Origin of the sequence: Marinomonas sp. CT5 (genome assembly GCF_018336975.1) — a bacterium.
GTDB lineage: Bacteria > Pseudomonadota > Gammaproteobacteria > Pseudomonadales > Marinomonadaceae > Marinomonas.
Genome location: NZ_CP025572.1, coordinates 3,214,916 through 3,416,945, shown reverse-complemented (window position 1 = coordinate 3,416,945; position 202,030 = coordinate 3,214,916). Strand labels below are relative to the sequence as shown.

The 202,030-nt window shown below is 42.0% G+C and carries 197 protein-coding genes and 1 riboswitch (1 of these 198 only partly in view); of the genes, 141 read left to right on the top strand and 56 right to left on the bottom strand.

Annotated features, from left to right (window positions below; genetic code table 11):
• Both C0J08_RS16415 and upp read right to left on the bottom strand, forming a co-directional pair.
• Window positions 1-360, bottom strand: a 360-nt coding sequence (locus C0J08_RS16415; RefSeq protein WP_502711619.1) for a transposase, incomplete at its 3' end; no start/stop codon positions are given.
• 102 nt (window positions 361-462) lie between these two features.
• A complete protein-coding gene (gene upp, locus C0J08_RS16410) occupies window positions 463-1,119 on the bottom strand; it encodes a uracil phosphoribosyltransferase (RefSeq protein ID WP_212652993.1) in 657 nt (218 codons plus the stop codon).
• A 271-nt stretch (window positions 1,120-1,390) separates the two neighbouring features.
• Here upp and lon point away from each other — a divergent pair, with 271 nt between their 5' ends.
• Together lon and C0J08_RS16400 are read left to right on the top strand one after the other, a co-directional pair.
• Window positions 1,391-3,829: an endopeptidase La gene (lon, locus tag C0J08_RS16405; RefSeq protein WP_212652992.1), complete on the top strand. Its 2,439-nt coding sequence runs from the start codon at window positions 1,391-1,393 to the stop codon at window positions 3,827-3,829.
• 140 nt (window positions 3,830-3,969) lie between these two features.
• Window positions 3,970-5,349, top strand: coding sequence for an MATE family efflux transporter (locus C0J08_RS16400; RefSeq protein WP_212652991.1), 1,380 nt, complete (start codon window positions 3,970-3,972; stop codon window positions 5,347-5,349).
• A 12-nt stretch (window positions 5,350-5,361) separates the two neighbouring features.
• Here C0J08_RS16400 and C0J08_RS16395 read toward each other — a convergent pair whose 3' ends face one another.
• Window positions 5,362-6,126, bottom strand: coding sequence for a TlyA family RNA methyltransferase (locus C0J08_RS16395; protein WP_212652990.1), 765 nt, complete (start codon window positions 6,124-6,126; stop codon window positions 5,362-5,364).
• A gap of 119 nt (window positions 6,127-6,245) precedes the next feature.
• Here C0J08_RS16395 and C0J08_RS16390 point away from each other — a divergent pair, with 119 nt between their 5' ends.
• Window positions 6,246-7,085, top strand: coding sequence for a sulfurtransferase (locus C0J08_RS16390; protein WP_212652989.1), 840 nt, complete (start codon window positions 6,246-6,248; stop codon window positions 7,083-7,085).
• 67 nt (window positions 7,086-7,152) lie between these two features.
• On the opposite strand, the gene C0J08_RS16385 is transcribed toward C0J08_RS16390, so the two are convergent.
• Entirely contained in the window at window positions 7,153-7,470 is a 318-nt protein-coding gene (locus C0J08_RS16385; protein WP_212652988.1) for a hypothetical protein, read from the bottom strand.
• Window positions 7,471-7,709: 239 nt separating this feature from the next.
• Here C0J08_RS16385 and C0J08_RS16380 point away from each other — a divergent pair, with 239 nt between their 5' ends.
• Together C0J08_RS16380 and C0J08_RS16375 are read left to right on the top strand one after the other, a co-directional pair.
• On the top strand, window positions 7,710-8,726 hold the full coding sequence (locus C0J08_RS16380) for a glycosyltransferase family 9 protein (RefSeq protein WP_212652987.1): 1,017 nt from the start codon (window positions 7,710-7,712) through the stop codon (window positions 8,724-8,726).
• A 20-nt stretch (window positions 8,727-8,746) separates the two neighbouring features.
• A complete protein-coding gene (locus tag C0J08_RS16375) occupies window positions 8,747-9,844 on the top strand; it encodes a glycosyltransferase family 4 protein (RefSeq protein WP_212652986.1) in 1,098 nt (365 codons plus the stop codon).
• A gap of 2 nt (window positions 9,845-9,846) precedes the next feature.
• Here C0J08_RS16375 and C0J08_RS16370 read toward each other — a convergent pair whose 3' ends face one another.
• The 4 genes from C0J08_RS16370 to C0J08_RS16355 all read right to left on the bottom strand — a co-directional run bounded on the left by C0J08_RS16370 (window position 9,847) and on the right by C0J08_RS16355 (window position 13,810).
• Window positions 9,847-10,635, bottom strand: a complete 789-nt coding sequence (locus C0J08_RS16370; protein ID WP_249344350.1) for a glycosyltransferase family 2 protein — start codon at window positions 10,633-10,635, stop codon at window positions 9,847-9,849.
• Window positions 10,632-11,654 (bottom strand): lipopolysaccharide heptosyltransferase II, encoded by a 1,023-nt coding sequence (waaF, locus tag C0J08_RS16365; protein WP_212652985.1) that lies wholly within the window; start codon window positions 11,652-11,654, stop codon window positions 10,632-10,634. Before waaF ends, C0J08_RS16370 begins: the two co-directional genes overlap by 4 nt.
• Window positions 11,647-12,594: an ADP-glyceromanno-heptose 6-epimerase gene (gene rfaD / locus C0J08_RS16360; protein WP_212652984.1), complete on the bottom strand. Its 948-nt coding sequence runs from the start codon at window positions 12,592-12,594 to the stop codon at window positions 11,647-11,649. Before rfaD ends, waaF begins: the two co-directional genes overlap by 8 nt.
• A gap of 67 nt (window positions 12,595-12,661) precedes the next feature.
• A complete protein-coding gene (locus C0J08_RS16355; RefSeq protein ID WP_212652983.1) occupies window positions 12,662-13,810 on the bottom strand; it encodes an AGE family epimerase/isomerase in 1,149 nt (382 codons plus the stop codon).
• Between the two features lie 96 nt (window positions 13,811-13,906).
• Between C0J08_RS16355 and hldE the strand changes: the two genes are divergently transcribed.
• The 7 genes from hldE (at window position 13,907) to C0J08_RS16320 (ending at window position 22,825) form a co-directional block, all read left to right on the top strand.
• The gene (gene hldE, locus C0J08_RS16350) at window positions 13,907-15,334 is read left to right on the top strand and encodes a bifunctional D-glycero-beta-D-manno-heptose-7-phosphate kinase/D-glycero-beta-D-manno-heptose 1-phosphate adenylyltransferase HldE (RefSeq protein WP_212652982.1); all 1,428 of its coding nucleotides are present in this window, start codon (window positions 13,907-13,909) and stop codon (window positions 15,332-15,334) included.
• Window positions 15,335-17,128 (top strand): lipid A export permease/ATP-binding protein MsbA, encoded by a 1,794-nt coding sequence (gene msbA, locus C0J08_RS16345; protein ID WP_212652981.1) that lies wholly within the window; start codon window positions 15,335-15,337, stop codon window positions 17,126-17,128.
• A 2-nt stretch (window positions 17,129-17,130) separates the two neighbouring features.
• Window positions 17,131-18,357 (top strand): 3-deoxy-D-manno-octulosonic acid transferase, encoded by a 1,227-nt coding sequence (locus C0J08_RS16340; protein ID WP_212652980.1) that lies wholly within the window; start codon window positions 17,131-17,133, stop codon window positions 18,355-18,357.
• Between the two features lie 22 nt (window positions 18,358-18,379).
• Window positions 18,380-18,498: riboswitch (TPP riboswitch) on the top strand.
• Window positions 18,499-18,573: 75 nt separating this feature from the next.
• Window positions 18,574-19,587 (top strand): thiamine ABC transporter substrate binding subunit, encoded by a 1,014-nt coding sequence (gene thiB / locus C0J08_RS16335; RefSeq protein WP_212652979.1) that lies wholly within the window; start codon window positions 18,574-18,576, stop codon window positions 19,585-19,587.
• Window positions 19,588-19,628: 41 nt separating this feature from the next.
• Window positions 19,629-21,194: a thiamine/thiamine pyrophosphate ABC transporter permease gene (thiP, locus tag C0J08_RS16330; protein ID WP_212652978.1), complete on the top strand. Its 1,566-nt coding sequence runs from the start codon at window positions 19,629-19,631 to the stop codon at window positions 21,192-21,194.
• A complete protein-coding gene (locus C0J08_RS16325) occupies window positions 21,181-21,873 on the top strand; it encodes a thiamine ABC transporter ATP-binding protein (protein WP_212652977.1) in 693 nt (230 codons plus the stop codon). The genes thiP and C0J08_RS16325 overlap by 14 nt, the downstream gene beginning before the upstream one ends.
• 85 nt (window positions 21,874-21,958) lie before the next feature.
• Window positions 21,959-22,825, top strand: coding sequence for a DMT family transporter (locus C0J08_RS16320; protein ID WP_249344348.1), 867 nt, complete (start codon window positions 21,959-21,961; stop codon window positions 22,823-22,825).
• Window positions 22,826-22,845: 20 nt separating this feature from the next.
• Here C0J08_RS16320 and C0J08_RS16315 read toward each other — a convergent pair whose 3' ends face one another.
• Together C0J08_RS16315 and C0J08_RS16310 are read right to left on the bottom strand one after the other, a co-directional pair.
• Window positions 22,846-23,754: a DMT family transporter gene (locus tag C0J08_RS16315; protein WP_212652976.1), complete on the bottom strand. Its 909-nt coding sequence runs from the start codon at window positions 23,752-23,754 to the stop codon at window positions 22,846-22,848.
• A 340-nt stretch (window positions 23,755-24,094) separates the two neighbouring features.
• Window positions 24,095-24,820, bottom strand: coding sequence for a MipA/OmpV family protein (locus C0J08_RS16310; RefSeq protein ID WP_212652975.1), 726 nt, complete (start codon window positions 24,818-24,820; stop codon window positions 24,095-24,097).
• A gap of 219 nt (window positions 24,821-25,039) precedes the next feature.
• Between C0J08_RS16310 and rpsF the strand changes: the two genes are divergently transcribed.
• The 6 genes from rpsF (at window position 25,040) to C0J08_RS16280 (ending at window position 30,229) form a co-directional block, all read left to right on the top strand.
• On the top strand, window positions 25,040-25,444 hold the full coding sequence (rpsF, locus tag C0J08_RS16305) for a 30S ribosomal protein S6 (protein ID WP_212652974.1): 405 nt from the start codon (window positions 25,040-25,042) through the stop codon (window positions 25,442-25,444).
• 23 nt (window positions 25,445-25,467) lie between these two features.
• Window positions 25,468-25,698, top strand: coding sequence for a 30S ribosomal protein S18 (gene rpsR, locus C0J08_RS16300; RefSeq protein ID WP_013662377.1), 231 nt, complete (start codon window positions 25,468-25,470; stop codon window positions 25,696-25,698).
• Window positions 25,699-25,719: 21 nt separating this feature from the next.
• Window positions 25,720-26,580: a hypothetical protein gene (locus C0J08_RS16295; RefSeq protein ID WP_212652973.1), complete on the top strand. Its 861-nt coding sequence runs from the start codon at window positions 25,720-25,722 to the stop codon at window positions 26,578-26,580.
• A 22-nt stretch (window positions 26,581-26,602) separates the two neighbouring features.
• A complete protein-coding gene (gene rplI / locus C0J08_RS16290; RefSeq protein WP_212652972.1) occupies window positions 26,603-27,046 on the top strand; it encodes a 50S ribosomal protein L9 in 444 nt (147 codons plus the stop codon).
• A 153-nt stretch (window positions 27,047-27,199) separates the two neighbouring features.
• On the top strand, window positions 27,200-28,576 hold the full coding sequence (gene dnaB / locus C0J08_RS16285; RefSeq protein WP_212652971.1) for a replicative DNA helicase: 1,377 nt from the start codon (window positions 27,200-27,202) through the stop codon (window positions 28,574-28,576).
• A gap of 90 nt (window positions 28,577-28,666) precedes the next feature.
• Window positions 28,667-30,229 carry a methyl-accepting chemotaxis protein gene (locus C0J08_RS16280; protein ID WP_212652970.1) on the top strand — a complete coding sequence of 521 codons (1,563 nt, stop codon included), beginning with the start codon at window positions 28,667-28,669 and terminating at the stop codon, window positions 30,227-30,229.
• A gap of 61 nt (window positions 30,230-30,290) precedes the next feature.
• Here the strand turns inward: C0J08_RS16280 and bioA are convergent, their stop codons facing one another.
• Window positions 30,291-31,577: an adenosylmethionine--8-amino-7-oxononanoate transaminase gene (gene bioA, locus C0J08_RS16275; protein WP_212652969.1), complete on the bottom strand. Its 1,287-nt coding sequence runs from the start codon at window positions 31,575-31,577 to the stop codon at window positions 30,291-30,293.
• 53 nt (window positions 31,578-31,630) lie between these two features.
• Entirely contained in the window at window positions 31,631-32,401 is a 771-nt protein-coding gene (locus C0J08_RS16270) for a ComF family protein (protein ID WP_212652968.1), read from the bottom strand.
• A gap of 51 nt (window positions 32,402-32,452) precedes the next feature.
• On the opposite strand from C0J08_RS16270, the gene bioB reads away from it, so the two are divergent.
• The 40 genes from bioB (at window position 32,453) to C0J08_RS16070 (ending at window position 72,170) form a co-directional block, all read left to right on the top strand.
• Window positions 32,453-33,508, top strand: coding sequence for a biotin synthase BioB (gene bioB, locus C0J08_RS16265; protein ID WP_212652967.1), 1,056 nt, complete (start codon window positions 32,453-32,455; stop codon window positions 33,506-33,508).
• On the top strand, window positions 33,492-34,688 hold the full coding sequence (gene bioF, locus C0J08_RS16260) for an 8-amino-7-oxononanoate synthase (RefSeq protein ID WP_212652966.1): 1,197 nt from the start codon (window positions 33,492-33,494) through the stop codon (window positions 34,686-34,688). Before bioB ends, bioF begins: the two co-directional genes overlap by 17 nt.
• 12 nt (window positions 34,689-34,700) lie before the next feature.
• Window positions 34,701-35,504 (top strand): alpha/beta fold hydrolase, encoded by an 804-nt coding sequence (locus tag C0J08_RS16255; protein WP_212652965.1) that lies wholly within the window; start codon window positions 34,701-34,703, stop codon window positions 35,502-35,504.
• Entirely contained in the window at window positions 35,488-36,300 is an 813-nt protein-coding gene (gene bioC, locus C0J08_RS16250) for a malonyl-ACP O-methyltransferase BioC (RefSeq protein ID WP_212652964.1), read from the top strand. The genes C0J08_RS16255 and bioC overlap by 17 nt, the downstream gene beginning before the upstream one ends.
• Before the next feature lie 9 nt (window positions 36,301-36,309).
• Window positions 36,310-36,987 (top strand): dethiobiotin synthase, encoded by a 678-nt coding sequence (gene bioD / locus C0J08_RS16245; RefSeq protein ID WP_212652963.1) that lies wholly within the window; start codon window positions 36,310-36,312, stop codon window positions 36,985-36,987.
• Between the two features lie 91 nt (window positions 36,988-37,078).
• Window positions 37,079-37,549, top strand: coding sequence for a helix-turn-helix domain-containing protein (locus tag C0J08_RS16240; protein WP_212652962.1), 471 nt, complete (start codon window positions 37,079-37,081; stop codon window positions 37,547-37,549).
• Entirely contained in the window at window positions 37,549-38,703 is a 1,155-nt protein-coding gene (locus tag C0J08_RS16235) for a sensor histidine kinase (protein WP_212652961.1), read from the top strand. Before C0J08_RS16240 ends, C0J08_RS16235 begins: the two co-directional genes overlap by 1 nt.
• A gap of 1 nt (window position 38,704) precedes the next feature.
• On the top strand, window positions 38,705-40,051 hold the full coding sequence (locus tag C0J08_RS16230; RefSeq protein WP_212652960.1) for a sigma-54-dependent transcriptional regulator: 1,347 nt from the start codon (window positions 38,705-38,707) through the stop codon (window positions 40,049-40,051).
• A 68-nt stretch (window positions 40,052-40,119) separates the two neighbouring features.
• Window positions 40,120-40,482, top strand: coding sequence for a flagellar hook-basal body complex protein FliE (gene fliE / locus C0J08_RS16225; RefSeq protein ID WP_212652959.1), 363 nt, complete (start codon window positions 40,120-40,122; stop codon window positions 40,480-40,482).
• A gap of 27 nt (window positions 40,483-40,509) precedes the next feature.
• Window positions 40,510-42,186 carry a flagellar basal-body MS-ring/collar protein FliF gene (gene fliF / locus C0J08_RS16220; RefSeq protein WP_212652958.1) on the top strand — a complete coding sequence of 559 codons (1,677 nt, stop codon included), beginning with the start codon at window positions 40,510-40,512 and terminating at the stop codon, window positions 42,184-42,186.
• Window positions 42,183-43,196, top strand: a complete 1,014-nt coding sequence (gene fliG / locus C0J08_RS16215; protein ID WP_212652957.1) for a flagellar motor switch protein FliG — start codon at window positions 42,183-42,185, stop codon at window positions 43,194-43,196. The genes fliF and fliG overlap by 4 nt, the downstream gene beginning before the upstream one ends.
• Window positions 43,197-43,203: 7 nt before the next feature.
• The gene (locus tag C0J08_RS16210; RefSeq protein WP_212652956.1) at window positions 43,204-44,010 is read left to right on the top strand and encodes a FliH/SctL family protein; all 807 of its coding nucleotides are present in this window, start codon (window positions 43,204-43,206) and stop codon (window positions 44,008-44,010) included.
• 5 nt (window positions 44,011-44,015) lie between these two features.
• Complete coding sequence (gene fliI / locus C0J08_RS16205; protein ID WP_212652955.1) at window positions 44,016-45,347, top strand: flagellar protein export ATPase FliI; 1,332 nt, start codon at window positions 44,016-44,018, stop codon at window positions 45,345-45,347.
• A 53-nt stretch (window positions 45,348-45,400) separates the two neighbouring features.
• Window positions 45,401-45,835 (top strand): flagellar export protein FliJ, encoded by a 435-nt coding sequence (fliJ, locus tag C0J08_RS16200; protein WP_212652954.1) that lies wholly within the window; start codon window positions 45,401-45,403, stop codon window positions 45,833-45,835.
• Between the two features lie 51 nt (window positions 45,836-45,886).
• Window positions 45,887-47,785, top strand: a complete 1,899-nt coding sequence (locus C0J08_RS16195; protein WP_212652953.1) for a hypothetical protein — start codon at window positions 45,887-45,889, stop codon at window positions 47,783-47,785.
• Window positions 47,786-47,800: 15 nt separating this feature from the next.
• Entirely contained in the window at window positions 47,801-49,696 is a 1,896-nt protein-coding gene (locus C0J08_RS16190) for a hypothetical protein (RefSeq protein WP_212652952.1), read from the top strand.
• Window positions 49,697-49,726: 30 nt separating this feature from the next.
• Window positions 49,727-50,029, top strand: coding sequence for an STAS domain-containing protein (locus C0J08_RS16185; RefSeq protein ID WP_212652951.1), 303 nt, complete (start codon window positions 49,727-49,729; stop codon window positions 50,027-50,029).
• Between the two features lie 6 nt (window positions 50,030-50,035).
• On the top strand, window positions 50,036-51,745 hold the full coding sequence (locus C0J08_RS16180) for a fused response regulator/phosphatase (protein WP_212652950.1): 1,710 nt from the start codon (window positions 50,036-50,038) through the stop codon (window positions 51,743-51,745).
• A 45-nt stretch (window positions 51,746-51,790) separates the two neighbouring features.
• A complete protein-coding gene (locus tag C0J08_RS16175) occupies window positions 51,791-53,521 on the top strand; it encodes a flagellar hook-length control protein FliK (protein WP_212652949.1) in 1,731 nt (576 codons plus the stop codon).
• A 114-nt stretch (window positions 53,522-53,635) separates the two neighbouring features.
• Complete coding sequence (locus C0J08_RS16170) at window positions 53,636-54,145, top strand: flagellar basal body-associated FliL family protein (RefSeq protein WP_212652948.1); 510 nt, start codon at window positions 53,636-53,638, stop codon at window positions 54,143-54,145.
• A 4-nt stretch (window positions 54,146-54,149) separates the two neighbouring features.
• Entirely contained in the window at window positions 54,150-55,124 is a 975-nt protein-coding gene (gene fliM, locus C0J08_RS16165) for a flagellar motor switch protein FliM (RefSeq protein WP_212652947.1), read from the top strand.
• A gap of 1 nt (window position 55,125) precedes the next feature.
• On the top strand, window positions 55,126-55,587 hold the full coding sequence (gene fliN / locus C0J08_RS16160) for a flagellar motor switch protein FliN (RefSeq protein ID WP_249344346.1): 462 nt from the start codon (window positions 55,126-55,128) through the stop codon (window positions 55,585-55,587).
• Window positions 55,588-55,676: 89 nt separating this feature from the next.
• Window positions 55,677-56,027: a flagellar biosynthetic protein FliO gene (gene fliO, locus C0J08_RS16155; RefSeq protein ID WP_249344344.1), complete on the top strand. Its 351-nt coding sequence runs from the start codon at window positions 55,677-55,679 to the stop codon at window positions 56,025-56,027.
• Window positions 56,024-56,761: a flagellar type III secretion system pore protein FliP gene (gene fliP, locus C0J08_RS16150; RefSeq protein WP_212652946.1), complete on the top strand. Its 738-nt coding sequence runs from the start codon at window positions 56,024-56,026 to the stop codon at window positions 56,759-56,761. The genes fliO and fliP overlap by 4 nt, the downstream gene beginning before the upstream one ends.
• A gap of 2 nt (window positions 56,762-56,763) precedes the next feature.
• Entirely contained in the window at window positions 56,764-57,033 is a 270-nt protein-coding gene (fliQ, locus tag C0J08_RS16145) for a flagellar biosynthesis protein FliQ (protein WP_212652945.1), read from the top strand.
• Window positions 57,033-57,815: a flagellar biosynthetic protein FliR gene (fliR, locus tag C0J08_RS16140; RefSeq protein ID WP_212652944.1), complete on the top strand. Its 783-nt coding sequence runs from the start codon at window positions 57,033-57,035 to the stop codon at window positions 57,813-57,815. The genes fliQ and fliR overlap by 1 nt, the downstream gene beginning before the upstream one ends.
• On the top strand, window positions 57,808-58,944 hold the full coding sequence (gene flhB, locus C0J08_RS16135) for a flagellar biosynthesis protein FlhB (RefSeq protein WP_212652943.1): 1,137 nt from the start codon (window positions 57,808-57,810) through the stop codon (window positions 58,942-58,944). The genes fliR and flhB overlap by 8 nt, the downstream gene beginning before the upstream one ends.
• Before the next feature lie 33 nt (window positions 58,945-58,977).
• On the top strand, window positions 58,978-61,095 hold the full coding sequence (flhA, locus tag C0J08_RS16130; RefSeq protein WP_283247097.1) for a flagellar biosynthesis protein FlhA: 2,118 nt from the start codon (window positions 58,978-58,980) through the stop codon (window positions 61,093-61,095).
• 101 nt (window positions 61,096-61,196) lie between these two features.
• The gene (flhF, locus tag C0J08_RS16125) at window positions 61,197-62,474 is read left to right on the top strand and encodes a flagellar biosynthesis GTPase FlhF (RefSeq protein ID WP_212652942.1); all 1,278 of its coding nucleotides are present in this window, start codon (window positions 61,197-61,199) and stop codon (window positions 62,472-62,474) included.
• A 96-nt stretch (window positions 62,475-62,570) separates the two neighbouring features.
• Window positions 62,571-63,308: an RNA polymerase sigma factor FliA gene (locus tag C0J08_RS16120; RefSeq protein WP_212652941.1), complete on the top strand. Its 738-nt coding sequence runs from the start codon at window positions 62,571-62,573 to the stop codon at window positions 63,306-63,308.
• 54 nt (window positions 63,309-63,362) lie between these two features.
• Window positions 63,363-63,743, top strand: a complete 381-nt coding sequence (locus tag C0J08_RS16115) for a chemotaxis response regulator CheY (protein ID WP_206610596.1) — start codon at window positions 63,363-63,365, stop codon at window positions 63,741-63,743.
• 9 nt (window positions 63,744-63,752) lie between these two features.
• Window positions 63,753-64,544, top strand: coding sequence for a protein phosphatase CheZ (locus C0J08_RS16110; RefSeq protein ID WP_212652940.1), 792 nt, complete (start codon window positions 63,753-63,755; stop codon window positions 64,542-64,544).
• A gap of 12 nt (window positions 64,545-64,556) precedes the next feature.
• The gene (locus tag C0J08_RS16105; protein WP_212652939.1) at window positions 64,557-66,821 is read left to right on the top strand and encodes a chemotaxis protein CheA; all 2,265 of its coding nucleotides are present in this window, start codon (window positions 64,557-64,559) and stop codon (window positions 66,819-66,821) included.
• A gap of 26 nt (window positions 66,822-66,847) precedes the next feature.
• A complete protein-coding gene (locus tag C0J08_RS16100) occupies window positions 66,848-67,912 on the top strand; it encodes a protein-glutamate methylesterase/protein-glutamine glutaminase (protein ID WP_212652938.1) in 1,065 nt (354 codons plus the stop codon).
• The gene (locus C0J08_RS16095; protein ID WP_212652937.1) at window positions 67,912-68,649 is read left to right on the top strand and encodes a flagellar motor protein; all 738 of its coding nucleotides are present in this window, start codon (window positions 67,912-67,914) and stop codon (window positions 68,647-68,649) included. The genes C0J08_RS16100 and C0J08_RS16095 overlap by 1 nt, the downstream gene beginning before the upstream one ends.
• Complete coding sequence (locus tag C0J08_RS16090; protein WP_212652936.1) at window positions 68,642-69,460, top strand: OmpA family protein; 819 nt, start codon at window positions 68,642-68,644, stop codon at window positions 69,458-69,460. The genes C0J08_RS16095 and C0J08_RS16090 overlap by 8 nt, the downstream gene beginning before the upstream one ends.
• A 69-nt stretch (window positions 69,461-69,529) precedes the next feature.
• On the top strand, window positions 69,530-70,303 hold the full coding sequence (locus C0J08_RS16085) for a ParA family protein (protein ID WP_212652935.1): 774 nt from the start codon (window positions 69,530-69,532) through the stop codon (window positions 70,301-70,303).
• 9 nt (window positions 70,304-70,312) lie between these two features.
• The gene (locus C0J08_RS16080; RefSeq protein ID WP_212652934.1) at window positions 70,313-71,215 is read left to right on the top strand and encodes a chemotaxis protein CheW; all 903 of its coding nucleotides are present in this window, start codon (window positions 70,313-70,315) and stop codon (window positions 71,213-71,215) included.
• Between the two features lie 36 nt (window positions 71,216-71,251).
• Window positions 71,252-71,743 carry a chemotaxis protein CheW gene (locus C0J08_RS16075; protein ID WP_212652933.1) on the top strand — a complete coding sequence of 164 codons (492 nt, stop codon included), beginning with the start codon at window positions 71,252-71,254 and terminating at the stop codon, window positions 71,741-71,743.
• A 22-nt stretch (window positions 71,744-71,765) separates the two neighbouring features.
• Window positions 71,766-72,170 carry a DUF2802 domain-containing protein gene (locus C0J08_RS16070; protein WP_212652932.1) on the top strand — a complete coding sequence of 135 codons (405 nt, stop codon included), beginning with the start codon at window positions 71,766-71,768 and terminating at the stop codon, window positions 72,168-72,170.
• On the opposite strand, the gene C0J08_RS16065 is transcribed toward C0J08_RS16070, so the two are convergent.
• Together C0J08_RS16065 and fliK are read right to left on the bottom strand one after the other, a co-directional pair.
• Entirely contained in the window at window positions 72,161-72,409 is a 249-nt protein-coding gene (locus tag C0J08_RS16065) for an EscU/YscU/HrcU family type III secretion system export apparatus switch protein (protein ID WP_212652931.1), read from the bottom strand. The two genes, C0J08_RS16070 and C0J08_RS16065, sit on opposite strands and share 10 nt — an antisense overlap.
• Complete coding sequence (fliK, locus tag C0J08_RS16060) at window positions 72,409-74,067, bottom strand: flagellar hook-length control protein FliK (protein WP_212652930.1); 1,659 nt, start codon at window positions 74,065-74,067, stop codon at window positions 72,409-72,411. The genes C0J08_RS16065 and fliK overlap by 1 nt, the downstream gene beginning before the upstream one ends.
• A gap of 148 nt (window positions 74,068-74,215) precedes the next feature.
• On the opposite strand from fliK, the gene ccmA reads away from it, so the two are divergent.
• The 12 genes from ccmA to C0J08_RS16000 all read left to right on the top strand — a co-directional run bounded on the left by ccmA (window position 74,216) and on the right by C0J08_RS16000 (window position 84,371).
• Window positions 74,216-74,830, top strand: a complete 615-nt coding sequence (gene ccmA, locus C0J08_RS16055; protein WP_212652929.1) for a cytochrome c biogenesis heme-transporting ATPase CcmA — start codon at window positions 74,216-74,218, stop codon at window positions 74,828-74,830.
• Window positions 74,827-75,489 (top strand): heme exporter protein CcmB, encoded by a 663-nt coding sequence (gene ccmB / locus C0J08_RS16050; protein WP_249344340.1) that lies wholly within the window; start codon window positions 74,827-74,829, stop codon window positions 75,487-75,489. Before ccmA ends, ccmB begins: the two co-directional genes overlap by 4 nt.
• On the top strand, window positions 75,490-76,236 hold the full coding sequence (locus C0J08_RS16045) for a heme ABC transporter permease (RefSeq protein ID WP_212652928.1): 747 nt from the start codon (window positions 75,490-75,492) through the stop codon (window positions 76,234-76,236). It begins immediately after the preceding gene.
• Window positions 76,226-76,402: a heme exporter protein CcmD gene (gene ccmD / locus C0J08_RS16040; RefSeq protein WP_212652927.1), complete on the top strand. Its 177-nt coding sequence runs from the start codon at window positions 76,226-76,228 to the stop codon at window positions 76,400-76,402. The genes C0J08_RS16045 and ccmD overlap by 11 nt, the downstream gene beginning before the upstream one ends.
• Window positions 76,402-76,869: a cytochrome c maturation protein CcmE gene (ccmE, locus tag C0J08_RS16035; protein WP_212652926.1), complete on the top strand. Its 468-nt coding sequence runs from the start codon at window positions 76,402-76,404 to the stop codon at window positions 76,867-76,869. The genes ccmD and ccmE overlap by 1 nt, the downstream gene beginning before the upstream one ends.
• A 12-nt stretch (window positions 76,870-76,881) precedes the next feature.
• Entirely contained in the window at window positions 76,882-78,819 is a 1,938-nt protein-coding gene (locus tag C0J08_RS16030; RefSeq protein ID WP_212652925.1) for a heme lyase CcmF/NrfE family subunit, read from the top strand.
• 2 nt (window positions 78,820-78,821) lie between these two features.
• The gene (locus C0J08_RS16025) at window positions 78,822-79,331 is read left to right on the top strand and encodes a DsbE family thiol:disulfide interchange protein (protein ID WP_212652924.1); all 510 of its coding nucleotides are present in this window, start codon (window positions 78,822-78,824) and stop codon (window positions 79,329-79,331) included.
• A complete protein-coding gene (locus C0J08_RS16020; RefSeq protein WP_212652923.1) occupies window positions 79,328-79,738 on the top strand; it encodes a cytochrome c-type biogenesis protein in 411 nt (136 codons plus the stop codon). Before C0J08_RS16025 ends, C0J08_RS16020 begins: the two co-directional genes overlap by 4 nt.
• The gene (locus C0J08_RS16015) at window positions 79,735-80,928 is read left to right on the top strand and encodes a tetratricopeptide repeat protein (RefSeq protein WP_249344338.1); all 1,194 of its coding nucleotides are present in this window, start codon (window positions 79,735-79,737) and stop codon (window positions 80,926-80,928) included. Before C0J08_RS16020 ends, C0J08_RS16015 begins: the two co-directional genes overlap by 4 nt.
• A gap of 65 nt (window positions 80,929-80,993) precedes the next feature.
• On the top strand, window positions 80,994-82,025 hold the full coding sequence (zipA, locus tag C0J08_RS16010; RefSeq protein WP_212652922.1) for a cell division protein ZipA: 1,032 nt from the start codon (window positions 80,994-80,996) through the stop codon (window positions 82,023-82,025).
• 90 nt (window positions 82,026-82,115) lie between these two features.
• On the top strand, window positions 82,116-84,134 hold the full coding sequence (ligA, locus tag C0J08_RS16005) for an NAD-dependent DNA ligase LigA (protein ID WP_212652921.1): 2,019 nt from the start codon (window positions 82,116-82,118) through the stop codon (window positions 84,132-84,134).
• Window positions 84,135-84,371, top strand: a complete 237-nt coding sequence (locus C0J08_RS16000) for a YheU family protein (RefSeq protein ID WP_212652920.1) — start codon at window positions 84,135-84,137, stop codon at window positions 84,369-84,371.
• Between the two features lie 23 nt (window positions 84,372-84,394).
• Here the strand turns inward: C0J08_RS16000 and cysE are convergent, their stop codons facing one another.
• Window positions 84,395-85,213, bottom strand: coding sequence for a serine O-acetyltransferase (gene cysE / locus C0J08_RS15995; RefSeq protein WP_212656335.1), 819 nt, complete (start codon window positions 85,211-85,213; stop codon window positions 84,395-84,397).
• Window positions 85,214-85,299: 86 nt separating this feature from the next.
• On the opposite strand from cysE, the gene C0J08_RS15990 reads away from it, so the two are divergent.
• Window positions 85,300-85,659 (top strand): hypothetical protein, encoded by a 360-nt coding sequence (locus C0J08_RS15990; RefSeq protein WP_249344337.1) that lies wholly within the window; start codon window positions 85,300-85,302, stop codon window positions 85,657-85,659.
• Between the two features lie 73 nt (window positions 85,660-85,732).
• Here C0J08_RS15990 and mnmC read toward each other — a convergent pair whose 3' ends face one another.
• Window positions 85,733-87,730 (bottom strand): bifunctional tRNA (5-methylaminomethyl-2-thiouridine)(34)-methyltransferase MnmC2/FAD-dependent 5-carboxymethylaminomethyl-2-thiouridine(34) oxidoreductase MnmC1, encoded by a 1,998-nt coding sequence (gene mnmC, locus C0J08_RS15985; RefSeq protein WP_212652919.1) that lies wholly within the window; start codon window positions 87,728-87,730, stop codon window positions 85,733-85,735.
• Window positions 87,720-88,271: a peptidylprolyl isomerase gene (locus C0J08_RS15980; protein ID WP_212652918.1), complete on the bottom strand. Its 552-nt coding sequence runs from the start codon at window positions 88,269-88,271 to the stop codon at window positions 87,720-87,722. The genes mnmC and C0J08_RS15980 overlap by 11 nt, the downstream gene beginning before the upstream one ends.
• A gap of 91 nt (window positions 88,272-88,362) precedes the next feature.
• Here C0J08_RS15980 and C0J08_RS15975 point away from each other — a divergent pair, with 91 nt between their 5' ends.
• The gene (locus C0J08_RS15975) at window positions 88,363-88,644 is read left to right on the top strand and encodes an Rdx family protein (protein ID WP_212652917.1); all 282 of its coding nucleotides are present in this window, start codon (window positions 88,363-88,365) and stop codon (window positions 88,642-88,644) included.
• A gap of 64 nt (window positions 88,645-88,708) precedes the next feature.
• On the opposite strand, the gene C0J08_RS15970 is transcribed toward C0J08_RS15975, so the two are convergent.
• A complete protein-coding gene (locus C0J08_RS15970) occupies window positions 88,709-89,011 on the bottom strand; it encodes a YciI family protein (protein ID WP_212652916.1) in 303 nt (100 codons plus the stop codon).
• A gap of 2 nt (window positions 89,012-89,013) precedes the next feature.
• Entirely contained in the window at window positions 89,014-89,550 is a 537-nt protein-coding gene (locus C0J08_RS15965; protein WP_212652915.1) for a septation protein A, read from the bottom strand.
• An 83-nt stretch (window positions 89,551-89,633) separates the two neighbouring features.
• Between C0J08_RS15965 and C0J08_RS15960 the strand changes: the two genes are divergently transcribed.
• The 6 genes from C0J08_RS15960 (at window position 89,634) to C0J08_RS15935 (ending at window position 94,966) form a co-directional block, all read left to right on the top strand.
• Window positions 89,634-90,485, top strand: a complete 852-nt coding sequence (locus C0J08_RS15960; protein ID WP_212652914.1) for a PHP domain-containing protein — start codon at window positions 89,634-89,636, stop codon at window positions 90,483-90,485.
• 52 nt (window positions 90,486-90,537) lie between these two features.
• Window positions 90,538-91,158: an L-threonylcarbamoyladenylate synthase gene (locus C0J08_RS15955; RefSeq protein WP_212652913.1), complete on the top strand. Its 621-nt coding sequence runs from the start codon at window positions 90,538-90,540 to the stop codon at window positions 91,156-91,158.
• A 116-nt stretch (window positions 91,159-91,274) separates the two neighbouring features.
• Window positions 91,275-92,177, top strand: a complete 903-nt coding sequence (rluB, locus tag C0J08_RS15950; RefSeq protein WP_212652912.1) for a 23S rRNA pseudouridine(2605) synthase RluB — start codon at window positions 91,275-91,277, stop codon at window positions 92,175-92,177.
• 29 nt (window positions 92,178-92,206) lie between these two features.
• Window positions 92,207-92,662, top strand: coding sequence for a DUF1499 domain-containing protein (locus tag C0J08_RS15945; RefSeq protein WP_212652911.1), 456 nt, complete (start codon window positions 92,207-92,209; stop codon window positions 92,660-92,662).
• A 63-nt stretch (window positions 92,663-92,725) separates the two neighbouring features.
• Window positions 92,726-93,445 (top strand): response regulator, encoded by a 720-nt coding sequence (locus C0J08_RS15940; RefSeq protein WP_212652910.1) that lies wholly within the window; start codon window positions 92,726-92,728, stop codon window positions 93,443-93,445.
• Between the two features lie 6 nt (window positions 93,446-93,451).
• Window positions 93,452-94,966 carry an ATP-binding protein gene (locus tag C0J08_RS15935; RefSeq protein ID WP_212652909.1) on the top strand — a complete coding sequence of 505 codons (1,515 nt, stop codon included), beginning with the start codon at window positions 93,452-93,454 and terminating at the stop codon, window positions 94,964-94,966.
• Between the two features lie 75 nt (window positions 94,967-95,041).
• Here the strand turns inward: C0J08_RS15935 and C0J08_RS15930 are convergent, their stop codons facing one another.
• Both C0J08_RS15930 and argF read right to left on the bottom strand, forming a co-directional pair.
• Window positions 95,042-95,968 (bottom strand): LysR family transcriptional regulator, encoded by a 927-nt coding sequence (locus tag C0J08_RS15930; protein ID WP_283247094.1) that lies wholly within the window; start codon window positions 95,966-95,968, stop codon window positions 95,042-95,044.
• Between the two features lie 90 nt (window positions 95,969-96,058).
• Window positions 96,059-96,964: an ornithine carbamoyltransferase gene (gene argF / locus C0J08_RS15925; RefSeq protein WP_212652908.1), complete on the bottom strand. Its 906-nt coding sequence runs from the start codon at window positions 96,962-96,964 to the stop codon at window positions 96,059-96,061.
• 242 nt (window positions 96,965-97,206) lie between these two features.
• On the opposite strand from argF, the gene grxD reads away from it, so the two are divergent.
• Entirely contained in the window at window positions 97,207-97,536 is a 330-nt protein-coding gene (gene grxD / locus C0J08_RS15920) for a Grx4 family monothiol glutaredoxin (protein ID WP_212652907.1), read from the top strand.
• 73 nt (window positions 97,537-97,609) lie between these two features.
• Window positions 97,610-98,233 (top strand): peroxiredoxin, encoded by a 624-nt coding sequence (locus tag C0J08_RS15915; protein ID WP_212652906.1) that lies wholly within the window; start codon window positions 97,610-97,612, stop codon window positions 98,231-98,233.
• Between the two features lie 82 nt (window positions 98,234-98,315).
• Here C0J08_RS15915 and gloA2 read toward each other — a convergent pair whose 3' ends face one another.
• From gloA2 to C0J08_RS15900, 3 genes are all read right to left on the bottom strand, one after another.
• On the bottom strand, window positions 98,316-98,705 hold the full coding sequence (gloA2, locus tag C0J08_RS15910; protein WP_212652905.1) for an SMU1112c/YaeR family gloxylase I-like metalloprotein: 390 nt from the start codon (window positions 98,703-98,705) through the stop codon (window positions 98,316-98,318).
• Window positions 98,706-98,731: 26 nt separating this feature from the next.
• Complete coding sequence (locus C0J08_RS15905) at window positions 98,732-99,682, bottom strand: LysR family transcriptional regulator (protein WP_212652904.1); 951 nt, start codon at window positions 99,680-99,682, stop codon at window positions 98,732-98,734.
• Between the two features lie 141 nt (window positions 99,683-99,823).
• Window positions 99,824-100,729 (bottom strand): LysR substrate-binding domain-containing protein, encoded by a 906-nt coding sequence (locus tag C0J08_RS15900; RefSeq protein WP_212652903.1) that lies wholly within the window; start codon window positions 100,727-100,729, stop codon window positions 99,824-99,826.
• 235 nt (window positions 100,730-100,964) lie between these two features.
• Between C0J08_RS15900 and C0J08_RS15895 the strand changes: the two genes are divergently transcribed.
• The 15 genes from C0J08_RS15895 to C0J08_RS15825 all read left to right on the top strand — a co-directional run bounded on the left by C0J08_RS15895 (window position 100,965) and on the right by C0J08_RS15825 (window position 114,135).
• Window positions 100,965-101,564, top strand: coding sequence for a DUF6198 family protein (locus tag C0J08_RS15895; protein WP_212652902.1), 600 nt, complete (start codon window positions 100,965-100,967; stop codon window positions 101,562-101,564).
• A gap of 228 nt (window positions 101,565-101,792) precedes the next feature.
• Window positions 101,793-103,568, top strand: a complete 1,776-nt coding sequence (locus tag C0J08_RS15890; RefSeq protein ID WP_212652901.1) for an ATP-binding protein — start codon at window positions 101,793-101,795, stop codon at window positions 103,566-103,568.
• 10 nt (window positions 103,569-103,578) lie between these two features.
• Window positions 103,579-104,910 carry a cobyrinic acid a,c-diamide synthase CobB gene (locus tag C0J08_RS15885; RefSeq protein WP_212652900.1) on the top strand — a complete coding sequence of 444 codons (1,332 nt, stop codon included), beginning with the start codon at window positions 103,579-103,581 and terminating at the stop codon, window positions 104,908-104,910.
• A gap of 4 nt (window positions 104,911-104,914) precedes the next feature.
• A complete protein-coding gene (locus tag C0J08_RS15880) occupies window positions 104,915-106,069 on the top strand; it encodes a cobalt-precorrin-5B (C(1))-methyltransferase (RefSeq protein WP_212652899.1) in 1,155 nt (384 codons plus the stop codon).
• The gene (locus C0J08_RS15875; protein WP_212652898.1) at window positions 106,066-106,854 is read left to right on the top strand and encodes a precorrin-6A/cobalt-precorrin-6A reductase; all 789 of its coding nucleotides are present in this window, start codon (window positions 106,066-106,068) and stop codon (window positions 106,852-106,854) included. The genes C0J08_RS15880 and C0J08_RS15875 overlap by 4 nt, the downstream gene beginning before the upstream one ends.
• Window positions 106,851-107,516, top strand: coding sequence for a precorrin-8X methylmutase (locus C0J08_RS15870; RefSeq protein WP_212652897.1), 666 nt, complete (start codon window positions 106,851-106,853; stop codon window positions 107,514-107,516). The genes C0J08_RS15875 and C0J08_RS15870 overlap by 4 nt, the downstream gene beginning before the upstream one ends.
• 84 nt (window positions 107,517-107,600) lie before the next feature.
• A complete protein-coding gene (gene cbiE / locus C0J08_RS15865; protein WP_249344335.1) occupies window positions 107,601-108,947 on the top strand; it encodes a precorrin-6y C5,15-methyltransferase (decarboxylating) subunit CbiE in 1,347 nt (448 codons plus the stop codon).
• The gene (gene cobI / locus C0J08_RS15860) at window positions 108,944-109,684 is read left to right on the top strand and encodes a precorrin-2 C(20)-methyltransferase (protein ID WP_212652895.1); all 741 of its coding nucleotides are present in this window, start codon (window positions 108,944-108,946) and stop codon (window positions 109,682-109,684) included. The genes cbiE and cobI overlap by 4 nt, the downstream gene beginning before the upstream one ends.
• A complete protein-coding gene (locus C0J08_RS15855; RefSeq protein ID WP_212652894.1) occupies window positions 109,681-110,457 on the top strand; it encodes a cobalt-precorrin 5A hydrolase in 777 nt (258 codons plus the stop codon). The genes cobI and C0J08_RS15855 overlap by 4 nt, the downstream gene beginning before the upstream one ends.
• Window positions 110,458-110,540: 83 nt before the next feature.
• Window positions 110,541-110,993, top strand: coding sequence for a hypothetical protein (locus C0J08_RS15850; protein WP_212652893.1), 453 nt, complete (start codon window positions 110,541-110,543; stop codon window positions 110,991-110,993).
• A 366-nt stretch (window positions 110,994-111,359) separates the two neighbouring features.
• Complete coding sequence (locus C0J08_RS15845; RefSeq protein ID WP_212652892.1) at window positions 111,360-111,983, top strand: DUF4272 domain-containing protein; 624 nt, start codon at window positions 111,360-111,362, stop codon at window positions 111,981-111,983.
• A gap of 263 nt (window positions 111,984-112,246) precedes the next feature.
• A complete protein-coding gene (locus C0J08_RS15840) occupies window positions 112,247-112,474 on the top strand; it encodes a hypothetical protein (protein ID WP_212652891.1) in 228 nt (75 codons plus the stop codon).
• Between the two features lie 142 nt (window positions 112,475-112,616).
• On the top strand, window positions 112,617-113,276 hold the full coding sequence (locus C0J08_RS15835; RefSeq protein ID WP_212652890.1) for a hypothetical protein: 660 nt from the start codon (window positions 112,617-112,619) through the stop codon (window positions 113,274-113,276).
• A gap of 298 nt (window positions 113,277-113,574) precedes the next feature.
• Window positions 113,575-113,739, top strand: coding sequence for a hypothetical protein (locus C0J08_RS15830; RefSeq protein ID WP_212652889.1), 165 nt, complete (start codon window positions 113,575-113,577; stop codon window positions 113,737-113,739).
• A 9-nt stretch (window positions 113,740-113,748) separates the two neighbouring features.
• The gene (locus C0J08_RS15825; protein WP_212652888.1) at window positions 113,749-114,135 is read left to right on the top strand and encodes a DUF7674 family protein; all 387 of its coding nucleotides are present in this window, start codon (window positions 113,749-113,751) and stop codon (window positions 114,133-114,135) included.
• Window positions 114,136-114,507: 372 nt separating this feature from the next.
• On the opposite strand, the gene C0J08_RS15820 is transcribed toward C0J08_RS15825, so the two are convergent.
• A complete protein-coding gene (locus C0J08_RS15820) occupies window positions 114,508-114,957 on the bottom strand; it encodes a hypothetical protein (RefSeq protein WP_212652887.1) in 450 nt (149 codons plus the stop codon).
• Window positions 114,958-115,359: 402 nt separating this feature from the next.
• Here C0J08_RS15820 and C0J08_RS15815 point away from each other — a divergent pair, with 402 nt between their 5' ends.
• The gene (locus C0J08_RS15815; RefSeq protein WP_212652886.1) at window positions 115,360-115,983 is read left to right on the top strand and encodes a class I SAM-dependent methyltransferase; all 624 of its coding nucleotides are present in this window, start codon (window positions 115,360-115,362) and stop codon (window positions 115,981-115,983) included.
• Window positions 115,984-116,242: 259 nt separating this feature from the next.
• On the opposite strand, the gene C0J08_RS15810 is transcribed toward C0J08_RS15815, so the two are convergent.
• The 3 genes from C0J08_RS15810 to C0J08_RS15800 form a co-directional block, all read right to left on the bottom strand.
• Entirely contained in the window at window positions 116,243-117,268 is a 1,026-nt protein-coding gene (locus C0J08_RS15810; RefSeq protein WP_212652885.1) for a hypothetical protein, read from the bottom strand.
• Window positions 117,269-117,333: 65 nt separating this feature from the next.
• Window positions 117,334-117,984 (bottom strand): response regulator transcription factor, encoded by a 651-nt coding sequence (locus C0J08_RS15805; RefSeq protein WP_212652884.1) that lies wholly within the window; start codon window positions 117,982-117,984, stop codon window positions 117,334-117,336.
• Window positions 117,985-118,044: 60 nt separating this feature from the next.
• The gene (locus C0J08_RS15800) at window positions 118,045-120,129 is read right to left on the bottom strand and encodes a sensor histidine kinase (RefSeq protein WP_212652883.1); all 2,085 of its coding nucleotides are present in this window, start codon (window positions 120,127-120,129) and stop codon (window positions 118,045-118,047) included.
• Window positions 120,130-120,550: 421 nt separating this feature from the next.
• Between C0J08_RS15800 and C0J08_RS15795 the strand changes: the two genes are divergently transcribed.
• Window positions 120,551-121,756 carry an Aq_097 family APC-type transporter gene (locus C0J08_RS15795; protein WP_212652882.1) on the top strand — a complete coding sequence of 402 codons (1,206 nt, stop codon included), beginning with the start codon at window positions 120,551-120,553 and terminating at the stop codon, window positions 121,754-121,756.
• A 70-nt stretch (window positions 121,757-121,826) separates the two neighbouring features.
• Here C0J08_RS15795 and C0J08_RS22915 read toward each other — a convergent pair whose 3' ends face one another.
• Window positions 121,827-121,949: a hypothetical protein gene (locus C0J08_RS22915; protein ID WP_502711633.1), complete on the bottom strand. Its 123-nt coding sequence runs from the start codon at window positions 121,947-121,949 to the stop codon at window positions 121,827-121,829.
• A gap of 147 nt (window positions 121,950-122,096) precedes the next feature.
• On the opposite strand from C0J08_RS22915, the gene C0J08_RS15785 reads away from it, so the two are divergent.
• The 3 genes from C0J08_RS15785 to goxB all read left to right on the top strand — a co-directional run bounded on the left by C0J08_RS15785 (window position 122,097) and on the right by goxB (window position 125,663).
• Window positions 122,097-122,369, top strand: a complete 273-nt coding sequence (locus C0J08_RS15785; RefSeq protein ID WP_212652881.1) for a hypothetical protein — start codon at window positions 122,097-122,099, stop codon at window positions 122,367-122,369.
• Between the two features lie 103 nt (window positions 122,370-122,472).
• Window positions 122,473-124,536: a CTQ-dependent glycine oxidase GoxA gene (gene goxA / locus C0J08_RS15780; protein ID WP_212652880.1), complete on the top strand. Its 2,064-nt coding sequence runs from the start codon at window positions 122,473-122,475 to the stop codon at window positions 124,534-124,536.
• Window positions 124,536-125,663: a glycine oxidase maturase GoxB gene (goxB, locus tag C0J08_RS15775; protein ID WP_212652879.1), complete on the top strand. Its 1,128-nt coding sequence runs from the start codon at window positions 124,536-124,538 to the stop codon at window positions 125,661-125,663. Before goxA ends, goxB begins: the two co-directional genes overlap by 1 nt.
• A 218-nt stretch (window positions 125,664-125,881) precedes the next feature.
• On the opposite strand, the gene C0J08_RS15770 is transcribed toward goxB, so the two are convergent.
• The gene (locus C0J08_RS15770) at window positions 125,882-127,588 is read right to left on the bottom strand and encodes an alpha/beta hydrolase family protein (protein WP_212652878.1); all 1,707 of its coding nucleotides are present in this window, start codon (window positions 127,586-127,588) and stop codon (window positions 125,882-125,884) included.
• Between the two features lie 820 nt (window positions 127,589-128,408).
• Between C0J08_RS15770 and C0J08_RS15765 the strand changes: the two genes are divergently transcribed.
• Window positions 128,409-130,082, top strand: coding sequence for a methyl-accepting chemotaxis protein (locus C0J08_RS15765; RefSeq protein WP_212652877.1), 1,674 nt, complete (start codon window positions 128,409-128,411; stop codon window positions 130,080-130,082).
• Between the two features lie 183 nt (window positions 130,083-130,265).
• A complete protein-coding gene (locus C0J08_RS15760) occupies window positions 130,266-132,206 on the top strand; it encodes an alpha/beta hydrolase domain-containing protein (protein ID WP_212652876.1) in 1,941 nt (646 codons plus the stop codon).
• Window positions 132,207-132,253: 47 nt separating this feature from the next.
• On the opposite strand, the gene C0J08_RS15755 is transcribed toward C0J08_RS15760, so the two are convergent.
• The gene (locus C0J08_RS15755; RefSeq protein ID WP_212652875.1) at window positions 132,254-133,426 is read right to left on the bottom strand and encodes a murein transglycosylase domain-containing protein; all 1,173 of its coding nucleotides are present in this window, start codon (window positions 133,424-133,426) and stop codon (window positions 132,254-132,256) included.
• Between the two features lie 172 nt (window positions 133,427-133,598).
• Window positions 133,599-135,791, bottom strand: a complete 2,193-nt coding sequence (locus C0J08_RS15750) for an OsmC domain/YcaO domain-containing protein (protein WP_212652874.1) — start codon at window positions 135,789-135,791, stop codon at window positions 133,599-133,601.
• Window positions 135,792-136,104: 313 nt separating this feature from the next.
• On the opposite strand from C0J08_RS15750, the gene C0J08_RS15745 reads away from it, so the two are divergent.
• Genes C0J08_RS15745 through C0J08_RS15735 form a run of 3 tightly spaced genes read left to right on the top strand, consistent with a single transcriptional unit; the run spans window position 136,105 to window position 139,483 of the window.
• Complete coding sequence (locus C0J08_RS15745; RefSeq protein WP_212652873.1) at window positions 136,105-137,805, top strand: sensor domain-containing diguanylate cyclase; 1,701 nt, start codon at window positions 136,105-136,107, stop codon at window positions 137,803-137,805.
• A 20-nt stretch (window positions 137,806-137,825) separates the two neighbouring features.
• The gene (locus tag C0J08_RS15740; RefSeq protein WP_212652872.1) at window positions 137,826-138,359 is read left to right on the top strand and encodes a molybdopterin-binding protein; all 534 of its coding nucleotides are present in this window, start codon (window positions 137,826-137,828) and stop codon (window positions 138,357-138,359) included.
• Complete coding sequence (locus C0J08_RS15735; RefSeq protein WP_212652871.1) at window positions 138,359-139,483, top strand: GGDEF domain-containing protein; 1,125 nt, start codon at window positions 138,359-138,361, stop codon at window positions 139,481-139,483. The genes C0J08_RS15740 and C0J08_RS15735 overlap by 1 nt, the downstream gene beginning before the upstream one ends.
• 64 nt (window positions 139,484-139,547) lie before the next feature.
• Here C0J08_RS15735 and zntR read toward each other — a convergent pair whose 3' ends face one another.
• Window positions 139,548-139,985, bottom strand: coding sequence for a Zn(2+)-responsive transcriptional regulator (zntR, locus tag C0J08_RS15730; protein ID WP_212652870.1), 438 nt, complete (start codon window positions 139,983-139,985; stop codon window positions 139,548-139,550).
• Between the two features lie 158 nt (window positions 139,986-140,143).
• On the opposite strand from zntR, the gene C0J08_RS15725 reads away from it, so the two are divergent.
• From C0J08_RS15725 to trhA, 3 genes are all read left to right on the top strand, one after another.
• Window positions 140,144-140,911 (top strand): undecaprenyl-diphosphate phosphatase, encoded by a 768-nt coding sequence (locus C0J08_RS15725; RefSeq protein WP_212652869.1) that lies wholly within the window; start codon window positions 140,144-140,146, stop codon window positions 140,909-140,911.
• 89 nt (window positions 140,912-141,000) lie between these two features.
• Complete coding sequence (locus C0J08_RS15720) at window positions 141,001-142,146, top strand: amidohydrolase family protein (protein WP_249344333.1); 1,146 nt, start codon at window positions 141,001-141,003, stop codon at window positions 142,144-142,146.
• A gap of 116 nt (window positions 142,147-142,262) precedes the next feature.
• A complete protein-coding gene (gene trhA, locus C0J08_RS15715; protein WP_212652868.1) occupies window positions 142,263-142,922 on the top strand; it encodes a PAQR family membrane homeostasis protein TrhA in 660 nt (219 codons plus the stop codon).
• A 34-nt stretch (window positions 142,923-142,956) separates the two neighbouring features.
• Here trhA and C0J08_RS15710 read toward each other — a convergent pair whose 3' ends face one another.
• The gene (locus C0J08_RS15710) at window positions 142,957-143,367 is read right to left on the bottom strand and encodes a helix-turn-helix domain-containing protein (protein ID WP_212652867.1); all 411 of its coding nucleotides are present in this window, start codon (window positions 143,365-143,367) and stop codon (window positions 142,957-142,959) included.
• A 117-nt stretch (window positions 143,368-143,484) separates the two neighbouring features.
• Between C0J08_RS15710 and C0J08_RS15705 the strand changes: the two genes are divergently transcribed.
• The 3 genes from C0J08_RS15705 to C0J08_RS15695 all read left to right on the top strand — a co-directional run bounded on the left by C0J08_RS15705 (window position 143,485) and on the right by C0J08_RS15695 (window position 146,851).
• Window positions 143,485-144,675 (top strand): EAL domain-containing protein, encoded by a 1,191-nt coding sequence (locus C0J08_RS15705; RefSeq protein WP_212652866.1) that lies wholly within the window; start codon window positions 143,485-143,487, stop codon window positions 144,673-144,675.
• Window positions 144,676-144,771: 96 nt separating this feature from the next.
• Window positions 144,772-146,391 (top strand): methyl-accepting chemotaxis protein, encoded by a 1,620-nt coding sequence (locus C0J08_RS15700; protein ID WP_212652865.1) that lies wholly within the window; start codon window positions 144,772-144,774, stop codon window positions 146,389-146,391.
• Window positions 146,392-146,572: 181 nt separating this feature from the next.
• Entirely contained in the window at window positions 146,573-146,851 is a 279-nt protein-coding gene (locus tag C0J08_RS15695) for a YkgJ family cysteine cluster protein (protein ID WP_249344330.1), read from the top strand.
• Window positions 146,852-146,882: 31 nt separating this feature from the next.
• Here the strand turns inward: C0J08_RS15695 and C0J08_RS15690 are convergent, their stop codons facing one another.
• Window positions 146,883-147,260: a VOC family protein gene (locus C0J08_RS15690; RefSeq protein ID WP_212652863.1), complete on the bottom strand. Its 378-nt coding sequence runs from the start codon at window positions 147,258-147,260 to the stop codon at window positions 146,883-146,885.
• Between the two features lie 90 nt (window positions 147,261-147,350).
• Between C0J08_RS15690 and C0J08_RS15685 the strand changes: the two genes are divergently transcribed.
• Entirely contained in the window at window positions 147,351-147,689 is a 339-nt protein-coding gene (locus C0J08_RS15685) for a thioredoxin family protein (protein WP_212652862.1), read from the top strand.
• Between the two features lie 21 nt (window positions 147,690-147,710).
• On the opposite strand, the gene C0J08_RS15680 is transcribed toward C0J08_RS15685, so the two are convergent.
• A complete protein-coding gene (locus C0J08_RS15680) occupies window positions 147,711-147,980 on the bottom strand; it encodes a hypothetical protein (protein ID WP_212652861.1) in 270 nt (89 codons plus the stop codon).
• A gap of 121 nt (window positions 147,981-148,101) precedes the next feature.
• Here C0J08_RS15680 and C0J08_RS15675 point away from each other — a divergent pair, with 121 nt between their 5' ends.
• Window positions 148,102-149,040: an N-acetylmuramoyl-L-alanine amidase-like domain-containing protein gene (locus C0J08_RS15675; protein WP_212656330.1), complete on the top strand. Its 939-nt coding sequence runs from the start codon at window positions 148,102-148,104 to the stop codon at window positions 149,038-149,040.
• Between the two features lie 9 nt (window positions 149,041-149,049).
• On the opposite strand, the gene C0J08_RS15670 is transcribed toward C0J08_RS15675, so the two are convergent.
• Window positions 149,050-149,457, bottom strand: a complete 408-nt coding sequence (locus tag C0J08_RS15670) for a DUF2721 domain-containing protein (protein ID WP_212652860.1) — start codon at window positions 149,455-149,457, stop codon at window positions 149,050-149,052.
• A gap of 278 nt (window positions 149,458-149,735) precedes the next feature.
• On the opposite strand from C0J08_RS15670, the gene paeA reads away from it, so the two are divergent.
• Both paeA and C0J08_RS15660 read left to right on the top strand, forming a co-directional pair.
• Complete coding sequence (paeA, locus tag C0J08_RS15665; protein WP_212652859.1) at window positions 149,736-151,013, top strand: polyamine export protein PaeA; 1,278 nt, start codon at window positions 149,736-149,738, stop codon at window positions 151,011-151,013.
• 37 nt (window positions 151,014-151,050) lie between these two features.
• Complete coding sequence (locus tag C0J08_RS15660; protein WP_212652858.1) at window positions 151,051-151,644, top strand: glutathione S-transferase N-terminal domain-containing protein; 594 nt, start codon at window positions 151,051-151,053, stop codon at window positions 151,642-151,644.
• A gap of 60 nt (window positions 151,645-151,704) precedes the next feature.
• On the opposite strand, the gene C0J08_RS15655 is transcribed toward C0J08_RS15660, so the two are convergent.
• Genes C0J08_RS15655 through hflK (C0J08_RS15640) form a run of 4 tightly spaced genes read right to left on the bottom strand, consistent with a single transcriptional unit; the run spans window position 151,705 to window position 157,768 of the window.
• Complete coding sequence (locus C0J08_RS15655; RefSeq protein ID WP_212652857.1) at window positions 151,705-153,687, bottom strand: cation-translocating P-type ATPase; 1,983 nt, start codon at window positions 153,685-153,687, stop codon at window positions 151,705-151,707.
• The gene (hflK, locus tag C0J08_RS15650) at window positions 153,684-154,727 is read right to left on the bottom strand and encodes a protease modulator HflK (protein ID WP_212652856.1); all 1,044 of its coding nucleotides are present in this window, start codon (window positions 154,725-154,727) and stop codon (window positions 153,684-153,686) included. Before hflK (C0J08_RS15650) ends, C0J08_RS15655 begins: the two co-directional genes overlap by 4 nt.
• A complete protein-coding gene (gene hflC / locus C0J08_RS15645) occupies window positions 154,724-155,776 on the bottom strand; it encodes a protease modulator HflC (RefSeq protein WP_212652855.1) in 1,053 nt (350 codons plus the stop codon). Before hflC ends, hflK (C0J08_RS15650) begins: the two co-directional genes overlap by 4 nt.
• Before the next feature lie 9 nt (window positions 155,777-155,785).
• A complete protein-coding gene (gene hflK, locus C0J08_RS15640) occupies window positions 155,786-157,768 on the bottom strand; it encodes a protease modulator HflK (RefSeq protein WP_212652854.1) in 1,983 nt (660 codons plus the stop codon).
• 472 nt (window positions 157,769-158,240) lie between these two features.
• Here hflK (C0J08_RS15640) and C0J08_RS15635 point away from each other — a divergent pair, with 472 nt between their 5' ends.
• The 8 genes from C0J08_RS15635 to C0J08_RS15600 all read left to right on the top strand — a co-directional run bounded on the left by C0J08_RS15635 (window position 158,241) and on the right by C0J08_RS15600 (window position 168,159).
• Complete coding sequence (locus C0J08_RS15635; RefSeq protein ID WP_212652853.1) at window positions 158,241-158,546, top strand: hypothetical protein; 306 nt, start codon at window positions 158,241-158,243, stop codon at window positions 158,544-158,546.
• A 17-nt stretch (window positions 158,547-158,563) separates the two neighbouring features.
• The gene (locus C0J08_RS15630) at window positions 158,564-158,941 is read left to right on the top strand and encodes a hypothetical protein (RefSeq protein WP_212652852.1); all 378 of its coding nucleotides are present in this window, start codon (window positions 158,564-158,566) and stop codon (window positions 158,939-158,941) included.
• A 3-nt stretch (window positions 158,942-158,944) separates the two neighbouring features.
• A complete protein-coding gene (locus C0J08_RS15625; protein WP_212652851.1) occupies window positions 158,945-159,355 on the top strand; it encodes a hypothetical protein in 411 nt (136 codons plus the stop codon).
• Between the two features lie 169 nt (window positions 159,356-159,524).
• On the top strand, window positions 159,525-161,108 hold the full coding sequence (locus tag C0J08_RS15620; protein ID WP_212652850.1) for an ABC-F family ATPase: 1,584 nt from the start codon (window positions 159,525-159,527) through the stop codon (window positions 161,106-161,108).
• A gap of 143 nt (window positions 161,109-161,251) precedes the next feature.
• Window positions 161,252-161,638 (top strand): MmcQ/YjbR family DNA-binding protein, encoded by a 387-nt coding sequence (locus C0J08_RS15615; protein WP_349304773.1) that lies wholly within the window; start codon window positions 161,252-161,254, stop codon window positions 161,636-161,638.
• Window positions 161,639-161,863: 225 nt separating this feature from the next.
• The gene (locus C0J08_RS15610) at window positions 161,864-163,762 is read left to right on the top strand and encodes a PhoX family protein (protein ID WP_212652848.1); all 1,899 of its coding nucleotides are present in this window, start codon (window positions 161,864-161,866) and stop codon (window positions 163,760-163,762) included.
• Between the two features lie 367 nt (window positions 163,763-164,129).
• A complete protein-coding gene (locus C0J08_RS15605) occupies window positions 164,130-166,550 on the top strand; it encodes a putative bifunctional diguanylate cyclase/phosphodiesterase (protein ID WP_212652847.1) in 2,421 nt (806 codons plus the stop codon).
• Between the two features lie 46 nt (window positions 166,551-166,596).
• Window positions 166,597-168,159, top strand: coding sequence for an FMN-binding glutamate synthase family protein (locus C0J08_RS15600; RefSeq protein WP_212652846.1), 1,563 nt, complete (start codon window positions 166,597-166,599; stop codon window positions 168,157-168,159).
• A gap of 82 nt (window positions 168,160-168,241) precedes the next feature.
• Here C0J08_RS15600 and C0J08_RS15595 read toward each other — a convergent pair whose 3' ends face one another.
• The 10 genes from C0J08_RS15595 to C0J08_RS22910 form a co-directional block, all read right to left on the bottom strand.
• The gene (locus C0J08_RS15595; RefSeq protein ID WP_212652845.1) at window positions 168,242-169,303 is read right to left on the bottom strand and encodes a protein-glutamate methylesterase/protein-glutamine glutaminase; all 1,062 of its coding nucleotides are present in this window, start codon (window positions 169,301-169,303) and stop codon (window positions 168,242-168,244) included.
• A 17-nt stretch (window positions 169,304-169,320) separates the two neighbouring features.
• Entirely contained in the window at window positions 169,321-169,941 is a 621-nt protein-coding gene (cheD, locus tag C0J08_RS15590; protein ID WP_212652844.1) for a chemoreceptor glutamine deamidase CheD, read from the bottom strand.
• 9 nt (window positions 169,942-169,950) lie between these two features.
• A complete protein-coding gene (locus C0J08_RS15585) occupies window positions 169,951-170,748 on the bottom strand; it encodes a CheR family methyltransferase (protein ID WP_212652843.1) in 798 nt (265 codons plus the stop codon).
• Window positions 170,749-170,753: 5 nt separating this feature from the next.
• Window positions 170,754-172,634 carry a methyl-accepting chemotaxis protein gene (locus C0J08_RS22770; protein ID WP_212652842.1) on the bottom strand — a complete coding sequence of 627 codons (1,881 nt, stop codon included), beginning with the start codon at window positions 172,632-172,634 and terminating at the stop codon, window positions 170,754-170,756.
• A 72-nt stretch (window positions 172,635-172,706) separates the two neighbouring features.
• Window positions 172,707-173,189 (bottom strand): chemotaxis protein CheW, encoded by a 483-nt coding sequence (locus tag C0J08_RS15575; protein WP_212652841.1) that lies wholly within the window; start codon window positions 173,187-173,189, stop codon window positions 172,707-172,709.
• 12 nt (window positions 173,190-173,201) lie between these two features.
• Window positions 173,202-175,223 (bottom strand): chemotaxis protein CheA, encoded by a 2,022-nt coding sequence (locus C0J08_RS15570; RefSeq protein WP_212652840.1) that lies wholly within the window; start codon window positions 175,221-175,223, stop codon window positions 173,202-173,204.
• Between the two features lie 33 nt (window positions 175,224-175,256).
• Entirely contained in the window at window positions 175,257-175,622 is a 366-nt protein-coding gene (locus C0J08_RS15565; RefSeq protein ID WP_212652839.1) for a response regulator, read from the bottom strand.
• 8 nt (window positions 175,623-175,630) lie between these two features.
• A complete protein-coding gene (locus tag C0J08_RS15560) occupies window positions 175,631-177,286 on the bottom strand; it encodes a SpoIIE family protein phosphatase (RefSeq protein WP_212652838.1) in 1,656 nt (551 codons plus the stop codon).
• A complete protein-coding gene (locus tag C0J08_RS15555; protein ID WP_212652837.1) occupies window positions 177,279-177,557 on the bottom strand; it encodes an STAS domain-containing protein in 279 nt (92 codons plus the stop codon). The genes C0J08_RS15560 and C0J08_RS15555 overlap by 8 nt, the downstream gene beginning before the upstream one ends.
• Before the next feature lie 19 nt (window positions 177,558-177,576).
• Window positions 177,577-178,233: a methyl-accepting chemotaxis protein gene (locus C0J08_RS22910; protein WP_502711632.1), complete on the bottom strand. Its 657-nt coding sequence runs from the start codon at window positions 178,231-178,233 to the stop codon at window positions 177,577-177,579.
• 927 nt (window positions 178,234-179,160) lie between these two features.
• On the opposite strand from C0J08_RS22910, the gene C0J08_RS15545 reads away from it, so the two are divergent.
• From C0J08_RS15545 to C0J08_RS15515, 7 genes are all read left to right on the top strand, one after another.
• On the top strand, window positions 179,161-179,574 hold the full coding sequence (locus C0J08_RS15545; protein WP_212652836.1) for a VOC family protein: 414 nt from the start codon (window positions 179,161-179,163) through the stop codon (window positions 179,572-179,574).
• A complete protein-coding gene (locus C0J08_RS15540; RefSeq protein ID WP_212652835.1) occupies window positions 179,571-180,506 on the top strand; it encodes a 2-hydroxyacid dehydrogenase in 936 nt (311 codons plus the stop codon). Before C0J08_RS15545 ends, C0J08_RS15540 begins: the two co-directional genes overlap by 4 nt.
• Window positions 180,507-180,536: 30 nt before the next feature.
• A complete protein-coding gene (locus C0J08_RS15535) occupies window positions 180,537-180,887 on the top strand; it encodes a 5-carboxymethyl-2-hydroxymuconate Delta-isomerase (RefSeq protein ID WP_212652834.1) in 351 nt (116 codons plus the stop codon).
• A gap of 31 nt (window positions 180,888-180,918) precedes the next feature.
• The gene (locus C0J08_RS15530; protein WP_212652833.1) at window positions 180,919-181,908 is read left to right on the top strand and encodes a phospholipase A; all 990 of its coding nucleotides are present in this window, start codon (window positions 180,919-180,921) and stop codon (window positions 181,906-181,908) included.
• A 107-nt stretch (window positions 181,909-182,015) separates the two neighbouring features.
• Complete coding sequence (locus C0J08_RS15525; protein WP_212652832.1) at window positions 182,016-182,585, top strand: hypothetical protein; 570 nt, start codon at window positions 182,016-182,018, stop codon at window positions 182,583-182,585.
• 158 nt (window positions 182,586-182,743) lie between these two features.
• Window positions 182,744-183,259 (top strand): phosphatase PAP2 family protein, encoded by a 516-nt coding sequence (locus tag C0J08_RS15520; protein ID WP_212652831.1) that lies wholly within the window; start codon window positions 182,744-182,746, stop codon window positions 183,257-183,259.
• Window positions 183,256-184,350, top strand: a complete 1,095-nt coding sequence (locus C0J08_RS15515) for an MJ1255/VC2487 family glycosyltransferase (protein ID WP_212652830.1) — start codon at window positions 183,256-183,258, stop codon at window positions 184,348-184,350. The genes C0J08_RS15520 and C0J08_RS15515 overlap by 4 nt, the downstream gene beginning before the upstream one ends.
• A gap of 26 nt (window positions 184,351-184,376) precedes the next feature.
• Here the strand turns inward: C0J08_RS15515 and C0J08_RS15510 are convergent, their stop codons facing one another.
• Complete coding sequence (locus C0J08_RS15510) at window positions 184,377-185,300, bottom strand: dienelactone hydrolase family protein (protein ID WP_212652829.1); 924 nt, start codon at window positions 185,298-185,300, stop codon at window positions 184,377-184,379.
• A 237-nt stretch (window positions 185,301-185,537) separates the two neighbouring features.
• Between C0J08_RS15510 and folM the strand changes: the two genes are divergently transcribed.
• The 4 genes from folM to C0J08_RS15490 all read left to right on the top strand — a co-directional run bounded on the left by folM (window position 185,538) and on the right by C0J08_RS15490 (window position 188,707).
• Window positions 185,538-186,260 carry a dihydromonapterin reductase gene (folM, locus tag C0J08_RS15505; protein ID WP_212652828.1) on the top strand — a complete coding sequence of 241 codons (723 nt, stop codon included), beginning with the start codon at window positions 185,538-185,540 and terminating at the stop codon, window positions 186,258-186,260.
• A gap of 74 nt (window positions 186,261-186,334) precedes the next feature.
• Entirely contained in the window at window positions 186,335-187,018 is a 684-nt protein-coding gene (folE, locus tag C0J08_RS15500) for a GTP cyclohydrolase I FolE (protein WP_212652827.1), read from the top strand.
• A 129-nt stretch (window positions 187,019-187,147) separates the two neighbouring features.
• The gene (locus tag C0J08_RS15495) at window positions 187,148-187,420 is read left to right on the top strand and encodes a hypothetical protein (RefSeq protein ID WP_212652826.1); all 273 of its coding nucleotides are present in this window, start codon (window positions 187,148-187,150) and stop codon (window positions 187,418-187,420) included.
• A gap of 111 nt (window positions 187,421-187,531) precedes the next feature.
• Entirely contained in the window at window positions 187,532-188,707 is a 1,176-nt protein-coding gene (locus C0J08_RS15490; RefSeq protein WP_212652825.1) for an MFS transporter, read from the top strand.
• Between the two features lie 30 nt (window positions 188,708-188,737).
• On the opposite strand, the gene C0J08_RS15485 is transcribed toward C0J08_RS15490, so the two are convergent.
• Window positions 188,738-189,949 carry an MFS transporter gene (locus tag C0J08_RS15485; protein WP_212652824.1) on the bottom strand — a complete coding sequence of 404 codons (1,212 nt, stop codon included), beginning with the start codon at window positions 189,947-189,949 and terminating at the stop codon, window positions 188,738-188,740.
• Window positions 189,950-190,200: 251 nt separating this feature from the next.
• Here C0J08_RS15485 and C0J08_RS15480 point away from each other — a divergent pair, with 251 nt between their 5' ends.
• Window positions 190,201-191,418 carry an MFS transporter gene (locus C0J08_RS15480; RefSeq protein ID WP_212652823.1) on the top strand — a complete coding sequence of 406 codons (1,218 nt, stop codon included), beginning with the start codon at window positions 190,201-190,203 and terminating at the stop codon, window positions 191,416-191,418.
• Between the two features lie 9 nt (window positions 191,419-191,427).
• Here the strand turns inward: C0J08_RS15480 and C0J08_RS15475 are convergent, their stop codons facing one another.
• Complete coding sequence (locus C0J08_RS15475; protein WP_212652822.1) at window positions 191,428-192,351, bottom strand: AraC family transcriptional regulator; 924 nt, start codon at window positions 192,349-192,351, stop codon at window positions 191,428-191,430.
• A 292-nt stretch (window positions 192,352-192,643) separates the two neighbouring features.
• Between C0J08_RS15475 and exaC the strand changes: the two genes are divergently transcribed.
• Window positions 192,644-194,161 (top strand): acetaldehyde dehydrogenase ExaC, encoded by a 1,518-nt coding sequence (exaC, locus tag C0J08_RS15470; protein ID WP_212652821.1) that lies wholly within the window; start codon window positions 192,644-192,646, stop codon window positions 194,159-194,161.
• A 112-nt stretch (window positions 194,162-194,273) separates the two neighbouring features.
• On the opposite strand, the gene C0J08_RS15465 is transcribed toward exaC, so the two are convergent.
• Both C0J08_RS15465 and C0J08_RS15460 read right to left on the bottom strand, forming a co-directional pair.
• Entirely contained in the window at window positions 194,274-195,824 is a 1,551-nt protein-coding gene (locus C0J08_RS15465) for an alanine/glycine:cation symporter family protein (RefSeq protein WP_212652820.1), read from the bottom strand.
• A 13-nt stretch (window positions 195,825-195,837) separates the two neighbouring features.
• Window positions 195,838-196,278: a universal stress protein gene (locus C0J08_RS15460; RefSeq protein WP_212652819.1), complete on the bottom strand. Its 441-nt coding sequence runs from the start codon at window positions 196,276-196,278 to the stop codon at window positions 195,838-195,840.
• 278 nt (window positions 196,279-196,556) lie between these two features.
• On the opposite strand from C0J08_RS15460, the gene C0J08_RS15455 reads away from it, so the two are divergent.
• The 5 genes from C0J08_RS15455 to C0J08_RS15435 all read left to right on the top strand — a co-directional run.
• Window positions 196,557-197,939: an L-serine ammonia-lyase gene (locus C0J08_RS15455; RefSeq protein ID WP_212652818.1), complete on the top strand. Its 1,383-nt coding sequence runs from the start codon at window positions 196,557-196,559 to the stop codon at window positions 197,937-197,939.
• Between the two features lie 304 nt (window positions 197,940-198,243).
• Complete coding sequence (locus C0J08_RS15450) at window positions 198,244-199,818, top strand: inorganic phosphate transporter (RefSeq protein ID WP_212652817.1); 1,575 nt, start codon at window positions 198,244-198,246, stop codon at window positions 199,816-199,818.
• Between the two features lie 135 nt (window positions 199,819-199,953).
• A complete protein-coding gene (locus C0J08_RS15445; RefSeq protein WP_212652816.1) occupies window positions 199,954-200,649 on the top strand; it encodes a hypothetical protein in 696 nt (231 codons plus the stop codon).
• 85 nt (window positions 200,650-200,734) lie between these two features.
• A complete protein-coding gene (locus C0J08_RS15440; RefSeq protein ID WP_212652815.1) occupies window positions 200,735-201,514 on the top strand; it encodes a hypothetical protein in 780 nt (259 codons plus the stop codon).
• A gap of 30 nt (window positions 201,515-201,544) precedes the next feature.
• Window positions 201,545-202,030, top strand: partial view of a LysE family translocator gene (locus tag C0J08_RS15435; RefSeq protein WP_212652814.1) — the 5' portion only. Its footprint extends 135 nt past the window's final position; only the first 486 of its 621 coding nucleotides appear in the window; the start codon lies at window positions 201,545-201,547; the stop codon falls past the right edge of the window.

The window sequence follows — 202,030 nt, the reverse complement described above, 5'->3', positions numbered from 1 at the left end:
ATACTTTTTTCTAAGATTCATCCCATGTTCAGTATCTAGAATATCAACCACCGTATTGAGTAAGCGATTCCTTAATTGTTCATCTTCCAACTCTCGTTCAAGTCTTTTGATTGTTTGAGCAGGTGTCTCTTTGGCTTTCGGGGATTTAGACATGGGTAGCCTCACTTTGGTAGACCAATCCATTTTGCCGTGTTTTCGAAGCCAAGTCAGCACCGTTGATCGCCCTTGGATTCCATAGATTTTTTGAGCTTGCTTATAAGTCATGTCGCCTTTTTCGACGGCCATCACTATCTGTAATTNAAAGCCCATTGTGTAGTCACGTTGAGTACGCTTGCGCTTGGTATTACTTGATGTCCCCATAATAGGTCTCCTAGGTGTAAACCTATTTCAGGACGGGACAAAAAGATAAAAAAAGCCGCTTTTACGACAAATAAAAGCGGCTTTTACGTTTCTGTCTTATGACTAACGAGTGCCGTAAATACGGTCGCCAGCGTCACCAACACCTGGGCGAATGTAAGCGTGGTCATCAAGGCCACGATCAATAGAGCCAATGTACATGGCAACGTCAGGGTGAGCTTCTTTAAACGCTTCAATCCCTTCTGGAGCGGCAAATAGACAAATGAAGCGAATGTCTTTTGCACCCATTTCTTTCATTTTATCAATGGCCATAATGGCAGAGTTACCTGTTGCCAGCATTGGGTCAACAACAATAATGGTGCGCTCATTGACGGAATGAGGCATTTTTAGATAGTACTCTACAGGCTGCTTGGTTTCTGGGTCACGGTATAAGCCAACATGCCCAACTCGAGCGCTAGGGGATAACTTAAGAACACCTTCAGCCAGCCCGTTACCCGCTCTCATTATGGTAACAATACATAGTTTTTTGCCTTTTAGAACTGGGCACATGGCCTTTTCAAGCGGTGTTTCAACTTCAACGTCAATAGTTTCTAGATCACGTGTTGCTTCATAGCCAATTAGAGTGCCAAGTTCTTCAACTAGCATTCGGAATTCCCGAGTGCTGGTATTTTTATCGCGCAGACTGGTGAGTTTGTGCTTTACAAAAGGGTGCTTTACCACATGTATGTCTTGGTAAGCAGTCAGGAGTTCTTCGCGGGTCATTGGCCTTTCCTTTTCTATCACGGCAGAGAATATGGAGTTAAGTTGATTGCGTCTTGATTATAGACATTATAATAGCACCAAGTCGGAATTGACCAAATAACTAATCCTGTCCTTTGAGTTAGTTTTCTATCGAGAAGTAAGTAAGCATTTGGGAAAACAGGCAATGGTATTGTTTTTGAAAAGATTGTCATTACATAAGAAAGATCTATAAAAAGCCACAGACAACTTACAAGGTCGTTTTTTAAATAACAGATTTATTGAGAAGTGTATTATGAGTGATGACGAACAATATATTGACCCACAAGAGAATAACGTTGAAGTAAGTGAAGATGAGAGTGTTGTGATAAGTGATCCCAGAGGTCTCGCATTACCTGATGATGTGTTGCCAGATACTTTGTTTATTTTGCCTGTTTCTAGTCGCCCTTTTTTCCCCGCTCAGGTTCAGCCTGTGATGGTCGATGCCGAGCAATGGGAAGATACCCTAGAGCGAATTGCTGAACATCCACAAGCTGTGGTTGGTTTGGTATACGCGGATAAAAAAACGAAAGATACGCCTTCTGTTGACGAGTTTCGTTCTATTGGTTGTGTCGCCAGAGTGCATAAAGCAGAGAAACAAAATGATAAATTAACGTTTCTGGCCCAAGGTGTGAAGCGTTTTGAAGTGGTTGAATGGTTAAGTGAAGAAGCACCTTATTTAGCACGTGTTCGTTATATTACCGATGTGAAGTCGAATGATGATGAATCAAAAGCCTATTCCATTGCGATTCTGGATGCGATCAAGCAACTCATTCGTTTGAACCCGCTATTTAGTGAAGATTTAAGACAGTATCTGGGCCGATTCTCGTTTAATGAGTCTGGTTTGTTGGCAGATTTTGCCGCATCTATCACGTCGGCCGATGCAGAAGAGTTGTACGATGTGCTGGCGACTATCCCTGTTCAAGCTCGTATGCATCTAGCGTTAACCTTGTTAAGAAAAGAGCTTGAAATTGCTCGTTTACAAAATGAAATCAGCGCAGAGGTGAATGATAAAATAGGGAAACACCAGCGTGACTTTTTTCTTAAAGAGCAGCTAAAAATTATTCAGAAAGAACTGGGTATTTCGAAGGACGATCGCACATCAGATGTGGAAACATTTCAAGAGCGATTAGATGGCAAAACACTGCCGAAAGCGGTGAGTGAAAAAATTCAAGAAGAGTTACATAAGCTTAGTATTCTTGAAACAGGGTCTCCTGAGTATGGAGTGACTCGTAATTATTTGGATTGGGCAACGTCGCTTCCTTGGGGCGTTCATTCTGAGGATAACTTAGACATTAAACTAGCAAGAGAGGTTCTAGAGTCCCATCATGCTGGATTAAGTGATATCAAAGATCGCATTGTGGAGTTTTTAGCACTGGGCGCTCATCGTGGTGAAATGGGCGGTAGTATTTTATTGCTGGTCGGTCCTCCTGGTGTGGGTAAAACGTCGATTGGTAAATCTATCGCTGAGTCTCTGAATCGTAAGTTCTACCGTTTTAGTCTTGGTGGTATGCGGGATGAGGCGGAAATCAAAGGACATCGTCGAACTTATATTGGGGCTTTGCCTGGTAAGTTTGTTCAAGCCTTAAAAGATGTGGAAGTTGAAAACCCTGTCATCATGTTGGACGAGATCGATAAAATTGGCTCTTCGTTCCAAGGTGACCCTGCCTCTTCATTGTTAGAAGCGTTGGACCCTGAGCAAAATGTTGAATTCCTTGATCACTATCTAGATATGCGCATTGATTTATCGAAAGCCTTGTTCATTTGTACCGCGAATCAGTTGGATACCATCCCAGCGCCCCTGTTAGATAGGATGGATGTGATTCGTTTATCGGGCTATATCGGTGATGAGAAGCTTGCCATAGTGAAACAACATTTATGGCCTAAGCTGTTGAAGAAAAACAAGCTGTTGAAGAAGCAGTTGAACATTACTGATGCCGCGTTACGTCATATTATTGAGCATTACGCTCGTGAAGCGGGTGTTCGAGGGTTGGATAAATTGCTGCAAAAAATATTGCGCAAGAGTGTCGTTGAATTAATGACGGGCGAAAAAGAGCATATTAATGTCGGTGTGAAAGACGTGGAAACCTTATTGGGGATGCCGTATTTCAGACCCGAGAAGACATTGCAGGGCGTCGGTGTGGTGACAGGATTGGCTTGGACTTCTATGGGAGGAGCAACCTTACCCATTGAAGCTAATAAGGTGCATGACTTAACCCGTGGATTAAAACTTACCGGTAAACTGGGGGATGTGATGAAGGAGTCTGCCGAGATTGCTTATTCTTATGTTTTCTCACACACCAAGAGTTATCAAAAGGCACCTGAGTTTTTTGATAAGAGCCTTGTGCATTTGCATGTGCCAGAAGGGGCAACGCCTAAAGATGGCCCAAGTGCGGGCATTTCTATGGCGACGGCTTTGTTGTCATTGGCGAAAGGGGAACCTGTACGTCGTGGTTTGGCGATGACAGGGGAGCTGACCTTGACTGGGCAAGTGTTGGCCGTTGGTGGTATTCGCGAGAAGATCATCGCGGCTAAACGCAGTAAAATCAGTGAGGTGATTTTGCCTGAGCCTAATCGTCGAGATTTTGAAGAATTACCTGAGTCGGTGAAGGAAGGGATGACGGTGCATTTTGCTGAGCGTTTCGCAGATGTCGAAAAAGTTGTGTTTAACCGTTCAAATAATCATCTTCATTGAGTTATCCATAATGTAATCATTTTCTCAACTCAATATACATGAGAAAATAACCAACCGGACAAGTAGATTGCTTGTCCGGTTTTTTATTTTTTGACGCAATGTGTTGCAGTGTTTTGCGGCGTCATTTTTAGGGGAAAGAAATGCCAGCTCCGGCAAAGCTTACAGAAGGTTCAACCTTTAAGCATGTTGTTGTCATGTCAGCCACAGGTGCATTTGGATTAATGTGCATGTTCTTGGTTGATTTGGTTGATATGCTCTTTCTGTCTATGCTTGGTGAAAAAGAAGCTGTGGCCGCCGTGGGGTTTGCCAGTACGGTTATGTTTTTTACCATTTCCTTGAGCATTGCGGTGGCTATTGCGGCAACGGCGTTGGTCTCTAGAGCGATTGGAGAAGGTCAGGTTGAGCTTGCAAAGCGTCGAGCCGTCAATGTCTTGGCATTTGGTATTTTCTTTTCTAGCGGTGTGGTTTGGCTTATTTGGCCTAATATTCCTCATATTCTTTTATATATCGGGGCCACTGGTCGAACATTAGACTTGGCAACTGGATATTTACAGATTTTGGTCATAGGCATGCCTGCGGTCATGATTGGCATGATCGGTTCTGGCATTATGAGAGCTTTGGGCGACGCTCGACGTGCTATGTATGCGACTATGGTTGGCGGCTTAGTCAATGCGTTACTCGACCCTATTTTTATTTTCGTTTTTGGCTTAGGGGTGCAAGGGGCTGCTATTGCTTCTCTAATCGCACGTTTTTCTATGGTGGCTGTGTCTTATTACGGCGTAGTTCATATCCATAAGATGTTGGGCCAATTTGATTTAATGGACTTTTTTAAAGACGTTAAATCGATTTCTATGATTGCCATTCCTGCCATGCTAACCAACATGTCTTCTCCTTTAGCGAATGCCATTGTGATGGAGCATACGGCTTCATTTGGTGATGATGCTGTTGCGGCGATAGCGGTGATAGGGCGGATCATTCCTGTTGTGTTTGGTGGGATATTTGCTTTGTCTGGTGCGGTTGGGCCTATCTTAGGGCAAAACTATGGAGCAGGACGTTTTGATCGAATGCACAGCGCAATGACTAGTGCGGTAGTTTATGCTTTGGGTTACTGCTTGGTGTTGTGTTTTGCTCTTTATCATATGCAAGATTGGCTGGTATCGGTATTTCATGCCTCACAGGGTAGTGCCGATATGATTCGATTTTTTGCTACCTATACCTCTTTTAGTTTTTTCTTTCAGAGCTTGTTGTTTATTGCGATTGCGGCTTTTAATAATCTCGGCAAACCTTTGAACAGCACTTTGCTGAACTTTGGCCGAGCTACGTTAGGAACCTGGCCCCTTATTATTATCTTCTCTCTCTTTATGGGGGCGGAAGGCATCCTTTTTGGGCAAGCTATGGGGTCGGTAATTTTTGGTTGCTTAGGGTTTTATATGGCAAGGAGCTACATTGCTGAACTAGAAGAAAAAGAAGCTTGTGAGATCTTGCCAACGACTAGTCATGGTTATGATGAGGTTCTCTAAAAGAGTTGGGTTTTAGGTGTCTTTCTTTGTGGCCCAAAGTAGAAATTCCTGATTTCCATCCCCGCCTTTTATTGGGCTCTCTATATAACACTTCACCTCAAAACCAAGCGCTTTTACGACGTCCTGAATGTCTTTCTCAAGCTGCTTGACTCGCCCTTTGTCTTTTACAATCCCGCCTTTACCAATGAACTCTTTGCCTACCTCAAATTGTGGCTTTACCAAGGTGATTAGGTGGCCTGTTTTGCTTAGTAATTTGGGAAGTTGTGGCAAAATCTTTGTCTGTGAGATAAAAGAAACATCCATCACAGCTAGGTCAAAGCCTTCTGCTGGAAAGTGATCTTGTAAGTCTTCAACGCTTAGGTTTCGTGCGTTTATCCCTTCTAGACAAGTAATATTTGGATGATTTTGTAATCGTGGATCTAGCTGTCCATGTCCTACCTCTACGCCAACAACATGTGCCGCACCATGTTGAATGGCGCAATCGCTAAAGCCTCCGGTAGATTGGCCGATATCTAACACAAGGAAGTTGTCGATATTGAGCTGTGTATGCAGTAAAGCGCCTTCAAGTTTCAACGCACCACGGGACACGTATTTGTCTGCCTCGTCTGCGATAACATTGAGTTCAATGTCTGGAGGAAGCTTTAAGCTGGGTTTACTGACTTTTATCCAAGATTGGTTTTGTTTGTATGAAACTTTTCCTTCACTAATAAAGGTTTGTGCTTGTGAGCGAGATTTAGCTAGGCCTTGCTCAGTAAGGATAAGGTCGATACGTAACATAGAAAACTCAGTAGTAGGATATTTGCTGCGAATATTAGCAAAAAACGCATAATCAAAGTAGATTTATAATTAACAGAATTGGTCTCTTGCGGCCATTGGTGATTGTCTAAGGAATGCCTGTGCTATTAAAAACACTCATTGATACAAATGAATTGGCCCTGTTACTTGGGCAGCCGAATGTGGTTGTTTTAGATTGTCGGTTTTATTTGGCTGACCATGCTAAAGGAAAATTAGAATACGATAAGGGTCATATCCCCGGTGCTATTTTTGTCGATGTGCACCATGAACTTGCAGCACCAGAGACGGAGCTTACGGGCCGCCATCCATTGCCAGACGTGACTACTTTTTCCAAGCAATTGCAAATCTGGGGGATAGACTCAAATACTCAGGTAATTGTTTATGATGATATGGGAGGGGCGATTGCCGCCCGTGCTTGGTGGATGCTAAGCCAACAAAATATACAAACTCGAGTGTTAGATGGCGGCTTTCCAAAGTGGCGACGAGAAAATCGTGAAGTTTCGGTAAAAGCGCCAAACTCTATAATGTCTGAGTATTGTTTCTCTGTGTCGTTTCCTTGGGCTGTGGATGAACAAGCCATTGTCGAAAATTTCGAAACCAATCAGTTTCAGCTGGTGGATGCCAGAGCGGCAGATCGTTTTAATGGAGAGAATGAAACGATGGACCCTATCGCTGGGCATATTCCAGGTGCCATTAATCGTCCTTTCTCTGATAACTTAGATGCGGAGGGTTGCTTTAAGCCTGCGGAACAATTGCATGTTGAATGGCAAGACTGGTTGTCTAATAGCAGTGATGCCTATGTATATTACTGCGGCTCAGGTGTGACGGCTTGTCATAATGTTCTGGCTTTAAATTATGCGGGAATAGAAGCTAAGCAAGTGTATGTCGGCTCATGGAGTCAATGGTCGAAAAGAATGTTGCGAGCGTCCAAGAGTTTATAGCGTCATTTCTAATATAAATAACAAGTGACTAAGTCTATTATTAGAGCTTAGTCACTTGTTACATGAATTACTTAGGTGTTGCTCCAGCGATGAAAATCTGGACTTCTTGGTTGGCTTCTCCCCAGATGTGTGACTTAACATCATGTAGGAAATGCTCAGCTTCTTTGAGAGTGACAATGCCATCGATTAACTGCATTCCAATTCCTTCTTGAGTAAAGAAAAATTGCCATGTGTGTTTGTCGATGATGGCTTCACCTTCGCCATTGTTGTAACTGACTTGTTGGAAGGGGTAATCAGCGGGAATAAAGCAGGAAAGTTCTTGTCCTGCGTCACCATAGTTAAGATCAGGGATATAACCTTGACGATCGACCAGTTCAAACTTCATATAGAACTCCTAGTTGTTTCTTTAATAGACTAGTGCGACTTATAGGGTTTTGCCTACACTTTTTATTGAAAGCGCTAAAGAACCTACTTAAAATGTGTTTGATTTTGTCTTGCAGAGCATTAATTTTCCGATTTAGCTCTCATTTTTTATCGCGAAAATGTAAGTCTTGCTAAGCTGATGACTTATTAGTAGGTCATTATTAAGCAAAAGCCAAGAGCTTAATGTTAGGAAGTTAGTTTATGTCGGAAGTAAAGAAGATTTTAGTGGTACGCAATGATAAAATTGGCGATTTCGTCCTTGCTTTACCTGCCATACAAGCGATTAAAAATGCTTTTCCGAGTGCCACTCTGACGGCATTGGTGCCAAATTACACAAAAGACATCGCTCAATCTTTTGCTTGGATTGATGACATCATTATTGATCCTAAGGATCCCCAAAATAAAAAATCATTAGTAACAGAACTTAAAAAACATAAGTTTGATGCCGTGATTTGTTTGTTTTCAGACTCTTATAATGCCACTTTAGTTCGACAGGCTAAAATACCGGTTCGAGTTGCTCCTGCCACAAAGTGGGTGCAGTTTTTATATACCCACACACTGCGTCAGCGTCGTTCTAAGTCACTTAAACCTGAATTTCAATACAACCTAGAACTGGCTCATTATTTTATAGCGTTGTTGGGTGGTGAAGACCAACCAGAAATGTCACCGATGTTTTCTTATTCTCCTGAAGAGGTAACTAAGCAGTTAAACAAGCTTGATGCTCTCGGAGTCAGCGTTGAACGGAAATTGTGTTTTGTTCATCCTGTGACTGGTGGATCTTCTAATACGCTGACGCAAGGCCAATGGATGAAATTGATTGTTTTCTTAGATGGTATTGATCATTTTCACTTTGTCATAACCGCAGGGCCTGGTGAAGCGCCTATCTCCCAGTCGCTAGTTGATGCTTTGCAAGGCTTGGTGAGTCATGTCAGCTTGTATGATAAGAATGATGGTATTGCCGACTTCATGCGCTCTATTGCTACTGCTAACTTGTTTGTAGCTGGGTCAACTGGTCCATTACATATTGCTGGTGCGATGGATGTACCGACAATTGGTTTTTACCCTAATAAACGTTCCTCTAAGCCTTTGAGATGGAAAACGCTTAATAGTGAAGGTCGTTGGTTACCTTTTACCACCAGTGGGCCAGAGGTATCTTTGGCTGATTTGGATGTGACTAATTTGTTTGATGAAATAAAAACCTGGTATACGAATCTCTAAATATAGGAAATGCTTTTAAAATGTCTAATAAGATGAATGTACTGCACATTTGCCTTTCAACCGGCTTTGGCGGTTTGGAAATGTACCCTATGCGAGTCGGGGCAACAATGATGTCTTTGGGTTGTAAGGTGTACGGTATGGGGCAAACTGGTACACCAACGAATGCTCGTATGGTAGAGACATTTGATAGTACGTTATCGTTAGCCAGTCGTGGTGAAGGGTATCGAAAACTGTTTCGTCTTGCGCAATGGATTAAGCAGCGTGAGATTGACGTTGTTCACTGCCATAAATCGAGCGATTTGACGCTGGCTGTTTTATTAAAGAAATTATGTGGTTTTAAATTGATTTACACTGACCACATGGGGGCTAAACGATCAAAAAGAGATTTTTACCATCGCTTTATTTATCGCAATGTGGATTTAGTATTATCCATCAGCAACTTTACCCGAGGTCGAAATGTTAAAGCGCTTCCTATGCCAGAAGATAAAATAAAGAGATTGTGGTACGGAACGGAAATCGCCGAAGTCGAAGATATCGAACTTGATTTAAAGGCTGAGTTATCATTGCCTTCGGATACTATTTTAATTGGTATTGTCGGTCGCCTATCAAATGGTAAAGGGCATCTAGAACTATTAAAAGCCTTAAAACAGTTGACGCTAAGTCAGGCACATCTTGTTGTAGTTGGTGGCCTAACTGCTGAAACGGGCGGTTCGACAGACTATGTGCAGATGCTTCAGTCATATGTTGCCGAAAACGATTTGCAAAATAAAGTGACATTTTATGGCTTCACTAATAAGCCCGATATCTTGTTGAAGACTGTTGATGTGGTAGTGATTCCTTCACACAATGAAGCATTTGGGTTGACAGTGATTGAAGCTATGGCGGCAAGAAAAGCCATTGTTGGCTCCAGTCACGGCGCGATTCCTGAGCTTTTAGAAGACACGGGCGTTGTTGTGGACCCCTTTGATACTCAAGCTTTTGCCAATGCGATAGACAAGCTTAGCTCTAGTAGTGAAGAAAGGGATCGTTTGTCTAATATGGCAAGAAAACGTGCTTGTGAATTCTTTGATCAGAAGAAGCACGTTGATACTTTGTTAGAAATTTATAAAACCTGCTGATATTAGTCGGGGCGCTTAGGTTGCGAGCGTATCCAAAGGTCGGCGTATTTCACAAAAGTGGAGTGCGCCGATAATACCGCAAGAAGAAAACCTTGCTTACCATCTAAAAAGCCACGTTTTATGAGATACATTTTTATGAAGCAGGCGAAAGCGTGAAGTGATGCATTGCTTAGGGATGTTTTCTTGCCGCGTTTTTCTTTCTGGTCTGCTGAAAGTTTTGCGTAAGATGCTGATTTTACTAAGTAATGTTGGAGGTCGTCGTAGGTGTAATGTGTTAAATCGCCTTTTAATGACTCAAGCTTTACATTTTCCGCTAAAAGTACTTTTTCATGTACTAAATCGTCTGAGTAATGACCTTCTTTTACCTTGTAAAGCCGAGTTACTCTATCTGGGTACCAGCCTGAGTGCTCAATAAAACGCCCAAATACCCAGCTTTTACGATTAATACTGTAGGCTGTTTTGTCTTTATTTTGAGCGACGGCCTCTAAAATACTTTTTTTCAATTCTTCAGTAACCACTTCATCTGCATCAATCCAGAAGACATAGTCTGTAGATACGTATTTTTGGGCTGTTTGTCTTTGTATACCAAAGCCTTGCCAGTCGGATTTTAAGTAAAAATGCTTTGTGAATTTTTCTGCTATTTCCTGAGTGTTGTCATGGCTTCCTGAGTCAAGAATAACAATATCATCTACCCATCCAGTTAAACTGCTTAGGCAGACTTCTAAATTCTTCGATTCATTTTTAACAATGAGCGCAGCGGTTAGTGTGGCTTTTGGGGTTTTGCTCATCATAAAGAGGATTCCGAAGATGAAAGGTTTAAAGCATCAATTAACATTTCTGGAAGCAGTTGGTTTTGGCAGTTTGTATGTCCAAGAGGGCAGGTGCGTTTGAAGCAAGGAGAGCATTCAAGGTGTAGGTTATGAATCGTTTTGTTCTCTGTTAATGGAGGAGTAAATAATTCACTGGTTGATCCATAAATGCCGTGGACCTCTGTTCCTACGGAGGCGGCAATATGCATTAAGCCAGAATCATTACTGACAGCTTTTTCGGCAGCTGAAAGTAAGTCGATAGCATCAACAAGTTGAGTCTTGCCACACAAATTGATGGCAAACTCACCAAGTTCGGCCACTATTTTATCGCCATCCGCTTGGTCTTTTGGTCCGCCAAGAACCCAAACTTGGTAGCCAGAATTCACCGCACTTTTCGCTAATTGATGAAAATAGGCAATCGGCCATTGTTTTGATGGGCCAAACTCAGCGCCAGCCATCAGGGCGATGGCGGGTTTATTTGATAAATTGTGTTGTTCGTAAAGGCGCTTTAGGTTGGTTGGGTCAACACGAAGTGCTGGAGACGGTATATTCGCCGGTGGATAAGCCTGCTCATTGGGGAGCCCCAATGAAGTAAAGCGTTTTACCGTCTGATTTAAAATCCCTTTGTCTAATCTGCGACGTTCGTTAAGTAGGATGTAACGCTGCTCACCTTTAAAGCCGACCCGGTGAGGAATATTGGCAAAGAATGGTACCAATGCCGATTTCCATGAGCGAGGTATGACGATGGACTGATCGTATTTTTCAGAGCGAAGAGAGTGACCCAGTTTACGGCGGGTACGAATGCCCCATTCTCCATGACCTGTAGGCAAAGTGATTGCGTTTCGTACCTCAGGCATTCGAGCTAGGATTGGTAGGGACCAATTTGGGCCAATAACATCAATAATCGCCTCTTTATCATGCTGTCTTAGCGTAATAAAGAGGCTTTGAGCCATAACCATGTCGCCAACCCAAGATGGTCCAACAATTAAATATTTAGCCATTAGAATCGAGCCAACCTAAGTAGTCCTGAACGCCTTGGGCCAACCCTCGGAAGCTTCCTTCGTAGCCAGCTTCACGAAGTTTGGTTATATCGGCTTGAGTAAAGCTTTGGTATGCGCCTTTTAGGTGTTCTGGGAAGGGAATGTATTCGATTTCGCCTTTTTTATAATGGGCAATGACGGTTTCCGCAATGGTACGAAAAGGCTCGGCTTTTCCTGTTCCTAAGTTGAAAATTCCAGATTTTTGGGTGTTTTCTAAGAACCAAAGTTTGGTATTCACTAGGTCTTCAACGTAAATAAAATCTCGACTTTGTCCGCCTGCTTCGTAACCATCATAAGCACCGAACAGTTTTGGATTTTCGTCAGCAAGTACTTGATTACGTAAATGAAAAGCAACGCTGGCCATGCTTCCTTTGTGCTGCTCTCGTGGTCCATAGACATTGAAATAGCGAAAGCCCACAATCTGGCTTTTGGCTGTAGGTAGAATAGTACGAACGTATTGGTCAAATTGAAATTTAGAGTAGGCGTACATATTAAGAGGTTTTTCGTTTTCACGAGACTCTTGGAATATAGGGCCTGAACCATAAACAGAAGCAGAAGATGCATAAGAGAATGGCGCATCATGTTTTAAACAAAAGTCCAATACGGCTTTTGAGTATTGGTAGTTAACATCCATGACAAATTTGCCATTCCACTCTGTCGTCGCAGAGCAGGCTCCTTCATGAAATACTGCAATTGGATTAATACCTAGCGTATTGTTTTTTATCGCGTCCAAAAAGTCGTACATGTCCATGTAATCGGCAATATCAAGATCTGATAGATTGAGACATTTTTTACCATCTGTTAGGTCATCGACCAAAAGGATATTTTTAATGCCTTTATTATTTAATGCCTTGATGATGTTGCTGCCAATAAAGCCAGCGCCGCCAGTTACTATATACATAATACATTTTTCCTTGTATCGAAGGTGTTAGCTTTATTAAGTTTGGCTTTAAGTACGTCGGCGAAACTTAAAAAGAATTTTGTAAATCAGTGTTTGCTTCCGCCCATGCTACCACTTCTGTTAGGCCGAGAAAAATATGATAGCTGCTGGTGCCGGGAAGCGGAAAGTCTTTTGGCGTATTGTCTTCGTTAAGATACTCGTTCCACCGACCATTAGGTAAAAAATAGTATTGTTGTGCAAAATTGAGCGCTTTTTCTAGTCGATCTATTTTTTCCTCTTTGCCAATTGGCATTACTGTGATGGCTTTAAGGTACTCGGTAATTGGCCAAATGCGTTTTTCTTTATCAATTGGTTGATAAGAGTTTCCGTCAATTTGGTTATAGATACCGCCATTTTTGGCGAGCCCGTGACGAGAAGCAATTTGCCATAAGTGTTGTGCCAAATCTGTATAATCTGAATTGGGGAGTATTTTGTTGGCTTGGTGAAGTAGCCAGACCCATTCAAAATGATGCCCAGGTTCTACCTGTTGGCCTATTTCTGGATCAAGGCTCCAATCTACGCAAAAAAATTCGCGCAATGTTTTTGTTTCCTTGTGGTAAAAATGCTTAAGAGCCAACGACAATAATGACTGGATGGCTATTTTATAGTGGTTGTCGTGTGTTGCCTCAAAAGCGGCCACGTAGCCTTCCAATAAGTGCATATGCGGATTTTGCCGGCGAGTTTGCGTTTCATCAATCGGGAACGCTTCGTAGAAACCACCAGTATTTGCTCGCATGTTTTCTTCAAGAAATTGATGGGTCTTTTTCATATAAGTAAGGGCACGATCATCTTTAGTCACTTTATAGTAATGACTGAAAGACAATAAAATAAAGGCAAGAGCATAGGCATCCGACTGCTTGTCTTTTATCGTTAGGTTGTCATTTAATGAAAAAATCCAGCGTTCTTCGATAAAATAATGGCTCGTTATAAAGTTAAATAACGGTGTTAGTGTCGCAAACCAGTCTGGTTTATTTTTGATCTGGCAGGCATGACTGAAAGTATAAAGTTGTCTACATTGCGTTAACAGGCGTATTCGACCAACAGGGTTTGGTGTCCAATTATGGGTCATGCTTTCGTAGCTGAATCCTTGTTCTTTGTCGATTCCATAGCGAGACCAGTTGTTTAGCAGTTCATCAAATAAAAATGCCTGACTGGATGTAAGAGCGGAATTCAGCATAGGATAAAAGCCTTATTTCGTATGTTTTAGGTATGTCCAACTTGGTGTGGGAGTATGATAAGATGAGCGCCTCTAAAAATCGATTATTATGTGCCTATGAACTCTTCGTATTTGAATTTTAAAGATAAACACATTCTTGTTGTTGGGGATGTGATGCTGGATCGCTACTGGCATGGTGGAACGTCGCGTATTTCTCCTGAAGCTCCAGTTCAAGTGGTAAAAGTATCTGCAATTGAAGATCGCCCTGGTGGGGCTGCGAACGTAGCTCTAGGGTTGGCCAAATTAGGCGTGCCAGTCACCTTAGTTGGTGTCGTTGGTAATGACGAAAATGCTGATGTATTAGCACGTTGTTTAGAAGAAAACGGCGTTACTTGTCGATTTGTTTGTTCTGAAACACTTCCAACGATTACTAAATTACGGGTAATGAGCCGCCATCAACAACTAATTCGTTTGGATTTTGAAGAGCGGGAAGACAGTCTTTCTCAGAATGATGCTTTGGCGAAGGTGGTTGAAGAGTGTTTGCCACAAGCTGATGCCGTTATCTTTTCTGACTATGCTAAAGGTTGCCTTGCCGACGTCCAGACTTTGATAAAGTTGGCAAATGTGGCGAAAGTACCAAGCTTTGTTGATCCTAAAGGCAATGATTTCTCGATCTATCAAGGTGCTACATTAGTTAAACCCAACCTTCTTGAATTTGAAACCATTGTAGGTAAATGCCATTCAACGCAAGAGTTAGTGGAAAAAGCAAAAGCCCTAAGAGAGCAGTTCGGTTGGAATGCTTTGTTGGTGACACGTGGTGAAGACGGTCTGATTTTACTGAGCGATGACAAGCCTCCATTCTCGCTCGCCACGGCCGCAAAAGAAGTATTTGATGTGACAGGCGCTGGAGATACCGTTGTGGCGGTTCTAACGGCTATCTATGTGACAAGTAAACGTTTTATCGATGCAGTTGAATATGCCAATCAAGCCGCTGGCTATGTAGTTGGAAAGCTTGGCACCGCTTCTATCAGTGCGGAGCGCCTTGAAGCCATTATGTTTCAGCGCTCACATAGCACGAATTTTGGCGTACTTTCACCGAAAGATTTACTTGAGCAAATTAAGTTAGCGCAAATGAATGGTGAGAAAATCGTTTTTACAAATGGTTGTTTTGATATTCTCCATCCTGGTCATATTGCTTATATGAAGCAGGCTAAAGCATTGGGGGATCGGTTGGTGGTGGCGGTTAATACGGATGAATCGGTTCGTCGGCTTAAAGGTGAAAAACGACCAATTAATCATTTGGCTCATCGCATGGCGGTATTAGAAGGTGTCGGTGCAATTGATTGGGTCACTTGGTTTGATGAAGACACTCCAAAAGAAATTATCGAACTATTAACACCTGATGTATTAGTTAAGGGCGGAGATTACACAATAGAAACGATTGTTGGAGCTGATCATGTACTTGCTAATGGCGGAGATGTGAAGGTATTAACTTTTGTTGATGGCTATTCGACCACAGCTATAATCGAAAAAGCGAATTTGTAGATGCAAGATAAAGAAAAGATAGATAGCGAATTGCCACCTAGTTCAAAGGCGCCTGTTTCAGGTTTGCAAACCTATTTGCGTTTGTTGGTCTATGTTCGTTCATCTTGGGCGTACTTACTGTTGAGCGTGTTGGGTTATTTGATTTACGCGTCAATGGAGCCCGCTTTAGCTGCCTTATTAAAGCATATCGTTGATGTCGTCTCTTTGGGGAAGGTTTCAGATAGTCGAATATTTATTCCTATGGCTATTCTGGGGGTTTTTATTGCTAGAGGGGTAGGGACTTTTTTAGGTAACTATTTTATGGCTAAAGTAGCGAACAATGTGGTGTATGATTTACGTACCAGCATGTTTGATAAATTGGTTCTTTTGCCTTCTAGTTATTATCACTCCATTCCAACGGGTCGCTTACTTGCCAAGTTAACTTATGATACAGAACAGGTGATTGGTTCTATTACTCAAGCGATCCGTGTGCTTTTACGGGAAGGTCTAACCGTAATTGGTTTGCTGGGTTATATGATTTATATGAACTGGCGCTTGTCCTTATTATTTCTTTTGGTTGTCCCTCTAATTGGCTTGATTGTTTCTTATGCCTCTAAGCGTTTTCGTAAATTAAGTACCCGCATTCAGGATGCAATGGGGGGCGTCACCGATGTGGCTTCAGAGGCAATTAAAGGCCATGAAGTTGTAAAAATATTTGGTGGCAGTGATTATGAAATCAAGAGATTTCGAAATGCGGCCCATGAAAACCGTCGTTCACAATTAAAGATGGAGATGACCAAGTCTCTAAATATTCCAATAGTGCAATTTATTCTCGCTATTATGATGGCGATTTTGATTTGGTTTGCATTGAGTCCTTCCATTAGTTCGCACATGACTCCTGGTGATTTTATTGCATTTTTGACCGCTGCAGGCATGTTAGGAAAACCAATTAGACAGCTAACCGAAGTGAACAGTATCTTGCAAAAAGGCATTGCTGCTTCTTACAGTATTTTTGATTTCTTAGATTTGAAAGAAGAAGTGGATAAGGGGCAGACGTCAGCAGTTCGGTTGAGCGGAAATATTGAATGGAAAGAGATGTCATTCAAATATCCTAGAGCAGATAAAAAAGCACTAAACAATATTAACTTGTCTCTTCCAGCTGGCAAAACTTTGGCCTTAGTGGGGCGCTCTGGTAGTGGCAAATCGACAATAGCGAATCTGATTCCGCGCTTTTATGACATTGATGAAGGGACTCTCAATATTGATGGTGTTCTTATTAATGATTATAAACTGAGTGATTTACGTTCGAATATTGCTTTAGTAAACCAGCAAGTTGTACTGTTTAATGGCACTATTCGTGAAAATATTGCGTATGGCTATTTGCGCGATGCGAGTGACGAAGAGGTTATTGCAGCGGCAAAAGCGGCTAACGCTTGGGGGTTTATACAGGAACTGGATCGTGGCTTAGACACTATGGTGGGAGAGAATGGTGTCTTGCTATCTGGTGGTCAGCGTCAGCGTATCGCCATTGCACGAGCAATTTTGAAAAATGCACCTATCTTAATCTTGGATGAAGCGACTTCTGCTTTGGATACGGAGTCTGAGAGAGCGATTCAGTCTGCTCTCGATAACCTAATGGAAAATCGCACGACGATTGCTATTGCTCACAGACTATCGACCATTGAAAATGCCGATATTATTGCCGTGGTAGATCATGGAGAGATTATTGAGCAAGGTTCTCATAGTGAGTTGCTTGCCTTGAATGGGGCTTATTCACAGCTGCATAACCAACAATTTACGGAAACGACTGTTTAAATATGTGGTTGTATCGTGTTTTATTATTTTTGCTGACGCCAGTTATTCTGCTGAAAGTACGCAAATTCAAAAAAAACTATGAACATTATCGAGCTAAAGAAGCGCTGGGTTTTTGGCCTGTTGTTGAAGCTGATTTATGGGTGCATTGTGCGTCGGTTGGTGAAGTATTGGCAGTACGACCATTGGTGACGCAATGGCGGGCAAAATATCCTTCTAAGCGTCTGCTTATTACTACGATGACACCGACAGGGGCTGAACAGGTGCAAAAGGCGTTTCCTTTTGCTGAGCACCGATATTTGCCCATGGATTGGCGTTGTAGTGTTAAGAAAGCATTTAAGAATTTGGTTTGTAAGCGCCTAGTGATTGTAGAAACGGAACTTTGGCCGAACTTGTTACAGCAGGCAAAGCGACATGGTTTGCGTATTGATGTGGTTAATGCTCGGCTAAGTGATCGTTCTTTTCAGCGCTACCAAAAGTTCTCGATTGTCTCTCGGCCGCTGTTCGCTTTACCTGATTGCTTCTTGGCTCATGCTCAGGCAGATGGTTCTCGTTTTGAAGCATTAGGTGCTAAAAAAGTGCTCGTTACGGGAAGTATTAAATTTGATCTCAATGTGCCGCCAGAAGTCCTCCAGGCTAACTGGCGTGGGCAGTTAGGTTCTAGATTCGTATGGGTTGGGGGTAGTACTCATCAAGGAGAAGATGACATGCTCTTACGTATCCATAAATCCTTGCAGCAAAAGTATCCAGATGCATTATTAATATTGGTTCCACGTCACCCTGAACGCTTCGACGCTGTCCAGCAATTAGCGAGTCAGCATTTTGAACGGGTTACACTTCGTACTCAAACTCCATTGGATCAATGGGCAAATTTTGATGTTGTGATTGGGGATTCAATGGGGGAGTTGATACACTACTATCAAGCCTCTGATTTGGTCTTTGTGGGTGGCAGCTTAATTAAACGCGGTGGTCATAACCCGATTGAACCCGCTTTGCTTGGTAAGGCTATTTTAGTAGGGCCTTATACCTTTAACTTTTTAGATATTACCGATCAGCTACTTCAAGTGAATGGCGCTATTCGTTGCCAAGATGAAGCGCAACTGGGAAAAGTCGTCATTGATCTTGCTGGACAAGCTTCCCAGCGTTTTCGCCTTGGTCAAACAGCAATGCGTTTTGCCGAAAAAAACCAAGGAGCAGTGACCAGGGTGCTTTCAGAAATGGACTTCCGCTGATCGACTCTTTACAATAGACGCTCATTATCTCATGGGGTGCTTTAACATTTTTGAATGTTAAAGCTGAGAAGCGGATTAGCCGCTAACCCACCGAACCTGATCCAGATCATGCTGGCGTAGGAATCGAGATAGCAAGCTAGGTTATGCGCGTAATTTTAACCTTATCGCTTGCCATTTCCCCTGTACGCCGCTCACGTTATTTAGGAGCGACACACTTTGAACTCATTTTCGTTAACAACGTTATTTTCGACCTCTTTAGTTAGTTTAGGTTTGGCACTTTCCCCTTTTGCTTTGGCAAAAGATACGCTCAATGTTTACACCTATGACTCCTTCTCATCTGACTGGGGACCGGGGCCTAAGATAAAAGCAAATTTCGAAAAAGAGTGTGACTGCGAAGTAAACTTTGTCGCCTTGGACTCATCTGGCGGTATTTTGTCCCGCGCTCAGTTAGAAGGTAAATCGTCTAAAGCAGATGTTTTATTAGGGTTAGACTTGAATTTAATGGAAGCGGCTAAAAAGTCAGGCTTACTTGGTCAGCATGGGGTGGATACCTCAGCGGTGACAATTGCTGGTGGCTGGTCAGACAAAACCTTTGTGCCATTTGATCAAGGTCATTTTGCCTTCATTTATAACTCTGAAACGCTGCCTAACCCACCAACGAGTTTGCAAGAGGTTGTTGATAATCAAAACCTTCGAGTCATTTATCAGGATCCACGAACCAGTACACCTGGGCTTGGTTTGTTGTTATGGATGAAATCGGTATATGGAGATGAAGCCGCTGACGCTTGGGAGCGCCTTGCCTCGCATACTGTCACGGTTACTAAAGGTTGGTCTGATGCGTACAGTTTGTTCTTGAAAGGTGAGGCCGATGTTGTGCTGAGTTATACGACATCACCTGCGTATCATGTTGTTGCTGAAGGTGAGGATAAATATAAAGCGGCACCGGCTAGTGAAGGTTTGTATCCGCAAATTGAAGTAGCGGCGATGATGGAAAATGCTCCTCATCCTGTTCTAGCGAAACGTTTTATGCAGTTTATTTTACAGCCAGGTTTTCAATCAACGGTAGCAACTGGGAACTGGATGTTGCCTGTAATTAAACTAGATGAAAAGCTACCAGCCGCTTTTGATAGTGCATTAAAACCTGCAAAAAACTTGGTTCTACCTGCAAAGCAGGTTGCGCAAAATCGTAAAGCTTGGATTGATGAGTGGTTAAATGCCACGACTCAATAATAGACGTTAAGTTGCTTTATTTTCGAGCTATAAAAGGATTAATGCCGGCGTTATTGGGCGTCGGCTTTTTCTTACTTATGGGAGCGGCCAGCTTGGCGGCTCTTTTGCGTTATAGCGATTTGCCAACTTGGCTTGGCTATCTACAGCAGCCTTATCTTTGGCGTGTTGTACGTTTTTCTCTATGGCAAGCATTACTAAGCAGTGGTATCAGTTTGCTTATTGCTATTCCTGTTGCTTCTTGTCTAATTCACCGACAGTTTTTTGGACGCGCTGCTTTGCTGCAACTGTTTGCAGTTTCCATGGTGGTACCGACCATTGTGGCGATTTTAGGTTTAGTGGTGGTGTATGGGCGCACTGGATGGTTGAATCAATTGATAGGTGTGCAAATTCCCTTGTACGGCTTGGTTGGGATCTTATTGGCTCATGTGTTTTTTAATATGCCTTTAGCGGTTCGGTTTTTATTGCAGGGTTATGATTTGATTCCTTCTGGACAGTGGCGCCAAGCTTCGCAGTTGGGATTTTCTCGCTGGGCGTCTTTTCGTTGGATTGAATGGCACTATATTAAAAAGGTGCTTCCTGGCGCTTTTGTGCTGATTTTTATGTTGTGCTTTTCAAGCTTTGCTGTGGTGTTGAGTTTAGGGGGAGGGCCAAAGTTTAGTACTTTGGAAGTGGCGATTTATCAAGCGCTTCGATTTGATTTTGACTTAAATAAGGCCAGCTTTTTAGCTTTACTTCAGGTGTCGATATGTACTCTTTTTGCGGTGATTGTATATCGGATTGCGCCAGTCAACCGTCAGGATGTGAGTTTAATTGCGGTAAAAGGCTATGCGCTTAAAGATTCTTTTTGGGCTAAGTTGGCAGATAGTTTTGCCTTGTTCTGTACGTTTATATTAGTTGTTCCGCCTTTTTTGGCTATTTTTGATCCCGTCTTTTCTCCCATTTTTATGGATACATTGCAGTCAGTTGCTTTATGGAAGGCTACGTTGGTTTCATTGCAGATTGCCGTTCCTGCTGCATTAGTCAGTGTGTTACTTGGCATTTGTTTTGGGGTGTTAGCGCGTTTTTGTATGGCTCGTCAATATTTTGCTTTTTTACCCAGTAAAATCGAGCACCTAGGGAACATGATTTTAATGGTGCCTGGATTGGTCATTGCTACGGGATTATTTTTGACATTACGTGATTTGGGTTGGGGATTTAAATCGAGTTATTGGATTGTGGTATGGGTCAATGCTGTAATGGCCTTGCCTTTTGTTCTGCGGGCGTTGATACCAGTGATGTACCAGCAAGAGCGGCGTTTTCGAAATGTGTATGTGAGCTTAGGGATTCAGTCTTGGTCGCGATGGTGGTTAGAGTGGCCACTAATTCGTACCAGTGTTGCTCAAGCCTTTGGTTATGCTCTATTGCTTTCTTTGGGTGATATGGGGGTGATTGCGCTATTTGGTAGTCAGGGATTGGTGTCTTTGCCATTGTATTTATTTCAACTGATTGGTTCTTATAAGTTAGAAGAAGGTGCTTGTGTCGCTGTGGTGTTAATTTCTCTGTGCTTAGTTTTGTTTTATTGTTCGTCTCGCTTTATTGGTGGAGTAAGAGCACATGTTAAAAATTAACCTTCAGTATGATTGGGAGGGATTTCATGCAAATTATTGTGTGGACATTTCTCCTGGTGTGACTACCTTGCTTGGTGGAAGTGGTGAAGGAAAAAGTACTCTTTTACATTTGTTGGGAGGTTTTTTGGATGGTCGCGGAGAACTTTATTTCAACGGCGAGTCTCTGCTTTCTTTGCCTGCTTATAAAAGGCCAATATCAACGCTATTTCAAAGTGATAACTTATTCCCGCAATTGACTGTCTGGCAAAATGTTGCAATTGGTTTATCTCCTTCTCTTGCTTTGAGTGATGAGCAAAAAGAGAGGGTCCAGTGGGCTCTACAAAAAACACAGTTAACAGATAAAGCTGATCGTTTTCCGCAAGCTTTGTCTGGGGGGCAGGCTCAGCGAGTTGCTATTGCACGGGCCTTAGTAAGAGAAAAGCCTATTTTGTTGCTTGATGAGCCTTTCAGTGCTTTGGACCCAGCATTGCGTGAAGAGATGCTCTACTTGGTTAATGACGTTACTTCAGAGCTGGGGTTAACGACTTTGTTAGTATCGCATTTACCTCAAGAAGCCAGTCTAGTTGGTGGTCAAGTTTTGTTAGTTGAGCGGGGTTGTGTTATTGCACATGAACCTGTATCTGTCCTATCTCAAACTGAGCCTCATCCGCTTTTTTCTCGTTATCTTGGTTATACCTAGCATTAAAGGGGAGTAATGCTCGACAAACTTTCATGATTAGGTTAAATCTTGTCTCTATTTTGTATGGATTATAAGAGCGACTAAATTGTTAGATGATAATGAGTTATTAAAGAAAGGGATTTTGATGACAATCGCTTATGCGTTTGTCATGTCGCTTACAGCCTTGGCCGCTAAACAGGCTCAAACCATGATTGCCGTTTCCACTTTGGTTTTCTGGCAAAGCTTTTTTTGCGTATTAATACTTTTTCCTCAAATGCGAGGTCGCTGGCAGAAGCGGTCAGCTTCTGTTTGGCGAGTGCATTTTCTGCGTAGTTTTGGTGGCTTTTTAGGCTTTCTTTTTTATTATTGGTCATTGAATCATATTCCTCTGGTAGAGGCGTCCTTACTTAGAACGTGTGCACCTTTGTGCGTTCCATTTGTTGTATTGATATTGCATCGAATTAAAATTCCAAAAGCTCGTTGGTTGCCGCTTATTATTGGTTTTGTTGGTGTGGCATTTGTTATTCAGCCTACCCCTGATCACCTAAACCCTTGGCATATTGTTGGCTTTCTTTCTGCTATAGGTTTGGCTTTGTCTATGGTGACGACGCGCATGCTGTCGCAGCAGGTGACGGGACAAGAAACGTTATTTGTGTATTTTTTAGTATCGACGATATTGTCTTTACCGCTGATGTTAGTACAAGGTAATTCTTTAGTTTTACCTTTTGCTGTATGGCCTTGGGTGGCTGCGGTTACCATGACGCTATATGTTGGCATGTATCTTTACAACTTGGCTTACACCTATGCACCAGCAAGTATTGTTTCTCCGGTGAGTTACATTGGTGTGGTATTTAGTGGTTTTTGGGGGTGGGCTGTTTGGGGGCATGTGCCAGATATTTATGCTGTTTTAGGAATATTATTTATTTTTTTAAGCATTTTGATAAGTACTCGAATCGCGAAAAATAGAGGTTAAGAAAGAGCGGAATCTCTTTCTTAACCAAGCTTGTTAGGTTTTGAGTTGAGTCGTTTTTTGTTCAAAATAGTGGCAACAAAGATGCCAGAAAAGATCAGCGCAATACCTACATAATGAAAGTGAAATAAGCTTTCTCCTAAAAAAATCACCGACAAACTGATGCTAAATACAGGCAAAAGATGAATGAAGTGTCCCGCTGTCGCTGCCCCAAGTTTTTGAATGCCCGTGTTCCAGCATAAAAATGCCCCAATTGAAGCAAATACCCCCATATAAATGATTGCCATCCAATTGCTGGCTGTAAAGTTAGACAATTGGCTTTCACCAAAAAGAAAGAATAGTGGTGCTTGAAATAAAGTTCCGATGACGGCTGTGCAAGCGAAGAAGCCAATTAAAGACATTTCTTTCGGACGCTTTATGATCATGACTGAATAGATTGCCCAGCTGATAGCTGCGGTAATAATCCATAAGTCGCCTTGTGAAAAGCTGAGATGTAAGAAGGTATCTAAACTGCCACGACTAACAATGGTTATAGCACCAAGGGTAGAAATAAAAATACCAACATTTTGCATCCATGACGTTTTGCTCCCCAGTAATAAACGTGCTGTGATTAATATCATCACTGGCATGATTGAATTGAGTAATACAGCGTTGGTTACCGTTGTCGAGCTAAGGCCAATGTATAAAAACAAATTGTAGTTACAGATTCCAAGCCAGCCGAACATTAGTAATAAGGGCCAGTTTTTTTGGATAGTCTTCCTTTCTTTCCATAGCTTCTTGTAGGCAAAGGGAAGAATGATAAGACAAGCAAGGCTCCAGCGGAGGAAGGATATGGTAAAGGGGTCGATGCCTGAAGAAACCAGTACTCGGCCTAGGATATAATTTCCTGACCAAAAAAGTATTGGCAGTAATAAATAAATGAAAGCTGGCATGTGTAATCCTTACTTAAGGTTTTGACTGATATTTTTGTTGTCTGTCTATTTTGAATGAATAGGCCAACGAGAAGGCTGGCGAATCCAATAGGTGTTGAATTTAAAGTTTGCTTCTCCCATTCATTGGGCACGCCAAACAATGAACAAAAAAAGAGAAAAGAATATTAAGTTGATGGTTTGGTTTGCGTTAGATTAAAGTCTAAAAGAGTAATTCCACAATGAAACTGTCTCGAAACCAAATGGCATGGCTGGAGCATTGTTAGAGAGTTTATTCATTATTGAATTCCAAATGACTCTAAAATTGCGGATTTATTTCTCGAGAGAAATGTTTTGTAGAGTGCTAAAAACTAAAAATGACTCCAGCAAGAAGAGAGGTTGTCTCATCGCGTTCAATAATTGGACTCTTTAGAATGCTATCGTCATATTTTGTGCGACTGACACCAAGCATGATATTGGTGCTAGTAGTGATAGGATAGACTCCTCTTACTCCATATTGGATTTTCGAAACGGAGCCTGAATCATAGCTAGAAATGGCGCCACCAGTATTTGTTGACTCTTTTTGTGAAACGCCAAATAAATGATTACTCATTTTACTGTCCATAAACTCGTAAGAAAGAGAAGGTATAATCCTCCACATTCCAACTGGAATAGGGAACCCCAAAGCTATTTTAGCTGAATAGCCGTCATGTTTGCCGCTAATGTCCTGTGAAAGCTTGGTGCTGATAAATCCTATTCGATAGGAGGCGAACGCCATAACGCTGGCATCTCTATCGTCCAATTTGCGCATATTTATATCATTCGCCTCACTGGGGTCAAACGTCGAGGCATCATAAGACAAGCCAACTGCAACGTTTTGAAAAGAGCGCCTTGGAAAAAAACGGTAGCCAATATCAGGTAATCGTAAGAAAAAATTTTCACCTTCATAAGATATACTAGGAAGAGAAACAGAATTCGAGTCTGTCGCTTTATAGATTGATTGTGATTTGGCGCCGATGACCCCCAGCTTTGTTTCGGCTAAAGTCGTAACCGGTATCAATAGACAGATTGCGAATAATGCTTTTTTCATAATGTCCGTATCTTTTAGTAGGTTTAATTGGTTTTGATTTTATGGGCTTCTACTGAGGGTGTAAATACAATATCCGTTTGCTTTTGGATCTTAGCGTGTATTTCGTTTACTTCTTACTCACTAGTGCTATATAATGCGCGTCCCTGTAAATCAATACTCCTTGTCTCACAGCTTTTTAACAGGGGAAGCGTGGAGACTAAGAACCCATAAGGAGCTTAAATGCGTCATTATGAAATCGTCTTTCTGGTTCACCCAGATCAAAGCGAGCAAGTACCAGCAATGGTTGAGCGTTACACTAATCTAATCACTGAAGATGGTGGTAAAGTTCACCGTCTAGAAGATTGGGGTCGTCGTCAACTTGCTTACCCAATTAACAAAATTCACAAAGCACACTATGTTCTTATGAACATTGAGTGTTCTGACAGTGTTTTGTCTGAATTAAACGACACTTTCCGCTACAACGATGCCATCATCCGTAACTTGGTGATTCGTCGTAAAGATGCGGTAACTGACGTATCTCCTATTAAAGCTTCTGAAGGTCGTGAAGATCGTCGTTCTGCTCCTCAACGTGAAGAGCGTAACCAGGACAATTCTGAAGAAGTTTCTGAAGAATCTGAAGATTAATTTATTTTTATTAGGAGACACTCATGGCTCGTTTTTTCCGTCGTCGTAAGTTCTGCCGTTTCACTGCAGAAGGCGTTAAAGAGATCGATTACAAAGATCTAGACACACTGAAAGGTTACATCACTGAAACTGGTAAAATCGTACCTAGCCGTATTACTGGCACTAAGGCTCGTTACCAGCGTCAGCTAGCGACTGCAATCAAACGCGCTCGCTACATTGCTTTACTTCCTTACACTGACAGCCACTTTAATTAATTGGCTGAAAGAAGTGCTTCTATGAGTGGTTTAGCCAAATGGGTAATGAAAAAACGCTTTAATGCCATTGTTGGTGTTATGGTGTTTGGTTTGATCCCTTTGATGTTTTGGTTGGCTGCTACAATCTTAGGGTTGGTGGTGCTTCGTAAAGGTGTAAAAGAAGGAATACCTGTATTAGCTTGGGGTTGTCTGCCAGCATTAGTGCTATGGATAATTCAAGGTGATGCAACGGCACTTATGGTGTTGATTGATGTGATGTTGTTGAGTTGTTTGCTCAGGTCAACAATATCATGGAGTTGGGTGCTTTTAGTCGGCAGTTTTTTGGCGGTTATTAGTTCTCTGCTTCAACCTATTTTGATGGCAGATGTTCTTAATCTAGCGGTTACGTTAGTTCAGAAGGTTTTGACTTCAGAAGGCGTTGAAGCTCCTGATAAAGATTTGATTTTTAGTCAAGCCGTAATGGCAATATCCATCTTTCAAGTGGTGATTGCTATTCTCTCTTTATTTTTGGCCAGAAAATGGCAAGCAGGACTCTATAATCCAGGCGGATTCCGCGCTGAATTTCATCAATTAAGATTGCCAGTAGCATTCAGTTTGGTTCTGGGTGGAATGATATTAATTGGTGAGAGCTTAGGCGGATCCTTTAGTATTTTCTCTCAAGCTGCTGTACCTGCTTTAGTCTTGCCGGGGCTTGCATTAGTGCATGGTGTTTTAGCAAAAAAAGAAATTGGGGTTGTTGGACTGATCGCATTTTACCTTGTGGGATTTTTTGTTTTGAATGTATATTTTGCAAATATCTTGGTCACACTGTGTGTGATTGATAGCTTTGTCGATATTCGTTCTAGAATCCAAGGTAAGGCGTCCAACTCAAGTGATAGCTAATGATTAATTAGAGGTGATCGAGATGGAAGTTATTCTACTCGACAAAGTAAACAAGCTAGGCGGTATTGGTGACGTTGCAGTTGTTAAGCCAGGCTATGCTCGTAACTTTTTGATTCCAAACAAAAAAGCTGTAATGGCAACTAAAGCTAACTTGGCTAGCTTTGAAGAGCGTCGTATCGAACTAGAAGCAAAGGCGGCTGAGCGTAAAGCAGCGGCTGAAGCTCGTGGTCAGACGCTAGAAGGCAAAACTTTCACTATCACTACAAATGCTGGTGATGAAGGTAAGCTTTTCGGTTCAATCGGTACTCGTGATATCGCTGAAGTTATTTCTGCTGAAGTAGCTGTAGAAAAATCTGAAATCCGCCTTCCTGAAGGTGCGATTCGTCACACAGGTTCTTTCGAAGTAGACATTCAGCTTCATTCAGAAGTTGTTGTAACTGTTACTTTGTCTGTTGTTGCTGAGTAATTTGCTAGACAAATTGCTTGAAGAAAGAGAAAAGTAAACACTTTTTCTACTTTCTAATAAGGGTATCTTGTTAATATGCAAGATGCCCTTTTTTTATGGGCGTGATAAGCTAACTTTCCTCAAATTTTCCGTTCTTTAATATGGGTGTTTTGCGTGCAACTAAATGATTCTGAAGTCGCTTCTATTAAATTACCACCGTATTCCATTGAAGCAGAGCGTTCTGTTGTTGGCGGATTAATGCTTGATCCGCAAGCCTGGGAAAAAGTGTCCGAGCTGGTGATTGCTGATGATTTTTACCGCCCTGAGCATAAAGCCATTTTTACGGTTATTGCTCGCTTGGCAGATGAGTCTGAACCCATTGATGTGGTAACCATTGGCGAGAAATTGGATAAGCGTGGTGACCTAGAATCCATTGGTGGTATGGCTTACTTGATTGAAGTAGCCGAAGCGACTCCTAGTTCATCCAATATCGCGTCCTATGCCGATATTGTTCGTGAGCGTTCTATTTTGCGTCGTCTTATTTCAACAACGAATGATATCTCTGCTCGTGCTTTTCACCCAGAAGGTATGACGGCGGCAGAGGTATTGGATGAAGCTGAGCGAAAAATCTTTCAAATCGCAGAGGGTGGCGAGAAAAAAGGTGGACCACGTATTGCGGCCGATATTCTGAGTGCTACGGTTGATAAGATCGATGAGCTATATCATCAAGATGGTGGTATCACAGGGTTAAGTACTGGCTTCACCGATTTAGATGCGATGACTGCTGGTTTGCAACCTGCTGATTTGATTATAGTTGCTGGTCGTCCTTCCATGGGTAAAACAACTTTTGCGATGAATTTGGTTGAAAATGCCGCGATGATCAGTGATAAACCTGTCATTGTGTTTAGTTTGGAGATGCCGTCCGAGTCTCTTATGATGCGTATGTTGTCTTCTCTTGGGCGAATTGATCAGACACGAATGCGTTCTGGGCAGTTGATTCAAGAAGATTGGGATAAGTTAATGTCAGCGGTGAAAATGCTCAAAGACCGTAAGCTTTTCATTGATGACACAGGTGGTATAAGTCCGACAGAAATGCGTTCACGTGTAAGGCGAATTGCTCGCGAGCACGGTGGTGTTGCCATGATAATGGTCGATTACCTTCAGTTGATGCAAATTCCAGGTTTTACAGAAGGTCGTACCAATGAAATTTCTGAAATTTCTCGTTCTCTTAAGGCTATTGCTAAAGAGATGGACTGTCCTATGGTGGCACTTTCTCAGCTGAACCGTAGTTTGGAGAATAGGCCAAATAAACGTCCGGTTAACTCAGATTTGCGTGAATCTGGTGCGATTGAGCAAGATGCCGATGTTATTTCTTTTGTATACCGAGATGAGGTGTATCACGAGGATACGCCTCATAAAGGCATCGCAGAGATCATTATCGGTAAACAACGTAATGGTCCTATTGGTACGTGTCGATTGGCCTTTGTAGGTAAATACACTCGCTTTGAAGATTTGGCGCCGGATGCCTACCGAGATTTTGATGACGAATAACATCTACTAATGTATTTTTGTGATTGATTGTGAATAGCAGCGCTAGTTGGTTTTATAAAAATAAGTAATAGAAAAAATTGAGAGTTGTTTATGCGAAAAATGCCAGTAACAAATAAAGAAAATGATTTTCCTGATAGCTATGTTTTAGTGTCTAGTACTGATGTGAAAGGACGCATTACGTTTGTTAATGATGTTTTTTGCGAAGTGGCAGGCTATGAACGAGAAGAGTTGATAGGTGCGCCACATAATTTGATTCGTCATGTGGATGTTCCTCCTGCTGTATTTGCTGATATGTGGGCAAATCTAAAGAAAGGTAACAGCTGGATGGGGTTGGTGAAAAATCGTTGTAAAAACGGCGATCATTATTGGGTGAGTGCTCATGTGAGCCCTCTGCTCGATAATCAAAAAATTATTGGCTATGAATCGGTAAGGCGCAAAGCTACGCGAGAGGAAATAGTCCATGCCCAAAGTATTTATGATCGTATCAACGCTGGTAAAGGCTTAGTTCCGACTAAGACTAAGCTGTTGGCCTATTTTAATAACCATACTTGGCCTGTGTTGATGCTTTTTCTTTTACTTGCTTTGACAAGTATGCTGACTGACTCGCTTGTGTTGCAAATTGCTGGCGGTGTTTCTGCGTTAGTTGGTTTTATCTTGTCATGGATGCAAAGTCAGTCATTAGATAAAACTGCTGCCGCTTTACCCGAAGAGGCGCATAACCCTATTGGTCAGTATCTCTATATTAAGAGTGTTGGTTTAAAAGCCGCGATCCCTTTTGCCCATATTCATCAAGATGCCGCTGCTGAAACGTTTCGCTATCGTTTGAAGGAGGGGGCGGCTCAGCTGAGTAATCGAGCTTCAGAAGCTAAGGCAAGTGTCACAACCAATCTGGCCAATTTTAATAAACAACGAAGTACATTTCAGGATGTGGTGGCGGCCAGCTCTCAGTTGTTGTCTAGTGTGACTCATGTGGCTGATCATATTCATGTGACTGTCGAAGCGACAGAGTCGGTTGGTGAGTTATCGCGTGAGAGTCGCTTGCTCGCCCAGCAAACCGGTGACACGATGCGACAAGTTTATAAGGACATTTCTGATGCCAAAGCCGTTGTTGCTATTTTGGCTGAACGAAGTGACAGTATTAATGAAGTGGTGAACTCTATTAGTGGCATTGCTGAGCAAACCAATTTATTAGCGTTAAATGCTGCTATTGAATCCGCTCGAGCTGGTGAAGCTGGTCGAGGGTTTGCTGTGGTGGCAGATGAAGTCAGAGCATTGGCGATACGAACTCAGGATGCGACACAAAATATTAATAGTATGACGGAAGAGTTAAAGAAAAATACTTTGGATGTTACTAATACTATTGATAAGGGTACCGCAGTCGCGCAAGAGGGCGTTGATAGTGTCGCTAAAGTGGCGCAAAAAATGAGCGATATTGAAGCGGCTATCAAGCAGGTAGTGGATATGACGGCACAAATTAATGTCTCTTCGGAAGAGCAGGCTAATGTTGCTCGAGATTTGAATGATAAGATGCAGGATGTAGATGCTTTAAGTATTGATAGTATTGAGCGGGCTGAAAATATTGTGATCAATATTAGTCATATTGAAGAAGAAGCATACGAACAAGGTAATTTGGCAGAACGCATGAAACAATAAATCATGTAATGCAAATTGACTGAAAATGGCCTTTGAGGATTTTTCTCAAAGGCCATTTTGTTTAGTGTGGAAGAGTGTTTGTGACTTGGTAAATGGCTTTACCAAGTGCTTGGATTTGTTCTTCGCTGATGATGTAAGGTGGCATGAGATAAATCAGTTTACCAAAGGGTCTTATCCACACGCCAAGCTCTACGAATTTTGGTTGAATATCATGCAGGTTAATCGGGTGATGTAATTCAACTACTCCAATGCCGCCTAGGCAGCGTACCTCTTTTACTTGTTCAAGCTCTTCGCATCTTATGAGTGCCGCTTTCATCCAGTTTTCTAGTTGGGTTATTTTTTCTGGAATATTGTATTCGTCTAGAAGGGCTAGGCTGGCGTTCGCAGCAGAACAAGCAAGCGGGTTTCCCATGAACGTGGGGCCGTGCATGAACACACCGCCTTCATGGCTGATGCCAAGGGCTACTTTGTCGTTGGTGAGTGTGGCGGCCAGTGTCATGTAACCACCCGTTAAGGCTTTGCCTACACACATGATATCTGGGCAGATATTGGTGTGATCTGTTGCGAAAAGCTTTCCAGTGCGGCCAAAACCTGTGGCAATTTCATCGAAAATCAACAATATGTCGAACTCATCACACAGTGCGCGTATTTGATTTAAATACTCTGGATTGTAAAACCGCATGCCCCCCGCATTTTGTACCACTGGCTCAATGATGAAGCCGGCTATACATTGATGATTTTCTTCGAACATCTTACGAATCTCGTCTAGATACTCGCTCTTGATCGCTGTGTCTAAGCCTGTGGGCGGTGGCGATATGAAGTATTGCTGAGTGAGTGCGGCAGCGAATAAGTTGTGCATGCCATTTTCTGGATCGCAAACTGACATGGCGGCAAAGGTATCACCATGGTAGCCACTTTTAGGAGTGACAAAGAATTGTTTGCTTGGCTTGCCTTGAGTATTCCAGTACTGAATAGCCATTTTTAAGGCGACTTCCACCGAGACTGAGCCTGAGTCGGAGAAAAACACTCGCTGCAGATCTGTAGGTGTAATAGCGATCAGCTTTTCAGCAAGATCAATGGCTGGTTTATGGGTTAGGCCGCCAAACATTACGTGTGAGAATTGCGATAGTTGTTCTTGAATAGCGCTATTTATGGTGGGGTGGTTGTAGCCGTGAATGACGCTCCACCAAGATGACATGCCGTCGATGAGTGTGCGCCCATTACTTAGGGTTATCTCACAGCCTGAGGCCTTTTCAACAAGAAAATGCGGGCTGGGGTTGCTCATAGATGTGTAGGGATGCCACAGAAGTTGCTTGTCTAAATCTAGGTAGTTTTGATCCGTTTTCATGAGGTACACCATTGCTTTGTTGGAGGCATAGTAAACAAAGGTGCCTGCTGTGGCTAGGCCGGTTCACTTAATTTAACTGAGTGTTCTTTATCAGGCGTTCGAGCAATCACCCATATATCGACTCTTTCAGCGCCAGCTTTCAGTAGGAGGTTTGTGCAGTTTTCTATAGTGCTTCCTGTCGTCATTACATCGTCAAATAAGGCGACGTGCTTAGGAATAGGTCTATCAAGTTGGTAGCTGTTTTTTTGACTCTTGAGTCGTTCTTTTCGACTCAGTGAGTGCTGTGCAGCTAAGTGTTTAATTTTTTTTAGTGGGTTGTTTCTTGGAAGTGATGGGCACTTTTCATTCAGGTGCTGTTTAAGGTATTTGACTAATTGATTGGTCATGGCTTTTGTTTGGCAAAAGCCGCGCTCTTTAATTCGTTTAGGATGGCTAGGAACGTAAAAGATTTGCTCAGGCCATTGGTCGCAGGAATATGTCTCAAGCAGATGTTCGCTCAAAAGGTAGGTGAGCGGGCGTATGTAGTGAATGCCTTGATTGAATTTGATGCTATGGATGAGAGTTTTTATGATGCCTTCAAATCGATAAGGGGCAATACAGGTGTGATAAGAAGGGCGGTTAGTTTGGCAGTTACCACACAAATTAGTATGGTACTGAGTAGGGCGTTTGCAGTGTTTGCAATGATTTAGGTTGGTGGGAAGTCCTTGTTGGCAGAACTTGCAGAGAGTGTGTGGTGTGTCGTTGTTGCATAGATAGCAGTGGTTAAAAAATACCCTATGGTAAACCTTTGTTATTTTTGTGGTTGACAGTTTCATCCAGTCCATTAGTATTGCTCCATTATTCTTTTCTGGATTGAGGATACTATGTCTCTAAGTATGTCTACAAATAATGTGAGTGCACCGCGTTTTGATTGGACTCATGCGGAAATCAAAGCCTTGTTTGATTTGCCCTTCATGGATTTGATGTTTCGCGCTCAGACTGTCCATAGAGAAAACTTTGCGCCAAATGAAGTGCAAGTCAGCACGCTCTTATCGATTAAAACGGGCGCTTGTCCTGAGGACTGTAAGTACTGCCCGCAAAGTGGGCATTACAATACAGAACTTGAAAAAGAAAAATTAATGGAAGTGCAAAAGGTGCTAGAAGAAGCGGCTTTGGCAAAAGAAAAAGGTGCAAGCCGTTTCTGTATGGGCGCAGCTTGGAAACACCCTTCCGAAAAAGATTTTCCTTATGTGTTAGAGATGATTAAAGGTGTTAAGTCGTTAGGCTTAGAGTCTTGTGTGACCTTGGGTTCCTTGAATGATGAGCAAGCGAAGCGTTTATCTGAGGCGGGCTTGGATTACTACAATCATAACCTAGATACGTCAGCAGAATTCTACGACAGCATCATTACGACTCGTACTTATCAAGATCGTTTAGATACGCTTTCTCGTGTCCGTGATTCAGGTATTAAGCTTTGCTGTGGCGGTATTATGGGAATGGGAGAAGAGCAAAAGGATCGAGTGGGCTTGTTGCGTCAACTTTCTCAAATGACTCCACACCCAGAGAGTGTGCCAATTAATATGTTGGTGAAAGTGGAAGGAACGCCACTGGAAAATGTGGACGATTTAGATACCTTTGAATTCATCCGCACTATTGCTGTGGCGCGCATTTTGATGCCTAAGTCCCATGTTAGATTATCTGCTGGCCGTCAAGGTATGAGCGAGCAAACGCAGGCTTTATGTTTTATGGCTGGGGCGAACTCTATTTTCTATGGAGAGAAACTGCTTACCACAGGTAATCCAGAAGCCGATAAAGACATGGCTTTATTTGCGAACTTGGGCATTAACCCTGAGAAACGTGAAGAGCATTCGGATGCGGCTGTTGCCGAAGCGATTGCTGCTCAAGTCGTCAAGCAAGAAGAGTCTAAGCTGTTTTATGAAGCCAGCGTTTAATACGCCAGATTGGATGTCGTCGGCGCTTGATGAGCGCCGTGAAAGAGACTTGATGCGCCGAACGATAACGCTGGAGAGTTCTCAAACGCCACATACCAAAATACAATCCCAAAATTACACGGCGTTTTGTTCGAACGATTATCTGGGGTTGGCTAATCACCCTAAATTAATTGAGGCCATGTCCAACACCGCGCGAACGTATGGTGTGGGTGGTGGTTCATCTCATTTGGTATGTGGTCATTTAGTACCTCATCAAGCGCTTGAAGAAGCCTTAGCGGATTGGCTAGGTTATGAGCGGGTGATGCTGTTCAGTACTGGCTATATGGCGAATCTCGGTGTGATTTCGGCTCTAGCGGATAAGCATCGTCCTGTTGTGCAAGATAGGTTAAATCATGCCTCTCTGATTGATGGTGCCCTGTTGGCGCAAGCGCCTTTGCGCCGTTATCTGCATGGTGATGTGGAGAGTGCAAGTAAGCTGCTTTCTAAATCTTCGTCAACGGGGCTGTTAGTGACGGATGGGGTATTTAGCATGGATGGTGATATTGCCCCTTTGGCTGAATTGTCTCAGCTAGCAAATCAGTATGGTTGGATGCTCATGGTAGATGATGCTCATGGGCTGGGCTGTATTGGTGAACGTGGCAGAGGTTGTCTGTCTTTAGAAGGCTTGGAAGCAAAGAGTTTGCCTATTTTAGTGGGGACATTCGGCAAGGCGTTTGGTACAGCGGGTGCTTTTGTTGCCACCTCGCATGATTATGCTGACTATCTCACGCAGTTTGCTCGCCCTTATGTGTACACCACAGCCATGTCACCAGCGATTGCAGGGGCTACTTTGGCCTCTTTACAGTTAATTCAGTCGCCTGAAGGTCAGGAAAGGCGAGCTAAGTTAGCTAGACATATCGCGTATTTCCGCCAACGGGTTGAATCGCTACCTGTAGAGCTGATGCCCTCTAATACGGCGATTCAGCCAATTATTATTGGTGATAGCAAGGCGGCCATTGAAATTAGTGAACAACTGAAAGTGCTTGGGGTATGGTGTACGGCCATTCGTCCGCCGACCGTACCGGCAGGAAGTGCCCGATTAAGAATTACCTTAAGTGCTGCCCACTCTGATGCAGATTTAATGTTATTATGCGATTCACTCGAACACGTATTAACAGCGAATTTTTTAAACGCACAGTAATAGAGGGACAGCATGCGAGTACGTATTGAAACAGAAACTTTTGGAAACTCGTCTAACCAAGCTATTTTTATGGTATCGGGTTGGGCAATGCCAAAAGAGGCGATGCGTTCTTTTGCTGTGCGTTTGAGTCAGCGGTTTTATGTTGTGGTTGCGAACTTGCCGGGAGTTTCTCTTAATGAACAATGGGTTTCTCGTTCTCGGATTGGTCCGAACTATGATATTGATGCACTATCTGAACAGCTTATTGAAGTCGCTCCTAAGGAGGCTTGGTGGATCGGTTGGTCTCTTGGCGGCATGGTTTCTGCCTATGTAGCTGCGCGCCGTTCTAGCTGTGTATCGGGGTTGATCACTATGGCGTCCTCTCCAAGCTTTATTAAGCGGGATGGTTGGGAAAATGCCATGTCAGTTGAAGACTTTGATGCGTTTGCGGCTTTGGTTGAACAAAAGCCAGAAGAAGGCATGAAACGTTTTGTTATGTTACAAGCGAAAGGGGCAACAAATGAACGGGCACTGGTAAAACGGTTACAAGGCTTTTTGCCGGTGAAAACGTTGAGTCGGGCTGCTCTAGTTGGTGGCCTTAGATTATTAAAGTCTTTGGATGTGCGTCGGGAGTGGTCACTTTTGGATCTTCCTAATTTGCACCTATTTGGTGGCAAGGATGTATTGGTTTCTAGTAAAGCATTAGAGCAACAAACTGATGTAAATCCTTTGCAGCATTGTGTTGTATTGTCCCATTGTGCGCATCAGCCTTTTTTGGAAGATGAAGAGGCTTGTGTGAGTCATATAGAAAACTTTATCGATGCTAATAACCCCTGATATATCGACAGCCAGTTATAAGCGACAATTGGCTAAGCGTTTTGATCGTGCATCTCTAACGTATGATGCCTATGCAGATTTTCAGAAAATTGTTTTAGATCGTCTTTTGATGATGCAGCCCTTAAATAAGGCGGATGTAGTACTGGATCTCGGAACCGGAACGGGGCAGGCTCTTACTGCCTTATCTGAAACCTTATCTCCTACCTATAATATTGCTCTTGATTTGTCTTCTCGAATGTTAGTGACGGCAAGCGAGCGCTACTCTACTTTAGAAAATACTTATTACGTTTGTGCTGATGCAGAAAATTTACCACTTCAAAGTGATGTGTGTGATTTGGTTTTTTCAAGCCTTGCCATTCAATGGTGTCTTAATCCACTGGCATTATTTAAAGAGTTGTATCGTGTTGTGAGGCCTGGTGGTTATGTGGTTTTCTCGACGCTTTCCCAAGGTTCTATGTTAGAAATCAGTAAAGCTTGGTCGGGAATAGATGATAAGGAGCATATACATCAATATGTGGCGTTTGATACGCTCATCGATAATGTTACCGCTTCCGGGTTGAACCTTTTATCCTCAGCGTTATCTGACATCCCCATGTGGTTTGATTCACCAGAAAGTGCCATTCATTCTTTAAAAAAAGTAGGTGCAAGTTTTATTTCTTCTGAGAGAGATCAAGTTATTTCTCCTAGTAAGTGGAAAGCGTTTTTGTATGAATATGAACGGCAGCGGAGTGAGCTTGGAATCCCGCTAAGTTATCAGGTTGCATTTGTCGTGGCTCAACGACCAAACCGTGTTTAGGAGTGTTAGGTGAAAAAACGTTTTTTTGTAACTGGTACTGATACCGATGCTGGTAAAACCTATGTTACTGTTGGTTTGCTTAACGCCGCTCAGCGAGCGGGTTTAAAGTCTATAGGACTTAAGCCAATAGCCGCCGGAGCCGATCGTGTTGATGGTAAGTTGCGTAATGATGACGCTTTGCTTATTCAACAGGCAAGCAGTGTTAAGTTGGCCTATGAGCAGGTAAATCCTGTTGTGCTAGAAGAAGCTATTGCGCCTCATATTGCAGCAATGAAAGAAGGTAGATTAATTACTGTTTCCCGCTTAGAGGGATTTATCAAAGGTGCGTTGTTAACACCTAATGCTTTTGCTCTGGTTGAAGGTGCTGGAGGATGGCGGGTTCCTCTAAATGACAGAGAGTTATTATCAGATTTAGCAAGAAAACTAGAGTTTCCTGTTATTTTGGTTGTGAATATGAAGCTAGGTTGTTTAAATCACGCTATTTTGACGGCAGAAGCCATTATAAGAGATGGTTTAACATTAGCGGGTTGGGTTGCTAATAGTGGGTCTGAAAAGATGCCGTGTTATGAAGAAAATTTGGCTAGCCTTACTTCTATAATGTCGGCTCCACTCTTAGGAGTCTTGCCTTGGAATGAAAGTGAAGAGGATTCAACGCAGGCGTTTGATGAGCTTTTTCTGGCGTTATAATATTTTGTGTTAATACTTGAAAGTAAGCGCTAACAACGCATTATATATTTGGTGATGTTTAAATTGCTTATTTTTTGGTTGAGGTAGTGGTGTGAAAGCTTGGTTATGCGGTTTAGATGACGAAGAAACGTCGAGTGTTTCCAGTATCATGACTTTCATCGGGATTGAGTACAGCACATCATTGACGGCATTTCATTTGCCTGATTTTGTTGTATTGGGGAAGGCTATTCAATCTTGTGAGTTAGATGAGATGATTCCGGTTATTTCTCTTAATGAGTCCTTGGAAGTGGTAGGGGATTATAATGTTTGGCTTTGCCCTTTGCCATGGCGCTCTAATGTACTTTCTTTAGTGTTGAAAGAAATTAAGCAGTTGCATACCTTCCCGCAGACCGCTGGGGTGAACTTGAATTTGCATGTACGTCATCTTGAAGCGCTTCTTATTCGTCAAGCTTTGGTGTCGACTCAAGGTGTTGTGTCAAAAGCTGCGCAGAATTTACAAATCCAACGCACAACGCTTATTGAAAAAATGCGGCGCTATAATATTGATAAATCGGAGTTTTAGTGACAAAAGATGAAGAAATAGCGGAACTTAAAGCCGCTTTTAAAGCTTTCTCCGAATCTTCTGATGTATTGGCAAAATCCTATGTTGACCTCCAGAGTGAAGTGGCACGCTTGTACGAGCAATTGGAAAAGTTAGAACAGGATAAGCGCCAAGAGCAGGATAAAAATCGAATTCTAGTTTTGCAATTTCAGCAGCTTTTTGAGTCTATGCCTGTTGGTGTGCTTCTGTTGAATGAGGAAGGCGTCGTAGTGATGGCTAATCCTGTTGCAGACCGCTTATTTAATTTGCCCTTAGTTGGTCAGTCATGGGGAGAAATTGTTCCATTGAGCTTTCGGCCACAAAAAGATGATGGTCATGAAGTTAGTATGGTCAGTGGGCGTCGTGTGAGAGTAGAAACCGCCTCTTTGGGTAATGTTCCTGGACAGTTAGTGATTCTTGTGGATTTGACAGAAGCCTATTTGTTGCAGAAAAAATTGTCACACCATGAGAGGTTATCCAATATGGGGAAAATGGTGGCCGCATTAGCTCATCAGATTAGAACGCCCCTTTCTTCTGCTACGCTTTATGCAGGCCATTTACAAAAGCCTGATTTGGCCCCCGGTATGCGACAGACTTTTGCAAATAAACTGGTGGATAGGTTAGCTAATATTGAAAAACAAATCCGGGATATGTTGATCTTTTCCCGTAGTGAAATAAAACTTGACGAGACAATAAGTGTCTCAACATTTATAAAAGAGTTGATTAATCATAGCCAAGAGATTTGTGACCAAAAAAATATGCAATTGGAGGCAAGTGGTGCGACTTTTTTGGCTACCGATTGTATTAAATGTAATAAAGAAACCTTACTTGGCGCATTACTGAATCTTTTGAATAATGCCATAGATGCACAATCGCCTGGTGATATGGTGCAGTTAAATTGGCGGAATAATCATGGCTATGTGACACTGACGTTTAAAGACAGTGGTGTTGGGATGTCGAAAGCACATTTAGAGCATGTGCAAGAAGGTTTTGTAACCACAAAACAACATGGAACTGGGTTGGGCTTGATGGTGGTTAAAGCCATTGCTAGAGCTCATCATGGTCAATTTGAAATAGACAGCGAAGAGGGGGCAGGTACTACGGCCAGTTTAACGCTTCCTCTTGTAAGGGTATAAAATGTCTGATGTGAAATTATTGATTGTTGAAGATGATGTCGGCTTGGCTGAGGCATTGGAAGATACACTGATGTTAGCCAGTTACCAATGTAAAATGGTTTATAGTGCCGAAGAAGCGATCATTGCCTTAAAGCACGGTCAATTTGATATGGTTGTGTCGGATGTTAATCTTCCTGGTATGGATGGTTATGGTCTCTTGCATCATGTGATTGATACTTACCCAGAGCTACCTATTATGTTGATGACGGCTTATGGTGATATTGCTCATGCTGTCGAAGCAATGCGAGATGGTGCCGTTGATTATTTGCTTAAGCCATTTAAAGAAGAAGAACTGCTAAATTCCATTGCGAAACATACGGTCAAAGTTACACCGATCAATACGTCTCAGCCTATTGCAAAAGATCCGGCTAGTATTGCTTTGTTAGAGCTGGCAAAACGGGTTGCTGTCACGGATTCTACTGTACTTATTTGTGGTGAGAGTGGGACGGGTAAAGAAGTCTTGGCGCATTATATACATCAAAACTCAAGTCGACCTAATGCACCTTTTGTTGCAATAAACTGTGCGGCTATACCTGAAAATATGCTTGAAGCCATTTTGTTCGGCTATGAAAAAGGCGCTTATACGGGGGCTGTTTCTTCACAAGCGGGTAAGTTTGAACAGGCGAATGGTGGCACTTTACTACTTGATGAAATTACTGAGATGGATGTTGGCTTACAAGCCAAGTTGCTGCGTGTTCTCCAGGAGCAAGAAGTAGAGCGGCTTGGTGGTAAAAAGTCTATCCCTTTGGATGTGCGTATTATTGCGACAACTAACCGAGACTTAGCGGATTATGTTAAAGAAGGTGGCTTTAGGGAAGACTTATATTACCGACTGAATGTCTTTCCTTTACGCTGGATGCCAATTCGTGATCGTAAAGGTGATATTTTACCTATAGCTGAACATCTCCTTGCGAAACATGCGGCTAAAATGCGCATATCTGGCGCTATGTTAAAACCTTCAGCGCAAAGTAAATTAGAGTCTCACCCTTGGCCAGGCAATGTTCGTGAACTCGATAATGTGATTCAGCGGGCTTTGATTTTGAGTCCTAACGCGCAGATAAACGAGGATCATATCGCATTTGATATGATGAGTTTATCTGCTCAGGTAGAGGAACCGTCAGTAGAGGAAGACAGTGCCGCGTCAATTCTTGGCAAAGGGGTACAACAGCATGAGTTCCGAATTATTGCGCAAGCCCTTGTTGATGCAAATGGTAAACGTAAAGTGGTAGCTGATCAGCTTGGTATTAGTCCTAGAACTTTACGCTATAAAATCGCTAAAATGCGAGAAAGTGGCATTGATGTAGATTGATTTTTGTATCTTGTTTTAATTAGCTTTATGCTAAGCTGTGTATATGTGATTTTTTAGGTGAAAAAAACATGATTTCTGGTCGACCAGACATTAATCAGGTGTTGTCCCAAATGAGGGATATGAAGTCGCAGGTTCAGGCGCCAGGTTCCCCTGTGTCTAATATCGCCAAGGTAGGTGGAGAAAACGAAGGGGGGCAGACAGTTGAACGTGCTGACTTTGCTGAGATGTTGAAAAATGCTGTCGACAATGTAAATGCTTTGCAGAGTGAGTCTAAACAATTAGCCCAATCTTATGAACGCGGTGACGAAGGGGTGGATTTACCTCAAGTTATGATTGGTCTACAAAAATCGAGTGTGTCATTTGAAGCAATGACTCAGGTGCGTAATAAACTTGTAGACGCGTATGAAAAAATCATGAATATGCCTATCTAGGCACTTTAAACCGCTTGGCGCTTTTTAATGGATAATGTCCCTGCAGAACAATCGGAGCAAAAGCTCTATCTAGAGTTAGTAACTGGCTTTAATAAGCTGACAGTAATTCGTCAGCTCGCGTTAATGGTCGGTTTAGCCGCATCTATAGCTATTGGCTTAGCGGCCGTCTTATGGAGTAATGGTCCAGAATACAAACCAGTCTTAAGCAGTATTACAGACTATAATGCTGATCAAATAGTTGAAATTCTTAGTGTTAACAACATTCCTTTTAAATTAGATCAAAATACAGGTGCTTTGCTTGTTGAATCTGATTTTTATCATCAAGCTCGTTTAAAATTAGCTGGCTCAGGCATTGTTTCTGACAACATTGTTGGTATGGAAATAATGGATCAAGAGCAAGGACTCGGTACGTCACAATTTGTTGAGACGACTCGCTATCGGCGAGGTTTGGAAGGTGAGCTAAGTCGAACGATTTCTAGTTTGCAAAGTATTAAAACTGCTCGGGTGCATTTAGCTATACCAAAAGAGTCGGTATTTGTACGAGATACTCGAAAGCCTTCAGCCTCTGTATTTTTAGAGCTTTACCCAGGAAGGCGTCTTGATAAAAGCCAAGTAGAAGCCATTGTGAATTTAGTGGCTTCTAGTATCTCTCAGTTGAGTGATAAAGATGTCACTGTTGTTGATCAACGCGGTACGTTACTGACAGATAAAGATTCTGATTCCGAACTGTCTGTCGCAGGCAAGCAGTTTGATTATGCTCGTAAAGTTGAAGATGTTCTATTGCAGCGAGTGAATAACATCCTTGGTCCTGTTATTGGGCAAGGTCGTTTCAAAGCGGAAGTGTCGGCGGATGTAGATTTTACTGCGGTTGAAAAAACCAATGAACAATATAATCCTGATTTATTGGCTCTTCGCAGCGAACAAACTTTAAAAGAGAAGCGTAGTGGTGGTGCGAATTCTGGTGGTATACCGGGAGCATTAACGAATCAGCCGCCTGGAGCAGTTACCGTCCCTGAGGCGGTCGACCAAAATGGTGCTCCTATTGGCAGTAATACTGCAGCTGCAACAGGTCAATCTCGTGAAGAAACTACTCGTAACTTTGAGCTAGATCGGAGTATTAGTTATACCAAGCGTCAGCAAGGAACTGTGCGTCGTTTGTCGGTAGCTGTTGTAGTTGATGATCTGGTCAGTGTGGATCCTGATACTTCAGCTGTCGTTCGAACACCATGGAATGATGATGAATTAGGTCGTTTAACCCTATTGGTTAGAGATGCTGTTGGTTATGATCCTTCCCGTGGTGATAGTGTTAGCGTAATTAATTCGCCTTTTGCTTTGCCTGAACCTGACGAACCTGCGGTTGAAGTGCCATTTTATAAGCAAGAATGGTTCTTAAGTTTGATACAGCCAACTTTAGTGGGCTTATTTGTACTAATTTTATTGCTTGTGGTTGTTCGTCCTATTTTGAAAACTCTTAGTGATCAGAATAAAATTGCGGTTACAGAAGACACAGAAGCGGCTATTTTCTCCGATGAAACAGATGAAATCTCTGATGATCAAGTTTCTCTGGTTAGTGCTGAAGATATATTGGTGCCCGGTTCCCCTGAGAAAATTGACCGTCAGCTGAATGCTATTCGCGGGTTAATAGCGGAAGAACCAGAGCGTGTTGCTCAAGTGGTTAAACAATGGGTGATGGAAAGTAAATGAGTGATACAGGCCAAGGCGACGATTTAACTTCGATTCAAAAGGCAGCGGTGCTTCTTATGTCGCTGGGTGAATCCGATGCGGCGCAAATACTTAAGCATATGGGACCTAAAGAGGTTCAGAAAATTGGTCATACAATGACTCAACTTGCTAATGTGCAGCGTCATCAAGTTGAAAAAGTATTAGATGATTTTTTGGTGTTAGTAGGTGATCAGACAGGTTTAGGTCTTGGCTCAGATGGTTATATTCGTAATATGCTTAGAGAGGCGCTTGGTGAAGAAAAAGCCGGGAGTTTAATAGATCGGATTTTATTAGGTGGCAATACTACCGGCCTTGATACTTTGAAATGGATGGAATCAAGAGCTGTTGCCGATGTTATTCGTTATGAGCACCCGCAAATCCAGGCCATTGTTATTTCTTATTTAGATCCAGATCAGGCTGCGGATATATTAGCGAATTTTGATGAACGTGTTCGCTTAGATATTGTGTTGCGAGTGGCTGCATTGGAGACGGTACAGCCGGCAGCATTGCAAGAGTTGAATAATATATTAGAGCGTCAGTTCTCTGGAAATAATTCAACTCAATCAACCACGATTGGTGGTATTCGTACGGCGGCGAATATCATGAACTTTATAGACAGCTCAGTAGAAACTGAATTAATGGAGTCTATTCGTGATGTCGATGAAGATTTGGCTAATACAATTCAAGATTTGATGTTTGTGTTTGATAATCTAATGGATGTGGATGATCGTGGTATTCAGGTTATTCTTCGTGAAGTAGAGTCTGAGACCTTGATTCTTGCATTGAAAGGAGCCGATCCTGAAATGCAAGATAAAATCTTCAAGAACATGTCTTCTCGTGCTGCTGATATGCTTAAAGATGACTTGGAAGCGAAAGGCCCCGTTCGCGTTAGTGAAGTTGAAGTGGCTCAAAAAGAAATACTGGCCGTTGCCAGACGCCTTGCTGATAATGGAGAAATTGTTCTCGGCGGTGGCGGTGAGCAGATGGTTTAATTGAATTATGTCCGATCAAAAACAGGATAAAGACGAGCGTAAGTTAACAGCTTATGAGCGTTGGGAACTGCCTCATTTAGATAATAATCAAGCTAAGTCAAATTCTGGCCCAGCTATTCTTGTTCAGAAAAATGCAGTTGTTACAACCGAAGAAGTTGATGAAGAAAGCCTTGTTTACGAGCCTTTGACAGCATCTCAACTAGAAGAGATACGCTCTGCTGCCTATGAAGAAGGTTTTATCCAAGGCGAAGAAGAAGGGCATAAAAAAGGTCATGCAGATGGCTTCTCTAAAGGAGAAGTTGATGGTTTTGAAAAAGGTCATGAAGAAGGGCGTTTGCTTGGTATTGATGAAGGAATGTCACAGGCGAAAGCTGACGCTAAGCTACAGTTAGAAAACATTGAAACCTTATTGGCGAATGTTGTGCAAGAGATGACATTTCCATTGGAAGAAAGTCGTGCCGCAGCGGAAAATATTCTTTATCAATCAATGATCAGAATCGTTGAAAATGTTTGTCTCTCGAAAATGTCGGAAGATGGGCATAAGGTATTAAAAGAACAGTTGTCTCGGGTATTTGATGAAATTGGTGAGTATGAAGGTCGTGTGCGACTTCGTCTTCATCCAGACAGTGTGGCTGTTTTAGATGAACTTGGTGTTAAAGAACGGTTAACTCTGCAGCTTGAAACAGACGCCACATTGGTAAGTGGTGACTTTGTGATTGACTCGAAATCTTTTCATATAGACGGGCGAATTGGACAGCGTTTAGAAGCGGTGTTTAATGAACTAAGCCATCTTTCCACTCAAGAGCAGGATTAGTTGTTGTGTCTACGCTTGAAGAGCGCTTAAACAAGCTAATTCATGTATCTTCTTCGTCGTTGCCGCCCCAGTTAGAAGGCAAGGTTACTCGCATGGTTGGTTTAACTATGGAGGCCGTGGGTTGTGTTGTCGCCTTAGGAGACCGTTGCTCAGTTCAGGTTCGAAAAGATCGTTGGGTCGAATCAGAAGTTGTGGGTTTTACTGGTGACCTGACATATCTTATGCCAACAGAAACTATAGAGGGTATTTCTCCAGGCGCTCGTGTTCGTCCCTTGTTAGGAGATAGTCTCATGCCTGTAGGGGATGAGTTGCTTGGGCGCGTTGTTAATGGTTTAGGAAAGCCTTTAGATGGTAAAGGTCCGATCAAAACCAAAGATTCAGTTACTCTGCTTGGGGATGTCATTAACCCATTACAACGAAAACCCATTAGTGAGCCGTTAGATGTGGGAATTAAAGCTATTAATAGCTTATTAACTGTTGGTAAGGGGCAACGTTTGGGGCTTTTTGCTGGTAGTGGTGTGGGTAAAAGTATGTTGCTCGGGATGATGACCAAATACACCGAAGCCGATATAACGGTGGTGGGGTTAATTGGTGAGCGTGGCCGAGAAGTAAAAGAATTTATAGACCAGATTTTGGGGGATGAGGGGTTAGCGCACTCGGTTGTGGTGGCATCGCCTGCTGATGACTCTGCCTTGATGAGATTAAGAGCCGCAATGCTGGCAACGCGAATTGCTGAGTACTATCGTGATCAAGGCAAAAACGTTTTATTGCTAATGGATTCTCTAACTCGTTATGCACAGGCACAGCGTGAAATAGCTTTATCTGTTGGTGAGCCTCCAGCGACAAAAGGATATCCACCATCTGTTTTCTCTAAGCTACCACAGTTGGTAGAGCGTGCAGGTAATGGCAGTGAAGGCAGTGGCTCAGTGACGGCTTTTTATACCGTATTAACGGAGGGGGATGATCAACAAGACCCTATTGCGGATGCATCACGGGCTATTTTGGATGGTCATATTGTTTTGTCTAGGCGTTTGGCGGAAGAGGGGCATTATCCTGCTATTGATATAGAAGCTTCTATTTCTCGAGCTATGCCGCACATTGTCAGTGAAGATCACCTCTACGGAGCCATGAGAGTAAAGCAGCTTTATTCTAAATTTCAGCAGAATCAAGATCTAATTTCCGTTGGGGCTTACGCAAAAGGAAGTGATCCAGACTTGGATCAAGCTATTATTCAAATGCCAGAAATCCGGAATTTTCTTCAGCAATCTTTATCTGAGAGCTTTACTATCGATCAGAGCTTACAAGAGCTTGTGACCGCTATGACAAAAGGGCAGTAGACGATTGCTTATAAAAACGTCTACTATTTACCTAACTTTGGGATGGGTCACGCATGAAAAAATCACGCCGAATGCAAATTTTAGTCGATCTTGCGCAACGCAAGGAAGATTCTGCTGCCCAGCAACTGGCTCGTGATAAAGCAAAAGTCCGTCATGACATGCAAAAACTAGAGGAATTGCGTGAATACGCTGGTCAGTATGAGTCAGAGCGTAATCTTCTGGGTTTAAGTCCCTATCTCACTACGAATTACCAGCACTTTGTTGATCGTGTTCAGCAAGCCATAGTACAGCAAGAATCTGCTGTTGGTCGATCTGAGCAACAAGCAGATATGAGTATGCGGCGTTGGTTACAAGCTCGTTCAAAGACTAAAAGTATGGATTGGTTAAAAGAAAAAAATCATAAAGCAGAATTGGCTATTGAGGAAAAGCAGGAGCAGCGTCAAAGCGATGAGTTCGCCATGCGCCGTTTTTTAGATAATATTCGATAGTGTTTATAGGCACTATTGATGAAGTAACCAAGCTTCTTGTTAGGATTGGATATGGTGGGTCAGGATAATGGAATAATCGATTTATCAGCGCCTATTTCTCAAGTGGAAATGGCATTGGATAATTACGCTTACTTCCCTTATGAAGGACTTGAGTCACTTCAACTTGCTTTACTTACTTTGCAGAAGAAAACCTGCTCAAGCTCCTTTCCTAGCATTTATCAAAGTCGCCTTTCCTCCTTAGTGTCTGCTGTTGACCAATTACTTGCCAATGGCGCACCTTATTTTCAATCATATCACAATGCCTTCCTTTCAGCTGCTGACTCCTTATTTCAATTAGCGGTTGGTTGTCAATTTAGTATTGATCAGTCTATGCAATTGCATAATCTTTTATCTCTAGATCGACCTTGTTGGGTGGTTGTTACTTCTCTCATACAGGAAGCGGTAACTTCACCAGTTTATATTAATTATCAAGCCAAATATGATGCTGGAAAAGAAGGAGAGAATAGAAGTATTGATGAGTATTTGTCACTGTTTTCAGGTGTGGGGCAGGTCTCTTTTCAGTTAGATATAGCTGAAGGCGTGGTTAAAAGAGGACGGTTTTTATTATTGACTGTACAGTCTCTTTCTTGGCTGCAAACACGTTTCCCAATGCTTGATTGGCGCATTGATTCTGTTAATGAGGAAGAGTCCTTAAAACGCTTGTGTGAACTGAGTTTTTTACCTCTCTTTCAACACACCACAATGCAGAAAGATGTTCGGTATCGCCTTTTGGCGTTGTATGAAGAAAGACTGAAAAGAATAGGTTTTCAACCGTTTAGTGAAGTGTTTTCTCCTAATTTTGAATGTATTGAACAGCCTGATCGCTTAGTTCCTCAAAAAAGTCAGATGATGGGAATGGAAGGTGTGGAGGATACTACTTATTTTCCCATGCGTTATGGTGGCTCAATGTATATTTGTGCTAGTCATAGGGTCGGTGCTCATTCAAAGTCATCTTTCTCATGCAAAGAGGACTTAGGGTATGATTTTTTACCGTATTTTTTATATGAAATTGAAACACCTTATGGTCCTCTGGTGTTCGATAAAACGGAGTGTCTTGGCTTATTTTTCGTTTCTGCGGGAGGTTTAGAGCTATTTGAAGATACATTTTGGTTTGATGTTAATGAAGGCGTTTCAGCGCAAGTCATTTTAAGTAGCCCTTTTCTTTTGACTGCTGATAATTCTGCATTTTGTCTTTTGCCGACGAGTGTCAGCGACTTACTAGTAGTAAAGCAAGGTAGTCGTTACTTTGCTTTACCTTATTTATCTGTGCGTGAAGTCGAAGCGGTTTGTTCAAAGATGCGAGCTTCGAATCCATTAATTAAAAATATTTGGTTGAGTCGCTTTAACACACCTTTATTAGAGCCTTGGCTGTTGGATTTTCGTTTTGCTCTAGGGGCAAGAAAAGGCACAGTAAAAAATAAATCTATGTATCCTGTGAAGAAGGGTTATTATTCTGTCAGGTTTCATGGCAAAACATTATGGATAGAGGCCGACTTGGTTTTTGCGTTAACCTCTTATCAAAGGCCACTTGAAATTGCCTACTTGAATCAAAATAAGTTGTGTTTTTGGTTATTTATTGTTCATGATGGATACTGTTTTGATAAGGTATTGTTGACCTCCATTGATAATGAAGAGCAAGGTAGTCGCTCTGAGAGCAATACTTTTACTATGTATCTTGATCAGTTGGGAGAGGCTGTTGTCTTGCACTTAACCTCTTGTGAATGGTTTGTATCGTTACCTGATGAGCATTATGAGGCGGATTTTAGTATGTTCAATGAATGGATGGGAAATAAAAAGAGCATTTGTTTTCCATTATCTGATTTGGAAAAAGGTGCGGTAGTTCTTAATAAGAAAAATTATTTATCTTTTGTGGCTAGTGCCGAGTGCTGGCAGCCACCATCATTATTTTGAAAGTGATTATTGACTATGAATACATTGCATTCACCGTTTAGTGCTCCTAGAAAGGAGTTGAACAATAGCCTGCAAAAAAGTGTTGTTGCTTTGTTGTTTATATTGCTTTTGGCTTTTGTTGCCATGTATGCCTTGATGAGTATTAACCTAGATAAGCAGAATGCGGAACAGGAAAGATTAAGTGAATTGCTAGCAGTTGTTCATAGTGCTGAAGAGCATTGGTTGGAATGGTTATTGATTGAGGATCGTCAAATTCATGATGAGAAAGCATCAGAATCTTCTACTCCTGATCAGTTATATCAGTTGTTGGTCAGTGAATATTCGGTGATTCAGACATACCTTGAAAGTTTTGATGTAGTGAAGGACAAATTTATAGTTGATTCTTTGGCTTTACTAGATCTGTTATCTAAAAAGAATTTGGATAGTCAGCCTTTAACGCCAGATGAAAGAGTTGCTATTTATTCATCTTTTGAGCGTCTCGAATCAATTGATGATAGCCTTTTGCAAATAAGCGTTAATCTGGATTACCAGCGTCAAGTTTTTGTTGAAAGGTTGATTTGGGTGCCTGTCGCTATCTTTTTATTGATTACTTTAATTATAGTGACTTTAGCTATTCGCTTTGCGCGTCAACTGACATCCGGTTTTGCAACTTTGCATTATGTGGTTGATCATTATAAAAATGGTCATGCCTCACCTGTTTTGCCTCGTAAAATGGTAGATGAATTTACCGATTTGAGTCATCTTGTGGACAACGAATTGGCTTCTCGAGATTTTGACTTAGACCAACAAAATGAGAACATTAATCTTATTGAAAAGGCGCTAAATCAAGTCAAAGAACCATTTTTTGTGACGAATCACCATGGTGATGTTGTTTGGTTGAGTTCTGGTGCGGAACGGCTTTGGTTTAGAAATATCTCTTTCTTTGAGTCATTGTTTGGGATTGATTCGGGGCTGGATGACTTAATAGGTGAACGCATTGCGGATTCTATTTTAGAATCTGATCAACCTTTGAAGTTAGAGTTATCAGATGGTGTTTATTGGTTGAATGTACAGCATTTTTCGACTGATTCAGAGGCCGAGGAAGAAAGTTTACAGTGTTTCATTTCCATACAAACAAGATCAGATTTGTCTGAGCTTGATGTTTTGCATCATAGCTTAAAGTTGATGGAGCAAGATGTCTGGAATTCGCCTATTCGAGTCTTGAGAAAAGACTCTCCTTATGCCGGTTTTGCGAAATCTCTGGAAGTGGTGAGATGTAAAGTGATCGCCTTGTTTGACGTCCTTAATTCAGTATCGACACAAACAAATATGCTTGAAAAGATTACTAAACTACAACAAATAGCATCCCTAATTGACGATAAAACAAATCACAATGAGCAATCAATCAATCATACTGTGAAAAAAGAGGCGGCACCACTAGAAGGCTTTCAGATTGAGCTAAATGATATGGCTTGGTTGTCGGAACAGGTTCGTGATTCTTTAATATTAGGTTATGAGTTGGTTTTACAGCGTTTGGCATTGGTCGAGAAGGATTTATCTTCAGATGTATTCTTGTTAAGTGATGTTGAGCGTTGTCTGAATGAAGTAAGAGCGGGTGTATTGTCTAGTCTGGCTGCGGCTGAAGGCGAGAGTGAGATCATTCGAAGACGTTTTGCCGTCGATTTAGAGCATGACATTAGTAAGGTTCAAGAGCAAATAGAGGAAATGAAGTCTATGGCGACCTCTACTCTAACATTGCTTGAATCGGATAGAAGTGTTGGTGGTGCTCGTTTAGATCGTGCGAGAGAGTCTATTAACGAAATGCTTGATCGTATTCATGCTCTGATGACAAAAACGTCATCGGGTGTGTCTGAAGATGTAAGTGGCAATGCATCAATACAAAAAACAAATGATGGGCAGCAAGAGTCTTAGAGTTTTCTGCCTACACTCAAGGAGTAGGCTGTGGTCGAAAGCTTCTATGAATCTAAAACAAAATGCCTAACAATTAAAATAATTGGACGTTTTGATTACAGTTGTCACAAACAATTTAAAGAAGCTTTTAGTCAAAACCATAAAGCTGATCTTTATGAGGTGGATTTTGCTGAAGTGACTTATTTAGACAGTTCGGCACTAGGTATGCTGTTGCTGCTTAGGGATCATGCCAATAAAGATGTTGTTCAGGTTCGTTTAATAAATATAAATGATGCGGTTGTTGATATTCTTAGAATTGCCAATTTCCACCGGCTTTTCGAATTTGCTGAGTAGTGTTGTATGGAAAAAATTCTAACCATTTTGATTGCTGACGATAACCCTTCGGATCGTATCTTATTGAAAGCAATTTTGAGTCAATTTGGTCATAAGGTGATATCGGCCGTTGACGGGCAAGATGCGATAGAAAAATTTGATCCTAGAACAATTCAGCTTGTGTGTTTAGACATAAAAATGCCTCATAAAGATGGTTGGGAAGCTGCCCTTGAGATTCAGCGTCTAGCCGGTGATATGTTTGTTCCGATTGTTTTCCTTTCAGGTATTACTGACCCGATTGCCTTGTCTAATTGTTTGCGAATTGGTGGTACAGATTTTATATCCAAGCCATACAATCCCGCGCTTATTACCGCTAAATTAAATGCGATTGTTAAGTTGTTAGTTATGCAGAAAACGCTAGAAGAGCAGCGTGATGCCATGACTTTGTACAATGAACAATTGCTTAATGAACAGGAAGTTGCAAAAGTAGTATATGAAAATATTACTAACTCCAACTGCTTAAAAGACCCTGCTTTATCTACTATCCACTTTGGCACAAATACCTTTAATGGTGATGTGATCTTGGCGGCTTATAAGCCAAATGGCGGTATGCATTTATTGCTAGGTGATTTTACTGGTCATGGCTTGTCTGCTGCCATTGGCGCATTACCTTTAGCTGATATCTTTTTTGATTGGACAAAAAAAGGTTTTTTAATGCGGCAAATAATTCCAGAGATTAATGCTCGCTTGAAGGGGATTTTACCGCCAAATATGTTTTGCAGTGCTGCGTTTATTGACATCAAAGTAAATAATAAAAGTATTGAAATTTGGAATGGTGGTTTACCCGATTTATTGTTTTTCTCACAAGAGGAAAACAAACCAGTTCGATTTACTTCTAAAAATTTACCTTTGGGTGTGCTCCCTCCGGATGTCTTTACGTGTCAAATTGACCCTATCTCTTTTTCTTCTGGAGACCGACTGATGGTCTTTTCTGATGGCGTTTATGAAGCCTTAGATTTATCTGGAGAAATGTTTTGTAATTCTATCTTAAAACCCCTTTATGAAGGCGAAATAGAAGCCAAACATTCCATGTCTTGGTTAAGGCAAGAGTTGAGAAAAGAAGGGGTTTTAGATAATCCTCATGACGATATTTCATGCCTTGGTGTTCGTCTTGATGCGAATATAGGTGTTGATACATCTAACCATGAAGTTTCAAGAGGTCATCATGAAGCTCCTGCGGACTTCTCATTTGAATATATTTTGAATGCAGATTCATTGCGAAATACTGATCCTTTGCCTTATGTTCTGCAAATTCTTACTACGGTTCCTGGCTTAAGTAGTTTTTCTAGTCAGATATTTATGATTCTTTCTGAGTTGTATTCTAATGCTCTTGAACATGGTGTATTGAATCTAAATTCTGATAAAAAAAGTTCAAGTGATGGTTTTTCTCAATATTACGAAGAAAGAGAAAAGAGATTAGCAAGCTTGGAAAATGGCTATGTAAAAATTTCCGTCAAGGTAACCTCTGATAGGAATAGCCGGACGCTTATTTTATATGTAGAAGACAGTGGTGAAGGGTTTAATTTTAATAGTGTGAATTACGATATTTCTAATACAGAGCTGTTGTATAACAGGGGGTTAGCTCTATTGAATCAGTTGTGTTCAAGGCTTGAGTTTTCAAAGGGAGGGAGTGCAGTGACGGCCTATTACAATTGGCAGGTTGGAATAAATAATTAAATTGGCCTTTCTATTGCATAGTCTTCAACATCGTTGGAGGAAATTATGCGCACAGATTCAAATACAATCTTATCTTTACCTTCAGGCGCTCCGCCTAAAAAGTCAAATTTTGCCAAGGTCCCTGCTAGTAATAGTGGTGCTTTTGCCGATGATTTTAGAAAAGCGAAAGAAGTAAATAGTCCTAAAAAAAGGGCTGAGACTGATACTTCATCAGCTTCGACGTCATCTACAGGGAGTTCATCCAAAACAAATGGCTCTAGTGAGGCTGGTGACACTTCTTCAGTTAAATCTTCTAGTAAAACTGCAGCCACGACTAATAATAGTGAAGTGGGCAAAGAGAAAAGCACTTCAGAAAATAATGATTCTTCTAATCGTGTTTCTGATGACAAAGTTGCTGTGCAGGATTCCTCTCAATTAAGCGGCAAAGAGTTGCAGCAAGAAGGCGAAGCATTACCTACAGAAGAGTCGTTGAGTGAAGGCGAGGTATCACCTGTTAATGAATTATCGTTAGCTGGGATAGGGGAAGCAGCGGAATCTAAAAATTCGACTTTGGAAGGGGCTTCAAAAACCGTTTCAGGTGACGCTGTTGATTCAAGTTTAGCGAATTTAAACAATCCTCCATTGAAAAGCTCTGATTCTTCTCTTTTGTCAAAAACAGTCAATTCTGATGGCATGGCAACCGAGGAGTTATCCACTGGTAATGCAGACTCTAAAATTGTTGGCGCTTCAGTTATAGCTGGGTTGGGCGCGATTAAGCGAGGAGCTTCTAACGAGACTAAAGTAGACGCCTCTACTAAATTGGTTGCATTATCTGATGGTGACTTCTTGAAAGAGGAAAAGGCGTTGTCTTCTGATCAATTGGAAGCAGGAGCGGATGAAGCAGACAATAGTGAATTGTCTTGGGTTTTGTCACAGATGGGGGCGTCAGGAGCTAAATCTGCTGCTGTTAATTCCGGTGGTGATGCTGTGCTTGATACTTCCAAAGCCGCTTTAGCGACAGCTGGTGTGGTTGCTGGAGCTTCCGATAGAACATCCCGATCAGATTCTGTTCCATCTTCGCTTTTGGGGGATGTTTCTTCTCCTGATGATTTAGGTTCTGACACTGCCGATTCTTTACTAGCAGAAGATGGAATTTTTATTGATGAGCCTATTGAATTACGCAAAAAAGAACACGAGGCAATGTTGGGGCGGATGTCTGCACAGGCTGATGGGAGTATGGGGGCGGATAACTCATCGGGAGGACTAAATAGCTCGCTGCATAATAATATGAATCGAGCGGCAGCATTGGGTGGAGCGGCCGTTGCTGCGAATGCGGCACCAAATTCTACTGCAAATCTAGCAATGACATTACCTCCAGGGCACCCAGGTTGGGCTGGAGAGATGAGTCAGAAGGTGGCTTGGATTGCTCGTGATGGAGGTCACACGGCTCATATCCGGTTGGATCCGCCTGAGTTAGGTAGTTTGACGGTAAAAGTCTCGGTTGATAGTGACTCTAATACTCAAATAAGTTTTGTTGCGGCGACACCGCAAGCTCGGGATCTATTAGAGGGGCAAATGGGGCGGTTACGAGATATGCTTGCTCAACAGGGAATGGATTTAAGCCGAGCTGATGTTGACGTATCGCAGCAGGATACTTCCGGTGCGCAAGATAGAGCGAATCATCGTAACAACGACGCGTCAGGAAATGGTATTGCAGTCAATGATGATATTGATGATGAGTTGATTCCGAAGAATTTATCTTATGTTTCGGCGACTGGCGTTGACTACTATGCTTAAACAAAGAAGAAATTGATGGTGCTATGTATGATTCTTAGTAGAATAGGGAGTAGTTTATGCGTAAGAGCGTTCTTCGCGTTTAGTTGAAAGAATTAATACTAAGGTTTGTGAAATATGGCTGAAGAAGAAGGTTTAGATGTTGGTGCCGAAGACGCAAAGTCTGGCGGGAAGAAAAAACTTATTATTATTGTTGTTCTTGCTTTAGTTTTATTAGGCGGGGGCGGTGCTGGCGCTTATTTTTTCTTTTTTAGTGGCTCTGGTGGTAGTGGTTCTGCAGAGTCATCTGAAGCGGCTATAGCTAATGCGCCTTCTATTTATCTTGCTTTAGATCCTGCTTTTACGATTGATTTTATGGTTGATGGCCGGCAGCGCTATGTGCAGCTAGGTTTGACGGTCAAGTCAAAAAGTGAAGAGCAAATTGATGCTGTAACTACTCATATGCCATTAATTCGTAATAGTCTTGTTTTGTTGTTTTCTAGTCAGTCATTTACGGACTTGCAGACTACAGAAGGGAAAGAGAATTTAAAAATGGCAGCTCTTGATGCAATCAATGGCATTCTTGAGCAAGAAACTGGTCAGGGCGGTATCGATGCCGTGTTATTCACTAATTTTGTGATGCAATAATTTTATGTCAGCTCAAGATTTATTATCCCAAGACGAGATCGACGCGTTATTACATGGCGCAGACGAAAAGCCTGAAGAAGAGGATAATCGAGATGCCAATGGAGTGGCATCTTATGACATTACTAGTCAAGAAAGAATTGTGCGTGGGCGTATGCCCACCTTGGAAATGATAAACGAACGATTTGCGCGTTATACTCGTATTAGTTTGTTTAACATGCTCCGAAGAACGGCCGATGTTTCATCGGGAGGGCTTCAGGTCATGAAGTTTGGAGAGTACGTTCATACTTTATATGTCCCTACCAGTCTGAATTTAGTTAAATTTAGGCCATTGAGAAGTACCGCTCTTTTTATTTTAGATGCAAAACTCGTTTTTAAATTGGTGGATAATTTTTTTGGTGGCGATGGTCGTCATGCAAAAATTGAAGGTCGTGAGTTTACTCCAACTGAAATTCGTATTGTTCAATTGATGTTAGAGCAAGTATTTGTTGATTTGACTGAAGCTTGGGCACCAGTACTGAAATTAGAGTTAGAATATATAAGTTCAGAAGTGAATCCTGCGATGGCGAATATCGTTAGTCCTAGCGAGGTGGTGGTTGTATCAACATTTCACATCGAGCTTGATGGCGGTGGCGGTGAGCTTCATATTACTCTACCTTACTCTATGATTGAGCCTGTTAGAGAATTGTTGGATGCTGGTGTACAGAGTGATGTAGATGAAAAAGACGATCGCTGGGGGAAATCTCTTGAACAAGATGTAAAAGATATCAGCGTCAATTTGTCTGTTAATGTAGCGAATCGAAAAATCTCATTGGGTGATGTATTAAAATTTAAAGTAGGTGATATCATTCCGATAGAGATGCCGGAGTTTGTCACAGTTAGAGCGAATGGTGTTCCAACATTTAAAGGTAAGTTAGGTGTTAGTGATGAACGCTATTCAGTGCAAATGGAAGAAAGTTTTAAACCTAAGGTAACGAAATAACATGGCAGAAGAGCAAAACCCAGATGCAGCAGGTATGGACGATGATTTAGCCGACGAATGGGCTGCAGCAATGAGTGAGGCTGGAGAAACCGAAGGCGATGATAGTGTTGAAGATGAATGGGCGTCGGCAATGTCTGAGCAAAATGTTGAGCCTGTTAAGTTAGAGACACTTTCCAATCCTTCTGTGCCTAATGGCGGCGTGGGTTCCGATCTCGACTTGATTATGGATATTCCTGTTGTCCTCTCTATGGAGTTGGGCAATACCGAAATTGCAATTCGAAATCTAATGCAATTAACGCAAGGTTCGGTGGTGGAGCTCGATCGGTTTGCTGGTGAGCCTCTTGATGTATTGGTTAATGGTACATTGATTGCGCACGGTGAGGTGGTTGTAGTGAATGATAAATACGGCATACGTTTAACGGATGTTGTAAGTCCTAGTGAGCGTATTAGACGACTGAAGTAGCGCAATTGATTCTTTCCTTTCTTAATCGTCTTATTCTAATTTTGACAGCTATGCTAGGCATGACTGTCCCATACTTACATGCCGCGGATATGGAAGATTTTTCTGCGGCTTCTTCTATTTGGAAAGTGGTTGTTTCTTTAATATTTGTTATTGCTTTCATTCCAGCGTGTTTATGGCTAATGAAGCGTTTTCAGTTTGCTCAGATGAAACTAGGTCAGTCCGATATTAAGGTTGTTAATGTTCAGTCTTTGGGGGCGAAAGAAAAGTTGATGCTGGTTGAGGTGGAAGGAGAGCGCTTGTTAATCGGTGTTACAGCCCACTCTATAAGTCACCTGAGAAGTTTTTCATCAAAAAATCAATCATTTGCTGCTGTTATGGATGAGGTTGATAGAGAGAATTATACTGACAGTAAAAAGAACAATAATAAGGACGCACAGTGATTCGTTTTGTCCTGTTTTTATTGTTGATATTCCCTGCTTTTTCATGGGCTGAAGTTGGATTGCCTGCGTTAAAAGTTGTCACCAATCCAGACGGTAGCCAAGACTACAGCGTTTCGTTGCAAATCCTATTTATCATGACGGCGCTGACGTTACTGCCAGCGGCTCTCATGATGATGACGGCTTTCACGCGTATCATTGTTGTGTTGGCTATTTTGCGTCAAGCTATTGGTTTACAGCAAACGCCATCGAATCAAATCATGATCGGTATGGCTCTTTTTCTAACCTTATTCATTATGACGCCAACCTTGGATAAAGTGAATGAAGTTGCGTTACAGCCTTATTTGAAAGACGAAATGACGTCAATTCAAGCTGTAGAGGCCGCATCGGTTCCGGTTAGAGATTTTATGCTGGCTCAAACTAGGGAAGATGATATTGCATTATTTGTTAAGTTAGCTGGTAAAGAGGGAGCCATCGAATCAATGGATACTCTGCCATTTACTATTTTGATGCCTGCTTTTGTGACCAGTGAACTTAAAACTGCCTTTCAAATTGGTTTTATGATTTTTATTCCTTTTTTGATCGTAGATATGGTGGTGGCAAGTGTGTTGATGGCAATGGGGATGATGATGTTGTCTCCGGTTATTATTTCTTTGCCCTTCAAAATAATGCTGTTTGTCATGGTTGATGGCTGGTCGATGATTATGGGTACTTTGGCTGCGAGCTTCGGGATTTAGTTATGAACCCTCAAGTGGTGCTTGATTTATACGGACAGGGCTTTTATCTGATTGTCTTGATCGTAGGTGTTGTGATGGTGCCGAGTTTAGTGGTCGGTTTGATTGTGAGTGTGTTTCAGGCGGCCACTCAAATTAATGAGCAAACTTTGTCTTTTTTGCCTAGGCTTATTGTAACTATTTTGGTCATCATGCAGCTTGGGCCTTGGATATTGACTAAGCTTATGGACTTTACCACCAACTTATTTGTTAATATTCCTATGATAATAGGCTGATGTTAGAGCTTAACCCCGACGAATTATTGAAGTTAACGATCAGTTTTTTATTGCCTTTTTTCCGTATCGGCGCTTTCTTTATGGCATTGCCTTTGTTTGGTAGTCGTCTTGTTAGTGCTCGTCTTCGGATCGCATTTTCTTTTATTGTTGCTGTTATTGTAACGCCAGTCATTAATATCCCAAGTTATGATCCAATCTCTCCAGCTTATATTGTTCTTATTGCAGAGCAGTTGGTTGTTGGTTTTGTTTTAGGTTTTGTTGTTACCATTCTTTTTCAATTGTTCTCATTGGCGGGGCAATTGGCAGCCATGAAAGCTGGACTAGGTTTTGCTATGTCGAATGACCCTGCCAATGGTATTTCTGTAGCAACGCTTGGTCAGTATTATTTATCTATGGTGGCATTAGCCTTTTTGGGGACAAATGGCCATTTGGTAATGATAGAGTATCTGGCGGAGAGCTTTAACTACTGGCCTATTGGGAGTGGTTTTGATAGTCAGCGCTATTGGCAGTTGGTATTGTTGGGTAGTTGGATGTTTGAAAAGGCGTTATTGATTGTGTTGCCGTTGGCTGTTGCTGTATTGGTGATCAATTTGTCTTTTGGTGTGGTGGCAAAAGCCTCCCCACAGTTGAACGTTTTTGCTCTTGGTTTTCCTATCATAATGCTATTTTCATTGTTTTTCTTCTGGATTATGTTGGATGATTTTTTGAATATTTATTCGCTGTTCTTTGCGGAAATTATTGATTGGATGAAAACGACTTGGGGGATTCATTTAAATGGCTGAGAATGAAGATGGTAGTGAAAAGACGGAAAATGCCAGTAGTAAGAAACTTCAGGATGCTCGAAATAAAGGTAATCTTCCTAGGTCTAAGGACCTAAGTTCTGCATTATTGCTAATAGTTGCTGCGGTTACTATTTATGGTACTGGAACACTTCTTGTTCGTGATTTAGCCGTTCTGTTTGATTTTAATTTCTTGATTGAAAGAGAGGACTTGTTTGACCTAAGTCGTATGATTTTTCATCTTTATCAGTCAGTGGTAACCATGATGGACTCTATGGTTGTACTAATGTCTGTTTTAGCTGCTGCGGGTATTGTGGGTAGTATTGCCCTTGGCGGTTTGAATTTTTCCTGGGAGCCTTTAACCCCAAAACTCAGTAAGATGAATCCTTTGACGGGACTGAAACGTATGTTTTCTGTTCAGTCGTTGGTGGAATTACTTAAGTCTATTGCCAAAGTGTCACTTGTTGGTTTAATTGCTGTCTTAGTGTTGAATCATTTTTTGCCTGAAACGCTAGGTTTGACCTTTCAAACCATTGAACTGGCGATTTCTCATGGTATTGATATTGTTATTTGGTCTTTTGTCTTTGTGACGCTTGCTTTGGCTTTTATTGCGGCTGTGGATGTTCCTTTTCAAGTTTGGTCGCATAAAGAAAAGCTTAAAATGACTAAACAAGAAGTAAAAGATGAGTTTAAGCAGCAGGAAGGTGACCCTTTGGTCCGGGGGCGAATTCGTCAATTACAGCGGCAGGCGGCGATGAATCGTATGATGTCTGATGTCCCTAATGCTGATGTTATTATCACAAACCCGACACATTTTTCTGTGGCCTTAAAATACGATCAAACTGGCGGCACAGCCCCTATTATGTTGGCTAAAGGTGGGGATTTTATTGCATTGAAAATTCGCGAAGTTGGCAATCACTATGATATCCCTGTGATACAATCGCCCGCATTAACGAGGGCAATATATCATCACACAGAGATTGGAGATGAAATACCACAAGGTTTATTTAAAGTTGTGGCTCAATTATTGGCGTATGTATACCAATTACGAAATGCCAGGACGGGAGCGCCACATCCAGAAGTTATGCCAAATTTGGATGTTCCTGATGAGTTTCAATGGGATGGTAATTAATTATGATTTCTAGCTTTCTAATAGGGATGCCGCGTGAACTTTGATCGCAGCCGGATTACAGGGCAGGTTCAGGGGATATTTAGTGGAAATCTAGGTATCCCTATTTTACTGCTGTCGCTTTTGGCGATGATGATTTTACCTATTCCTGCATTTCTGTTGGATGTACTTTTTACCTTTAATATTGCATTGGCTATTGTCGTTTTGTTGGTCGCTATCTACTCCATGCGACCTTTAGATTTTGCTGTCTTCCCCACAGTACTTCTTGTTTCTACTTTAATGCGGTTGGCGCTTAATGTTGCATCAACCCGCGTGGTGTTGTTAAAAGGTCATGAGGGTGGAGATGCGGCCGGTAAGGTGATTCAGGCCTTTGGTGAAGTCGTAATTGGCGGTAATTACGTTGTAGGTTTTGTCGTCTTTGCCATTTTGATGATTATCAACTTTGCTGTTGTGACCAAAGGGGCCGGTCGTATCTCTGAAGTAAGTGCACGTTTTACCCTTGATGCTATGCCAGGTAAGCAGATGGCCATTGATGCAGATCTGAATGCGGGAATGATTGACTCTGAACAGGCTAAGACTCGCCGTACTGAAATTGCTTCAGAAGCTGAGTTTTATGGCTCTATGGATGGTGCATCCAAATTCGTGAAAGGGGATGCTATTGCGGGTTTGTTGATTCTGGGGATTAATATCATTGGTGGCTTATCAATCGGTATGGCTCAGCATGGTCTCTCTTTCACCGAAGCTATAGAAAAGTATTCGTTGCTGACTATCGGTGATGGTTTAGTAGCTCAGTTGCCTTCTTTAATGCTTTCCACGGCTGCGGCAATCATGGTAACCCGTGTAAATGAAACGGGGGATATGGGGTCCCAAGTTGTTCGTCAAATGTTTGGCTCGTCTAAGGCTTTATATGTGGCGGCGGGCGTAATGACGATCATGGGTGTTGTCCCTGGTATGCCGCATTTTTCTTTCTTGTCTTTGGCTGCTTGTTTAGGTGGTCTTGCTTACTTTCTTGAATACAGCAAGAAGAAAAAGGCCAAAGAAAGTGGTAAAAGCTCCAGCAAGAGTTCATCTGATACTCAAGTGCCAGCTGAGGTGAAAGATCTTAGTTGGGATGATGTCGCACCGGTTGATATGCTTGGTTTAGAGGTTGGTTATCGCTTAATTCCTTTAGTAGATAAAACCCAAGGTGGCGAGTTATTGGCCAGAATTAAAGGGGTGCGACGAAAGTTATCACAAGACCTTGGTTTTTTGGTGCCGAGTGTGCATATTCGAGATAACTTGGATTTAATGCCAAATGCCTATCGAGTGACTCTTATGGGGGTTAGCCTGGCAGAGGCTGAAGTGCATCCAGATAAGGATCTCGCGATTGATCCTGGTCAGGTTTTTGGTTCTATTGATGGTATTGCGGGGAAAGATCCTTCATTTGGCTTAGATGCGGTGTGGATTGATCCTAAGAAGAGAGATCAGGCTCAAACATATGGTTATACTGTGGTTGATGTCAGTACTGTTGTGGCGACGCATATTAACCAGATTATGCATAAGCATGCTTATGAATTGATAGGTCATGATGAAGTTCAACAGCTATTAAGTTTATTGAAGCAATACAACCCTAAATTGGCAGAAGAGTTGGTTCCAAACACTGTCCCTCTTAGCGTGTTACTAAAAGTGTTGCAGAATTTACTTATTGAAGGCGTACCTTTGAGAGATATGCGCACTATTGCAGAGGCAATTATGGGAGTGCAACCGAAAACTCAGGATCCTATGATTTTGACCGCGGCAGTGAGGACGTCATTATCGCGTTTAATTATTCAAACACTGGCTGACGGGGTTGAGGAAATTCCAGTTCTCACTTTGGATCCGCAGCTTGAGAAAATGTTGATGCAAACGGTTCAGCAGAGTCAGCAATCTGGTATTAAGAATGAAGAGGCGCTTATATTGGAGCCTCAAATGGCAGAGCAACTGCAATCCTCTCTACGTCAATCTGCTGAACAGCAGGAGGCGATGGGGAATACGCCAATTCTAATTGTTTCTGCGCCGATACGTCCTATGTTGGCCCGCTTTATGCGATATGGAATGGTGAATATGTCGGTGCTTTCTTATCAAGAAGTTCCAGATCATAAGCGAATAACAGTAGTTGGTGTTATTGGTCAATAAAAACTAACTATTAACTAGATGGATTGCGTCTATATTTATTAGAATCTTTCGGGTAAGCTATGGATTTGTAAGAAAAATAAACTTGAAGGATAACGTTATTCATGCAAATTAGGCGGTTTCGAGCACCTGACATGCGGCAAGCGATACGGAAGGTTCGCGATGCCGTAGGCCCTGATGCGGTCATTTTGTCAAATCAGCGCCTGCCTACTGGTGAAATAGAGATTGTCGCCGCTTTGGATTATGATGGATCTTTGCCTTCTAGTATGACATCAAAACGTGCTTCTAAGCCCCGCTCAGAGCCTAATGCAGATCCAAGTAGTGAATATCTAGAGCGTATAGAACAAGCGAAAAAAAGTCCTGCTCAGCCGTTATCGACACCGCAAAGTCGCCCCCGTCCACAGTTTGAAATGCCACCTTTAGCAACAGATAGAGATGATCCCGCTGTTGAAGAAGCTTTGTCTATTCGTAATAACGAAAGTGCTCAGCAGTTAAAAGATATGGAGCTTGAGCTTCAGAGTGTTCGAGCTCTGCTTGAGCAACAGAATCAAAAGAACAATAGTCGATTAGACTCTAAAGATAACCCAGTTGAAGTGCGCGCTCGTGAGAAGTTAAAAGGGCTAGGGTTATCAGAGTTTGTTATTTCTAGACTAATCGATGATATTGATTTGAAGGGGCGTGAGGATGATTGGAATCGCTTGCTTGCCCATTTAGCTGACTATATCCCTGTGCGTTCTAGTTCTTCGGAACTTAAAGGCTGTATTGCTTTTATGGGGCCTACTGGTGTTGGTAAGACAACAAGTATAGGTAAAATAGCTGCGCAGCATGTATTAAAGCATGGCCCTGACGGTGTGGTTTTAATAACCACTGATACTTATCGTATTGCCGCTCATGAGCAGTTAAGAACATTCGGACGTATTTTAAATGTGCCTGTAGAAGTGGTTGATGAATATTCAGATTTAAACGAAGTTTTAGCTAAATATAGTCACTACTCATTGGTATTAGTAGATACTGCTGGTATGAATCCTCGAGATTCAAATCTTGAAAGACAATTGCTAATGATGAAGCGAGCTCGAGCAAGCCTTAAAAAATTATTAGTTTTACCCTGTACAAGTCAAAGACAAGTATTAAAAACAGTTGTCGATGTTTACTCTCAAATTCAATTAGATGGTTGTGTTTTAAGTAAATTAGATGAATCGGCTTCACTTGGTGAAGCGATTAGTGTAGTTATTGAAGAAGGCTTACCTGTTGTATATATTGCGGACGGTCAGCGAATTCCTGATGACATCGAACCTGCTCGGGCACATAACTTGATTAGTAGAGCTGTATATACTGCTGAGCACTACAGTCAACTTTATGGGTCACTAAAGTATGGTAGTTAGTAAAATTATGTTATTACTGAAAGCGTTACGCGAAACTATGTAGTACAGTTAGTTTGCGTAGCTAACTTAAATAGTAAAAGTTGCTTAGAATATTTTATGCAGACCAAAAACGGATACAGCACATACTCTAAAAAAGCGACGCCATCAATTGATGCGATAGTTGAACAATATGGGTATTTGGTAAAAAAAATTGCTTACCACCTATTGGCGCGTTTGCCTGATAGTGTTGATGTAGATGATTTAATTCAAGCTGGCATGATGGGACTAATCGAAGCATTCAAACGCTTTGAATCAACCAAAGGTGCGAGCTTTGAAACTTATGCCGGAATTCGTATTCGTGGTTCTATTATGGATGAAGTGCGAAAAACAGATTGGGCTCCAAGGTCAGTTCGGCGAAATGGGCGGGCAGTTGCTAACGCAATTAAAGAATTAGAGTCAACGTTGGGCCGTGAAGTGTCTGATATGGAAGTTGCATCGCATATGAATATAAGCATGGATGAATATCATGAAATGATACATTCATCTATGTCGACACAGTTATTTAGCTATGAAGAAATGTTAGATTCTGATACAAATAATCTAGATAGTGTTGAATCAGAAACTGGAAATGCACCATATTCTTTAGTGGAAGAGGGTGGTTTCCAAAGTCAATTAGCAAGTGAAATTGATAATCTACCTGAAAGAGAAAAGTTAGTTTTATCTCTTTATTATAATGAAGAACTAAACTTGAAAGAGATTGGCGCTGTTTTAGGTGTTAGTGAATCAAGAGTCAGTCAAATACATAGTCAAGCGGCTATGCGATTACGAGCTCGGTTAAGTGATTGGCGAGATTAATTATGAGTTGTGGAACAATACCTTTGGGGTGTGGAGGTTGCATTGGATAAAAACATGAAGATCCTGATTGTTGATGATTTCTCGACAATGAGACGAATCATTAAAAACCTATTACGGGATTTGGGATTTACCAATACAGTTGAAGCGGATGATGGAACAACAGCATTGCCGATACTGCAAGCTGGAACAATCGATTTTCTCGTGACGGATTGGAATATGCCAGGTATGACAGGGATAGAACTTCTACGTGCTGTTCGTGCCGATGATAAACTGAAAAGCATTCCAGTTTTAATGGTTACTGCTGAAGCAAAACGAGATCAAATTATTGCAGCAGCTCAAGCTGGTGTAAATGGTTATGTTGTAAAACCTTTTACTGCAGTGGCTCTCAAAGAAAAAATTGAGAAAATATTTGAACGTATAGATGCTGCTAAATAGGGGCTTTTAATGTCAAAGAAACTTGGATCTGACTTAGGGGAGTTTGAAACCCTAGTGAAGGATGGTGCTGTAGATCTTTTGAATCACATTGAAGTCGGTGACTTTAGTGGAGCAATAAAAATTATACAGGAACTTAGTGAAGCCAGACATAATAGCTTTTATAAAGAAGTTGGTAATTTAACAAGAAGTCTTCATGATGCCATTCGTGATTTTCAAATTGACTCGCTTGATTTGGTAGCAGATGAAAACCAAGAAGCACTTGGTAATACTAAAATAACGGATGCCTCAGATCGACTGACCTATGTTATTGAGTTGACCAACTCCGCTGCTAATAAAACCATGGATATGGTCGATGGTAGCGTACCTGTTGCTAGCGAACTTCAAAGCCAAGCAAGAGAGCTAAGAAAAGATTGGAGCCGCTTAATTCAGAGGGATTTAACACCACAAGAGTTTCGAGACTTATATAAACGTATTGATGTCTTCTTGGCATATGCCGATGACAGCGCTACCACCTTGCATTCAAACCTCAACACAATTCTTCTAGAGCAAGGGTACCAAGACCTTACAGGTCAAGTGATCGCTAGAGTGAATGATTTAATTCGAGATGTAGAAGAAAAACTTGTGCATCTTGTTGCTGTTGCTGGACGCGTTGATAGTATCTCAGGAATTGAACACCAAGAGAAAGAGTCTGAACACGATGACACTCGTGGACATGGCCCAGCTATTAATAAACAAAACAACCCTGAAGTACTGAATAGTCAAGACGAAGTAGACGACTTGCTATCAAGTCTTGGTTTCTAGAAGGAGCTGAGGATGAGTTTCGAGGTCGATGAAGAAATACTACAAGATTTTTTGGTAGAAGCTGGTGAAATTTTAGAGCAGCTTTCTGAACAATTGGTAGATTTAGAGCAAAATCCAGATGATAAGCCTTTGCTTAATGCAATCTTTCGTGGGTTCCATACAGTAAAGGGTGGGGCTGGTTTTCTCCAATTAACAGCATTAGTTGATTGTTGCCATTATGCTGAAAACGTTTTTGATATTTTAAGGAACGGTCAGCGTAAAATAGATTCCGATTTAATGGATATCGTTTTACAAGCTCTTGATGCTGTAAATGAAATGTTTGATACGGTCCGGTCTGGTGGTGAGCCTGAACCAGCTTCTCCTGAGTTGATTGCTGCTCTTGCTTCATATGCTAAGCCGCCCACAGCTGAAGAGCTTCAGGGAGCTAGTGAAGAAGTCATTGAGGACACCGAAGAAGTCGAAGAATCTAGTAAAGAAGAGCAAGGTACTACTCAGGATTCTTTATCTGAGGGTGATGATTCTGTAGATATTTCTGATGATGAATTCGAATCTCTTTTAGATGCTTTAGGTGATGATTCTAGCGATAAAGAAACTGTCGTGGAAAATCAAAGCGCTTCTGAAGAAAAAACAGATGATGAAATCACGGAAGATGAGTTTGATGCTTTACTGGATCAGTTACATGGTGCTGGTGCACCTGGAATTGATGACGGGGCAACCGATTCTGAAGCTTCAGATGACATAACGGAAGATGAGTTTGAAGAGTTGCTTGATAAGCTTCATGGTGAATCTAAAGCGCCAACAAGCAAGGACAAAGAAGCGACCGATAGCGCTGATAGTAAAGTAGAAAGTCAGTCCGCTGGTGCAGAGTCAGACTTGATAACAGAAGATGAATTTGAATCTCTATTGGACAGTCTTCAAGCACAGGGTGGTGGTCCTTCTAGTACTTCAAAGACAAGCTCGGAAGCAACAAACTCAGCTACACCTAAAGCAGAACCTAAAATTGCCGCGGCAAAAGCGAAAGCTCCAGAAACGCCTAAACCTAGTAAGCTGGCTAACGCTGAAGCTAGTCATACCAAAAAAGATAAAGCATCGACTAATACTCCTGTTACGCAAGAAGCAACAGTGCGAGTTGATACCAAACGTTTGGATGACATCATGAACATGGTAGGGGAGCTTGTATTAGTTAGAAACCGCCTTGTTCGTTTAGGTCTTCAAAGTGAAGATGAGTCTATGGGGAAGGCTGTATCCAATCTTGATGTGGTTACAGGGGATTTGCAGAATGCTGTGATGAAAACCCGAATGCAACCGATCAAAAAAGTATTCGGTAAGTTCCCTAGGGTGGTACGTGATCTAGCGCGAAACCTGAAAAAAGAAGTGAATTTAGAGCTTCGTGGTGAAGATACAGATTTGGATAAAAACCTTGTTGAGGCTCTTGCTGATCCACTTGTCCACTTAGTGAGAAACTCGGTTGACCATGGTGTTGAAGCGCCAGATGTTCGTGAGGCAAAAGGTAAACCACGAGTTGGTCATGTCGTTCTTTCTGCAGAACAAGAGGGTGATCATATATTGCTTTCCATCGATGATGATGGAGCAGGTATGGACCCAGATGTATTGCGTAAAAAGGCGGTTGAAAAGGGCTTAATGGATATGGACGCTGCTGAGCGTTTATCTGATGAAGAAGCCTTTAATTTGATTTTTGCACCAGGCTTTTCAACCAAGGTGGAAATCACTGATGTGTCTGGTCGTGGTGTTGGAATGGACGTTGTTAAGACGAAAATTTCACAGCTAAATGGTACTTTACAGATAAAGTCTGTTCTTGGGCAAGGCTCTCGATTCATTATCAAGGTACCTTTAACCCTAGCGATTATGCCAACCCTTATGGTGACATTATCTGACCAAGCATTTGCTTTTCCGTTGGTAAGTGTAAACGAAATTTTCCACCTGAATTTGAAAAAAACTAATGTGGTTGATGGGCAGCAGGTTGTGGTTATTCGAGGAAAGACTTTACCAATATTCCATCTTAAGAGTTGGTTAATCAAAGGAAATAGTCCTGATGACCTGCCTGCAGAAGCACATGTTGTTGTTGTTCAGGTTGGAATGAGTGAAGTCGGCTTTGTTGTCGATCAGTTAGTGGGCCAAGAAGAAGTTGTTATCAAGCCATTAGGTAAAATGTTGCAAGGTACAGCAGGCATGGCTGGCGCGACAATTACTGGTGATGGTCGTATTGCATTGATTCTGGATGTTCCTAGTATGCTCAAGTGTTATGCATCTAGGTAATATGTTTTTCATTTAGGGGATGTAATATGCCTGTTAAGGTATTGGTTGTTGATGATTCTGGCTTTTTTCGACGCCGCTTAGTCGAAATTTTTGAAGCGGATCCTAGGTTAACCGTTGTTGGTACTGCAAATAACGGAAGAGAGGCAATAGATAAGGTTCAATCCTTGTCGCCTGATGTTGTTACTATGGATTATGAGATGCCAGTATTAGATGGTATCGCTGCTGTAGTTAACATTATGAAGCTTAAGCCAACACCTGTGCTGATGTTTTCTTCATTAACGCATGAAGGCGCTAAAGTGACTCTAGATGCACTAGAGGCTGGTGCTGTTGACTTCATGCCGAAGAATTTTGAGGATATATCTCGTGATTCGGCTGTAGTGAAAAGAGCTCTTGTTGATCGCGTTTTAGCTGTAGCTCGAACTCGTTTAGCTGGAGACAGACGGACTGTCGAAGCGCTTGCGCCACGGGTGGCTCCAAAGCCGATTGTCACTGAGCGTGGGGTAATTATTCCTCGTGCTAGAAAACGAGTTAGTCTTGTTGCTATTGGCACATCTACAGGTGGACCTATGGCGTTACAAGCTGTTTTGAGTAAACTGCCTAAGGACTTTTCTGCCCCTTTAGTGTTGGTGCAGCATATGCCAGCAGCTTTTACTGGAGCATTTGCTGATCGACTAAATAACATTTGTCAGATTACTGTCAAAGAGGCCAAAGATGGTGACCGTCTTCAGGCTGGTGTGGCTTTGCTTGCACCTGGCGGTAAGCAGATGATGATTGATCCACGTAACGGTGGCTGTGTTCGTATATTAGATGGGGATGAGCGTCTAAACTATAAGCCTTCAGTTGATGTTACGTTTGGTTCCGCATCTAAATGCTATCCAGGTAAAGTATTATCTGTGGTGATGACTGGAATGGGGGTTGATGGTCGTGAAGGTGCTCGTATGCTAAAGAGTTCAGGCTCTAGGGTTTGGATTCAAAGCGAGGAGTCATGCGTAATTTATGGTATGCCTATGGCTGTTGAAAAAGCAAATTTAGCGGATGATATTATTGATTTAGACCATATTGGCGAGCGTATTGCACGTGAGGTTGGCTAGTGGATTTTGTCACGTTAGCTGGGCTTTTAATTGCGTTTAGCTCTGTATTTCTTGCAAACTGGTTAGGAGGAGGAGAAGTTATTCTCCTCCTTAATTTACCCTCAGCTATTATTGTGATCGTGGGTAGTATTGGCGCAACGTTAATTCAAAGTAGTATCCAAGAAGCCATTCGTGCTCTTGCTCTAATTAAGTGGAGTCTTTTTCCACCTGTATATGATTTTAACTCCGCGAGAGCTTCCTTAAATAATCTCGCCCATAAAGCTAGAAGGCTCTCCTTACTTGCCCTTGAATCAGACATTGAAGTACTAGGAAGCCGATTTTCTACTCGCGCTTTGCAGATGGCTATTGATGGTACTGATCCCGATTTACTAGCTGATCGACTTCATGATGACGCTGCTCGTATTCACGATAAGAGAATGAAAAGTGTATCCTTTATCGAGTCTATTGGTGGTTACGCTCCAACGTTAGGGATTATGGGATCTGTACTTGGCTTGATCCAAGCTATGGCAAATTTGGATAGTCCAGAAGCTTTGGGGCATGGCATCGCTGTAGCCTTTGTTTCAACATTATACGGTCAGGGCTTTGCAAATTTGGTTATTTTTCCTATAGCGAAAAAATTAACAGGTTATGTTGATAAAGAGCTGCTTTACCACCAATTATTGATTGATGGTATTTGTGGGATTGCAATAGGTAAGCATCCATATAGGCTAGAGTTAGAGCTTAATGCCTATGAGTGATGCCCAATTAAAATCACCAAAGCGTCGGCGGATAATAGCGAAAAAACCACCTTCTGGCGCTCAAGGTCGAGATCGTTGGATATTGTCTTATGCAGACTTTATAACATTATTATTCGCTTTCTTTGTCGCTCTTTATTCTTTGTCATTGAAAAATGCGGGTGATGAACAGCGTTTAAAAGAGACATTGCATGGTGTATTTGATGCTGTTCAAAAATCCGTTAAGCCGATTAATATTGGTGAACCAATTGTAGGTGAACCAAAAGACAAAGAAGTAATCGAGACAAAACCGATTCCTACGGCTTCTCCAACTATTGAAGACTCTAAGTCTTCTGCTGTTTATGTTTTACTGAGTCAGGTGATTGAAAATCAATTTTCTGGGTTGCATGCAAAAGGTCAGATATCTGTTACTGAGTCGGCTGATTGGGTGAGTTTGGAGCTAAAGTCTGGTTTATTGTTCGGTCAAGGGGAATATGAATTAACGAATGAAGCCGTCGCTCTATTGATATTAGTGGCTAACATTCTAAAAAAACATCCTTCAGTTATATTGGTCGAGGGGAATACCGATAACTTGCCAGTAAAATCAAGGCGCTTAATATCTAATTGGCACCTGTCTAGTTTACGTTCTTCTTCGGTTGTTGATGAATTGGTATACCGAGGTGTTGACCCCAAAATGATTGCACCAATAGGCTTTTCTAGTGAACATCCTAAAGTAAGAAATACAAACGACTACGCTCGTCAACAAAATCGTCGGGTAATCTTACGAATTAGTAAGCGTAAAGCTGATAATCTCTATGATTACTTGTTTCAGTAGCGTATTACTGTATATGATTGCAAGGAATTCGTAAGCAAAATAACAGCATTGGGTATCAGGGGAATCGGAGTGCACATTTGGGCAGTGGCGAATCAGAAAGGCGGCGTGGGTAAAACGACCACAGTAGTATCTTTAGCAGGGTTATTAGCTGATGCTGGTCATCGAGTATTAATGATTGATCTTGATCCGCATGGTTCATTGACCAGCTACTTTCGCTTTGATCCAGACTCCATCGAAAAAAGCGCATACAGTCTTTTTCAAGTTACGGGTAAAATTCCAGAAGATTTGCCTGCTTCATTAATCCTAGAAACAGGTCATCCTAATTTATCTCTGATGCCTGCTTCGACAGCGCTTGCTACTCTTGAGCGCCATGCTCAAGCACAGGGTGGTATGGGGTTGGTTATCTCTAAAACGTTAGCGATTTTGTGGGATGACTATGATTATGTATTAATTGATAGTCCTCCAGTGTTAGGCGTATTGATGATAAACGCTTTGGCAGCTTGTCAGCAGTTGGTCATACCTGTACAAACTGAATTTTTAGCGATAAAAGGACTAGAAAGAATGGTTCGTACTCTGACCATGATAAATAGGGCTAGAAAACGACCAGTACCATTTTTGATAGTGCCAACGCTTTTTGATCGCCGTACACAGGCTTCTAATAAAAGCTTACGTAGCTTAAAAGATACGTATGAAGAGTTGGTATGGCATTCGGTAATTCCAGTTGATACAAAGTTAAGAGATGCCAGTACAGCAGGTATTGCACCTTCAGCGTTGGACCCGAGTGCACGGGGAATTAAGGCTTATGCAAGTCTGATGGATTCTTTGCTGAACCCAGCGGGATAGTAGCATTTTATGAAAGATACAAAGAGTAAAGAGAAGGCTTTAATTGGACCACAGATTGCAGTCCAACGGTATCTTGATGACTTATTACAAGAAGCGACATCTGATCCATTAGCCGAAGATGTGGATGAATCTAATTTAGAAGAACAAGAGTTATCTTCGGATGTTGAATTAGATGTGGTCGAATCTGAGTCTGCTGATTTAGACTCTCAATATAGTGAAGAAGAGCTTTCATCATTAGACGCTTCATTTAAGGGATTTGAAGAAGCAATATCGGCTCACATTGATGGCTTGTCATCGAATTCCGAAGAGCACAATATTGTTCAGCCAGAGCCAGAGCCAGAGCCAGAGCCAGAGCCAGAGCCAGAGCCAGAGCCAGAGCCAGAGCCAGAGCCAGAGCCAGAGCCAGAGCCAGAGCCAGTTAAAAAAATTGCGAAAACAGATCCCTTGCCTTGGGCGGTAGGTCGATTTGAGTGTCTGCTTTTTTATGTGGGGGGGCTAAAACTGGCTGTACCCTTAGTTGAGCTAGGGGGTATTTACCAAAGCGGAGAAGATAAATTAACCGCTATTTTTGGTCAGCCTGACTGGTTTATGGGAGTCGCAAACGTCGGTGAATTTAATCTTCGAACTGTAGACACTGCTCGTTGGGTAATGCCTAATCATTATAAAGGCGACATGAAGGAAAACTTTAAGTTTGTCATTCAACTTGATCGTTCTGATTGGGGGGTGGCTTGTGAACGTGTTGCTGAAGCTATTACGCTTCAGCCGTCGCAAGTGAAGTGGCGAACAGATAGAAGTAAGCGCCCTTGGTTGGCTGGTACGGTAATTGACCATATGTGTGCCATACTGGATGTACAAGGTTTCATTGAATTATTGGATGACCCTCAAAATGGGTTTAAAAATACGCTTAAATAATTGTAAAGATCAGTTTGTGGTCTTGGGAGAAAGATAATGGGAACTAGTGTCGCCTTAAAAGCTTCAAACCAGTCAGAAGATCCAATGTTGCAATGGGTTACGTTTCGCCTTGAGAATGAAATCTATGGTGTAAATGTAATGCAAGTAAAAGAAGTGCTGCGTTATTCTGAAATCGCTCCTGTGCCTGGAGCACCTACTTTTGTTTTAGGTATTATCCACTTACGTGGTACTGTGGTTACCGTTATCGATACCTGCCAGCGTTTTGGTTTACCCTCAGGCGAGATTACCGATGCTACTCGTATCATGATTCTCGAAGTTGAAGGCCATGTTATTGGTATTCTGGTAGACGCAGTCTCTGAAGTAGTTTACCTTCGCCAGTCTGAAATTGAAGCGTCACCTAATGTAGGTAATGACGAATCTTCTAAGTTTATTCAGGGGGTTTGTCATAAAAATGATATTCTTCTGATTCTGGTGGATTTAGACAAACTGTTGTCTGAAGATGAGTGGTCTGAAGTAGGATCATTGTAAGTAATTAAGGTAGTTGTACTAGATGGAATCTCAATGGTTATTTAACCTTCTTTTGATGCTGCAGTTTGTGATTTTGATTGTGGTTTCAGCTTGGGCGTTTCGTTTATCGAAACGACTAAAGCGGCTTAAACTTCAACAAGATGAAGTAGCTTTGAATCAGAAGAAACAAGTTCAAGTGCTTGCCTCTGGTTCTATCGGGATGGGGCGACGTCTTGTAACCATTGAGAAAAAGCTCAACCTAGCTGTAGAGAAGCAATCTGAAATTCTCTCTAAAGAAGGTGGGGTTTCTTATAATCGTGCCATGGAGCTCTTAGAAATGGGCGCAACGATTGACGATCTAGTTTCTAAATGTGGTCTTATCCGTGCGGAAGCAGAATTAATTAACTTATTAAAGCAAGAATCCCGCAGAAACTCTGATTACCACTGATGATCTTTGATCTTATGAGCAAAAGCGATAACTTCCGCCACAGCAAGGTATAAAGACTCCGGTATTTCTTCTCCTAACTCTAAAGTACTGAGCATCTCGACAAGTTCAGGGCTTTGATGAAGTAAGACATCATTTTCTTTGGCAACAGCCATAATTTTCTCTGCGAGCAAGCCACTCCCTTTTGCCGTTACTTTTGGCGCTGCGCTGTAATCATATTTTAGTGCGACGGCTTTTTGCATTAGGTCCTCACATCAATGAGTGATTTACTCTTATCAAGGTTTGTTTTTTCCTTCTCTAGTTTGGATTGAAAAGCATCCAGCCTTTCTACTTCAATATCTTTGTCCCTCAGTTGCTGTTTCAGCGTGGATAAGTTTTTTTGCAGCTTTTGGACGGTTTCTGGATCCTCTGCGGCAAAGAGTATTCCTACTTTATTGCTTTGGATGCTGGCTCTAGCATCAAATCGACCCGTTTCTTCAAAATCAAATTTTAATTTTACAAGCCAGCGTCTTTCTTGTTTATTCTCTTCTGTCGCTGAGTGGGCATCCTTATCTATTTCAATTCCTACAAAGCTCGTTGTTTGTCCATGTTTTATGGGAAGCTCGATATGAAGTGGGTAATTGGTGTTAGTAACTTGATTAGAGTCTGAGAAATGGCGTAACTGGCTTGTTGTTATGCGCTCAATCGCATTGGCGATCTGCTCTGTTGGAATACTTCCTAGGCGTAAAGTGCCAGTATTTTCTTGTATATCTTTTAAACGATGTAGGTTTAGTTTCAAATCAGCTGGTAATTGTACGGTATTTTTTGCCAATAAAGACTCTGAAAAAACACCACTAGTTTGAATAGCTTGTTTCATTGCCTCTGGAGATGTGGTCAAACTTCCTAGTGTGGGAATGTTTTGTATGAGTTGTCTTAGTGCCTGCTGTGTTTGAGGTGGCAAAGTAGAGGTGTTATCACCTAATTTTTGTAACTGATTGACGAGTTGCGACATATCCCCAAGCGATAATTGTCTAGGTAAACTTTGCTTTAGTGCTTCCACTTGGGCTGATGGTGGTGCTGTATTCGCCCTTGCTGGCAATACTTGCATCTTGTTATTGGTGTCTACCATGACTCGAAGCACATCACCTTTTTTTAAAGGTGTTTGGGAAATAATAGGAAACTCTGATTGTCCATCTGTGACTGTTACAAGTTTAGAAGTCGTTTGATTCGTGACATTTGTCAATTCAGTAGGTTTGGGTGTGAAGGAAACAGGAGCGGGTTTGGCTGTTTGCTCTTGATTTACCCCAACAGATGATGGGTTTAAGCTAGCGGTGGGGTTCGTTATCGGAGCTGGTGTTGATGTACTGGCAGTTTGAGGTGTCGATTTATTATTCGCTAGGGTCATTCCAGTTGGGTTTGTTCCAGCTCCTATTTGGGCTGTCGCTGGATTTGTAAGAGAACTCGTACTTTTTTCAGAAGAGGGGGCGGTAGACGTAACCGTTAAGTTTATCACACGAGATGCAAGTATTAGGTTATTGACTTTTTGGGGCTGTGGAGCTGGTATGTTGCTTGATTTATTGGTGGTATTGCTAACTGGGATGGTTAGAGTTGCTTGATGTGGGGTGCTTTTGTCCAACTGGGCGTTTCTGATGTCACTTATATCTATTGGGGCGCCAGTGTTAATAATTGTGAAGGGTTGTTGTGCGCTTGTAGCATGTAAAATTTGAGCTGGTTTGCCTTGAAAGTTCAGTAATTCACTACCTTGAAACTTAATAAGACTTAGACTTTCAATAAGCTTCATCTCGTTGCCTAATCTTGCAATTGTTCCCACATTATTCAATGACTTGCTGTGAGTGTTGCTAGCATTGGTTTGCTTGTTGCCTGATGATGCATTGAGCAAAGATTGAATGTCAGAGACCATGTTATCTGCCTGTAGTATCGATAGCCGATTATTTTGTGTTTTTAGGAGCGATTCTCATATAATGCCCGAACTCAAATGAGTATAGTTAAACAGTGTCACCAAACAATGTTAACCTTGACCTTTATATCGGCCGGATTGGATAAATCTTTTGCAACCTTCTGTTTCTTTGACAATTTCAGACCTATGGATTGAACGCGGTGAAAAAGACCTATGTAGAGATCTGTCCTTTCAGGTTACGTCCGGTGAAGTTGTACGAATACTTGGAGAGAATGGAGCAGGAAAGAGCTCTGTATTAAAAGTGGTAATGGGAACACTGTCTCCTCTAGAAGGAAAAATATCCTACTCGGGTGAGGATGTAACCTTTAATAGAAGCCCTTTGCAACGTGATGCTATTTATCTTGGCCACTCTACTGGTGTGAAGCGTCTTCTTACTGTAGTGGAAAACCTGCGTTGGTATTGTCCAGATGCTCCTTTAAAAACATTGCATGGTGTATTGGAAAAGCTGGAGCTTATTGATCACATGGACGAGCTGGTGAAAAAGTTGTCTGCTGGTCAAATACGTCGTGTGGCTTTGGCACGTCTATGGCTGACGAATAAACCCCTTTGGTTACTAGACGAACCCTTTGCTTCTTTGGATGCCAGAGGGGTAGGTCTATTAGAGGAGCGTATTAATACACATACTTTGTCAGGTGGGATCGTCGTGTTAACGACACATCAGGATTTATTGTCTATTGCTTCTCGTGATGTGGCGTTGACATCATGACATATGGCTCTTTCTTAATGGCGGAAAGCTTGGGCTTGTGGCGCCGCAAGCAGAGTATTTTGAATACGCTCTTGTTTTTCATAATAGTGGTTGTTTTGTTTCCACTAGGAGTTAATGCTTCACCTGAATTTTTGTCTCCTGCGGCGGCTGGCATCATTTGGTGCGCGGCACTTTTAGCCATATTGTTGGCTATCGGGAGTATATTCAAAGAGGATTATCAAGACGGTTCTTTGGAGCAGCTAGTGGTCAGCGGCCTTTCTTTGCCGTTATTAATGATATTAAAGGTCATCCTACATTGGCTGGCTGTGGTGTTGCCTTTGCTTATTCTTATGCCTTTGTTGAGTGAGATGCTGTATCTCCCTGATTCGGTATTTTGGGTGTTGATGATGACGTTTGTGCTGGGGACACCGGGCTTGTTTTTTATAGGTGTGATTGGCGCTGCGTTGACGATTTCTGTAAAACAGGGGGCGGTGTTAGTGATGTTATTAATATTACCTCTTTATTTGCCTGTAGTAATTTTTTCGACCTTGGCGGTGAGTGCTGCTCAATCGGGTTTACCTTATTCAGGACTGTTGGCAATGTTACTGGCGATGTCTTTGTTATCCTTGGTGATATCACCTTTTATGACGTCTATAGCAGTGAAAGCGAGTGTAAGTTAGATGAACTGGACATGGTTTCATAAATTAGGATCGCCAAAATGGTTTTTTGCTTGGTCTAAATCGTGGGCTTTGCCTTTGTTCTGTTTTGGTTGTGTGTGTCTTGTTATCGGACTTGTATGGGGGCTTGCTTTTGCGCCTGCCGATTACCAGCAAGGCAATAGCTTTCGCATTATTTATATACATGTTCCTGTCGCCATGTTGGCGCAAACTTGTTATCTCGCTTTGGGAGTGGCTGGTTTTGTTTTTCTTGTTTGGCAAATGAAAATGGCCCCCATCTTTATAAAAGCAATGGCGCCTGTTGGTGCTGTTATGGCGTTAATGGCTTTGGTCTCTGGCGCAATTTGGGGCAAACCTACATGGGGGACTTGGTGGGTATGGGATGCTAGGTTGACGTCTGTGTTGGTGTTGTTCTTTCTCTACATGGGGATAATTGCTTTGCAAAATGCCTTGGACGATCAAGTGTTAGCGAATAAGGCCGCAGCGATAGTCAGTGTTTTGGGGGTAATTAATCTCCCCATTATTAAGTATTCAGTGGTACTACTAGAAACCCTACATCAAGGGCCAACATTTTCGATTACCAAAAAGCCGGAGATGCCTGTTGAAATGTGGTTGCCATTGCTTTTCGCCGTCATTGGCTTGTACTGTTTTGTAGCGGCGGTGGTTCTTTGGAGAATGCAGTCTGAGATATTAAGTAGTGAGCACAGGGCAAGTTGGGTGAAACAAGAGGTAATGAAACATGGCCTTTGATAGTTTGTCCGCTTTTTTGCTGATGGGAAAACACGGTATTTATGTATGGTCTGCTTATGGCGTTAGTGTATTGGCATTAACTTGGTTAGTTTGGAATACTTTGTCCGCTCGAAGAAGAACAATAAACAAATTAAGAAAACGCTTTTTAAGAGAACAAAACCGCTAATGCATCCTATAAGAAAGAGACGCTTACTCACGATCACTGCCATTGTATTGCTACTCGGTGCCGCAGTGGGCTTGGTAATGTATGCCTTGCAGCAAAATATTAATTTGTTTTTCTCTCCGTCCCAAATTGCTATGGGAGAGGCTCCACAAAACGCGAACATTCGTGCTGGTGGCATGGTGGTGAAAGGGAGCGTAAAGCGCAACCCTGATACTTTGGCTGTTGCCTTCGATGTGACCGATTTCCAGCATAAGGTAACCATAGAATACCGCGGCATACTGCCGGATTTATTTCGAGAGGGTCAGGGTATTGTGGCACTGGGAAGGCTAAATGAAGAGGGCGTTTTTGTAGCGACGGAAGTTTTGGCGAAACACGATGAGAAATACATGCCACTGGAAATCACTGAAGCATTGAAAAATACTCAAAGTTCGAACAGTGTGAGCGCAGAGTCCGCGACACTTACTTATTAATCTAGGTTGTTTATGTTTCCTGAAATTGGTCAGTTTTCACTGATACTGTCGTTATTTTTTGCCTTATCACTGGCTGCTGTGCCTTTGATTGGATATTGGAAAGGCAATCGAGTCTTGTTGAGGGCGGCGCAACCACTGACGTTTATCATGTCTGCTTTAGTTTTGGTTAGCTTTGTTACATTAAGTCTGTCGTTTTTAACCGATGATTTTTCTGTCTTGTATGTTGCTCAGAACTCAAATAGTCAGCTACCTGTTTGGTATAAATTTAGCGCTTTGTGGGGCGGCCATGAGGGCTCATTATTATTGTGGGTACTGATTTTAGCTGGATGGTGTTCTGCTGTTGCATTAAAAATTAGAACCTTGCCTGAAGACGTTGGACCCATTGTTTTGGCCGTTTTAGGCCTAGTCTGTGTTGGCTTTTTATCATTTCTACTTTTTACGTCATCTCCTTTCGCTCGATTATTGCCGGATGTACCAGCGGATGGCGGTGATCTAAACCCACTTTTGCAGGACTTTGGTCTGATTGTTCACCCACCTGTGTTGTATATGGGCTATGTTGGCTTTTCTGTGGCGTTTGCTTTTGCGGTTGCGGCTTTGATTACCGGCAACTTAAATGCATCTTGGGCTCGCTGGGCAAGGCCTTGGACGGCCGCTTCATGGGCATTCCTGACACTGGGCATTACATTAGGCAGTTGGTGGGCGTACTACGAGTTAGGTTGGGGCGGCTGGTGGTTTTGGGACCCAGTGGAGAATGCCTCTTTTATGCCTTGGTTAGCTGGAACGGCGTTATTGCACTCTCTGGCGGTTACTGAAAAACGCGGTGTATTTAAGAGCTGGACTGTTTTGTTGGCTATTTTTACTTTTAGCCTATCTTTGCTTGGGGCCTTTTTAGTTCGTTCTGGTGTGCTTACGTCTGTGCATTCGTTTGCAGCCGATCCCACGAGAGGGATTTTTATTCTCGCTTTGTTGCTGTTACTGGTTGGTGGCAGTTTGCTGTTGTATGCCATTCGCGCTGTAGAAGTTCGATCCAGCGTGTCTTTTGGCGCAACGGGTCGAGAAGCATGGTTGTTGCTGAATAATATTCTTTTGACGGTATTAACGTTAACTGTCTTATTAGGCACTTTGTACCCTTTGATATTTGATGTCTTTGGTCTTGGGAAAATTTCTGTTGGGGCTCCGTATTTTAATAGTGTTTTTACGCCAATAGCACTTTTACTCATGGTCTTTATGGCGATTGGCCCTTTGTCTAAGTGGCATAAAACGCCATTTCGTGTGTTTTTTAGAGTGTGTTCAATTTCTGCTGTTTTGGCGGCTTTGCTTGCTGCTTTGATTGTTTATTGCTTCGCGTTTGGTTTCGCTGCTTGGCTAAGTTTGCTGGTGGCTTTTTGGGTGGTGTTTTTATCTTTCTATGATTGGTTTAGCAAGGTTTCTGCAGGAACAAAAGGCATCATACCTCGGGCGCGACAGTTACCCCGAAACTATTATGGGATGCTGTTAGCGCATTTAGGCATGGTGGTTACCTTAGTTGGTATTGTGTTGGTTAGCGTAAACAGTGAAGAGTCTATGCTGCGACTGTCACCAGGTGATAAAGCCACAGTGGCCGGCTACGAATTTCAGTTTGATCAGATGGAACAAGTCAAAGGCCCCAATTACATTGCTAGCAAGGGGCAGTTTACGGCGTACAAGGCTGGAAAGGCGGTTGCGGTGCTTCACCCAGAAAAACGTTTTTTTTCAACTCGTCAACAAGTCATGACTGAAGCGGCTTTGGATGCGGGATTTACTCGTGATTTGTATGTTTCCCTAGGAGAAAGGCTTGATGATTCTGCTTGGGGAGTACGTGTGTACGTTAAGTCTTTTGTGCGCTGGATTTGGCTGGGTGGATTGATGATGATGGCTGGTGGTTTATTGGCTGCGCTTGATAAACGTTATCGCAAAAGAGCGGGAGTGTAATTATGCGCAAGTTGCTGTTTTTTTTGCCGTTGTCGGTGTTTCTGGTGCTTGGTGTGGTGTTTTATTTACAGCTCGGCAAAGATGCTGAATATATGCCTTCCGCCTTGGTTGGCAAGCAAGTACCCGATTTTACCTTGGTGTCATTGCAAGACAATCAGGTTTACACCAGTAAGGATTTACCCAATACGCCTTACTTGATTAATTTCTGGGGAACTTGGTGTCCAGCTTGCCATGTTGAACATCCTTTTTTAATGGAATTATCTAATGCTGGCGTGCCTATTGTCGGTATTGATTATAAAGATGAGAAAACACCCGCGGAGCAATGGTTAGAGCAGAAGGGGAATCCTTATCACATTATTTTGATGGATGAGATAGGTAATTTTGGTGTGGATATGGGCGTCACTGGCGCACCAGAAACCTTTGTTGTTAATGGCTCTGGCGTGGTGGTCTATCGACACCAAGGTGTGATAAATGCCGAAAACTGGCCTGAGATAAAAGGCTACATGAAATGATGGCAATGAAAGGTATTTTCTTATCTGTGGTGGTGCTTTTTTCTTTGTCTGTTTTTGCGCAAGAACAAATGCAATTCAGTTCCGAGTTAAACAAAACACGTTATCAAAGTTTGGTCGAAGAGTTGCGTTGTCCGAAATGCCAGAACCAAAGCTTAGCCGATTCTGGCTCAGGGATCGCGGTAGATCTTCGTGAGCTTGTCCATCAGATGATAGAACAAGGTAAAACGGATCAAGAGATTGTTGATTATATGGTGGCGCGATATGGCTCGTTTGTCTTGTATCGTCCGCAACATTCAACCGCCACATTTTTACTTTGGTACGGGCCATTTATTTTGCTTGGAATAGGTTTGTTGACTTTTATTGCCGTGGTAAGGACGAACCGTAAACGACGAGGTCAAAGCGTATGATGGTCGCCTATTTAGTGATGGTTACCCTGATCATTTTGAGTATTGTGTTTCTATTTGGCTTTATGGTTCAGCGGTTTGGTGAGTCTTCTTTACGAGAGGGCGATCAAAATACCGAGTCTTTTGCATTAGTGCGTCAAACCGAGATCGCGCAGGAAGAAGAGGCTGGGCGATTGACCTCTAGTGAGTCTAGACAGTTGCTGCTTGATGTGGATGTTGAAACGTCTTCTATCGATAAACGCAAGCGTAAGGCATTTAATAATGATGTTGTCTTCGCTCGCTGGGTTCTACTTGGCGTCACGGTAGTGGCTGTTTTAGGCAGTTTCAGTCTTTATCAACAGATTGGTTTTGCAAAAGAAGTGGCTTTTACACAAGATTTGCAAACACAGTCATTAACGCCTCAGAAAGTCAGTGACTTTTTACATTATCGCAGTGAACGTTATGGCAGGGTGGAGGATTGGTATTATTTAGCAACGGATTTTGTGAATGCCGAAAAGTATCAAGAAGCGGTTGATGCTTTTGAAAAAGCCTTAGAAAAACTCCCACGTAATGCAGAAAACCGTGTGAATTTGTTAGTTGAATATGCTCAAGCCATTTTTTATGCCAATGGCGGGAAAAGCTCAGATAAAATGCTAAAAGTGGTCGAAGCGATTCTCAAAGTAGCACCGACCCAAGCCACCGCCCTGGATTTAAAAGGCGTGGCCGAGTTTGCCCAGCAGAATTATTTAGGCGCGTTATTAGCATGGCAAGAAGCGATTCGATACAGCGTAAGATCGCCTGAACGCTTAGCGTTGCTTTCTGCGATCGGCAGAGCAAGGCAGTTAGGTCGTATTGATTATCAACAAGTGCCACCGATTATTACGGATCAGATCGCGGTTAAAGTCGAATGGGATAATAGCAAGCATGCCTTTCAGCAAGATGATGTCTTATTAGTCTATGCTGTAGTAAAGGGACAAAAAATGCCGATTGCCATACAGCGAGTATTTCCTGAAGATTTGGGGCAACCTATTTTGTTAACTAACCTTGATGCTTTAATGCCAACGTTAACCTTAGCGGATGTGAATAAAGTAGATTTAATCGTTAAACTGGCCAATGTGAATGACAATGACCTGACAAAAGGTCGAATTATCGGTACAAAGCGTGATTTACTTACAAATCATAAAGAGATTTTCGTAATCAATGTGGCCTTGTAATTGAATCCTAGGCCGCTTCGTTTGATAATACGGGCAACATTAATTAATGCAATTCGGAATAAGTAATGGAATTTAGCTTGCGTGAGTGGCTAATCTTGATTGGGGTCGTCATTATTGTCGTTATCCTCATAGATGGATTTCGTCGGTATAAAAAAGGGCAGGACTTTGCCCAAGCAGATAGTGACTTTACTGATTTAGATGAGTCGGATGATGCTCTGGTGCGTCATAATGCTCCCGATCGATATGACAATGCTGCTTTAAAGCAAAGAAATGAATTGTCACAAGATCCTATTGTGAGTGCTTTTGAAAATGCTCGTAAAACGGCTAAGTCGCCTTTAGCGGAAGTACCTCATAAAGTAGATTCTGGGCCAGAGCTGGATCGTGGAACAGATCTTCATCTTGATGAATTGGCTTCTTTGGTTCCTGAGCGTGATTTTGGAGATTCGGCTATATCGGAGCAAAATTATTCAGATGATGGCTTTTACGAACAAGATGAGCTGGATTTGGATTTTTCTATGGAGACGTCTCATAGTCGAGAAGACCATGAGATCGATAATGACTACGAACGTAGTTATTCTGAGGTCGATATTGATCAATTATCTCCCAACGGAATAGTTGAAGAGATTGAAGAAGACAACATTGATGACAATAGTATTGCTGAAATTGAAGAAGTTATTGTGATCAATATTTTTGCTCCTGAAGATAAAAATTTCTCCGGTATGGAATTGCTGCAACTTATATTGAATTGCGGTATGCGCTATGGCGAAATGGATATCTTCCATCGTCATGAAGATGGTTTTGATCGTGGTCGAGTGCAATTCAGTATGGCAAATGCTATTGAACCTGGGACATTTGATCTGGAAACCATGGGCGAAAGTGAATGTCCTGGTGTGAGCTTTTTTATGGGGCTTCCTGGCCCTAAAAATAGCATGAAAGCCTTTGATTTTATGCTTGAAACCGCACAGACTTTAGTACGTAATTTAGGTGGAGAGTTGCGTGATGAACGACGCTCGCCGATGAGTGATCAAACGATTGCTCACTGTCGTCAGCGAATACGTGATTTTGAGCGTCGCCGATTAATGCGCAATAAACAGTAATATGTATCAAGGCCCTAAGGGGCCTTGGTTGCTTTAGACCTGCCATAAGACCCAATTCGAGTTTATTTATCTATGAGCCAAGAGACAAACATGACGCATCAGCAAATGCTGGATCTGATTCAGCAGCTTAACGATTACAGCTATGCCTATCATGTCAAAGACGAGCCAATCGTTCCTGATGCTGTGTACGATCGAGATTATCGTCAGCTTCAATCTATAGAAGCAGAGCATCCTGATTGGATTCAACCTGATTCGCCTACTCAGCGGGTTGGTGAAAAACCAGACAGTGGTTTTGCCAATGTGGCCCATACTGTTCCCATGCTGTCTTTGGATAATGCTTTTGATAATGAGTCTTTGGCAGACTTTGATCAACGTATTCGTAAGTTAATAAATGCTGATCCTGTGACTTACTGTTGCGAACCGAAACTGGATGGCCTAGCCATTAGTCTGCGTTATGAAGAAGGCCGCTTGGTGCGAGGTGTGACCCGCGGTGATGGTTTGTCTGGTGAAGACATTACTTCGAACATTAAAACAATTTATTCCGTCCCTTTGAAACTGCGTACTAAAACACCGCCAGCGGTGTTGGAAGTTCGTGGTGAAATCTACATGCCAAAAGACGGTTTTGAAAAGCTCAATGCCCAAGCCGTTGAAAAAGGCGAGAAAACCTTTGTCAATCCTCGTAATGCGGCGGCAGGGAGTTTGCGTCAGCTTGATCCTAAAATCACTGCCAAGCGACCTCTTGTTATGTGTGCTTATTCCATTGGCTATGCAGAAGGTTGGGAACAGCCAGAAAGCCATTACGACGGTTTGTTGCAGTTGAGTGAGTGGGGATTTCGTACTAACGATTTGATGAAAAAAACCGAAGGCGCTCAAGGCTGTATTGATTACTACGAAATGCTTAATGAAAAACGCGCCAGTTTGTCTTATGACATTGATGGTATTGTTTATAAGGTGGATCAAATTGCGCTGCAAAACCAATTAGGGTTTATTGCCCGTGCCCCGCGTTGGGCCATTGCGAGAAAATTTCCCGCTCAGGAAGAGATGACTCGTATTTTAGGGGTGGATTTTCAGGTCGGTCGTACCGGTGCGATTACTCCTGTTGCGCGATTGGAGCCCGTGTTTGTTGGTGGTGTGACGGTATCGAATGCCACTTTGCACAACAAAGACGAGATTGCTCGATTGGGTGTGAAGGTGAATGATTTTGTGATTGTTCATCGCGCGGGAGACGTGATTCCTAAGGTAGTGCAAGTAGTCACTGATAAACGTCCTGAGAACGCGACAGAGGTTGTTTTTCCAGAAATTTGTCCAGTTTGTGGCTCAGACTTAGAGCAGGTTGAAGGTGAAGCTGTCATTCGTTGTACTGGTGGCTTGGTTTGCGGTGCGCAGCTAAAAGAATCCCTAAAGCATTTTGTTTCCCGTAAAGCAATGGACATAGATGGTTTGGGTGATAAATTGATTGAGCAGCTGGTGGATCAACAGTTGGTTAAAACGCCCGTTGACATTTTCACCTTGAGCGAGAAAAAAGACATCTTATTGTCTATGGAGCGAATGGGGCAAAAGTCAGTTGATAAGCTCTTGGAGTCAATAGAGTCAGCTAAGCAAACACAAATCAACCGTTTTATTTATGCGTTGGGTATTCGTGAAGTAGGTGAAGCAACGGCCCGAGCTTTAACGAACTATTTTACTGAGCTTGACGATTTAATGGCGGCCGATCAAGACGCCTTGGTGGAGGTGGAAGATGTTGGGCCTATTGTTGCTCAACATGTGCGTCTGTTCTTTGAACAAGAATTGAACCGAGAGACCATCAAAGGCTTGCTGGCGGCTGGTGTCGTTTGGCAGAAAAAGCAGCAGGTCTCTGCAGATGAATTGCCTTTGTCCGGTAAAACGTATGTTGTGACTGGCTCACTAAGTCAATTTAGTCGAGATCAGGTTAAAGACAAGTTGCAAGCATTAGGTGCTAAGGTCAGCGGTTCCGTTTCTGCAAAAACGGATTGTTTGGTGGCTGGAGAAAAAGCAGGTTCTAAACTTACCAAGGCGCAGTCTTTAAATGTGCCTATTATTGATGAAGCGGGTGTTATCGCTTTGCTCACTGAACATGGAGCGATTTAATTGGATACATTAATACCCTATGACTCATTAGCGGCCGAAACACTGGAAGCTATTTTAGATGACATTGTGTCCCGTGATGGTACAGATTATGGAGATTACGATTTGTCTTCAGCGCAAAAGCGTGAACAAGCATTAAGAGCGTTGCAAAGTGGGGAGGCTGTGCTTTTGTTTGATACAGAGAGCGAAACCATCAAAATGATTCCGAAAAGTGACTTAGGTAACTACGATCTTTTTTAAGATCCTAGTTACCTTGATTTTGATTAGGCTTCGTCGCAATCTCGAACACAATGATTGATATTATGATCCATCGCTCTAGATGGATCTTCTCCCATATTGCGACCAACCACTTTTGCCGGAACGCCAGCAACAGTGGTATGGTGTTCAACTGGTTCTAATACCACGCTACCGGCACCTATTTTTGCACCTTCACCAATTTCAATATTTCCTAGTATTTTTGCACCAGCACCAATCAATACGCCTGAGCGAATTTTTGGATGACGATCGCCGTGTTCTTTACCGGTACCACCTAGCGTGACGGATTGCAAAATCGAGACGTTGTCTTCAATCACGCAGGTTTCACCGACAACAAGACCTGTTGCGTGATCCAGCATGATGCCACAGCCTATGGTCGCTGCTGGGTGAATGTCGACACTGAAAACCATAGACATTTGTCCCTGTAAATACATGGCTAAACTCTTGCGATTATTTTTCCAAAGCCAGTTTGCCACACGGTAGGTTTGCAATGCGTGGAAACCTTTGAAAAAAAGCAGCGGAGTGGTATGTGTATCACAAGCAGCATCCCGTTCTTTTATCGCTAAAATATCTTGCTCGATGCAGCGGACAATGCCAGAGTGTTTATCGGCCATGGCTTCTTCAAAGACTTCTCGCAAAACCATAGCGGGAATTGATATGCTGTCTAGCTTGCTGGCGAGTAAAAAACTGAGAGCAGAGCACAATGATTCGTGACGTAATATAGTGGTATTGAAGTAACTCGCTAAAATCGGCTCGTCTTGGGCAAGCTTTTTGGCTTCATCTTGTATAGATGGCCACAAATTGTCAGAGGTCACAGCTTGTTGCATTCTTGTACTCAAGGGGTATTCACCTATATCAATTCACGTTTAGAATATAGGTTATAAGGTTAGGGTTAAACATTACAAGGGGCAATGTGAAGATTGCTCAAAAAGATGGAGATAATATGTCTAAAAAAAATGTTGCTGATGCACTGCATATCTTTTATGAATTAAATAGTGTCTTTTCCGATGCCTATTGGGAAACTAATGATATAAATCAGAAAGATCGCTTTTTTGCGATGAAAGGCATATTACAAGATGAGCTTGATGAATTGCATAAGCTAAGTCTGCAGGATCATGTATATCCTTATGAGCCAATTAATCCAAGCCTGTTGCAATTGAGTGATAAATTAAGAGCTTTGCTTCCAGAACTGAATCATTATGTTTTTCGACCTCAAACTTCTAGTCGATTTGCTGAGCTTATTCCAAGTGCTTGTGCCTTGTTTGAGTCTTAAGAGATGATTGGCGTAACACTCACTGCATTGAGTTTTTTTAATGACTTAATGTCGTGAGTGTCAGTGTCTTGCTTTATGATATTTGGCTACGTTTTAGATCACGAATGATGAAACGGCTCGGGTGTAGCTTATGGCTAATCGTATGCTCCAAAGGCGATGGCGTACCCATTATTAAGCTAGCAATATAACTGCCACTCAATGGTGTTGAAATCAGTCCCCGCGAACCATGCCCAATATTGAGATAAAGCTGTTTTATCGGCTCTGCGATTTCATTGTTCTTCCATTTAGCATTCTTCATTAGAGTCGAATAGGTGTGTTGATAGACTTGTTCTGATTGGATTGGTCCCACAATAGGCGTGTAATCAGGTACTGCACATCGAAAAGATACTCGTCCACCGCAATCCGCACTATCAAATGTCTGCTTAGGCAGTAATAACAGACTTTCTAGAATCGCTAGGTTTCGCTGATGGCCTTCGTCTCTTACTTGATCATCTTGGTCTTTTAGATCATAGGTAGAGCCAAAATGCAGCAATCCATTGATGGAAGGGGATACATAACCAAACTCACATAGTACCTTGTCGAAATCCGTTTTATCAGCAGACTCTCCAGCGGCTAGACAAGCTTGTTTGGCTTTCTCTAAGTCAGTATAAGACACTTGGCCTCGAATGGGGTAGTCTGGCGTGTTGGGTGCAACACCCAGCGATTTTGTATCATTCGCTGTACATAACACAACATGTGAAAAGTGGCTCACACGATCGCCCGACTGTGCAGCCCATCCTTGTGTTGCATTCTCTGTCTCAGTAAGTTGGTCTAGTCTGGTGTTTAAGCGAACTTGAATATTTTCATGGGCCAATAATGTCTCACAAAGTTTTGTGAGCACCACCCAGCCAGAAAGGGGTAAATGTAGGCTGCCTTCTCTGTGTTTTGAGGCTTGTAGAATGGTTTCAGGGTAAAGCTTTTCAGTTAGTAGTTTTTTGAAACGTTCGGCTTCTTTATCATGCTTGGGGATTTGTATTAGCCCACATGCGTCCCAAAACGCTTTATTCTTATCTAAACTGGAGTATAGGCGATTAGCATGTAAATACGCGGATAAATAAAAGCGGTTTACGGGCGTGTCTTGGGACGCGAGTTTTGGATACAACATGCCTTGTGGGTTGCCCGAAGCGCCGCCTGCAATACAGTTACCTTGTTCCCAGACTTCTACTTTTATGCCTTGTCTGGCGAGAGCGTAAGCGGTATTGGCACCCGCTATACCGGCTCCAACGACGAGTACTTTGCTTATTTCAGTGGGCGTGTCTTGTCGAAGATTAAACCATGACTGGCCTTGTGACATTCGCTCGGTAAGTGGTGCGGTTACTGTGTTGAGTTCACCGACAGACATCTCTCTTTTTTGGCCAAAGCCTTTTACTTTGCGAACATCAAAGCCAACATTTTTTAAACCTCTGCGTACAATTCCTGCGGCAGTAAAGGTGGAGAATGTTGTGCCTTGATGGCTAAGTCGATGGATGTGTTTAAACAGATTGTCGGACCACATTTCCGGGTTTTTACTGGGTGCGAAACCATCAAGAAACCAAGCATCCACATCTGCGTCGAGAGCTGCAAAACCCTCTTCTGCTTCGCCAAACCATAAGGTGAGCTGAACGCGTCCTTGTTCCAATTCAATACGATGAAAGCCATGGCAAACTTCGGGATAAGCATCAATTAATTGCTGGCTAAAATGCTGCATGGAAGGCCACATTTTTAATGCGTTTGTTAGCATCTCTTTTGTCATGGGGTATTTTTCAACCGAGACAAAATGTAGTTGCTTATCACTAGCAGCATCGTCCAAAAATGCCTGCCAAGCACATAAAAAGTTTAGTCCTGTGCCAAATCCTGTTTCAGCAATAACAAAGGCATTTGTTTGTAATGCTTGCCAACGCTCAGTTAACTGATTGTTTTTCAAAAAAACGTGTCGAGTTTCTTCCAATCCAGATTCTTTATCAAAGTAGACATCATCAAATTGGTTGGAATGAGGGGCGCCGTCGTCGCCCCAACTTAGCTCTGGAGATTTTAATTGGTAACTAGTTAACACGCGTGATGCTCTCAATAATAACGGGTGTCTGTGGAACATTTTTATAAGGGCCAACAGTGGATGTTGGTACGGCAGAAATGGTATCAACAATGTCCATTCCTGAAACGACTTTACCAAATACGGTGTAGCCAGCGCCACCACGAGCGCCATGATTTAGAAATGTATTATCTACTTGGTTTATAAAGAATTGTGATGTTGCACTGTTTGGGTCTTGAGTACGTGCCATGGATAAAGTGCCGCGATTATTTGCCAGTCCATTATCGCCTTCGTAAGCCACTGCTTGGTGTGTATTTTTACGTTCTAGGTCTTTGGTGAAGCCTCCACCCTGAATCATAAAACCACGAATAACACGGTGGAAAATAGTGCCATTGTAAAAGCCTTCGTCGGCATAGCGTAAAAAATTGGCAACGGTTTTTGGAGCAGCTTTGTCATTTAAGTCAACTAAAATCGAACCTTTGTTGGTTAAAATATCGACTTCAGTTGCGTTTACTTGTGAACAAAAAGCGAAAAGAGCCAGACTAGAGATAAGATATTTACGCATAGAACTACTTCCTAATTAAGTGTTTGAGCAATAATATTCGTTGTGTCGTGACGTTCCAAGACGTCTTCTTAAAGTACCGGAGAGAAAGCAAATGCGAACTGCAGCCGTAGAAATTGAATATTGTACCTTATGTCGCTGGATGTTGCGTGCGGCTTGGTTATCACAAGAGCTGTTAACCACATTTGATGAGGATATAAAAAGTGTCACTTTGTTGCCAACGCAAGGTGGTATTTTTAAAGTTCGTGTGAATGGTGAAGAGATCTGGTGTCGAAAAAAAGAAGATGGTTTTCCAGAAGCAAAAGTTTTGAAGCAACGAATGCGAGATGTGATTGACCCTGAGCGAGATCTTGGTCATTCAGATATCAAAAAGTAGTAACAAAAAAGCCGCTTAGTAAGTACTTGGCTTATGAAGCGGCTTACGTATTTATTGGATGATATTAATTCGGGAAGACTTGCTTAAAGGGCTTAACCGTTACATTTTTATAAACACCTGCGGCCACATAAGGATCTGCGTCCGCCCAAGCTTTCGCTTCTTCAAGGCTAGCAAACTCAGCAACGACAACGCTGCCACTGAAGCCTGCATCGCCTGGATTATCAGAGTCAATGGCGGGATTGGGACCAGCTAAGACCAAACGACCTTCGTTTTGCAAAGTTTCTAAGCGAGCTAAATGAGCAGGACGAGTTTGCTGACGAGCATTAAGACTGTTTGCTACATCTTCACCAATAATAGAGTAAAGCATTGTTATTCCTTATTTTGTATGTGTGATGACAAGTAGATGCCTTGAAGTAAAATAAAAACTATGGTCATTCCAAGCAGGCCAAATAGTTTAAAATCTACCCATATTTCTTCGCTGTAAGTAAAAGCCACATATAGGTTGGCTGCACCAGAAATAATAAAAAATCCAACCCAGGCAAGGTTCAAGGTGCGCCAGACTTTGAACGGTAGTTCTAGCTTATCGCCCATCATGCGTTGGATAATGTTTTTGTCCCCAATAAACTGGCTTCCTAAAAAGGCAATAGCAAATAAACCGTTTACAATAGTGGGTTTCCATTTAATGAAGTCGCCATCTCCTAAAAGAACGGTTGCGCCACCAAGTAAAATCACTAAGGCTAGCGATACCAAGTGCATTTTTTCTATCGTTTTGTTTTTAAACCAAGTAAAGCCAACCTGAATGATAGTTGCTGGGATTAAAACCGCAGTCGCAATGATAATACTCCCCGTCATTTTATAAATAACAAAGAAGATAATAATAGGCAGGAAGTCGAACAGTATTTTCATATAAAAATCCAGTGGATGTATACTAAAGAGTATGTATGCTAGTCTAATGATAACCATCATTCCTTTTAAAGAACAGCCAATCTATGCCTGAAGCCGCAAGTTACCGTAAGGTTGATTTACACACGCATTCTACCTGTTCAGATGGACGTCTATCTCCGACTGAATTGGTTGATCTTGCCGTAGAGCAGAAAGTGTCTTTGTTTGCATTAACTGATCATGACTCTCTGGATGGTATTAGCGAAGCAAGAGCCAGGGCCGCAGAGCATAATTTAAGTTTTATTTATGGTGTTGAATTGTCGACCCAATGGAATGGTATTCCTTTACATATGGTGGCGTTAAATTTTGAGCCGGATAATAAGGCTATTTTATCCCTTGTGAGAGGCAATCAGGCTATACGGTTGGATCGAGCACGACGTATTGCTAATTTGCTAGTAAAACAAGGTTTGCCGGATTTGTTTGATGAAGCCGTTGAATTAGCGGGTGATAGTCAGCTAGGTCGACCACATTTTGCGACCCTGCTAGTGGAAAAAGGTTATGTTAAGGACACCAATAAAGCGTTTGATCGCTATTTGGGGAATAAGAAATTAGGCCAATTACGCGATGTCTGGCCAGAGCTTGAAGATGTTTTGTCGTCTCTTTCTGATCAGGGGGCTGAATTGATCCTAGCTCACCCTAAACGTTACCCCTTAACAGTAACAAAATTGAAGCGGTTATTGGGTGACTTTAAGAAATGGGGCGGAACAGGTATGGAAATTGTTTCAGGTAATGAACGTCCAGATAGCGTTCGCTTACTGGAAAGGTTGTCCAGAGAGTTTGATCTAAAAGCATCGGTGGGCAGCGATTATCATGGGCCGTTTGGACCATGGATGCAGGTTGGTAAATTTACGCAAATACATGAAAGTGAAGTGGATTTAGTTTGGCAGAGTTGGAAATAAAAGACGAAGCTTCACTCTAAGTTTTTATTTTAATATTTTATTGGAGATCAGGTTGAGTCAATTTTTTCAGATACACCCAGAAAATCCACAGGTGCGATTAATAAAGCAGGCCGCTGAAGTCATGCGCAATGGTGGTGTTATTGCTTATCCGACAGATTGTGGGTATTCACTTGGCTGTCATCTAGGTGATAAAAACGCACAAGATAGAATTCGTGCAATTCGTCGCTTAGATGATAAACATAATTTTACTTTGGTGTGTCGAGACCTGTCTGAAATTTCTACTTATGCACGTTTTGATAATCATCTTTATCGCTTATTAAAAAATAATACACCAGGCCCTTATACCTTTATTTTTAATGCGACTTCAGAAGTGCCGAGACGCTTGATGCACCCAAAGAGAAAAACCATTGGTATTCGAATTCCAAATAACCAAATTGTTTCGGCGTTATTAGAAGAGCTTGGCGAACCTATTATGAGTGTGTCTCTTATTTTGCCGGGAGAAACTGACCCTATGACAGATCCATATGATATTCGTGATACTTTGGAGCATGCGCTAGATTTAGTGATTGATGGTGGTTTTTGTGGACTAGAGCCAACGACGGTTGTCAAAATGGATGCCGATAATGTCGAGGTAGTTCGTGTTGGTGCCGGTGATCCAGCACCTTTTAAGTAAAATTTTGATATTCAGCTGTCAAGGCTTATAAAGTGTGTCTTATAATACTGACTAATGGTTGAAATTTATATTATTAAACTGGGTTGCTGAGAAGCATTCCCTCAAAGAGGTTCGTAATGGACGAGAAGTTACAAAAAGTATTAGCGAGAGCGGGTCAAGGTTCACGCCGTGAAATGGAAAACCGCATCCGTGAAGGTCGAGTGTTGGTTAATGGTGAGGTTGCAACGTTAGGCGATCGAGTAAGCACTAAAGACACCATTACCATAGATGGTTATACCATTGTTGCGACAGAAGCGGGTGAAAACCGTCGCGTTATTATTTACAACAAACCAGAAGGCGAAGTCTGTACTCGTAAAGACCCAGAAGGTCGACCAACTGTGTTTGATAAATTACCAAAGTTGCGTGGTGAGCGATGGATTGCCGTAGGTCGTTTGGACATTAATACGTCTGGATTGTTGCTATTTACTACAGATGGTGAATTGGCAAATCGCTTGATGCACCCTTCGACTGAGATTGACCGAGAGTATCTTGTTCGAGTGATGGGGGAAGTCACGGATGAAAACTTAGCCGCGCTTAAAAAAGGCGTGATTTTGGATGATGGCGTTGCTAAGTTTACCGACATTGTTGATGGTGGTGGCGAAGGTATTAACCGTTGGTTTTATGTTTGTTTGATGGAAGGTCGTAACCGTGAGGTTCGTCGCTTGTGGGAATCTCAAGGTGTCAAAGTGAATCGTTTGAAGCGTGTTCGTTTTGGTCCTGTTTTCTTACCGTCTAAAGCAAAAGTTGGCCGTTGGGTTGAAATGGAAGAGACAGATGTAAACTCCTTATGTGCGATGGTTGATCTAAAATTATCGGAGCTAAAACCAAAAACTCAGCAAGAGAAATTAGAGCTGAAGCGTCATAAAAACAAAGCGACTGCTGGTGGCGCCCGTCGTACACCTGCCAAGGGATTTGATTGGCAGAGCAATGATAAACCTGAGTTTAAGCCTAAAAAACCAGGTAAAAGGTCATTTCGTTAAGATAAAAATTGGTTGGGAGTTGTAGAGGCATGGTTCGCTGGATAGTGGCATTAATCGTTGTATTACTCGCAGGTTTTTTTATTTATGTCTTTTTAAATAATAAGCTGCCAGAAGGGCTTGGTGTAGCTGATGGCACGCTAAAGTCCTGTCCTACTTCACCGAACTGTGTTTCAACTCAAGCGCTTGAGGATGATGTTGAACACTTTGCTGAGCCTATAGTCTATAAGGGCAAACGAAAAAATACGCAGCTTAAAATCGAATCTTTTATGTTGAATAAAGGGAATGCTCGTATTGTGAGTAGCTATTTAGGCTACGTTCATTTTGAAGTGAAAAGCAAACTGTTTGGTTTTATTGATGATGTTGAATTTTATTTACCAGAGGCCGATAGTGTTGTGCATGTTCGTTCTGCTTCACGAGTTGGTTATTCCGATTTCGGTGTAAATCGTAAGAGAGTTAGACAAATTCAAGATCTTCTAGTAGATTGATTTTAAAGAAATTGATATTTATCCACTAAATCTGAAATGACAACAACTGGACGAGGATTGCCCATGAGCGTAGATGACAACCAAACTATTTTGATTGTTGAGGACGATGAGCGATTAGCCCTGCTCACTCAAGAGTATTTGCAGAAAAATGGCTTTGAAGTGGGGATTGAACCTGATGGTCGTAAGGCTATCTCTCGTATAGTTTCGGAGCAACCTTCTCTTGTTATTTTAGATCTTATGCTGCCTGGTGCGGATGGCTTTACAGTATGTAGAAGTGTTCGTAATGATTACAAAGGCCCTATCTTGATGTTAACGGCTCGAAGTGACGATGTAGATCAGATTTTGGGCTTAGAAATTGGTGCCGATGATTATGTTTCTAAGCCAGCGAAGCCGAGAGTTTTGCTCGCACGCGTGCAATCCCTATTACGTCGCAGTACACAAGATGTCGACTTGACTTTGGATCTTTCTAAAGAAGAGCCTAATTTGACATTTGGGCCTTTGAAAATTGACAATTCTCGTCGTGAAGCTTGGTTAGAAGGCGAAGAAATTGAACTTACCAGTGCGGAATTTGATTTGTTGTGGCTTCTTTCTAGCAATGCCGGACGCATATTGAGTAGAGAAGAGATTTTTGGTGAATTGCGTGGTATTGAATACGATGGCCAAGATCGCTCCGTTGATGTTCGAATTTCACGTATACGCTCTAAAATAGGTGATGACCCCATTCATCCACGTCGTATCAAAACCATTCGTAGCAAAGGCTATTTGTTTGTAAAAGAAGTGTAATCGAAAATGCGAGCGGAAATGTGGCGGCTTTATCGACACCTTATCTTTGGTGGTGTTGTCATTGTAGTGTGTTGTTACGCCGTCTTAGAGTTTACTCAAATTCGATTTGGCATATCAAAAGTAGAGCAATTACTCGATTTAGATGCTGAAGTAAGCTCTGCTTTACTGCTTTCTGGGGTTCGTCAAACCATTCCTGAATCTCAATTCACCTGGACTACTCAGTCCTCAGACCATTTTACTCCATCAACCATCGCTTCTCTTATAGAAGAAAAGCAATGGCTGAAATTTCCTGATGATAGTTATCAAATAACCTTTGGTGCGCATGATGCACCCGTTTTAACGGGTAAAATCGAATCGGGGAGTGGTATCTTTAAAGTTGATGCTTTGATCAGGCTTTTTTTGCTAAGTAATCAGATAACTTACGAAGACAAAATTCGCTTAATTAAAAGCATGTCGTGTTGTTCTCTTGAGCCTATTTCCGCAACAGTTACTGCGCCATTAACAAGCATTTCCCGAGCGAATGGTAGTGAAACGGAATATGGTTTTATTTGGCGAGATGCAGGAACGCGAAAGACTGTTTATTTATCATTAAATGATAATGAGGCATTCTCTTTAGGACTTATTTCAGTAGCGGTTGTTGGGATTGGTATCACCATCATGTTGATGCTTATCTGGAGGGAGCTTATTTCACTTGATTTTAAGCGTAAGACGTTTGAAAGCATCACTCGCCAGATTGCTCGTGGTAGGAGTGGTTTACCTAAAGGCATTCCTGATAGCAGTGGTACATTAAAAGAACTAGCGTATTCATTTGATTCCATGTCTTCTCATATTCAGAGGTTGCTGAAAGTCCAGCGCGAAATGATAAACGCTATTTCTCATGAGCTTAGGACTCCAATTGCTCGTTTGCGTTTTGGTTTGGAGGTTATGAAGGATGAAGTGGATGATAGTGCAGCTAAGACCATAGAAGCATTGGAAGGTGATATTGAAGAGCTGAATACGCTCGTTGATGAGGTATTAACGTACGGCAAACTGGAAGGTGGGTCGTTAGCACTTAACTTCAAAGAAATTTCAATTTCGCAGCTGGTTGAGGGGATTTTACAGCATAATCATTTGTTGCTTCAGCATTTGAGTGTCGAGGTTAATATTGATGAATCAGATATTGTAATGGCTGATGAGCATCATTTAAGTCGAGCTTTACAAAACCTGATATTAAACGCAGCAAAATATGCCGCCAGTATGATAACAATCAATTTCTCTCATGATGCAGATCGATGGCAATTGGATATTGAAGATGATGGTCCAGGTATTGCTTTTGAAGATAGGGATAAGGTTTTCATACCTTTTCAACGCCTAGATAATAGCCGTACCCGGGCTTCAGGTGGTTACGGGCTTGGTTTAGCCATCGTTCAAAAAATAGCTTTCTGGCATGGTGGAGCTGTTTTGATTGATGCGAGTGAGACCGGTGGTGCTAAGTTTAGTTTGATTTGGTCGCGTAATCAGCATCAGAACTCTTTGTCCTGATGCTGTACTTATAACGATTAGCTTTTATCGACTAAGCTTGTTACATCATTTGAAAGTGGCTTTTTAGTGATACTTTTAAAGCTCTGGCGCTAAAATTCCTTTTAAGTTTTTAAAGCAAGTTTTTGAGGCCGTAGAAATTAAATCTTCCATATAGGCGTTCTCTCGCTGATCTTTTCTGATAGCTAAATATAACTTACACCAAACACCTTCTTCACCTAGAGATTTGGTAATGACATACTGTCGGTTGGTGTACTCAGTTAGTGCCCAATTTGGTAAACAGCATACCCCTCGCCCACTGGCCACAAGTTGCATCATCATGAGTGTTAATTCGCTATGGCGAATTTTAGCCGGCGATACATCTGCAGGTGTTAAAAAGTGTTTGAAAATATCAAGTCTTTCTGGCTCTACAGGATAGGTGATGAGTGTTTCCTTTTCGAAATCTTCGGGAGTTAGAAATTCTTTTTTGGCTAGAGCGTGATGTCTAGACAAAGCAACTTGTGACTCATATTGAAATAAAGGAATGTATTCAATATTGGGAATATCCTGTGGGTCAGAGGTAACAACAAGGTCTAAATCGCCACGAGCTAATGCTGGTAAGGGCATGAAACCAAAAGCAGTAGAGAGATCAAGTTCAACATCCGGCCAATGCTCACGAAAGTGGTCAATGGTGGGCATAAGCCATTCATAACAACTATGGCATTCAATCGCTATGTGTAATCGGCCACTCTCACCTTCAGCGAAGCGCTGGATATCTCGTTGTGCTGAGCGAAAGGATAAGAGCACATCATCAGCTAATTGTAATAAGCGTAACCCGGCACTAGTGAATCGGACTGGTTTGGTTTTCCTAATGAAAAGAGGGCAGCCTAGCTTTTCTTCTAGATCTTTGAGCTGGTGTGACAGGGCAGATTGCGTTAAGTGAACTCGTTCGGCGGCTTCAACTAAACTGCCTGTTTCTCTTAGTGCGGTCAGTGTTTTTAAATGCCTAACTTCAATTATGCTCATGGTAATTCACTGTTGTTGAGTTTTATTCAATACATGGATGCAAAAAAAGCTCGTAGATAAAAAATTATTCATACGAGCTTGGATATTGTCCTAGCCGCAAAGCAAAAATTCAAGTAGTGCTTTTTGTGCATGTAAACGGTTTTCAGCTTCATCCCAGACGACACTGTCTGGACGATCAATAACATCAGCAGTGACTTCCTCGCCTCGGTGGGCTGGAAGACAGTGCATGAATAAAGCGTCCGAATTGGCTTTAGCCATCAGTTCGCTATTCACTTGGAAGCCTTCAAAGTCTTTCAGGCGTTGTTCTTGCTCATCTTCTTGGCCCATTGAGGCAAATACATCTGTGACGATGAGGTCTGCTCCTTCCGCAGCTTGATGAGCATCATGAAGTACGGTTACTCGGTCAGCATGTTCTGCAACTAAATCAGCAGGTGGTTCATAACCAACTGGGCAGGCGACAACCAGATGAAAATTCAGCAATTCGGCCGCGTTAATGTAAGAATTACACATGTTGTTACCATCGCCAACCCAAACGACTTTTTTGCCTTCAATAGAGCCACGATGCTCCTGATAAGTTTGCATATCTGCAAGTAGCTGGCATGGATGGAAGTCGTCGGTCAGTGCATTAATAACTGGCACAGAAGAGTACTTAGCAAAGGTTTCAACTGTTTTGTGGTCAAAGGTTCTGATCATTACCGCATCGACCATGCTAGAAATGACGCGAGCACTGTCTTCTACCGGCTCGCCACGTCCTAATTGAGTGTCTCGAGATGACAGAAACATTGCGTGACCGCCAAATTGAGCCATTCCAGCCTCGAAAGAAACTCGAGTTCGAGTGGATGACTTTTCAAAAATCATCGCTAAGACTCGATTCTTCAGCGGCTGAAATAAGGTGCCTTCATGATGTATTTTCTTTAGCTCTGAAGCTCGTAGTAGTAATTGTTTTAACTCGTCGGAAGATAAATCCTTCAGAGTAAGAAAATGTCTTGGCGACACACAGGACTCCTTGATTGTCTTTGAAAAAGGGAATCGATCAATTTAATACAGTCAGCTAGGCGAGTAAAGCCCAATTAACGACAGAAAGTACAAATGAAAGCCGGTTTCTGGGGTTGTAAAAATACCATCAAACCCCATAAACTGATGCAAGTTTAATGAAATTTATAGTCTCAACTTTAGGTAGGGACATTTATTATGTTTTTACCGTTATTGAGAAGCAGTTGCAGAGCGAGGTTTTTTGCATGAGTAATACAATCGAAACAATTAAAGAGCAGATTAGTAGTAACGACATTTTGTTGTACATGAAAGGCAACCCTCGTGCTCCACAGTGTGGCTTTTCATCCCAAGCCGTTCAAGCGCTGATGTCTTGTGGTGAGCGTTTTGCTTTTGTGAATATTTTGGAGAATCCAGATATTCGTGCAGAATTACCAAAATTTGCAAACTGGCCGACTTTTCCACAGCTTTGGGTAAAAGGTGAATTAGTTGGAGGATGCGATATCATAGTGGAGATGGCTGCTAACGGTGAATTACAAACACTGGTTAAAGAAGCGGCTGGTTCTTCTGAAGAATAAATTTTGGTGTCGCTTGCGTATTGAAAGCGACGCTTTTGAGTTAAACATTAAGCAATAAAAGGAGACGTTAAGAATGTCTATTTTAGTTGGTAAAAAAGCGCCAGATTTTACAGTTCCAGCTGTTCTAGCTGATGGTCAAATTGTTGATTCATTCAATCTTGCTGAAACAATCAAAGGTAAATACGCAATCGTGTTCTTCTATCCATTAGATTTCACATTCGTATGTCCATCAGAAATTATTGCGATGTCTCACCGCATGGAAAAATTCCGTGAAATGGGTGTAGAAGTTATCGGTGTATCTATTGACTCTCACTTCACTCACAACGCATGGCGCAATACGCCAGTGGATCAAGGTGGTATCGGTGCAGTAGAATACACTCTAGCAGCTGATATGGACCATGAAATTGCGAAAGCTTACGGCATTGAGTCCGAAGGTGGTGATTCTTACTACCCAGCTGGTGTTGCAATGCGTGCCTCTTTTGTTATTGACCAAAAAGGTATTGTTCGTTCACAAGTGGTAAACGATGAGCCAATTGGTCGTAACATGGATGAATTGGTTCGTATTGTTGATGCGCTACAATTCTTCGAAGAAAATGGTCAAGTGTGCCCAGCTGGTTGGAACAAAGGCGATAAAGGTATGAACACTTCTCCAGAAGGTGTTGCATCTTACCTAGCTGAAAATTCTAAATCTCTATAAGACCTAGGTTTTATAGCTGAACAACGCCCGCTATTAAAAAATAGCGGGCGTTTTTATTTGTGGAGTCGGTATGGGTGAGGTTTTATTGTTCATAAAGTTCTAGAGGTAGACCATCAGGATCTGCAAAAAAAGTAAATCGCTTTCCTGTTAACTCATCCAATCGAATGTTTTCTGTTGTAACACCTTCTTCGTTTAAATGCTTAATACAGTCTTCTAAATCTTCTACGGCAAATGCGAGATGTCTCAACCCTTGAGCTTCAGGATGAGATGGTCTGGGTGGGGCTGATGGAAATGAGAAAAGCTCAATCTGCTGTTGCTTGTTAATAGCAAGATCCAATTTATAAGACTGCCGAGTTTCCCGGTAGGTTTCTTTGATAATTGGAAAGCCAAGGATTTCATTATAGAAATGTTTAGAAACAGCATAATTAGAACAGATGATAGCGATGTGATGAACATGAGCAATATTGAGCATGGTTTTTATCTTCTTATCACTGTTGATTATTTGGCTTGTGCTTTTAATTCATTTGCTACATCAATAACTTGTCTTCGAAACCAAATGTGACTGGCATCATGGTGTAGAAGAGGGCTCCAAATCATTTTTAGTTCGATCTCTGGAATATCAAATGGCGGATCAAGAATCACTAGGTCTGGGTTTTTTCTATTCACCATGGCAACTTTTTTGGGAAGAGTGGCAATAAGGTCTTGCTCAAGAGCCAGATGCATAGCAGTGTGATAGCTTCTAGTGAACACACGAATACTGCGTTTGTGATCAAGGGCTTGAAGCGCCTCATCGACCCAGCCTAGTTTTTGCACGTCGTTTGGGTCCATGCCAACACCAACGCCAAACCCTGTTTTACTGACCCAAATATGCTGCGCTTCCAAATAAGCATCAATATTAAAGTGATTTTTGATGGGGTTTTTTGAACTCATCATGCAGACAAAAGTATCAAACCAGACGCTCTTTTGGTGGAAAGACTGTGGCAGTTCCTCAAATCGGTTGATTGCCATATCAATCTTGCCAGCTTCTACATCATGAAAAGTCACATCGCTTGGTGTCATGATGTCCAGTGTTATGCCTGGTGCGTATTCACGTAAACGATTTAGTAGTCTCGGAATCACTGTAGAGGCGGCGTAATCACTTGCCATTATTCGAAATACGCGAGTACTGATACTTTCGTTAAAGTCAGCTTCAGGTTGAAGGGCTTCTTCTAGTTCTAATAAGACTTTACGGACAATGGGTTGTAGACGAAGTGCTTTTTCTGTTGGTTTCATACCTTCGCTGGTACGAACGAGTAGAGGGTCACTTAACAAATCCCTCAATCTTTTTAAGCCATTGCTCATGGCAGGCTGGGTAATATTTAGCTGGGTCGCAGAACGTGTGACGTTGCATTCTCGTAGTAATACATCGAGATAAATAAGAAGATTAAGATCAATTTTATTAATATTCATGCTTTTTATGCAGCTCACACAGTTTATAGTTTGTATGAATCGATTGTATTGACCTTGACGTAAACTTCAACCATAACTTGCCAGATATCTTTATACTTAGGGTATTTACAAATAATTCTTTGAGCTTGTCATTGTAACTGCTTACGTGACAGAAGAGGGTGACAACCCTGTCAGTATTGGTACTCCACAGCAGAGATCTATAAAACGTTGGGCGTTTTGAGTAAGTGCTGTATTTTTGGGCGTTACAATTAGCAAATTACGATTCAGTGCTAGCGGTGTATCATAGAGTCGTATAAGGCCTGAATTTAACTCTTGAGAAATGGCCATTCGCGATAAGCATCCTAATCCCATCTGATGAATAACCGCTTGTTTTACCGCTTCCATATGTGCCAGAGATAACGCGACATTGAGTTGTGGAATGTGTGCGGCGGTCGCTTGTTCCAATATATTACGAGTTCCTGAACCCGCTTCCCGCATCACCCAATTGGCTTCTTTCAAATCTTCCCACGACAAGTTCTCAGGACGCTCTTCTTCGGCAGAGCCAAATACTACTAACTCATCTTTTAGCCAAACTTGGGTCATTAACTCGGCATGTTGACAATAGCCTTCAATGAAACCCACTTCGGCTTTGCCTGTTAGCAATTGCTGAATAACGCTTTGAGTATTTCCGATGTCTAAATTAAAACGAATGTTAGGGTGTTGTTTTTTGAATAAAGACATTTGCTTTGGTAGAAGATAGTTCCCCACACTGACACTGGCTGCCAAATGTAGAGAGCCACTCAGTTCATCTTCATTGCCCATGCTTTCAATCTGCTCAATTTGACTGAGAACAGCACGAGCTTGGGGGAGAAGGTGTCTTGCCTGAGGTGTAATCTGTAAGCGCTTGCCATGCCGACGAAAGAGTGGACGACCTAATAAAGCTTCGAGTTCTCTTAGGGCCTGACTTGCAGCAGGTTGGCTAATAGAGACCATTTCTGCTGCGGCTGTTACTGACCCTGTATGAACAACGGCTTCAAATATTTGTAATTGTCTAAGTGTGATTCTCATGGCGCTATTGTAGCCCTGTTTGCGTTTTGATGAGTAGCGCTATTCTTATTTCAGGGTTAAAAAACTTAAAGTAGAAATATTCCAATGTTATGGATTGTTTCTTCATACAATATGGTATGAAATGTGCTTTATATTTTTACTGAAACACTCAGTGATTTATCTGCTTTCACAAGAAGCGGCTTTTACAACCCTTTGTTATTAACCAAAAGTTAATACCATCTCGTAAGGACATATTATGAAAACAACGCATCGTTGGCTCTCTATTATAGAAGGCTGTCTACTTGTTGCCTTAGGGTTACATATTTTGAACTCTGCAGGACTACTCATTAGCGGTACTGCTGGTGTGGGAATGATTTTACTGCGGGTAACGGACTTGTCTTTTGGTCAGTTATTTTTCTTACTCAATATGCCTTTTTATATCTTATCTTGGTACGCATTAGGGCGAGATTTCACACTGCGTACTTTCGCAAGTATTAGTTTGCTTTCTGTTCTGTCGGAGTTAATAAAAGCGCATGTTCACTTGTCTATTCATCCGATTTTGTCTGCCGCATTAGGTGGCTTACTGGTTGGTTTTGGGTTGATCATTTTGTTTCGTCATAACGCTTCTCTAGGTGGATTAAATATTTTATCCGTGTATCTAGAGAGGCGCTTTCGTATTCATGCTAGTAGAACAACTTTGGTTGCGGATATTGGTATCTTAATTGCGGCGTTTGTCTTTTTGGATTTGGCAGATTTAGGTTATTCGTTATTAGCTTTTTTACTATTAAGTTCAGTTGTTGGTCGATATCACCGACCACCAAAGTGGGCACAAACCGCGTTACTCGATTCAAAATAAGGTTAATCACCATCGAAAAGTGATTAAAACTAGGGCTTTTTTGTCTCATTAATAGCGGTGTTCGATTCATTGTTCTCATGTGCTTCACTCAAGCCATGCTGAAGGCTTTAGGTTTGACATGAATCTAGTGCCTCGTTAAGGTCAAACAAGACAAATCATAGCAAAAACGCCTACAATAGACGGCTTATGATTTCCTTTTCACCTTAACGAAATGCAACAGGTAGCTCAATGACCCGTTTAGCCTCAAGTGACTTTCCTTTTACCGCCGTGGCGGGGCAAGAGCCGCTTAAATTGGCGTTGATTTTGTGTGCGATTAATCCCCAAATTGGCGGTGTTTTAGTCAGTGGGCCTCGTGGCTCGGCAAAGTCTACTTTAGCGCGTGGTTTATCTGGAGTAATGCCAGGCTTACAAGGTGAAGATCTCGCGCCTTTTGCCACGTTACCGCTTGGTACGAGTGAGGATCGCTTGCTGGGTGCATTGGATTTAGAGCAGGTTTTACAAGACAAACAAGTGCAGTTTAAGCCGGGGTTACTTAGCAAAGCGCACGGTGGCGTCTTGTATGTGGATGAGGTGAATCTGTTGTCAGATCATCTTGTTGATCAGCTTCTAGATGTGTCGGCCAGTGGGGTAAATCGTGTGGAACGTGATGGCGTTAGCCATGAACATGCGGCTCGCTTTTTATTGGTTGGCACCATGAACCCAGACGAAGGCGAGTTGCGCCCTCAGCTGAAAGATCGCTTCGGCCTCATGGTGGAATTGGGTAACCAATATAGTCTTGAAGAGCGGGTGCAGATTGTTCGATTACGAGACGAATACGATCAAGATCCACAGGCTTTTTGTGAGGCGTTTAAATACAAACAACGCAACTTAAAAAACAGTATTCGTTTGGCAAGACAAGTATTAGCACAACTGAGCTGCGCTGATGAGCTGCGTTTAGAGGTTGCCAGACGTTGTCAACTAGCCAACATAGACGGCGTACGTGGTGACATTGTTTGGATTCGAGCCGCGATGACTCATGCTGCATGGCGTGGCGCCAAAGCGGTGTCTCTTGAAGATATTCAAGCTGTTGAAGAGTTAGTCTTGGCCCATCGCCGACAAGCGAACTCTCAGCCTCAAGCATCCAGCCCGCCACCCTCTCGCAGACCGGATTCTTCTCGGTCGCCTTCATCGAATAAAAGCCCTCAGCCACAAGATGCGCTTTCTCAAGACAATCAACACCATGAGCAAAATGGCATGGGCGAATGGGGCAGTATGCCTGCGCAAACCCTTGCCAGCAGTGCACCGATTAGTGTCAGCTTAGATGATGACGCCAGCCTAAAGAAGGTGGCTCACTCTCGTCTTGATGAGGTGACGCCGGGAAAGCTCAAAGGCAAGCAGCAGGGCGGCTATCGTCCTGATGTGGCGCCATTGCACCAAAATCAATCGGTCAATGGCATTGATTGGTTTCGAAGTATTGTGAGTCAACCGCAAGAGTGGCCACCGAAAGACTTGATCCATAAACCGAACAAAACCGGCCAAGCGGTTTTGCACTTGGTGTTGCTCGATACGTCCGCATCTACCTTGAGCCAAGGTGTCTTTGGTCAAGCCAAAGGAGTGATTTTGGATATTGCCAATCGCGCCTATTTGGCTCGGGAGCAGATTGCGATTCTTGGTTTTGGGCAAGATGGCGTGTCATCGATCTTGCCTAAGGTACGTGCGCCAAAGGAAATTTCAGAATTGCTCGAAGGCTTGGGAGCGGGTGGCGGTACGCCATTTCGGGTGGCGATTGAAAACGCCAGCCAATATTTGGCGCAACAACACAAGACAACGGCGGGATTGCAGAGCCAAACTTACATATTGACCGATGGGCGCACTCAAGCGGATGTATCGGATCTTGTTCTACCGGGTAACACCGTATTGATTGATATAGAAAACGCACCGGTGAAACGTGGCCGAGGGCAAGATGTTGCCCAGCATTTGGGAGCTCAATACGTATTGTTGAGTTCTCTTTTAGAGACTATTTAGAGACTGTTTTATGACTACTGCTGTTGTTCATTGTCCCGCGCTATTTTTGACGGCTCCGGCATCAAACCAAGGAAAAACCACCATCACGGCGGCCTTGGCGCGTTATTTTACCAACCAAGGTAAAGTGGTTCGCGTGTTTAAAACCGGCCCCGATTACCTTGATCCGCAAATTTTAGCGCAAGCGTCTAAGCAGCCTGTAGAGCAGTTGGATATTTGGATGGCGGGCGAAGATTATTGCCAAGACAAACTTTATCAAGCCGCGAAAGTGGCGGATTTAATCTTGGTGGAAGGAGCCATGGGCATGTTTGATGGGGAACCATCCAGTGCGGATTTAGCGGCGCGTTTTGGTATTCCTATGGCCATTGTGATGGACGTTAAAGGCATGGCGCAAACCGCCGCGGCGGTGGCCACTGGCTTGGCAAATTTTCGTGATGATGTGCAAGTGGCAGGGTTGATTGCCAACCGTTGCGGCAGCGAACGCCATGCGGAATTGATCCGCGATGCGCTACCAGCAAGTTTGCCTTTGCTTGCAACCTTAAAGCGCGATGAAGAGATTACCTTGCCTGAACGTCATTTAGGTTTGGTGCAAGCGGATGAGGTAAAAGACGAACTAGAAGTGCGCTTTGAAGCCGCTGTTGAATGGCTAAAAGAAACACAAGATACCGGATTGCTGGAATTACCGAGCGCGGTGCCTTTTTCTCCTGCCAGCCAAGTTGACGCCGAACAAACCATTGAACCGCGTTTGTTGGGAAAAACCATTGCCATCGCCAAGGATGCCGCATTCAGTTTTATCTATGATGCGAATCTTATCGCCCTTAAAAACTTAGGGGCGAATCTGGTGTTTTTCTCGCCCTTGAAGGATCAAACCTTGCCCGAGGCCGATGCACTTTGGTTGCCGGGCGGCTACCCAGAGCTACACAGCAAAGCCTTGTCAGAAAACACCGCGATGCGCCAAGCGATCAAAGATTTTTACCAGACTGGCAAAGGCATTTTGGCTGAATGTGGCGGCATGCTTTATAGCTTGGATGATTTAACCGACTTAGAAGATAAATGTTATCCCATGGTGGGGATTTTATCGGGTCAAGGCGCTATGCGTGGTAAGCGCGGTTGCCAAGGCATGCAAACCGCGGTGATTCCACAAGGTGAAATTCGTGGACACGCTCACCATAGATCTCGCAGTGCCAATACGCCAGACCCCGTGGGTTATGGTCGTCGACAACGACACCCAGCGCCAGGGGAAGCGATTTATCAGCAAAAAGGGCTAACGGCAAGTTATTTGCATTTGTTCTTTCCTTCGAATCTTGATGTCACCGCCAAGATTTTTTTAGGAAAAGGTAACTAAAAGAATGTGGCCCGAAAGTGCTGAATCGCCCGCGCCACTGCGTACTGGTTTAACCACTGGAACCTGTGCGACGGCCTGCTGCGTAGCCGCAGCACAAGCACTTTTTGCTGATCAACAAGCCGCCAGCGTCAGTGTCACCTTACCAAAAGGCAAGGTGGTCGATTTACCTATTATCGAGTATCAAACCATTGATGCAGGTATGAAGACATCGACTATCAAAGACGCTGGTGATGACCCAGATGCGACCCACGGTGCGACTTTATTTGTCGAGCTAAGACTGTCCCCAGAACAAGGTGTGCGTTTCCATGCCGCGCAAGGGGTGGGAATCGTGACTCGAACAGGGTTGCTGCTTGATGTGGGCGAACCCGCGATTAACCCCGTACCGCGGAAAATGATGACAGAGCATTTAGAAGGATTTGCGCAAACGTATCATTATCAAGGGGGATTTGATGTCTCTGTTGGCGTGATTCATGGTGAGCAGATTGCGCAAAAAACCATGAACCCACGTTTGGGAATTTTGGGCGGACTCTCGATTCTCGGCACAACGGGCATTGTGCGTCCTTTTTCTTGTGCGGCTTACATTGCGTCTATCCATCAAGGTATCGATGTCGCTCGGGCGAATGGCTTGACTCACATTGCGGCTACCACAGGCAATGCCAGCGAAGACGCCATAAAGAGCCATTATCAACTGGATGATATGGCCTTGATCGAAATGGGCGACTTTGTTGGTGCGGTGTTGAAACACATTAAAAAAGTCGAGCAAGCCGACTCTGCCAAGCTAAACAGCTCGACACAATTACAGACACTCAGTATTTGTGGCGGCTTCGGTAAGATCAGCAAGCTTGCTCAGCATCATATGGATTTGAACAGTCGAGCGTCTAGTATCGACCTTGGCGCTTTAGCAAAACTGGCGGCCAGTTTAGGAGCCGACAATGCTTTGCAGGAGCGCATGACAAAGGCCAATACCAGCGTGGAAGCCTTGTCGTTTGCCATGTCTGACGGTTTGCCATTGGCCGATGCCATTTGTCAGCAAGCTTTAGATTTTGCACGACAGTACATTCCCGCTCACATAGCGTTAGAAGTTTGGGCGATTGATCGCAAAGGGCAATTTGTTGGTAAAGCCTTGGATGCTGATAACTCAAAACGAGGCACGCCATGAAGATTCTATTATTGGGCGGTACCGCCGATGCTCGGCACCTGTCTGACGCGTTACACAAAGCGGGTTTGACCGTCATCTACAGTTTGGCTGGCTTGGTTCGAGTGCCAAAAGTCGATTGTCAGCTGGTGGTCGGCGGCTTTACCCAATTTGGTGGACTTGCTCAATATTTAAAAGACAATAATATCGGCGCGATTTTGGATGTTACCCATCCTTATGCGCAAACCATGAGCAGCAAAGCGGTTATGGCCGCCAAAGAAGTCGGCATTCCCTGCTGGCGTTTTCATCGTCCAGCTTGGCAACAAGAAGCGGGGGATCAGTGGCAGGATTACCAAGACGAGACCGATTTACTGGCGAAGCTTAATGGCTTCCGCGTGCCGCTATTAAGTGCTGGGCAGATGAGCGAAACGTTATTAGAGCGTATTTTACAGCTGCCAAGCATTGAACACGTTATATGGCGAACGGCAGTGGCGCCCAAGTTTGCACTCGCTGATAAGATCCATTGGATAAAAGCCATTGGGCCGTTTGCTTTAGACGACGAACGTCAATTGTTAATGGATCACGGCATTGATGTGATCGTTAGTAAAAACAGCGGCGGCATGGCGACCTATTCAAAGCTTGTTGCCGCCAGAGAATTATCTGTTCCCGTTTTATTGCATGCTCGGCCATTGTTGCCAGCGGCCGAACGTGAATTTCATGATACTGAAGATTGCTTGCAAGCTTGTATAGCGGCTTGGGGTAAGACTCGTATCCATAGTAAGAATCAACCAAAAGACAGCCAACAGTGAAATTTACGAACGACTCTCAATTCGAAAGAAAATACGAAAACAACCCTCAAGCCATTGAGCAAGACAGCTTTCGGCAAATTCGCGAGTTAACCGATTTATCTGGCTTGAGCCAAGATCAGCAACAAGTGGTGATGCGCGTGGTGCACAGCCTTGGCTTGCCTGATGTGGCTGAACAAGTACGCTTCAGTGCCAATGCCACCCAAGCGGGTCGCGATGCATTAGCCAACAATGGCGCGATTTTGTGCGATGTGGAAATGGTCAAGCAAGGGGTGACCAAACGTATGATAACGCAGGAACCCTTGTGCTTTTTGAACGATCCTCGTACCGCAGAGTTGGCCAAAAGCAAAGGCGAAACCCGTTCCATGGCGGCGCTGAGTTTATGGCAAGAAGCTCTGGCTGGCAGCGTGGTATTAATTGGTAATGCACCAACCGCCTTGTTTCGTTTATTGGAAATGATAGAACAAGGTGCCCCTAAACCCGCTTTGATTATTGGTATGCCGGTGGGCTTTGTTGGCGCGGCGGAATCGAAAGAGGCGTTGTGGGAAGCTCATGAGAAATTGGGGATTGAATGCATCACCTTGCTAGGTCGAATGGGGGGCAGCGCCGTGACATCGGCCAGCTGTAATGCTTTGTTGCGCTGTAATATTGGCGAGTATTATTAATGCATTCTATGAGCCTTGGTATCCGTTTTTTATTTTCGTTAATCCACCTAGCTTAATGTAATGGCATTGAATGGAAGTAGGTTTATGAAACACACACAAATGCCAATCCATGTTATCGGTTTAGGCGTTAATCAAGTGGCGCATTTGGATGAAGCGGCGCAAGCGGTTTTGGCGAGCTTGTCGGCGCATGATGTGGTCTTAGGTGCTCCGCGTCAGCATGACACCATCACACACTGTGCTCATCTGGCTCGTCGTGAAGATCTGCCCAAACTCAGCATGTTGAAAGAAGTCTTTGCCAATTGGCAATCCGAAGGGGCAAAGCAGGTGGTGGTGTTAGCTTCTGGCGATCCGCTGTATTACGGCATTGGCGCTTGGTTGGTGCGTACTTTTTCGCTTGAAAATCTACGCTTTTATCCGAATGTTTCCAGTATCCAAGCGGCCTGTCATCGTCTTGGTCTGTCTTTGCAAGAGTTGCAAGCGGTGAGTTTGCACGGTCGTCCATTGGCTTCGTTACGTCGTTATTTGCAGTCGAATAAGACCTTGGTGTTGCTGACGGACCCATTCAGCCAGCCCCAACACATTGCGCAAGAATGTGTGCAAGCAGGCCTTGATCAAAGTGAGATCACAGTGTGTGAGGCTTTGGGTTATGAACAAGAAAAAGTCCGTACTTTTAGTGCCAAGTCTTTATTAGACACAGAAATAGAATGGGATCCGCTTAATGTGGTTGTGCTGAAAACCAGCCAGCAAGCCTCTTTGTATCCTAGCTCAGTGGGCATCCCGGATACGGCTTTTGTTACGGACAAGGGTGATGGCAAAGGCATGATTACCAAGCGAGAAGTGCGTTTGGCGATTTTGTCTTACATGGGCATTCAGCAAGGTGACACGGTTTGGGATATTGGCGCTGGCTGTGGTGGTGTGAGTGTGGAAATGGCCTATTGGCATCCGCGCAGTCAAGTTATCGCCATTGAACATCACCCAGACCGTTTGGCCTGTTTAACTGCCAACCAAGAACGTTTTGGTGTCATGCAGAATTTATCCATTGTCGCAGGGCGAGCACCAGATGTGCTGGTGGATTTGCTTGCCGACAGCAAGAAACATAATGGTAGACCCAATAAAGTCTTTATTGGTGGCAGTGATGGCGAATTAAATGCCTTGATGACGCAGGTTTGGGATCTATTGCCTGATGCTGGCTGTCTGATGGTCAGTGCCGTGACGGAAGAAACCAAGTGTCAGGTCATGCAATTTGCCCAACAACGTGACCAAGCACAAGACGCCGATGAGCAAAGCTTGCAAGTGTCTATCACTAAAGGTGAGCGATTAGCGGGGCAGCGTTTATTTCGTCCTAGTCTGCCTGTGACGCTTTACCATTTTAGAAAATACACGGCCTCAACATCGGCCACCCATACCAATCAAAAGGAAAACGTACAATGAACGCCTCGGAAACTTCACAAACAATAGGCCGATTCATTGGTGTTGGCGTAGGCCCAGGGGATCCAGAATTGATCACCTTAAAAGCCTTGCGTTTGATTCAGCGCGCCAGCGTGGTGAGTTATCTGGCCAATGGGGAAGGTGGCTCCCAAGCGAAAACCATCGCTAGTGAAGCGTTCGCTGGTGTGACCCATGCGCAAAATGAAATTGCTATTGTCATGCCGATGTCCACAGATCGTTCATTGGCAAATGAAGCCTATGACAATGGCGCAAAAGCCATTGCAGAGGAGTTGTTGCAAGGTAACGATGTGGTCTTCTTGTGCGAAGGCGATCCCTTGTTTTTTGGTTCTTTTGCTTATTTATTAGAGCGTTTAGAAGGTGATTTTCAGTGCCAAGTGGTGCCTGGGGTGTCGTCCATTAACGCGGCTTCTTCGGCTTTAAACCATCCATTAACCGTGCTGAAAGAATCCTTTGCTGTAGTGAGTGGTCGCCATAGCGCAGAGCAAATTGATACCGCTTTAGAGCAACACGACAGTGTTGTTATCATGAAGGCTGGGCGTGCCCGTCCGCGTATTCTCATGGCGTTACGTAAAACCAATCGTATGCAAGACGCGAAATACCTTGAATACATTGGCCGTGAAAATGAGCGCATCGTGCGGGATGTTTCCACCTTGGAAGATAAAGCGGGGCCGTATTTTTCCTTGTTTGTGGTGACCAAAAGTGAGCGAGGCACTCGGTGATTCGTTTTATTGCATTAACCCCCGCTGGGGAGCGGCTGGCCAACAAACTATTGTCTCAAGGGCGACTGAATCATTGGCCTGAGGCCGTGGTGGACTATAAACCAAGACCTTTTGCCGAGTTTATACAGACGGCCTTTCAAAACGGCGATTGGTTGGTATTCATTTGTGCCACAGGGATCGTGATGCGGACTCTTGCTCCTGTGATTCAAGACAAATACCAAGATCCACCGGTTTTGGTATTGGATGAAGAAGGGAAATTTGTCATTCCTTTATTGTCTGGCCATGAAGGTGGTGCGAATGAATGGGGCGCGCAAGTGGCCAAATCCCTTGATGCGCAACTGGTTATGACCACAGCCAAACCTTACCTTAATCCTGTTTATTCCTTGGGAATGGGCTGCGAACGCAACTGCCCGTTGGAATTTCTTGAAAGCCTAATGCTGGATGCCCTTAATCAAAAAGGCTTAACGCCAAGTGACATCCACTCCCTAAACAGCATCGACATCAAAGCCGATGAGGTCAACCTTATCGCCCTCGCAGAAAAGTACGGCTGGGATTTCAACACCTACAGCGCCCAACAACTCGCCCCAATGGAACCACTGCTTAGCACCAAATCCGACTACATTTTTAACACCGTTGGTGTGTATGGCGTTGCAGAATCCGCCGCACTGCTGGCGTCTCAACAAGCAACCGGCGACGAACCAGAACTTATATTGAACAAAATAAAAAACACCAAAGCGACCTGTGCATTGGCGAGAGGGTTTAAGTCGGGCTAAAAAGAGTGGAGAAATTGGTCGTAGAGATTTAATTTTACTCTGACCCTAATTATTAATTTTATCAATCAGTAGGAGATAGAATTATGGAATTAATGCCTTTCAAAAAGGTTACCAAAGTTCCGAGTGGCACTTCTGTTTTTTCAGATGTTGATGCTGCTAGTGACTTGATAGATATTTTAAGTGTATTTTCTTTTGAAATGATTAGTGCTACAAATAAAATATATTTCAGGGGAATAAGTGCTTATATGTTTGAAAGTCAAATTAAGTTTGGCTTCAACAAGAATTATAAAATAACTGACTTAGAATTTCGTAGTCCATTTAAATTTATGGGAGTTAATGAACTTACATATAAAGGAGTTAATTTGTTCAAATCTAGTCTTTATGATATCCAGATTGCTTTGGCAAAAATTGGAGTGTCCACTCGAGAAATAGACATTGGTTTAAAATCTGATGAGCTTGGCTTGTCTTTTTTTTCAAGTGATTATGAAAAAGATTTATCAGTCAGATTGGATGCAGTTACAGTTCACTTTAATTAACAGCCGTCGATAAGGACGAAAAGCAACTTAATGAGACACCCATCGTTTTAAACAGGACATGCACCTCAAGAATCCAGTATTTATAGATCATTATTGTGAAAGGCACCAACGACAAAGAAAACCTAAAAGGAAAAATCTTCAATTCATCGCTTAACTTGTCATAAAAACATTATAAAATCCATTCACCAAAAAGCGTGATTTGCTTCAGTTTGCCTAAAAGTCAGCTTTTAAATGCCTTTCTGTAATGTTCTTCCTTCCAACACAATAAAATAGATATTTTGGTACCCGATGTGATCTGCTTTACTCACTTTTTATATCGTGTTTTTATTGTGTGTGTCCTGTTTATTTTGTTAAATAGAGCAGATTATGAATTTCAAAGAAGTAAGACAAAGTTCAGAAGTTAAGGCGGGCTCGCTGGGCTACGAAATTAACCCTTACCTACCTCTCTTGGAGGGAGGTTTTACTCTTCGAACTAAAGAAGAAATTGTTGATCGCAGTCTGGCATTATTTTCAACTGTGGCAGCTGCATATGGGTTTGATAAGGAAAAAGCTACTGAGTGGGCGATTACAGTAGGTGTTGCGAGTTCTCTGGCGTTTTCGGAAAAGAAATTTTTGAATGGTGGTAATGGGGATAACCTTTTTATTCAATCTCAGGTTGAAGCACTTAATGCATTTGCTTGGTCTTTAAATATCGTAGGGGCCTTGGCGTTTGATATTAAGTGTCAAAATAACCTAATTACGTTATTTCCTGATATTAAAAATGGGGATAATGCGGCGGATTATAGGGGTAAAGCTAAGTTGCGTTCAGTTGAAGAGATTGTCTCAGCCTACGACCTCTCGTATTGTTTGCATTGGGCTGTTACACAAGCTCTGCTTGACGGTGAGAGCTTGCCTAATAGTATATCGCCTCACGTTATAATTGAGCGGCGGAGGGCTTTAGAGTGGATGCTAAGTAGTGAAAATTGGGATGATTTAAGTTTGGATACATAAATGTTGCTACTGCATACCCAACCAGCAAGTCTGTTAATCCTTAGGTCGAGATCTAACATGAATAACTCAATAGATATTAGTATTGCAAAAGGAAAAAAGTTCGGATCGCTTTTATACGTAAATTTAACAGGACACGCATGTTAAGAAGCCAGTAAAATCAAGGGTTTTAACGTGGGTGTCTCTTAAAGCGTTGGCAATTAGTACCGACAGAAATAATAGAAATAACTGCAGAAAAAATAGATATTCTCCCAGGTAAATAACTCATGATGAGCGAAGATCAAGCACGATATGCGTTAGTTGAATTAGTAAATACATACCTTTCTTCTGATCCTGAAATTAACAATTTATTAAAAAAAATTAATGATAACTCTAAGCTTGGATTGCCCTTACCTATAAGGGGGGTGCTAGAAAGTATGAGGGAATATCGAACAATTGAGTATTCTGAATTAGATAAAGAAATTATAGAAGAACTTCTTTACTTATATGGATAGTTTCTGAGTACGAAATAGGGTGTTGTCCCTGTTGTCCCGTCTAGATGTCCAATGTAGTGGTCAACTACAAAACTATAGGAGCGGTGATTTTTATAAGTATGTATGTTGATATAAATTTTTGGCGGGTTGAAATAGGCTAATAATGGTGGGTTTGCAGGAATTAATGGGACAAGAGATTTATGACCTACTTTATAAACATTACGATAAAGATGGTCTATTGATTGAAGATATGGATGATGTTTTTTATTGTGAAGATGATGAAATAGATAAAGATCGTATACCTAAATTGGAGGCTTTATTAACGCCTATTACCGATGCTAAAAGTTCTTTAGTGCCGTTAGAAGCAGCAAAGCTTTTGGCTGCTTGGGGGGATGAAAAAGCAATTGATTATTTTGAGTATTGTATTGATGCACGTATTGACCGTTTGGGTAATCTAGACCCTCATCGGCTTCACGGGAATTATGATATTACTTATGAAGATTTTTCTAATGGTTTACTTCATTATTATGCTAGACGCGTTGACTTATCGCCTAAAAAAAGAAATCAAACTAGAGAAAAGATTTTTCCTCCAATGAAAAAAATGCTAGCTTTGTCAAGAGAGCTTATTTTTGATATGGAACATATTATTAATGATATAAAGGAAGAAAGTTTGTATGAATACCTACCTATTTTAAAAAACTGTTACCTTGATTTTATCAACCGGTCTGAGAATGATCTTAATAGGCAATGGAATTTACCTAGCTTAGAAGAGTTGTTAAAAGATTGGGAGCCAGAATTTTTGCGTCAACAAAATCCAGAGTAGGATTGTCCCGTCCACACTGTCCATAGACATTTCCTGCTTAAAAATCAACCGATTTCAGGAAAAATCTCCTGAAATCGGTTGGTTTTTTGCTCATTTCCTACGATCATTTTCAGAAGTTTCAGCCTGGAAATAAATTTCGGTTAATAATCGATCTGTTTTTCGATTGAAATATGTGATTGCTTCTCCAAACGTGTGGACAGCTATTTTTTAAGTATCGTTAGGCTCTAACACAAAGCAATTTAACAGCAGCGGTAGTACGGCGGATGCTGTGCGACATTAAACTTTAACTGGTGAAAAAGTGAAAGGTAGAGACCACCGGCAAAAAGCTGAAGATAGTGCTGAATTTTTGAGGAGTTGGTTAAAATACAATACAAATAATCCTAATATTCCAGAAATTGATAAGGCTGAATCTCAAAACGTAATAAAAGATTTAGATAACGTTTTAAATATAAAAACTAATTAGAACAATGTTATGGAAAAAATAAATAATCAAGAAATGCTAGTAAAGTTATGTAAGGTTTATCCTAGTTTCAGAGATAGCATAGTTGAATCGGCAAAATATTGGATAACTCCTGAAGGAGAGTTCTTATGGGGGATTTTGATTGGTGACCTCTCTACAGTATTGTTTAACAACCTTGAAGAAGGTAATTACTCAAATGTGGAACAATTATTTGCGTGTTTGGATGAGCTTATTGAACAGGGTGATGATGAGGTGTCATCATTAATAACCACGCAATTGCTGGAAGGAATGCTAAATTCAAGAACCACAGATCAGTGTTTGTGGAGGCCACTACTTGGAAAACAAGCGGCTGACTTTTGTGATAGCATAGATCAATATTATATACGAGCCCAGACCTGATCTGACCTCAAGAATTTATAACGGGACAAGCATGTTAAGAAGCCTGTGAAATCAAGGTTTTTAACATGGGGGGCGTTAACCTACGTGGAACAGAACGCCCAGTTAAGACGATGATTTAGATAGAGAGCTACCAGGTGGTGTAACACAGCTAAAATTCAAAGAAGGAAAAGAAAGTACCTACCAAAAAGTTGAGGTGACGGATAAACGAAAATTGGAATCTTTGCAAAGACCGATAATGAAAAGGTTGAATTTAGCAGCGCTACCCTTGCACTTGATGGAGATGCTTATGTAATGGCCTAATGATTCTAGAAAGTCCTATAGCATAGAATATAGGAAGTAGATCAAGATCATTACAGGCGGTAATCGAAAGATTTACCATCGAAATTCTCTGATATTATCTAATTCAAAATTAGAGTTCAAATCTGCAATATAATCCTCATAACCATCATTAAACTTTATTTGCCATTGGCTGTGTTCTGATGGAATCTCTATCGCATAAAAGGTGGGTGATTCTCTTGGTGTTTTTTCTGGTGGAGGTATATTAAGGGAGCCAAAGAGTTGACCATTTTCACGAAAAACAAGAAGTATCGGTGTTGAGCTATATTCAAAGAGTGCTAGAAGTTCTCTATCTTGACTTAATGTTATGCTGACTCTAACTTCCTTTACTATTTCTACATTGCCTTGAGAGCCTTGCCACTTGCACCCATAAATGCCATTACGAGGTATATATTTACCATCTTTTCGAATATAGCCATCCATTTTTCGCCAACCTTCGGGCAACCATATGCCATCACCGTCTAACTCGTAATAATCATTAATCATCTTGATTTCCTGTTTTCAAAATTATCTGTTATTTGTAACGAGCATAGATATAAATTGATAATTGGGGAAGGCTAAAATTAAATCTACTCCTAGTTAATCCCTGTTCATGTTATCCTTTTCTATCTTAACGTATGTGAGAAACGCGTCTCCATGCCACGTCGTCCGAGAGTTTTTATTCCAGGCTATGCTGAGCATATCATCCAGCGAGGTAATAACCGTCAGCCAATTCTTTGCCTGCTATGAAGATATTATAGGTTATTTGATTTAGCTCCATGATCTTTTATGTAACATCAAACGTATCTTGAGTTGACGATCTTTGATCTTTTATGATACTTTAAGAGTTACATGAAAATGGCGTTGCTACTAAACCATAGATAGACTCATTGTAGGGAGTGATTAAATATGACAAATACTTCAAAAGCATTTTGGGAGGCACATTATTCGAAGCTGGTAAAACCTTCCAGCGGCAAGCCTTCAAAATTGCTGGAGCATTTTACAAAAGGGCGTATCCCCGCGCGTGCGTTGGACATCGGATGTTCGCGTGGTGATGATGCCATCTGGTTAGCAAAGCAAGGCTGGCAAGTCACTGGGGTTGATATTTCAGAAACCGCATTGCAGGCAGCGCGCGATAAAACGCGCGAAGTCGGTCTGTCTGGTCAGACTAATTTTGAGTGCCATGATCTGAATACTAGTTTTCCCGAGGGTGAGTTCGACCTGATTTCTGCCATGTACCTGCATTCTCCGGCTGAATATACGTTTCACCGAGTGGCCACACTGCAACGCGCAGCGGCGTCGACAGCCAGTGGCGGTTTGCTGTTAATTGTTGCTCATGGCTCACGTGCCCCATGGTCTTGGGCCGACCCTGAATTTAAGTTCCCTACTGCTGAGGAAGAGCTAAAATCATTGTCATTAGATGATACTCGTTGGAAGCCACTTTTTGTCGGCCCTATTGAGCGCCAAGCAATTGGGCCAAATGGTGAGACTGCAACCGTCACCGATTCCGTTATCGCATTAGAACGAATTTAAAAAATGAGCGCTCTCGGAGGTTACACGGCTGACTGATGGATGCCCCCGATAATTGAAAAATGGGCTTATTCGGTTTTGGACTGTTTGCAACTTCTAAAGTTATTTGGGGGAGACTCACAATAAATTAAAGCTACTCTCTAGGTAATCCTTTGTAAAAAAACGTCCCGAAAAATTTTGCAAAGGTGTTTATGAAATATTGATTAGAAAATGGACCTTTCATCCTTGCGGGGAAACAAGAATGAAAGGCAAATAGGACGACTTACTTGGCGGCAGTTAAACCATCAACAATACGGTTGTTGGCCATATCTATCGCTTTAATCGCGCCATATTGGTAATACTCTGGGGTAGCAACAACAGAAATTTCCGTGGTTTTAGTCGAACCACCAGTAAAGAAGCCGACAGCGGAACTAAAGGCATTGGCGGCTTTTTGGCTACCAGAGGTGGTGTCTTCGTTACGTCCGTAAGCCCCACCGACAATAACAGGGTCTATTAGACTGACATAGCCGTTATCTGAGAAGGTACCGCCTGAGTCAACAAGGAATTGTGCAGCCGATCCTGTGGTCACTTGAATACCTTGCCCTAGAGTCACCGAAGCACTCAGTGTGCTACTTGGGCCACCATTTAAAGGAACGTCTTTGAAGTAGTTCACTTCGTAATCGGTATCCTTATCGAAATAAGCAAAATGAACCTTATAGTTGATAGCAAATACTGGCGCTCCTGCGGCTTCTGCTAGTTCGGAAAAGGCGTAAGGCATAGGTTTTACTTGACCAACCTGATCTGGTACTGAGAACAAATTCAGTGAACTGGCAGAGAAAGTCACCTCATCCTGAGATGAATTCTTCATGAAAGAAGAAACGCCAGAAGGAGTATAAGGAACAGGGAGTGGGTCTAATTTTTTCCAAGGTTTTAATTTTTGTAAATCACTGACAGGCTTAACATTAAACCCTTTAGCCGTTAAATCTGCTACAAAATCATTATAGGCTTCGTCGGCAATTTTTTGGAAGGTGCTGTTTGGGACACCGGTTAGATGGGCTTTTAGAACACTTTGTGCATATTCTGAACCGCTACTATGACGGATCATTGGACTGGTCGATTTCGAAGAGCCTGAATCTTTTGTCACGAAGGAAACGGCAAACTGCGCTATGTAAACATCTTTTCGAGTGTCAAGTGTCTCTGCATTTTTGCTGTAAAGGCGGTCACCTTTGCCACTACCACCCGTTCCAGTGGTAGCACAGCCAGTCAATAAAGCGACTATGCTAGTGGCGATAATTAACTTGCTTTTCATGTTTTGCTCCTTATTAAAGTGATACTTCAACAATAGGATAAGCATGAAAACTCTTGCACCCCCATTCAGGGGGTATCGGTAGTAGAAACAATCCCCAATTCAATGGCTTTTAGCGTCGCTTCTGCACGACTATTAATTTGCAACTTTTGATACACGTTTTTTAGATAACCGCATGCGGTATTGTAAGATACACCAAGGGATGCCGCCGCATCTTTACAACTATACCCCTTAGCAATCAGCACCAGAATTTCTTCTTCTCGTGGAGTAAGAGTCGGGGCCGCGCTAGGAATAGGACGGCGCAGAGATAACAGCACCTGCTGGGCAATCGAGCTAGACAAAGGCGGTCGTCCGGCGAGAATACCGCGTAGACTATTGCAAAATTCGGCTTCCTCTTCGTCTTTCAACAGATAGCCATCGGCTCCAGCAGACAGCGCTGGAAAGATATGACCACTATCATCAAAAATGGTTGTAACAATACAGTGGCAGTTTGGCAAGATTGTTTTGAGTGGGCGAATTAAGTCTACGCCATTGCCATCGGGAAGCCCCAAATCGAGTAAAATAAGATCCCAGGTGGTTTGATGTAGGCTCTTTTTGGCGGCAACAACACCATCAACTTGGCTTATATTACAGACACCAAAGGTTTGTTTAACCCGTTCAGCAAGCCACTCACTGATTTCAGGAATGTCTTCAATAATTAATACCTGTGTGATATCCATCACATCCCCTTTCGCCTTCATTTTTCCTTATTATATCGAATATCCCTTAATATCAGCCCCCTAACTCAGGGGGGAAGGTAGTACAGGAACATCAACACAGACGCGCCAAATGCCTGCTTTATGGGAAACTTGGGCGCGTCCTCGCAAAATGCCCGCTCGTTCATGAATGTTGGCAATACCAAATCCAGATGGCACGACAGAAGATAGCTCTTGGCAGTTATTCTCTATGGTTAGGTTCAGTCCAGTGGGACTGCTCATGACCTGAACCTTGATCCACTGCGTTGTCGGATGACGTAATGCGTTGCTCAGGCATTCTTGTAAGATTTGTCCAAGGTGTTCATTTTGATCGCTTTCTAAGGAGACTGGGGTAAGGACATCATGCCAATGCAGTCTAATACCACACTCATCACAGCGGCTTTGTGCCAATTGTCGCCAATGTTTTGCCGCTATAGTGCTATTAATCTCTAGATGATGGCGACCATTAAGAAGACTGCGTAGATCCTGAATGGCCTCACGCACTAAGGTTCGAGACTCACCAGAACTCTGATGAAGTAGGCGCAAGAGCTTGGCGCCTAAATCGTCATGTAGATCACGTCTAATGCGGTGACGCTCTGTCATGATCCCCTCCTGCTTAGCGGATTCGATATCTGTAATCAGAGAGTACAGCGCTAATATCAAGTTCACTGATTCGATATCATGACGATTAAAAATACGCCGTCCTTTATTTGGATGCTGTAACAGCAATGTTTGCCCTTCAGGTAAAGCCACCCAGAGCTGTTCGCCATTAGAAGAGAGACGAGTATCGGAAAGAGTATGTTCGAGGGTATAACTCAAGGGTTGAAAAACGGCTTCCATGGCGTTTATCAATTGGACGTTACTCACCTTTCCATCACCTTTTAAAAGCTGTGAGAGTGTTTCACTTAGCCAATGATCTAGCCCCTCTTGCCTGCGACGGAAAAGGCGGTTCCAAACCCATTGCCGTACTGGGAAATAAAACCAGCCGACCATTGCTAGAGAAATTGCCAGACTGTTAGTCGCATTAAGAGACAGGATGGAAATAAGTAAGAAGTCACAGGCAAGTACCGCTATCCCCCCCAGCAACCACGACCAGATTTCCATTGACCAACGCTGAATTTCAAACAAACGGAACCGTATTACAGCAAACATGATTCCTGCATACATAAAGAGAAATGTCGCTAATAACAAGGCTTGGTCAGAAGCTTCCGCCGTTCCTAATAAAACGGGCACTATCATTCCAGCGGTAAAGAAAAGTGTGCCCGATAATATCGACAGCAGTACCCATGTGAGCATTACCCGATCAGCTGGGCGTTGTTGCGTTTTATACCATTGAACGCCAGACCCTACTAAACCAAAAATAAAGATCACCATAATCCAGCTGTACATACCTTCTGCCGCAGAAGGAGCAAGTTTTCCGATATGAATCATCAAGTGACTAATAAACATCACCACTATGCTGGCAATCACCCATTTACGTGGTTTTTGATTAGGGAAATGCCATAAAAAAAGCGCGAGCAAGGTAACAAAAGAGATCGTTCCTAAGCCGTTAATACGTGATAACAAAGTAAACCATTCCCCACTTATAAAAACATCTCGAGTACTGTAAAGAGCGGCACTGGCGGCAGCCAAAATGTATCCGATTCCGGTACCGCAAAAGGTAATAATGGATAATGTTTTCTGGCTTGGTAACCAGACTAACAAACACAAAATGGCTGCGCTCAGAGCACACAAGGCCTGTAACCAAAATAGCCAGGGTAAATCGGCTAATGTGCGCGGCTCGAAGATAATGGCTGTTTTTCTATTTAGCGCATCAACCACCCATAGTTGGTTGTTTTGACCTGCTTGATACAATAAGCGGTGCTGGTCAAAAAGCGCATCCATAGCGGCATAGCTGGGTAAAACATCCGGTTCTTCCATCACTAATCTGCTATTAGCCAGAACCTGTTGGTCACCTGCTTGGAAATATAGAATGGGGATCGAATCGTTACTGGGGTGGGATTGGAAATTGAGCTGGTCATCAACAAGAGTGATCTTGCCATTGAACTTAGGTAGGTTAACAGCACTATAAATAAGTGCAGTAAACAACGCGAATAAAATGGCAACGCCTATGGCTACAGCTCGATACATGTACAATCTCTGCGCTAATGATTCGAGAAGAAAAAAGAATCAAAAAATATTTCTTTATAGATATCATAGATCTCGTCAAATAGTTATCAATAATCATATAGGTTCAGAGGTGAGGCAGCCCTACAAATGTATGTATGATGAGTGTCTTTTTGTATAAATATGTAAGAATCGACTTGCTCCATTTCGCCAATAGCATTCTTTGAAGCAGTTATAAAGCAGCAAATTGATTATATGTGCTGGAGATTGGCTACCTCCACAGGCGTTGAAAATTTTAATCTGTAGGTTATCGCTTAATGGGTAAGAATCCTGTTAAGTTGACAGTACCTATTAGTCGATTCACTCGCAATTTTGCGATGAAAGGCATTCTAGATTATCTAAATAAAGAGACACATTAGTTTTAAAAAAGGAACGGGCATTTTAGATGTTGAATTTTTATATTATTGCCATTGCGTTAGTGGTCACTCTCTTTTTGGCTTTTTCCCGTAAACTTGCGCATTCGGAGGGGTGGAAGGCAACCGTTACCCCATTAGCTTCTATTATGGGCAGTGGCTTTTTGGTGGTGGCCCCATTATTGGCAGAATCTGTAGGATATTTTGCTGTATTGTGTATGGGAGTATTGCTTGTCTTGGCTTATGCGGTGGGCAGCGCGATTCGCTTCAATATTCGTCACTTTGAGCCTATCGAACATCAAAAAGGTTCTGCACAGACTGTTTCTTTCGTCTCTCGTATTGTCTTAGCGGGGGCTTATTTTATTTCTGTTACCTATTACCTTCAGCTACTGTCGGCGTTTTTACTGAAAGCCTTTGGTTACGACAGCGACTTTGTGGCCAATATTATCACCACACTGATTTTAATCGTTATCTGTGGTGTGGGAATGTGGCGCGGTTTAGGTGAGTTAGAAAAAATCGAAACTTACGCAGTGAGCTTAAACCTTGGCATGATCGCAGGGTTGCTCTTCTCATTAGCTGTTTATAATGTTCAGCTTTTTACCTCAGGGCAATGGCATTTACCTGTACTTGACTCTACGATCGACTTACACGATTTACGCGTGCTGCTAGGGTTATTAATTGTAGTGCAAGGCTTTGAAACTTCCCGTTATCTGCAAAGTCAGCATCCTGCCGAACTTCGTATTAAAACTATGCGTATCGCTCAGTGGCTTTCTGCGGCTATTTATCTCGTTTTTTTAACCTTGATGACTGTCCTATTCCACAAAGGTATGGGCGCCGATGTTACCGCGATTACCAGTATGGTGGCTCCCGTGGCCGTGTTATTGCCAATCTTAATTTCTGTCGCCGCGATTGGTAGTCAATTCTCCGCTTCCGTTGCTGATACTTCTGGAGCTGGTGGATTGGTCGTAGACATCGCTCGCGAAAAGATTCCTGTTCGCTATGCCTATATGCTGATTTTAATTGTCACCATTTTCTTAACTTGGGCGACTGATGTGAATGGTATTATTGCTTATGCGTCACGGGCTTTTGCCCTGTTCTATACCCTACAATCCGCCGTTGCAGCGATTGTGGCAATACAGACCAAATCAGTCGAAAACCACGCTAAAAAAGCGACTTTCTATAGTGTGATTTCATTGCTTTGCTTAATGGTATTTTTATTCGGCGTGCCGTCGGCCTAGTTAAAAGCTGTTAAGACATTCTACGGGGAAGTCGCGCGTTTGCGTTGATAGGATGTTTGTAGCAGCTCATTTAGTAATACTTTATTGTCTGTCTGTCTGTCTGTGTGAATTTAAGAGACTGTTTTAACATACTAAATAGAGGCGTGCCGCCACCTAATAGGATAGGAAATTGAGTGATGATAATTTCGTCTATTAGGTCTTCTTTGAGAAAGCTTTGAATGCTTTTGCCACCATCAATATATAGATTACGTCATTGGTAAGTGAGATTTACCTTCTTCAAGGACATGTTTCATGGCGAGAAGATTTGAAGTAATTGTGTGTCAGTTATGTTGAGCTTTTAATGGAATATAATGGCTTGCTGGACACAACATTAACCATGTCTTCTTATGGACCTGTTCAAGTATTTAATGAGCGTTACTCTAACATTATTGCGCCTTTAAGCTTGGATCATAAAACTCAGGAAGATGGGTTAGGCTTGCTAGTTGATTATTTGCATGGTTTCGCTTTTGCAAAGAGCTGTTGCCAGGATCGACGTCTATTAAATGTCTATCGTATGGAAAGGGCTTTGTTGTTCGTCTTTCGTTCTCTAGAGAGTGCTAAGTCCAATCCCTAGCACGAGGTTGTTCAGGTGGTTTTTATGGCGATTTCAATATCTGTTTGCTAATCTGATTTCTTGTATTTGCTGTCAATATTAATTTGGGCATAAGGATATCACTATGGATAAAAATAATTTCAAGAAGAACGCTAATGGATCAGGAATGAAGCGTCGTGATTTTCTCGCGATGGCAGGCAGTGTAGCGGTATTAGGTTCTTTTCCATTCATTCCTAAATCTGCAGTAGCAGCCACTCATAAAGAAATGGCGCCTAAAGGTGCCAAAATTCATCGTTTAGGAATTTATCCAACTATAGGTATTTGTCGTGTGGGCGGAAGTAAGCAATACTTTCTCGCACCAGAAGTTCCCGGTCTACCTCCAGCCCCAGAAGGCGGCTTTAAAGATGGAACTCAAGCGATTAAGAAGCAAGCTCAGCGCTTTAGAGTTTATGCATTTGATGACCAAAATCGTGTAATTGGTGAAGTCACGGCCGATAAAGCACAAATTGAATGGCGTGTTCATCTGGCAAATACAAAAGCGGCTTGGTATGGGTTTAATAACCCATTGGATAATGGCGAATTGGCCCCTGGAATTCCTGGGCAAAAGCGCAATCAGTATTTTGTTTCTGATCAAGAGCGCGAACGTATGTTGGTGATTGATGGAAAACAAAAAAAGATATCAGGTAAAAACACTAATCAGAATGGTGACGATGGTCAGTACCAGTTTGCTGGTCAGTTTTGGGGAAGTGAGACCGTTAAATTAGGCAAATTAAGAACCGATGAGAAAGGCCGGTTGATTGTTATACCGCCTGATGGCGTTTCTAACAGTCCAACCAATGCATCTATTACTAGTTTTGCTGATAATGACGGTTGGCATGATGATTGGTGTGATGGTCCGGTACAGGCGGAGGTGACCTTGGAAGATGGGACCGTTATACAAGCAGATACGGCTTGGGTTGCCTGTATAGGGCCGAACTTTGCTCCAGAAATCCCCCCTGTAACCACGCTTTATGACGTTATCTCTGATATGAATGCTAAGCAAGGCTGGGCGCCACTCGTCACAACACCGATCTCATTTAGAAAATATATTTATCCTGTGTTTCGACGTTTGGGTCTTATGGAATGGGTAAGTTCAGCCGCGAATTTACGACAAGGTTGGCTAGGCGTCGGGGACTTCTCTGATCCAGCTTACCTTGCAAAACTCGCGGATCCAAGTGCGGCGAATAAAGCCTTTCGACAGGAGATTTTTTCGAAATTTAGAAACCCTCATAATGACAGTCCCACGGCGTACTTGGATGAACGTTTGAAAATGCCAATGATGCTTGGGGATGGCATAAACTATGATGGTAGCCCTTTGCAGTGGTTTCAATTTCCTGACCAACAGTATTTATTTCTCCAAGACTGGGCTGATGGCAATTTTGTCAATGATCTAAATGACGCGAAAGCCGATGCCATCACCAAATTAGATGATATTCCATTAGCAGCACAACCTGAGGCTTTGACCGAAGCGGCACTTGAGCCATGTTCTGGTGGCGCTTTTCACCCTGGTGTTGAATTAACTTATTATCTACGTATTCCGCAAATGTATGCTCGTAAATATGATCGTCAGGCCGATTTATTTCGTTTGGCTCATAAAGAACGTGCCGAACTTGTACAAAATATAGGTCGTTTGTTAACGCTTGATAAGGCCATTAATGGCGCTCCAGATTTGAACACGCCACCGCCATTGGGGCATCAGTGGGCGGGGGATTTAACTCGTTGGATGGGGTTGCCATGGCAATGTGATGCTTTTAGTTGTCAGCAAGTATTGATGCAAGAGGATTTCCCCACAGCGGTTTGGTGGCCTGCTTTATTACCCATTGACGTGCTTCCTGAAGAAAATTATGCGCAATTAATGAATGAGAGTTTATCTGACTCTGAGCGCGTCAAGTTTTATGAAAGCCGTGCGGATTGGAAGCGAGGTGTTGCTGGGATCGGTTATCATGCCAACGCCAGTTATTGGGATGGTATTACTAATATGATCACACTCTGGGAACGCATGGGGTTTGTGGTTAAACGGCAGGGACCTAAAGGTGCAGGTCAGGGAGGATTGTCTGCTGTTCCTAAAGAAATGTATGTCGAAGTTGGACGCGGTAATGTAGAGGGGCGTTTCGATTGGAAGCCGCCTATGGGGGATTTACCCAACTAATGTCGATAGTACATGATGTAGCTGTAGTCGGTGGCGGTATTGCAGGTGCCGCCGCCGTTTTGTCTTTAGCTCAAGTTGGATTATCTACACTCTGGATTCGGCCTACTACGATAAGTGCTGATGTCTCTAAAGTTGGGGAGTCTCTTGCTCCAGCAGCCAATCCCATTCTATCGGCTTTAGGGATATTAGATCTTCTCAATAATCATCACCATCGTAAAGCCAACGTCACATTTTCTGCGTGGGGACAAGCCATGTTGGTTGAGCGTAATAGCGTAATACACTTAGAAGGGGCTGGTCATATTATTGACAGAGCAAGGTTTGAAAGAGATTTAGTACAACTTGCTTCGGAAGTTTGTTCAACCGTTTTAGATTCTCTTCTCACTGGGGTTGAAGAGGCTGATGGACTTTGGGTGCTGAGCACAGATTATAGTGAGGGTAAGCAGGCCAAGTTTGTAATCGATGCTTCAGGACGCTCCCAAATAATCGGTAAGTTTTTTTCTCGTTATCATGATCTGTCTGTCGAAACCGATGACCATCTTGTCGCCGCCTATGCTTTTATGCGTCAAAAAGAAAACTCTGAGGTGATGGTCACTCCAGCAACATTGATTGAAAGTGTACCTGATGGTTGGTGGTACGCATCATTATTACCATCGAATCAATTGACTCTTAATTATTACTCAGATCCTGACTTGATGCCTAGAGGCTTGTCCTCCGACTTAGATGAATGGCAGTCTTTGATTCAGCAGACTAATCATATTGCTTATTGGCTTGAGGATGCTGAATTTATTATTGATCGACCACCAAAATTAGCCAGTGCAGCGACTCGTTGGTTATCTTCTGCAGCGGGTCTTTATAATGGACAAGCTGGCTGGGCTGCGATTGGTGATGCCGCTGTGGCATTTGACCCTTTATCTGCACACGGTATGACCACTGCTTTGTGGGCTGCAGCACGAATGTCTGATGTTGTCTCGTCTTATTTAGAGAAAGATTATTCCATTTTATATCAGTATGCCGAAGCGGTTGAGCAAGGTAGAAAAGACTATCTTACTCAACGAAATACGATTTATGCTCAAGAAAAGCGCTTTTCATCTTGTGAATTTTGGCAGCGTAGGGGAAGGAAGGGTTAAAAACAGTTGATAAGGTGAGCCTCATTATTTTAGTTATGGAGAGTTATTAAATATTCAACACTGTTAGTGATGATTGTATTGCTGATTTCTTCTTTTCATTCGTTTGCAGACAAACACAGAATCAAAAACGCCAAAGCGACTTGCGCTTTGGCGAAAGGTTGTCTCTAAAGGTTGTCGATGCCTACTGGAGTTGGACATTCAATGTTTTGGTGAAGACATTAACCTCCTTGGGTAGCTTGCCCAACGACAACATACCAAGTAACAAATAATGTACACACTATAGCGCCTGGAAGGTAATGACCCGTTTTTCTATAGGCAAATGTTGAGACTACTGCCACGAAAGTCATTAATGGAACAAAGTTAATCGATATAATTAATCTTAACGGATCGTATATATGGAAGAAAATAGGTAGATTGCCCGTAAATATTAATCCATATTGAATAGTTAGAAAGATAAGAAAACCAAATGTGAGCGCGAGAATATTGAAAAAGTATTGTTTAACTATGCTGTCTTCCTTAATAGATAATACGGAGTGCATAGATCTTAATGTGATAGAAAAGAAAATAAACAATGGAATTAAATATACAAAAAAGGCATGTAATTGATGATGACTCATCACTTTAAAGGATAAAAACCAAATTCTAAAGTCAACTTTAAAGAAAAAGTCTGCCATTGAAACAACACAATAAGACAGTGCAAATACAGCAATTGATAATGCGAGAGATTGAGTTACTTTATCAAATAGTTTGGGAAAATTTATGCCGAATATTTTTGCAAGAATAAGGATGATTAAAGCATTTATTACAGCCCAAAAGCTTATTTCATTATTGAATTGTTGATTAAATAACCCATTGACTGGAATTAATTCTCCACCTAAACGAGTTAGCGGTAGAAATGTGATAGCAGGGATTAAAGCCCCAATTAGCAGTGTAATCCACCAGCGAGTGTTTCTTGTTGAAGCCTGTGCTTTTGGTGGCGTTTGTTGCAAAGAAGAAAAATAGGGAATAGAGAGCAGGCTACTAAATACACCCATGACAAAAATAACGAAACCAATCAGAGCAATGAGTGTCCCAATTTCTTTCCAGTACCAAATTTGATCGCTTTCTATACGAGAGGTACCGCCATCAAGTGTTTTTTGAAACCAATCCAAGGCGTGTCCGATAGCCACTGAATTAATATGGTCCATAGGGTGAGTTCCACCCGGTGTATAAAGAATACGGCCGGTACCCTCGTCTATAGACCCATAAACCTGTCCCTGAATAACGTTTTTGTTGGTACCGAATACATCCTGTAATTTCTTACTTTCTGCTACATTTAGCGCCTTATCGACATGCCACATAAGGCCTGAAAATTCGTCGTACCGACTAAATACAACGGCTAAATTTCGTGGGAAATTCGTTGTGCCTTCAGGAGCAAAAGGTGCTCCTGTACTAGAGCCTTCTAGTACTATCGATTTGTACCCATTGGGAAGTGCCGCTGCGGCATTTAAAACTGTCCATCCTCCCATGCTATGACCTTCTAGACCAATATTATCTTTATCTACGAAGTCAAGAGAACGAAGATATTTTAGACCGTCAATACCACCAAAAGCATTTGCAAATGCAGGGGCTTGACTGTGGCCATGCCCTGTTTGATCAATTGCAAGAACAACATAGCCTCGTCGAGAAAGCTCTATCCCAAAGCCATCTTGAGCTTCTCGTGAATTAAAATATCCATGCACCGCAAGAATTCCTGGTGCTGGACTTTTTGCGGTTGCATTTTTCGGGACATATAGGAGAGCGCTCATTTCTGTACCGTTTGTCCCCGTAAAACGGACATCTTGAACTCTAATATGATTCGAAGTTTGGATGAAATAGGCTAACAAACAGCCCAATATTATGATTACTCCTCCTAAAAGAGGTAATCGGAGTGTTTTGTTTATCATGAAACGATCCTCAATCTTGTGTCATTATTTTTGTGTTTTTTTAAGCATTGGGAAATAAATTTTCACTATAACTATGCAAGCTAATATCTATTTATTGGTCTCCGCTCTACCTGAGCGCTGATGATACTAGGTTTAATGTTCGAAATTGAAAATAAAAATGTTCGAAAAGTGCGAAAAATGAATGTTTAAGTCATTTTTTGAATGTCTAGAGGTGTGAGAAAATGGTAGTTTTCTACTACTAGGCTTTGATATTATTTTTCAAGCAAAAATTAAGTGATTCTTGGCAAATTTAGAGCGCTTTTTGATGACACTGTGTTTTCGGTTTGGAATCGGTCTTTTGTTTTCTGAATGTGTCGTACTCTATTTGAATTCATGTTCTCATGTTTGTATTGATTTTTTTAAATTAAGGGCCAGCTTCGTTTTTTGATTGTGTCGTGTCATTTAATGTAATAGGTGATTCTTTGATCTGAATCATTGAAGTATAAAGTGCTGTCATTAGAGGTGAATTTATTAAACGGTTTGTAATTCTGAAGCTTATGTCGCTATGTATGGTTGAGGGATACTAAGGCTAAAGAAGCTAAAGTGACCTTAACTATGACAAAAAGGGGTATTTTGTAACATAAAAAGGTTATATGTTTTGAAAATACGTTAAAAAATGAAAAGAGGTGTGTGGAAAAGTCTAATTTTACATTAGATATAATTTTATAAAGTCTGCAATAAAAAACAGTACATAACAAGAATTACAAGGTGTTGGATTTTAGATTGTTGATGGTTTTAGCAATATTAAATACTTTGAGTTTTTACTAAAAGGGATTATTAGATGTTACGTTCTTTAAAGTTTCAAATATACGCACTCACTTTGCTACCATTGCTCATAGCTGGTGTCTTATCTGCTTTTGGCATGTTGGCGGCTATTAGTGTAGTGCAAGAGAAAACCACAAAGACTATTTCCACTTCCGTTTTGGAAGTGGAAAAAAAAGGCCTTACTGCTGTTATGGATTCGGTAAAGACAATAATCGAGCCCTATGCAAAGATGCCGAATAAAGAGGGCTTGCCTGAAGCGTTGAAAATTTTAAATTCAATTCGATTTAACGACGGTCAAGGCTATATTTTCTCTTTGAATTCTGAAGGCACCATGATTCAACATGGTGTTAGAAATAAAAATGCAGGGAAAAACTTTATTAATACTGCCGATGCTAAAGGGACTTATTATTTTAAAGAACTCATTAAAGCAGCAAAAGATAATACTCATTTCGTAAAATACTATCACATTCGACCTGGTGATGAAGAACCTACTGAGAAGTTCGCCTATTCCGTATATGTGCCAGAATGGGACATGGTTATCATTGCCGGTATCTATTTAGATGAAACTAAAAAAATTGTTGATACGATTAAAGGTGAAATAAATCAATCTAAGAACTCGATATTAACGCAAAATATAGTTATCACTGTTATTGTGACTTTACTTATTATTGGATTGGTTTCTGTAGCAGTTTCGATACTTTATCGAGCATTAAGCAAATTGCGAGAGTCAGTTGCTGACCTTGCAAATGGCAATGGCGATTTAACCACGGAGTTACCTTATAGTTACATTGATTTAATTGATGAAATTTCAAAAGATTTTAATCGCTTTATTGCTTCTCTTAATAGCGATATTACACATTTAAAAGAGACTATAACCGAGTTAAACCTTATTGCGAAGACGTCTTCTGAACAGCAGTTAATGTTGGTTAAGTCGGTGAATACACAGAAAGAAGGGGCGTTACAAGTTGCCGCCGCCGCTGATGAAATGTCTTCTACAGCCAGTGAAATAGCGAGTAATGCTGAGACAACTCGAGTATCCGCTGAATCTGCTAATAGTCAGACGAAAGATGTTCTTCAACAAGTTGAAATGTCAAATGAGCAATTGGAAAACCTCAACTTGCTTTTAACGGATGTTGAAAAATCTATCAGTGAATTAGGTGGCAATGTAGAGGATATCCACTCGGCTCTCGGTGTAATCCAGAGTATCTCAGAGCAAACAAATCTCTTAGCATTAAATGCTGCGATTGAAGCTGCGCGAGCGGGTGAACAAGGCCGAGGCTTCGCTGTCGTTGCGGATGAAGTAAGAACCCTTGCTAAACGTAGTCAAGACAGCACAGTCGAAATCAGTGGTATTTTAGAGAAGTTGCAAACCAGCGCGGCAAAAACCATTAGCGACATGGAGCGCTCTGTAGACCAGCGAAATAAAGTACTTGAAGCAACGTCTAATATCCGTTCGTTAATTAGTAGCAGTACGGAATCCATTCAAAATCTTACCTTCCTAAATATACAAGTTGCAACTGCAGCTACCGAACAGTCGGCCGTTGCTGATGACATTGCGAAAAATATCAATGACATTGTGGTGCTTGCTGATAGTGTTAGCACTGGTGCAGAAGAGGCTTCTAGACAAATGTCTGGCTTGGAAAAACAGTCTGATCTTATTGATAAAATAACGCGCAAGTTCAAAGTTTAATCGTTTACTTCTCTCTGAATAATGTTTTATTCAGAGAGAAGCCCTATTGAATAATATAGTGATGTTTTTTCTGTTTTTATTATGAAGCACTATTAATTATTTTGAATCTAGTAAAAGTTAATAGGATAACAGCTTTTAATAAATGTAAAGGAAAATGGAATAATACAGAAAGGGAAGAGTAGCATGTTTATAACCAAAAAATGGTTAAGCGTAATATTTAAAGTTGTTTTAATAATAGTCCCTGTAGTCGCACAGGCGAAAGTCACAAATTTTACTGTTAAGAATGTTATTAGTCCTGTTTTTGGCGGGACTGCTTTCGCTGATGTGGGTATGTATGAACGTATCGATGGTGTAGCAGAGCTAGCAATTGATCCTAACTCTAACCGCGGTAAAAAAATTGTTGACCTTGAATATGCTCCAGTGGGTAAAGATGGGCTTGTTCACTTTTCAAGCGAGGTTTCTATTCTTCGTCCTATGGACGACACGAAAGGTAATGGTAGTTTGTTTTATGAGGTTCTAAATCGTGGGCGAAACCTCTCTCTAAGCTTATTAAACTTAGCAAGCAGCGTTGACATACCTGAAACGCTTGACAGCATAGGTGATGGCTTTTTGATGAAAAATGGCTATACGGTTGTTTGGAGTGGTTGGCAAACGGGCTTACCTGAGGATAAGTTAGGTTTAAACCTTCAAGCGGTACCTTCTGTTACTGGTTTATCACGTGAAGAATTTGTATTTGATAAAGAGGGTGACACTCTTACTGCCAACCTATCTTACCCTGCAACCAGTATGGATGTTGCAAAAGCAACATCAACCGTGCGTCTGCATCCAGATGATCCGCGTTCAACTGCACCTGGTTTGTCTTTCAAATATTTGTCGCCAACTAAGATCGAAATTACTCGCCCTAAGGGACTTGATAATGGGGCTATATATGAATTCATCTATATGGCTAAAGATTCTGTACCTGCTGGACTGGCTTTTGTGGCAACGGCTGATGTTATAAGCTTTTTGCGCGGCTCCAGTGGCCATGATGTCGTTTCTCCTTTGGCTAATATAGACAATACGATAGCGCTTGGCATTTCACAGTCAGGTCGCTTCGTTCGTGATTTTATTTATCAAGGGTTTAATGAAGATGGGGCTGGAATCAAAGTATTTGATGGCGTGATGGCTCACATTGCCGGATCACGTAAGACCTACACTAACTATCGTTTTGCTAAAACAGGTCGCTATTCAAGACAGCACGAAGATCATGATGTACAAGGCGATCAATTTCCTTTTGGTTATGCATTACTGACGGACCCATTAACAGGGCAAACGGATAGTATTCTAAAGCAATGCTTAGCTAGTGATACTTGTCCAAAAATTATGCAAACTGATACGTCGACAGAGTTTTGGCAAGCAAGAGCGGCACTTGTTTCTACGACACCCGATGGTACACCTATGACGGAGCCTGAGAATGTACGTCTGTATTTCTTAACAGGGGCACCGCATTTTAGTCCTTGGGGAGCCGTCAGTAAAAGCAGTCGAATTTGTCAGTTTCCGACGAATCCAACCAGTCCCGCTCCCATCATGAGAGCATTAACAATGGCAATGTTGCATTGGACAAAAGAAGGGGTAGAGCCTCCAAAAAGTCGCTTCCCAAGTGTGGCAAATGGCACCCTTGTTACCTTACCTGAATTAAATTTACCAATTTTGGGTAATAACGCTTATATGCCAATTTACAATGTACTGAAAGTACGCGATCACAGTGTTGTTCCTCCTCTCGCGGGTGATTCTTATCCAGTATTTGTGCCGCAGTTGGATTCTGATGGCATTGCATTAGGTGGCATAAAGTTACCTAGCATCGCAGCGCCTCTTGGGACGTATTGGGGATGGAATTTGCGAGGCGAAAACTTTGCTAAAGGGGATCTGTGTGGCTTAACGGGTTCTTTTATTGCTTTTCCAAAAGAAAAGGGTGAGATAGCCGGAGATAGTCGCCTTTCTATCGCAGAGCGATATAGCGATGAAGAAGGGTATTTGAATGAAGTTGAAGCGCAAGTACAACACCTGATTCAAGAGGGATTTATGTTGCCGGCTGATATGGATTTTGTTCTAAAACAAGCAAAGAAAGACTTCGAACGTATGTAATAACCCTCAGTCCGTGTCAGGTCAATATAGTGCCTGACACGGCTTTATTATTCATATTTCTTCTTGGCTTTTGTTACTTTTTCTAAGTAATAGCGAGACTCACTTCTTGGGTGATCGTATCTCAATTTCTTATACACATTGCTAGTGGACGTTTGGTTAATTTTGTTCATCGCCCTAGCTCTGTCTCGGTCAAAGGTTTTTAACACGTTGCCTGTTCCACCGTTGTAAGCGGATATCATGGAGTATTCTTGGCTGACTTTATTGCTCACTTTCGCTAGGTAGCGGGTTTGTAAAATATGCAGGTAAGCGCTGCCAATATCTATGTTATTTTCGGGTGAGAAGAGTACTTCTTTGGTCGGTTCGCCCGATCTTTTTTTGATTAAGTTATAAACGTCACGTCCTGCCGTAGCAGGCACCACTTGCATTAACCCGTAAGCGTTGGCTGGGCTGACAGCATAAGGGTTGAAAGAGCTTTCTGTTTCAATAATGCCGTAGATGAGGGCTGGCGATAAGTTATAGCGTTTGGCGGCAGCAATGACATATTGACTGTATTTTTCTTGGCGAAGATGTTCGTGTTGTGCAACGAGATTGAACTCCACCGCGTAAACTGATTTTCCATTTGCCGTCGATTTTTTTAATTTATTGCTTACTAGGTAGTTCGCGTAACGTTGTGCTCTCCAGCGGTATTGTACGACGACACCATCATGGTCAATGACTTGTGGGTATAAGAAGGGCACACCTTCGGTGTTGGGGGCGTCGCTGGAAAAGATGTCGGTTTTAGTGGGATCTGATGTTGTTAGTAGTGTGGTTGTAACGGCTTGTTTTAGGCTGTCTAGAGGGGCGCTAGTGGCTAGGGTCTCTACTCGGACAGTGCCTTTATCAAAATCGACAATCGTTCGTGCTTGGTAGTCGTTGGTGTATTTTACGTATTTCTTCTTGTTAGGCAGTTCGGAGTTCTGTTTGCCCCAGCGCTTATTGACTCTTTGATCCAGCTCAGCGTACAGAGCTTTGATCGCGTTTAGATCGGCCTTGATTAAGTCTCGGGTGACTTCGGCTTGTTTGCCGATGGCTTTTACGTCGTCCATATCTTTGGCTTCTTTAACCTGTGTAGAAAGCTGTTTGACAGAGTCTACGGAGTCGAAAGAAAGCGATAAGGATTCGCACCCGCTGATTGTTATTGCGATAAAACCGATGGAAACAAAAGCAGATTGGCGAATCATGGTGGTCTACTTCCTGTTCTTATTCATTGATATGGTTGGTGTTACATCACGGTGCTGGGCCAAGTCGGCTTTTATGATGGCTTCTCGATTATATCAGAAGGCGCTTGTCAGGTGGCAAGCGCCCAAGCCAAAAACGAGCTAAGAGGCTCGTTTTTTAGAGTCTGGGAAGGGCTTATTTTTGCATCGCAGCGAAAGCTTGACGCGCTTTATGCAGCTTTTTATAACTTTCAATTAAGCGTAAATGCGGCTCGATGCCTTCCAGTTCCATACTGGTTTTGGTGAGTCCGTAAAAGCGTACGTTGCCTGTGACGGAACCTACTGCGTTTTCAATCACGTCTTTGCCAAACATTCGGCTGAAGCTATGGATGAAGTCCTCTAGCTCTAACTCTTCATCTAAAGCGACTTCTAAGACACAGTTCATGGCTTGGAAAAAGAGGCCGCGTTTGACGGTGTTGTCATTGAACTGTAGGTATTCTCCAACCAGTTCTAACGCCTCTTCATGAGCGCCAAGCGCTAAGTAAATGAGAATTTTTAGCTCGATGATGGTGAGCTGTCCCCAGACGGTGTTGTCGTCAAAGACAATACCGATCAAGGTAGCAATGTCTGTGTAGTTATCCAGCTGGCTTTCTTCCAAACGGTTAACAAGAGCTTCTAATTGTTCATCGTTTAGGGAGTGGATATTTAAGATATCTTCACGGTAATCCAGTGCTTTGTTTGTGTTATCCCAGACTAAGTCTTCGACAGGGTAAACTTCGGAGTAGTCCGGCACTAGGATACGACAGGCTGATGTGCCCAAATCGGTGAGTTCAGCGACGTAGACTTCTTTGCCTAGGTCTTCGAGGATACCGAACAAGGCGTTGGACTCTTCTTCACTTGTGCCAGAAAAATCCCATTCGCAGAAATCATAATCGTGCTTATCACTGAAGAAGCGCCAGGAGATAACACCAGTGGAATCAATAAAGTGCTCTACAAAATTTTCTGGCTCAGTGACGGCCATGCTGTTGAAGGTTGGCTTGGGAACATCGTTTAAACCTTCAAAACTGCGGCCTTGCATCAGCTCGGTCAAGCTGCGTTCTAATGCCACTTCAAAACTTGGGTGCGCACCAAAAGAGGCAAACACACCGCCTGTTTTCGGGTTCATCAAGGTGACGTTCATCACTGGGTACTGGCCGCCTAGAGACGCGTCTTTTACCAAAATAGGGAAGCCTTGTTCTTCCAACTCTTTAATGCCAGCAAGAATGCTTGGGTACTTCTCTAACACGGCCATTGGTACATCGGGCAGGACAATTTCATCTTCAATAATTTGGCGTTTTACTGCGCGTTCTAGAATTTCCGATAAGCACTGCACTTGCGCTTCTTGCTGGTTGTTACCAGCACTCATTCCATTGCTTAAGAATAAGTTTTCGATCAAGTTCGACGGGAAGTACACGGTTTCGCCGTCGGATTTACGCGTATAGGGAATGGTGCAAATACCACGTGCTTTGTTGCCTGAGTTGGTATCGATCAAATGTGAGCCGCGTAGCTCGTCGTCTGGGTTGTAAATATCCAAACAATATTCGTCCAAGATGCCTTCAGGTAACGAATCGTCTTCGGTTAACGCAAACCATTTTTCATTTGGGTAATGGACAAACTCGCTGTTGGCGATTTCGGTTCCAAAGAATTGGTCATTGTAGAAAAAGTTGTTATTCAAGCGCTCGATAAACTCACCAAGCGCAGAACATAATGCACTTTCTTTTGATGCGCCTTTGCCGTTGGTAAAGCACATAGGCGATGCCGCATCACGAATATGTAAAGACCATACGTTGGGCACAATATTACGCCAAGAAGAGATTTCTATCTTCATGCCAAGGTCCGCCAACATGGAGGTCATATTGGCAATGGTTTCTTCAAGAGGTAAATCTTTACCAGGGATAAAAGTGTTTGAGGAACCGTCAGGCTGACCCATCAGCATGGCATTGGCGTCAGCGTCTAAGTTTTCGACCGTTTCGATTTTAAATTCTGGGCCGGTTTGAACCACCTTTTTCACCGTACAGCGGTCGATAGAGCGCAAGATTCCTTGGCGGTCTTTCTCAGATATATCGTCAGGCAGTTCTACATTTATCTGGAAAATCTGATTGTATCTATCTTCAGGGTCGACAATGTTGTTTTGCGATAGACGAATGTTATCCGTGGGGATATCACGGGCCTTGCAGTACACCTTCACAAAATAGGCGGCACATAACGCAGAGGACGCTAAGAAGTAATCAAATGGGCTTGGGGCAGAGCCATCGCCTTTGTAGCGGATGGGTTGGTCGGCCGTGACGGTGAAGTCATCAAGTTTGGCTTCTAGTCGTAGGTTGTCGAGAAAATTAACTTTGATTTCCATTAAATCGGGTATCCACTGAATGTGTGAGGTGTTCTAGCAAGCGTTTTTTGAGCTTGATTATGAGTCATTGCCTGAGATTATCGGTGATAGAGGGGGGCAGAGTAAAATCAAATCGGCTTTTTCTGTCTGAATCCCTTTTTCTTTAATGATTAGGCTTTATTGTTGGGTTGTCGTGGTTAGGTGGTTGAAAGAAGAATAAATTGATCACGCGGTGTACTTACACTGAATCATGCATATAAAGTGCACATATAGACTGTTATTATAGTATTGAATGTATTATCTACTTTTATTGAATAAATAGGTCTGTCAATTTATGCCAAGTGCTTTGGATACTTTTAGAAAACGTATTACTTTGTTAGCAGGAGGCTTACTACTATCCTTAAGTTTGGTGCTTGTCACCTCTTTTTACCAACTCACCTCTACCCGTCTTTCTATTGCCAGCGGTGAATCTTTAGTAAATCTTAGCCAGTCTATTGCAAATATGCTGTCGGCCAATTTAATGGAGCGTCAGCGCGAGGTCACGCTGCTTAGCTCACGGACTTCTTTGTATGAAACTCAGGATTTAAGTCGACTTCAGAAAACGATAGATCAAATTCAAAGTTCCTACAAAAATTATGCTTGGATTGGTTTCGCAAGTGTTGATGGTGTGGTTTTAGCCTCTGGTAATGGCGTTTTACAAGGAGCCGATGTGAGTCAACGGCCTTGGTTTATTAACGGCCGCTCCGGTCCATTTGTCGGTAACGTACATAAGGCATTGTTGCTGGAACGTTTACTGCCAAAATCTAAAGACGGTGCGCCTATTCGCTTTGTTGATTTTGCTGCTCCCGTGATAGGAGAAAACGGCAAGTTAAAAGGGGTTATTGCTACTCATGCGGATTGGGCATGGGTGAGAGAGGTTTTATTATCTTCTTTGACGGAATCGTCACAGAAAAAAGGGATCGATATTCTAATTATTGATCACGATAACCGGGTTTTATATCCAGACACGAATCAAGTCGGTGATATTGAAGTACCAAAGGTATTACCTAAAAATGGTCAATTCAAATCTTTAGTTTGGCAAGATAAAGACGAATATCTGACGAGTATGGTCTCGGTGGACTCACCAGAAGGATCAAGTCTTGGTTGGCAAATTATTGTGCGCCAGCCTTTATCTATTGCCATGTCAGCGGTGAGTGAAGTACATGAGTTACTACTTTTCGTCGGTGTGTTTGCGACCCTATTTTGTATGTTATTAGCTTATCAATTTGCGGGCACATTAAGTCGTCCGTTGGAGCGATTAGCGCAGACTGCAAAGAGTATTCAGCAGGGAGATAGAAAGATAACCTTCCAATCCGATAGCAAGCTGATAGAAGTGGCAAGTTTAAGTCGTTCCTTGCAGGAAATGATGGCTTCTTTGTTGGTGAGAGAACAGTCGTTGATGCAGATGAATGTCATGTTAGAGACAAAAGTAAAAAACAGAACGGCAGAGTTAGAAGCCAGTAATCGATCTTTAGAGGCCATCGTTCGGCAAGACCCATTGACACATAGTTATAATCGTTTGGCCTTAGATGAAGCGTTGCAGAATGAATACCGCTTAGCGCAGAAATCTCCGCATCCTTTTACAGTGATAATGGTTGATGTTGATCACTTTAAGCGAGTGAATGATTCATATGGACACACAGTTGGTGATATTGTTCTGCAAAAAATGGCCACTTTGTTGTCTGAGCAAGTAGGGGCAAAAGGGATGGTGGCTAGGTTTGGTGGCGAAGAGTTCACTGTGTTGTTACCAAATATCACTACGGAAGCGGCCAGAGATATTGCCGAGACGTTACGAGAAGCGCTTGAAAAAGAAGAGGTAAGCGAAGGGCTTTATATAACAGCAAGTTTTGGAGTTGCTATGTATTGCATGGCAGACAGCAACTACGAACAGGTGCTTAATCGTGCTGATGCCGCGCTTTATAAAGCCAAAGAACTGGGGCGAAATAGAGTGGTGGTGAGCGCCGAAAATGATGAACACTCAGAAAGGTCTTTATGAACGTTTCATTGAGTTGTTCCTTGTTCAAATTTAAAAGGGCTCATTTTTACTTTATGGCTGTGTTCTTGCTAGCGGCATTGTCTTCTTCTTTTATTACGCCTGCTTATTCTGTCGAAGTTCATCCTAGCCATCTTACGCCTTCTACTGATACATCGCCCGTACTGACTTTAGTAACCCCCAATCAAGAAATTTCTATATCTATGGCACAAATAGAGTCCCTTCCTCTCTTTGAAACGGAAGAAATGAGGCATTTTGATGGTCCTGAAGGCCGTTTTAGCGGGGTATGGCTGGATGATTTTTTAATCAAATACGGCTTAAATGATGTGCCAAGGTTACGCTTTATTGCTATTGATGGTTATGAAGTATTTATTCAAAAAGAAAATAGAGAAAAAAATCGTTACTTAATGGCTACGCGTTTAAACAGTCGATTTATTACTCCTGAGAATTTAGGGCCTTTGATGTTAATTATTCCTTCAGATGTTGGTCTTGCCCATCATCTTTCTGAAAGTAAGAATTATTGGATATGGGCTATTAACGAAATAGTTGTTCAATAATGGTGATTAGCATTAATAAAATACAAGTTAGAATTTGGCTGATTTTTGTGCTGTTTTTAGGGCTTTGTATTTGGGCTGTTTTTTTCTTTCAGCAGCAATCTAGACAGTTACTTGGCTCGGACTTTACTGCTTTGGCTATTGATATCACTCAAGCACAAGAAGATGTACATCTACTGAAACGCTCGTTGAACTATCTAAAAACGGACAGTGCATTTTTTGATGTGCAAGAACTTGAACGTATCTTATTGCGAATTCAGTATCGGGTTCCCTTAGTTAGCCGGAAAATGAACAACAGCACAATGGATGATTTTGTTTATGCCGATAAAATAAAAGAGTTAAATGAGATTAGAAGCCGCCTGCCAATGGTGAGTCAACAGGCCATATTATTTGAGCAAGATCCAAGTGCAAAAGCGACGTTAGTTAAGCAACTTACTCAATTGGAATTAGAACTGACCGAGTCCTATGTTGAGTTTCATAATATTATTCAAACAGCTTCCGATATAGAGCGACGCTTAAAGAGTGAGCTGACATATTTGATATGGGGTTTAATTGCGGCAATCTTATTGGTAGTTTCAGCATTGCTCTTAGTGTTAATTCGCCTTTATCACCATAAAGAGCGATTAACCTTACAAAATAATCGTGATCATTTAACCCAACTGCCTAATCGTCGATTCATTACCGAACAAGCCCAGAAAGTTTTGCTGAATAGACCGAAGCAAATTGGTTTTGCCATTATTGATTTGGACTTGTTTAAAAAGGTTAATGATTTATACGGTCATCCAGCCGGTGATGAAGTTCTTAAAGAGATCGCCAGCATACTTCAACATTCCATTTCGGCACCTAACTTTGTTGCTCGGCTTGGTGGTGAAGAATTTTGTATTTTGTTTCTAGAGCAGTCACAAGATGATGCAATCAAAATTTGTGAAGAAATCCGTCAGAAGGTTGAACAGACTAAGATCAAAGTTAACAACAGTACTTTGATCCACATTACACTCAGTACAGGGCTTTATTACCATGAAGGAGAAAGGCAAACGACTTTTAGTCAAATTTATCAATATGCAGATCAAGCTCTTTATTTAGCGAAAAAGCAAGGTCGTAACAGATTGGTACTTCATGACCTTTAAAAAAACGGGTGGTTACACTTGCTTTTAATCGGCCTAACTTTTTAGAAATCTCTAAGATAGGTGTCTATTCTTTATGATTGTGTTCGGGTCGAACATCGTTTATATCCGATTCGAGTGCTTCGAGTATTGTACAATGTTCCGCACTTTCTTCACCGCCGCAGCAGGCATCCGATAAGCGTTTTAGTGAGGTTTGGAAACGTTTTAGTTCGGCAAGCTTTTTTTCGACGTCAGAGATTTTTGTATCAACAAGTTCTTTTACATCTGCGCAAGCATTGTCGGCTTTATTGACTTCTATAGAAAGTAACTCGCGAATTTCAGCAAGAGTGAACCCAACAGCTTTGGCTCGTAGGATAAATTGTAAAATTTCTTTATCTTTTTCTGTGTATAGGCGATAGCCAGATTCTGATCGACCTGAGGGGCAAAGTAAGGCGTTTTTTTCGTAAAAGCGCAAAGTGTCGCTGTTGATGCCACACGCTTTAGACAGTTCACCAATACGATACATGCTGTTTTCTCCTTTTTTATATAACTAGTATAAAGCTTTGAGTTAGATCCTAGGTCAAGTTATATGTGTTTTATATTTCTTTCACTATGGAACACTTATATTATTGGCGCAGTTTTTAATGGGCTTTTAACAAGAAATAATCAACAAGGTAGGTAGTAATGGATGTAATTCAAAGTGTCATTCTCGGTCTTGTAGAGGGGGCTACAGAGTTTTTACCTATCTCTTCAACTGGCCATTTAATTGTTGTTAGCCAGTGGTTAGGTATAGAGCAAACAGAGGGTAATAAGGCGTTCGAAGTCATTATTCAGTTAGCGGCTATTTTGGCTGTTGTTGCGAATTATAAAGAACGCATTTCATTTAAGTATTTTCGCTTGTGGTGTCAGGTATTCGTGGCTTTTTTACCTGTTGCTATAGTGGGCTTTTTGTTTCGTCATCAAATAAAAGCCATGTTTTCTGTATCTGTTGTGGCAATTATGTTTATTGTTGGCGGTGTGATTTTCTTGCTGACCGAATGGTGGCTTAAAAATAAGTCTCCGAAAGTTGATAGTTTGGATGATCTGAGTTTTAAGCAGGTATTGTGGATTGGTATTGCTCAAATATTTGCGCTTATACCCGGTACCAGTCGTGCAGGTTCAACCATCGTGGGGGCTTTGCTGGTGGGAGTAAGTAGAAAAGCCAGTGCTGAATTTTCCTTTTTATTAGCATTGCCTGTAATGATGGCAGCGTCTGGTTATGATTTGCTTTCTAATTATAAAGAGTTTTCAGGTGAACAGTGGATGCCTTTAATTATCGGGTTTATTGTGGCTTTTTTAAGCGCTTTTGCTGTGATGAAGCTGTTTATGGTGTTCCTGCAAAGGTTTACTTTTGTTGCCTTCGGATGGTATCGGATTCTATTTGGTGGTGTGTTGCTGTTTCTCGCTTCTTAAAAAAACTTCCTAACGTATGGTAGGAGAGCTGAGTTTGCTCTTTGAGTTGCATTCAATAGTGGTTTACACATAGAAAGGGATGTTTTGTAATGTTCCTTTCCTTAAACCTTTTAAATGTGATGATGGGGATGTTAGCCATGCGTCGTCTTTTTTCTTTTGCTGTTCTTGCTTCACTGTTAACGAGCGGCTGTGCCTCTTCTGATAACACTCCATCGAATCGCTCCTTGGCCTCTTTTAAGGGGGAATCTGCTTGCTACGATAGAGAGACAGAACCCTACACACCTATTGTGGATACACATGTACACTACAGGCCTTTTGATGGTCGGGCGATTCCATTTAAGGAAGTGAATGACTATTTATCTCGAACGACCGTTCGATTTGCCAATGTGTATGGTATTGGGCAAATGTTGCCAGCTAACTCATCTTGTTCAAATTATCTTAAATGCCCTGGTACGCCTGTTTCGCCGACGACACGCAACGATTTTGTTAATGCGGCTAATATGGTCGAATATAAACCTGATGATCTCCACCTCACTTTATCGATGACCTTTACTGATTTATCGAATCCTGAACCAACTATTGCGTTAATGAATCTTTATGAAAGGGAGTATCCTGGATTGTTTCATTGGATGGGGGAGGTCAATCTAGTGAAACAAGCTCAATTTAATAATCGTCATGCCCCCGCTACGCCAAAAGATATTACTAAGTGGGCGGATTTTATGGCGGAATTGAGGGCAAGAGATTACCCCATTACGATTCATTCGGACATTGGCAACAATGATGATTCAACTTTATATTTGCCTTTAATGGAGCGAGCTCTGGCGCTTTATCCTAATAACAAAATTGTTTGGGCACATATGGGCTTGTCTCACGAGCAGTCTAAAATGAATATCGATGAGCACATTGCTATTTTGTCACGTTTGTTGGATCAGTACCCAAATCTGATGTTGGATATTTCATGGCGAATTTTGGATGACTATTACTTCAGTAAACCTGTCAATCGTCGCCAATACGTTGCCTTTATGAATCACTATTCTAAGCGTATTTTACCAGGGTCTGACTTTGTCGCCTTTCGCAATAATACTTTTAAGGTCTACCAGCGGGAGCTGGAAGTGACAAGCCGAATCCTTCAATACCTTGATGATAATGCTTTTCGAAACATTGCGTTGGGGGAGAATTATTTTACGTTATTAAACTTCGATTATCAGGCTCCGAAAATTTGTAGGAAATCCTAATACGACGCAGTTTCTTGTAGTTTGCATACTTTATTCGTTGTCTTTCATTGTTAAATGGCTTCGCTTGTTCCATGCTTTCAATAGATATTTTGTTCGAACGTTTGGAGTACTTGAGTATGGGAAAATTTACTTCGACGGTCACTGATCGGGGACAATCTCTCGGTGAAGAAGTGGCCAATAGCATCAGTCATGGTTTAGGGCTAGTCGCAGCGATTGTCGGAACACCATTTCTTATTTTAAGTGCGATTGATTATGCAGATGTAAGTTTTGTTGTTGGTGTCAGCATTTTTTCAGGCACTATGATTCTCTTGTATTTGGCATCAACGCTATATCACGCTATGCCTAAGGGTAAAGCCAAATATGTTTTTAAGGTGATTGACCATTCGGCTGTCTATCTATTAATCGCAGGTACTTATACCCCCTTTATGCTAGGGGTATTAGAAGGTGTGTGGGGATGGTCTTTACTTGTTGCTGTGTGGAGCTTAGCGCTTATTGGTGTGGCTCTAAAAGCCTTTGGTAAAGCTTCTCATCCAGCCATTTCAACGACACTTTATGTGGTGTTGGGTTGGCTCATTCTTATTGCAATAAAACCATTGTCTTCCTTGATGGAGCCAAATGGTTTGTTGTTATTAGTTTTGGGTGGTGTTCTTTATACTCTTGGTGTGATCTTTTTTGTTATTGATTCACGTTTACGTTATGGGCATTTGGTGTGGCATTTGTTTGTAGTCAGTGGGACGGTTTGTCACTATTTTTCAATTTTCTATTATGGCGCTTAGAAAAAGAGACGCTTTTTTCTTATTTTTAATGCGCTTATTGATCTTGTTTTCTTTGCCAGCGGTGTAACGCCTTTAATTGTTCTAATAATAAAGACTTATTGTCTGGTGTTAACTCGCTGAAAAGCTTAAGCACGGCTTGAGAGTCATGTTTGAGTAATAAATGCTCTACATTTTCTTCGTTATTTCCTTTGTTATTTTCTTCCTGTTCCTTTTGCTTTAAAAAATTAGGGATGTTGCTTAAGGGTTGTTCACAGGCAGCGTAAAGCACGGAAGGCTTAGTTCCTAACGCTTTTGCTAGTTTTTGTAATACCTTTTGTGACGGTTGCCTCAAACCTTTTTCGATTCGTGAAATATTGCTGGTAGCCATATCAGCTTCCAGTGCAATTTGTTCTTGAGTCATTTTGCGTTGAATCCGCAAAATTTTTATAACTTGGCCAATATTCATGGCGAGATTATCCGTTTAATTTTGCCAATAGGGCAAAACCTGTTGGGCAATTCACTTGACAGTTTTTGCCTATTAGGCAATATTGGAGAACTTTTGTGTCTGAAAGACAAATAATCAATGATGATTTGTTTTAATCGAAGCATGCAGTACAAGGATTTTTTGGTGAAAACACGGGGTTTGAATACTGAGCGTGATTGGCAGGAGTTACAAGAAACGAACAGTGGCTTTATTGTTTTAGACAGTAATGATCTGATGGTTTCCTGTAATGATAAGTACTCAGCTGCAAATAGCAGCCGTGCTCTTCCACTAGATTGCTTCTGGTTAGATTCGGAACAGCGCATCTTTCAGTTTTGTGAATTCAAAGGGATTGTCGGAAAAGAGATCAAACTGTTATTCACTCCTAGTGATAGTGAAACTTATAGGGTGAAAGTGTTGGTTGAAGCATTCCAACTATTTGACCGAGAATATTACAGTTTACTGATACAAAATGATCAAACTGCAATAAATCAAGATAGTACTTTAAGTTCTTATCAAATGGCTCAGGCGCTTAGTGCTGACCTGAAAAAAAATCGGCTAAAGCTGAATTATCAACCTCAAGTAAATATTGTTGATAATAGTCTCTACGGTGTCGAGGTGTTAGCTAGGTGGTCAAATAGCACGTTTGGAAGTGTTACACCTGATCACTTTATTGCTCTTGCTGAAGACTTTGGGCTCATCGCAGAATTAGATTTATGGGTACTACGCCAGTCTTGTCAGCAACTGGCATTATGGCGAGATAGGGGAATTCATATTCCCATTATTGCCGTTAACTTCTCTCCACTGAGTTTTCAGTCCCCCTCTATTAAAAATGAGATTCAATCGATTTTAAATGATAACAACATTCTAGCCTCAAGTTTGGTCATCGAGGTGACAGAAAGTAAAAAAATAAAGCCGTTTGATTCCTTTATTGATGTGATAAGTGAACTCCATTTAATGGGCGTTAATATTTCTTTAGATGATTTTGGAACGGAATATTCCAATTTAAAAAGGCTTCTGAAATTTCCTGTGTCCCAATTGAAACTAGACAGGGCTTTTGTGAGCGAATTGCCAGCTAGGTTTTCCAAGGAGTTGAGCGAAATCGTGCTCTCAATTAGTGAAAAGCTCGGTGCTGTGACTATCGCAGAAGGAGTGGAAACACAGCAACAACTGTCTTGTTTAACGGCGATGGGATATCAGATTGTTCAAGGCTACTTTTATACCCCGCCTTTATCTGCTTTAGAGTTCGAGAGTTGGTTGTCTAGCATACGAATGTCTAAAAAAAATAAATAATTAATTATAAATCATATGGTTAAAGCGCAGCCTTTAAAAGGATTTATGTCGTATGTGTTGTTTTAGTTTAATTTTTTAAAAAAGGTGCGAGGAAAAATGTTAAGGAATATAAATATTAGATCACGTTTACTGATGGCTTTTTCAATCATCATACTTTTACTGGTCTGTCTAGGAGCCGTCACCATGACTGCCATGAAGAATATTCGGACTAACTCAGAAATGATTGAAACGAATGTTTTGCCTGCTATTGCTAGTTTAGGTGACGTAAACAGTAATTTGATGCGAGTAAGGATCTTTACTTTAAGGTTGCTCAATGAAGTTAACGAAGTTGATAAAAAAAGAACGTTAGCTTTACTAGAAGAAGTTAAGAAAGAAGTGGATCAGTACCGATCAGAATATGAGGCCACCATTTATCTGGATAGTGAAAAGCGTTTATTTGGCGAATTCACGAAAGCAGAAGATAATTATTATAAGTTGCAAGGTGAAGTGGTTTCTTTGTCTATGAAGGGAAATGAAGATGCTGTTAATACCTTAGTACCTGATATGAACAAAGCTGCGGACAGTATGGTTCGCCTTTTGAAGGAAATTGTCAAAGCGAATCAAGAAGGGGCCGATGAAGCCAGCGCAGATTCTTTAAATCAGTATGAGGAAAGTTTTGCGTTAATTATTGTTATTATTGTTGTGGCAGCAGCAGGGGCATCCATCATTGCTGTCGTTCTATCAAAAAGTATTAACAAGCCCTTACAGGAGGCGGTGATCTCGGCAGAAATAATTGCTAAAGGAGATTTAACACAGCCGATTACTGCACAGGGTAATGATGAACTAACTCGCTTAACCACAGCCTTAAAAGCGATGCAGGTTAATTTGCGTGAAGCCATCGTACATATTGGGGATTCTTCGAGTCAACTAGCTTCGGCGGCTGAAGAGTTAAGCTCCGTGACAGAAAGCTCTTCAAATAGTTTGACTCTGCAGAGTGAAGAGGTTCAACAGGCTGCGGCGGCGATTACGCAAATGAGTTCTGCGGTGGATGAAGTGGCCAGAACGGCACAACAAACGTCAGAAGCGTCTGCCGAGTCGGCGAAATTAGCTGCGGAAGGTAAGGCTCGAGTGAGTGAGACCACTACGGTTATCCTTGATATGAATGAAGAGATGACCACGAGCACGCGAGTTATTAATCAATTGGCTGAGCAAGTGGCATCAATTGGTCAGATCTTAGATGTGATTCGCGCCGTTGCAGAACAGACTAACTTATTGGCTTTGAATGCCGCTATAGAAGCGGCTCGTGCAGGTGAAGCTGGCCGAGGCTTTGCCGTAGTGGCTGACGAAGTAAGAAGTCTGGCACACCGAACGCAAGAGTCGACTGGCGAAATTGAAACCATGGTTCGACAAGTTCAACTTTCTGCAAATGAAGCCGTTACTTCTATGGAAAGTAGCAGTCAAAAATCCAGCCAAGCCCAAACGGTTGCCGCTGAAGCGTCTAAAGCTCTGGAGCAAATTACCGCTCGTATCGTGGCTATTAGCGATAGTAACCATATTATCGCCAGTGCTGCGGAGGAGCAATCGACAGTAGCAAAAGAAATTGATAGCAATATAGCTACGATCAGTGACTTGGCGGCACAAACTGTGGTGGGAGCAAATCAAACCAGTGCAAGTACCACAGAATTGACTCGTTTGGCTATTGAGTTAAATGAATTGGTTATTAAATTTAAGGTATAGCTTTCTCCCCTTAAGTTTTTAATTTGAGTGATTTAGTTTGGTTGATTTATTGTCTATTCATATCTTCCAGGCTAGATCACCTGTATATTGCTGGTTTCGTTGTGATCTTTAGTCTTAAACTCCAAAGGCCATAACACAATCCACACGTCTTGGTCTTACACCGTTCTCTATGAATATCGCTTTGAAAAACATTGCCCAGTCAGAAGTGACTTGCTCTAACTGCCAAGCGTGCTGTTGTCGCATGGAAGTGATGATTATCAGCGAGACTGGTGTTCCAGATAAGCACATCTCAGTGGATGAGTGGGGCGGAGAAACCATGCTGAGACTGGATGATGGCTGGTGCTCGGCCGTAGATAGGGAGACATTTCGTTGTACAATTTACGAGAATCGACCATGGATTTGCCGAGAGTTTGAAATGGGTTCAGATGAATGCAAGGAAGAATTTAACATAACGAGGTAGCCACTCAGCGTAGCTACCTCATTAATGTGCTTTATAGTCTATACATAGCGCAAAGCTTATTGCCAGATGGGTCTCTTAGGTAAGCAAGATAGAGCTGAATGGATCCTAGCGAGCGAATACCAGGTGCGTCTTCACAAGTGGTGCCACCATTTTTAATACCTGCTTCATGCCATGCATTAACCATGTCTTCAGATGTGGCTGAAAATCCTATAGTACTGCCGTTACCATGTGTTGCTGCTTCGCCGTTAATGGGTTTTGTTATGGCAAAAGTGCCCGTGTCTGTGCGATAAAAACATCTTCCTTTCGGATCAACAAATCCTTCGTTGCAACCCAGCGTTTTAAAAATGGCGTCATAAAATGTTTTTGATACTTGTACATCGTTAGCGCCTAACATAATGTGGCTAAACATGGTGTATTTTCCTTATCCTGTGATTATTGTTTGATTTTGTTTTATCTCACAGGGATTGAGGTTATTCAAATATTGAAAAGAGGATATTTTATGCAGGCACTGACAAAGGGCTTTAACTCAGAATATTCAGAAGAAGCCCCTAACTTAGAAGAGATAGAGAGCCTGAGTGGGGTGGCTATTTTAGAATTTGGCACCCCATGGTGCGGTTACTGTCAGGCTTCTTTTCGTGCTTTGGAAGAGGCGATAAAACCTTATAAAGAGGTTGCTCATATTAAGGTGTTTGATGGCAAAGGCAAACGACTGGGGCGTCAGTTTGGGGTGAAATTGTGGCCAACGTTGATATTACTCAAGGACGGACAGGAGGTGGATCGCGCAGTGCGTTTTACCTCTGTCGATGAGGTTCGTACGCTTTTGGCTAAAGCACTTTAAGGGAGTAAGCGCTGAGTGTGATCAGACTGTGATATCGATTAGTCGGCCAATGGTCTTGTCGGAAGCGTCGATCACTTTCGCATTAGCTTGCGCTTCTAGCTCACTGCTTTTGGCTTCGATTAAGCCATCCTGAATCAGAGAACCATGAAGGCCAGTAGCTTTGTTTGTTGAAGGCTGACTTAATGTTTGGGTGGAGGCCTGAGCAACTTTCTGACTAGCCTGATCTAATTTTTCTTGGCTACGGTGGAGTCCTTGCTGGCCATATGGGAACGACATATTGTTGATTTGCATGGTGCGGCCTTTTATTTTCAGTGGATGTTTATACTAGCATTAAGGTGTTCATTTTTTAAGCCGTTTTTTGTCGGCCCAATGACAGGCTTTATTCATAAATAGGGTAGGAAAGAAAGTGTCTATGTTTAAGTGTATGAAAAACGTCTTCCTTGTGGGTATAACCACTTTATTCTTGTCACCTGCTATAGAGGCTGCCAATACTATTAATGATGCGAATAAAGTGCTTTTTCTCCAGACAATTAATGCTAATGCTGACCAATTGAATTTGTCTAATGCTTCTCGAATGATGTCTCTGAGTCAGATTTTTTTAGGTGCAGAATATGTGGGTGGTAATGTCGGTGAAGGCAAACATGGGCAATATGACAAAGACCCTTTAACGCGTTTTGATGCATTTGATTGTACAACCTATGTAGAAACTGTAATGGCTGGAGCCATGTCGGCTTCTTCTGATGAATTTATAGCGAGATTAATAAGCCTGCGTTACAAAGAGGGGAAAGTTTCTTTTGTAAAACGTAACCATTTTCCAAGTTTAGATTGGTTTCATAATAATCAAGATAAGTTGTTAGATATTACACCTGATGTGGCAAGCGGAGGGGCTAAAGTTGCGGAAGCCGTAATTGATAAATCTGCTTGGTATCAGAACTTAACTGGCGATGTCATGCGTTGTGATGCAAAAAAATCGAGTTCTTGTCAGTTATTATTAGCGAAGTTACATCAGCAAGGAGAAGGCTTTAAGCCAGAAAAAGCTTACCTGCCTTATGTTCCATTGACTCAAGTTTTTTTGGGTGATGACCACCATGTGAATCAAGCTTTATTAGATAGAATTCCTTCTGGGAGTGTTATCAGTATGGTTCGCCCAAATTGGGCGTTAAAAAAATACATAGGCACAAATATGAATGTGTCACATCAAGGGCTTGCGATTCGTAAAAACGGTACACTTTTTCTTCGTCACGCCAGCTTAACTCATAAAAAAGTGATAGATGAAAACTTTGCTGACTACTTTGCACAGTATCCTGAAACCTCGTCTTTGCAAGGTTTTAATGTTCAGGTGTTACGGTAATGATAATGGCTATTTTTTACGATGTTGCTTCTTAAAGTTGGTACTAAAGTGTTGTAAATGCACTTCTAACGCATCGCAAGATATAGTGATTTCTCTAACGGATAGATACAGAGAGTACATTAGGCAAATCAGACTTGCGCCAAAGATATAACTACCGACTTGTTGGTACTCAAGATAAATAGCCATCATGGACATGACACAAAGAAAAAAGCTTATAACCCCCGCTTCCTGCATACGACGGATAAGGTAAATACGTTTGCGTAAATTGGTGATTTGTTCGGTGGTATTTGCATCTTCAAGTTTTGGATCAAAATTACGAATAATCGAAGCCAGTGTCACAAAACGGTTGGTATAAGCCAGTAGTAGCAATGACACCGCAGGGAACAACATGGCGGGCGTGGTAAGAGTGATAATCATGATTTACCTTTTGAAATCTTTGCATGACAATTGTGTTTCTGACATTTTGCAAAAGTCTATTTGATATCGAATTAATGTTTTTTTAACGGCTCTTTTATTGCTTTATTCTACGTCTTCATAAGGCTTTTTAGTATCTTATTTTAGCCTTCTGAAAGTATAAAAAATAAGCATTGTATCACTTCAAGTTCCTTCTATAATGCCCCAATATTTATGGCTTTACGCTCTATTGATAGCCTGTTTTTAACCTTCCTAGTGTCTGGAAAGTAAGCGAGAAAATAATGAATGATGTTTTTAGTATTGGCTTGTTAATTGTTGCCAGTGCATTGTTTGCTATGTCTGAAATAGGCATGGCTGCAGCGAGAAAAATAAAGCTAAGGGTGCTTGCAGAAGAAGGTAATTTGAAAGCGCAGGCCGTACTGAATCTACAGCAAAAACCGGGTGCGTTTTTCGCCATGATTCAGGTTGTTCTAAACGCAATTGCTATTTTAGGTGGGATTGTTGGTGAGCAAGCACTTACACCCTACATTAGACAAATGATTAGCTTGTTTTATTCTGGGCCATTATTAGACCAGATAAGTTTTGTCTTTTCCTTTCTTTGCTTAACGTCGCTGTTTATTTTGTTTGCAGACTTGTTGCCAAAACGGTTGGCGATGATTATGCCTGAAGCTGTAGCGACTCGAATGGTGACACCGATGTTGTGGGTGACTTTTGTGCTCACTCCTGTGGTTTTCTTGTTTAACGGTTTTACTAATTTGATTTTGCGTTTGTTTAATGTGCCGATTGAGCGTCAAGAAGTCGTCACCACGGAAGACATAGTTGCCATGATGGATGCCGGCGCAGAAGATGGCAGCTTGCAGAGTCAGGAATATCAGCTAATTGGTAATGTGTTTGAGTTAGAAACACGCAATATTGCCAGCACGATGACACCTCGTGATCAGATTATTTATTTTGATATCGATGATACTAGTGAAGAAATCAGCCAAAAAATCATTGATCATCCCCATAATGACTTCCTTGTCTGTAATGGCAGTTTGGACAAAATTGAAGGCATTATTGATTCGAAAGAAATCCTACGTCTGGTGTTGAAAGGTGAGCCAGCTCAGATCAATCCAGACAAGGTAGATAAAGAAGTGTTTTATTTACCTGAAACTTTGACTCTTTCTGAGGCGCTTAATGCTTTTAGAATGGCTCCTCAAGCTTTTGCTGTGATTGTGAATGAATATGCCACCATTGTTGGTATTGTTACTGTTAAGGACCTACTAGGTGGTTTTATGAATGGTTTGTTAACGCCTCATGATGAAGAGCAGATCGTTCAACGTGATGCTAATTCATGGTTGATCGAAGGCCTGACTCCAATCAATGATGTGATGCGCAGTTTAGACATAGAAGAATTTCCAGATCGTACTCAATATGAAACGCTTGGTGGTTTTATTATTTATAGCTTGAAACGCTTGCCGAAACGGACCGAATTTTTCATCCATGAAGGTTATAAATTTGAAGTATTGGACTTAGAAGGAGTTAGAGTTGAACAGCTTTTAGTGACCAAACTAAAGTAACCTGTAGTAATCATTAGTAGAGAAAGGAAAAGCCAGTATGCAATTAGTCGTGGGAACCTTATCAACTTGGTCGCTTCGTGCACTTATGTGCGGACAGGTTGCTGATATTAAGCTAGATCTTATTCCGATTAATTTAGAAAAACAGGGATATAAAGCCGAGGTATTGAAATATTCATCGACTGGATTAGTGCCAGCGCTGCTAGTGGATGATTTTGTTGTGCATGACTCCTTGGCGATTGCAGAATATTTTAACGAATGTTCTGATGGCGCTTTGTACCCAAAGAATCAATTAGAAAGAGCACAAGCAAGAAGCCTTTGTATGGAAATGCATTCGGGTTTTATGAATCTGCGCGGCCGATGTCCGTTTACATTCGATGATGTTGCGCCCTTGGGGGAATTGAACGAAGCGTTGAGAAACGAGGTTGAACGTATTGAAATGATTTTTGCTCAAGCAAAAGGACCTTTTATGTTTGATCAAGCTGGAGCTGTAGATGCTTTTTATGCAATTCTTGCCTTTCGATTGAATGCTTATGGCGTGTTTTTTAATGGTAAAGCGGGTGAGTATCAACAGAGCTTATTGAGCTGGCCTTTGTTGCGGCGAGCGATTGAGCTGGCAAAGGGTTTTAAATAGTTTCCAAGATGACCTTTTGACTTAAAGAAAAGGTCATCTTATTTCTCGTCAAAAAGGATCTTATTGAACCATCTTGTCCGATGGCTTTTCTGTCTCCCCTAAAACTTCTTCAAATCTAAGCAATCGCCCCGTATTCGCGAGTACCAGCAGCGTGCTTAGGTTGTGTAGAATCGCGGCAATGACGGCACCAGCCATACCAAAAACACCAAATGCCGCGGCTGCCATAATGGCGACTGTCCAGCTAAGTCCAATGATGACGTTAAAGTGAAGCGTTCGTCGGCATCGACGACTTAAACGTACGCAAGTTCCTAAACGGCGTAAGTCACTGCCGATGAGGACGATGTCCGATGAAGCCAAAGCAATATCAGAGCCGCCGGCTCCCATGGCAACGCCCACTACGCCAGCTTTTAATGCCAAAGAATCGTTAATGCCATCTCCAACGACAAGTGGTTTGAAGCCTTTTTGAATTTCCCCCGTGACTTGCTTTAATTTGTCTTCCGGTAAGGCTTGAGCGATTACTTCTGTAATGCCGACTTTTTGGGCAAGGGCGACGGCGACAGATTGTCTGTCACCAGTTAATAATAATTGTCGGCCTATACCGAGCTCTCGTAAATCGGCTAAAGCCTGCTTGGTTTCGGTACGGAGTGTATCAGCGAGTAAAAACCAAGCGAGAAACTCGCCATTAAGAGATAACCCTGCAATTGGACCATCATGCTCTGGGATTTCAGTGATGTTAATGTCTAGTTGAGTAAAGAGCTCTGGTCGTCCCAATGCGACTTCACCTTGCACTGAATTTGCTACAACACCTAAGCCTTGATATTCATGTACGTCATGTAAATCTAAATAGTGTTCACGAGAACATAAACTTGCTAAAGCACGACTGACTGGGTGACCACTAGAGGCGCCAAGACTAGCGGCAAGCTGATACAGTTCTGTCTTGGGTACAGTGGTTTGGGGGGAAACTTGAAGGTCTTGCAGACTAAGTGTTCCATGAGTAAGTGTGCCTGTTTTATCCACGATCAGTGAATTTAACTCGGTAAATTCTTCTAAAAAAGCCGAGCTGCGAATTAAAATGCCATGCCGTGCTGCAACCGCAATACCTGCAATAGAAGCCGCTGGAGCCGCTAGTACAAGGGCACAAGGGCAGGCGGCAACAAGAACGGCCAGCATGGCTTGGGCGTCATAAGTTAAGAACCAAGTAATGGCTGCCACCATCAGAACTAATATCATGTATTGGCCTGCATAACGTTCTAATAAACGCGTTATGGGCGGTTTGGCTTGTTCTGCTCTTTGCATCAGCGCGATGACTTTACCTAATGTGGAAGCGTCGCCTGTGCGCGTGACTTCAAGGCGCAGCAAACCGTCTAAGTTGATGGCACCACCAAAGACTTCTGTTCCTATTGTTGCTTCTTGTGGTACGGATTCTCCGGTAATCGGCGCGGTATCAAGACTGGCGATGCCATCAAGCACCACGCCATCGGCAGGAATTCGGTCGCCGGCGCGAACTTCAACAATATCGCCAGTGTTTAAGGTTAAGTTTTCCACTTCGATGACGGTGCCGTCAGCATTGACTTTGCGGGCTTTGCTTTGCGTTAGGGCGCTTAGTGCCTCAATTGCCTCTTGAGAGCCAATAACACTGCGTTCCTCTAGTATATGCCCAAATATCATGATGATAGGTAATAGCGCCGCTGTTAATAAATCACCTGTGGCCCAAGCTCCCAACATAGCTAGAGCAATAAGTTGGTCGGTAATGCCATGTAGGCTTGGGTGTTTGAGGCTATATAAACTGGACTTTAAAACTGGAAAGGCCACCATGATTGAGGCACAGCCAAGTAAAAGTTGGCTAACTCCTTGTTGTTCTGGAAACAACCAGTTCCAAACCAGTCCAAGTGCTAACAAGCCGAGAGCCACCATCGCTAAGGTCAGCTGGCGGGCGGCTGTACGTTTCTCTTTTTGGCTAAGCATGTCTGCGCCAAAATGAATATGGCTGTGTCCATGGTCATGGTGTCCGTGAGAATGGTGAGAGTGAGTGGACTCGCTCATGGTTGTTTGCCCTGTAATATTAATCTGGAGTCGTCTTCAGGATTGACGGTTGTCACCGAGCCTGCTTTTGAAAGAATGGTGTTGATGCGTTGACGATAAAGTCGCCATAGTAATCCTGGGTCTGACAGTGCAGTTTGGTTGGTTGCTAAGCCATGAATGGTTGCTGTGTCCGTTTGAGCTTTGGCAAGTCTTTCATTCGCTTTGGCCTTGGCTTCTTGCAGAATGCTATCTGATACCTGGTTCGCTTTTTGACGTATTTCGGCGGCTTTATTGTTGGCCTCGGCAATGGTTTGTTTAGCTAACTGGCTGGCGGTTAAGACAGCGTTAAATGCATCAACAGCCTCTACAGGAAGATTGGGTTGAATATCGACACGATCAACACGAATACCTAAGTTCGCTCCTGATTGTTGCAGAGAAGAGAGGCTTTGATTGATAGTTCGAACTAAGTCATTACGTAGCTGCTCACGCTTTTGTGCGGATTCGGCACTGGAGCCAACTAACTCAGGTCGTGCAACAAGAATGGTATCGAGGTCTCGAGAAGCCGATACAATGACGGCACTGCGTTCAACAATTCTATCTAAAGCGAATTGAATGTGTTCTCCCTGCATAACATAAGCATAGGGGTCGGTTACCTTGTAGAATAAATGCACGCCAATCTGCACGACACCGAAATCCCCTGTTAATAAATATCCCTGGCCGGCCGTGGCGTCATCGGCCATGTAGCTAAAACCCCTTTGCTCAACGTCTTTAGGGCGAATCAATGTTTGTACGGTACGGTCGACGATACGATCTGCCGCAGGAACGATAATGACTTGCTCAAATGGTTGTGGCCAAGCTAATAGCAATCCAGAGTTTTGGATGCGATCAATGGCACCAAAGGCAAGTACAACGGCGCGATTTTCTGGACCAATTTGTCTTATGTTACTGGTTAACCAACCAAAGGCGGTGATTAGAGTAATCGCATACAAAGCGATAAAAGCCAAACGCCCAGCCTGAAACCAGTGACCAATTGGCTCGCCTGCTTTCTTAGCAAAAATCATGGTCGTTTAGCCTCTTCTTTTGTTTCTCTGGAACGTAGGGTGTTATTGGGTTTCAAAAAAAGTGCGGGTCCATCGACTAATGCATTAAACGGGGCTGCATCAGTGCGCAGGACCAAATGAGTATTTGGATTAATAATGCTGCTTAAGGTATCCAAAGAACGTAGTAGATCGTAAAGTTGCGGTGCTTGTGCATGGGCTTTGCCATATATATTGGCAGCGTCGACGAGCGATTGCGCTTCAATGTCTGCTGCTTTTACCGTGGCGTCGGCTTTTAAGATTCGAGCATCGCGCTGAGCCGTTGAATTGATTTCTGCGGCTTGGCGTTTCCCCTCAGCGGTTCGCTCAGTTGCTATTGTTTCCCGTTCAGCACGCATTCTGTCAACGGTAGCTGCTAAAGTCACCACAGGTAATGTTAAGCGTTCAATGCCAACTTGAACAACGCGTACACCGTAAGTATCTAATAACTGTTGCTCAATTTGTTGGCGTACTCTCTTTTCAAAATCGATAATTTGTACTTTGCTTGCGTCGGTGTTGACTAAGTTAGCTAAGTTAAAGCTGCTAGCGCTGGTTTCTAAAGCGGAACCGACAAAAGTACGCAGTTGACGTGCGGCTTCGTCAGGTTGGTTTTTTACTGCGCGCATAAATCGTTTTACGTTTTTGTCGTCAGCTTTGACCTGCCATACCACATAAGCTTGTACTATGATTCGTAGACCATCCCGTGTACCGACATCTTGTAAGCCACTAGAAGTTGTTCGTAAGCGTAAATCAACGGGGGTGGAAAGTTCAAAAGGGACAGGCCAGTGCCAAGCCAAACCAGGGTCCAATAAAACACGAACTGGGTTGCCAAACCGTGTAATTACTTCTGCTTCGCCTGAGCGGACTTGTACTAAACAAGCGGCAGCAGCGGCGAATAAAATTAAAAACAAGGCAAAGCTTAAACGTCGAAAATATGAGGACTTTTTTTCATCGGCTTTAGGGTGATGGTGTGTGTGATCCACATGTGGCTCCGCAGTTGATTCGTGGTCATGATGAGGATGTGACGGATTCAAGGGAATCTCCTAATTGGTTTTCGCTTTATTAGTAGAATCGACAGGGGCAACGAAGCTTCTGAAATCGATGGTTGGGGCATGACTTGAAGTGATTCTGTCATCAATAATCAAGCTGTTTACTTGGCTCATATTGTCGCTGAGTAAACGGTAATATTGTTCTTTCAAAAAGGTATCACCTGCGTTGTTTGATGCAGTATTTTCGGCATTAAACTTAATTTGCGCGGCTTGTGCTTGGCTCAATGTGTCTTTGACATTGGCTTGGGCCTGATTTTTGATTAGGCTGGCTTGTTGTTGAGCGCTATTCATTAGCTCGGCGGCTTTGCCTTTTTCTCTCGCAATAAGAGCCTGTACCTTAATTTGTGCCGCTTGCACCTTATGGTAGGCATTTGCGGCCTTAGCGGGCGGGTGGATGGCTTCGACGACGGTAGCAAGCAGTTCAACACCACTGTTTAAATTGTCTAAATCGTTTTGTACCGCTGAATTTATATCTTGAGCAAGAGCAGTACGTTGTTCACTGAGTAAATCATCTAGGGTTCGGCCTGCAAAGTCATGAACTAATACACGGCTTGCAGTACGGCGTATGAGCGTGGCTAAATCCGTAGTGTTGTATGTCGCATTCAAGGCGTCTTGGTTACTCAGGCCAATTCGGTAGACAAAACGCACATCCATATCGACAATTTGAAAGCTTTGTTTGTCTTTTTGACTGCTGGCAATGATCTGAGACTTTTCACTGTTATGAGTGGCATCCCAGAGTCGGTTGGCTCCTGCAGGAGCTGGTCCTTCTGCGGGCGCTAATTCTTCCTTTTTTGTATCTGAACGGGTGGTGGCTAATTCATGCACGACACCATTTTCAACCATGATGACGCGACCCAAAGGCCAAGGTAAACCTAGGTGTAATCCAGAAGAAATCACCGCTACAGGTTTACCGAATTTTTCATAAATACCCCGCCCATTAATAGGGATTTCATAGACGGAAGTGAGGCCCCAGCCAGTTAATGCAATGACAGCAATGACAGGAAAAAAAGCACGGCGTATAAAGCGAAACGCCCAGACTTGCCTAAGATCAATTCCAAAACCTTGTTGAAGGCTATTCTGTATTAGTAGCAACGGCCTAGGGGGCCAACGTAGCAACTCTGCTAGAAAGCTAATAGTGGTTAGCTTAGGTTCCAAACTAGGGCGGGATGGTGAAAAAATAGATAGGATGGCGCGAATAATCAGCTCAATAGCTAAAAGGTAAGGAAGTAAACCAATTAGCACCGCTAAACGAAAAGGCCAAGTAGCACTGGTACTTGCATAGCCAAGACAAAGGGCGCTGATAACGAGAACCAAAATTGTCATACGTGTCTGCATGGCTAGGTTGCCAGCTTCTGGCCATTCGTCTTTGTGGTTGGCTAAATAGCGTTCGCCGACTAATAATGCAAAGGCAATTAAAAGAATAGTTCCGGCTATTAAATAGGCGAACTTGCTGGTAGGTAATATAGGAAGATCTAGACGCCAGACAGAATCAAGAGAAATCAGTGCTATCGATGCAAGGGCAATGATCCAGATAACATCTTCACCAATTGCGTTCTTAATTGGAGTTATGTGCTTTTCATGAAAACGTGAAAAGAACACAGAAATAAGATTTGGCTTTTGTTTATCGTCTTCTGATGCATTGGTTATTTCTGAAGCCGTGTTTAAATTTATTGTTTGATTCTCAGCCGAGGAAACATCAAAAGCTGAAAAGGTACTTGCTCTCCAAGTGCTAACTCGGTAAGACGATTGAAAGGCGGCAACTAGTAAGGTTAAGGCCGCGCTAATATTAATAAGAATGGGTAACCAGATGCTATCTGGAGAAAAGAGCGCACAGATTAATCCGCTGAAAAAGAAAATAGCACTGAGTATGGCAATACTAATGCCCCATGACAGCAAGCGTCGACGGTGTAACATCGCTTGTTGAAAACGAGGTATGGATGCCAGTTGTGCAGAACCAGTTTCTAGGTCAACTCTCATTCCGTCTCCGAATAGAATATGTGTTGGCAGGTTGTCGTCAGATGTGTTTGGTTGGAATGTTAGTGTATAACAAAATACTTTAACTATATCCTATAGTAAGCAATCGCTTATCCTTTTAGACATTTTTTTACTTATTTTTATGGTAAAGGTAAAGAAGTTGCATGAATTCTCCATTGGCCTTTTCTTGATTTATTTATTCTATGTTACCGAATGAAGCGAATTTTTAAATAATAACCAGAAAATAAGCAAAGAAAGCGTGTTTTCCTGTAGGTATTTGACCAATATAAATTTACCACGTAGTGTAAATAGCGAAGTTTAAGAATGTTTTCTTGTTGGTTTTTTAATTTTTTAACGATAAACCTGACGAGAAATTTTTATTACTTTTTCTATAGTATTTAACAATGTATTCAGTTTTTTGTCGCTACATTGGCGTTGAAAAGTTAATTCTAGTTCTAAAAAGGAGAATCAAGATATGGCTACAACAACCAAAAGCACGACCCAATCAAAAGCACATGAAAAAGTAGACAGCGCTGCACAAGCGGCCCATAAGGGCGTTGATAGCGCCGCTGAGATGAAAGAAAAGAGTCAAGAGCGCATAGAAGAAGTGGCTCATCAAATTAGCGAACAAGCTCACAAAATTGCTGATACAGCTAAAGTTCAATCTGAAAAAGTGTCTACGGCTGTTGGCGAGTACGCGAAAGAAAATCCAGTTAAAACTATCGGTATTGCGTTCTTAGCTGGTGCCTTGGCAGCTAGTTTCCTTTGCAAGCGTAAATAAGCGAAGGAACGTTCTAAATGGAAACACCACCGCGCACGGATTCAGAACAAGATAAATCTGATATAGATGATGTCATTGATACTCATAAGAGTTGGCTGAAAAGTGTATTAGGGTTGGGAGCATTAGAGGCTAAACTGTGGGTTGCATCCAGTGCTCAGCTTCTTGCCCTAATGTGCGGTGTGATTTTCCTGCTTCTTACTACTTGGTTATTATTAATAGCCAGTATCGCCGCTGTAGCATGGAGTTACGGCTTCTCTCTCGTTGGTATCCTATTCACTGCAACCATTGCGACTTTTCTTAGTTCTTTTGTACTGCTTTATTTGGTTAAAAAGACCTTAAAAAGCATGAATTTTGCTCGCACATTAGATGCCGTTATACCTACGGATGAGGATTAGCCAATGTTTGGTATTAAACGCATGCACCAACAACGTGACCGTTTGTATCGAAAAACACAGCGTTTAGAAAAACAAGCCAAAGCGTCACGTGAGCGGGCGATTGACCATGCTCTTGAGAAAGCAACCAGTCCAGAAGGATTGATTGCCAGTTTCGTTCTCGGTGCATCAACGCAGCTAGATATCACTCGAAAGGCTAGAAAAAATATCCTCAATGGCGCGACCAAAGAGGTAATGAGTTTTTTGATATCTCAACTCAGTGCTTACTGGAATGCTGGCATGCAAAATCAGAGCGAGCCTGAGCAGCCCAAAGATCCGCAAACACCTTCCGATACTAATGAAGACGTGCCTGAAAGTGGCGTGGTAAAAACCGATCAAGACATTGATGATGTGTTTCCGAGCAAAGAAAATTCCTAACATTTTGCTTTTATCCAAGATTTCTTGAAACGCTTTATCAAAAAAACACCTTATTCCTCGACTTTGTCACCGTAAATCACTATATTCGCCCACCTTTATGTTTATATTTTGTACGCTCAAATGGCGGCAAATTTGAACGGTTTTCTATTTTCTTTTTCAGGACTCTCTTTTGATTTCCACGGCTAATATCACCATGCAATTTGGCGCAACGCCATTATTTGAAAACATCTCAGCGAAGTTTGGTAACGGTAATCGTTATGGCTTAATTGGCGCCAACGGTTGTGGTAAATCCACTTTGATGAAAATCCTCAGTGGTGCATTAGTGCCAACGTCAGGCAACGTTTCTATTACACCGGGTGAGAAAGTCGGTACCCTCAGTCAGGACCAATTTGCCTTTGAAGAATACTCTGTTGTCGATGCGGTTATTATGGGGGATGTTGCTCTTTGGAAGGTAAAACAAGAGCGTGATGCCATTTACGCTAAACCAGAGATGAGTGAAGAAGACGGCATGCGTGCCGGTGAACTGGAAGCCGAATTTGCTGAAATGGATGGTTACAGTGCAGAAAGTCGTGCTGGTGATATTCTTTTGGAAGCCGGCATTGCGGAAGAGTTTCATTTTGGCCTGATGAGTCAAGTGGCTCCCGGCTGGAAGCTTCGTGTATTACTTGCTCAGGCACTTTTTGCTAATCCAGATATTTTGCTATTGGACGAACCAACTAACAACTTGGATATCCATACGATCAACTGGCTGGCTGGTGTTTTGAATCAACGCAAATGCACCATGATTATTATTTCCCATGACCGTCACTTCTTGAATTCGGTATGTACTCACATGGCCGACATCGACTTTGGTGAATTGCGTATTTATCCAGGGAACTATGAGTATTTCATGGAAGCCTCGTCTTTGATTCGTGAGCAGCTATTAACCGAGAACGCGAAGAAAAGCGCCGAAATGGACGACCTTCAGGCGTTTGTTAATCGCTTTTCGGCTAATGCCTCGAAAGCAAAGCAAGCCAGTTCTAGGGCGAAGAAATTAGAAAAAATTGAGCTGGCAGAAGTTAAGCAATCTAGCCGAATGACACCGTCGTTGACCTTTAAGCAAGATAAGAAGCTCCATCGTCATGCGTTGATTCTAGAGGATCTTGGTCATGGCTATGATGAATTATTATTTACTGGCGGCGACATGATTCTAGAGGCTGGCTCAAGGCTGGCGATCATTGGTGAGAACGGTGCGGGTAAAACGACGTTCTTACGCTGCTTAATGAAAGAGTTAGATGCCAAACAGGGTGAAGTAAAATGGGCTGAAAATGCCGTAATAGGTTATTGCCCGCAAGACAGTACGGAAGATTTTGACTGCGATTTAACCTTGTTTGACTGGATGTCTCAATGGCGAACAGCCAAACATGATGACCTAAAAGTGCGTGCTATGTTAGGCCGCTTGTTATTCACGGCCGATGACTTTAATAAAAAAGTACGAGTTTGCTCCGGTGGTGAAAAGAACCGTCTGTTGTTTGGTAAGTTGATGATGATGGATCTCAATGTTTTGGTGATGGACGAGCCAACAAACCATATGGATATGGAAGCGATTGAAGCGTTAAACAATGCGTTGCTCGACTTCGATGGAACACTCATCTTTGTTAGCCATGACAGGGCATTTGTATCGTCTTTAGCAAATCGAGTGATCGAGATAAAAGAGCAAAAAGTGGTTGATTTTCAAGGCACTTATGATGAGTACCTTGCTCACCAAGGTTAATGCTTAAAAGCGTGATAAAACGAAAGCCGCTTACTGGATTTGTTCAGTTAGCGGCTTTTTTATTGATGTGTGAAAGTAAAAACGACTTGCGATGATCCCGTGTCTTTATCAAGATAAGGACGTTCACAGCATGTTTTAGAGGAGTGGTTTTTTTGGATATTAAAACGTTGAAGCTCTACTTGCTTTCTAAGCCGGAGGCAGAGGAATGTTACCCCTTTGATAATGAAACAGCAGTATTCAAAGTACAGGGGAAAATGTTTGCTTTGCTGTCACGAAAACAAGGCCAGCAGTTACTTAATCTTAAGTGTCAGCCTGATCACGCTATTGAGTTACGCGATATATTTAAAGAGATTTTCCCCGCTTATCATATGAATAAGCGTCATTGGAACTCTATTATTTTGGATGGTGATTTACCCGATGGTGAAATTGAAAGATTAGTCGATCATTCCTATGGTTTGGTAGTGAAAGGACTAAAGAAATCCATTCGAGAAGGTTTAGAAGTTCGCTATGCTGGAGAAATCTATAAATAATAAAGCTGCCTTTGATCATATATATTTCTGCTTCTCATCTTATTGTTTTCTAGCCTGCAAATAAGTTCGTCGTTTCACTGTCATTTCTACGTAATGTTTTATCAGTAAATTTAATTCAAGATTCCTTTTGCAGGGCGGGAATTTCACTTAAAAAATCTGATTAAACCAGTTGTTAAAGGTCAACTAACTAAGCAACTGATATTTTATAGAAATAGGGGCAGTGTTATGAATAGTAAGACGAGTATGAAGTTAAGTTTTGATGAATTAGATGAATTGGTACGTCCAGCACCTGAAGCTGTAGAGTTCGAAGAAGTGGCAAATAAAATGGTTTCTCGTCGCGGCTTCTTAGGTGGTGGTGTGGCGGTTGGCGCGGGTGCCTTTGTAATGGGCTCAACGACATTAGCGGCAAGTAAAGCGTTAGCCGCAGAAACAAATGAATCACGTCTTGCGTTTAGCATGGTGAAAGCCAACACCTTAGACACGGTCACGGTTCCAGAGGGATACAAGTGGGAAGTGGTTGCTTCTTGGGGAGACCCTTTATTCAGCAATGCTCCTGCATTTAATGGTAAGACAGGTGGCACAGGAGCTTCTCAAGAATTAGCTTTTGGTGATCACAACGATGGTATGGCCTTCTTTAACAAAGATGGCAAACAAATTATGGCCATCAACAATGAATACACGAATGGCGATACTCTTCATGCCAATCGCTCTGATGGCATGCCTGCTAATGCGGATGATGTGCGTAAAAACAAAGCGGCTCATGGTGTCTCTATTGTCGAAGTGGATCAACGTGGTGGGAAATGGGGCATTGTTCAAGACTCCCCATACAACCGTCGTATTACTGCTGATACTGAAATGGATATTACAGGGCCTGCACGTGGTCACAAGTGGATGCAGACCTCAGAAGACCCTAAAGGTTTGGTAGCTAAAGGAACGTGGAATAACTGTGGTAACGGTCAGACCCCTTGGGGTACTTATTTGACCTGTGAAGAAAACTTCAATGGATACTTCACCGCCAGTAAAGACTACAAAATGCCTGATGCTTACAAGCGTTATGGCGTGAGCACAGAAGGTCGTTATAACTGGGCATTAGCCGATGATCGCTTTAATTTGGATAAAGAGCCTAATGAACCAAATCGCTTTGGTTATATCGTGGAAATTGATCCACTCGATCCAACATCTCGCCCGAAAAAACGTACTGCTTTAGGTCGTTTCAAGCATGAAAACGCTGAACTTACCATTGCGGCAAATGGTCATGTTGTGGTTTACCTTGGGGATGATGAACGTGGCGAGTTCTTATACCGCTTTGTGTCTAAACACAAATATCTAGCGGGTGGCAATAATCGTGATCTACTCGAAGAAGGCACTCTATATGTGGCTAAATTCCATGATAATAATCGTGGTGAGTGGGTTGCATTGACCCCAAAATCGACAGGTATGACGGAAGCTGAAATTGCCATTCATACTCGTATGGCCGCTTCTAAAGTCGGTGCGACAACCATGGATCGTCCTGAATGGGTTGCTGCACACCCACATAAAGCTGAAGTTTACTGCTCATTGACCAACAACAAAAACCGTGGCGTTAAGCCAAATGCTGGCGGCGATGAAACCCCAGCTAAGGGACCGAATCCTCGCGTGAAAAACAACTTCGGGCAAATTGTACGCTGGGCTCCAATGGATGCAGATCATACCCATAAAGAGTTTAAATGGGATCTGTTTGTGTTGGCGGGTAATCCAGCTGTGTATGATGACGCGAATGCAGGTTCTAAGAACATTAACCAAGACAACATGTTTAACTCACCAGATGGTTTGAAGTTTGATTCGAAAGGTTTGTTGTGGATTCAAACGGATGGTAACTATTCGAATGAAAAAGGCTTCCAAGGGCAAGGTAATAACCAGATGCTAGTAGGAGACCCTGAAACCGGTGAAATTCGTCGTTTTCTTGTTGGACCAAAAGAATCTGAAATTACTGGTTCAGCATGGAATGCTGAGCGCACCACCATGTTTATTAGCATTCAACATCCAGGGGAGAAGGGGAATTCTCACTGGCCTGATGGTGGACAGTCTGTGCCACGTTCGAGTGTGATCGCTATTTCTCGAGAAGATGGTGCGGTTATAGGCTAAGGTCGTTATAAGTACATCTTTGAAGCCTGTGAGAAAACGTCATAAAGGTCATAGAACTTGAAGACGGCGTCATAGAGCAATATTGTTTTTATTATAAAGCCAGTATGATTTTTATACTGGCTTTTTTCATTTTTAAATGGCTAGCTTTCACTTTCTTTTGACGTGTTTAATAGCATGATATAGATCACTAATTGCATAAATTTTTTTTATACTTTCTTGTTTAACTGATAAGAAAGTGCCAATCTTGGAGGTTGGCAGATCGAACAAAGTTGGTGTTATGTCAGATTGCCTTACGGGATATCAATTAGCTAGTATGGAAGCTATTGCTGTTATGCAGCTTGAATCATAGAAGTTTAAGTGAGTAAAAATGGGTGTTGTGTTATCTAAATCACTATTTACTAAACAAGCTATTTTAACGTTAGTGCTTGCGGTAGTTTTAAGTTTAGTCAGTAGTGGGATTCAGTTTATTGAAGGGGTAAAATCCCAGAAAGTAGAAATAAACCAAGATTTCGACGTATTGCTTTCAGCATTAGAAGAGCCAATGTCTGAAGCCATTTTTAGGTTAGATACCACCTTTGCTCAACAACAAATCGACAGCTTACTTTTCAATCCTGCTATTTTTCATATCGAGGTTCGTGATGACTCTGGTGGGATATTTGTCGAGGCAACCGCATCTAAACGTAATTATTTTGTATCTTCTTCATTAGCTAATTATTTTTTATCAGATTTACAGAATTATAATCGTGAGTTAAGGTTAAAAACACCTGAATTTCATGCCGGACATTTGTCTATATTGCCTGAAAAGCGTTATCTACTTGAGAAGATATTGAACGAACATCTTTCTAACTTGATATATAATTTATTCAAAGATGTATTGTTAGCTTCTTTAATATCATTAGTTTTTTACTTTCTAGTTACTTATCCTCTAAAACGTTTAACCCAATCTTTAGCGACAGCCAACCACAAAGAAGCGCTGCCGTTGTCAAAATCGTTTTATCGGCAGCATAGAGCAGATGAACTTGGTAATTTGCATTCTACTTTTTCTCAATTATGGGACAAATTGAACATCGCCCTTAATAATTTAGAGCGCAGTAATAGTCATACTAAAGCTATGATTGAGCACGCTGCTGATGGCATTATTCTATTAGATGAAAATAATAGAATAATTTTAGTTAACACCGCTGCTGAGTCTATGTTGAAGAAAAAAAGTACTGATCTTCAATCTCAATCATTAGATGTGCTACATGCACCGTCTTCTTGGCTCGGCTTCTCGGCTATCTTAAATACACTTGAATTGAACTCTCCGACGACTGTAGAAACTTTTTTTCGGATACAGGGCATTGAATTACCGGTAGAAATTCGATTGGCACGATATAAAGTGCTGGATCAAGTCGAAACTTTACTTTTGATTCGTGATATATCCGAGCGCAGAGAAGCCGAGGAGCATATTCATCGTTTAGCTTATTATGACTCTGTTACACGGTTGCCTAATAGGCAATATCTGGCGGATAAGCTTGATAGTGCTTTAAAAAGTAAATTGAAAAGCCATGAACGGAGTTATTCTGCTGTTGTCTTTATGGATCTCGATCGATTTAAAACTCTTAATGATTCATTGGGGCACAATGTTGGCGATCAATTACTTTGTAGCGTGGCTGTTCAACTTTCTTCTTTGGTAGAAGAGAATATTGTCTTTGCCAGAATGGGGGGGGATGAATTTGCATTTTTATTAACTCATTTAGGTGACAATAGAGCACAGGTTGAAAAAGCCGTGTTTGGCTTTGCTGATAGTGTTATGTATGCCTGCCAGCAAGTCAAAACAGTGGGTCATCATGAAATTCATACCACGGCAAGCTTAGGTGGAACGATTTTCTATGGCGAGGAAGGATCAGCCGAAGTTGTTTTGAAGCAAGCAGACACCGCCCTGTATCGTGCAAAAGAGTCTGGTAGAAATACATTCGCTTTGTATAAACCAGAGATGCAAGCTGTCTCTGATGCTCGACTAGAAATGGAAAAAGCACTTCACCATGCCACAGAATTTAAGCTATTTGAGCTTTATTATCAGCCTCAAACCAATGATAAGAATGAACTAATTGGCGCTGAGGCGCTGATTCGTTGGAAAGATAAAGAAAAAGGTTTTATCTCTCCAGCAGAGTTTATTCCGATTGCCGAAGAAATTGGACTCATTGTTGAAATTGGTCATTGGGTATTAAATGAAGCCTTGTCTCAAGTGGCGACTTGGTTAAAAGAAGATAAGTGGCAGATGTCTTGGCGAATATCTATCAATGTCAGTCCCATTCAATTTCAACAAGTTGGTTTTTTACCTATGCTGAAATCACAGTTAGAGAAGCATGATGTGCCAGCCTGTTGTGTTGATTTAGAAATCACAGAGAATATGTTGTTGAGTGATTTGAATTCCTGTCTCAAAAAAATGAATGAAATAAAATCCCTCGGTGTTCACCTTTCTATCGATGATTTTGGTACTGGTTATTCTTCTCTCAAATATTTAAAGTCTTTACCGATAGATAGATTAAAAATCGATCAGTCTTTTGTGCGAGACCTGCTTGTTGATAAAAGTGACGAGGCGATTGTTCATGCTGTCATTGCAATGGCAAAAGCATTAAACATTAGTGTGCTTGCTGAGGGAGTAGAAACTTTACTTCACTATGAAAGATTAAGGGAGATCGATTGTTTTTACTATCAAGGTTATTATTTTGGACATCCATTACCAGCGAAGGCGTTTATTGCTGAATTTGTCCATGATTATCCGACATTAAAACCTTCTTCTTAGCGTAGAATTATGGTTTAAGCTTATATTTAATAATAAAGAGGTTGGTATGGATTTTTTGTCTTCGGCGGCGACATTGACTATTCATTGGGGCGCGTTGTTATTTGTTTTTATACTCTTCCTTGTGTTGATTTCTATTGTGATCATGTATTGGGTAGATACACATCAAACCACTCATACGATTAGACGAAATTACCCCGTTGTCGGTCGATTCCGATATCTCTTTGAGCACTTAGGTGAATTTTTTCGCCAATATTTTTTTGCAATGGATCGAGAAGAGAGACCATTTGACCGTGCTGAGCGCTCTTGGGCATATCGCGCTGCGAAAAAAGTGGATACCACTATTGCTTTTGGCTCAACTCGGTCCCTTGAAACACCAGGTGACATTTTCTTTCTTAACTGCGCTTTTCCAACATTAGATGAAGACGCGTCACAGCCTAAAGAAATTTGTATCGGCGAATTTACCGCAAAAAAGCCCTATCGCACTCGCTCTGTGGTCAATATTTCAGGTATGAGTTTTGGGGCTTTGTCTAAACCTGCAGTGCAAGCCTTATCAAAAGGCGCACGTAAAGCTGGCATTTGGATGAACACAGGCGAGGGCGGATTGTCACCCTATCATCTTGAAGGCGGATGTGACCTTGTGTTCCAAATTGGTACGGCAAAATACGGTGTGCGTAATTCAGAAGGGCACTTGGATGATGCCAAATTAGCCAGTTTGGCTGCGCATGAAAACGTACGGATGTTTGAAATTAAGATGAGTCAGGGCGCTAAGCCTGGTAAAGGCGGTATGCTGCCTGGCGCGAAAGTAACAGAGGAAATTGCCCATACCCGAGGTATTCCTGTTGGTCAGGACTCCATTAGTCCGAATGGTCATACCGATATAAAATCCATTGATGACTTATTAAACATGGTTCGTCATGTCCGTCAGGTCACTTCCAAACCCGTTGGCTTCAAAATGGTCGTTGGAGATTTGAAGTTTTTTGAAACCCTGTGCGAGTTAATCCATAAAAAGGGCATCGATTTCTGTCCTGACTTTATCACTATTGACAGTTCCGATGGTGGAACTGGCGCAGCGCCTCAGCCGTTAATGGATTATGTGGGGATGCATTTACGTGAAAGCTTGCCGACTGTTGTGAATATTGTGACCTCCTATGGCTTACGTCGCTATATTAAAATTATTGCTTCTGGGAAATTGATTGTTCCAGGAAAGGCCGCTTGGGCCTTAAGTGCGGGTGCTGATTTTGTGGTTAGCGCTCGTGGGTTCTTGTTTTCGTTGGGTTGTATTCAAGCGCTACAGTGCAATAAAAATACCTGTCCAACTGGGATTACGACTCATAATCCTGAGTTACAGAAAGGTTTGGTTGCCGCTGAAAAGTCTGAACGAGTAGCGAATTATGCCGCACAGTTGTTGCATGGCATTGGGATGATTGCACACTCTTGTGGTGTCAAAGAGCCTAGAGAGCTTAATCGTTCACATGTTCGTATTATAGAAAATCAAAGCCGATCAGTATTGTTTTCTGAAGTGAATCCAATGCCCAATGTTCGGCCTGAGTTTATTAATATAATAGCCATGCCCGAAAAGCCTGCCTCTATGGAAGATAGGTTGCAATAAGAGAACTTACTGATTTGCATTTAAAAACGGAGATACTGCTTTAACTTGCTATCTCCGTTTTTTTTATAAGTGTCGCAGAACATTAGCTGGTTTGTTTAGACGGTGTTTTGCGTAGCTTGCCGATAAATGTTTCTTTTATATTGTTTAATGGCGTCACTATACTTGCAGCATTCATTTCTACCGCGACCCTTGGCATACCATACACAACGCATGACGACTCATCTTGTACGACAGTAAACCCTCCTGTGTTTTTTATCGCTTTTAGACCACGAGCGCCATCTTTCCCCATACCGGTTAATAAAGTGGCAAATGCGTGACGACCAATTTCATCAGCAACGGATTTAAAAAGTACATCAACGGAAGGGCGATGGCCTGCTACTTTTTCAGCCTTAAATATCTCGGTGTAGAGCTGGCCATTTGAGCGGATAACTTTCATGTGAAAATCACCAGGAGCAAGGTAAGCCACTCCTGGACGAATTAATTCGCCCCCTTGTGCTTCAACAACAGTAAAGTCTGTCGTTCTGTCTAATCTACTAGCAAAAGTAGAAGTAAAGCCAGCAGGCATGTGTTGAACAATCAGAAGGGCAAAATTCGCACTGGGAAGTTGTCCAAGCAAGTAATTGATCGCTTCTGTTCCTCCCGTAGAAGCGCCAATAGCAAGTACTTTATTGGAAGTGAAGGATTCTTTTGTTGAGGAGGGAGAGGGAGGTGAGGTGTGATCAATGCCCGTCTTAATATTACACGCTGCCGCCATACGAATTTTCTTGATGACCATTTTTTGATAACGCAAGAACATTTCTTTTTGGTTGAGCTGTGGTTTTGCAATGTAGTCAACGGCACCTAATTCTAGTGCTTTTAATGTTGTATCCGCGTTTGCTTTTGTCAGTGTTGAGATCATCACAACAGGAGTTGGTTTGACCTTCATTAATACCTCAAGAAAACGTAAGCCGCTTACTTTAGGCATTTCAACATCTAAGGTAATGACATCAGGAGATAGGTCATTCACCATTTGCTTGGCTTCAAAAGCATCGTTTGCTGCGCCGACAACTTCTAAGTCTGGGTCCGATTCAATGACTTCCCGTAGAACTTTTTGTATAGAAACAGAGTCATCGACAATCAGTACCTTTGTTTTTTTAGATTGCATAGTGCCCCATCAAAAGATTAAAACAAGTCAACATCACCTGAGTCGTTATCTTGACTGACAGAAGAGATCGCTTTTCTATAACGTAATTCACAGTTAATGGCTTCGGTATCATGGTGTTGACGTAATTTCTTCATCATCACTCGGCCACTAGCAGGAAAGAAGTTTACCCGTCTTGGATAGACATCTAGCAGGTCTGAGGACTCGATAGAGATACCTTCATTTTGTAAGTAAGATTGAATAAATTCGACATTTTTCTTACCTATGTTGTGGGTCGTCATGCCTTTGATCACACTGCCACCACCGAAGACTTTAGCTTTAAAATGACTTCGACGAGCACCCAGTTTAATAAGGTGATTGATCAATAATTCCATCGCGTAGACACCATAGCGACCTGCCGAAGACAGTAGATCGTTTGCATCTCCTCCTTCAGGTAGAAGGAAGTGGTTCATTCCTCCTACTTTTGCCGTGGAATCATACAAACAAACTGAGACACATGACCCTAACAATGTGGTAATCATGACGTCTTCGTTGGTTGCGTAGTATTCTCCTGGTAGTACCTTGTACGACATAATATCAAACGTATTGTCGAAGTGTTTTCGTGTTGAAAAATGTTCAATTACCGATTCTTTTAATGCCATAGTTCAACCTTACAGCTTAATGTATGCTGTTCGACCAATGGGTTTTATTACGTGGGAAAAGTGAGAAAAGTTTTCGGAATGACCCGCAATATAGAGCCCACCGGGACGAAGTTTGGCCAGTAACTTAGTTAGTATTTTTGCTTGCGTGTCTTTATCAAAATAAATCATCACGTTACGGCAAAATATCACGTCTAAGTTGGGTTCTATTGGAAGGCTTTCATCTAGTAAATTAATGCGTATGAATTCAATCATGTCACGCAGTTGCGGAACAACTTTGGCTAGACCTAAATTGCTGCCTTTGCCTTTCATAAAAAAACTCTTTTTATCAGGTAACGCTTCTACTTTTTCTATTGGGTAAGTGCCACGATTAGCCGCTTCGAGAACTTTGCTATCAATATCTGAAGCAATGATTTTTACATCATGATTGAATCGTCCATAGGCTTTTACTAGGCTCATGGCTATGGAATAAGGCTCTTCGCCAGTACTGGATGCCGCACACCAAATTCTTTTAACCGGTTCTCCTTGATTTATATATTGCGCCAAAATACTAAAGTGATGAGGCTCTCTATAAAACGACGTTAGATTGGTGGTTAGAGCATTGATAAAGTTTTCTTGCTCATCTGGATTGTCTTCTAGATAGTTCAAGTAGTCTTTAGTACTGCCTAACCCCAGCTTTCGAATTCTAGGAGTTAGGCGGCTATATACAAGGGACTCTTTTGAGTCAGCGAGATTTATCCCTGTCAATCCGACAAGGATAGCTCGCACCTTATTAAAATCACGTAACGTGAAGCCAAATTCCCTTTCCATAAGATTTAGAACTCCTCCCAACCATCGTCTTCGTCATCAATTTGAGGTTTTGGTAATGGATTGGCTTTTTTAACCGGTGTTGATGCCGGAGGAAGTTTTTTTGTTGCAGGAGACTTTGATGTGGTTGGCTTCTGCAAATGGGCGATTTGCTTCATCGGTTGAGATTGATGGTCGTCACCCAATTGGAATTGATTGACATTACTGGTTAATTGATCTGCTTGACTTAACAGACTTTCAGCCGCTGCGGCGGCTTCCTCAACCAGCGCGGCATTTTGTTGAGTCATCTCATCCATTTGACTAACGGCTTTGCCTATTTCATCTAATCCAGAAGATTGCTCTGCGGATGCACTCGCGATCTCAGTCATAATGTCATTAACTTGCTTGATCGAAGAGACAACTTCTCGCATGGTGTCTCCGGATTTATTGACCAACTCATTACCATTATTAATTTTGGTCGCAGATTCAGAAATGAGGTCTTTGATGTCTTTTGCCGCATTGGCTGAACGTTGCGCTAATGTTCTTACCTCAGAGGCAACAACGGCAAAGCCTCGACCCTGTTCTCCTGCTCTGGCCGCTTCGACTGCGGCGTTCAGCGCTAGGATATTCGTTTGGAAAGCAATGCCATCGATCATGCCAATGATGTCAGCAATTTTTTGCGAAGACTCATTAATCGACGCCATCGTTTTCACGACATCTTCTATTAGATGTCCGCCATCAATGGCTATGGTTACTGCCGAGGATGCAAGATTGTTTGCTTGTTTAGCACTGTCGGCATTTTGGCGAACCGTTCCAGTTAATTCTTCCATGCTAGACGCCGTTTCTTCTAAGCTAGAAGCTTGTTGCTCGGTACGATTAGAAAGGTCTGTGTTACCGTTGGATATTTCACGAGCACCGGTATACACAGCATCAGAGGCATTTTTAATGTTAATGATAATGTCCGTCATGGTATCAAGCAGAGAGTTTACCCCTTGCGAAATACTCAGCATCATGTCGGTTTTATTTTCGGTTGCCACTCGTTGTGTTAGGTCATTATTTACGGCGGCATCAATGGCGGCATTGACTTGGCTTACAGTGAGCTGAAGTTGCTGCTCGGCTTCGACTTCCGCAGTAATGTCCGTTGCAAATTTCACCACTTTATAGGGTGTGCCGCTTGGGTCACGAATCGGGCTGTAGTTAGCTTGTATCCAAATAACTTTGCCGTTTTTATGGACGCGAGGAAAACGGCCAATGAAATGTTCACCATTTGCTAGGCTGCGCCAGAAATTACGATACTCTTCTGATTTTTTGTATTCGGAATCGATAAACAGACTATGGTGTTTGCCTTGAACTTCCCCAAGAGTGTAGCCAAGCGTATTTAAAAAATTATCGTTAGCGCTAATAATGGTTCCATCAAGCTCAAAAGATATAACGGCTTGAGCTTTAGAAATGGCGTCTAACTGACTAACATAATCCGTATTCTGTTTTTTCTTTTCGGTGATATCCGTCGCAAACTTAACCACTTTGAAGGGCTTGTTATTGGCGTCAAAAATAGGGTTGTAGCTTGCTTCAATCCAAACGGCCTCTCCAGTTTTGCTATAGCGGCAAAACTCGCCACTTTGGAATTCACCGTTGTTTAGTCTCGCCCAAAACTCTTTATACTCTCGACTGTTGCGATATTTATTGTCCACAAAAATACTGTGGTGTTTACCTTGAACCTCTTCCAGAGTGTAACCAAGAGTATTAAGGAAATTGTCGTTGGCAACTAAGATATTGCCATGCAAGTCGAACTCTATGATAGCTTGAGATCGCGTTAAAGCATCTAATTGACCTTGAGCGTTTACCCAGACATCTTTGTCGATAATTATTTGATTATCATCTAATCGCTTTGAAAATAGGCTTTTTAACATGGCATTAACCCTTCCTATGTATCTTGTTTACGGTGAAGCCTTGAAGGCCAACTGTGAATAATGTTTGTTTTTTTATGTACCTTCGAATACGCCTATCTCATCACTTGATATGAGCTCTTCGATATCAACGATGATGACCATCTGGTCCTCCAAAGCGGCAAGTCCATGCAAATAACGGCTATCGAAAGCTACACCAAATTCCGGTGCGGGTTTAATATCTTCGGCTTCTAAATTCATTACATCGGACACACCATCGACAACTATCCCAACAACGCGATCACGCACGTTTAACATGATTACAATGGTCCATTCGTTATAAGTGGCTTCGCCTATGTTGAATTTAATTCGTAAATCGACAATCGGCACAATATCGCCACGTAGGTTAATTACCCCTTTAATATAATCTGGTGCATTGGCAATTTTGGTTGCTGATTCATAACCGCGAATTTCTTTAACCGTCATAATATCAAGTGCATAGGCTTCATCGCCTAATACAAATGTTAAGAACTCTTTTGCAGGCATTGAAGACGTATTCCCCTGCTGAAGTGTTGTCATATTGAATGCCTCCTATAAGTCCGATTTAATAAATTGAGTGATTGAATCGACATCTAAAATTAACGCCACACTGCCATCACCCATTATGGTTGCGCCAGCAATGCCTTCTACGCGACGATAATGTCGCTCTAAGTTTTTAATGACGACCTGTTGTTGACCTAAAAGTGAGTCAACCACAATTCCAAACCGTTGCTTCGAGGTTTCGACAAGAACAACAATTCCTGATTCCATATCGGTAGCGTTTACGTTGCCTCCTAATGTTTTACCTATATCAATAAGAGGCCAGTATTCATCACGAACCCAAAGTAGTTGTTTGCCTTTTATCTGTTTGATTTGCTCAGAAACGGGTTGGATGCTTTCAACAATATTGACAAGAGGGATGATGAATACTTGATCCGATGCCTCGACTGTCATACCGTCAAGAATAGCCAGTGTCAGAGGCAAGTTGATGGTAAAGACAGTGCCCATTCCAGCGGTTGAGCTGATATCAATACGTCCACCGAGAGACTCGATATTTCTTCGTACCACATCCATACCAACGCCTCGACCTGATACATCGGTCACTTCGGCTGCGGTGGAGAAGCCGGCTTCAAATATCAATTGCCAAACCGCGCTATCGGTTAACGGTTCAGGTAAAGAGATACCTTTTTCTAGGGCTTTCTCTAGGATTCGGTCTCGGTTTAACCCTGCGCCGTCATCTGTAATGGTGATGACAATTTCGCCACCTTTCTGGGCCGCAGAAAGTTTCACTATGCCTGTTTCGTCTTTATTGGCCTCTAAGCGTTTCGATGGCATTTCGATCCCATGGTCAACGCTGTTTCTAATTAAATGTAGAAGAGGGTCTGAGATTTTCTCCACTAAATTTTTGTCAATTTCTGTATTTCCGCCCTCAATGATTAGGTTGATTTTTTTCTCTAGTTTGGTTGATAAATCTCGAACCAGTCTGGGAAAACGGTTGAATACAAAGGAAATAGGCAGCATACGAACTGACATAACGGCTTCTTGAATTTCTCGAGTGTTTCTTTCGAGCTCAGTTAAAGCCGATTGCATTTTATCTGCGACACTTTCACCTACGTCATTACCGATTAAGTTGAGCATGGATTGAGTGATAACCAGTTCACCCACCAAGTTAACAAGCTTATCTATTTTATTCGTTTCAACTCGAATGCTGGTGGCTTCTGATTTGGTTTCGGTTGCTTTTGCCGGTGCTTTTACAGCTGCTTTTTTCTGCGTTGCAGCTTGTTGTGGCGCCGGTGTATTCTCTACAGGAGTAGCTGCAGGTTCAGTTTGAGGCTCTTCATTAAAGAAGCCGTAGCCAATGTTTTCATCTTGCTGTGGCTTATCGTCTGCATTTTTTGAGTCGCCCATGTTTTCGTCAAAGAAACCAAAGCCAACATTCTCTTCAGCAGACTCTTTTTCTTCATTCTGTTTATTATCGTCATCATCAAAAAAGCCAAAGCCTTGCTCTTCCTCTGAGTTGGGTTCGTCATCATCAAAAAAACCAAAGCCTTGCTCTTCCTCTGAGTTGGGCTCGTCATCGTCAAAAAGGCCGAACCCTGGGTCATCATCAGCTTCGTCGTCATCAAAAAAACCAAACCCTGGGTCTTCTTCCTCTTTTAGCAGGTCATTAGATTCTTCTGCTCCTGTGACTTCTTGTAACTTAGCACCTAGCTGTTCCTTGCTTGCTTCAATAATGTCCCAGTCAATCTCAGCTTCTTCACGATAACAACTGAGAATATTTTTTAGTACATCGGTAGTTTCTAATAGAACTGTGATGAGATCGGTGGTTAAAGTCAGTTCATTATTTCTCGCAGAGTCCAGCATGTTTTCCATAACATGAGTTAACCCTGTCAAAGCTTTGAAGCCAAAAATGTCGCTGCCTCCTTTTATGGAGTGAGCAGCACGGAAAACACTATTGAGCTCTTCCATATCGGGTGCATCGACATCATAGGCAAGCAATAGTGTTTCCATTGTTTCGAGGTGTTCTTGTGCCTCCTCGAAAAAAACCTCATTGTATTGACTTAAATTATCCATACTGTCTCTCAATGAATTTGCAAAATGAGACTATTAACGAAGCACTTTGGAAACGACTTCGAGCAGCTTTTTGGGGTCAAATGGTTTAACCATCCAGCCAGTGGCTCCAGCTGCTTTGCCTTTCTGTTTCATGGTTTCTCCAGCCTCTGTTGTCAAAACAATGAGTGGTACGCGAGCATAAGTCGGCATGGCTCGTAGTGACTTGATTAAAGTCAGACCATCCATATTGGGCATGTTTTGATCTGTTAGGACAAAGTCAAAGCGGTCAGACTTACAAAGACTTAATGCCGCTTGTCCATCATTAGCCGTTTGCACTGTATAACCAGCACCTTTAAGAGTCATTTCGACCATTTGGCGAACAGAAGGGGAGTCATCAACAATAAGTAGTTTTTTACTCATAATTCATCCTAATATCGTAAGGTTGTATGTGTTGTGTTGGTGTTATGATCATAGGTAAAGTCATTGCATAAAGTATTTATAATGCTTAAGCCTCTCCCATAGGTTTGATCATTCGAAGCTGTAATTTCTTTCTCCATTTGATAGCCGCTACCAGAGTCCGAGACGGTCAGTAAAAGCGCTTTTTGTTGTGAGTCCCAACGAACCGATACGGTGATATTCTGTTGATTACTCAGCTGATTAATCGCAGCCGTTCTATGGTCTAGGTAAGAGATGAAGTCTGTTTTTTTCAGGCTAGAATCAACGTTTAAAATGCCATGATCCACTGAGTTAACAAGCAATTCAGTCAGAACCGTAAATACTTTTTGGCAAAATGACTGAGAAAAACCATAAGTTTCAAGCAGCTCAATGAGTTTTAAAGTGAGGTTCTCGTTGAGCAATGCGTCGCCATTTAATTCAAAATTAAATGAAAAGTTGCCTTTTGGACTTTGTTTTGGGAGCGGCTTATCAGAGAGTTCTTTCTTTAATACCTCAAGATTTAAGCTGCAAAGGGTCATGTCATCATGGCTAACGGTTAAATCTGCTTCCATCGCATGCATGCGAGTTATTGTGTAAGCAGGGTCGTCAGGGAACTCGGCAATTATGGAGTAGGCTTCATTAAAGTTGAGCATCGCGCTTTCATTCATTTTATTTTCAATCAGGCCATCACTAAAAAATGAAATGTACTCAATACTATCTAAAGAAAATGTTTCAAACTTCGTATTGATATCATTCGTTGGCAAAATACCTATTGCCATATTTTTTGCTGGAATTTTATCGATAAGATTTTGCTTTTTATCGAAAATAAGCACGTTTGGCATGCCGCCATTCCAGATGCTAATGGTGTTTTTTGATAAAGATATTTCAATCAAAATGCAGGCGAAAAAACGATTGCTTGGTACGGTTTCAGCGTGTTTGTCGCTGAGCTCACATAAAATCGCACCTGTTGATAAACCTTTTTTCACCATGGCATGAAAGGTTACTACCATAGGATAAATAGTCAGTGCAGCGGCCATGCCATGACCTGTGGCGTCTCCAAGCATAATAATTAAATTGCCGTTGGGAGATTTAGCAGAGATCAAAATGTCTCCGCAAAACCTGCCACTGGACAGGGTTGCAACATTCACCCCTTCTATTTGGTATGAGTGGGTGTTTAAAATGTGATCGTAGACAAAGAAAGCAAGCTCTTCCTCTTGTTCTTTTTCTTGCATGATTGAAAGGTAGTTTTCGTTTGCTCTGAATAGTGCTTGTTCGACTTCTGACCAGTCTAGAAAACTTTGTACTTTATTTGATAAAAGCAAGGGAAGAATGGGTTTTTGAATAAAGTCTTTTACGCCAGCATCAAACAGTTGTGCCATGTGAGCGGTATCGTATTCTGCGGTAATCATCAGAATCGGTGCCATAGGGTAAAGTTGACGAATCTCTGGAATCAGTTCATCGGACATACCATCTGGCAGGTGTACATCTAATAAGAAAAGTTTTATAGAGCTATCGCCAAAGCATTGACGCACTTCTTCCAGCGTCGATGTTAAGACCACCTCAATACCTTTCCTTTCAAGTGCTTTCGACACTATTAAGCGGCTGGAGGCGTTATCCTCTAATAAAAGAACTTTGCTTGCATTACTCATAGCTAAATAACTTCTCAAAATTAGCCATGTCTAAAATATCTTTTGCTGTACCGTTCACATTGCGAATGACGCCTTTACCGGTCTTGGTACTTAGTTGTCGGTGGAACAGAACCATCATTCCCAATGCCGAAGAGTCGACATAGGTAACTCGAGAAAAATCCAATACAATGGTTTTTGATTTCGTTAAAGCGTCCTCGTAAGCTTTGGTAAACCATCCGTGAGTACTAAAATCGAATCTTTCAGGCAAATTAATTACTATGTTTTCAGACATATAAACCTCGCATCCTTATTTAAAATAAATCAATGTCGCCACTTTCAATGTTTTTCTGAGAAACAGGATTGTGCTTTTGCTGGCTACGTTGTTTGATTATTTCTAATTTATCCCTTAGTACATGTTCAATATTGTCTGAAGACTGATCATCAACCGAGCTTAATTGCTCTCCCATGAAGTTGAGTACTTCAATGGTGTATTCAATATTTTGACCATTGATATCATCAAACTGTAGGGCTCTGGTTGCATCGAAAATGGCGGACTCTAAGGATTTAGCTAGTTGTTCGAGTTCTAGCGTGATTTCAGCATCACTTTCTGCTTTGCTAACAATATGCTCTAAGGCACTGTTCATGGTCTTTTTAGACTCCATAATGTAAGTCACATCATGAGCGGCTAAATGTTCCATAGCTTTTGTTAAGCTTGAGACCTGATCTTGGATTTTTTTGAGACGAGCTTGAATGGCAACACTAAAGCCTGAGGATCGGTTCGATAGAGATCGAACTTCATCTGCTACGACGGCGAATCCTCGTCCTGCTTCACCTGCACGGGCGGCCTCAATCGCTGCATTGAGGGCAAGAAGGTTGGTTTGGTCAGCAATGTCATCTATGTCCTTTAGCGCTTTGGCTATTTCAGGCATTTCATCATGTATTTCGTTTACTTTTGAAAGTAACTCCATTGATGAGGCTGACATTTCGATGGTGCTTTCAATAAACTTATCTAATGTCGTGGCGGTTTGTGCTGCAAACTCCCGCATGACTTCGCTGTAGTACTTATTTTCGTCAGAGTCTGTTTCAACTAAGCGATGAATGCAGCTTGCTTGTTGGTCAATTAATGTATTTGTTTCAACAAATGCATTGTTGAGTACTTCTACCGCATTTTTTTGCGTTGCATGGACATTGCTAAGATCTTCACCACAAACATTTAACAGAGGAACCAAATCTCGGCTAAAAAGCGCTTCAGGAATAGAAACGTGATCGGCTTGAATGGGATCCACTTTGGCGGTTGGATCTTTGTCCGTTGCTGCCTCTTCAATGTCACCTGAATTGTTGGCAGCTTTTTGGGAGGATTTTGTTAGTAAAGCTGGAATAAAACCGGAAGCTGCGAGAAGAGCAAGTGCTTCCCACAATAAAGATTCATAAACTAGAATCCCTGCTATAACCAATGTAAAACAATGAATCAAAAGAAGTCGCAAAATTTTTGTCCTTAAAATATCTGTCACATTCAATAGCCATAAGTGTAGTCAATAAAAATAAATAGTTAGAAAAATCTAAAAATTCAATGACTGTCTTTTGAGTATATAAAAACTTTTTTGAGTGTATATATCGCTTTTCAAATTGATACAAATCGCCATGAAAAGTGACAAAGCATTGATACAAGGAAACATTTAAAAGTGTGCTTGGCGACAAAAACTGACTAGCAATGGAGTGTGATGGCTTTAATCAATGCTAATTGGCTTACAGTTGGATCCATTAAAGACTTAAATTAAGCAGATAGTTATTCCTTTTTCTAATACTTGCTATTTGTATCGGTATAGCCTCCTTATGTTTACTTTTGGCCTGCTTGCTGTATTTTTTAGACCTATTTATGATTTTTAGGAATGCCTATGTCCGCTTTGTTCCATTACGCCTTTCATGTGACCTCATTAGAAGAGACTCGAGCTTTTTATACTCAGATTTTAGGCTGTGCTGAAGGTCGTAGTAGTGATACATGGATAGACTTTGACTTTTATGGTCATCAACTATCACTTCATTTAGGCGTGCCAGCGCAAACAACAAACACTGGTCGAGTAGGGGACCACCTGGTTCCCATGCCTCATTTTGGTTTGATTTTAGCGTTAGATGATTGGCAAAAAGTCGCTAAACGTTTAACCGAAGCGAATGTGGTCTTTGACCTTGCTCCAAGCGTTCGTTTTGAAGGGCTACCAGGTGAACAATGGACGATGTTTTTTAAGGACCCAAGTGGTAATGCCATTGAATTAAAAGGCTTCAAAGATCTGACTCAGGTGTATGAAAAATGATTCCTTTTGTTAGTCGTGCGGATGTGGCTGAGCAAACGAATTGGATAGAGCAGCTTTCTGCGGCCATGCCGAATGAAGTGATTGTCCCTTTAAATGATTTAACGTTAGAGCAACGTCTGCAATGTGATATCGCGATTGTTGCTAACCCCAACCCTAGCGATTTACTTTCGTTACCTTCATTGAAATGGGTGCACAGTGTTTGGGCTGGGGTTGAACGCATGTTGAATGAATTAGAGTCTCCTCCTTTTTCAATTGTTCGGTTAATTGATGAAAATCTTTCTGCAACCATGTCGGAAGCCGTTCTAGCATGGACACTTTACCTTCATCGAGACATGCCAATTTATGCAAAGCAGCAAGCCAATACCGTTTGGCAACAACAACCTATGGTGCATGCTAAAGACCGTCGAATTGGTGTACTGGGATTAGGGGAGCTTGGAAGAGTCAGTGCACAACGTTTGGCGGCCAACGGTTTTTCTGTTGCTGGTTGGAGTCGTCACCCCAAGCAGATTGATGGAGTTGAGTGTTTTTATGGAGAGGATGGATTAACTCATTTGTTAAAACAAACTGATATACTCGTTTGTCTTTTACCTTTGACGAAAGAAACACAAGGTTTAATGGGACAGCAAAATCTATCATTTCTACCTATTGGAGCCAGTCTGATCAATTTTGCTCGCGGGCCAGTTATTGATGACGAAGCCTTGCTAAAAAAATTGGAGACAGGGGATATGTCTCATGCAGTATTAGATGTCTTTGTACAAGAACCTTTGGCACAGGAACATGCTTACTGGAAACATGATCGTGTGACTGTGTTGCCTCATATTTCTGCGCCTACACACCTTGTAAGTGCAAGTGAGATTGTTGCTAAGAATATAAAAGCGTACCGATTGACGGGAAATATCCCTCCCGCTGTTGATCTACTTCGCGGTTATTAATGAAATAAAATATATAAAAGGGAGTCTGATATGCCGCATTGTATTGTTGAATACAGTCAAAACTTAGAACAAGAAGTGCCACCGGCAGATTTATTAGAGGCCGTAAAAGGTGCGTGTATAGCATCTCAACTGTTTATGGAAGAAGATATAAAATTGCGTAGTGTTCCGTATAAGAACTTTTTAATGGCTGGGAAAGAAGATGCTTTCGTGCATGTTGTGTTGAGAGTGCTTTCGGGACGGTCATTGGAGCAGAGACAGCAGCTTTCTCATTTCGTTCTTGAAGCTTTAATACAGTTTTCATTAAAGGATGTTAGCTTTTCCGTTGAAGTGTGTGAAATGGAGCGAGAAGCCTATGCCAAAAAGGTTATTCTTTCTCCTTAATATAGAGCTTTTCACTTATAAGGTCCTAATAATGAAAGCCATTGTCTGTTCAATGATGCTTGTTCCAAGTTTGCTTTGGGCTCAAGTGGAGCCAATTAAGTCAGAGGACGTTACATCTAGTGCCTCGAAAAATACGAGTCCTGATGTGAGTGAAGAAGATACTTCATACTCACCAGAAGAGCCTCAGGTGCCTGAGTCAATCTCCAAACGTGCTAAAGAAGACAAAGGGTTGTTGCAACAAAGAGAGAATCGAGAAGCGGCAACGGTCAATAACCCGTTTGTATTAACACCTCATAAGCCAAATTATTTTTTGCCAATTGCTTATACGTCTAATCCTAATGATCGGGCCTTTTTAGGGAATAAAACAGACTCTGAAAGTTTGGACAGTGTGGAGTTTAAATTTCAGTTGAGTTTTAAGTTTCCAGTTGCCTATGACGTAGTGGGACGAGACACTAGCCTCTGGTTTGCTTATACGCAACAGGCCTATTGGCAGGCTTATAACAGTACAATTTCAGCACCATTTCGTGATACCAATCATGAGCCTGAAGCTTTCATTGTTACTAAGCCAAAACATGGATTTTTAGGTATCAATCCAGATTATATTTCCTATGGTTTTGTTCATCAATCCAATGGACAGTCTGGAGATCTCTCGCGTTCTTGGAATCGATTTTATATGGATTTTTTGTTTGAGCATGGTGATACTGCTTTTTCATTTAAGCCTTGGTATCGCATTCCTGAAAGCAAAGATATGGATGACAACCCAGATATCGAAAACTATTACGGCTATGGTGAATTTAATTTAATCCACATTATCGATGATTACAGCATTGATATTATGCTGAGAAATAATCTGAAATCTTCTAATAATCGAGGTGCGATACAGGTGGGATTTAATTTTCCATTATGGGGTAAAACACGCGGTTACATTCAGTATTTTAACGGCTACGGACAATCTCTATTGGATTACAATCATCAAACACAATCACTTGGTATTGGTATTATGCTGACTAACTGGTTGTGATTTCTCGTCAGGTCAGATGAAAATGACAGCGTATTGTCACTATAGTGTAATGATTGTGTCATTTTTTGCTTTTAAGGTGGGTGTAAATCTAACCTAGGAGCTAAACCATGAAATTGAAATTCTTACCTGTTGCAACCAGTTTAATTGCATTAACTCTTTTAACTGCTTGTGGTGAAACGGTAAAAAAGCATGATACCAAGCCTACAGCTGAAACAATGTCTTTGAACAATGATGATTTGTACGAAGTGCATCATGAAGGTCGTATTTATGTGTTTGATGATCGTGGTGTGTATGAAGACTTTTTACAGGTTGGTGAAACATCTTATCGTAAAGTGCGTATTGGGGCGGGCCCAAAAGGTGAAACCGTTGTTTTTGGTCTAACTAACGCAGATAAGAAAAAAATGTCGGGCATCGCTGCTGTTGAAATGTATGACGGTGAACTAAATGGTGCAGAGTCTTTCTATGGCGAAATGCGTATGGAAGGTCGTATATATGTTTTTGGTTCTCTACAAGAGATGAATCAAGCTCGTGCTGTTGGTGAAGTGCCTTTACGTTATACAGATATAGGTTCTGGTCCAGAAGGCGAAACGGTAGTTTATGCATTAAACAGTAGTAACAAAAAAGTAAAACCGACAGCGATGATTGAAAAATTCCATAAAATGAATCACATGAAGTAATTGGCTGATTCAGATTTAAAAGTACCTCGCAATGGCGGGGTATTTTTTTGCCATGTTGTCACAATGAAAGCCTGTCATAAAGTTGTCACTGGAATGCCACAGAACGGACATTTTACTGGTCTATGTTGAGAGTAAGACAAACTGGTGAGGTGAACCGTATGAATATCCTTCAAAATATCCACGCAGTAGATGTACACACTTTTTCTTGGTGCATGGCTCGTAAGCATCGAGTCACATTAACTCGTATTGGGAGAGCGGTTTCTTTCTCAGCAGATGGCCCATTATATGCCTTTTTAGCGCTTCTGCTTTGGTTCGCTGGAGAAGCGACTTTGATGTTGGTTTTAGTATTAGGCTTTTTAGTAGAACGAATTTTATATCTGGTTTTAAAACGAGGTTTTAAACGTAACCGCCCAGCGGATGCATTAGATAATTTTAATAGTTTTATTATTCCTTCAGATCAGTTTTCTTTTCCTTCTGGTCATACGTCGGGTGCATTCTTTATGGCTTATTGTTTGTCTGAATGGTTTCCCAGTATGAATATGATTTTGTATTTTTGGGCTGCGAATGTAGGGCTTTCTCGCATTTTTCTTGGCGTTCATTTTCCTACAGACACTGTTATTGGTGCTTTATTGGGAACATCTTGTGCAGCTCTAGCAATAGGGATTTTGATATGAAAATATTGTACGGTGTCCAAGGAACGGGTAATGGACATATAACCAGAGCAAGAGCCATGGCTGTGGAAATGCATGCGGCTGGAGTTGAGGTTGATTTTGTGTTTTCAGGTCGGCCAGCAGAAGAGTATTTTGATATGGCAATATTCGGGCACTATCGTACTTTTCAAGGTTTGAGTTTTGCTGCTCGCAATGGGCAATTGGATTTATTTGCAACCTGTAAAAACGCTAATTTTTTCAAGTTGTATCGGGATATTCGTTCGGTTGATACTCGTAGCTATGATTTGGTGATTACTGACTTTGAACCGATTGTTGCTTGGGCGGCGAAACTCCAAGGTGTTGCTTGCGTAGGATTTGGCCATCAGTATGCTTTTAAATATGATATTCCACGTTATAAAAAGAATCTTGTTGCGCAGTGGATCATGTCTAATTTTGCTCCAGCGGCAATTCAGTTAGGTGCCCATTGGCATCATTTTGGTTACCCTATTTTGCCACCTCTTATTCACACCCAGCCTCTACAAAATATTTCGTACTCGGATCAAGTGTTGGTGTACCTACCTTTTGAAAACAGTGAAGAAGTTTTAGATTGGCTTGAGGCGGTTCCAAATTATCATTTTCGTTTTCATTGTAAGGATATTGAGCCTGGGGTGTATGGTAATGTAGAGGTTTTTCCCTTTGGACGAGAATTGTTTCAAAAGAATTTAAGTGAATGTGAGTCGGTACTTTGCAATGCTGGTTTTGAGCTCAACTCAGAAGCGTTGCAGCTCGGCCGACGTATTCTTGCAAAACCATTAAGAGGCCAAATTGAGCAGCATTCCAATGCTATCGCGTTAGAGTTTTTAGGGGTTGCGAAAACAACGGATGTATTAAGTTCTCAGGTTATTCAAGAATGGTTGGAAACCAGCAGAGTGTTTCAAATATCCTATCCTAATGTGGCTCGTGCGGTTGTGGCTTGGTTGCAATCTAATAATGAAACCAGTGTCGCAGATTTGTGTGAGTCCCTGTGGAAACAAACGCCAAATATACCTGGAATTGATTTTACTTTTAAGCAAGATGCACTGATTCTTAATGCGAAGAACATTACAGCCTACTGAATTTAATAGGCTGTAATGTTTTGTTTTTACGCGTTTAAATTTTCTTTAAAGAAAGCCAGTGTTCGTTGCCAAGCAAGCTCAGCGTTTTTTTCTTGGTAACGTGCAGTTGAGTCATTATGAAAGCCATGGTTGGCTTTAGCGTAAATATAGGCTTTGTAATCTACCTTGTTGGCTTTTAAAGTCTTTTCATATTCAGGCCAGGTTGCATTCACTCGTTGATCCAATTCTGCAAAGTGTAATTGTAACGGTGCTTTAATTTTATCTATGTTGGATTTTGCTGGAGTGCCGTAATAAGGAGCACCTGCATTGATGGTGTCTGGCATGGCGGCAGCAAGTGCATTCGTCAGGTAGCCGCCATAGCAAAAGCCCACCATGCCTACTTTACCTGTTGTAAATTCATGATTCTTCATCAAAGTGGCAGCGTCCATAAAATCACCCTCAATTTTATTGCCATCTAGTGTTTTTTGCATCGCTCTACCTTCGTCGTCATTGCCGGGGTAGCCCCCCAAAGGAAAGAGGGCGTCAGGAGCAAAGGCAATAAATCCTGCTTTTGCTAAACGTCTGGCCACATCTTTGATGTAGGGGTTAAGGCCACGATTTTCATGGGCAACTAGCACGGCTGGGGATTTGTTATCTGCGTTGACATTATTAGGAATCACCAGATAGCCTCGAGCTCGTCCGTGGCCATTTGGAGAGTCGAACTCTAAATAACTGGCAGTAATGTCAGGATCGTTAAAAGATACTTGCTCTGCTTGCGCATAGTTAGGTGTTAGTGCATTTGCCACGACAGAGAGACTTAGTCCTGTTACGCTGAGCGTACCAAGGCGAGATAGAAAGGTACGGCGATCTATATCACCATGGGCGTATTCGTCATACCAATCGAAAGCTTCTTGGGGGATCTTACTAACGGATAAAGATCTAGTCGTAGTTTTTTCTGTAAGTGAAGTCATTGTCGTTCCTTATGGCATTTTGAGAACACATTCCTTTAGAACTTGATAATGGAAAGTGGTATCAATAGTTACGTAAGTAAAAATATTTTAGATAGTATTGATTGATCTTTTTTTTGAACATGACCGTATCTAAGCTTAGGTGAATAATTTAACGTTGGCATAAATTGAATCTAGTTTCTAAATCGATAGTATTTTTATATGTTGTTAATGATGATAACTCAGTAGGAAAGGACACTAATGACGCGTAAAATGCCAATTATTATTACTGGCGGAGGGCAGCGCCTAGGTCTTGCTTGCGCTAAAGCGTTATCTGCTCAAGGGCATGATATTGTGATTACGTATCGCACGGCACGAGAAGACATTGACCTATTAGAAGAGCAAGGAATTTCGTGTATACAAGCCGATTTTTCATCTGTGTCAGGTGTAGATGATTTTATTGCAACCATACAAGATAGGTATTCAGCGATTAGGGGGATTATTCATAATGCCTCTGAGTGGGAATCAGAAGAAGGTTGTTCGGATACGGCGAGGTTGATGGAAAAAATGTGGCATGTTCATGTATTTGCACCTTATCGTATAAATCTAGCTTTCGAAGCATTATTATGTGCGGGTTCTGACCAAAATGGGCACGCAGACATCATTCATATGACGGATTATGTGACTGAAAAGGGTAGTGATAAGCACATTGCCTATGCTGCGAGTAAAGCAGGTTTAGCGAACTTAACTTGTTCGTTTGCTAAACGATTCGCCCCTCAAATTAAGGTCAATTCGGTCGCACCGTCACTTTTGATGTTTAATGACGGGGATGATGCGGAATATCGTGAGAAGGCTCTAAAAAAGTCATTGTTGCGAAAAGAACCGGGAGAACAAGAAGGTGTGCTAGCGATACAGTACATATTAGACAGTCGCTATATGACAGGTCGAACCTTGTCACTGGATGGAGGCCGACATTTAGCTTGAGTGGCTAAATAGGACTTCTCTTTATTGAACGCCTTCATGTCATGGGACAGGGTTAAGTAACTTAGGACAAATTTATGAAAGCTAATATAGCGGAACAAACAGATTTAAACCGCCTCGCGTTGTCTGACGAGGCAGCAAAAGTACGTGATGCTCTTATTAAAAGTGGTTTAGAAACCCCGATGATTGATAATGGTCTGACGAGCGAAGAAAAATATCAGCGTATTAAAAATGCCTTTGAAGATGTGGTATCAACCCTTGGCTTGGATTTGACTGATGATAGCTTGGCTGAGACCCCACATCGTATTGCCAAAATGTATGTAAAAGAAATCTTCTCTGGTTTGGATTACGCGCAATTCCCTAAGATCACCGTCATTGAAAATAAAATGAAAGTGGATGAGATGGTAAAAGTAAGCGACATTAGTTTTACCAGTACTTGTGAGCACCACTTTGTGACTATTGATGGGTTGGCGAAAGTGGCGTATTTGCCCAAAACAAAGATCATAGGTTTATCTAAAATTAACCGTATTGTGCGTTTTTTTGCTCAGCGCCCACAGGTGCAAGAGCGCTTGACTCAGCAGATCTTAGTCACCTTGCAAACTTTGCTAGAAACCGACAATGTTGCGGTAAGTATTAGCGCTGTGCATTATTGTGTTAAAGCGCGAGGCGTTATGGATGCCAGCTCTTCAACGCAAACTACCGCTTTAGGTGGCTTATTTAAGCGTAGTGATAAAACACGTGGTGAATTCTTAGCTAAGTAAAGGCGGTTAGTTAAAGACAATTGCTGTGATGCTACATAAAAGAGTCTATTTACATAGGCTCTTTTTTTATGGCGTAAATTAGGGCAGAGTGTTTCGGTGTATAGCTCGATTTGCTTTGAGGCATTTGATATGACGGATAAAAAGAAAGTGTGGTTTCCGGCCAAAAAAAATGGTTGGGGATGGGGTAAACCAAATACATGGCAAGGATGGACAGTTCTTGTATTGTATTTGTTTACCGTTGTGATTGTTAGTTTCGTGAATGATCCTAAAGCGGATCTGATTAGATGGGCCATTCCTGTTGTTATTAGCACCCTTATTTTGATTGTTTTTTATTACTGGAAAGGTGAAGCGCCAAATTGGAAATGGAAAACCATTGAAAAAGAAAAACGTAAGTGGCGCTAAGAGGTCTTTAAATAGTGAACTTATGCAAAGGGATTATTAAGTGATTTTAAAGATTTAATTCGCACAATAAATGAGTTCAAATCACTCTTATTTTTTGGACAGGGATATTTCATGCGCACATCTGGCATATTGTTGTTTATTGCCTATCTAGGCTTTATTAGTCTGGGCTTGCCAGATGCCGCCCATGGTATTAATTGGCCATTTGTTCGCACGGAATTTGATGTGCCGACAGGTTGGCTTGGTTTGGTGATTGCCGCTGGTGGTATTGGCTATCTAATGTCTAGCTTTTCTGTCGGTTATCTAATGGCTCGGCTCGGTGTGGGTTGGTTACTGGTTGTTAGTAGCTTGCTAGTTAGCTTTGGTCTATTCGGTTTCTATTTCAGTACTTCTTTTATTGTTTTTGTTCTGTTTTCCATTGTGATTGGAATGGGGTCAGGGGCTATTGATGCTGGACTTAATACCTATGCCGCAGAGCATTTCTCTACTCGTCATATGAATTGGCTACATGCGGCATTCGGTGTCGGAGCAACGTCCGGGCCGATTATTGTGACGACTGTTTTGGTAAGTTTTTCGCAGAATTGGCGGTTGGGCTATGGGGTTCTTGCTAGTATATTATTTGTTATGGCCTTGGTGTTTGTGTTTAGTCGAAACCTCTGGGAAAGCGACAAACATGCACCTAAAAAAGCCGAGGAACAAGCAGATGACTTGCCCGCCATTACTCAACTACAGGCATTGAAACACCCCGTTATCCGTTTTCAGATCGTTTTTTTCTTTTTATATACCGGTGTTGAAGTCGGGGTTGGGCAGTGGGCCTTTACTGTGATGACTGAGTCAAGAGGTATCGCGTTAGCTACGGCCGGGACTTGGGTGGCGATTTATTGGGGCGCTTTGGCATTTGGGCGTGCTGTTTTTGGTTTTTTGGTTGAACGTTTTTCTGTTGATCAGTTATTACGTCTTTGTTTGGCTGGCGTTGTTTTAGGTGCGTTGTCTTTTTCTCTGAATATTGCCACGTATATGAGCTACTTGGGCTTGGCTTTAATGGGATTCTGCGCTGCACCCATTTTCCCATGTATGATTTCGCAAACCGTAACAAGAGTTGGTAAGAAATATTCTGTTCATGCTATTGGTTTTCAGATGAGCGCGGCGGTATTTGGAGCGATGACTCTGCCATTTTTTAGTGGCTTAATTGGCGAACAGTTTGGACTGACCTTTTTAGCTGTCAGCTTTTTGTTTTATGCGGTGTTATTATTTAGTTTGTTTCATATTATTTTAAGGCGTGCAGCCTGACCTCGGGACAGGCTTTGGCGAGTATTAAATTTAATCGTTTTCTTTGTCTAAGGTGTCACGCTTTAATAGGTTCGGAAATAAATACATCCACATGCCGACAACGGCAATTGTCCCAACACCACCAATAACGATGGCAGGAACCACACCGAACCAGGCTGCTGTTACTCCAGACTCGAATTCTCCTAACTGATTAGAACTACCAATAAAGACAGAGTTAGCGGCACTAACTCGACCACGCATTTCATCTGGCGTTTCTAATTGCACTAGAGTTGAGCGGATGACTACGCTGATCATGTCAGAAGCACCCAGTAGAATTAAAGCAAGCATAGAGAGAATAAGATTTTCAGATAAACCAAATAAAATCGTCGCGACACCAAAAGTAGCCACTGCCGCAAACATGATTTTACCCACACTGTGTGTTAATGGCCGACGCGCTAAATACACTGACATGAGCAGTGCCCCAAGCGCTGGAGCGCAGCGTAATAAGCCTAATCCCCATGGGCCTGTGTGGAGAATATCTTTGGCGACAATGGGTAAGAGTGCCGTAGCGCCCCCTAATAGAACGGCAAACATGTCTAAGGAAACTGAGCCCAAGATAACTTTATTACCACGAATGAAAGTAAGCCCGCCAAACAGATGTGTCATGCTAATAGGCGTCTTACCTCTCACTGTAAAGTTGTAATGTAAAAAGAACATAATAACGCACGAAATGAAGAAACAGGTCATGCTAGAAAGGTACAATGTGGTGGGGCCAATAAGATAAATGAGACCGCCCAGTGCGGGGCCTGCGATAACCGAAATCTCGCGCGCTGAAGCAATGGCGCTGACAGCACGAGAAAGTAGTTCGTTAGGAATAAGGTTAGGCAAGATGGCCTGATTTGCCGGCATTTCAAAGGCTCTTGCTGTACCTAAAAGCGCGGCGCAGAGATAAATCATCTCGGCGGATATTGTCGATGTCATATTACCATAGGCTAACATTCCGACTGTCATCGCCATGGAGAACCGAGTGCAAACACAGATTAATCGACGGTTGTAACGATCGGCCACGTGACCAACGACTAAGGTTAATAATAGTTGTGGCAGAAACTGGCAAAGACCTACTAAACCGAGCGCCATAGGACTGTTGGTTAGGTCGTACATTTGCCAGCCAATACCCACGCTAAGCATTTGAAAAGCGAAAGAAGAGGCAATTTGCCCGATCCAGAAGTGGACAAAATTAGCGTGTTTAAAAAGTGGTGGCATATTTCCTTAGCCTTGTATGAAGCAACTATTGGTATCAGTTACCAAGTTTTGAGAGCTGTATTCTAATACTAAGTATTGCATGACTCATCTTTTTATTATGCAAAGAGGTTATCTTGAATCAGAAACTTTATATAGAATGTGTTATTTTATCGTTCGCTTGATCAGGATGATCAAAGCTTCCCCTTTGTGTGTTCTATGTGAGTCTGCTCTGTCTGCGGACTAAATTACTAGTTTAATATCAAGGATCTACATTGATTAACACTGACACCTATTCTTCTCTCCAAGAACGCTTGTCCCGCTGGTTATTACTTTCATGCTTGATTGCTGTGGGTATTGGACAATCTTTTATTTTTACGTCTTTGCCACCAATAGGTCGTGAAATTGGCTTAGCTGATGTACGCATTAGTACGCTTATTACGGCTGGTGCCGCCACGTTTGTGGTTGCCGCCTTTTTATGGGGCAGTATTATTAATCGAATTGGCCGTGTGCGTTCAGTGATTATTGGTATGAGTTGTTATGCTTTTACCATTGGTTGCACTGGCTTTGTTCTTCAGGAAGCATTGGCAAAGAATTTAACCGCTGAACAAGCGTATGTTTGTGTTTTTGTTTTGCGCATTATTTTTTCGCTTGGCATTGCTGGTATTTTACCGTCAATTCAGACTTACTTGATTTCACATACTGATATAAAGCATCGTAGCTCGACGATTGCCATGATAGGTGCGGCTTTTAGTATCGGTATGATTTTAGGGCCCGCTTTTGCGTCTTTGTTAAGCGGCCTAGGTTTGACGGCGCCTTTTTATATTATTTCTTTTTTAGCTGGCTCCGCGGCATTGCTGGTGGTGTTGTTTGTTAAAGATACCAAGCATGTACGCCAATTTGTCAAACCAGCTAAAATCAATTGGTTGACTCAGCCTGTCATGCCATTTTTATGTATGTCGTCTTTGTCTATTTTGTCGATGACAGGCGTACAGCAAATTATGAGTTTTTTGATTCAAGATAGGTTTCAACTTGATGTGGCGCAGACCACCCATCAGTTGGGCTTTGCCATGATGACTATGTCCTGCTTTAGTATTTTAGTTCAGATGATATTAGTGCCAAGATTTCAGCTTGGTGTAGTGACATTGATCTTCTCCGGAGTAGGGGTTGGAGTGCTTGCTCAGTTGGCGTTTATCTTTTTAGATTCTTATGCTGGTGTGTTGTTTGCCATGGGGTTATTTGGTGCGGGGTTTGGTTTCCTTTTCCCTGGCATTGTGACAGCGCAAACATTGCTTGTGAAAGATGATCAACAAAGCCGCTTAGCCAGTATGAACGCCTCAATGCAAGGACTAGGTGCCGCATTGGGCCCTGTTATTCTTGCGTCATTGTATCAATTAGGTCAATTGGTGCCATTTTTTGCTTTGACAGTCGGTTTGCTGTTTATTTTGTGCGTTTTTATATACTGCAAAGCAAAGTTGAAACATGTTTTTTAGTCTTTTTGATTATGAGTGAAGTTTAGTTTGAGTCACTTGCCTAGGCGATATGCCAAAATGTTGATGGAAACGTCGACTAAAGTGGCTCAAACTTAAATAGCCTAATTCATAACTCACTTCTGTTACCGAACACTTTTCTTGTAAACGTTGATAGGCACGGCTCATTCGGCGCTGATGCTGGTATTCAACTGGTGTACAACCTAACTGGCGTTTAAAACACTCGTAGAAACGACTTCGGCTCATACAAGCCATTTTGGCGAGTTGGTTAATATCTAATGATTGAGCGAGGTTTTGTTCTATCCATTGTATGACGCAGGTTAATCCATTTGCATCCGGTGAATGTTGAGTGAACTGCAATAGCGCATCTCGTCCGTGGTGCCTGAGGATGCGTGTTACTAATTCACTAACCCCAAAGTCAACGAGTAAATCACGATCAGGGTCATTGCGTAGAAATTCGCTGGTTAGCCTATCAATTAACTGCTGTGTCGCTTGAGTGTGAAGAGTATGTAGATGTTGGCCGGCATCGAGAGTGACACCTGAAGGTAAAGAAGCCACCATAATGTCATTCATTCGATCACAGATTTGCGCCACTCTTTCTTGAGAAATAGCAATGGTGAGACAAGTGGTTGGATTATGAAACTGGGCTTCCGGAAAATCGATAAAGACTTCTTCTTTAGGGGCCAAGATAAAAGACTCATGGGGAAGAAAAGGGATGTTGTCATGCTCTTTGGTGTGCATGACTTTTGCCCCCGTTACCATTCCACAATACAGCAAAGAATCGGCTTTTAGGCTGACTTTTTGTGCTTGTTCATAAGTATCATAAATACTTAACTCTGAGTGTGGTCCTGCGAAACATACACGGTTTTCGACCAATTGTATTGGCGCACGTTTATGTTGCTGTAATGTTTTCTCTGTCGAGATAGAACGGCTCATTTACCAACCTCTTTGCCTGAATGTTTTTTATTTTAATTATGTGTCGTGGCGAATTTCCCTTCTCCCATAATCACTCTTGCTGGCTTTTGGGTCAATACAAAAGCAAAGCAAAAATGGATCGCCAGACAAGTTTCATGGACTCACAGGCAAGTTTTCTTTTCGCTTTATTCTTAATCTTAGTTCTTGGGTTCAAACAAAGATTAAACCTGAAGAAGCTTGTGCATGAAGTTGCGAGAATTGTAATTATGCTAAAGCTTCTTTAAATAAAAAAAACAACAATGGAGAAATTTTTATGATCTACGCACAACCTGGAACTAATGGTAGCTTGATTTCATTTGAAGCTCAGTACGGTAATTTTATCGGTGGTGAATGGGTTGCCCCGGTGAAAGGCCAATACTTCGATAATATTAGTCCTGTGAATGGTGAAGTGTTTTGTCAAATTCCTCGCTCCACTGAAGAAGATATCAATCTTGCCCTTGATGCTGCTCACGCTGCTCGTGCTGCATGGGGAAAAACCTCCGTTACTAATCGCTCCAATATCCTATTAAAAATTGCCGATCGTATTGAGCAGAACCTAGAAGCCTTAGCCGTTGCTGAAACATGGGACAATGGTAAAGCCGTTCGTGAAACCTTGAACGCCGACATTCCTCTAGCGGCTGATCACTTTCGTTATTTTGCTGGTTGTCTAAGGGCACAAGAAGGCAGCACAGCTGAGTTAGATGAACATACTGTGGCCTATCATTTTCATGAGCCATTAGGGGTTGTAGGGCAAATTATTCCTTGGAACTTCCCCATCTTGATGGCAGCTTGGAAATTGGCGCCAGCATTGGCTGCAGGTAACTGTGTAGTGCTAAAACCAGCAGAACAAACGCCAGCGTCTATTCTAGAGTTGGTTAAATTAATTCAAGACCTACTACCACCAGGTGTGCTTAATATCGTTAACGGTTTCGGTAAAGAAGCGGGTGAAGCGTTAGCGACGAGTAAGCGTATTGCTAAAATCGCCTTTACTGGTTCTACGCCAGTTGGGTCGCATATTTTGAAATGTGCTGCTGAGAATATCATTCCTTCCACGGTTGAATTAGGTGGTAAATCACCGAATATTTATTTCGCGGATGTTATGCAGCATGAGGAAGCTTTTATTAGTAAATGCGTAGAAGGATTGGTATTGGCTTTCTTTAACCAAGGTGAGGTGTGTACATGTCCTTCTCGCGCTTTGGTCCACGAATCTATTTATGATGAGTTCATGGCGTTAGTCATTGAGCGTACGAAAACCATCAAACGTGGTAATCCATTAGATACCGATGTGCAAGTCGGTGCTCAGGCATCTAAACAGCAGTTTGATAAAATAATGAGTTACATTGATATAGGTAAAGAAGAAGGGGCTGAATTACTAATAGGTGGTGATATCGAATCAGTGGAAGGGTTGGATAAAGGTTTTTATGTTCAGCCGACTTTATTTAAAGGTTCCAATCATATGCGTATTTTCCAAGAAGAAATTTTTGGGCCTGTGGTCAGTGTGACGACATTCAAAGATGAAGCTGAAGCATTAGCGATTGCTAACGACAGTGAGTTTGGTCTAGGAGCTGGAGTGTGGACGCGCGACACCAATCTTGCCTATCGCATGGGACGTAATCTTGAAGCGGGTCGTGTCTGGATGAACTGTTATCATCAGTATCCTGCTCACTCTGCTTTTGGTGGTTATAAAAAATCAGGTGTTGGTCGCGAGACTCATAAAATTGCATTAGAACATTATCAACAAACGAAAAATATGTTGGTTAGCTACGATGTGAATCCATTAGGCTTCTTCTAATCACACTTAGCAGACATCATATGAGATGAAAATGAAAGAGCCAAAAGGCAATGCCTTTTGGCTCTTTTTTTGGGTTATTAATCTTATTGTTATTTAAGACTGTGATTGCAAATTAATGTTTGTGTTTTTTTATTTCACCTGATTTAAGACGAGATAAATAAGAATTAAGTTCTTTTTTGACAATTGGCATCAAGCAATACAAGCCGATGATGTTGGCAACTGCCATTGCAAAAATCGCGGCATCAGAAAAGTCGATAACAGGTCCTAAACTTGCGGCGGCACCAATAATGACAAAAATACAGAAGATAATTTTGAAAGTTAGCTCAGCTCTTTTACCTTCTCCAAATAAATAGGTCCAAGCCTTTAAGCCGTAATAAGACCAACTAATCATGGTAGAAAATGCAAAAAGAATTACGGCAATTGCCAACAGTGTGGGGAACCAGCTAAAAGCGGAAGCAAAAGCCGCTGATGTTAAGGCAACACCAGACGAACCATCTGCTGTCATGATTGTTCCGCTCTCGTTCAAAATATACATGCCAGTATCTGGGTTGAGCATTAATTGCCCCGTAATGATGATGACAAGTGCGGTCATAGTACAAATAACAACGGTATCGATAAATGGTTCTAATAATGAAACAAAACCTTCGGTAATAGGTTCGTTTGTTTGTACGGCAGAGTGAGCAATCGCAGCAGAGCCAACACCCGCTTCGTTAGAGAATGCAGCACGTTTAAAGCCTTGAATTAACGCTCCGACTAAACCACCAGCAACGCCTAGCCCTGTAAATGCTCCTTCAAAAATTTGTCCAAATGCCCAACCTATTTTGTCAGCGTTAACAAGTAGGATAATCATCGCTGAACCAACGTAAAGAATGCCCATAATAGGCACTATTTTGTCGGTAACCCGAGCGATTGATTTTATGCCACCAACAATAACAATAAACACAAGGGCAGCAAAAATTACACCGGTTATCCATCCTGGATAATTGCCGATTACTTGAGTGAGCTGGGCATGGGCTTGGTTAGCTTGGAACATATTGCCGCCACCCAAAGAGCCTAAAATACAGAAAATAGCGAATATCCCAGCAAGCAGTTTGCCACCAGGAATATTGCGCTCTTTAAAACCTTTTGAAATGTAATACATCGGCCCGCCAGACACACTACCGTCTTTGTATTCGTTTCGATATTTTACCCCCAAAGTACATTCTGTGAATTTGGATGCCATTCCCATAAGGCCTGCCATAATCATCCAAAAGGTTGCACCAGGTCCACCAATTGACACCGCGACGGCCACACCTGCAATGTTACCAAGTCCAACGGTTCCTGAGAGGGCGGTTGCCAGTGCTTGGAAATGGCTGACTTCGCCTGCGTCATTTGGATCAGAGTAGTCGCCTTTTACCAAAGCTATAGAGTGTCCAATGCTGCGGAATTGAACAAACCCAAAGTAAACGGTAAAAATGGTAGCGCCTGTCACTAACCAAAGTACGATCCATGGAAAACTGGTTCCCGGTAGCGGAGCGAAAATTAAATTTACGAACCACCCCGTAGCGTTTCCAAACGCTTCATTAACAGCAGCATCTATGCTTTCTGCTGCCTTTAATGAAGAGCTTAGACTAAAAAGAATTAGGGCCGTAAGCGCGCTAAATAAATAAGTAAATTGTTTCATAATAGACTTTACCTCAACTGACAACGGTGACAGGAACGTTCGCACTCATGACCAAATTGGCCGTTACGCTACCGAATACTCTTGCGCTTAACCCCTGTTCAGTAGAGCGTGCAACGACAATTTGTTCGGCATTATTTTCTACTGCGATGTTGTTTAGGATGGTAGCGGCTTTGCCAAATTTGACAGTGCCAGATGCTTTTATACCGGCTTCTTTTAATGTGCTAAGAGCGGGGTCTATTACTCGCTCTTGGGCGTTTTGGGTTTCGACTTGTTTTTGTTTTTTTCGGAGGGAGTTTTCTTCTGGAGTTTGGAAAGTGTAGGGAGACCATTCAACAACACACACAATTTGCAGTTCGCATTCATTTCCTATGAGTGTTGCTAGCCGCTTTGCATAGGATAAGGCTCGATTCCCAGCTTCACTTCCATCAACCCCGACAATAATTGTTGCAGACATACCTGCGTCCTCTTTTGGGTGGGTGAGTCTTTAAGAGTAGGTGGTTTTTACAGTTAAGCAATTTTTATACGGGCTGGTTTTTTTACTTTGGCTTGGCTGATTTGTCCTGAAACGCCAAAAAGTTGCCTCTTTACTAACGTTGGCTTTATCTGATCAAAAAACGTCAGTTTCCAATTGGAAACTTTATTGCATAAGTGATAATTTTGCTCGCTAATCACTTCGTGTTTTGTATTTTTTATTGTTGTGTAGAAAACGCTTCACAGCAGAGGGTAATGGCTATGGCAATCAGTTTATTTGACCTTTTTAAAGTGGGAATTGGCCCTTCTAGTTCTCATACTGTTGGTCCTATGGTGGCGGCAAACCAATTTGCCCATCAGTTACAAGATCGGCAGCTTTTATCAAAAATTGGCCGTTTAAAAATTGATTTGTACGGCTCGCTTGGTGCTACAGGCAAAGGTCATGGAACAGGGACGGCGGTATTAATGGGACTGGAAGGTGAGCTGCCTGAGTTGATTGATCCCAGTTTGGTGAATGAACGTGTTGATCATATTGAGGCCTCTTCGCAGCTTAATTTACTTTCTAAGCACATTATCGCCATTGATGTCGCCGCGGATCTGATTTATCACCGTGTTGATCGTTTAGATTTTCACGCTAATGGTATGGTGTTGGTCGCTTTTGATACAGAAGGCGAGATTATTCATCAAGCGACTTTTTACTCTGTTGGTGGTGGCTTCATCGTTCAAGAAGATGAACAAGGTAATGTCGCATTGGTTGAAGATACCACTGAACTGCCTCATGTTTTTCATAGCGCAGAAGCGTTGATTAAGCTTTGTCGAGAGCAGGATAAAAGCATTGCGCAAATTATGTTGGAAAACGAAAAGCACTGGCGTACAGAAGAGGAGGTCAAGCAGGGCATTCTTGGTATTTGGGCGGTAATGAAAGAGTGTGTTGAACAGGGTATCCGTAATGAAGGTGTTCTGCCAGGTGGCTTAAAAGTGAAACGTAGAGCGGCTAGTCTTCATCGAGATTTGACCAGCAAAACACGAATGGACATGATTACTCCATCGTTAGGTGCGATGGATTGGGTCAATCTTTATGCGTTAGCTGTAAATGAGGAAAATGCTGGAGGAGGTCGAGTGGTAACCGCTCCAACGAATGGGGCTGCTGGGATCATTCCCGCCGTGTTGCATTATTATTGGGAGTTTTGCCCTCGTTCTAGTGAAGAGGGGGTGATTAACTTTTTCCTCACAGCGGCTGCAATAGGTTTGTTATTCAAAGAAAATGCTTCTATTTCTGGGGCTGAAGTAGGTTGCCAAGGGGAAGTGGGCTCTGCTTGTGCTATGGCCGCTGCCGGGTTGGCAGCAGCAACAGGTGGAACGCCTGAACAAATTGAAAATGCCGCTGAAATTGGCATGGAACATAATTTAGGTCTGACATGTGACCCTATTGGCGGTCTTGTTCAGGTGCCTTGTATTGAGCGAAACGCGATGGCGTCTATTAAAGCCATTAACTCAGCAAGTATGGCACTTCGCGGCGATGGAACACATTATGTCTCGCTTGATAAAGTAATTCGTACTATGCGAGATACTGGCAAAGATATGAATGATAAGTACAAAGAAACATCTCGAGGTGGACTGGCTGTTAATGTCATTGAATGTTGATCAGGTAAGTAAATTGATGCTGTCACAAAAATGACATAATAATGTAGTATTTTCTTAACTTAGTGCCTTTATAGGCACTTTTTTTTATCCTTTGTCTCGCTGATATCACTCTAAAATTTTAGGGTTTTTATCTTTAGGTTCCCAGTGTAGAATGACGCCAAATTTACATTTTACAAAAATGTGACGGGATGAATTGAGAGCCGAATTTAATTGAGGTGCTTGGAAGCATGTCGTTGTTGTGTTTAGGTTGACCCTTAGCACACAAAGATTTGGCATAGATTAATTACAGTAAAGAAGAGCCCGTATGGATCTTACAAATAACCCGAAAGAAGAATCCACCTTATTAAGTGGTCATGAGTTTGTTCGTGTATTAATTGCCTTAGCATTTGTTTTGGTGTCTGGTTTTTATGCTTCATCTAATGGCGTTGGGGTTTCTAATTTATCTATTTTAGCCATAGCTGCAGCTATTGGCGCTTATATGGCCGTAAATATTGGCGCGAATGATGTTGCCAATAACGTGGGGCCCGCGGTAGGGTCGAAAGCCTTGTCCATGACAGGTGCTATTTTGATTGCTGCTGTTTTTGAAGCGGCTGGTGCCTTAATTGCTGGCGGTACCGTTGTCGGTACTATTAAAAAGGGCATAATCAATCCTAATTCAATCGGTGATGCTGCTACCTTTATTTGGGTTATGATGGCTGCCTTGTTAGCGGGGGCTATTTGGCTTAACTTAGCCACTTATCTTGGTGCGCCTGTTTCTACTACTCACTCTATTGTTGGTGGGGTTTTGGGAGCCGGTATTGCTGCTGGCGGTTGGGATATTGCTAACTGGGATAAATTGATTGCGATTGTCGCTAGTTGGGTTATTTCCCCTGTGCTTGGTGGTGTCATTGCTGCGTTATTCCTAATTTATATCAAACGATCTATTACCTATAAAAATGACATGATCGATGCCGCTAAAAAAGTCGTGCCCTTATTGGTAGGTGCAATGGTTTGGGCATTTTCGACCTACCTTATTCTTAAGGGCCTTAAACATATTTGGAAGCTGGACTTTATTACGGCCGTTATGATTGCTTTTGCCATTGCGCTGACAGTTTATTTTATTGTTCGTCCAATGGTTGATAAAGCCGCGTTGGTACTGAAAAACGATAAAGATGCAGTTAATAGCTTATTTACATTGCCTCTTATTGTGTCTGCTGCCTTGCTAAGTTTTGCCCATGGTGCAAACGATGTTGCGAATGCAATAGGGCCTTTAGCCGCTATAAATGATGCGTTAATGACTGGCGCCGTTTCTAGCAAAGCAGCTATTCCTATTTGGATCATGATGGTAGGGGGCATTGGTATTGCGGTAGGTCTTGCTTTGTTTGGTCCTAAGTTGATCAAAACTGTAGGTTCTGAAATAACAGAGTTGGATAAAACACGCGCATTTTGTGTTGCTATGGCGGCTGCAATTACAGTTATCATCGCTTCTCAACTTGGTTTGCCAGTTAGTTCAACTCATATTGCTGTTGGTGGTATCTTTGGGGTTGGCTTCCTACGCGAATATTTGAAGCAATCTTATGAGAAGAAGTTAGCTGCTATTATTTCTCATTCAGAGTCTGCCGGTCACGACGGCCAGCAAACACAAGAATTTGTGAAACGCTTTAAGTTGGCTGATGTTGAAGAAAAACGTGCCATTCTTAAAGAGCTAAAGGCGGCTCAGGCTTCTTCCCCTATTTCTTCTCGAGAGCGTAAAGGCTTGAAGAAAGCGACGAAAAAAGAGTTAGTGAAACGTTCTGCACTTTTGCGAATTGCGGCAGCTTGGGTTATCACTGTTCCTGCTTCTGCGTTGCTTTCTGCAATGTTGTTTTACATGTTGCTTGGTTTTTCTGTCTCTCGTTAAAAAGTATAAAGCACACCTTAAACAGAAAAAGATTAGAGTTTCTCTGGTCTTTTTCTGTTTTCATTTTCTTGTCTGTGTTATATAAAAGTAAGCTACTTATATTTTATAGTGCCACGGCTAGGTAATTATTAAGAAATGAAACCAAGCATACTGATATTTGTTGCTGTTACCTTGTTGGTTGTGTGTTTCTCGGTGCCTTCCTATTTGCGATGGAGAAGGCAACAGAAGGAGCTGAGAGATAAGCTATTTTCTCGACTATCTAAGCGTAGTAATCGATTGTTTTCTTCATTAGGAATAATTCCTGATAGATATCTACCTAGAGATACCAAGGTTTTTTTGGTCGAATATTTGCTTTCGGTGATAGAACAATTGATGGGAGCAAACTATCAATCTAATTTTGTATCGAATAAAGATCAACTCACTCGCTTACTCACTGATTTGAAGCAAGGTCGTGTTGTTACCTCTAAGGATAGGGTGACAACACAAGAACAACTCGAACAAACGCATGATGCTATATTATATTTGCTGAAAGAAATGCGAAATATGCTTGATCGACACGGAGCAGGGCGTTCGATAATTAAACATCATATCGTGTTGATGAGGTACTCACATGCTTTGGCTTATCGAGACTTATTAGTTCGTCAGGCACGAGATGATTTAGATAATGATAAAAAAAATCGGGCACTCGAAAAATATCGAGCAGCATTGTCAGTTATTGAAAAAAATAGCAGTGTTAATAGTTCTAAAAGAGAAGTGGCACGGCTTCAAAATATGATACAGGATGTTGAAAATATTTTATTTGCGAGAAAGGATAAACAAGTCCCTAATTGAAATTATCTAGCCATTTCGTTTTATTAAGACTCGAAGTTAAAATGCAAATTAGGCTATTAATGTATCAAGGTAACCCACGTATCATATGACAGCTGTTACTATTATAGTACTTTTGCTTGTTATCGGCGGATTTATTGCCTTTGCAATATTTTTGCAGCTTAAAGAGCGAGCTCAATTACAAAAGTTGCGCAAAATTGCGACGCTTAATAATCAGCTGCGTCAGTTACGTCGCTATCTTGATGAAATGCCTCCTCAATACCAACCAAAAGACATGAAGGCTTGGTTATTTTCAAGGATGATTGCTGTATATGATCAGCTTATTGAGTTGCAACCTGACCCAACTTTAACGCGTCGTAGGGCCCATTTAGCAGAAGAAATGGTCGAGTTTCAAGAAAACAAACAAAAAAGACGCGCTAAGACAATAAATGATGAATTAATCGTAATAGAAATAAAGCGTTTATTTGAGTCGTTTAAATCGTTTTTGATTTTATCTCAAAAAGAAAAAACCATAGATCAAGATGTTGCTTACCGATACAGTAAATTATTAAACTTTTACCATTATAAAGTTAAATCTGATTATTACGCCTACCTTGCTCGCAAAGCTTTTTTGAGTGGTCAAATGGATACAGCCGCCGAAATGTATCGAGAAGCGTTATCACAATTAAACCCTACCAAAGAGACGGTTGAGGCTCAGCCTGTTATTCTTAAACTTAAAGAATTACTGAAAGAAATCGAAGATGATCTTGAGCTGCAAAAAGCAGAAGAAGAAATCACAAATAGCTTTGAGCAGGATGAAGATGAACTAGATGATGAATGGAGTAAGTTCATCGATGGTTCTACTTTTAAAGAAAAAAAGCGCTTTTAATATTTTTTGATGATTGGATAGGGACTTTTTGTGAATTTAGCATTGCTATCTGCTTTTATACCCACCTTCTTTTTTGTTTCTATTACCCCAGGTATGTGCATGACTTTGGCAATGACACTGGGTATGACCATCGGTGTGAAACGTGCACTTTGGATGATGCTTGGCGAATTGGTTGGAGTGGCTACGGTCGCTATTTTATCGGCCATCGGCGTGGCGGCGCTTCTACTAAATTATCCTAGTGTATTTATGGTGTTGAAATACCTTGGCGGTGCTTATCTGGCCTATGTAGGGATTCAGATGTGGTTGTCTAAGGGAAAAATGGCTATAAAAACAGAGTCGAGTGATAATAAGCCAGCTTCTTATGTGGATTTGATGTCTCAAGGTTTTGTGACTGCGATTGCGAATCCAAAAGGGTGGGCCTTTTTTATTGCATTGCTGCCACCTTTTTTAGATGCAAGTCGTCCACTAACGAGCCAACTGGTGGTGTTGATTACCATCATACTAACGCTTGAATTT

Coding starts and splice junctions, on each gene's coding strand:
- upp (WP_212652993.1), bottom strand. CDS start 1,119: ATGACCCGCGAAGAACTCCTGACTGCTTACCAAGACATACATGTGGTA.
- lon (WP_212652992.1), top strand. CDS start 1,391: ATGAGTGATGACGAACAATATATTGACCCACAAGAGAATAACGTTGAA.
- C0J08_RS16400 (WP_212652991.1), top strand. CDS start 3,970: ATGCCAGCTCCGGCAAAGCTTACAGAAGGTTCAACCTTTAAGCATGTT.
- C0J08_RS16395 (WP_212652990.1), bottom strand. CDS start 6,126: ATGTTACGTATCGACCTTATCCTTACTGAGCAAGGCCTAGCTAAATCT.
- C0J08_RS16385 (WP_212652988.1), bottom strand. CDS start 7,470: ATGAAGTTTGAACTGGTCGATCGTCAAGGTTATATCCCTGATCTTAAC.
- C0J08_RS16380 (WP_212652987.1), top strand. CDS start 7,710: ATGTCGGAAGTAAAGAAGATTTTAGTGGTACGCAATGATAAAATTGGC.
- C0J08_RS16375 (WP_212652986.1), top strand. CDS start 8,747: ATGTCTAATAAGATGAATGTACTGCACATTTGCCTTTCAACCGGCTTT.
- C0J08_RS16370 (WP_249344350.1), bottom strand. CDS start 10,635: ATGATGAGCAAAACCCCAAAAGCCACACTAACCGCTGCGCTCATTGTT.
- waaF (WP_212652985.1), bottom strand. CDS start 11,654: ATGGCTAAATATTTAATTGTTGGACCATCTTGGGTTGGCGACATGGTT.
- rfaD (WP_212652984.1), bottom strand. CDS start 12,594: ATGTATATAGTAACTGGCGGCGCTGGCTTTATTGGCAGCAACATCATC.
- C0J08_RS16355 (WP_212652983.1), bottom strand. CDS start 13,810: ATGCTGAATTCCGCTCTTACATCCAGTCAGGCATTTTTATTTGATGAA.
- hldE (WP_212652982.1), top strand. CDS start 13,907: ATGAACTCTTCGTATTTGAATTTTAAAGATAAACACATTCTTGTTGTT.
- msbA (WP_212652981.1), top strand. CDS start 15,335: ATGCAAGATAAAGAAAAGATAGATAGCGAATTGCCACCTAGTTCAAAG.
- C0J08_RS16340 (WP_212652980.1), top strand. CDS start 17,131: ATGTGGTTGTATCGTGTTTTATTATTTTTGCTGACGCCAGTTATTCTG.
- thiP (WP_212652978.1), top strand. CDS start 19,629: ATGCCGGCGTTATTGGGCGTCGGCTTTTTCTTACTTATGGGAGCGGCC.
- C0J08_RS16325 (WP_212652977.1), top strand. CDS start 21,181: ATGTTAAAAATTAACCTTCAGTATGATTGGGAGGGATTTCATGCAAAT.
- C0J08_RS16315 (WP_212652976.1), bottom strand. CDS start 23,754: ATGCCAGCTTTCATTTATTTATTACTGCCAATACTTTTTTGGTCAGGA.
- C0J08_RS16310 (WP_212652975.1), bottom strand. CDS start 24,820: ATGAAAAAAGCATTATTCGCAATCTGTCTATTGATACCGGTTACGACT.
- rpsF (WP_212652974.1), top strand. CDS start 25,040: ATGCGTCATTATGAAATCGTCTTTCTGGTTCACCCAGATCAAAGCGAG.
- rpsR (WP_013662377.1), top strand. CDS start 25,468: ATGGCTCGTTTTTTCCGTCGTCGTAAGTTCTGCCGTTTCACTGCAGAA.
- C0J08_RS16295 (WP_212652973.1), top strand. CDS start 25,720: ATGAGTGGTTTAGCCAAATGGGTAATGAAAAAACGCTTTAATGCCATT.
- rplI (WP_212652972.1), top strand. CDS start 26,603: ATGGAAGTTATTCTACTCGACAAAGTAAACAAGCTAGGCGGTATTGGT.
- C0J08_RS16280 (WP_212652970.1), top strand. CDS start 28,667: ATGCGAAAAATGCCAGTAACAAATAAAGAAAATGATTTTCCTGATAGC.
- bioA (WP_212652969.1), bottom strand. CDS start 31,577: ATGAAAACGGATCAAAACTACCTAGATTTAGACAAGCAACTTCTGTGG.
- C0J08_RS16270 (WP_212652968.1), bottom strand. CDS start 32,401: ATGGACTGGATGAAACTGTCAACCACAAAAATAACAAAGGTTTACCAT.
- bioB (WP_212652967.1), top strand. CDS start 32,453: ATGTCTACAAATAATGTGAGTGCACCGCGTTTTGATTGGACTCATGCG.
- bioF (WP_212652966.1), top strand. CDS start 33,492: ATGAAGCCAGCGTTTAATACGCCAGATTGGATGTCGTCGGCGCTTGAT.
- C0J08_RS16255 (WP_212652965.1), top strand. CDS start 34,701: ATGCGAGTACGTATTGAAACAGAAACTTTTGGAAACTCGTCTAACCAA.
- bioC (WP_212652964.1), top strand. CDS start 35,488: ATGCTAATAACCCCTGATATATCGACAGCCAGTTATAAGCGACAATTG.
- C0J08_RS16230 (WP_212652960.1), top strand. CDS start 38,705: ATGTCTGATGTGAAATTATTGATTGTTGAAGATGATGTCGGCTTGGCT.
- fliE (WP_212652959.1), top strand. CDS start 40,120: ATGATTTCTGGTCGACCAGACATTAATCAGGTGTTGTCCCAAATGAGG.
- fliF (WP_212652958.1), top strand. CDS start 40,510: ATGGATAATGTCCCTGCAGAACAATCGGAGCAAAAGCTCTATCTAGAG.
- fliG (WP_212652957.1), top strand. CDS start 42,183: ATGAGTGATACAGGCCAAGGCGACGATTTAACTTCGATTCAAAAGGCA.
- C0J08_RS16210 (WP_212652956.1), top strand. CDS start 43,204: ATGTCCGATCAAAAACAGGATAAAGACGAGCGTAAGTTAACAGCTTAT.
- fliJ (WP_212652954.1), top strand. CDS start 45,401: ATGAAAAAATCACGCCGAATGCAAATTTTAGTCGATCTTGCGCAACGC.
- C0J08_RS16195 (WP_212652953.1), top strand. CDS start 45,887: ATGGTGGGTCAGGATAATGGAATAATCGATTTATCAGCGCCTATTTCT.
- C0J08_RS16190 (WP_212652952.1), top strand. CDS start 47,801: ATGAATACATTGCATTCACCGTTTAGTGCTCCTAGAAAGGAGTTGAAC.
- C0J08_RS16180 (WP_212652950.1), top strand. CDS start 50,036: ATGGAAAAAATTCTAACCATTTTGATTGCTGACGATAACCCTTCGGAT.
- C0J08_RS16175 (WP_212652949.1), top strand. CDS start 51,791: ATGCGCACAGATTCAAATACAATCTTATCTTTACCTTCAGGCGCTCCG.
- C0J08_RS16170 (WP_212652948.1), top strand. CDS start 53,636: ATGGCTGAAGAAGAAGGTTTAGATGTTGGTGCCGAAGACGCAAAGTCT.
- fliM (WP_212652947.1), top strand. CDS start 54,150: ATGTCAGCTCAAGATTTATTATCCCAAGACGAGATCGACGCGTTATTA.
- fliN (WP_249344346.1), top strand. CDS start 55,126: ATGGCAGAAGAGCAAAACCCAGATGCAGCAGGTATGGACGATGATTTA.
- fliO (WP_249344344.1), top strand. CDS start 55,677: ATGGAAGATTTTTCTGCGGCTTCTTCTATTTGGAAAGTGGTTGTTTCT.
- fliQ (WP_212652945.1), top strand. CDS start 56,764: ATGAACCCTCAAGTGGTGCTTGATTTATACGGACAGGGCTTTTATCTG.
- fliR (WP_212652944.1), top strand. CDS start 57,033: ATGTTAGAGCTTAACCCCGACGAATTATTGAAGTTAACGATCAGTTTT.
- flhB (WP_212652943.1), top strand. CDS start 57,808: ATGGCTGAGAATGAAGATGGTAGTGAAAAGACGGAAAATGCCAGTAGT.
- flhF (WP_212652942.1), top strand. CDS start 61,197: ATGCAAATTAGGCGGTTTCGAGCACCTGACATGCGGCAAGCGATACGG.
- C0J08_RS16120 (WP_212652941.1), top strand. CDS start 62,571: ATGCAGACCAAAAACGGATACAGCACATACTCTAAAAAAGCGACGCCA.
- C0J08_RS16115 (WP_206610596.1), top strand. CDS start 63,363: ATGAAGATCCTGATTGTTGATGATTTCTCGACAATGAGACGAATCATT.
- C0J08_RS16110 (WP_212652940.1), top strand. CDS start 63,753: ATGTCAAAGAAACTTGGATCTGACTTAGGGGAGTTTGAAACCCTAGTG.
- C0J08_RS16105 (WP_212652939.1), top strand. CDS start 64,557: ATGAGTTTCGAGGTCGATGAAGAAATACTACAAGATTTTTTGGTAGAA.
- C0J08_RS16100 (WP_212652938.1), top strand. CDS start 66,848: ATGCCTGTTAAGGTATTGGTTGTTGATGATTCTGGCTTTTTTCGACGC.
- C0J08_RS16090 (WP_212652936.1), top strand. CDS start 68,642: ATGAGTGATGCCCAATTAAAATCACCAAAGCGTCGGCGGATAATAGCG.
- C0J08_RS16080 (WP_212652934.1), top strand. CDS start 70,313: ATGAAAGATACAAAGAGTAAAGAGAAGGCTTTAATTGGACCACAGATT.
- C0J08_RS16075 (WP_212652933.1), top strand. CDS start 71,252: ATGGGAACTAGTGTCGCCTTAAAAGCTTCAAACCAGTCAGAAGATCCA.
- C0J08_RS16070 (WP_212652932.1), top strand. CDS start 71,766: ATGGAATCTCAATGGTTATTTAACCTTCTTTTGATGCTGCAGTTTGTG.
- C0J08_RS16065 (WP_212652931.1), bottom strand. CDS start 72,409: ATGCAAAAAGCCGTCGCACTAAAATATGATTACAGCGCAGCGCCAAAA.
- fliK (WP_212652930.1), bottom strand. CDS start 74,067: ATGGTCTCTGACATTCAATCTTTGCTCAATGCATCATCAGGCAACAAG.
- ccmB (WP_249344340.1), top strand. CDS start 74,827: ATGACATATGGCTCTTTCTTAATGGCGGAAAGCTTGGGCTTGTGGCGC.
- C0J08_RS16045 (WP_212652928.1), top strand. CDS start 75,490: ATGAACTGGACATGGTTTCATAAATTAGGATCGCCAAAATGGTTTTTT.
- ccmD (WP_212652927.1), top strand. CDS start 76,226: ATGGCCTTTGATAGTTTGTCCGCTTTTTTGCTGATGGGAAAACACGGT.
- ccmE (WP_212652926.1), top strand. CDS start 76,402: ATGCATCCTATAAGAAAGAGACGCTTACTCACGATCACTGCCATTGTA.
- C0J08_RS16030 (WP_212652925.1), top strand. CDS start 76,882: ATGTTTCCTGAAATTGGTCAGTTTTCACTGATACTGTCGTTATTTTTT.
- C0J08_RS16025 (WP_212652924.1), top strand. CDS start 78,822: ATGCGCAAGTTGCTGTTTTTTTTGCCGTTGTCGGTGTTTCTGGTGCTT.
- C0J08_RS16020 (WP_212652923.1), top strand. CDS start 79,328: ATGATGGCAATGAAAGGTATTTTCTTATCTGTGGTGGTGCTTTTTTCT.
- C0J08_RS16015 (WP_249344338.1), top strand. CDS start 79,735: ATGATGGTCGCCTATTTAGTGATGGTTACCCTGATCATTTTGAGTATT.
- zipA (WP_212652922.1), top strand. CDS start 80,994: ATGGAATTTAGCTTGCGTGAGTGGCTAATCTTGATTGGGGTCGTCATT.
- ligA (WP_212652921.1), top strand. CDS start 82,116: ATGACGCATCAGCAAATGCTGGATCTGATTCAGCAGCTTAACGATTAC.
- cysE (WP_212656335.1), bottom strand. CDS start 85,213: ATGCAACAAGCTGTGACCTCTGACAATTTGTGGCCATCTATACAAGAT.
- C0J08_RS15980 (WP_212652918.1), bottom strand. CDS start 88,271: ATGCGTAAATATCTTATCTCTAGTCTGGCTCTTTTCGCTTTTTGTTCA.
- C0J08_RS15975 (WP_212652917.1), top strand. CDS start 88,363: ATGCGAACTGCAGCCGTAGAAATTGAATATTGTACCTTATGTCGCTGG.
- C0J08_RS15970 (WP_212652916.1), bottom strand. CDS start 89,011: ATGCTTTACTCTATTATTGGTGAAGATGTAGCAAACAGTCTTAATGCT.
- C0J08_RS15965 (WP_212652915.1), bottom strand. CDS start 89,550: ATGAAAATACTGTTCGACTTCCTGCCTATTATTATCTTCTTTGTTATT.
- C0J08_RS15960 (WP_212652914.1), top strand. CDS start 89,634: ATGCCTGAAGCCGCAAGTTACCGTAAGGTTGATTTACACACGCATTCT.
- rluB (WP_212652912.1), top strand. CDS start 91,275: ATGGACGAGAAGTTACAAAAAGTATTAGCGAGAGCGGGTCAAGGTTCA.
- C0J08_RS15945 (WP_212652911.1), top strand. CDS start 92,207: ATGGTTCGCTGGATAGTGGCATTAATCGTTGTATTACTCGCAGGTTTT.
- C0J08_RS15940 (WP_212652910.1), top strand. CDS start 92,726: ATGAGCGTAGATGACAACCAAACTATTTTGATTGTTGAGGACGATGAG.
- C0J08_RS15935 (WP_212652909.1), top strand. CDS start 93,452: ATGCGAGCGGAAATGTGGCGGCTTTATCGACACCTTATCTTTGGTGGT.
- C0J08_RS15930 (WP_283247094.1), bottom strand. CDS start 95,968: ATGAGCATAATTGAAGTTAGGCATTTAAAAACACTGACCGCACTAAGA.
- grxD (WP_212652907.1), top strand. CDS start 97,207: ATGAGTAATACAATCGAAACAATTAAAGAGCAGATTAGTAGTAACGAC.
- C0J08_RS15915 (WP_212652906.1), top strand. CDS start 97,610: ATGTCTATTTTAGTTGGTAAAAAAGCGCCAGATTTTACAGTTCCAGCT.
- gloA2 (WP_212652905.1), bottom strand. CDS start 98,705: ATGCTCAATATTGCTCATGTTCATCACATCGCTATCATCTGTTCTAAT.
- C0J08_RS15905 (WP_212652904.1), bottom strand. CDS start 99,682: ATGAATATTAATAAAATTGATCTTAATCTTCTTATTTATCTCGATGTA.
- C0J08_RS15900 (WP_212652903.1), bottom strand. CDS start 100,729: ATGAGAATCACACTTAGACAATTACAAATATTTGAAGCCGTTGTTCAT.
- C0J08_RS15895 (WP_212652902.1), top strand. CDS start 100,965: ATGAAAACAACGCATCGTTGGCTCTCTATTATAGAAGGCTGTCTACTT.
- C0J08_RS15890 (WP_212652901.1), top strand. CDS start 101,793: ATGACCCGTTTAGCCTCAAGTGACTTTCCTTTTACCGCCGTGGCGGGG.
- C0J08_RS15885 (WP_212652900.1), top strand. CDS start 103,579: ATGACTACTGCTGTTGTTCATTGTCCCGCGCTATTTTTGACGGCTCCG.
- C0J08_RS15880 (WP_212652899.1), top strand. CDS start 104,915: ATGTGGCCCGAAAGTGCTGAATCGCCCGCGCCACTGCGTACTGGTTTA.
- C0J08_RS15875 (WP_212652898.1), top strand. CDS start 106,066: ATGAAGATTCTATTATTGGGCGGTACCGCCGATGCTCGGCACCTGTCT.
- cbiE (WP_249344335.1), top strand. CDS start 107,601: ATGAAACACACACAAATGCCAATCCATGTTATCGGTTTAGGCGTTAAT.
- cobI (WP_212652895.1), top strand. CDS start 108,944: ATGAACGCCTCGGAAACTTCACAAACAATAGGCCGATTCATTGGTGTT.
- C0J08_RS15850 (WP_212652893.1), top strand. CDS start 110,541: ATGGAATTAATGCCTTTCAAAAAGGTTACCAAAGTTCCGAGTGGCACT.
- C0J08_RS15845 (WP_212652892.1), top strand. CDS start 111,360: ATGAATTTCAAAGAAGTAAGACAAAGTTCAGAAGTTAAGGCGGGCTCG.
- C0J08_RS15840 (WP_212652891.1), top strand. CDS start 112,247: ATGATGAGCGAAGATCAAGCACGATATGCGTTAGTTGAATTAGTAAAT.
- C0J08_RS15835 (WP_212652890.1), top strand. CDS start 112,617: ATGGTGGGTTTGCAGGAATTAATGGGACAAGAGATTTATGACCTACTT.
- C0J08_RS15825 (WP_212652888.1), top strand. CDS start 113,749: ATGGAAAAAATAAATAATCAAGAAATGCTAGTAAAGTTATGTAAGGTT.
- C0J08_RS15820 (WP_212652887.1), bottom strand. CDS start 114,957: ATGATTAATGATTATTACGAGTTAGACGGTGATGGCATATGGTTGCCC.
- C0J08_RS15815 (WP_212652886.1), top strand. CDS start 115,360: ATGACAAATACTTCAAAAGCATTTTGGGAGGCACATTATTCGAAGCTG.
- C0J08_RS15810 (WP_212652885.1), bottom strand. CDS start 117,268: ATGAAAAGCAAGTTAATTATCGCCACTAGCATAGTCGCTTTATTGACT.
- C0J08_RS15805 (WP_212652884.1), bottom strand. CDS start 117,984: ATGGATATCACACAGGTATTAATTATTGAAGACATTCCTGAAATCAGT.
- C0J08_RS15800 (WP_212652883.1), bottom strand. CDS start 120,129: ATGTATCGAGCTGTAGCCATAGGCGTTGCCATTTTATTCGCGTTGTTT.
- C0J08_RS15795 (WP_212652882.1), top strand. CDS start 120,551: ATGTTGAATTTTTATATTATTGCCATTGCGTTAGTGGTCACTCTCTTT.
- C0J08_RS15785 (WP_212652881.1), top strand. CDS start 122,097: ATGGAATATAATGGCTTGCTGGACACAACATTAACCATGTCTTCTTAT.
- goxA (WP_212652880.1), top strand. CDS start 122,473: ATGGATAAAAATAATTTCAAGAAGAACGCTAATGGATCAGGAATGAAG.
- goxB (WP_212652879.1), top strand. CDS start 124,536: ATGTCGATAGTACATGATGTAGCTGTAGTCGGTGGCGGTATTGCAGGT.
- C0J08_RS15770 (WP_212652878.1), bottom strand. CDS start 127,588: ATGATAAACAAAACACTCCGATTACCTCTTTTAGGAGGAGTAATCATA.
- C0J08_RS15765 (WP_212652877.1), top strand. CDS start 128,409: ATGTTACGTTCTTTAAAGTTTCAAATATACGCACTCACTTTGCTACCA.
- C0J08_RS15760 (WP_212652876.1), top strand. CDS start 130,266: ATGTTTATAACCAAAAAATGGTTAAGCGTAATATTTAAAGTTGTTTTA.
- C0J08_RS15755 (WP_212652875.1), bottom strand. CDS start 133,426: ATGATTCGCCAATCTGCTTTTGTTTCCATCGGTTTTATCGCAATAACA.
- C0J08_RS15750 (WP_212652874.1), bottom strand. CDS start 135,791: ATGGAAATCAAAGTTAATTTTCTCGACAACCTACGACTAGAAGCCAAA.
- C0J08_RS15745 (WP_212652873.1), top strand. CDS start 136,105: ATGCCAAGTGCTTTGGATACTTTTAGAAAACGTATTACTTTGTTAGCA.
- C0J08_RS15735 (WP_212652871.1), top strand. CDS start 138,359: ATGGTGATTAGCATTAATAAAATACAAGTTAGAATTTGGCTGATTTTT.
- zntR (WP_212652870.1), bottom strand. CDS start 139,985: ATGTATCGTATTGGTGAACTGTCTAAAGCGTGTGGCATCAACAGCGAC.
- C0J08_RS15725 (WP_212652869.1), top strand. CDS start 140,144: ATGGATGTAATTCAAAGTGTCATTCTCGGTCTTGTAGAGGGGGCTACA.
- C0J08_RS15720 (WP_249344333.1), top strand. CDS start 141,001: ATGTTCCTTTCCTTAAACCTTTTAAATGTGATGATGGGGATGTTAGCC.
- trhA (WP_212652868.1), top strand. CDS start 142,263: ATGGGAAAATTTACTTCGACGGTCACTGATCGGGGACAATCTCTCGGT.
- C0J08_RS15710 (WP_212652867.1), bottom strand. CDS start 143,367: ATGAATATTGGCCAAGTTATAAAAATTTTGCGGATTCAACGCAAAATG.
- C0J08_RS15705 (WP_212652866.1), top strand. CDS start 143,485: ATGATGATTTGTTTTAATCGAAGCATGCAGTACAAGGATTTTTTGGTG.
- C0J08_RS15700 (WP_212652865.1), top strand. CDS start 144,772: ATGTTAAGGAATATAAATATTAGATCACGTTTACTGATGGCTTTTTCA.
- C0J08_RS15690 (WP_212652863.1), bottom strand. CDS start 147,260: ATGTTTAGCCACATTATGTTAGGCGCTAACGATGTACAAGTATCAAAA.
- C0J08_RS15685 (WP_212652862.1), top strand. CDS start 147,351: ATGCAGGCACTGACAAAGGGCTTTAACTCAGAATATTCAGAAGAAGCC.
- C0J08_RS15680 (WP_212652861.1), bottom strand. CDS start 147,980: ATGCAAATCAACAATATGTCGTTCCCATATGGCCAGCAAGGACTCCAC.
- C0J08_RS15675 (WP_212656330.1), top strand. CDS start 148,102: ATGTTTAAGTGTATGAAAAACGTCTTCCTTGTGGGTATAACCACTTTA.
- C0J08_RS15670 (WP_212652860.1), bottom strand. CDS start 149,457: ATGATTATCACTCTTACCACGCCCGCCATGTTGTTCCCTGCGGTGTCA.
- paeA (WP_212652859.1), top strand. CDS start 149,736: ATGAATGATGTTTTTAGTATTGGCTTGTTAATTGTTGCCAGTGCATTG.
- C0J08_RS15660 (WP_212652858.1), top strand. CDS start 151,051: ATGCAATTAGTCGTGGGAACCTTATCAACTTGGTCGCTTCGTGCACTT.
- C0J08_RS15655 (WP_212652857.1), bottom strand. CDS start 153,687: ATGAGCGAGTCCACTCACTCTCACCATTCTCACGGACACCATGACCAT.
- hflK (WP_212652856.1), bottom strand. CDS start 154,727: ATGATTTTTGCTAAGAAAGCAGGCGAGCCAATTGGTCACTGGTTTCAG.
- hflK (WP_212652854.1), bottom strand. CDS start 157,768: ATGAGAGTTGACCTAGAAACTGGTTCTGCACAACTGGCATCCATACCT.
- C0J08_RS15635 (WP_212652853.1), top strand. CDS start 158,241: ATGGCTACAACAACCAAAAGCACGACCCAATCAAAAGCACATGAAAAA.
- C0J08_RS15630 (WP_212652852.1), top strand. CDS start 158,564: ATGGAAACACCACCGCGCACGGATTCAGAACAAGATAAATCTGATATA.
- C0J08_RS15625 (WP_212652851.1), top strand. CDS start 158,945: ATGTTTGGTATTAAACGCATGCACCAACAACGTGACCGTTTGTATCGA.
- C0J08_RS15610 (WP_212652848.1), top strand. CDS start 161,864: ATGAATAGTAAGACGAGTATGAAGTTAAGTTTTGATGAATTAGATGAA.
- C0J08_RS15605 (WP_212652847.1), top strand. CDS start 164,130: ATGGGTGTTGTGTTATCTAAATCACTATTTACTAAACAAGCTATTTTA.
- C0J08_RS15600 (WP_212652846.1), top strand. CDS start 166,597: ATGGATTTTTTGTCTTCGGCGGCGACATTGACTATTCATTGGGGCGCG.
- C0J08_RS15595 (WP_212652845.1), bottom strand. CDS start 169,303: ATGCAATCTAAAAAAACAAAGGTACTGATTGTCGATGACTCTGTTTCT.
- cheD (WP_212652844.1), bottom strand. CDS start 169,941: ATGGCATTAAAAGAATCGGTAATTGAACATTTTTCAACACGAAAACAC.
- C0J08_RS15585 (WP_212652843.1), bottom strand. CDS start 170,748: ATGGAAAGGGAATTTGGCTTCACGTTACGTGATTTTAATAAGGTGCGA.
- C0J08_RS22770 (WP_212652842.1), bottom strand. CDS start 172,634: ATGTTAAAAAGCCTATTTTCAAAGCGATTAGATGATAATCAAATAATT.
- C0J08_RS15575 (WP_212652841.1), bottom strand. CDS start 173,189: ATGACAACACTTCAGCAGGGGAATACGTCTTCAATGCCTGCAAAAGAG.
- C0J08_RS15570 (WP_212652840.1), bottom strand. CDS start 175,223: ATGGATAATTTAAGTCAATACAATGAGGTTTTTTTCGAGGAGGCACAA.
- C0J08_RS15565 (WP_212652839.1), bottom strand. CDS start 175,622: ATGAGTAAAAAACTACTTATTGTTGATGACTCCCCTTCTGTTCGCCAA.
- C0J08_RS15560 (WP_212652838.1), bottom strand. CDS start 177,286: ATGAGTAATGCAAGCAAAGTTCTTTTATTAGAGGATAACGCCTCCAGC.
- C0J08_RS15555 (WP_212652837.1), bottom strand. CDS start 177,557: ATGTCTGAAAACATAGTAATTAATTTGCCTGAAAGATTCGATTTTAGT.
- C0J08_RS22910 (WP_502711632.1), bottom strand. CDS start 178,233: ATGGAGTTACTTTCAAAAGTAAACGAAATACATGATGAAATGCCTGAA.
- C0J08_RS15545 (WP_212652836.1), top strand. CDS start 179,161: ATGTCCGCTTTGTTCCATTACGCCTTTCATGTGACCTCATTAGAAGAG.
- C0J08_RS15540 (WP_212652835.1), top strand. CDS start 179,571: ATGATTCCTTTTGTTAGTCGTGCGGATGTGGCTGAGCAAACGAATTGG.
- C0J08_RS15535 (WP_212652834.1), top strand. CDS start 180,537: ATGCCGCATTGTATTGTTGAATACAGTCAAAACTTAGAACAAGAAGTG.
- C0J08_RS15530 (WP_212652833.1), top strand. CDS start 180,919: ATGAAAGCCATTGTCTGTTCAATGATGCTTGTTCCAAGTTTGCTTTGG.
- C0J08_RS15525 (WP_212652832.1), top strand. CDS start 182,016: ATGAAATTGAAATTCTTACCTGTTGCAACCAGTTTAATTGCATTAACT.
- C0J08_RS15520 (WP_212652831.1), top strand. CDS start 182,744: ATGAATATCCTTCAAAATATCCACGCAGTAGATGTACACACTTTTTCT.
- C0J08_RS15515 (WP_212652830.1), top strand. CDS start 183,256: ATGAAAATATTGTACGGTGTCCAAGGAACGGGTAATGGACATATAACC.
- C0J08_RS15510 (WP_212652829.1), bottom strand. CDS start 185,300: ATGACTTCACTTACAGAAAAAACTACGACTAGATCTTTATCCGTTAGT.
- folM (WP_212652828.1), top strand. CDS start 185,538: ATGACGCGTAAAATGCCAATTATTATTACTGGCGGAGGGCAGCGCCTA.
- folE (WP_212652827.1), top strand. CDS start 186,335: ATGAAAGCTAATATAGCGGAACAAACAGATTTAAACCGCCTCGCGTTG.
- C0J08_RS15495 (WP_212652826.1), top strand. CDS start 187,148: ATGACGGATAAAAAGAAAGTGTGGTTTCCGGCCAAAAAAAATGGTTGG.
- C0J08_RS15490 (WP_212652825.1), top strand. CDS start 187,532: ATGCGCACATCTGGCATATTGTTGTTTATTGCCTATCTAGGCTTTATT.
- C0J08_RS15485 (WP_212652824.1), bottom strand. CDS start 189,949: ATGCCACCACTTTTTAAACACGCTAATTTTGTCCACTTCTGGATCGGG.
- C0J08_RS15475 (WP_212652822.1), bottom strand. CDS start 192,351: ATGAGCCGTTCTATCTCGACAGAGAAAACATTACAGCAACATAAACGT.
- exaC (WP_212652821.1), top strand. CDS start 192,644: ATGATCTACGCACAACCTGGAACTAATGGTAGCTTGATTTCATTTGAA.
- C0J08_RS15465 (WP_212652820.1), bottom strand. CDS start 195,824: ATGAAACAATTTACTTATTTATTTAGCGCGCTTACGGCCCTAATTCTT.
- C0J08_RS15460 (WP_212652819.1), bottom strand. CDS start 196,278: ATGTCTGCAACAATTATTGTCGGGGTTGATGGAAGTGAAGCTGGGAAT.
- C0J08_RS15455 (WP_212652818.1), top strand. CDS start 196,557: ATGGCAATCAGTTTATTTGACCTTTTTAAAGTGGGAATTGGCCCTTCT.
- C0J08_RS15450 (WP_212652817.1), top strand. CDS start 198,244: ATGGATCTTACAAATAACCCGAAAGAAGAATCCACCTTATTAAGTGGT.
- C0J08_RS15445 (WP_212652816.1), top strand. CDS start 199,954: ATGAAACCAAGCATACTGATATTTGTTGCTGTTACCTTGTTGGTTGTG.
- C0J08_RS15440 (WP_212652815.1), top strand. CDS start 200,735: ATGACAGCTGTTACTATTATAGTACTTTTGCTTGTTATCGGCGGATTT.